Source organism: Nocardia bhagyanarayanae, from assembly GCF_006716565.1.
Lineage (GTDB): Bacteria > Actinomycetota > Actinomycetes > Mycobacteriales > Mycobacteriaceae > Nocardia > Nocardia bhagyanarayanae.
Genome location: NZ_VFPG01000001.1, coordinates 5,914,777 through 6,116,456, shown reverse-complemented (window position 1 = coordinate 6,116,456; position 201,680 = coordinate 5,914,777). Strand labels below are relative to the sequence as shown.

The window sequence follows — 201,680 nt, the reverse complement described above, 5'->3', positions numbered from 1 at the left end:
ATCCACCCGGTGAAGCGCGATGTCCAGCGAAAACCGAATTTTGCAAACTCGAGCACACTCCTGGTCTCGCTGCCTGCGAGGTGCCTAACGTCGTGTGCAAGCAAGGTGCCGGGTGAGCTGATCCGCACGGATGCGATCCAACAGGAAACGCCCAAGTGGTCGAGGAGGACTCATGCGCAGCTACCTGGTCAAGGTGCACTGCTGCGGCACCCGATGGATCGTGCACGTCCCTGCGTTGGACCGCTGGACCCTGGTCACCGAAAAGTCGTCCATCAAGCAGATTGCCCGCCAGATGATTTCGATTCTGGCCGGGGCGGAACCCGCCTCGTTCGAAGTGGATCTCGTCGAGGGACGGGCACTGTCGACGGTCGGCGAGTTCGCCCCCGATCCCGGTGCGCTTCGCCGTTGGGACCCTGCGCCGACCAGAGCCCCGTCGCGGTAGCCGACGTACTTCGCCACACAGCGGTTTCGTACGCCCCGCAGACGCTGCAACCGCTGTGAAGTGTGTAAGTCTCTGTTCGCGGCCGACTTTCGGGATGGGAGGAGGGATTCAGAGCCCGCCGAGGGCCGCGAGAACTTCGAAGGCGCTGTCGGCGGTGCGCCAGAGGAGGTCCGTCTCGGTGCGGACGGTGGGGGCGAGAGTGGGGTCTTGGAGGGCGAGGCCGTTGCCGAAGATGACGACGTTGGCGCCGGCGTCGGCGAGGCGGAGGAGGGGGACGGTCGCGACGCCCGCGCCGAGCACGGTGTCGAGTCCTTCGCCGAGGAAGTAGAAGCGCCAGAGCGGTCCGAGGTCGCCGCCGTAGATCGCCTTGGTCGCGTCGACGATGAGGAAACCGTTGCTCGCGATCGCGTCGACGATGCGGAAGTAGTCGGGTGCGTTGGCGAGGGTGCCGCGCACCGCCGCGACGGAGAGCGAGAGGTCGACGGTGAGGTGGGCGTTGTAGCCCGCCATCGCCACCCGCGCCGCGGACAGTTGGCACTGCTTGGTCAGCGCGAAGTAGTGCGCCCACTGCGGTTCGGCCACGGCGCCGGTGAATTCGGCGTGCACGGCCCGCAGGAAGCGGGACAGCAGGTCGAGGCTGATGTCGTGCGCCCACTCGCGATCGTCGAAGGCGGCGGGGTCGCGTTGCAGCGGCATCACGGCGGACTGCTCGACGATGTCGAGTCCCAGCGCGAGCAGTCCGCGCCGGTCCCGGTGCTCGACGAGGATCTCGGCGATGCGGTGATGGTTGTCGACCGCTTGTTCAAGCTGTTGCATGGATGTGCCGGTCAGCGCGGTCGGGTCGGAGAGTTCGGCGATGGTGTCGATCGCGTCGGCGGACAGCGGTGTGCCGCAGGCGGTGTCGAGCGTCGAGGCCCTCGCGGCGGGCGGTGCGGGCAGGCCCGCCGTCAACGCGGCGGCGAGCGCGAGCGCGAACACCAAGGCGCGCAGGGGAACATTGCGGTCCACGACACGCGTGCTCGGCGGATTCATCCATGCCTCCGTCGGTGCTTGGTCGATAGTCGATGTCGGGTCGATCACCGGTGCTGGTCGATCGTCGATATTCGGTCGTTCACCGATGCCGGGCTCTTCGTCGATGCCGATACTCGTCCGCGCGACACGCACGGAGTTCGAAAAGTCAAGCGCCCGTGCGCAATCGACGGCGTCCGAGGTCGATCGGAAAGAAGCGTCGGATGGAGCAGGCCAAGCCTAACCGAAACAGCCCGCCGCGGCGGAATAGTCAGCCCTTGTGCAACGTGCCCGCGATGGTGCCGCCGAACACACCTGGCGTGCTGTAGGACAGCGAACCGTCCGATTGCAGCCGCACCGTCGAGGTGGAGCCGTCGTCGGCGCAATCGTTGGGACTGTCGGCGCTGAGCCGCGCGACGAACGTGAGCTGACTGTCGGTGGCGGCGGTGAGCCGCTCGATCCGCCCGCAGCGCTGCCGGGACACCTTGCCGGTGTTCGCCGAGGTGGCGACCTCCTCGCCGACTTCGCCTTCCCTGACGGTCAATTCGATGTCGAAGGTGACGAGGCCGTCCGCGGCGCTGCCGCGCCAGACGCCGACGAATGCCGTGGGCACATTGGACACCGAGGCGCCTGCCTCGGTGGAACCCCCTGCGACCGTGGTCGTCCCGCCACTCCCGGGGTCGGAGTTCCCGCGCAGCTGAGTGCCGATGACGAACGCGCCGATCGCGACCACCACGCACACCACCAACAGTCCGGCCAGCAGCGGACCTCGGCGGCGAACTCGCGCGCCTCCCGAATTCGCTCCCGTGTGCTGCTGATGGGAGATGGCATTCCGCGCCGGAGCGAACCCGGGTCGCGACGCCGCGTCCTGCCAGGCTTGGTGGGACGGGGATTCGGCGACTGGCGCGCGGTGCGGGGACGAACCCATGCGCTGCCACTGCGCCGCGGGCGTTTCCGGATGCTGCCACTGCGCCGCGGGCGTTTCCGGTCGGCCGAAACCTTGCCCGCTTCCTGACGACTGCGCCGTCGGCGACCACCCACCCAATTCCACCGGCCCCGAATCCAGATCGAGCAACCGCACCGCCCGCACGCTCACCTCTTCCAGCACCGGAGGAGGCAACCACCCGGCCCGCTCCGGCACACCGAGCGTGGTCAACTCGTCCAGCAGCTGCCGCGGCGTCGGCCGGGTGGCGGGTTCCTTCGCGAGGCAGGAGGCGACGAGCGGCCGCAGCCGGTCGGGCACGGCGTCCAAGCGCGGATCCTCGTACATGATGCGCCACAGCATCTGCATCGTGTCGCCCGTGCCGAACGGCCCGTGTCCGGCGGCGGCGAACGCCAGCACGCCGCCGAGCGCGAAAACGTCGCCCGGCGGACCGACCGGTTCACCGGTCACCTGCTCCGGACACATGAAACCCGGTGAGCCGATGACCTTTCCGGTCGTGGTGAGCGCGGTGTCCTCGACGGCGCGCGCGATCCCGAAATCGATCACCTTCGGTCCGTCCACGGCGAGCAGCACGTTGGAAGGCTTCAGATCGCGATGCACCACCCCGGCCTCGTGCACCGCGATCAGCGCCTCGGCCAGGCCGCGGGCAAGCACCAGCAGGGTGGGCTCGGCGAAAGTGCCGAACCGTTCCACCGCCTCCGAGAGCGCGAACCCCGCGACGTAGCCGGTCGCCAGCCAGGGCGGGTCGGCGTCCACGTCGGCGTCGAGCACCGGTGCGGTGAACTGGCCGCCGACCCGCCGCGCCGCCGCGACCTCGCGCCGGAACCTGGTGCGGAATTCGTTGCCGCCCACCAGATCCGGGCGGATCACCTTCACCGCGACGGTGCGTCCGCCCGCGTTGCGCCCGAGATAGACCCGGCCCATTCCGCCCGCGCCGAGCACGCCGAGGAGCCGGTAGTCGCCGATCCGTCGCGGATCGTCCATGCCGAGCGGTTGCATCGCGAAGTCGGTTCCCTTCGAACGGTCGAACATCGAAAGGCTACCGACCGCCGCCCGGCGAAACCGAACGGCGCGGCGACCCCATTTCGACGGGCAGCCGCGCCGCGCGTGCGTCAGAGCTGGGACTTGACCTTGTCCGCGATCAGTTCCAGGTGCCCAAGATCGTCGAGATCCAGGATCTGCAGATAGATACGGCCCGCGCCGATCTCGGCGTAGCGGCCGATCTTGTCGACCACCTCGTCGGGCGAGCCCGCGAGACCGTTGGTCTTCAGCTCCTCGACCTCGCGGCCGATGGCCGCGGCACGACGGGCCACCTCGGCGTCGCTCTCGCCGACGCAGACCACCAGCGCGTTGGAGTACACCAGGTCGTCGGCGCGCCGCCCGTAGGCCTCCGCCGCGGCGCGGACCCGCTCGAACTGGCGGGCGCTGTCCTCCAGCGAGGCGAACGGCATGTTGAACTCGCTCGCGTACTGGGCCGCCAGCCGCGGCGTGCGGGTGGCGCCGTGGCCGCCGATGAGCACCGGCACCGGATCCTGCACCGGCTTGGGCAGCGCGGGGGAGTCGGTGAGCTGGTAGTGCTTGCCCGCGAAGCTGAAGGTGTCGCCGGGCTTGGTCGCCCAGAGCCCGGTGACGATCGCGAGCTGTTCCTCGAAGCGCGCGAACTTGTCCGACGGGAACGGGATGCCGTAGGCGGCGTGTTCCTCGGCGAACCAGCCGCTGCCGAGCCCGAGCTCGACCCGCCCGCCGGACATCTGATCGACCTGCGCGACCTGGATCGCGAGCGGGCCGGGCAGCCGGAAGGTGGCCGCGGTGACCAGCGTGCCGAGGCGGATCCGGCGCGTCTCCCTGGCGAGACCGGCGAGCGTGATCCAGGCGTCGGTGGGACCGGGCAGACCGTCGGAGTCGCCCATCGCCAGGTAGTGGTCGGAGCGGAAGAACGCGTCGAACTCCAAGTCCTCCGCGGCTTTCGCGACGTTCAGCAGGGTGTCGTAGTCCGCGCCCTGCTGCGGCTCGGTGAAGATGCGCAGTTTCATGACATCCATCGTGCCCGAGGTATATGCCCGCCTCGAACCGCGGACCCCCGGGAGTGGCCGATGCCACTAGGGTCGGCTGCGAGCCGCCGCGTCGTCGAGGAGGACATCCGTGACCGAAGCCCCAGCCCCGCGCGTCGTCGTCATGGGCGTCTCCGGATCCGGTAAGTCGACCGTCGGCGACAGGCTCGCGCACGCGTTGCGGGTCGTGTTCGCCGAGGGCGACGACTTCCATCCGCCCGCCAACGTCGCCAAGATGACAGCCGGCGAACCGCTCACCGACGCCGACCGCGCCCCCTGGCTGGACCGCATCGCCGCCTGGCTGGCCGAGCAGTCGGGCCGGGGCGGCGTAGTCAGCTGCTCGGCACTGAAGCGCGGCTATCGGGATCGGTTGCGGACGGCCGCGCCCGATGTCCTGTTCCTGCACCTGACGGCGACCCGCGAGGAGCTGGCCCGCCGGATGTCCACGCGCCGAGACCATTTCATGCCGCCGAGCCTGCTCGACTCCCAGCTCGCCGCCTTGGAACCGCTCGGCGCCGACGAGCGCGGCATCGTCGTCGACGCGACCCGCGCGCCCGCGGACCTGGTCCGGGAGACGATCGCGGTCCTGGACAGCTGCCGCTCCTAGCGCACGCCGGGCGGCGCGCACTCGCCCGACACCACCGGCAGACAGATCCCCGTCGCGTCCGACAACATCAGCCCACCGCCGACGATCAGCGCGGCGACCGCGACCAGTCCGAAGAACAACACCCACAGCAGCCCGGGAAGGTGGGTCAGCCGGGCCAGCTGATCGGCGTCGGAGTCGACGTTCCCCGGCTGTCGCCAGCGGTGCACCCGCCCGCGCTGCATCTCGATGACCGGACGCAGACCGGCGAGCAGCAGGAACCACGCGGCGAGATAGGCGAACGCGGCCTGCACCGTATCGGTGCCGAACCAGGACACCGCGAACACCGTCGCGCCCACCACGACGACCGTGAAAAGCCCGTAGATGTTGCGGACCTTGATCAGCACGGCGGCGAGCAGCGCGATGGACGTCCACAGCATCAGCGTGATGCGATCCGCGCCGAGCAGCGCCGCGAAACCCAGTCCGAGCAGCGGCGGCGCGGGGTAGCCCGCCATGGCGGTGAGAATCATGCCGGGGCCGTAGGGTTTTCCGCTGGAGACGGTCAGCCCCGAGGTGTCGGAGTGCAGCGTGATGCTGTTGAGCCTGCGGCCGGTGAGCAGCGCGGTGAACGCGTGCCCGCCCTCGTGCGCGATGGTCACGACGTTGCGGGTGATTCGCCACAGCGGTCCGTAGCCGACGAGCACCAGCGCCGCCACCCCCGTGACGACGACCAATTGCCAAGGTGGTGGGGTCTGCGTGGTGGTGAGCCGATCCGCGATGGAGGCGCCGCGGTCGACCAGTTCGGCGGTGTTCACCGCCGCACCCTATCGGTCGCGCGCCGTAACCGCACCGGGGACGAATCCATCCGGGCGGTGTTCAGACGAGTTGCGTGGTCCCCGACTCGGCCGATCGGCGGGCCGCCGCGAGCACCCGGAGCGCCGCGACGGCGTCGCGCGGGTCGACCGGGACCGGCGCGCCGTCCAGGATCGCGGCGGCCATCTCGGCGTAGAAGGCCGGGTAGTCGCCCGCGAGCGTCGGGTGCGGTGAAAGATCCGGTTCGGCGCCGAGCAATCCCCACCGTGCGGATTCCACTGTCCCCCAGTCGTCTTCGCGCGGATCGCGACCCGCGCGCAACGCGTCTTCCTGCGGGTCCAGGCCGTAGGTGACGTATCCGGCGTCCGCGCCGAGCACCCGGAAGCGTGGACCGAGCCGAGGCGCCACCGCGCTCATCCACAGGTGCGAGCGGACACCGTTCTCGTGGGTCAGCGCGAGGAAGACGTCGTCGTCGGTCTGGATGCCGGGGCGCCGACGGTCCACCTCCCCGTACACCGAGCGGACCGGGCCGAACAGCGTCAACGCCTGATCGACCAGGTGACTGCCGAGATCGAAGAGCAGTCCCGCGCCGTCGGCGGCGCTGCCGACCTCGCGCCAGCCGCCCTTCGGCACCGGACGCCACCGCTCGAACCGGGACTCGAAGCGCCGCACCGCACCGAGCCTGCCGCTCTCGACCAGCTCGCGGACCGTCCGAAAATCACCGTCCCAGCGCCGATTCTGGAAGACCGACAGCGCGACGCCCGCTCGTTCGGCGTGCGCCACCACCTCCTCGGCCTCGCCGACGGTGACGGCGAACGGCTTGTCCACCACCACCGGGATCCCCGCGTCCAACGCACGCGCGGCCAGCGGTGCGTGGGTGCGGTTGGGCGTCGCGACGACCACCAAGTCGATGCCGCGGATGTCCTCGAACAGCGCGTCGGCGTCGGGGAAGACCCGCACCCCGTCGTGCGCGCGACGGGCCTGCTCGGCGCGCTCCGCCGACCCGGTGACCACCGCCGCCACCCGCATCCGCGGTTCCGCGGCGATCAGCGGCGCATGGAACACCGCACCGGCCAGGCCGTATCCGACGACTGCCACCTCCAGGCTGCTCATCCTCCCGACGCTACCGCCCGGCGCTCGCCCGCCCACGCGGCGGCGCTCGAGCCGCGACGTCCTGGTTATCCCGCTCACAAAATTGGTATCCCAGATGAGAATTATCGTAGTTTCGGGGCATGCAACTCACCCGGTTCACCGACCTCGGACTGCGGGTCGTCATGCGGCTTGCGGTGGTCGGCGAGGGTGAACGTCCGGGTAGCCGGGAGATCGCCGACCAGCTGGCGGTTTCCTACGCCCACGTGGCGAAAGTGATCACCCGGCTCGGCGAACTCGGCGTCGTGGACGCGCGCCGCGGGCGCAGCGGGGGTCTGGCGATCACCGAACTCGGGCGCACCGCCTCGGTCGGCTGGCTGGTGCGCCGCCTCGAAGGCGAGGGCGAAGTCGTCGAATGCGACGGAGTCAATCCGTGCCCGCTGCGCGCGGGCTGCCTGCTGCGTTCGGCATTGCGTCGTGCTCAGGAGGCCTTCTTCGAGTCCCTGGACACTCTCACCATCGAGGACCTCACCCGAACCCCCACGCGCACAGTACTTCTCGCTCTACCTCGGGTAGGGGAGACGAGCTCAGCGATTTCTGCAACGAATGGAGAATGACATGCTCTCGGCGACCGCGACGGAGATCATCCGCGCCACGCTACCTGCGGTGGGTGCGGGGATCGACGACATCACGACGCTGTTCTACCGCAGGATGTTCGCCGCTCATCCTGAACTCGAACGCGACCTGTTCAATCGGGGCAACCAGAGCCAAGGCGGGCAGCAGAAGGCGCTCGCCGGCGCCATCGCGGCCTTCGCCGCGCTGCAACTGGAACCCGATCAGGAACGCGTCGACCTGATCTTGTCGCGGATCGCGAACAAGCACGCCTCGCTGGGCGTCGAACCTGCCCAGTACCAGATCGTGCACACCTACCTGTTCCAGGCGATCGCCGAGGTTCTCGGTGAGGCCGTGACCGCCGAGGTCGTCGCGGCATGGGACGAGCTGTACTGGTTGATGGCCGAGACGTTGATCGCGATGGAAGCCGGGCTGTATCGGGCCGCGGGTGTCGCCGACGGGCAGGTGTGGCGGCAGGTGCGTGTGCGCGAGCGTCGCCACGAGTCGGGCGACGCGGTCTCCTTTGTGCTCACCTCGCTCGACGGCGCGCCGCTGCCGTCGTTTTCGCCGGGGCAGTACCTTTCGGTGGGCGTGTATCTGGAAGACGGTGCCCGCCAGATCCGGCAATACAGTTTGTCCTCGGCGCCCGCGAGTGGGGATTGGCGCATCACCGTCAAGCGGGTCGATGCCCACCTGCTGCCCGATGGTGCGATCGCCCCGGCCGGGGAAGTGTCGAACTTCTTGTATCGCAACGTGTTCGAAGGCGACGTCCTCGATGTCACCACCCCGTTCGGTGATCTGGTCCTGCAAGACGACGACGCGCCGCTGCTGCTGATCTCCGCCGGTATCGGATGCACCCCGATGATGGGCATGCTCAGCCACCTCGCCGAGACCGCCGACCCGCGCTCGATCTCGGTGATCCATGCCGATCGCGCGCCCGCCAGCCACGCCCACCGCGCCGAGCTTGCCGAGCTCGTCGACCGGCTGCCACTGGCGGTCATGCACCGCTGGTACGAGGACCTCGGCGCCCGCCGCCCCGAGAACGGGCTGCGGGAAGGCCGCGCCGACCTCGCAGAGATCACCATCGCCGAAGGCACCCACGTATACCTTTGCGGGCCACTGCCTTTCATGCTCGGCATGCGCGAAGCGCTCCTGGGCAAGGGCGTAGCGGCGCAGAACATCCACTACGAGGTCTTCGGTCCCGACAGCTGGGCCGCCGCCCCGGCCTAGCCGATATCCGAGAGCACAGGGCCTCCCGTCCCCACCGACAGCGAGGCCCATGCCGCTGCCGCTGGACCGCTCGCTGGCGACCCATGGGCAACAGCACCCGATGGTGCTCGCCGAATCGCGGAGCGGCACGGAGTCGCCTCGCGGGTCGACGCGAAGGTGGTCGTCGAGCCCGTGCGGGCCGGGGCCGCCGCTGGGAGGGGAGCGAACGGCGCGTTTCAGCGCGGGTAGCTCGGCTCGGTCGGTGCCGTGTCTTCTTCGGGGAAGCTGCCCGCCGCTAGCTGGAGCGCGTCGCCCTATACGCCTGGAGTGAAACCGGCGGCTCGTCGCTGCCGGTGAACCGGTGGGACGCCGCCACTGAGTCGGCGGCGGCCGTGTTGGCAACGTCTTGCTGGGTTCGGACGCAGCCGCGTCGATCGTCGTCCGCGACCGGTGAGCAGCCGAATCCGGGGTATGCCCATCGAGGGCGCGGGCACCGCGACCGCGGACTGCCTGCCTGTACGAGGCATAGAAGGGAGACCTGCGATGACGACCGCACAGATGATCATGCACTCCGACGTGGCCTGTCTCAACGTGCGCGACACCATGCAGACCGCGGCTCAGCGGATGCACCAACTGGATGTGGGCGCGCTGCCGATCTGTGATGGGGAAGGTCGTCCGGTCGGCATAGTCACCGATCGTGACATCGTCGTCAAGTGCATAGCTCACGGCCGTACTCCGAAGACGACGACGGCCGGTGAGCTGGCTCAAGGCGCGGAAGAACTGCACACCATCGACGCGGGTGCGGATATCGGCGACGCGCTCGCACTCATGGAGCGTTACCAGATCCGGCGGCTGCCGGTGACCGAGCGCGGACGCCTCGTCGGCATCATCACCGAAGCCGATCTGGCACGTCGCATGCCCGATCAAACGGTCGGCGAGTTCGTCGAAGCGGTGTGCGCACAACATCTTCCGGCCGCGACTTCCGACACCACGACAACGCCCTAGCGACTGACGCCAACGATCATCGGCGTGCGTTTCGATCCGGGCTCGGCTCCGAGGAGACGAGCCCGGAAGGTGGGCCAGTTGTGCGCCACTGGCTCTGTTGTTCCAGGCCAGTGGTCGTCATGCTGGGCGAATGCTTCTTCGGCGGTTGGTCGCGCTCTACAGCGGGTTGTGGATGTACGGGTTCTCCATGGCGGTGATGGTGCGCGCCGGGCTGGGGCTCGACCCGTGGGACGTCTTCCACCAGGGCGTCGCCAATCACGTGCCGCTCAGCTTCGGCGCGGTGACCGCCGTGACCGGCGCGGTGGTTCTGCTCGCCTGGATTCCGTTGCGGCAGCGCCCCGGACTGGGCACGGTCAGCAATATCGTGGTCATAGGGCTGTCGGTGGACGCCGGGTTGTGGCTGCTGCCGACGTGGGAATCACTGCCGGTGCGGATCGCCGCGATGCTCGCGGCCGTCGTGCTCAACGCCGCCGCCACCGTCCTCTACATCGGCGCGGGCATGGGTCCAGGCCCGCGCGATGGCCTGATGACTGGCCTGGTTCGCCGCACCGGCTGGTCCGTCCGATCGATCCGCACCACCATCGAGGTTACCGTCCTCGCGACCGGCTGGCTCCTCGGCGGCAGCGTCGGCATCGGCACCCTCGTATACGCCTTCGGCATCGGCCCGCTGATCCAGCTCATGATCCCCGCCGTCGATCGCCACCTCCCCGGCTTCCATACCGTCCACCGCCCCGCGCAGAGCACGGCAGGTGAACCCGCGGCCGTGGATCGCTGAGCGCAGGCCGGTCGAACCGCTTCCGCGCGGCGGGGTTCGGCCTATGCCGGTTCGATACGCGGCCGCCGAAAGCAAACGCCCCGCCCAGGTCCGGATCCGAGGGTTGCGTGTCCTTGTGGACACGCACGTCCCGCCCCAGACTGGCTGTATGGAACAGGACCGGGGCGACGTGGTGGTGGCGATCGCGGAGGGCGTGCTGCTGCTCGACGTCGCCGGACCCGTGCAGGTCCTGCACTGGGCGGGCCATCGCATCCGATTCGCCTCGCCGGACGGCGCGCCGGTGCGCACCGATGTCGGTGCGCCGCTCGGAGTAGAGGGCTCGATCGACGAACTCGCCCCTCGCGCCGACACCCTGCTCGTGCCCGGCTACGCGGTCGGCGCTCCACTGCCGCCGGACCTGGTGCGAGCGGTCGGCGCGGCCGCGACGAGCGCGCGCCGCGTGGCGTCGGTGTGCACCGGCGCTTTCGTGCTCGCCGAGGCAGGTCTACTGGACGGACGGCGGGCGACCACGCACTGGCTGGCGTGCGACGAACTGGCGCAACGATTTCCGCGCGTCGCCGTGCAACCGGACGCGATCTACGTGCGCGACGGCCTGATCGTCACCTCCGCGGGCGTGAGCGCGGGCATCGACATGGCACTGGCGCTGGTCGAAGAGGATCACGGGCCCGAGGCCGCGCGCTCGATCGCCAAACACCTCGTGGTCTTCCTGCGCCGTCCCGGCGGCCAGTCACAGTTCAGCCTGCACACCGGCATCGCGACGCCGCGAGCGGGCGGCCTGCGCGCGGCGGTGGATTCCGTCGTCGCCGATCCCGCTGCCGATCACAGCCTTTCCGCGCTCGCGGCACGCGCTGCGGTGAGCGAACGCCACCTGACCAGGTTGTTCCGCAAGGAAATCGGTATGACCCCGGCCCAGTACGTGGAGCGCGCCCGGATCGAGACGGCCCAGCGCCTGCTGGAGGCGGGCGACGAGGGCGTGGCGACCGTCGCCCGCCGCAGCGGTCTCGGCTCCGAGGAGACCATGCGGCGCACCTTCCTCAAACGGCTCGGCGTCACGCCGACCGACTACCGCAACAGATTCCGCGCGGCAGCGCGCTGAATTCCCATCCGCGCGCCGTATCCCGCGGCGCGACGGCGTATTTTATCGAACGAGGGGAGACCCATGTCCATATCACGTCGCACCGCCCTCGGCGCCACTTCGGCGGCCGTCGCATTCGCGTGGTCCGCCGATCACGCGCTGGCGCAGGCGGATCCGCTCGCCCTGCCCTCCACGCCGCTGGCGGGCAAGGCCACCGAACTGATCGACCGCGAGCTTGCGCCGCACCTGCGCAACCACAGCGTGCGGGGCTTCCTGTTCGCTCGCGCTGTCGCGGCCCAGCACGGTCTCGCGCCCGGATCCGGTTACGACGACGAGCTGATGTATCTGATCTGCGCGCTGCACGACATCGGCCTCGGCGAGACAGCCAACGGCGACCAGCGTTTCGAGGTCGACGGCGCCGACTACGCCGCCCGCTTCCTGGAGGACAACGGCGTCACCGACGACCGGGTCGACGTCGTCTGGGACGCGATCGCCGCGCACACGTCGGGTCTCAGCGATTCGCCCGTCTACCGCCGCCGCCGTCCGCCGGAGATCTGGATCGCGGTGCAGGGCATCGGTCTCGACATCGGCGGCAGCCCGGCCGACCTGCCGCCCGGCTACGCCGACCTGGTGCACGCGCGCTATCCCCGGCTGGGTGGCAGCCGGGCACTCGCCGACTCCGTCGAAACCCAGGCGCTGGCGAATCCGCGCAAGGCGCCGCCCGGTTCGCTGCCCGGCGACATTCTCCGCCAGCGTCATCCGGAGCTGCCCTACCTGACCTGGGACGCCATCCTGGCCACCAGCGGCTGGGGCGATTGACCGCCGCCTAGCCGACCGGTTCCTTCGCGGCCAGGTCGGCCTTCCACTCGCGGAAACCCTCCTCGGTGCGGCCGCGGCGCCAGTAGCCGGAGATCGACGCGGCCCATTCCGCGGGCACCTGTCGTTCTCTGCGGATGTAGCGGCGCAGGTCGTGCATCACCGCCTGCGCCTCACCGTGGATGAACACCTGGACCCGGCCGTCCCGCCACGGCGTGGCCCGCACCGTCTCGGCGAGCAGTTCGCCCGCGGGCCGCGCGCCGCGGTGCAGCCAGGCGAGTTCGACGCCCGCGGGCTTGTCCAGTTTCAGCTCGTCGTCCGGTCCCGGCACCTCGACGAAGGCGTGACCGACAGCGTCGTCGGGCATCGCCTCCAGCGCGGCCGCGATCGCGGGCAGCGCCGCCTCGTCACCGGCGAGCAGGTGCCAGTCCGCGTCGGCGCGCGGCGAGTACGCGCCACCCGGGCCGTACGCGTCGATGGTCTCGCCAGGCTGCACCGAGGCCGCCCAGGGTCCCGCGATGCCCTCGGAACCGTGGAAGACGAAGTCCGCGACGAGCACTCCGGCCTCGACATCCACCGAGCGGACGGTGTAGGTGCGCAGCACCTCGACGCCGTCGCGCGGGAAGATGAACTTGACGTAGGAATCGGTGAACTCGCTGGGCTGGAACGCGGCGAAGCCCGGCCCGCCGAAGTGGACGCGGACCAGGTGCGGAGTCAGCCATTCGGTGCGCAACACGGTGAGGGTAGTGCGGGGGCGTGCCAAGGGAACCTCCCGGAGAGTAAGTAATTTAGGTATGCCTTACCAACCGTACCCTCGCGGTGTGCCGGGGCGCCGTTCGGCTCACCGTGAGGGTTACCGCAGACGCGTGGCCGGTCGGCCGCCAAGATGAGGGCATGACCCAGATCGCGCCGACCCCGACCGATGCTCTGCGCCAGCGTTACCGCGACGCGGCGCCGGTCGAACCCGCCCACTGGAACCCGGTCCTGCGGGTGCTGCACGAACATCGGTCGGTGCGCCGCTACCTGCCCGATCCGGTGTCCGACGACACGCTGCGGCTGCTGATCTCCGCCGCGCAATCCGCGCCGACATCGTCCAACCTCCAGGTGTGGAGCGTGATCGCGGTCCGTGACGAGGCGCGCAAGGCTCGCCTTGCCGCGCTGGCGGGCGGCCAGGCGCACATCGAGCAGGCGCCGGTGCTGCTGGTGTGGACCGCCGACTTCGCCAGGCTGCGTCAGCTGGCCGACGATCGGGGCGCGCCGCTGGACGGCGCGGACTATCTCGAGTCCAGCTACGTCGGTTTCATCGATGCCGCGCTCGCCGCGCAGAACGCTGTCGTCGCGGCGGAATCGCTCGGGCTCGGCACCGTCTACATCGGCGCGCTGCGCAACAAGCCCGAACAGGTCGCCGCCGAATTGCGCCTGCCGCCACAGGTTTTCGCGGTGTTCGGCTTGGTGGTCGGCCATCCGGACCCGGCCGAGCAGGCCGCGGTGAAGCCGCGGTTGCCGCAGGCGGCGGTGTTGCACCACGAAACCTACGAGCTGTCGGATCAGCGTGAGCACGTCGCGCGCTACGAGGAACGGATCGCCGAGTTCTACGCCGAGCAGGGGCTCACCCACTCCTGGACCGAGCGCGTGCTGGACCGTCTTGCCTCGGCCCGGAGCTTGAACGGCCGCGACCGGCTGCGCGAGTCGCTGGCCGGTCACGGTTTTCCGTTGTACTGAAATACCTTACGCGGCCGCGACTTTGGCGATCAGCTCGAAGGATCGGGCGCGATCCTCGATGTCGTAGACGAGGGTGTTGAGCATCAGCTCGTCGGCTTCGGTGCGCCGCAGCAAGTCGTCGAGCTGACCGCGCACCGTCTCCGGCGATCCCATCACCTGGCCGACGCGGCGCTGTTCGATGAAGTGGCGCTCCCGCTCGGAGGGCCGGAAGGCCGCGGCCTCCTCCGGAGTCGGCAAGGCCCGCGGCCGCCCGGACATCAGGGACAGGAACGCGAGATCGCGCGGACGCGCCATGGCGTCGGCGCGTTCGTCGGTATCGGCGCAGATCGCCGAGAAGGCCACCATGGCGTACGGCTGCTCGAGACGGTCGGAGGGCCGGAAGCTGTTGCGGTACAACTCGAGTGCGGCCTCGGTATTGGTCGGGCTGATGTGGTGGGCGAAGGCGAAACGCACCCCGAGCACCGCCGCGACCTGCGCGCTGTACCCGCTGGAACCGAGCAACCAGATCTCCGGTTCCGCGCCGCGGCCAGGCGTCGCGGTGATGCCGCCGGGTCCCGCGCCGCGGAAGTACCGCAGCAGATCGGCCAGCTCGCTGGGGAACGATTCCGCCGAAAGTCCCTCACTGGTGCGCCGCAGCGCCAGGGCGGTGGCCTGGTCGGTACCGGGCGCGCGGCCGATGCCGAGATCGATCCGGCCGGGATGCAGCGCGTCGAGGGTGCCGAACTGCTCGGCCACCACCAGGGGCGCGTGGTTGGGCAACATGACACCGCCCGAACCCACCCGGATCGTCGTGGTCGCCGCCGCCAGGTGCGCGATGACCACGCTCGGCGACGAGCTGGCGATGCCCGGCATGTTGTGGTGCTCGGCCACCCAGAACCGTCGATAGCCCAGCGCCTCGGTCCGCCGTGCCAGTTCCGTGGTGGCGGCGAGCGCCGCACTGGGGCTCGCGCCGGTCTGCACAGGCGCGAGATCGAGAACGGACAGCGGGACGTCGATCATGCGGCTCCTTCAGGGCAGACGGCCACCGATGCAACGCCCTGCGTCATCGACATATTTCCCGCGCGTCAGCCCGCGTCGGCGAGTGCGCGGAAGACCGCGATCGTCTCCGCTTCGTCCTGGGTGGTGCCGTGGTCACTGAGCTTGACGACGACGGTGCGGCTCGGCGGGTCGACGTAGATGTACTGGCCGTAGACGCCGATGGCCATGAGGTCGGGTTCGGCGCCCGTCGGATGCCACCATTGCGCGCCGTAACCCCAGTCGATGACCGGCAGCGGCGAAGGAGTGGAGATCCGCTCGATCCACGCGGGCGGGATCACCTCGGTCGTGCCGACCCGGCCGCCGTCGAGCACCAGCTGACCGATCTTGGCGAAATCGCGGGCGGTGGCGTTGAGGCAGCAGAACGCCTTCTCCTGTCCGCCCGCCCGGTCGAGGTTCCACAGCGCGTCGTCCTCGGCGCCGATGGGAGCCCAGATCTCCTGCGCGAGAAGTTCACCGAGCGGTTTGCCTGCCACCCTGGCGAGCGCCATGCCGAGCAGCTGAGTGTCCACGCTGCGGTAATCGCCGCGGCTGCCGGGCGCGAACCGCAGGTCGCGATGGTCGCCGACGAAACCGGCCAGGTCCTCGGTGAGGTACATGCGTGCCGTGCCGGTGAGCGGCCAGTACGGGTTGTAGTTCTCGGAGACGTCCACGCCCGAGGCCATGTCCAGCAGCTGACGGATGGTGATGGTGTCGTACTCGGTGCCGTTGGCGAGCTCGGGCAGGATGTCGACGAGCCGGTCGTCCTCGCGCAGCTCGCCGGCCGCGACAGCGCGGCCGATCAGCAGGGAACAACGGATTTCGCCACCGACCAGGAGGACTGCTTGGTGGTCGGCCCGACGCCCGCGCGGTACCACTCGGTGGTCAGCTTGCCATCGCGTACCACCAGGAACGAGTTGGTGCCGGTGGCGGCGAGGAATTCCGCGGCCGGAACGCGAGAACCCTTCCACGGCACCGTATCCGGCAGCGGCGCCGGTGCGGCGGGGAACCGCCGCGGGGTCGGTGCGGCCGGGACCGTCCGGCTCTCGAACAGGCCGCCCTGCGTGGACGGGGGGTCGCTCAGCAGGTGCACTAGCGTGGTCGGTCCCGGAATGCGCAGCAGCGGCGTGGCGGCGAAGACGGCGCCGATCGCCACGGCAACGGTCACACCGAAGGCCAGGACGATCCGCGGCGCGTAACGGCGCAGCCGGGAGGCGGTGGGCTGGTCAGTCATGAATCGTTCCGCTCGTTGGTGTTCGACAGGGTGCGCGCGTCGACCGCGGTCCAGAATGCCTCGATCATGGTGTCCAGCACCGCGTCCGGCCCGACGGCGGCCAGCCGCCCGGAGTATTCGGCGATGCCGGGATACTCTTCGGCGTCGGCGGCGAAATACTCACGTGTCCAAGCCCTTTCATCGGCATCACGGACTTTCTGCGGCAACACCGCGTAACCCGCGCTGACACCGGCGTAGGACAAGACGCTCACGGCGAGCATGCGCTGGTAGCGGACCACATCGTCGGGGGAGAGGCCGAGCTCGGCCAAAGCGGTGAGCATCATGTCGACCACCGCGAACTCGCCGGGACCCCTTGTCGTGCGCGAGGCGATCGCCGAGCCGACGTACGGGTGACCGACGAAGACCCGCACGACCGCCCTGGCCAGCGCCTCCAGCCGCGCCTTCGGATCCAGCCCGGCGGGCACCTGTTCGTGGGCGAGGGTCAGCAGCCGGTCGCCGACGGCGCGCAGCAGCGCGTCCTTGTCCGCGAAGTGCCGCCACACGGCGGAGCGGTCGACGCCGAGTTCCTCGCCGAGCGCGCGGCCGGTGAGCCCGTCGGGACGACCGCGCGCCGCGATCCGCACCGCCGCCGCCACGATGCGATCCCTGGTCAGCCGGGTCGGTCGAGCGCTGTTGTCCGGCATGGCCCGACTCTCGTCACCGCTGTTGTCATCATTGATGACATCGATGGTGACAGAGAATGCGCGGCCGGGCAACAGCGACTTCGCACGGACCGTGCGCGTCGGCGGCTCGGCGCCCGCCGGTACCGTGACGTGCTGATCTTTCGGATGAGGGAAGGACCGCACGCATGACAGCCTCCGACCGTCGGCTACCAGCGGACGCTGTGCCAACCGCCTCGGCGGGACCGGGCGAGGAGGGCTACTCGCGCGGCCTGAACCCGCGCACGATCCAGATGATCGCCATCGGCGGTGCGATCGGCACCGGCCTGTTCTACGGCGCGGGCGGCGCCATCGAACAGGCGGGGCCGGCGCTGATCCTGGCCTATCTGGCCGCGGGCCTGGCGATCTTCGTGATCATGCGCGCGCTCGGCGAGCTGCTCACCTACCGCCCGATCTCGGGCAGCTTCGCCGAATACGCGCACGAGTTCCTCGGCCGCTTCGCCGGATTCGTGACGGGCTGGACCTACTGGGCGGTGTGGGTCGCGACCTGCATGGCCGAGATCACCGTCGCGGGCAAGTACGTGCAGTACTGGTTCGACATCGAACCGTGGATCACCGCGCTGGTGGTGCTCGCGGTGATGTTCGCGGCCAACATGATCTCGGTGCGGCTGTTCGGCGAGGGCGAGTTCTGGTTCTCCGCCATCAAGGTCACCGCGATCCTGGCGATGATCGCCATCGGCATCGGCGTGCTGGTCTTCGGCATCGGCCACGCGGCCGACCCCACGGTGACCAACCTGTGGGCCGACGGCGGCGTCTTCCCGAACGGTTTCGGCCAGTCCCTGCTCGTGTTGCAGATCGTGCTGTTCGCCTACGTCGGCGTCGAGTTGGTCGGCGTGACCGCCGGCGAGGCGCGTGACCCGCGCACCACGCTGCGCAAGGCGATCAACACCCTGCCCTTCCGCATCGGCCTGTTCTATGTCGGCGCGCTGCTGGTCATCATGTCGGTGGCGAGCTGGCGGTCCTTCCACGCGGGCAAAAGCCCGTTCGTCGAGGTGTTCGAGCAGATCGGCATCCCGGCCGCCGCGGGCATCATCAACTTCGTGCTGCTCACCGCGGCGCTCTCGTCGTGCAACTCCGGGATCTACTCCACCGGCCGCATGCTGCGCAGCCTCTCGCTGCGGCAGGAGGCGCCCGCGCGGTTCAGCGAGCTGAGCGGACGCTCGGTGCCCTACGCCGGCATCACCGCCTCGGCCGCGGCGATGGTCATCGGCGTGGTGGTGAACGTGATCTCGCCGGACAAGGCGTTCGCCTACATCACCTCCGTCTCGACCATCGGCATCATCTTCGTCTGGGGCATGATCCTGGTCTGCCATCTGATCTACCGCGCCAAGGTCGCTCGCGGCCTGCTGCCCGCCAGCGACTACCGCCTGCCCGGCGCGCCGGTGACCTCGATCGTGGCGCTCGCCTTCCTCGGTCTGGTCGTGGTGCTGCTGTTCTGGACCGAGAGCGGCCGCACCGCGATCGTCGTCGGCGCGGTGTGGGCGGTTTTGGTGTGCGGCGGCTACGTACTGATGGAGAAGCTCGGTGGCCGAGCGCGCGAGAAGGCAGAGGTATTCGTCGGCGAGTAGCCGTCGGCCGTCCGGAGTCGGAACGATCGCCCCGCGCCCGTCCCGCGCGGGGCGATCCGCATTTCGGGACCTGTTCGCTACCGTTGTGCACAGGTTCGCAAGTCCCATTCCGTCCAACGCACGGAGGTAGCGATGGCGCAGAAGACGCTGGCCGAACTGATAGACGGCGACCTGCCCCCGGCCATCGCCGCGCTGCCGCCGGACCGTCTGGCGGAGCTGGCCGAGACCGTCGAGCGCGCCGAGCACAAGGAGTTCCACGACCTGCAGGCGGCGGCGAACTCCCTGCTCGATCTGGTGCCGCGGATGCTGCGCGGCGCGGTGAAGAAGGCGGTGCGGATGTGACCGCCCCGGCCACCGACCCGCAGCTGATCAAGCTGGCCAGGACGTTGCGCGTCCCGGTGGACGAGCTCGGGTATCTGGCCGACGTGCCGGATGCGGATCTGCGCCTGTTCCGTATGCAGGTCGCCGACATGCTCTTCGAGCACCAGTCCTTTGGGCTGCGCCGAATCGCGGGCGCCGCCAAGATCATTCCGACGCCCATTCTGGCGAAGCTGGTCGGCCGCCACCACAACGCGCTGCTCGCCGCCAAGATGTCGGCGGTGCTTGACCCCGGACATGCCGTGGACGTGGCCAAACGCCTGCCCGCCGAGTTCCTCGCCGACATCGCCGCTCAGCTCGACGCCCGGCGCGCGGCGACGATCATCGCCGGGCTGCCCCCGGCCACGGTCGCGGACGTCGCCGAGCTGCTCGCCGCGCGCGCCGACTGGATCACCCTCGGCGACCTGATGGCCTCGGTCTCCGACGACGCGGCACGCGTCACCGCGGCGGCGCTGGACGGCGTCGCGCTGACCCGCACGGCGTTCCTGGTCGACGAAGCCACGCAGCTCGAACGCTTCGTCGGCCTGGTGCCGGAAGCGAAGCTCGCGGACATGCTGCGCGCCACCGCCGATCACGACCTGTGGGCCGAGTTCCGCACCACCCTGTCCGCGCTTTCCCCGGATGCCGTCGAGTCCGTCAGGGCGGCGGCCGCCGGTCTGCCCGCCACCCAGCGCGACCGCGCCCTGGCCGAGATCGAAGACCGCCGCGCCGTGGAGTGAGCGCCGGACTCAGATCGTGCCGTCGGCGCGGCGGCTCGGCATCATGGCCGAGGCCACCAGCATGACGGCCGCCATCACCGCCACGGTCACGAAGACCAGATGCACCGCCGAGGCGAGGACATCCGGTGCGGGATGGTCGGTCTCGCCGACCCGGGAGTTGACGATCGCGCCGAACACCGCGACGCCGACGGCGCTGCCGATCGAGCGGGCGAACATGTTGGCCGAGGTCACCACCCCTCGCTCGGACCATTCCGCGCTGGTCTGCGCGGCGATCAGGGTCGGCGTCGCGACCAGTCCCATGCCGGTGCCGATCACGAAACAGGACGCGGCGATCTGCCAGAGCGTCGAGTGCCCGTCGATGAGCAGGGTGGACGCGGCGCCCAGCGTCGCGAGCAGGCTGCCGATCAGCGCGCTGCCGCGAAAACCGATGCGCAGATAGACCTTTCCGGCCTGGGAGGCCGCCAGCGGCCAGCCGAGGGTGAGCGCGCCGACGGTGAGCCCGGCGACCAGCGCGCTCGTGCCGAGCACGCCCTGGGTGAACGTCGGCACATAGGAGGTCAGGCCGAGCAGCACGGCGCCGATCAACACCGACACCAGGCTGCTCGCCACCACCACCCGGCGGGTGAACACCCACAGCGGCAGAATCGGATTCACCGCCCGCCGCTCCACCAGCGCGAAGAGGGCGAGCACCAGCCCGCCGCCGGCGAAGATGCCGATGCTCGCGGGCGAGGACCACGCCCACGCCTGCCCGCCCTCGAGCAGGCCGAGGATGATCGCGCCCGCGCCCAGCGTCAGCAGTCCCGCGCCCAGATAGTCGATGTCCTGGCTGCGCCGCACCGAGTCCTCGGTGAAGCTGCGCACCAGCATCCAGGCCGCGACCGCGGCGAGCGGCAGGTTGATCAGGAAGATCCAGCGCCAGCTGACGAAGTCGGCGAACACACCGCCCAGCAGCGGACCCGCCACCGAGGACATCGCCCACACGCTGGCCAGATAGCCCTGGACCCTGGCCCGCTCGGTGAGCGTGTACAGGTCGCCCGCGATCACCATGGTCATCGGTTGGATGGCGCCCGCGCCGATGCCCTGCACCGCGCGGAAGACGATCAGCGCGACCATGCTGCCCGCGAGCCCGCACAGCAGCGAACCCAACGCGAACACCGCGATTCCGAACATGATGACCGGCTTGCGTCCGACCGTGTCGGCGAGTTTGCCGTAGATCGGCACCGTCACCGCCTGCGCGAGCAGATAGATCGAGAAGAGCCACGGGAACTGGGCGAATCCGCCGAGACTGTCGGTGATGGACAGCACCGCGGTGGCGATGATGGTCGAGTCGAGGGCGACGAGTCCGGTCGCCAGCATCAGCGAGCCGAGAATCGCTCCGCGTTCGGACCGGAGCCCGATGGACGACTGCGCGGTCTCGGTCGCCACCAGCGGCCCCTTTCGTTCGTTCGACTAACCACCTTCAACGAACGTATCGCCACCTCGACTATTCCCGCATGGAATTTTCTCGCTCCTCGGGACGTCCGCGGACCGCGTTCTCACTAGGCTGGCCTGGGCGCCCGGCTTCCGCTGCGGCGCGATCGGACCAGGGAACGAAGGGGCGGAAATGTCACTGCTGGAACAGTTCGGCGCGACGCGGCCGGGCGACGCGAGTGGGCTCGTCTACGGAACCCCGCAGGAGACTCCGGACGGATCGGTCATCGTCACGGTCGCCAGGGCCGGCGGCATGCTGCGGTCGGCCGCGCGACCGGTCGGCCTGTATGTCGTCAAGGACGGCCAGGCCACCTGGACGCCCGCCGTCGACGCTACTCGGGTCGCGCTGTTCGGTCAGACGATCGGCCTGGTGGCGGCGACGCTCGCCCTGCTCGCCATCGTGCGGCGCCCGCCGTGGCCGGACCTGTCCCGCTGAGATCGGTCGCGCGACCTGCTTGGGAAAAAGCCCAGCTCGCCCGTCGTGGAAAACGTTCCGGCCGTGCGGCATCCGACCCGCCGCGCCGGTGATTGCAAGACAGACCGACGATCTCGGGCCGAGTCGTGCGACTATTGGACGAAGGTCGCGAACCGCGCGGGCGCACATCATCGGCGATGGGCACACCCGCACGGCACGGCCAGGCGGCGCCGCCGGTGTTTCGTGGTGATCCGGCGCGGGTGTCGGACCCGGCCAGTAAGCTCGGCTCAACCGTGATGCGACAGCGACAGTTTGGTTTTCCGTGAAGGGGGAACGATGGACACGCTGAAGCTCGACCCGGCGGCGATGGCCGCCTACACCGCGATAGCGGAGACCGTGGCGCAGCAGTTGGCGCAGGCCTCGGCCGCCGCGTCCGGCGCGGTGAACCCGCAGAAGCTCGACGCCGATCTCGGCATGGTCGGCGCGGAGTTCGTCGCGCGGTTCACCGCCGCGGTGTCCGAGCACACCCAGGCACTGTCCACCGCGGGCCAGCTGGTGGCCGCCTACGGTCAGGTGCTGCGCGATTACGGCGCCGCCATGCAGACCGGTGACGCGGAGACCGCGACGGCTCTGGCGAAGACCGGGGAGGAGCTGGCATGAGGCGGCTCAGCGGTTTACGCCGACGGCGACCGACCGAACAGACCAGCACCGATACGCTGCCGGTCGTCAGCAACGATCCGACATCGGACCCGCCGATCGTGGCGGCGCTCGTGCAGCCGATGCTCTCGCTGCGTGCCTCCCTCGGCACCGGCGCCACCCTGCCCGACCGCGCCATCACCGGCGCGCTGTCCGCGGCCGCCACGCACGCCGCCGATTCCGAAGGCCCGCACCGAGACGGTCTGTACGCGCTGGAGTCCACGTGGACCTCGCGCGGCGCGGACGCCGCCGTGCCCGCGCTGCGCACCACCCAGACCGAGATCGGCGAGATCACCGATCGCGGGCCCGCCTATCTGTCGGTGCTCGGCGACGCGCAGGCCACCAGCGCCCGCGCGGCGCGTCGGGTGGATCAGATCATCGCCGACTTCCGCCGAGATGCGCGGGTGATCCTCGGCAACGCGACCGCCTCGCCCGACACCGACGCGGTCATCGAGCGCGCCGCCCAGGCGCTGCGCGACGCGATCGCCACCGTCGGCACCGCGCGCACCGAGATGAACGACCACACCCGCAGGCTGGACGAGATGGGCCCGCTCACCGTCACGCAGCCCGGCGGCATCGGCGGCACGAGCCAGCCGTCCATCGGCGGCACGGTCACGACCACGGTCCCCGGGACCACCGTGCAGGGCCAGCCGCTGGACCCCCAGCAGGCCGCTCAGCTGCAACTCCAGCAGCAGCTCATCTCGGCGGGCGTGCAGCTCGGCACCGCGGCCATCTCGGCGGGCGTTGACATCGGCACCCACCTGATCGACAAGATCGTCGAGGTCGGCACGCACGCCATGGACACCGTCGCCGCGTCGGCGGACAAGGCGATCGAGAAGGCGATTCCGGAGCTCATCAATCCGGGCAGCACCACGAACGGCAACGGCAACGGCGGCGGCACGTCCGGCACCCCGTCGAAGGTGATCGACTTCGGCGGCGGCTCGACGCCGTCGAATCCGGCACAGAACGCGACCGGACCGAGCGCGAAACCCGACGCGCCCAAGCCGGAGGCCAGGCCGGCGCCGCCCACGTCGATCATCCCGCCCACGCCCGCACCGCAGGACGCGCCGCCGCCCAGGTCGGCGCCGGAACCGACCGGGCCGCCCGGCACGCACGGCGGCGTCGCGATGCCGCCGCCGATCGGTGGCGATCAGGACCGCAGGCCGCGCGACGGTCAGCTCGGCGTCACGGTTCCCGCGGCCCTGATCCCCGAATCGGTCACCGTCCCGGCCGCCGTGATCGGCGACTTCGGCGATGACGCGCCCTGACCAGGGCCCGTCGAACAAGGAGCAGGGACAGCCGAATCCGTTCGACACGGGTCTGCCGATGTTGCGCTTGCCCGCGCCGCCCACGGGCAAGCGTCGACGGCGGCGGCCCGCGGGACGTCGACCCGGATCGTCGTACAGCGCGCCGCTGCGCACGCCGGAGCCGCCGCGAATTCCCGAGCCGCCGCACGTGTCCGGGCTGCCGCAGGTGAGTGGACCGCCGCGCACACCGGAAGAGGCCTACCCGCTGGAGCCGCCTGCCGCGCCGCCGGTGCGAAAGCCGCCGCGCCGGATGGGCGAGTGGGCCGAATGGCTCGACCCGCCGACCCGCGCCGAGGAACTTCCGGAGCAGCCGACGGTCGAGATCCGGGTACCGGTCGACGACGAGCCGGAGCCGGACCGGCGCGTCGATGACAGCAAGCCGTTCGTGCCCGCGATCATCGACCGCACCGGCGGCAATCCCGGTCCCGCGCTGCGCCGTCCGCGTCCCCGGCCGCAGGAGCAGCAGCCGGAGCGTGGCAACAAGATCCTGGCGGTGCTGATCGTCGTCGGGCTGCTCGTCGGGGTCGGCTCGATCATCTGGGCGGTGCTACCGAGTTCGGGAACGCGCACCGTGACCGCGCCGACCAGCTCGGTGTCGGCGGCCGACGACGCACCGGCGCCCGCGTCACCCACCCCGACGGGACCCGATTCCCCCACGGCGGTAGCGACTCCCGGGTGCGAACAGCGCCGCACCGGTGATGTCGTGTCGGGCACCGGCATCGGCGGCACCACCGACGGCCCCTCGGCGATCCTCGCCTTCGAACGCGCCTACTACGTGCAACGTTCGGGCCCGGCGGCGCGCGCTGTCGTCGCCGCGGACGCGACGGTCCCGCCCGCCGAGCAGATTCAGCGCGGCATCGACCAGGTGCCGGTCGGGACCCGCTACTGCGTTCAGATCACCCGCACCGCCGTCGGCGCGGGAGATGGGCAGTCGCACTGGGAGGTCCGCCTCACCCAGCAGTATCCGGGTCAGCAGCCGAAGGTCTTCACGCAGATCATCACCACCAAAACCGTCACCGGCCGCACCCTGATCACCGGCATCTCGATGGCTTGATTCGCCTCACCCCCAGGTGAGCGGGTCGAGGTGGAGGTAGAAGCGCTGCCGGTCGGCGTCCAGGTCGGCGCCGTAGCGTTCGGCGAAACGCCGGTCGGCGTCCAGCGCGCTCCGCTCGTCCGGCCAGGTCTCCCGCGAATTGGCAAGCAGCAGGGCGATATCCACGTACGGATCGGCCACGCCGAGGCGGCCCAAGTCTAGGAATCCGGCGAACGACCCGGTATCCGGATCGAGGACGATGTTCGGCAGGCACAAATCCCCATGGCACACCACGGATTCCGCGGCCTCCTGCGCGATCCGCCGGTCCACCTGACCCGCCAGCCGCGCCAAGAGCACCGGCGGCGGCGTGTCGTGCTGTTCCTCGGGCAAGAACTCCGGGTTCACCGCACCGCGGGCCACCACGTCCTGCGCCTTCGCGAACATCGTCTCGACACCCCGCTCGAACGGGCAAGTGTCGGTGGGTATTTCGTGCAGCACGCGCACCGCGTCGGCGATCGATACCCATGCGGCGGCGAGCTTCTCGGCGGACACACGGTCGGCGGGCACGCCGTGGACCGCGCTCGTCACCAAGCAGGCGGCATCGGCGACGTGCCGCCATTCGAGTGGACGCGGGCCGGAAATGCCACGGTCACCGAGCCATTCGGACCGATCGTGCTCCTGCCGTAGCTCCTGCACCGAATCCTCCGCGACGCATTTCGCGTACCGCGAGCCGTCGGCGGCGCGGAACACGGCGGCCCCGGACTCCCCGCTGTCGACCGGTTCCCACTCGGTGTCGGCAGGCAGAATGGAGCGGAATCGGGTCAGCGCATCGGACACGGCATCGACGTTAGCAGCGCGATCGAGGCGCGGAACCGAGCGCGAGGGTCGACTCCGGATCGCCCTCGGCGAGCAACCTGCCGTTCTCCAGTAGCAGGCAGTGGCTGCCGCGCAGCGCCTCGTCGCGCTGGTGGGTGGCGTGCACGACGGTGACCCCGCGTTCGACGACGTCTTCGAGTAGATCCGTGATCCTTTGCCGCGCTTCGGCATCCAGCCCGGTGGTGGGCTCGTCGAGGAGCAGCAGGTCAGCCTCTTGGGCCAGCGCCTGCGCCAGCAGCGCCCGCTGTCGCTGCCCGCCGGAGAGCGTGTCGAGGCGCCGGTCTGCCAGGTCGGCGATGTCCATGCGCGCCAGGCATTCCTCGACAACCGCGCGATCCGTTCGCCGCGGGCGACGCCACGGCCCGAGGTGGGCCCACCGTCCCATGGCGACCGTGTCCCGGACCGTGATCGGCAGCGTCGCGGGCACCGCGCTGTGCTGCACGACGAACGCGGTCCGCCGGATGCCCGGCCGCTCGATGGTCCCCGCCAGTGGCTTCAGCACCCCCGCGAGCGCCGCGAGCAGTGTCGACTTGCCGGACCCGTTGTGGCCGAGCACCGCGGTGATCCGGCCCGCCGGGATGGTCGCGGAGACATCCGCCAGTGCGGCACGGCCGCGGTAGCCCGCCGACAATCCGGCCAGTCGCAGGTCCGCTCGGTTCACACTGTGTCTCCCGTCACTCACTTGTAATGATAACCATTTTCATTCTATGGTGTCGCCTCATGGAGTGGTTGATCGCCCCGTTCGAGGTGTCGTTCGTGCAGCGGGCTCTCTGGGGCGGCCTGCTCGTCTCGTGCCTGTGCGCGATCGCCGGTACCTGGGTAGTGGTGCGCGGCATGGCTTTTCTGGCCGACGCGATGGCGCACGGCATGCTGCCGGGCATCGCGATCGCGGCGCTGCTCGGCGGAAACCTGTTGGTGGGCGCGGCGTTCAGCGCGGGCGCGATGGCGCTCGGGGTGTCGGCGCTGACCAGGAACGAGCGGCTCTCGGCCGACGTCGGCATCGGTTTGCTGTTCGTCGGCATGTTGTCGATCGGCGTCGTGATCATCTCGCGGGCACAGTCTTTCGCGGTCGACCTGACCGGCTTCCTGTTCGGCGACGTGCTGGCGATCCGGGACCGGGATCTGGTCTACCTGCTTCTCGCGTTGCTGGTCGCGGCCGCCGTCGCGCTGCTCGGTCACCGGGCGTTCGTGGCGTTGGCCTTCGACCCGCGCACCGCGCACACGCTCGGGCTGCGGCCGAAGGTCGCGCAGGTGGCCCTGGTCTGTCTCATCACGCTCGCGATGGTGGCCTCGTTCCACATCGTCGGCACGCTGCTGGTCTTCGGCTTGCTCATCGCACCACCCGCCGCGGCGATGTTCTGGGCGCACCGGCTTCCGGTCATCATGGCCGTGGCCGCGCTGCTCGGTTCGCTCGCGACAGTGATCGGACTGCTGATCTCCTGGCACCTCGGTACGGCGGCGGGCGCAACCATCGCGGCGGTCGCGGTGGCGCTGTTCTTCGTTTCCGCGTCGTTCGCCGCGTTGCGCGGCCGTATTCGTCTCTCGGGCAAGAGGTTAGGGCCGTTGGCGCTGGCGGCGGTGTTGCCGTTGGCTGGTTGTGGCGCCGACCAGGTTGCCGACGAAGCCGAACCGGCGCCGCACGGCTACGTCGAGGGTGCGGAGGAGACCGCGGAACCGCAGCCGCGACTCGTTCTGGCGGACAAGGATTCCGGCGCGGTGCGGGTGCTGGACCTGATCTCGGAGCAGGTCACCAGCCTCGCGCCCGCCGCGGGAGTCACCCGCATGGCCGGCGACGGCCGCTACGCGTATCTCTCGACGCCGGCGGGGATCCGAATCGTCGACACCGGCGCCTGGCTGGTGGATCACGGTGACCACGTGCACTACTACAAGGCGCCGATCCGAGACGCCGGCGCGTACGCGGGCGGGCCGGTGGTCGCCGCGGCGGCGGACACATCGGTGGCCGCGCTCGTGCTCGACAGCGGCGACACCGCGCTGCTGGACCGCGCCACCCTGGACGCGGGCTCGGTACCCGACCGCGACGCGCACGCGGGCGGCCCTGCCGTGCCGTCCGGGGAACACACGGTGGTGGCGCGCCGGTCCGACGGCCGAGTGGAGGTTCGGGGACGTGACGGTGCGGTGGTCGCCGCGGTCGCCGAGCCGTGCCAGGATCCGCGCGGCACGGCGAAGACCCGGATCGGCGTCGTCTTCGGTTGCGCCGATGGCGCTTTGGTGGTGAACGTCCAGGAGGGAAGTGCCACCGCGACCAAGATCGCGTACCCGAGGCCGGTCCCGCAGGCCGAGCGCGCGGTCGAATTCCAGCACCGCCCCGGCAGTGCCACGCTGGCGGCCAAGGCGGGGGAGCGCGGGACGTGGCTGCTCGACGCCCGCCGCAAGACATGGACTTTCGTCGAGACCGGCCCGGTGCTCGCGACGAACACCGCGGGGGAAGGCGCGCCGCTGCTGACGTTGTCCGCCGACGGTGTGCTGCACGCCTACGACGCCGCGACGGGTAGCGAGCTCGCGCGCAAGCAGCTCGTCGAGCCCGGCTCCGCCTCGGGCATCGTGGTCGATTCGAGCCGCGCCTACGTCAACGATCCCGCTGGGCGAAAGGTGCTGGAGATCGATTATTCCGACCTGCGGATTGCTCGCACCTTCCCGCTCGACATCGCCCCCGCGCTGATGGTGGAGGCGGGCGAATGAGGGCGGCCGCGCGTCTCGGAATCCTTCTCGCCGCACTGCTCGTGCTCGCCGGGTGCGTGTCCTCGGGCGCCGAGCGCCGCGAGATCATCGTGACCACGAACATCCTCGGCGATCTGACCGAGGCGATTGTCGGCGACGCCGCCGAGGTGACGGTGCTCATGCGGCCCGATGCCGATCCGCACTACTTCGCGATCTCGGCGCAGCAGGCCGCGCGGCTCGAGCGGGCCGGGCTGATCGTGCACAACGGGCTGGGTCTGGAGGAAGGCGTGCAGCGCCACGTCGACGCCGCCGCGCACGCCGGTGTCGCGACGGTGGCGGTCGGCGACCGCGTCGACCCGCTGCGCTATCGCCCCGAGGTCGGCGCCGACCGGCCCGACCCGCACTTCTGGACCGACCCGCTGCGCGTCCGCCGTGCCGTCGAGGTGATCCGCGACGAGGTGATCGCGCACGTCGCGGGCGTGGACGCCGGGGCGGTCCGGGAGCGCGCCGAGCGCTACCTCGGCGAACTCGATCGGCTCGACCGGTGGATGACCGAGCGATTCGCCGCCATCCCGGCCGAACGGCGCAAGCTGGTCACGAACCACCACGTGTTCGGTTATCTCGCAGAGCGTTACGGCTTCCAAGTGATCGGCGCCGTGATTCCGGGCGGCACCACGCTCGCCTCCCCGAGCCCATCGGATCTGGCCGGACTCGCCGACGCCGTGCGCGCTGCCGGCGTCGGCGCGATCTTCGCCGACTCCGCCCAGCCCGATCGCCTGGCCCGCGTGCTCGCCGAACAGGCCGGGCTGCACGTCCGAGTCGTCCCGCTGTACTCCGAATCGCTCACCGGGTCGGGCGGCGGCGCCGAGACCTACCTGGCGATGATGCGCGCCAACACCGAGGCGATCGCGCGCGGACTGGCCCCATGAACGCAGTGTTGGAACGAAAAAGGGAGCACCACATGCACTTTCGGCCAAAGAACGGCAGTGCGCTCGCGCTGTCGGGTCTGCTCACCGCGGCGCTGGCGCTGGCCGGATGCGGCTCGGACGAGGCCGAGCCCGCGGGCAAGCGGATCGCCGAGCCCGTCGCGGTCACCTACGACGGCGGCATCCACGTGCTCGATGGCGCGACGCTCGAATTGCGCGGCAGCACAGCGCTCGAAGGCTTCAACCGCCTCAACCCGGCGGGCGACGACCGGCATCTGATGGTGTCGCACAAGGACACGTTCCGGGTCTACGACGCCGTGGCGGCCGAGTTCACCGATGTCGAATTCCCCGGCGCCAAGCCGGGTCACGTGGTCCAGCACGCCGGGCGGACGGTGCTGTTCGCCGACGGTACCGGCGAAGTCACCTCGTTCGACCCGGTGCGGTTGACCGACGGAAAACCCGCCACCGAGGTCTACAAGGCAGCCACGCCGCACCACGGCGTCGCCATCGAGCTGGCCGACGGGTCGCTGGTCGTCACGCTCGGCACCGAGGAGAAGCGCACCGGTATCGCGGTGCTCGATTCCCAGCGCAAGGAGATCGCCCGCAACGAGGACTGCCCCGGTGTGCACGGCGAGGCCATCGCCGCGGGCGACACCGTGGTCGTCGGCTGCCAGACCGGCGCGCTGGTCTACCGCGGCGGCGTCATCACCAAGGTGGCGAGCCCGACGCCCTACGGCCGCATCGGCAACCAGGCCGGCAGCCCGGAATCGACCGTCGTGCTCGGCGACTACAAGAAGGACAAGGACGCGGAACTCGAACGGCCGCAGCAGGTCTCACTGATCGACACGGTCACCGGCACGCTGCGGCTCGTCGACATCGGCACCAGCTACACGTTCCGTTCGCTCGGCCGCGGCCCGCAGGGTGAGGCGCTGGTGCTCGGCACCGACGGCCGCATCCACGTCATCGATCCGGTCGCGGGAACGGTCACCCGCACCATCCCGGTCATCGACTCCTGGCAGGAACCGCTGAAGTGGCAGCAGGCCCGCCCGGCCCTGTTCGTCCGCGGCGGCGTCGCCTACGTCTCCGACCCGGCCACCAAGAAGGTGCACCGCGTCGACCTCGCCGCGGGCGCGGTCACCGCGTCGGTCACCCTGCCGGACAGCCCGAACGAGTTGAGCGGCGTTCTCGCCCACTGAGCCCGTATTCGCGGCAGCGCCCTGAGCGCGGTTCGAGGTAATGCCCGGATTCCGGCCGTCACATGAGGGGAGGCCGGAATCCGGGCAACGCTGGGTCATCCGCAGCAGGCGGCGCCCGAGGCGACGGCGTCCCGCTTGGCGGACGTGCCGCAGCACGCGCCCTCGGCGACGGCCTCCTCGGCGGTGCCGCAGCACGGCCCCTCCTCCTCGGATCGCGGTGCGGCGCCGAAGGTTTCGCTGTCCGCGAGCACCGTGTAGACCTCCCACCGCTCGGCGTCCGGCGCGGTCACCCAGACCTTGTCCTGGGTGGCGAAACAACATGTCGTCGCCATCTCCTCCTCGGTGAACACGCCCGCGCCCGAGAGCCGCGCGATCTCGGCGTGCACCTGCTCGGAGGATTCCACCTCGACGCCGAGGTGGTTGACGCTGCCGCCGTGGCCCGGGTTCTCCAGGAGGACCAGTTTCAGCGGCGGCTCCGCGATGGCGAAGTTCGCGTACCCGGGCTTGCGCTTGGCGGGTTCGGTGGCGAACAGGGTCGAGTAGAAGGTCACCGCCCGATCGAGATCGTCGACGTTGAGGGCGAGTTGGATGCGAGACATGACGAACACCTCCACTTGTGAGACATATATCGAAGAACTTTCGACTTGAAGTCTCGTCTCCTTTTCGACATATGTCAACAAGGTGCGTAGGATCGGTGGCATGCCGAAGGCTCTGCCCGTGATCGATATGTCCGCTCCCGTCTGCTGCGCCCCCGTCGCCGCGGGGCCGATCGACGACGACGCCGCGCTGGAGGTGGCTCTGCGGCTCAAGGCGATCGCCGACCCGGTGCGGGTCAAGCTGATGTCGCTGTTGCTGACCACCGCGGCGGGCGAGCAGAACACCGGCGACCTCGCCGCCGTGGTCGGCCTCGCCGAATCCACCGTCAGCCACCACCTCGGCCAGCTGAAGAAGGCGGGCCTCGTCGAATCCGAACGCCGCGGCATGAACATCTACCACCGGGCGCGGCGAGACGCGCTGTCGGCGCTGTGCGTCGTGCTGGACCCGAACTGCTGCACGTAGTCGCCCGCCCGGTCGCGATTGATCGCGAAACTAGCTGTCGGATAATAGTTTTCGCAACGTCAGCCGAGTAGGCGGCTGTTCAGTGCGGCGAGGTAGTCGCGGCCGTAGGCGCCGTTTTCCAAGTCGTCCACCAGCACCTTGGGCAAGTCTTCGGTGATCTCGGGGGAGCGTGCGGCGGCGGCGAGGGCGATGGTGGCGACGGTGTCCACGTCGCCGGTGAAGGCGACGCAGGTGCGCAGCAGTTCGCTCATCGTGGTGCTGGTGGACAACGCGGTGAGGGCCGCGCCGACGCTCATGCGCCCCTTGGAGCCGACCTTGCCGCGCCACGGTCGTGACCATCCGAACGGGACGTGACCGTCCATCCACTGCGGCAGCCGCGCCAAGGGGCCGAGTTCGTAGTGGCAGTAGTGCACCGCGAGCGCCGCGGCTTGCGCCGAGGCGATCCCGGCCGGGGTGTCGTGGGTGACGGCGGCCTGCACCGCCGCGTGACGCAGCACCTCGTCGACGGTGGGCAGCAGGCCGATCGGTGTGGCCCGCATGGCCGCGCCGCTCTTGTCGCTGTCCGGCCGGATGCGGCGCAGGAACTCCCCGCCGTCGTGCACGGATTGCAGGAAGTCGTAGAACCGTCCGGCGTAGCCCTCGCGCTGGTCGCGGTGGAACGCCGACACGAATCTGTCGGCCAGCTCGCGCGGCGTCCACGGATCCCCGTCGACGAGCAATTCGGCGATGGCCAAGGTCATTTGGGTGTCGTCGGTGTACGCGCCCGGACGGATGCCGAGGTGCCTCGGGTGCTGCACATAGCCGCGCAGCGTGTTGTGTGCCGCCACGAACGCCGGATCCGCGTACTCGAACCCGGCACCGTACGCATCGCCCACCGCCAACTCGACCAGCACCCGCTGCCCCCTTCTCGTCTCGGGATGATGTTCGCAGGCGGCCGACCGTCTGTCGAAGCCTTTACGGCTGCAAGTCCAGGACGGCGCCGCCGGTGGCGAAATCGGTCGGCGCGGAGGAGTGATCGTGCACGATCAGCCATCGCCCGTCGATCTTGCGGTAGCAGACGGTCCACCGCATCCAATAGTCGAGTTCGGCGCCGTCGTTCATCGTGCCGATCATGCGGTTCAGGCTGTAGCTGAACGCGACGTCCCCGCCGACGGTGATCACGAGGTCGCGGATCTCCATCTCGATCGGACCGTCGAAATTGGCGAACGTCTCGTCCCACGGCTTGCGGTACTCGGACATGCCGACGTACCGCAGCGGTGGGACGATGTCGAACGAGACGGTGTCGGGATCGTGCAGAGCCGCGGCGGCGTCCACGTCCTTGTCGCGGAAGGCCTGTTCCCAGCGATCGATCACCTGCCGGATGGCGGCTTCGTCGCCGAGCTCAACGGGGGATGGCATTGCCGTCTCCTCGGAAGTGTGGGTTTCGGTGTCCTTTCTACCCGCGGTGGCGATTGCCTGTCGTCCCGATTTCCGAATGCCGCGCGTTGAAGCCACTGGCGCGCAGATGATTTGGTCTCTCGACTACAGCCAGTCGCTGCGGTGATCGGCCACCCAGCTCGCGAACGAGCGGGCGGGCCGACCCAGAATCGCTGCCACTTCCTCGGTCACGACCGGTTCGCGCTCGAGCTCGCGGGCATAGCGGTTCATCAGTGCCCGCACGAACTCTTCGTCGAGACCGCGCGCGATCATCGCCGCCTCGGCCGCCTCGGCCGGAACCTCTTGATAGCGAAGGGGTTTGCCGATCACCTCGCCGATGATCGCGACGAGCTGCTCGAGGCTCGATGCCGCCGGGCCGGTGACCGAGAGGCGTCGGCCCAAGAGCGTGTCGTCAACCATCGCGCGCGCGATGACATCGGCGACGTCGCGTTCGTGGACAACGGCCTCCGAGAACGCCGCGTACGGACCGAATACCCTATCGCCCGAGGCGATTTGGGCCCGCCACATGGTCAGGGTGTTCATCGCGAACGAACTGGGCCGCACACTCACCCACGGCAGGCCGCAGCCGATCACCGCCTGCTCCACCTCGGTGTTGCGGTCGCCGTTGAACCGGGACGGCTGGTGCGCCGGATCGTCGTCGGCATTGATGGCCGACATCACGACGACGCGTCGAACCTCCTGTGCGACCGCGCGGCGGAGCAGGTCGTCGACGTGGTCCTTGGTCGCGCGCGGGTGAACGAACAGGGTTTCGGCATCCGCGAGATCCAGTTCTTCGGGCGAGACCAGGTCGACGCCGTCCGGTAGCGCGGCATCGGCTCGCCGGGAAACGGCTCGGACCGGAAGTCCGGCCGCTGTCAGGGACTCCAGCAGTGGGCGGCCGATCACGCCCGTGGCACCGGTGACGACGAACATGCTGACTCCTCTCAGGCGTAAGATATGAATCTCATACTATCTTGGAGCCGTACGAAAGCCATCTGGTTTTCATAACAGTTTCCCGCTGGCTGGACCGGTCGGCCTCCGGCGGGTCGTTGGTGGGGGCTGGATCAGTCGCCGAGTTCGTCCGCGGAGTCACGGCCCGCCTGCGCGGCGCGGCGCAGGAATCCGGCGATCAGCTCCAGTTCGGCGGCCGAGTACTCCTCGCAGAGGGCGTCCATCCGGCCGACCATGCCCGCGAACAGGCCGTACAGCTCGTGATTGCGGTCGCCGAGCGCCCGGACCGTCACGGCGCGCCGGTCGGTCGCCTGCGGGTCGCGTTCCCTGACGACCCACCCGCCGCGCTCGAGCCTGTCGAGAATGCCCGTCAGTGTCGCCGGATGCAGATTCGCCTTGCGGGCCAGCACGGTGGGCGTCAACGGCCCGTGCAGATTGATCAGATCCAGGCACGTCCAATCGACATCCCTGAGTTCCACCTTGCCGCCGAAGCGCCGATTCAACAGGGCCAGTTGCGTATTCAACTCGCGCAGCCCTCGTTTCACCGTCTGCGCCTCGCGGCGATGCCGCCGTTTCGCGGCTTCCGGACTCATCGCGTCACCTCTACTCCCTCGTATGGTTTCCATATCATACGAGCCGCGACGCCGCCCGAACCTGCGTCGACCGTCCGTCGCCGGGTACGCACCGACCATGAACACACCGAACATCGACCCCAAGACCGCGGAGGCGATGCAGGACGAACCGGACTTCGCCGACGAACACACCAAGCCCACCCACGCCGACGAACACCCCGCGGGCGAAGACCTCGAGACCGACGAGTCCACACCCCGCGAACACGGCGGCATGGACCCCTGACGCTTCGCTCACCGACCAGAACCGATGTGTCGATGAGCGCGCAGTGATCAAGGCAGCCAGGTGATGCGGCCGCCTTGGAAGTCTTGGGCTTTGCCGCCTTCGTAGTCGTACTCCTCGCCGGTGGGGTAGCCGTAGCGACCGTTCTCGGCGCCCGCCCGGACCCAGTCGTCGCGGATGGCGCCCCAGACGGCGTGGGCGCCGGTGCGCGGGGACCAGTAGACGGCGCCGCCGGTGAAGAGGTTGTAGCGACCGTTGTTCGCGGAGGGGGCTTCGTCGGTGATGGGAAAGCCGAGGGCGCCGCCTTCCCAGCCGAGCGCGCCCCACTTGTCGCGGATGGCGCCGCCGACCTGGTGCGAGTCGGTGCCGAGCGACCAGTAGATGGATCCGCCCTGGAAGTGGTTGAAGCGCCCCGGCCCGCCGGGCGTGACGAGTTCCCCGGTGACGGGGTAGCCGAGCTTGCCGTTCTCCCAGCCGAGCGCGCCCCACTTGTCGCGGATCGAGCCGCCGACCTGATGCGCGCCGGCCTCGGAATGCCAGTAGATGGCGGCGTTGCGCTCGAAGGCCTGGTAGCGCCCGCCGCGGCCGGCGTCGAGTTCGGGGGTGACCGGATCGCCGAAGACGGCGGGTCCGCCCGCTCGGTCGTATTCGACCTCGATGGCGCCGCCGACGTCGAAGGCGCCGACGGGGCGCGCGGTGGCGGCGCCGATCCCCGCGGTGAGCGCGACCGCCAGCGCGGTGGTGACGAGGGCGCCGCGGCGGGACGCGGACGGGCGGGTGGTGCGACGTTGTCGAGTCAAGTCAACTCCCTGACAGGTGGGTACCGGATGGCGGACCGGGATCGCGACGCGCCCGGCGCTGACGTGCGGAGACAGCGACGGCACGCGCGGCGCTGGGCCGCCGGTGCCGGTGTCGTCATCGACACGAGGTCCATCGGCGATTCGCGCGCGGTCGTTAGCGAACCTTGCGATCTCGTCCGATTCACGGAGCGGGTCCGCGCAGAGTCCTACGTGGTGACGGTCAGGATGTCCTCGATCGGCAAACGCGGCGTCGGCGGCATGGGATCGGGCTCCGGCGCGGAGCCGACCCGGACGACGACCTGTGGTCGCAGGTGGTGGGGTAGCAGTCCGGCGATCACACGGCGCGCCGCGGGCAGCTCGGTGATGTGGGTCAACGGACAGGTCGAGAGTCCGGCGCCGGTGCATTCCAGCAGTACCGCCGACAGCGCCTCGCCGGTCCGCAGCCACTGCGCGGGCGAGTCTTCGGCCGAGCTCAGCGCCAGCAGCCGGGCCCTGTCCTCGGGCGTCGCCCGGCGGGTGGTCCCCGGCGCGGTGGGGAAGTCGCGGCGCACGGGCACCCGTCCGGCCTCGGCCGCGGTGGCGAGCGCGGTCGGCGGAATGCCCTCGGAAAGATCGAAATGCCCGGTCCACCACCGTAACTCGCTCTGGTACGGCTTGTCGTAGCGGCGCAGCGCCTCGGCTCGATCGGAGGCGGCGGCCAGCCGATCGCGCACCGTGTCGGGCAGATCGTCGAGGGTGACCTCGCACGTCCGTGCCACTTCCGTCACGCCGGGCAGCAGCGCGTCCCAGCCTTCGGGTTCGTCCATCGGAAGCCGGTCGGAGTACCTGCGCCCGATGACCTTGGCCTGCGTGCGGATGCGTTCGGGCGGATCGGGCCAAGGCCGGAAGGCCAGCGCGGCCAGATAGCGCGGCCGCGCCGGATCGGGCAGGCGGACGACATCGGTATGCCAGCCGTTCGCGGCGAAGGCGGTCCTGGTGTGGTGCAGCATGGCGCCGCAGCTGATCACCTGCTGGCGACCGTCCGGGTCGGCCATCGGAAGCGACCGGTCGGGATCGCTGTGCAGGTGCAGCCGCTTGCCGTCGAAGATCAGGCGCCAGGGCTGGGAGTTGTGCAGGGAGGGAGCGCGGCGAGCGATCTGCAGCGCGGCGGCGACGGCCGATGCGTCGGGAACTGCAGATCCGGCACGAGCGTTTTCTGCGGTCATGCCTATCGAGTATGGCACGAGGTGGCCAGGCATTTGCGGAGTCGACGTGCGGGGCGACGATCGGCGCAGGAGCCGCAGGTAGACGCGCCTTTTCCGAAAATCGCCGATATGGCGCCGTCCGCTGTGTTGTGCTCGACTCGTGAGCCAAGTGCACTTGGGGCACATCTTCCACGTCGCCGGGCGCCCCACCGTCCAGAACGCGGCGGACGCGCTGGTCTCCGTGCCGGACGGCGCGCTGGTCGTCGGCGACGACGGTCGGGTCGCCTACTGCGGCGGCCGCGACGAGATTCCCGACGAATTCCGCGGTGCGGACGAATTCGACCACCGCCCTGGGTTTTTGCTCCCCGGCTTCGTCGACGCCCACATCCATTTCCCGCAAACATTCGCCGGTGACGCCTACGGCGGCGGCCAGCTGCTCGAATGGCTGACGCTGTGCATGTATCCGGCGGAATCCCGGCTCGCCGATCCGGTGTTCGCGCAGCGGGCGGCCGTCGAATTCTGCGCCAGGCGCATCGCCGTGGGCACCACCGCCGCGATGGTGTTCGGGTCGGCTTTCCCGCACGCCCAGGACGCGCTGTTCAGCGAGACGCGCCGCTGCGGCCTGCGCATGGTCGGCGGCCGAGGTATCCAGACCGCGGGAGAGGAGGAGTCGGTCGCACCGCTGGTCACCTCCGAGGACGAGGCGATCCGGTTGACCGAGGCGGAGATCGACGCCTGGCACGCCGCCGACACCGGCGACGTCGACACCGCCTTGCTGCACGTGGCGATCGTGCCCCGTTTCTCGCTGTCGGTGACCCGCGAGACGCTGCGCAATCTCGGTGAGCTCTACGACTCGGTGCGCGGTCGCGGCGTCTATTTCCACAGCCACCTGAACGAGAACAACCGCCCCGGCACCGGCGAGGTCGACAGCACCAAGCAGGCGTACCAAGTGAATTCGTACCTCGACACCTACGACGGGAAGTTCCTGCCCGGCTCCCAGGCCGGCGGCAAGAGCATGCTCGGCAGGCGCAGCATCCTCGCGCACTGCGTGCACTGTCAGGACGCGGAACTGGGGCGGCTGGCGCAGACGGGCAGTTCGATCGCGCACTGCCCGGTGTCCCAGCAGTTCCTCGGCTCCGGGACGATGCCGTGGAAGCGGACGATCGCCTCGGGCGTCACAGTCGCGGCCGGAACCGACTACGGCGGCGGCGACGAATGGTCGATTCCGAAGGTGCTCGCGGCGGCGTTCAAGGTGCACATCTCCGAACCGGGCGCGGACGGCGTGTCGATGCATCCGGCCGAGATGCTCTTCACCGGAACGCTGGCCGGTGCCCGGGCCTTGGACATGGAGAACCGCTTCGGGAACTTCGATCCCGGCAAGGAAGCCGACTTCGTCGTCGTCGACCCGGCACGCGAACCGGCGCTGGAAAGCGCACTGGCGCAAGGGATTCGATCCGACGACCCGATCCTGGCTCGCGATCAGACGCTGTTCGCGCTGCTGATGGGAATGGGCGAGGCGGCGGTCGCGCAGGTCTACGTCCAGGGTCGCCGCATCGACGACCGTTAGCGGAGCGCCGATGAACGCCACCGCCGTCACCGTCTTCCACCGCCCGCCCGATATCGCGGCTTTCGCGGCCTGGCTGGATCGGATGTCCGAAATAGCCTCTCGGGCGGAAGGATTCGTGGAGAGCTGCCGCGCGGTGCACGACGAGCCCGCGCTGGAACCAGGATTCAGCACGACTTTCCGTTCCGAGGCGCTGGTGAACGAATTCCTCGACTCGGCGGCGAGAATGGAGTTGCTCGCCGAAGGGGAGGCGTCCGGATTTCATCGCAAGAGCTCGGACCTGATCATCGTCGAGGGGGAGCTGCCGCCGCCGGGCATCGCGGTGTTCAACCACAGTGTGGCGAATGGCAAGGTCGCCGAATTTGTAGCGGCGGAAGCCAATTTGGTGGCTTTGAGCGCCACCTTTCCCGGATTCGAGGGTGTCGCGCTGTTCTGCCGGGGCGACACCGGCCGGTGGTTCTCGGTGCTTCGATTCCGCACCGCGCACCATTTGGCGGACTGGATGCGCTCGGAGCAACGAGCCGCGGCCCTGCCGGCCTTGCGCGCCGGACTGACCGAGGATTTCTCGGCCGTCGCGCACACCACGCCGTTCGGCTCCACGCTGCGCACCGTCGACGGCCGGACCCGGGTGACGCCCACCTGGAAGATCGCGATGCTGGTGCTGCTCGTGCTGTATCCGACGGTGATGACGCTGTCCCGGTTCCTCGGGCCGGTGCTCGACGAGAACGGGGCGCCGCCCTGGCTGGCGATGTGGTTGAGCCAGATCGTGAGCGTCGCGCTGATGAGCTGGATCCTGTCACCCGCGGTCGCGGCGTGTTTCCGGCGCTGGCTCGACCCGGTCGACGGTGCGGGGTGGCGGGTCAGCGCGCTCGGCGCCGCCATAGTCGTCGTCCTCTACGCGCTGACGTTGCTGCTGTTCGCCACGGTGAAATGGCTGCACTACTGGGACTACAACCGTTGAACTCCCCGCGTCTCACCTCGCGAGCGCGCTCCCGCCGATCGAGACGTAGACCAGCATCAGCATGAACAGGAACCAGCCCGCGCCCTGCCAGATCGGCCAGACCCGCCCCTGCCGCCAGCGCAGATAGGTGATCACGAACGCGCCGATTCCACCCGCCACCAACACGAGGGCGGGGACGAGCAGCACCGCGATGCCCGAGGCGGCATCGCACAGCAGCGGACCGGACAGGCACTCGTCCCGCCCTGCGGCCCAGACCGTGGCAACGAGGGCGACGAGTGCGGTAATGCCGACGATCGCGAGGTCGTAGCGGATGGCCTGGCGCAGTCCTTCCGGATCGGACCAGCGCTTCTCGACATCGTTCACCATCCGGCTCACCTCCGCTCGCGGTCACGGGCGTCCGCGACACCCGTGACCGGAGTTGCCGGACCGTCAGGGCTCAAACTCGGACGGTCAGCGCGTGGCCGACAGATCCGGCGGGTCGGTGTGATGGTGCCGCATTTCGAACCAGTAGGTGGCGAACACCGTGCCGTAGGCGGCAATGACGACGGACGCGGTCACAACGAGCATCAGCAACAGCAGTGGAAGCAGAAAAGCCATGTACCCTCCCCGAAACAGATGTGAGGTCGGCGTCGAAACAGGGACGGCGCCGCGTCGCGCCCGTGCCCTTTCTTCCATCCCCCTGCACCCTTCGAATTTTAGAACCGCGGGGCTTGTGTGGCACGGGTGAACAGCTGTGAGTCAGGTCATGCCGATTTCGGTGTGTCTGCCACATCACATGATCTTGCTGAGGTTGAATTGAACGGGTCGACGAGTTTTTCGGAGTAACGCGCCCTCGTGAAGACGAATCCCGAGCATCACCTCAGCATCCGCGAAGGAGCATGACAGTGAGCACGATCCTCTGCGCGCTACACGACACAGTTCTCGCGCAGGTCAGTAATCCGACCCCGGAAGCGCCGCCGATGGCGGACAAGCTCATGCAAATGGGTCGGTACTTCACCTGGCTCGTCCAGCTGTCGGGGATCACCGCCATCACCTACGGCGGTGGCCGTTTCGCCTGGGAGAAGTGGAACGGCGGCGGTTTGCAGTCGCCGAAGATGGTGGCGAGCGCGATGACGGGAGGCGTCGTCGCCACCAGCGCGGGAACGATCATGAACGCGGTGATTTAGCCGCCAGACGGGTCGCACGCCGCGAACGGAACCGACTCCGCCCGCGGTGTGCGACCCTTTTCACATCGACATTAGTTGTGTGCAACTTAGTTGCTCGCTACTGTTCATGGGGCACCGCAGGTTCTTCCAGAAAGGCACCCCATGAACACCCTCTACACCGCACAGGCCACCGCGACCGGCGCCGGACGCGGCGGACAGGTCCGCTCTTCCGACCAGGCGCTCGACCTCGAACTGAGCGTGCCGAAGGAGCTCGGCGGCGCGGGTGGCGCGGGCACCAACCCGGAGCAGCTGTTCGCCGCGGGATACGCCGCGTGCTTCCACAGCGCGCTGCAGTTGGTCGCCCGCCGCGAGAAGGTGAAGATCGCGGACTCCTCGGTGACCGGCGCGGTGGGCATCGGCCCGAACGGAGACGGTTTCGGCCTGGCCGTCACCCTCACCGTCGACCTGCCCGGCCTCGACTCCGGCGTGGCGCGCTCGCTGGTCGACGCGGCGCACCAGGTCTGCCCGTACTCCAACGCCACCCGAGGCAACATCGACGTCGACCTGGTGATCGCCTGAAATCGCAAGCCCGCGAAGTCGATTCGATTCACCTGAGCCCCGCTCGCGCGCTCGCATCGGTTTGCCCGGTGCGCGCGGCGGGTAGGTGAGGAGCGTCCCCTAACCGGCGAAGGAGGCGCTCATGACATCGGACAGCACGGTGGCGGCCGAGGGCGAGACGGCGACGGACAGCGCGGTCGGACGGCTGCGCAGCGTGGTGCTGGACTGCCCGGAGCCACGCGAGCTCGCGAAGTTCTACGCCGCGCTGCTCGGCGGGGTGATCATCGACGAGGACGACGAGGACGAGACCTGGGTGGTCGTCGTCGACCCCGACGGCAGGCGCCTGGCGTTCCAGACCGCACCGCGCTACAAGCCGCCGCGCTTCCCGGATCCCGAAGCCTCCCAGCAGTTCCACCTCGACATCCTGGTCGACGACATCGACGTCGCCGAGCCCAAGGCGGTGGCGCTCGGCGCGCGCCCGTTGCAGGCCAACGACGGCGACCGGTTCCGCGTCTACGCCGATCCGGTCGGGCACACCTTCTGTCTGGTCTGGCTCGACGGACGATAGGGCCGCGCCGGATACAACTCGCTCGGCGTGGGTAGGCGGGCGGTATGAACCAGACACGCCCACTCGCCCTTGTCACCGGAGCTTCCAGCGGAATCGGGCTGGAACTAGCGAAGCAGTTCGTGGAACACGATTACGACGTGGTGGTGGCCGCGGAGGACAAGGCCATCGAGACCGCCGCCGACCAGGTGCGCCGTCCCGGTGTGGAGGTCCGCGCGGTTCAGGTGGATCTGCGGACGCCCGAAGGCGTGGAGCGGCTCTACTCGGCGGCGACCATGGACGAGCGGCCGCTCGACGCCGTCGCGTTCAACGCGGGCGTCGGCCGCGGCGGCGACTTCGTGGCGACCGACCTCGACGACGAACTCGACATCATCGCCCTCAACGTGCGCTCGACGGTGCACCTCGCCAAGCTCGTGCTCGGCGACATGGTGCGGCGCGACACCGGCAAACTGTTGTTCACGTCGTCGATCGCGGCGACCATGCCGGGCGCGAAGCAGGCGGTGTACAACGCGTCGAAGTCGTTCGTGCAGTCCTTCGCCGAGGCGCTGCGCGAAGAGACGCGCGGCACCGGTGTCACGGTCACCGCGCTGATGCCGGGTCCGACCGACACCGACTTCTTCCGCAGGGCCAAGATGCTGGAGACGGTGGTCGGCAAGGGCCCGAAGGACGATCCCGCCGACGTGGCGCGCCAGGGCGTCGAGGCGCTGTTGCGCGGCGACCAGAAGGTTGCGGCCGCCTCGCTGGGCACCAAGGTGCTGACGACGATCAATCACGTGCTCCCCGATTCGGTGAAGGCCGCGGCCAACCGCGTCGCCTCGGCCGCTCCGCTGCCGCACCGGCACTGAGCCGCCCATGGCCGTCGAGCTGAACCGGGTCGTTCGCACGCCTCTGCTGTACTTCTTCATCCTGGGCGACGTGCTCGGCGCGGGGGTGTACGTGTTGGTCGGCGAGATCGCCGGGGCGTCGGGCGGCGCGCTCTGGCTGCCGCTGCTCACCGCCCTGGTGCTGGCCTGCCTCACCGCGGGCTCCTACGCCGAGCTCGCCACGAAGTATCCGAGGGCGGGCGGCTCGGCGCACTACGTGACTCGTGCGCTCGGTCCGGCGGCGGGCACCTTCGTCGGATTCTGCATGCTGGCCGCGGGCGTCGTTTCCGTCGGCGCGTTGGCCAGGGGGTTCGCCTCGGACTACCTCGCCGCGCTGGTGACGCTGCCGACCGTCGCCGTGGTGGTGGTCTTCCTGTCCACCCTCGCCGCGCTGAATCTGCGCGGTATCAAGGAGTCGCTCGGCGCGAACGTGGTCGCCACCGCGATCGAACTCGGCGGCCTGCTGCTCGTCATCGGTCTCGGCCTGTGGGTGTTGCTGCGGGGCGACGGCGACCCGAGCAGGCTCACCCAGGTGGGGACGGCCGAGCGCGGGGCGGTCGGTGCGGTGCTGGCGGGCGCGGTTCTCGCGTACTACTCGTTCGTCGGCTTCGAGACCTCGGTGAATCTGGCCGAGGAGGTGCGCGATCCGCGCCGCGCCTATCCCCGGGCGCTGTTCGGCGCGCTGCTCACCGCGGGCGCGGTATACGTGCTGCTCGGTGCGGTCGCGGCGGCCGTCGTGCCCACCGAGGTACTCGCCGAATCCAGCGGACCGCTGCTGGAGGTGGTCCGGGTGGCGGGCGGCGTGCCGGAGCGCCTTTTCGCGGTGATCGCGCTCGTCGCGGTGGCCAATGGCGCCCTCCTTACCGGCATCATGGCCTCGCGACTGGCTTACGGCATGGGACGCGACGCTCTGCTGCCCGCCGCGCTGGCCAGAGTGCTGCCCGGCCGCCGCACGCCGTGGGTCGCCATTCTCGCCACCACCGCCGTGTCGCTGGCTCTCGCACTGACCGGTGAGGTCGGCTCGTTGGCCGAGACGCTGGTGCTGTTGCTGCTCGTCGTCTTCACCGCGGTCAATGCCGCCGTGCTGATCCTGCGCCGCGAGCCGGTGGAAACCGAGCACTTCCAGGTGCCGTTGGTGCTGCCCTGGCTCGGCCTCGCGTCGTGTCTGTTCCTGTTCACCCGCATCGGCGCGGAGGTGTGGTTGCGCGGCGGAATTCTGCTCGGGCTCGGTCTGCTGCTCGGTGCGGTCAACGCCGTCCGGTCGCGTTCGTCGAGCGACCATCCAGTAGCTTGGCACGCAGGGTGGCCCCGTGGTTCGAAGGAGCCGACGAGGCCGCCGCGGAACCAGTTTTCGCACACCCCACCGGACCTGACGAACGAAGAGAGCTGATCGATGCCGACCTCTGAAGCGCGTGCACACATCGGTGTTACCGGCCTGGCTGTCATGGGCAGCAACATCGCCCGCAACTTCGCCAGGAACGGTTACACGGTCGCGCTGCACAACCGTTCCGTCGCCAAGACCGACGCGCTGCTCGCCGAGCACGGTGGCGACGGCGATTTCGTGCGCACCGAGACCATCGAGGAGTTCGTCGCCGCGCTGGAGAAGCCGCGCCGGGTGCTGATCATGGTCAAGGCGGGCGACGCGACCGACGCGGTCATCGAGGAACTCGCCGCGGTCATGGAACCGGGCGACATCATCATCGACGGTGGTAACGCGCTCTACACCGACACCATTCGCCGCGAAGCCGCCATGCGCGAGCGCGGTCTGAACTTCGTCGGCGCGGGCATCTCCGGCGGCGAGGAGGGCGCGCTCAACGGTCCGGCGATCATGCCGGGCGGCCCGAAGGAGTCCTACGAGTCGCTCGGCCCGCTGCTGGAGTCGATCGCCGCGCAGGTCGGCGGCACCCCGTGCTGCACCCACATCGGCCCCGACGGTTCGGGGCACTTCGTCAAGATGGTGCACAACGGCATCGAGTACGCCGACATGCAGCTCATCGGCGAGGCCTACCACCTGTTCCGCGACGCGCTCGGCTTCGACGCCAAGCAGATCGCGGACGTGTTCACCCAGTGGAACTCCGGTGATCTGGAGAGCTATCTGGTGGAGATCACCGCCGAGGTGCTGAACCAGGTGGACGCCAAGACCGGCAAGGCGCTCGTCGACGTGATCGTGGACGCCGCCGAGCAGAAGGGCACCGGCCGCTGGACGGTCAAGTCCGCGCTCGATCTCGGTGTGCCGGTGACCGGAATCGCCGAGGCGGTTTTCGCCAGGGCGCTGTCGGGCTCGCGTGCGCAGCGCAAGGCCGCGGTCGGTCTCGCTTCCGGCACGCTGGCCGAAAAGCCCACGGATGTCGAGCAGTTCACCGAGGACATCCGTCAGGCGCTCTACGCCTCGAAGGTCGTCGCCTACGCGCAGGGCTTCGATCAGATCGCCGCGGGCAGCGCCGAATACAACTGGAGCCTGCGTCCCGGCGATCTGGCGACGATCTGGCGCGGCGGCTGCATCATCCGGGCCCGGTTCCTGAACCGGATCAAGGAGGCCTACGACCAGGATCCCGACCTGCCGAGCCTCATCCTCGCCCCGTACTTCCGCGAGGCGATCGAAACCGCCATCGACAGCTGGCGGCGGGTGGTGTCCACCGCGACCCTGCTCGGCATCCCGGTCCCGGCCTTCGCGTCCTCGCTGTCGTACTACGACGCGCTGCGCGCCGAGCGGCTGCCCGCCGCGCTCACCCAGGGGCAGCGCGACTTCTTCGGCGCGCACACCTACGAACGCATCGACGCCGAGGGCAAGTTCCACACGCTGTGGAGCGGTGACCGCAGCGAGGTGTCCGCGGGCTGACCCGGGAGCGCGGTCTCCCGGCCGTGTTTCGCGCCACATCGCATCACAAAGTTTTCGGCTCGCTCGTCCAAGTCGGTGAAAGCCACCGGGCGAGAAGGAGGACGAGATGCGGGTACTACTGGCGGGCGCGACGGGCGCGATCGGGCGGCCGCTCATCCGGGCATTGGTCGACGGCGGTCACGAGGTGCTCGCCGTCGCTCGAAACCCGAAGAGCGACGGGACGATTCGCGAACTCGGCGCCGAGCCGATCATCGCGGACGTGATGGATCGAGCGGGGCTGCTGCGCGCGTTGCGCGGCCGCTCCGCCGACGCGGTGCTGCACGAGGCGACGGCGCTGAAGAGCGCAGGCCGCAACCTGACCGACGACGATCCCACGAACGCCCTGCGCCGCACCGGGACCGCGAATCTGCTCGCGGCCGCGGAACAGCTCGGGGCGGGCCGGTTCCTCACCCAATCGCTGATCACCGGGTACGGATACGTCGACCACGGCGCCCGGCGGGTCACCGAGGACGACCCGTTCGGGATCGAGGACGGCGGATACGCCGATCCGGTGATCGCGGGCTGCCGCGCCACCGAAGAACAGGTGTTCGCCGCGGACCTGGACGGCATCTCCTTGCGCTACGGGCTCTTCTACGGTCCTGCCGCGTTCAGCGACCTGTTCGCCGGGCTGCTGCGCAAACGCGTTCCGCTGGTTCCGCTGGGCGGCGGCGGGGTGATCAGCTGGATCCACGTCGCCGACGCGGCGGCCGCGACCGTCGCCGCGCTGGAGCGCGGAAAGGCGGGCAACGCCTACAACATCGTCGACGACGAACCGATCACCTGGCGGCAATTCCTCGACACCGTCGCGGCCGCGCACGGCACCCCGCGCGCCCTCGCCGTGCCGACTTGGCTCCTGCGCTTGGCCGTGCCCTACCTGGGGTGCCTGATGTCGGACACCACTCTGCGCGTCGACAACACCAAGGCGAAGCGGGAGCTGGGGTGGGCACCGGTGTATCGCTCGGTGGCGGAGGGTCTCGGCCGGGCGTGAGCGTGACGGCGAAACGGGTGTTGTCACCCGAACTGCCGGAGGGCCTGCGTCATTCGGCACGGGTCGGCGCGAACGTGGCGCGGATCCTGCGCCGCGAATGGGAAGCCTTGCCGCCGGAACGGACGGCGATCGCCGCGCCGCCGGACACTTCCGCTACCCGTCTCCCGCCCGATACGGCGGCCGGGACGGCACCAATCTCGGCATGGCCGTCATCCGTGAATTTGGCGCGCCGGCATCACCGAACCCGAGCACGGGTCGGGCGCGGGCTCGCCGTCGTGCAGCATTTCTTCAACGAGAACCGGATTCGGCAGGCGGCGTCGAGTTTGGGCGCGGCTCAGTACTGCGGCGAATAGACTGTGCTGCGAGGCCGTCGACCGCGCCATGCAGATCCACGGCGGCATGGGCTACTCCCGGCACACGCCCTTCGAGCACACCTACCGTCACCACCGCCGATACCGGATCACCGAAGGCGCGGAGGAGATCCAGATGCGCAGGGTGGCCGGTTACCTGTTCGGCTTCATGGACCGATCTCGGCCCAAGGGAGTCGGGCAGGGCTGATCGGGGGCCTCCGCGGCTCGGCTCGCGCCTTCCTCGCCTTCGTCGGCTCGACCGTCCGCGGCGGCCGTCCGGATCCGCGCGACAGCGCTCGCTGTCAACTTGTCGCCGCACATGCGCGCCCCCTTCGTTCTTCGGCCATTGATCGATGATGACCGGAAGGTCGCGCCCGCACACCGCCTTGCCACTGCCCATGACACAGATGTTGTGAATCGGTCGATCCGCGAACGGAGATCGAGAGCGTCGAGGGCCCGCCCGGTGCGGCCGGGATGCGTACAGTGCAAATATGCCCGAAGAAGCGCAACCCGGCGCGGTCGAGGCCGCCGCCGCGGGCACCGAAGACGTGCTCTCGCTCGCGGCCCAACTGTGCTTTGCCCTCTACTCGACCTCGCGTTCGATGACCGCGGCCTACCGGCCCTACCTGGACGCCATGCGGGTGACCTATCCGCAGTACCTGACACTGCTCGCGCTCTGGGAGACCCCCGGCATCACGATGAAGCAGCTCGCCGACCGGCTACGACTCGACTACGGCACCGTCTCCCCGCTCGTGCAGCGACTGCAGACCCGCGGCCTGGTCGAGAGCGTCCGCAGCTCCCGCGACCGCCGGGCGGTCCAGCTCCGCGCCACCCCCGCGGGCCTCGCCCTGGAACAACAGGCCAGGCAGATGATCGGCGCGGTCATGCAAGAGGTCGGCTACCCGCTCGACACGGTGACCGCTCTACGCGACCAAGTCGCCGCCCTCGGCGCCCGCCTCGACACCGTCGTCGCCGAACGCGACAAGCGGTAGGGCGGGATCGCCACGCCGGCAACGAGTGGTCCTACCCGTGCGGATCTCCGCACTTCGATGGCCGTCACGGCAGCGCCGAAACGGTCACCGCGCCAGCGCGAATCCGACAGAGCAGACGGACGCCTATTCGGCGGGGCGGCGGAACGGGCGTGGTCCGGCCCGGCGCTCGGCGCACGTCACAGTCCACATCGCGCGCGGACCGGAACGTGAGCCGAGCGTCGGGCGGGGCCCATTCGGCATCATCGCGCGCAGGCGGTGGGAAGGGGTGGCCGAGCGGTGGGTACAGAGGGTGATCATGCGTCGACCGCCCGGCGGGCGTAGGCGCGGACGTCGGCGTCGGTGTCGTCGATGGCGCGCTTCAGTGCGTCGCGGGCGGACTCGTCGGCGCGCCATGTGGTCAGGGAGAGGACCGCGGCCTTGCGGACGTCCAGGTGCGGGTCGAGCAAGGCTTCGGTGAGGAGCGGGACCGCGAGGTCGGGTGCGGCGCCCGCCAGGCCGCGGGCCGCGCCGACTCGCACCTGCCAGGCCGAATCACGCAGTGCGACGGCGAGATTCGTGGCGTCGTCGGCGTCCGCGCCGAGTGCGGCGAAGGCGGTGAGCGCTGCCGCGCGGACCAGGGGGTCGCGGTCGGCGGACAGTGCGCGGATGACGTCGACGCCGCCGTCGCCGATGGCGGCCAAGCCGTTGGCGACCGCGATCCGCACCTCGCGGTTCGGATCGTCGGCCAACGCGGCGACTCCGGGGCGATCGTCGAGCGAGACCAGCGCGCGCACCGCCTCGATGCGCACCCGGTGGTCCGCGTCGGAGGACGCCACGCCGAACTGCGCCGCGCTGCCTGCGCGCAGCGCGCGCAGCAGGTCGACGACGGTGGCGCGCACCAGCGGGTCGGCGGAGTTCAGGTGCTCGGGCAGTCCGGCCGCATCGGGCAGCACCTCCACCAGTTCCCGCAGGCTTTCGGCGGCCACGCGCCGAACCGACGCGGCCGTGTCACCGAGCGCGTCGGCGAGGGCGGTCGCGAATCCGTCCGGCGTGTGCTCGGTGAGCACTGAGATCGCTGCCGCCCGCACACCCGCGTCGGCGTCGGCGAGATAGCTCGAAAGATCGTGCACCGTAGGCGAATCCAAGGCGAGAAGGGTGACCAGCCGGGGCGAAGGGGGAGTGGCGGGCGACGAAGCGACAACCACCGTATCCCCGCGCTGGGGCGGCCTTCCCGATCGTAGCTCGGGCTGTTCGACCGCGACGACGGTGGGATCGACGGAGGGCACGTCGTCCAGCCCGGGCACCGGCACCAGATACGGCGCGACCGGCCGCTTCAGGAACTCCATCTCGCCGTTCGCGTCCTTGCGCAGGTTCAGGTGGTAACGCCAGGCGTTGTCGTCGCGCTCGGGCAGATCGGCGCGCTCGTGATAGAGGCCCCACCGGGATTCGGTGCGGGTCAGCGAACTGCGCGCCGCCATCTCCGCGCAGTCCCTGATGAACGACACCTCCACCGCGCGCATCAGCTCGTGCGGGGTGCGCGCCCCGATGCCCTCGACCTCCGCGCGCATCCGCTCGAACGTCTCCACCGCGATGGACAGTTTGGTGGCCGTCTTCGGCGGCGCCACATAGTCGTTCACGAAACGGCGCAGCTTGTATTCGACCTGCGGCTGTGGCGGCCCGTCCGGCTGGCGCAGCGGCCGGTAGACGAGCTCGTGCGCGGCGGTCAGCTGATCCTCGGGAAGTTCCTGCGGCGCGTGAAGTTCCGCGAGCGTCGAGGCGGCGTGCGCGCCCGCCAGATCGCCGTAGACGAACGCGCCGATCATGTAGTTGTGCGGCACACAGGCCAGATCGCCCGCCGCGTACAGACCGGACACGGTGGTGCGCGCGTGCTCGTCCACCCAGACGCCGGAAGCGGAATGCCCACTGCACAAACCGATCTCGGAGATGTGCATCTCGATGTCGTGGGTGCGGTAGTCGTGGCCGCGATTGGCGTGGAAGGTGCCGCGGGTGGGGCGTTCGGTGGTGTGCAGGATGCCCTCGAGCGTGGACAGCGTCTCGTCGGGCAGGTGCGAGACCTTCAGATAGATCGGCCCGCGCGCGGATTCGATCTCGCGCTTGACCTCCGCCATCATCTGACCCGACCAGTAGTCGGAGTCCACGAACCGCTCGCCTTCGGCGTTGACCTGGTAGCCGCCGAACGGGTTGGCGACGTAGGCGCAGGCCGGTCCGTTGTAATCCTTGATGAGCGGGTTGATCTGGAAGCACTCGATGCCGGAGAGCTCCGCGCCCGCGTGGTAGGCCATCGCGTAGCCGTCGCCGGCGTTGGTCGGGTTCTCGTAGGTGCCGTACAGGTAGCCGCTGGCGGGCAGCCCGAGGCGTCCACACGGCCCGGTCGCCAGGATCACCGCTTTGGCGCCGACCGCGACGAATTCGCCGGTGCGGGTGTTCAAGGCCGCGGCGCCGACGGCGCGACCGTTCGCGGTCAGCACCCGAACGGGCATGAGCCGGTTCTCGATCCGGATCCGCTCGCGCATCTTGCGTTGGCGCAGCACGCGATACAGCGCCTTCTTGACGTCCTTGCCCTCCGGCATCGGCAGCACGTACGAGCCGGAGCGGTGCACCCGGCGCACCGCGTACTCGCCGTATTCGTCCTTCTCGAACTTCACGCCGTAGCGCTCGAGCCGCTGCACCATCGCGAAGCCGCGGGTCGCGGTCTGGTAGACGGTGCGCTGGTCGACGATTCCGTCGTTGGCCCTGGTGATCTCGGCGACGTAGTCCTCCGGCGTCGCCTTGCCTGGGATGACCGCGTTGTTGACGCCGTCCATACCCATGGCCAGCGCGCCGGAATGGCGCACGTGCGCCTTCTCCAGCAGCAGCACGTTCGCGCCGTGTTCGGCGGCGGTCAGCGCGGCCATGGTGCCTGCGGTGCCGCCGCCGATCACCAGCACGTCGCAGTCGAGCCGGATCCGTTCGGACAGCTCGGGAATCTTCACAGTTTCTCCAGGATCTCGTTCCGCACGGCCTGCCGGTCCACCGACTGGCGCGGAGCGGGGACCTCGACGACGGCGCGCAACGCGGCGGAACGCTCGTCGTGCCTGCCGAGCACGGCGATGCGGTCGCCGAGCAGCAGGGCCTCGTCGAGGTCGTGGGTGACGAAGACGATGGTGGTGGGATGGGCGCGCCAGGTGTCGATGAGCAGCCGCTGCATGGTGGCCCTGGTCTGGGTGTCCAGCGCGCCGAACGGCTCGTCCATCAGCACGGCCCGCGGGGCTCCGGCGAGGCTGCGCGCCAGCTGAACTCGCTGCCGCATGCCACCGGAGAGGTCGCGCGGCAAGTAGTCGGCGTAGCCGGTCAGGCCGACCTCGGCGACCCAGCGCTGGGCGAGGGCTTTGCGTTCGGCGCGGGGCGTGCCGCGCAGGTGCAGTGCGAGTTCGATGTTCTGTCGTGCGGTGCGCCACGGCAGCAGCGCGTCGTCCTGGAACACCAGGGCGCGGTCGGCCGACGGCCCGGTGACCGTGGACCCGTCCGCGCGCACCGATCCGGCGTCAGGACTGCGCAGTCCGGCGATGGCGCGCAGCAGCGTCGACTTGCCGCAGCCGGATTTGCCTACCACGACCAGGATTTCGCCCGCGGCGATGTCCAAGTCGAGCCGGTCGACGACGGTGCGCGAGCCGTAGGCGATCCGCACGCCGTCGAGGGTGAGCCGCATGCCCGCGGTGGCGGGTGCGGCGGGAGCTGTTGTCGTGGCGGTCATTCCGCAACCTCCCTGGGCAGCCAGCGGGTGATCCGGCGACCGGCCAGCTCGACGAGGCCGGAGGTGGCGAACCCGAGCACGCCGATGGTGATCATGCCGACGAAGACCGCCGGATAGTCGACGATGGTGTAGGCCTGCCAGGTCCGGTAGCCGACGCCGAGCCGCCCGGAGATCATCTCCGCGGAGATGAGGCAGATCCAGGCGACGCCCATGCCGACCGAAAGACCGCTGAACACACCGGGCAGGATGCCGGGAAAAACCACTCGCACCAATACATCTCGCCGCGAGGCGCCGAGCGTGCGCACGGCGTCCTCCCAGATCGTCGGCAGCGCGCGCACCGCGTGCCGGGTGCTCACCAGGACGGGGAACAGCGACGCGGTGAAGGTGATGAAGACGATGCCGGACTCGTCGCTGGGGAACAGCAGGATCGCCACCGGCACCAGCGCGATCGCCGGGATCGGGCGGACCAGCTCGGTGAGCGTGCCGAAGACGTCGGCCAGCAGCCGGGAACGCCCGAGCCCGATGCCCGCGAGCACGCCGACCACCGCGGCGAGCCCGAAACCGGTGACGATGCGGATCAGCGACTGGGCGATGTCCAGGTAGTACTGGTCCTTGCCCAGGTGCTCGCCGAACTCCGCGACGATCTCGGTCACGGTCGGCAGCGAGTCGAAGCGCAGCCCCGCCCGGACGTCGTTGACGGTGAGCAGCTGCCACAACCCGACCGCCGCGAGCACCGAGGCGACGCGGACGGTCCGCGAACCCCACTCGGAAGCGCCGCGCCCCTTCGCGGTCGCCTCCTCGGCGACCGCGGCGACGGCCACGGCGTTCATCCGCGGACTTCCGTAACGGCCTGGTCGTAGGAGACCGGCGTGGCGGCGGGATGGGCTTGTCGGTAGCGCTGCGCGGCGCCTTGCGTGGTGAAGGGCAGGTACTTCACGCCGTCGCGCAGCCACACCGCCTTGTCGGCGAACCAGCGGGTGCCGAGCTCGGCGTCGGGCACGTAGACCGCGCGGATCACCTTGCCCTGGGCCTTGGCGGCCTGCACGGCGCGCAGCAGGCAGGTGGGGTCGGCCGCGGGCTGCGGCCGGTCGGCGCCGTCCACCCACAGCTCACCGGCCAGCGCCGGGTCGGCGACCGCGGTGCCGCAGACCGGGTCGTTGCCGGTGATCGCGCTCGGGTTGGCGGTCGTGGCCAAAGCCCGGTCGTAGTCGCCCTGTCCCGTCTCGGCGAAGGTCTTGCGCAGCGGCGCGTCGTCGACGAATCCGTCGACGTTCAGCTCCGCGAAGTCGCCGATCGACTTCAGGTACGGCACATCGCCTTTCAGTGCGGCGATGAGGCTCGGCTTGAGCGTGGTGTCGAAATGGGTGCCGCCCGGGCCGTTGTAGAGATACACGACTTCCTGCGGCAGACCGGAGCCGTCCGCGACGATCCTGGCCGCCTCGAAGGGACGCTCGTTCAGGAACTTCGTGGCATCGAGCTGCGCGGCGAGGAAAGCCTGGAGCACCTCGGGATGGTCGGCGGCGTACGAGCGGCGTGCGACGACGCCGTGGAAGGTGGGCACGTTCAGTTCGGCGCCGTCGTAGAGCAGCTTGGCCTTGTTCTGGAAGACGAGCAGCCCTGGCCAGGCGACGAATTGCGACAGCGCGCCGACCTGATGCGACTCCAGCGCGGTCGCGCCGACCTGCGGCTGCTGGTTGAGCACCTCGACGCCCTTGGCCGGATCGATGCCCGCCCGCGACAGCGCCTGCACGAGCGTGCCGTGGCCCGCCGAGCCGACGCTGGCCGAGATCTTCTGCCCGGCCAGATCGGTGATCGCGCCTGCGGGCGAATCATTGGGCACCACAACCATGTTCAGCGCGCCCTTGGGGTTGTACCCGGTGACCGACACGAGCGCGGTCTTGGCACGTTCGTTGGCCTGGGTGCGAGAACCGTTGATCAGCAACGGATAATCGCCCATCGACCCGATGTCGATCTTCTCGGCGACCATCTGCGCGGTGATCGGCGCGCCGGTGTCGTAGTCCTGCCACTCCACCTGGTATTTCGCTCCGCCGCTGTCGGTGATCTTGCGCAGCCGCTGTTCCAGATAGCCCTGGGCGCGCAGCAGCGTGCCCGCGGTGACGGTGTTGATGGTCTTGGACTGGTAGCCGACGACGACCTTGACGGTGCCCGCCGGGGTGTCGTTCGAGTTCTCCAGTGAGCAGCCCGCGGCGGCGAGTGCGGCGGCGAGCAGGACGGGAACGAGACGTGCTTTCATGAGACTTCCAGATCAGCGGAGCAGATAGGGCATGTTGACGGTGACCGCGCCGGTCGGGCATCGGGCCGCGCACGGGCCGCAGTACCAGCACTCGTCCACGTGCATGTAGGCCTTGCCGTTGTCGGGGTTGATCGCCAGGGAGTCGAGCGGGCAGATCTCCACGCACAGCGTGCAGCCCTGGATGCACAGCGATTCATCGATGGTGACGGGGATGTCGGCGCGCTGATCGACGAGTGCCATCTATCGGACCTTCCATTCGGGTGTACCGCGGGACAGGCTGCCGCGCATGGTGATTCGGTCGCCGCGCATGCGGATGTACTCCAGGTCGACCGGCCTGCCGTCGTCGAGGCGGGTCAGCCGCTCCAGCATCAGCAGGGGGGCGCCGTCGGGAGTGTCGAGCGTGGACGCGGTGTGCGGGTCGGCGGCGATCGCCTCCAGCGCCAGATCGGCGCGGCCGAGCGAGCGGCCGCTGATCTTCTCGAGCAGCACGAAGATGTCGGTGTTCTCGAGGTCGTTGGCGAGCACTTCCGCGCCGATGTCGGGGACCAGGTAGGTCAGGTCCAGGCTCAGCGGCCGTTCCGCGAGGTAGCGCAGCCGCTCCAGATAGACGACTCGCTCGCCTGGTTCGAGACCGAGCCTGCGGGCGACCGCGGGCGGCGCGGTGATGTGCTGGGCGGTGCGCACTTCGTTGCGCACCGTGCCGTGGCCTTTGAGGGTCTCCTGAAGACCCAGCAGTTCGTCGAGGCCGTGGTCGTACTTGCGGTTCCCGACCCGGGTGCCGACTTTGGGGGCGCGGTCGATGAGGCCCTCGTCCTTGAGCAGGGCAAGGGCCTCGCGCACCGTGTTGCGCGACGCGGAGTGTTCCGTGGCGAGCTGCTGTTCGGTGGGCAGCACCTCGTCGAACGCGCCCGCGTGGATCTGGTGGCGCAGCACGTCGGCGACGCGGCGCGCCTGATCGGCGCGCAGCTGCCGCACCGGGGCCGGTTCCGCACCCATCCGTTCCGCCTCTCTTTCGCTGACCTGCACGGATAGCGACGATAGACGCGAAAAGAGGGCTCGAATTCCAGCTCGCGCGCCGCGCGAATCAGGGGATGTTTCTTCGCCAGCGTGGACGGGCGACGACCTGCGGAAACAGGGTGGCTAACCGCTATTGCGCCACTCTGTTTCCCGGGCTCGGGTTTCGATCACGCAGATTCGAATGACCGAATCTCAGCGTGCTCAGAGCCAGTCGTCGCGCATTTCCAGCGTGGTGCGGTCCAGCGCGTCGAGCAGGTCCAGCTGCGGACCGGTCTTGGGCAGCTCGTAGCGGAAGAAGTAGCGGGCCGCGGCGCGCTTGCCTTCGTAGAAGTCGCCCTCCTGGTCGGCCGCGGCCACCAGCTGCTCGAGCCAGATCCACGCGACCACGATGTGGCCGAACGCTTCCAGGTAGATGGTCGAGTTCGCCATCGCCGCGGCCGGGTCGCCCGCGGCGAACATGCCCGCGGTGACGAGCAGCAGACGCTGCCAGGACGAGTCGAGCTCCACCGCGAATTCCTCGGCGTCACCGCCCTTCTCGGTGGCCGCCTCGATGGTCGCCGCGATGCGTTCGCCGAGCAGGCGCAGCGAGGCGCCCTCGTGCTGGGTCACCTTGCGGCCCAGCAGATCCAGGCCCTGGATGCCGTGGGTGCCCTCGTGGATCGGGTTGAGGCGGTTGTCCCGGTAGTGCTGCTCCACGTCGTACTCGCGGGTGTATCCGTAGCCGCCGTGCACCTGGATGGCGAGGTTGTTGGCCTCCAGACACCACTGCGAGGGCCAGCTCTTCGCGACGCCGGTCAGGATTTCCAGCAGCAGCGTGTGCTCGCGGGCGGCCTGCTCGTCGGCGGCCGTGCGGCGCAGGTCGACCAGCCGGTTGCAGTAGAGCAGCAGCGCCAGCGCGCCCTCGACATAGGCCTTCTGCGCCAAGAGCATTCGCTTCACGTCGGCGTGCTCGATGATCGGGATCTGCGGGGCGGCGGGATCCTTGGCGGTCACCGCGCGACCCTGCTGCCGCTGCCTGGCGTACTCCACGGACTTCAGGTAGCCGGTGTAGCCGAGCGCGGTCGCGCCGAGGCCGACGCCGAGCCGCGCCTCGTTCATCATGTGGAACATGTAGGACAGCCCGCGGTGCGGCTCGCCGACCAGGTAACCCACCGCACCCGCCGCGCCGCCGGGGGTGTGCCCGCCTTCGCCGAAGTTGAGCACCGTGTTGGTGGTGCCGCGGTAGCCCATCTTGTGGTTGAGCCCCGCCAGCACGACGTCGTTGCGCTCGCCCAGCGTGCCGTCCTCGCGCACCAGGAACTTGGGCACCACGAACAGCGAGATGCCCTTGGTGCCCGCCGGACCGCCCGGGATCTTGGCCAGCACCAGGTGCACGATGTTCTCGGTGAGCTCGTGATCGCCGCCGGAGATCCACATCTTCGACCCGAACAGCCGGTAGGTGCCGTCGTCCTGCGGCTCGGCGCGGGTGACGATGTCGGCCAGCGACGACCCGGCCTGCGGCTCCGACAGGCACATGGTTCCGGTGAACCTGCCCTCCACCATGGGGCGCACGAAGCGCTCGATCTGCTCCGCGGAACCGTGCGCGGCGAGGAGGTTGGCGTTGCCGACGGTGAGGAACAGGTAGCCGGCGGTGCCGACGTTGGCGGCCTGGAACCAGCTGAACCCGGCGGCCTCCACCGCGGCGGGCAGTTGCAGCCCGCCGATCTCCTCGTCCATTCCCGCGCCGACGAGGTTGGCCTTGGTGAACGCCTCGACGGCCGCCTTCACCTCGGGGATGATCGTCACCCGCTCCCCGTCGAAGGTCGGCTCGTTGCTGTCGTTGCGCTTGTTGTGCGGCGCGAAATACCTGGTGGCGACGTCCTCGCACAGGTCGAGGAAGCCGTCGAAGGTCTCCCTGGAATGCTCCGCGAAGCGGGGGAGTGCGGTCAGTTTCTCGACCCGCAGCCATTCGTACAGCAGGAAGTCGAGATCCCTGCGGGAGATCAGGTTGGAGCGCACGGCCATCCTCTCGCGACGTCACTGCCGGGGCGCGGAACGGCCCCGGGGTATTTGATACGTTACTACCAATTTGTCGCGAATGGGTGAGGCTATCCGGATCCGGCCGCCGCGGCCGCCACAGCGTCCAGCAATGGGGTTCGCCACGCCGCCCGGCAGATCAGCAGATCCGGTAGATAGGGGCGGGGCCGGTTGTACTCGAGCGGGCGGCCGTCGACGCGCGAGGCGTGCAGCCCCGCGGCCAGCGCGACGCCGACGGGCGCGGCGGAATCCCATTCGTACTGGCCGCCCGCGTGGAGGTAGGCGTCGGCCTCCCCGCGCACCACCGCCATGGCCTTGGCGCCCGCCGAACCCATCGGGACCAGCGTCGCCCCGACGGCGTCGGCCACCTCGCGCGCCCACGAGGGCGGTCGCGAGTCGCTCACCAGCAGCCGCGGCTCGTCCCGGGCGGGGGCGTTCGCACTCGATTGGTCACTGACGTGGACCATGCCCAGCGCGGGCTGCGCGACCGCCGCGGCGGTGATGCCGCGATCGCGTTCCCACAGCGCGACGTGCACGGCCCAGTCCGAGCGGCCGGGGATGGCGTATTCGCGGGTGCCGTCGAGCGGATCGATGATCCATACCCGGTCGGCGGCGAGCCTGCGCGGGTCGTCCGCGGATTCCTCGGAGAGCACCGCGTCGCCGGGACGAGCCGCGGCCAGTTCGGTGAGCAGGAAGTCGTTGGACAGCGCGTCGCCGCGCTTCCCGAGATCGGGCAGGTTTTCCTCGCGCAGTGCGCTCAGCAGGCTTCCCGCGCGGTCGGCGAGATCGGCGGCGAGACGGGCATCGGTGATCATGGTCAGTCCAGGTTGTCCAGCAGCGCGAGTACGGTCGCGGCCATCGCGGCCGGGTCGCCGTCGGCGGGACGCAACGCCAGATCCGGCGCGGTGGGCGCCTCGTACGGGTCGTCGATGCCGGTGAAGCCGCGGATCTCACCCGCCCGCGCCTTGGCGTACATCCCCTTCGGATCGCGCGCCTCGCAGATCTCCAGCGGGGTGTCGACGAACACCTCGACGAACGGGATCCCCGCCGACTCGTGCGCGGCGCGCACTCGGTCGCGGTCGGCGCGATACGGGCTGATCAGCGAAACCACCGCCACCACACCGGCTTCGGCGAACAACCTGGCCACCTCGCCGACGCGGCGGATGTTCTCGACCCGGTCCTCGGCGGAGAAGCCCAGATCGGCGTTCAGGCCGTGGCGCAGGTTGTCGCCGTCCAGCAGGAAGGCGGGACGCCCCGAAGCCACCAGTCGCCGCTCCAATTCGACGGCGACCGTGGACTTTCCGGATCCGGACAGCCCCGTCAGCCAGACCGTCGCGCCGCGCGTGGCGCGTTCGTCGCGACCCACCGCGGTCGAGTGCCAGACCACCCGCGAGGCGGGCAGCGTGGCGCCGGTGATCATGCCCGCGGCGACCGTGTTGTTCGTCGCCTCGTCCACCAGGACGAAGCTGCCGGTGGACCGGTTGCGGCGGTAGGGATCGAAAAGCAGCGGCTGGCGGGTGCGCAGCTGAATGCGTCCTATTTCGTTGAGCGACAAGGATTCCGCGTTTTCGTCGCGGTGCAGGGTGTTGACGTCGAGCCGGTAGTCCAGGCTGCGGACCTCGGCGGTCGCGGCGCGGGTGGTGTGGCGGACCGTGTACGTGGCGCCGGGGGTCAGCGCGGAGTCCTCGGCGAACCAGCACACCATGGCGTCGATGTCGCGGCCCACCTGCGGGCGATTGGCCGGGCGGCAGATCAGATCGCCGCGCGAGATGTCGATCTCGTCGGCGAGCTGCATGGTGACCGCCTGCGGCGGAAAGGCTTCGGCCACCGCGACGCCGCCGGGACCCCAGATCGCCGCGACCGTGGTGGTGAAACCCGAAGGCAGGACGGCCACTTCGTCGCCCGGCTTGAACACACCGCCCGCCACGGTGCCCGCGTACCCGCGGAAATCCTGGGCGTGGTTGCGGGTCACGTACTGCACGGGGAAGCGCGCGTCGATGAGGTTGCGGTCGGAGGCGATGTACAGGTCCTCGAGGTGATGCAGCAGGGGAGTGCCCTCGTACCACGGCATGCTCGCGCCGCGGTGCACGATGTTGTCGCCCTGCAGCGCCGAGACCGGGATGAAGGACAGGTCGGCGACCTCGAGCTTGGTGGCGAAACCCGCGAATTCCTCGCGGATCTCGGTGAAGCGATCCTGGGACCAGCCGACCAGATCCATCTTGTTGACGCACAGCACCAGGTGCGGGATACCGAGCAGGCTGGCGAGGAAGGCGTGGCGGCGGGTCTGCTCGACGACGCCCTTGCGCGCGTCGACCAGGATGAGCGCGACGTCGGCGGTGGACGCGCCGGTCACCATGTTGCGGGTGTACTGGATGTGGCCCGGGGTGTCGGCGATGATGAACTTGCGCCGCGGCGTGGCGAAATAGCGGTGCGCCACGTCGATGGTGATGCCCTGTTCGCGCTCCGCCCGCAGACCGTCGGTGAGCAGCGCCAGGTCCGGGTACTCGTCGCCGCGCTCGCGGCTGGTGCGCTCCACGGCGGCGAGCTGATCGGTGAAGATCGTTTTCGAGTCGTAGAGCAGACGGCCGATCAGGGTCGACTTGCCGTCGTCGACGCTGCCCGCGGTGGCGAGACGCAGCAGGGTGGTGGCCATCAGAAGTACCCTTCTCGTTTGCGATCTTCCATGCCCGCCTCGGAGATGCGGTCGTCGGCGCGGGTGGCGCCGCGTTCGGTGACCCGTGCGGCGGCGACCTCGGTGACCACCTCCGCGGGGGTCGCGGCGGTGGATTCCACGCATCCGGTGCACGTCGCGTCGCCGACGGTGCGGAAGCGCACGGTCGTCTCGTAGGGCTGTTCGCCATCGAGCAGGCGCAGGAACCTGGTGTGCGCCAACAGCATTCCGTCGCGCTGCACGACGGGGCGGCGGTGCGCGTAGTACAGCGAAGGCAATTCGATCCGCTCGGCGGCGATGTAGCTCCAGATGTCGAGCTCGGTCCAGTTCGAGAGCGGGAACACCCGGATGTGTTCGCCGGGCCGGTGCCTGCCGTTGTACAGATTCCACAGCTCGGGGCGCTGGGCGCGCGGGTCCCACTGGCCGTACTCGTCGCGGAAGCTGAAGACCCGCTCCTTGGCGCGGGCCTTCTCCTCGTCGCGGCGGGCGCCGCCGAAGACCGCGTCGAAGCGACCCTCGCGGATGCTACGCAGCAGGGTGCCGGTCTGTAGCCGGTTGCGCGAGGCGCGCGGACCGGTGTCCTCCACGACCCGGCCCGCGTCGATGTCGTCCTGCACCCGGCCGACGATCAGCCGCAGCCCGAGGCGCTCGACGGTGCGGTCGCGGAACTCGATGACCTCGTCGAAGTTGTGCCCGGTGTCGATGTGCAGCACCGGGAACGGCAGCGGCGCCGGCCAGAAGGCCTTGGCCGCCAGATGCAGCATCACCACCGAATCCTTGCCGCCGGAGAAGAGCAGCACCGGGCGTTCGAAGGTGGCTGCCACTTCACGGAATATGTGTGCCGACTCGGCCTCGAGCACGTCCAGATGGGGCAGCTCGTAGGTGCTCGCCGTCGACTTCGCGTACTGGCTCACGCCCCAAAACTAGAACACGTTTCGGTGCGCGGTCAACGGGTCGATCGCGTCGGGGTTCGCTCGCCGGTGCCGTGTTCGGTGGGTTTGCGACCGCCCGACGCGCTCGTCACCGCGTCCGCCGCGGCGACCAAAGCCGCTCCGCGACGGGCGATCTCGGCCCCCGTGATGGACGCTCCGACGTACATCGTGAGCACCATGTTCTGCCTGCCGTCGCCGCCGTAGGTCGGCGCGGCGAGCAGGCTGACCGGGTGTTCCTTGCGCGGCCGTAGATCGGCCCCGAGGTACACGCGCTCGCCGAGGCTGGTGACCAGCTCGCCGACGAGTTCGCGCAGCTCGTCGGGCAGGTCGCGGGCGGCGACCCCGGCCAGCAGCGAGTACAGCCGCCGCCCCGCCGCGGTGAGGCTCTCGACCAGGTAGCCGCGCTCCCGGCATTCGGCGACCACCTGGCGCAACCGCGCCTCGTCCTGCTGGAGCGGGACGGTCGGCGGGGTGGCCAGCCACGCGTCGAACGCGGCGTCGGTGTCCCATAGCACGTACATCAGGCCGACGGGCGGCGCGAAGTGGTACGACGCGCCCATCTTCACCATCCCGGGGCCCGTGCTCTCCAGTACCGAGATCCGGTCCCCGACGACGGCCGACGCGGTGCAGGTCGTGCGGTACTTGGCGCTGAGTTCGGCCAGCTCACCGCGCGCGATAGCGGAGATCGCGAAGCCGTCCTGGGCGACCCGACCGGCCGCGATCAGCGCGGGTCCGAGGCCGTACACGTGCGTGTGCGGGTCGCGCACCAGGTAGCCGCCCGCGGTCAGCTCGGTGAGAATGCCCAGGCAGGTGGGCTTGGCCATGTCCAGCTCGCGGGCCAGCTCGGAGAGTCCGAAGCGCTTGCCGCGCTGCTCGACGAGGAAATCCAGCAGCTGGACCACCCGTTGGGTGGGGGCGGATCGGCGCGCGACCATGGACAACTCCTAGAACACGTTCTAATCTGGCTCGTATCGAAATGTACCAGAGCGGTACATATTTGGACCACCGGGAGAGCCTCTTGCTGACCCAACCGTTCGCGGACGCGATCGCCGCCGCCGAGCAGATCATCACCGAAGCGCCACACATCCGGACCGAACAGGATCTCGTGGAGGGCTACGACTACCTGGCGGGCAGCATTCGCGCGGCCTTGCAGATGGCATGGGCCTACGAGCGGGACTTTCCGTTCTTCGTCCAGTCGACCGGCCCGTACACCAAGATGGGCCTGGACAACCCCGACACCCTGTACTTCCACTCCTACCTGCGGCCGGACGCGGAATACCTGGTGACCGGCACCCGCGGCACCACGAGGGACCTCAGCTTCCAGGTGCTCAACGGCAACTATTCGCCGGTGGACGTGCCCGACAGCGAGACCGCCTTCGACGACCGAGCCTTGGACCTCGCCCCCGACGGCACCTACCAACTGCGGCTCGGCCCCGGCGAGGCAGGCCCCGGCTATGTGCACCTCGCGCCCGACTCGGCGATGCTGGTGGTCCGCGAGGTGTTCAGCGACTGGTCCACCGAGAAGCCGGGCACCTTGCGCATCCAGCGCGTCGACACCATCGGCTCCGCGCCGCCGCCGCTGACCAAGGATGTGCTGACCAAGCGTTACGGGATCGCGGGCAAGATGCTGCTGTCGCGGCTGAAGACGTTCCTGGCCTTCCCGGAGTGGTTCTACCTGAACCTGCCGGTGAACACGATGACCGAACCGAGATCGACGCCGGGCGGACTGACCACCCAGTTCTCCTCGGCGGGTCACTACGAACTCGCCGACGACCAGGTCATGATCATCACGGTCCCCAAGTCGGACGCGCCCTACCAGGGCTTCCAGCTGGGCAGCATGTGGTACCTGTCGCTGGACTACATCAACCACCAGACCAGCCTCACCGCCGACCAGGCGCGCGTCGATCCGGACGGGATGATCCGGCTGGTGGTCAGCGAGCGCGACCCCGGGCTGGCCAACTGGATCGAGCGCACCGGGCACGCCAGGGGCTATCTCCAGTTCCGCTGGCAGCGGCTCTCCCGGGATCTCAAACCCGAGGACGGTCCGGCCGTGGAGATCGTGGAGTTCGACGAATTGTCCACGCGGTTGCCGTATTACGAGCAAGCGCGGGTGACGCCCGAGGAATGGAAGGCACGGATCGCGGCCCGTCAGGTGGCCGTCGCGGAGAGGATGCTCGGCTGATGTTGTTGCAGGACAAGGTGGTCGTGGTCTCGGGTGTGGGGCCGGGGCTCGGCAGGGCCATCGCGGTGCAGGCGGCCAAGGCGGGCGCGGACTTGGTGCTCGCCTCGCGCACCGAATCGCGGCTGACGGAGGTCGCCAAGGAGATCGCCGAGATCGGCAGGCGCGCGGTGGTGGTGCCCACCGACATCAACGACGAAGCGGCGGTGAACAATCTGGTCGAGACGGCGTCGAGCGCCTTCGGCCGGGTCGACACGCTGGTGAACAACGCCTTCGCCATTCCGCCGCTGGCGGATCTGGCCGACGTGGATCTCGATCAGGTCCGCGCGGGCTTCGAGACGAACGTGCTCGCCGCGCTGCGCCTGACGCGATTGTTCGTTCCCGCGCTCACCGAGACGAAAGGCTCGGTGGTGATGATCAATTCGGCGGTGCTGCGCCACTCCCGGCGCACCTTCGGCCCGTACAAGATGGCCAAATCCAGCCTGCTCGCGCTGGCCCAGAGCCTGGCGACCGAGCTGGGCCCCAAGGGAATTCGGGTGAATTCCGTCGCCCCGGGCTACATCTGGGCCGACAACCTGAAGTGGTATTTCAACTACCTCGCCCAGCAGCGCGGGGTCACGCCGGAGGAGGTCTACGCCGAGACCGCCTCGACCATCGATCTGCGCAAGCTGCCCGAGCCCGACGAGATCGCCGATGCCGTGGTCTTCTTCGCCTCGCCGCTGGCGCGCGCGATCACCGGCGCGTGTCTGGACGTCAACGGCGGCGAGTACCACCACTGATGAGGAGAGAGCAGAGCATGATCGGCAGGGACGACATCGGCACCGTCGAGGATCTGCACGCCTCGGCGACCAAGGTGGTCGGCCTCGACGACTTCGGCGACGACGGCTATCGCGAAGGGCTGCAAGTACTTCTGGAGTCCTATGCCAAGGACGCGGAGCTGACGTCGTTCGGCAACAAGGTCAATCGCGCCTTCCTGCGCGGCGCGCTGATCGCCAGGCTGCTCAGCGAGAACGCCTGGCAACGCCACCCCGAACACGCGGACGTGGCGATCGAACGGCCCGTCTTCGTCACGGGTCTGCCGCGCTCGGGCACCACGGCCGTGCACCGGCTGCTCAACGCCGACCCCGCGCACCAGGGCCTGGAGATGTGGCTCACCGAGATGCCCCAGCCGCGCCCGCCGCGCGAGACCTGGGCCGGCAATCCGGTGTATCAGCGCATCGAGGCGGCCTTCGAGAAGCACCACGTGGAGCATCCGGAATTCATGGGCGTGCACCACATCTCGGCCGATCAGGTGGAGGAGTGCTGGCAGCTGCTGCGGCAGTCGGCGATGTCGGTGTCCTACGAATGCCTCGCCTATCTGCCGGGATATTCGGAATGGCTGGCGGGCCGCGACTGGACCGACGCCTACCGCAGGCACCGCCGCAACCTGCAACTGATCGGCCTTCCGGACGCGGATCGCCGCTGGGTGCTGAAGAATCCGAGCCACCTGTTCGCGTTGGACGCCATCTTCGAGGTGTACCCGGACGCGCTGATCATCCAGATGCACCGCGACCCGCGCACCATCATCGCGTCGGTGTGCAGCCTCAACGAGCAGGCCTCGGCGGGGTGGTCGGAGAAGTTCCGCGGTCCCGTGGTCGGCCGGACCCAGCTGGATCTGTGGGCGCGCGGCGCGCAGCGGTTCTTGGAAGACCGCAAGCGGCACAACGCCGCTCAGTTCATCGACGTGTACTACGACGATTTCGTGGCCGATCCGATCGGCACGGTGGGATCGGTCTACCGGCACTTCGACATCCCGCTGAGCGCCGAGGCGGAGGCGGCCATGGCGGCGTTGCACACCGAGAGCACGTCGGGGGCGGCGCGGCCCTCCCATCGGTACTCGCTGGACGATTTCGGCCTGACGGTGGATCAGGTCGACGAACGTTTCGGCGAGTACCGGGCGGCGCACTTCCCGGATCGCTGAGGGGTTTCGCCGGTCGGCCCACGCGGTCGACCGGCGAATCTGACACGCACCGCAAAATTGCACCGCATGCAATTTCGGCAGTCAGGGGTGGCGAGTCCGCGAATCATGCTGCGGACCAGTACTTTTCACCTTCGACCCCTGGATTCCATCCTGGATAAGACATCCATCGCACAGTTGCACTGAGTGCAATCCTCATGTGATGTCGTCGTCCGTGGCCGCGTGTACCACGACGGTACCGTCTCGGTGGCCCTCCTGCCACTGATGAAACGCGTGTCCGCATCCCGAGTCTTGCGCGCCTGCCGGTTCGAGAAATCTCTCGACTTCCCGGTTTCTATGCTGACGGGCATGTCAACGGATCTAGGGTTCCGCTGCTCGTGCTGCGGCCAGGAACACGATGGACTGCCATTCGGCTACGGCACGGTCGCACCCGCCTACTGGAACGAGGACCTCGAGGACAGCTCGGGCAACGTCCTCGGTGACGAGCACTGCGTCATCGGCGGGGAGCACTTCTTCATCCGGGCTCGCCTGATCCTGCCGATCGAGGACTCGGAGAACGACTTCGAGTGGGAAGTATGGGTGTCACTGAGCAAGTCCAACTTCGACCGTGCGACGGAGCTGTGGACCAGTCCGGAGCGAGTGCAGGAGCCACCGTATTTCGGTTGGCTGTCCACCGAACTCCCCACCTACGAATCGACGACCCTGAACTTGAAGACCAAGCTGCACAGCCAGCCAGTCGGCGTTCGTCCGACGGTGGAACTGGAGCCCACCGATCATCCGTTGGCCGTGGAACAGCGAACCGGCATCACCCTCGCCCGCGTGCAAGCCATCGCCGAACAGGTGCTCCACCCTCGACGCTGACGACCGCCACGGAATCCGAGCTGGGCACTTGCCGCACTCGACGAGGCGAGGGCAGCAGCGTCGAGCGGACTCGAACTACGTTCCTACGCCGAGCTGCCCGCCTGGCAACCGATGGTACGCATCGACCGTCGCGTGTCAGTATCCGGCGCGTGGCTCGAAACCAGGGTCGGGCAGCGATGGCGGCTCGGCAGGAGGCGCGGGTTGCTGTGTGTGCGGCACGATGCGCGGCTGCGGAGCTGGGGCAACAGTAGGCGCGGCTGCTCCCGCGTTCGGCGGTGCGGATTCCGGCAGGTCGGCGTTGCCGGGCACATCGTCGACGGTGACGGTCGGCGGAGCCGGAGCGGGCGTCGGCGTCGCACTCGTCCCGGAATTCGTGGCGATCACCGGGGATTCGGCAGGCGCCGGATCGGAACTCCGACCACAGCCGGCGAGCACCAGCACGGCCGCGCCGAGCGCCACCGTGGACCAGCGAATTCGGTATCTCTGGACGGACACGCCGCAAGGCTAACCGTGCGCGTGGAGACGGCGCAGTCGTCCGTTCGACCGACACCACCACCGCTGGCGCGAGGCAATACTGAAGTGCCTTGTGTCGTACAGCGATTGGATTAACCATGAGATTCCGCCGGGCGAGGTCCTCGGCTGTCGCAGTTCTCACCGCGATCTCAGCGGCGACCCTGCCCGCGACCGCGGTGGCCGCCCCGTCCGGCGGCGCGACGACGGTCGTCCTGGGCGATTCGTTCACCGCGACCGCACCCGTCATCGGGCACGCCGACGACGGGTGCACACGATCACCCTCCTCGTGGCCGAATCAACTCGCGCGAGCCGGCCGATCGGCGGAGACCCCAGGGTTCGTGGACGTGTCCTGCAACGGCGGCACAATCGACACGGGTCGCGGCTGGACTCTGGTCCACCAGGCCCGGAAAGCGTCCGCGCAGAACGCTTTCGGCTCGGACACGCGCGTCGTCCTGATCCAGATGGGACTCAACGACGTATGGGGCGCCTCCACTGGGACGGCGTTCCCCTCGACCGACTGTCTGCTCAACATCGTCGCCGGATGCGGGTTCGACGCCACCGAACAGCACCGGCTGCCCGACTACCGCGCCGTCACCGGCACAGGCTATGCGGATCGGGTGCGCGACGTCGTGACGTTCGTGCGCTACCACGCCGCGAACGCGCGCGTGGCCCTGGTCGGATACCCGGAGGTCTTCCTGTCGGGACAGCAGGCCGCCTGCATGGATCTCGCCGGGATCGGGCGGGTCGTGCAACCGCGCGCGGAAGGCTACATCGCCTACCTCGACCGGATCCAGGAGGCGCAGCGGGAAGCCGCGACGCTGCTCGAAATCGAGTTCATCGATGTCCGCGCCATCACCGCGGGGCACGGCAGCTGCTCGGCCGAACCGTGGATCAGCGGCCTGGACGGCGCCGACTCGCTGTTCGACGGCGCGCCCATCCATCCGAACGCGCAGGGCAACGCCGCGGTCGCCGCGCGAGTCCGAGAGCGGTTCGGGCTCTGAGCACGGTGCCCGCGACCCCGCCCGCGCCTGGCGCCCAGCTGCCCGCGCTGACCGGTGCGCGATGGTGGGCGGCTGCGGTGGTCTTCGTTCTGCACGCGTTGGTGTTCCTGCCGGTCTACCCGTTCCAGAAGTCGGAACTCTTCCGCGCTCTCCACGCTGTCGTCCCGATGCAGCAGGGCGCGGCGGGGGTGACCTTCTTCTTCGTCCTCTCCGGCTTCGTGATCTGCTGGTCGTTCCGCAGGGGAATGTCGGTGCGGGGGTACTACCTGCGCCGGCTACTCAAGATCTATCCCACCCATGTGATCTCGGCGCTGGTGCTCGTACTCGTGGTCGCGGCGCCGCTGGCCCGCCCGGTGGTGTGGCTGCCGAACCTGCTGCTCGTGCACACCTGGGTGCCGAAGTGGACCACGCTCGGCGGGCTCAACGTACCGTCCTGGTCGCTGTGCGCGGAACTGCTTTTCTACCTGAGCTTTCCGCTCGCGCTGCCGCTCGTCGCCCGGATCCCGCGGTCTCGCTTGTGGCCGGCCGCGGCCGGGCTGCTGGTGTTGATCATGGTGTTGCACACCGGCCTTCATCTCTGGGTGGACGGACCGAAGGGTACCGCCAACGTGTTCGCGGCCCGCCTGCTCCCTGGTGATGTCTCACCCGAGTTCGAAATCCATGTCTCACCAGAGTGGTTCGCGCAATCCGACATCCCCATCCCCGCCTCGTACTGGCTCGGCTATCCCTTTCCCGCATCGCGGCTGCCCGAGTTCTACGTTGGCGTCCTCGCGGCCCGCATGGTCGCCGAAGGCGTGTGGCGCAACACCCGGCTGAGCACACCGCTGGCCGCCCTGGTTCTCGCCTACGGCGCGACCTGGTTCGTCCCGATCGACTACAAGATGTCGGCATTGCTGGTGGGTCCGACGGCCGCGGTGGTGGCCACTCTGGCCGCTCGCGATCTGGCGGGCATCTCCGGCATCAACGCGAGCAGGCCACTGGTCTGGCTCGGTGACATCTCCTTCGCGTTCTACATGATTCAGTTCCCGGTGATGGTGCTCGTCACCAGGCTGTTCATCGGCGGGCGTCGGTGGTCGGCCGGCGGCTGGGCGATGTGGGCCGGGGTCAGCTTCATCGCATCGATCATCGCCGCCGCCGCGATCTATCACGGCGTCGACAAACCCCTCATGAATCGCTTCGCGAAGAGGCCACCGCGAGATAACCGGTACGCGGCGCCACGGGCTCACTCCCCGATCAAGGCGCTCACCAAGCGGTAGGCGATCTCGTTCGCTGGCCGCCCGCCCGCGGGTCCGTCACGCAGAGTGCACAGCACGATGATCGAGACGTCGGTAACGGGGTCGTACCCCATGAACGTCTGGAAGCCAGGAATGGCGCCGTCGTGCCCGATCATCGGGCCGAACGACTCCAGCCCCAAGCCGTAGCGGATACCCGCGGGATCCCGCCGGTCCAACGGGGCCGCGCTGTCGAGGCGTTCGCGCTGCAACACCGGTCCGAGCATCTCGTCGCTGCCGACCAGCGTGCGCACGTAGTTCTCGAGGTCCTGCGCCGTCGAGACGACGCCACCCGCCGCCCCGATCCACGAGGGATCGAGGTTCGTCACGTCGGTGGGCAGCAGGGCGCCCGTGCGGGCCGCGGCGATCTGCTCGTCGGGAAGTGCCGCCGAGGCCAGCGCCGAAGTATTGGTGCCGTAAAGGTATCCCCGCGGCGACGGCGCGGGCAACGACGCATCGCCTGGCTCTGGGTAATACGTGTCTGTCATGCCGAGCGGAACGAAGATCCGATCGGTCAGCAAGGTGCGGATGTCCTGACCGGTGATCTGTTCGAGCACCGCCGCCAACAGGATCGTGTTCGTGTTCGAGTACCGGAAATCGGTGCCGGGTGCGAAGTACGGCGACGAGGCGAACCCGATCCGCAACAGCGCGTCCGGCTGCCACACCCGCTCGGGATCGTCGTCCATCGCCGCGGCGAACTCCGGATCCTCGTTGTAGCTGAACAGACCACTGCGCATATTCAGCAATTCGGCGATCGTGATGCTGTTTCCATTCGGAACACCGGCGCGGTACCGCGACACGGGATCGTCGAGCGCGAGCCTGCCCTCGCGGACCAGTTGCAGCGCGACCGTGCCGACCATGGTCTTGGTGGTCGAGCCGACGCGGAAGAAGTCGTGCACCCGCACCGGATCGTCCTGCCCGAGGGCGCGATCCCCGAAGGCCTGCTCCCACAACATGTCCGGCGTGCGGATACGCACTACGGCCCCCGGGACGAGCAGCGCGTCGAGCACCCTGCGCACGATCGGTTCCGCGATCCGGCCCAGCGCCGCGGGTTCGGGTGTGGTGTCCTCGACCACGGGCTCCCGAGGCACGGAACTGCCGCCGGACGCCAGCGCGACCGCGCAGACGACGACCACGCTCGCCCGGAACCAACGCCAGCTGCCGCTGCGAAAAGACCTCATTTGCCCCTGTTTCCGAGGACGGACATCGAGCCGTCGTTGAAGTTGGACACGTAGACCTGGCCCGCGGCCGGGTCTACCGCGATCCCGTGCGGGCGGGCACCGACGCGGATTGTCTGCGTCGTCACGTTGTTGCGGGTGTCGATCAGCGAGACGGAGTTTCCCGATCGCACATTGTCCAGTCCGTGGTTGGTCACGAACACCGTCCGGCTCGCTCGATCCACCGCGACGCCGACTGGTCCGGATCCTACGGGCACGGTCGCGGTTACCGCGCGCGTGCGCGTATCGATCACCGAGACCGTGCCGTCGGCGTGATTCGTCACGTACGCGGTATCGGTGCCGGTATCGACCGCCACGCCCCACGGCTGGTTGCCCACCCGAATCGAGGTGACCACCGACCGCGCGGCGGCATCCACGACAGCGACCCTGCGGTCTACCGACTCGGGCGCGCCCGCGATCGCCACGAAGACGCTGCGTGTGGCCGGATCGAAGGCTACTCCGTACGGACGGCTGCCGACTGGGATCGTCGCGACGACGGCCCTGGAGCGCAGGTCGATGACCGACATCGTGCCCGCCTCGAAATTCGTGACGTACGCGGTCCGTCCGGCCGGGTTGACGGCGATGCCGTAGGGACCGGCGCCGACGGCTATCTGGCCGACGACAGTTCGGTCACGCGTACGGATGACGGACACCGATCCGTTTCCGGCGTTGGTCACGTACGCCAGGCCCGCTGCCGAATCGACCGCTATCGCAGTCGGTTTCGCGAAGTCGGGTGAAGTGATCGATGCGGTGGCGCCGGTCTCGGTGTCGTACGCCGACACCGTGTTGCTCACGCTGTTGGTGGCGAACACGGTGGCCGTCTCGGTATCGGCGGCCACGCCCCACGGCTGTGCACCGACCGGGATCGTGGTGGTCACCGTCGCCGGGGCGGCGGCGACGGGCAGCGACCCACCGGCCACGGGCGGGTCGTCCTCGCTCGAGGTGGTGCTGGTCAGCAGTCCGGCGACAACGACAACGGCGGCGATAGCGCCGATCACCCACGCCCGCAACGGAACTCGTTGCCACCACGGGGTGCGGCCCCGAGCCCGGGGTAGCGGGGGAGTGGTTCCCGGCGGGACGACGCGGGGCCGCACCGGTGTCCGAGTGCCCGCGCCCGCGGCGGCGGCGTCGAGCGCCTGGCGCCAGTCCGCCGGGCGGGGCCGCTGACCGACCGGGGCCGACAGGCCCGTGCGAACGAGTTGACGCACCGCGGCGGGCACACCGGCGGGCAGCCGGTCCGGGTCTCGTGTGCTCTGGTGACCGGCCAGCAGGCGCAGGACGAGCAGCGCGAACTTGTAGGCGTCGGACTGCGGGGTGGCCAATTCCTCACCGGCACTGACCGTTCGGACGTCCCAGTCGGGTGTCTCGAACTGATCGCTGACCGACTGGGAGCGCATCCGCATGGCGTCGCAGTCGATGAAGTACACCCGCCGGTCCGGTCGCAGGGAGAACAACAGGTTCTTCGGCGACAGGTCACCGACCGCGATGTGATGGCGATGCAGCAGCGCCAGCGCTTCCGCCGCGTCGCCGAGCAGTTCGTAGCGGGCGCGATCGGTCAGCGGGATGCCGCGCTTGGCCAGGTAGACGTCGTCGTTGAGCAGATGCTGGAACTCGGCGGTCACCCGCCGCGTCCCCGCCACCGTCACCATGTCGATGAAGAACTCGTCCGGAATCGCGGGCATCACGAACCCGAGCACGGTGGTCGAGTGATCTTCCTCGACCAGCCGGCACGGCCACGCCGCCCGTTTCAGCAGTTCCATACCTTCGGCGAACGGCAACGACTCCAGATAGGAGGGCATGTTCTCGAGCACGTCGACCCGGATGTTCGGCAACACCGGGGACTTGTACTCCTTGAACACCAACGTTTTCGCGTGCGCCATTTGTACACCCGGCGCTGGGTAGACCACTCCCTGGCCCCCGGAGGCCAGCTTCTGCACCGCCCCCAGCGTCCCGCGCTTCAACCGTTGCTGCGCCACGGCGGCTCCGTCAGCCGCGTGGCGGCCATATGGCCACCAGAGTCCGGTCGTCGTCGAACGTTTCCCGCGAGAAGTCCAACGCGTGGGCGAATTCGAGCTGCGACGGCACCCGGTCGCCGAGCAACCCCGCGAACAGCCCACCGACGTCGCCGTCACCGCTGCCGAGCGGATCGCCGAATCCGTCGGTTCCCACCAGCAGCACCTGACCTGGCTCGACGATTACGGGCTGGGGTGCGACGTCGTTGGGCACCCTGGGCAGACCGACCACGGCCGAGGACGACAACCCCGAAGACGACTGCTCTTTGCCGCCGAGTACCGGGACGAATGTCCCGTTCGTCAGCAACCAGACACCGGAATCGCCGACGGCGGCGACCACCGCCGACAGACCGCCGTCGGGGTGGGGTTCGCACACCGCGCAGGCCAGGGTCGTGGCGAGCATCCGTTCCGCCTGTTCGGCGTCGGCCTCCGGCAGCGACAGCACCGCGGCCGCTTGTTCGGTCAGCGTCCACGCGGCGCTCTTGAACAGGGACTGCCAGCCGCCGTCTTCGAGCGGTTCCGGCGGTTCCTCCAGCCACCGGGTGGCATAGCGGACGACGGTGGAGGAACCGATGTGGGAGTACTTGGCCGACGACACACCGTCGGCCACGGCGACGACCAGGCGCTCACGCTCCGGGTCGACGGTGATGGCGAAATCGTCCTGGCGTGGCGCGCCGCCGTACCGGTGCAGATACCCCCGGACCGATGCCGCCCGCACCGTGAACGCACCGCTGGACCAGCCATCGATCACGGTGTCGGGCCGATACGGCGTCCTGCCGTACTCCTTGTCCACCGTCTTGGGCTCGAACGCGGGCGTCGGCGCACCGACGACGATCGGCTCCCTCGATGGCCAACCCGGCGGTGTGACTTTCGGTATGTCCGCACGGCCGGTGAGCTCCGCCGCCGCCTCCGCTTCCAGGGACGAATCCGCCGCCGCTTGCTCGACTTGCTTGCTCCGCTTGCCCAACCACCCCATCAGACGGGGTCCACGTCGAGCGAGACGAAGTCGTCGGGCTTCTCCACCTGCAACGTCGCCTGCCCGGTGGCCAGCGCCGTACCCGAATTGATCACCGACTGGGTGAGCGCCGTGACGAACTTCGAGATCGCGACACCCGTGTCGGTCCCCGCCGCGGCGATGAACGCGTACTTCGGGGCGGTCGCCACTTGCCGGATCACATCAGCGTCGGCCTGTCCGATGCCGAAAGCCAAGATATTCGGGTGTCCGGGGAGGCTCATCAGTTGCGTGCGCGCAGCCTCCCAGCCGTCGCCGGGATTGGGGGCGCCATCGGTCAGGAAGAAGACGGCGGGCCGGTTCACCAGATAGCCGTCGGACTTCAGTTCTCGGATATCGCGCGGGATGCGGTTGCTCAGTTCGGAAAAGGCCGCGGCGAACGATGTCGAACCACGGGCGCGCAGTTCCGGCACGTGGTCCACGTATCGCAAGTCACTCGGCTCCAGGTAGCACACCGCGTCGTCGGAGAATCCCAGGACACAGAACCTGACTTTCGCCGCGGCCATCGCTTCGCCCTGCAAGGTGTCGAACAGGGTGACCAGCCCGGTATTCAAATCCCGAACGTCGTTGACCATCGAATACGATTCGTCGGCAACGAAATAGACCGGCAGTACGGTCGCCTTCGGTTCGTTCATTCGGCACACGCTCCCTTTCCCGATTCGCCCTGAGCACGCCGAACACTACAGTCGCGCAACGGATTCCACTGTCGGCCATTCGACGGACAGCGCACCGCGAACTACAGGTCGTCGATGCCGATGAGCGCGTCCTGCAACGCCCGCACGACGAGCGCGGCTTTGGTGGGCGCGGGCCGCCCGACAGCCGCGTATTTGTCTCTGATCCGGGACAGATGGGTATTGACCGTGCCGGGTGAGATATACAGACGCTGGCCGACTTCCACCTTCGAGTCCGAGGCGAGCCAAGCCAGCAGCACCTCGATCTCACGACCACTGAGGGCCGGCCGCCTCGCGATCCCGCGCGCGTCTGCCCGCGTGCCGTCCTGGCGGCCGAATGTGATGCTCATGAACTATTCCTTCAACAGATTGTGCGTTGGGCGCCCGACTTCTCTCCTGCTACACCCGACGTGATCCATCGACAGGTGATTCCGGCGCATCGAATCCGGTGGTGACCATTCGTGTCACAACCGGGATGCGCCGGACGAAAACCTGCTCACACCTATTTCCAGCGACCGAACAGCTCGCGGATACATCGCCGCGCCAGCACAAATGTGGCGGCGATCAACAGCAGGCCTGTCGCCGAACGGAGTTGGTCGCCACCGTCGCCGGACACTCCGGTGTAGGCGGCCTGGGCATACCAGATGAACACGATGTCGACCAGGAGCAGGACCGCGAGCACATACCACAGGCGGACTCTGCGTACCGCGTTGTTGTGGATGATATTGACGGTCTGCGAACCGTTCTGACTGGACACCACCGTGCCGCCGCGCTTGGCGATATTGACCTGATTCTGTGCGTTGACACTGCTGTTCGATCCCGGGCGGAAGCGCACTTCATCTCCCGCGGGGATCGTTCAACGTGACATTCTGTGGTCCGTTCTGATTGGCGACCACGATGCCGCCGCCGGTCGCGGAATTGGTCTGCGTCTGCGGCGGAGACCTCCGCGCAGGCCCGGCCGCGGGCTGATCCTGCGGCTCGGGAACGGGCGACAAACGTTTGATCAGACCGGCGATATCGTCGTCGAGCGATTGGTGCCGGATACGCCAGCCCTGCGAGAGAGTCAGTTTCCGGATGTCCTCCGGCAGGCTCTCCGGCACCGGGAGCGGCGTGTCGTCCAACAGAACCGGAACCACCGGAATTCCGCGCTCGAACGCGGTGCGCAATTCCATGCGCACCCAATCGCGCTCGTTGTCGATGCACCGTACCCCTCGCTTGTCACGGGCATCGAGCCAGTGCCGACCGATCACCGACACCATCACATCAGTGTCGTCGAGCGCGGCGCGGATGCGACGGGAATACAGCACGCCGAGCGCCAGCGAATCCTGATCGCGGAAGACGTGCACCCTGCCGAAATGGCGCGCCATCTGCTTCGAGATCTGACCGACGGCGTATACACTGTCAATCGTGCGATAATTCAGGAATATTTTCATACTATAGGCAATCCCTCGAAAGAATGTCTCTCCCCACGGGCTGGATTCCGTGCAGGACCGAGCCTCGCCCGGCGGGCGAAAACCAAAGCAGGCGACCAGTTTGCTACATCCTCTCCTCGAATGCCGCGCTCCGTGAGGCCACCCCGACTACCGGCCTACCGCTATATCGGTTCCATTCTGCACCTGTAGCCAGAATTTTGCGGAGCGAACGCGATTGCCGGTCGGGTCATCGAAATGAAAGATTGCACGACGATCCGAAAAGTGCCGGTCGGTTTATAACCCGGCGCCCCGTACGCGGTGGTCGCACCCGCGTCGACTAATGCCGTAATTCGTCCATCCCACTATCCTCACCGGTCCGTTCATATGCGGTACAAGCGCCGTCGCCGCACCCGGGCCACGGACACCGAGCCCGCACGGCAGGTCACTCTCGTTCCTGGCGCGCGAATAGCACGCGGTCGCAAGCACATCCGCCCAGCCGCGGCCGCCGTTCCGGGCTCTTCTCCAGCATCCGGTAGTGGGTGGGAACCCGGCAGGCGTTGTCCGTTGCCCGATCGACCGGCAACGGACAACGCCTGCTCAGCGCTTCGCCAGAGCCGCCATCAGGGCAGCCTGGATGTCATGTGTCCCGCGGTGCCCACGGAAACGAGTGATCGTCCGCGCGAAGTCGCGCAGATCGGCTCGGATCGTCGCCGAATCGACCGAGCGCACGACGTCGAGCAGTGGCCCGATGAGTTCGCTCGCCCGATCCGGCTCGCCCAGCGCGGCGTATACCAGCGCGCGGCGCGTACCGAATCGAGCGTGATCGCGGTCCGAGGGCAGCGGCCGCGACATAGCCCGCTCGAAGAGCGCGGCAGCGGCTGCGAGGTTGCCCAGATCGTATTGGCACCACGCCTCGATGAGAAGCGGACGACCGTGCATGGCAGAAGGTCCGAGCTGCTCGTCACCCTCGAGACGCTGCGCTTGGTCGAAAAGGCTTGCCGCCGTGTCCAAGGCGCGCATCGCGCCGGCATGGTCCAGGCCGATGGCGTATCCCTGGGCCGCGCCCAGTGCGGCCAGCCAGCGGATGCGGGGGTGGATGGCGTCGTCGGCGAGCACCTGCTCGGTTGGCCCGGTCGTCGCGGAGGAATCACCGCGGTACAGGCTCACCACCGCCCTGCGGACAAGGGCATAGCTGGTCATGTCTTCATCGCCGGCGGCCGAGGCCAGCATGACCGCACGGTCGGTCCACCACAGCGACCCGCGGTCGTCACCGCACTCCTGCGCCATCCACCCTGCGAACTCGGCGGTGCGGGCGGCGTGCCGCAGCAGCCGCCGCTGATCCTCGCCCGTGCTCTGCCGGGCCGAGGAGGCCGCGACGTGCGCCTGCGTGATCGCCATAGGCAGCACCAGACTGGGACTGCTGGTGCGGCCGAGGCGCTTCGTCTCCTCGAACAGAACGGCCAGGCCGGGCAGTGTGTCGGTGGAGGTGGGGGCGGGCTGCGGCACCTCGGTCACGGCGGGCGCGCCGGCTTCACCGATCTCGAATATCCCGGAACCGTCGGAGTACAGGCGCAGGTTCCAGTGCGCGTGTGTGTATCCGGGTGCCTCAGGGGCGGGTCCGGTGTCGCGCTCCGGCGGGGTGTCCGCTGGAGCCAGTGCGTGCAGTGCGCCACCGGCGGACAGGACCGCGTCACACTTGCGCGACAGTTGCGCGGAGGGCGACTTGTGCCCGTTCTCGACCTTGCTCAAATGGCTACGGCTGTAGTGCACGAGCTCCGCCAGCTCGCCGAGGGTCAATCCCTGCTGTGTGCGCCGTCGTCGCAGCTCTCGGCCGAATGCAGCTCCTGTCATGTACTTTTCCTCGAACCATCGTCTCCGGTCGCAGAACTTTTTGCACGACAGCCTCTTCCGCCCCGTCGCGGGCGTGCCGAGGGCGCCAACAGCAACCCTTCGGTTTTCGCGAGTGTACCGCCGGTAACCGTGTGGCACAGGAGAAGCGCTGGATGGCCGCCTCGGCGGTGCGCTGACGAATCACGCTGTGTCAGAGAAAGATTGGACCCACATGAATACCGACTATCGAGTCAAGCATCTCGAGATGTTGCAGACGATCATCGCGCGACTGAGTCAGCAGTCCTTCACGGTGCGCGGGTGGTCGGTGACCCTCGTCTCGGTGATCTTCGCGCTCTTCACCGCGCAGTCCCAGGACCGATCGGAGTTGATTCTGCTGGCGCTGGCGCCCGCGTGGATCTTCTGGGGACTGGACGGCTACTACCTGAGCCTGGAACGCCGCTACCGCCGCCTCTTCGCCTCTGTGGCGCAGCAGTTGCAGACCGCATCGCCATCCGGCCCGCACCCGTTCGACATGATCTCCGATTCCGGCCAACCGTTCCGCGACCTTGCGCGCGCCGCCGTCGCGCCCAGCGTGGCGGCGATCCCGGCGGTACTGACCGCGCTGATCATCGGGTACTGGGCGTTCGTCGTCACGACGTGATCGCCTGTCGCCTCGAGGCCTTCCGCCGGGCCGCCGCGCGTCATAGCGTTGAGTTATGGCAGCAACGCCGCGACGCCTTGCTCTCGCCGACGTCATCGCCCGGCGGCGTTCGGCGTGGGTGCCTCACTCGGCCGGGCTGTCGGTGGGCGTGTGCGGCCTGGTGCCGGACGCCGAGTCGGTAGCGGCGTGGACCGGAGCGGTAGCGGATTCCCTACTGATCCGCTGCCGTCCGGACGATCGGAGAACCGAACCATGAGTGCGCCGCGCGAGCCCGCGATCGCGGTGATCGGTGCGGGGATGTCGGGCATCTGCATGGCGATCACGTTGCTGCGGGCGGGTTTTCGTGATGTCACGATCTTCGAGAAGTCCGATCGCTTCGGCGGTACCTGGCGCGAGAACACCTATCCCGGCCTGACCTGCGATGTGCCGTCGCGGTTCTACCAGTTCCGCTTCGCGAAGAACCCGGACTGGTCGCAGTTCTTCGCGCCGGGAGCCGAGATCGAGGAGTACTTCACACGGGTGGCGCGCGAGTACGGGCTGCCGGGCATCACCCGGTTCGGCACGGAGGTGCGCGGCGCGGTGTTCGACGACGGGCGATGGACGGTGACGACCGCGGACGGCGCACGCGAGCGTTACGACTTCCTGCTGTGCGCCACGGGCATCCTGCATCACCCCCGAACGCCGGACCTCCCTGGTCTCGCGGATTTCGCCGGCGCGGCCTTTCATTCCGCGCGCTGGGACCACACCGTCGAGCTAGCGGGCAAGCGCGTCGGCGTGCTCGGCACCGGCTCCACGGGCGTGCAGATCGTGACCGATCTGGCGGGAAAGGCGGGCTGAGCATGTTCCAGCGCACGGCGCAGTGGGTCGCGCCACTGCCGAACGGCCGCTACTCCCGGCTCACCCGCGCCGCGCACCGGCGCTTCCCGGCGCTCGACGAGCTCGGCTACGCGGTCACCCACCGGATCTTCGAGTTCCTGATGGGCGCGCTCATCGAGCCGGGGCCGAAGCGCAAGCTGGTCGGTGGGTTGTGCCGAGCGAATCTGCGCTCGGTGCGCGACCCCGCCCTGCGCGCCGCACTGACACCGGAGTACGAGCCGATGTGCAAGCGGCTGGTGATCTCCGGCGGCTTCTACCGCGCCGTGCAGCGTCCCGACGTGGAGGTGGTGACCAGCGCCGTCGACCATGTCGTGCCGCGCGGTGTCGTGACGGCCGACGGCCGTGTGCGCGACCTGGACGTGCTGGTGCTGGCGACCGGCTTCGACGCGCACGCGTTCATGCGCCCGATGGGCATCGTCGGGGCGGACGGCCGGACACTGGACCAGGCCTGGGCGGACGGCCCTCGGGCCTTCGAAACCGTTGCGCTGCCGGGTTTTCCGAACATGTTCCTGCTGATCGGACCGCACAGCCCGGTGGGCAACTATCCGCTCACCCTGATCGCGGAGACCCAGGCCGAACACATCGCCGGCTGGATCCGCCGCTGGCAGGCGAGGGAGTTCGACACCGTCGAACCGACCGAGACCGCCACCGACCACTACTACGCGCGACTGCGCGCTGCGCTGCCCAAGACGGTGTGGGCCACCGGTTGCCAGAGCTGGTACCTGGGCAAAGACGGCAACCCGGAACTGTGGCCGTGGACCCCCGCCCGCCACCGCGCGCTCATGCGGCGACCGCCGGACCCGGCCAACTACCGGTTCGCGGGCACCTCGAAGTGACCCGTCGTTACTGCTGGCCCGGCTTCAGGACGATGAAGAGGCCGTTGGCCTCGGCGCACAGGCGGTCGCCGTCGTGCAGGGTGGCACGGACGTAGACTTTGCGACCCTCCTGGCGCTCGGCCCACGCGTGCAGCCGGAGTTCGGTGTTCAACGGGGTGATCGAGCGGTAGTCGACGGTGAGCGAGGCGGTGCGGGTGACCGCGCCCGCGTGCACGGCGGCCGCCATGCCGAGCAGGTCGTCGAAGCCGATCGCGATCTGGCCGCCGTGCGCCGCCCGGTTGCCGCCGAGGTGGTAGGTGCGGAAGGTGATGCGAGCCTCCACGCCGTCGCGGTCGGCCCGGTCCACCACGAAGGGCGGCAGCGTGATGTTGCCGCGGGCGGGCAGGTCGACCCGGGTCCAGGTGGGCGCGGACCACTCGTCGACGACGGCGGCGTCGAGCTTGTCGTTGAGCTCCTTGAGGATGGCGATGGTCTCCAGCGCCAGCTCGTCGGACGGCGACGACAACCGCGCCCGGTCCATCAGGCCGCGGACCTGCTCGATGAAGGCGCCGTAGTGCGGCCCGCCGCGGGAGATGTCGACGTCCTGGGTCGCGGCGTCGATCAGCTCGGTCATCGGCCGGAACCCGCCCTCGTGGTGCTCCTCGGTGGGTAGCCGGTCGCTCGGCACCGCGTCGCCGGCCCGCTGTTCGTTCATGACAACAAGTTATCGGTTGCCCGTCGGATGCTCCCGCGCCGGGGGCGGCCGCGCGGGCGGTCCGGTTCCGGCGGCCCCCGGCCGCGACCGGAATCCGCTGCCCCTACGCTGGGTAGCCGATCACCCATCAGGTCACCGAATACACCACGCGAGCTCGGCACGGCGGGCCCCCGACCGCCCGGCGGCCGTGCCCTCGCGAACGGCGAAAGGCGTTGCACCGATGCGTATTACGGCAGTCGTGTTCGACATGGACGGCGTGCTGATCGATTCCGAGCCGGTCTGGGAGCGGGTGCGGCGCGAGTACGTCGCCGAGAAGGGGGGCCGCTGGCTACCGGACACGCAGAAGCGACTGATGGGCATGAGCACGGGGGAGTGGTCGGAGTACCTCAGCGGCGAACTCGGAGTCGGCGAGCCGCCCGAACGCGTGGCCGACGACGTCATCGAGCGGATGGCCGCGCACTACGACCGGAGCGTGCCGCTGCTCCCCGGAGCGGTCGCCGCGGTGCAGCGGATGAGCGAGAACTGGCCACTCGGGGTCGCCAGCTCCTCGCCGAGAACGCTGATCGACACCGTGCTCGGGCGAACCGGGCTGATCGAGTTCTTCGACGTGACGTTCTCCACCGAGGAGGTCGACCGCGGCAAACCCGCGCCGGACGTGTACGTGGCGGTCGCGGGCTTCCTGCGCAAGAAGTCGACCGACTGTGCGGCCGTGGAGGATTCGAGCAACGGGCTGCGCGCCGCGCACGCCGCTGGCATGCGGGTGATCGCGGCGCCGCGACCGGAGTATCCCCTCGACCCCGACGCGCGGGCGCTGGCCGATCAGGTCATCGACGGGCTCGACGAACTCACCCCGGCGCTGGTCGCGGGGAACTGAGCGAACCGCCGGTCAGCGGCGATACGACTCGAGCAGGGTGCGGGCGGCCGCGGTCAGGTCGTCGTCCAGCCAGTCCGGCAGCGCGGGGGCGTGCGCGTGCCTGCGCAGCGCGGCATAGGGCAGATCGACGATCGCGCGGCTGACCGCGTCGATCTCCCGATGGCCGTCCGCACCGAGCAACTCGCGGGTGATACGGCGCAGCTGCTCGATCAACCGGACGTTCATGGCCTCGAGCCGGGCGTGGAACTCGTTGTCCGGGCCGCCGTCGAGCAGGTCGCGCGGGCGCAGCTCGAGCAGCAGCCGGGCGTCCTCGGGCAGCTCACGACCGAACCGGATGGCCGCACCGGCCATGGCGACACCCGCCTCGACGGCGTCGTCGTGGTTCGCGGCCGCCAGGGTTCGCTGCTGAAAGCGGTCCAGCGAGCGGAACCAGACCGCGCTGAGCACGCCGTTGCGGTTGCCGAAGCGGTGATACAGCGTGCCGACCGGCGCGCCGCTGGCTTTGGCGATGGCCGCCACGCTCGCCGCGCGGGGGCCGTCGGCGAGCACGAGAGCGCGTGCTGCGTCGAGGATCACATCGGTGTCGTGCTTGCGAGGTGGCGCCATCTACTAGTACGTTCCTTCTATATGGAGCGATTGTCCTATATCGACCAGCATGCCAGAGATGTCGACGCGAATCGCGACCGGACCTGGAAAGCGCTGCTGAAAGTCATGTGCACGGATCCGCACGACCCCGCTTCGGTGCCCTCCGGATTCGTGCTGGACGCCGCCGAGGAACCGGCCCGCTTCGCGATGAGCGGTCAGCACTGGTTCTCCCGCTACGAGCTGGTCTTCGAACTCGAGGACGAGGGACGGAACCGAACCAAGGTCCGGGCGACGAGCAGGGGAGATTTTCCCGGTCTGCACGGCAAGATCTATCGCGCGCTGGTGGTCGGCAGCGGCGGCCACGCGTTCCTGGTGCGGCGCATGCTCGGCCGAATCGCGGCCGCGGCATGATCAGCGGAACGCTCTGGGGCGCAACAGAAGCCGAACGCGACGACCCACTGCCCTGTGACGAGCTGGAACCCACCGCGCTGCAAGCGGATCGCGCCATCAGCATCGCCGCGCCGCCGACGGTTGTGTACAGCTGGCTGTGCCAATTGCGAGTCGCGCCATACAGTTACGACCTGCTGGACAACTGGGGTCGCCGCAGTCCGCGCGAACGCGACCCGCACCTGACCGAACTCGAGGTCGGCCAGGACTTCATGTCGGTCTTCCGGCTCGACTCGTTCGTCCTGGGACGCCACATCACACTCGTTTCCGGACGGATCGCCGTCACCTACGCCGTGCGTCCGGAGGGTGCGGGCACTCGGCTCGTGGTCCGTGCGCGTTTCGGCACACCGCGGATCGTCGCCCGGCTGCTCGCCTTGGGCGACGTCTTCATGACGCGCAAGCAACTGCTCACGCTGCGCGAGCTGGCCGAGGCCGAAGCGCGGCTCGACACCGCGCACCGTGACGGCGACTGAGCCCCCCGCCGTCACGGGGCGAAGGTACGCAACGGATCGACCTTCGCCCGCGCGGTCCAGCGCCCGCGGTCGTAGGCGACCTCGACGGGGTGGTCGAACGCCGCGGACACGTTGCCGGTGGTCAGGGTCTCCCGGGCGGGGCCCGCGGCGACGGTGCGCCCCTCGGCGATGAGCAGGGCGTGGGTCGTGCTGGTCGGCAGCTCCTCGAGGTGATGGGTGACCAGGACCGAGGCGACTTCCGGATGGGTGCGGTCGAGGTGGTCGATCGTCTCGAGCAGTTGTTCACGCGCGGCCACGTCGAGACCGGTGGTCGGCTCGTCGAAAAGCAACAGCCGGGGTTCGGCGATGAGCGCGCGGGCGATGAGCGCGCGCCCACGTTCGCCTTGCGACAGGGTCGGCCAGGTGTTGTCGCCCTTGCCTTTCAGTCCGACCGACTCGATCATGGCGTCGGCCCTGCGGACCTGCTCGGCGGTGGGCGTCCAGCGCATCGGGGTGTCGATGGTCGCGGTGAGGCCGGTGAGCACGACCGCACGGATGCTGAGCGGGTAGCGCAGCGGATGCCGCGGGTTGACGTGGCCGATCGCGTGGCGCAGCGCGGCCAGTTCGACCCGCCCCATCCGTTCGCCGAAGATGCGCACGGTGCCGGAGGTCGGGAAGGTGACGGCGCCGCAGAAGCCGAGCAGCGTGCTCTTGCCCGCGCCGTTGGGGCCGAGCAGCGCCCAGTGTTCGCCCGCGCGCACGGTGAGCGAGATGCCGTCGATGATCTGCTTGCCCTCGCGGCGGAAGGTCACGTCGGTCAGCTGGAGCACGGGCGCGGTCACGGGTGTTTCCTCCCTCGGATCGATCACGAGAACGCCGCCTTCAGCGCGGTGAGATGGGCGCGGCTGAATTCGGCAGCGGCGGTGGGGTTTCGGTGCGCGATGGCGTCGGCCAGCCGGATGTGCGCCTCGTGGTCCTCCGGTTCGGAGGGGACGGGGCGGATCCTGAGCATGTCGATCATGGCCTGGCGCAGGCGCGGCAGGAAGGTGTCGAAGAGCTGGGTCAGCACGTCGTTGTGCGCGGCGAGGATGACGGCGCGGTGGAACGCCATGTCGGCGTCGACGTGCTCGTCGACGGGTTCGCCCCGCGCCTCACGTGCCGCCAGCGCGCGGCGGATCGCGCGCAGGTCCGCGGGTGTGCGCCGGGCGGCGGCGAGCGCGGCGGCCTCGGCCTCGATGGCGATCCTGGCCTCGATCACCGACGCGATGGCGGCTCGGCGCAGCACCACGTCCCACTCCTCGGTCACGTCCAGCGCGGTGACGAACACGCCCGCGCCCTGGCGGCTGTCCAGCACACCCTTGCCCGCCAGCTCGCGGATGGCTTCGCGCAGCGTGGAACGGCCCACGCCCAGCTGCGCGGCCAGGGTCGTCTCGCCGGGCAACCGGTGCCCGAGCGGCCATTCGCCCGCGCGGACGCGGGCGAGCAGCAACTCGGCAGCCTGCGCGGCGAGCGGGTGGCGGCGGACCTGCGAGACCATCCGAACCTCTCTACTTGTCTGAGGAGTTGTGTAGAGTCTAGCCATCATGACGCGCACGCTTCTGCTTAGCCGCCACGGCGGGGCCTGATTCGACCGGCCGCCCGCCGTGGGGCTTCGTCGTGGCCGGTCACTCTTCGTATGCGAAGGCCGCCTCGGCCGGAAAGCAGACCATGACAACGCGTGTTTTCCCCACCATCCACACCCCTGCGGGCCCCGTCGCCGACGGTGCGCCGCACTGGAACAGGCAGCGGCGTTCGACGATGCCGTCGCACCGCTACCGGCCGGTCCACGACCGCGTGGAAGTTCCCCTGACACAACGTGATTGGCCGAACGCGCGCATCACCGCCGCGCCCCTCTGGGTTCCGGTGGATCTGCGCGACGGCAACCAGGCGCTCGCCGAGCCTATGGATCCCGAACGCAAGCGGCGTTTTTTCGAGTTGCTCGTCGCCATGGGCTACAAGGAGATCGAGGTCGGCTACCCCTCGGCCTCGCAGACCGATTTCGATTTCGTCCGGCTGCTGGCCGAGACCGATCTCGCGCCCGAGGACGTGACGATCGTCGTCTTCACCCCGGCCCGCCGCGACCTCATCGAGCGCACGGTGGAATCGGTGCGCGGCCTGCGCAACGAGGTCGTCGTGCACATGTACACGGCCACCGCGCCGACGTGGCGGGAGGTGGTCCTCGGCAAGGACCGCGACGCGCTGCGCGAGCTGATCCTGGCCGGCGGACGCGATGTGCTCGAGTTCGCCGGTGATCTGCCCTCGGTGCGGTTCGAGTTCTCGCCGGAGGTGTTCAATCTGACCGAACCCGATTTCGTGCTCGACATGTGCGACCGGATGACCACTTTGTGGGACGCGACCCCGCAACGACCCGTGGTGCTGAACCTGCCCGCGACCGTGGAGGTGGCCACGCCGAACGTGTACGCCGACCAGATCGAGTACATGCACCGCAACCTGGCCCGCCGCGACAGCGTGATCCTCTCGGTGCACCCGCACAACGACCGCGGCACCGGCGTCGCCTGCGCGGAACTGGCGGTGCTGGCCGGTGCGCAGCGGGTGGAGGGCTGCGTCTTCGGCAACGGCGAGCGGACCGGCAATGTCGACCTGGCCACGCTGGCGTTGAACCTCCACGCGCAAGGCGTCGATCCGATGATCGACTTCTCCGACGTGGACGAGATCGCCCGCACGGTCGAGTACTGCACCCGCATGCCCATCCACGAACGGCACCCGTACGTCGGCGCGCTGGTGCACACGGCGTTCTCCGGAACCCACCAGGACGCGATCAAGAAGGGCATGGCCGAACACCGCGCCCGCGCCACGGCGACCGGACGGCCGGAGCGTGAGATCGAGTGGCGGGTACCGTATCTGCCGATCGACCCGGCCGACCTCGGCCGTTCCTACGACGCCGTCGTGCGGGTCAACTCGCAATCCGGCAAGGGCGGCATCGCCTACCTGCTGCACACCGAGTACGGCCTGGACCTGCCGCGGCGGTTGCAGATCGAGTTCGCCCGCCGCGTCCAGGCGCACGCCGACGACACCGGCCTGGAGATCACCGCGGCCGAGCTGCACGAGCTGTTCACCGCCGCGTATCTGGACGACCAGGAACCCGCGCCGGTGGTGCTGAAGGAATGGCGCGCGGGCGCCGGGAGCACGGACATCACGCTCACCGTCGACGGCGCGACGTCGACCACCCAGCACCGCGACGTCGGGCCGGTCGAAGCGCTCACCGAGGCGCTCGCCGCGGCGGGGCTGCCGGTGCGGGTGCTCGGCCTGACCCAGCATTCGATCGGCACGGGCAGCGACAGCAGCGCGATCACCTATCTGGAATATCGCGTGGGCGAGCGGACCGATTGGAGCTGCGGCCGCGCCGACTCGGTGCTCGGCGCCTCGCTCGCGGCGGTGGTCCGTGCGGCGAACCGGGCGGTATCGTCCCGCTGAATAGCGGCAAAACGCCCGCCGTGTCGGCCATACGTGCGAAGGTATTCGGCGTGGTGCGGCACGTGACAGGAAACCTCCCCGCGGAGGTGACGAGCTTCGTCGGACGCGGTGATGAACTCGCCGCGGCGAAGCGACTGCTGTCCACCACGCGGGTGCTCACCCTGACCGGCCCCGGCGGCGTCGGCAAGACCCGGCTGTCGCGCCGGGTGGGGGAGTCGGTGCGGCGGGCGTTTCCCGACGGCGTGTGGCTGGTCGAGGTCGCGCACGTCCAGGAGGGGGATCTGGTGGCGTTGAGCGTCGCGCAGGCGCTCGGCCTGCGCGACGACACCAGCGCGCCGCTGGCGGGGCTCACCGAGTTCCTCGCCGACAAGAACCTGCTGCTCATCCTGGACAACTGCGAACACCTGATCGACGCCTGCGCGGCGCTGGTGAGCAGGCTGATCCCGGCCACCACCGGGGTGCGGATCCTGGCGACGAGCCGGGAGCCGCTCGGCGTGGACGGCGAGCAGGTCATGCCGGTCTCGCCGCTGCCCGTCCCGGCGGCCGACGAGCTGACCGGGGAGATCGCCGCGGGCGACAGCGAAGCGCTGCGCCTGCTCATCGACCGCGCGGCGGCGGCCAATCCCGAATTCCGGGTCACCGCGGCGAATCTCCCTGTACTCGCGGCGATCTGCCGCCGCTTGGAGGGCATTCCGCTGGCGCTGGAGCTGGCGGCGCTGCGGCTGCGGATGTTCACGCCGGACCAGGTGCTGGCCCGCCTCGACGACGCCATGCGGCTGCTGACCACGGGCCTGCGCACCGCGCCGCGCCGCCAGCAGACCCTCGAAGCCGCGATCAGCTGGAGCTACGACCTGTGCACGCCCGACGAGCAGCGGCTGTGGGAGCAGCTCGCGGTGTTCGCGGGCGGTTTCGACCTGGACGCGGCCGAGGCGGTGTGCGTGGTCGATCCGCCCGGCGTGTTGGTCGACGCGCTGACCGGACTGGTCGAGAAGTCGGTGCTCGGGCACCGGCACGACAGCGACGGCAGCGGCCGCTACACCATGCTCGAACCGCTGCGGCAGTTCGCGCTGACCAAGCTGGCGGCCGCCGGAGACGAACGGGCCGTGCGCATCCGCCACCGCGACCACTACCACCGCATCGCTCGCCGCGGCCGCACCGCCTACTGGGGCGGCGAGGACGTCGCCTGGTTCCGTGACGTCACCAGGGAGCACGCGAATTTGCGTGCGGCACTTCAATTCTCGCTGTCGGATCCGGACGGCGCGCACCGTGCGCTGGAGATCGCGACCGAACTGCGTCCGTTCTGGGAGCACTACCGGTTCCTGCTGGAGGGTTACCGCTGGCTGGTGGAGGCTATCGGAAAGGACAAGGCGCACACGGTCGATCGGGCCCGCGCGCTGGCGGCCGCGTCGGTGATCGCGGCCATGCTGTCGGACAACGCCGAGGCCACGCGTTACGCCCGCGAATGCGTCGAGCTGGCCGCCGAACTCGACGCCGCCGAGGTCCTCGTCGAGGCGACGTTGCTCTCGGCGCTGCTCACCTTCAGCGAGAACGATCCGCACCGCGCGCTGGAGATCGCGCTCACCGCGGCCCAGCGCGCCAAGGAGGTCGGCCACCACGGCACGGAGATGGAAAGCTTCGCTTTCGCCTACGTGTGCGCGCTGGTGCTCGAGGACGAGCGCGCCGACGACATCGCCGAACGCTTCCTGGCCAAGACCGCCGAACACGGTTCGCATCTGCTGGGCGGGCTCGCGTATTGGGCGGTGGGCACGAATCATTGGCGCCGCGGCGAGCAGGAGCGCGCCGCGGGCGACCTGCGGCGCGCGGTCGAGCAGTTCCGGCTGTTCGACCGATGTGTCTGGACCGCTTCGGGTTTCGACGGACTGGCCTGGGTGTCGGCCGCTGAGGGCGACCAGGTGCGGGCTGCGCGGCTGATGGGCGCGGCGTCCACGGTGCGGCGCGGCAGCACACAGCGACTCGCGCACGCCATGACCGAGGTGGTCGGCGACAAGGTGCGCGAGCAGCTGCATCGGGGCATGGGGGACAGGGAGTTTCGCGCCGCGTTCGACAGCGGCGCCGCGCTCGGCACCGACGAGGCGGTGCGCTACGCGCTGGGCACGGCGCCCCTCGTCGTCGAACGGGCGCCGAAGCCCGCCGCGGCCGACGTGCTCACCCGCCGGGAGAAGGACGTCGCCAAGCTGGTCGCCGCCGGATACAGCAACAAGCGCATCGCGGCCGAATTGGTGATCTCGGTCCGCACGGCGGAAAGCCACGTCGACCACATCATGACCAAACTCGGATTCGAGTCACGGACACAGATCGCCGGGTGGGTCGCCGAGCATCTGCCCTGAAACCTCGAGCGCCGAAACGTTTTGCGTTCTCAGTCGCCGGTCCGGCCGTCGATGCGTTCGCGCAGCAGATCGGCGTGGCCGTTGTGGCGGCGTACTCCTCGATCTTCGATTTTCGGTGCGGGCGGGCCGTGGGCGCGCCCGCACCGTCCGGCTACAGACCGTGCTGGAGGAAATCGGTGACGGCGCGTTCGAAGGCCGCCTTGCGTTCGATCTGCACCCAGTGTCCGCAGCGCCCGAACAGCCGCAGATCGACGTTCGGCAGCTGCCGCGAGGGCAGCAGCGCGCCCTCGACCGGGGTCACCCGATCGTCGCGGCCCCACAGCATCAGCACCTCGTTGCGCAGGCCACGCAGTCGCGCCCAGAGCGGAACCCGTTCGGCCAGTGCGGGATCGGCGAACGTCGCGTACGCGTCGCGGATGGCGGCGATGGCCGCGGGTTCCGCCGCGGCGGCCAGGCGCGCGTCCACGAGCTCGTCGGTGAGGATCCGCTCGTCGAAGACCATGGTGCGCAACCAGGACAGCACCCGCTCCCGCGTCGGGTCGGCGGTGAAGTCGAGCAGCCGCCGGATGCCTTCGGACGGTTCGGGACCCAGCACGTTGACGCCGACCCCGCCCGGCGCCATCAGTACCAGCCGGTCGACCCGTGTCGGGTGCTCGAGTGCGAAGAGGGTGGCCACCGCACCGCCCATCGAGTTGCCGAGCACATGCGCGCTCGGCAACTCCAAGGCGTCGAGCAGGCCGAGCACCGCGTCGGCCGAGATGCGAAGGTAGTTGCGGTCGTACACGTCCGGGCGCGCGCTGGCGCCGAAGCCCGGCTGGTCGAGGATCAAGCAGCGGAAGTGCTCGGAGAGCGTCGCGAGGTTGCCGCCGAAGTTGGCCCAGCCCGATACACCGGGACCCGAGCCGTGCAGCAGCACCAGCGGCGGACCCGAGCCCGCCTCGTGGTAGCGAAGTTTCAGCCCGTCGACATCCACCCAGCGGGTGGTGTCCGCCGCCGTGAGCGTCACCGTCACACCATCCGATCTTCGACGGTCAGGCCGAATTCGCCGCGGCCGAACATGGCCAGCGCGCGCTCCACGTCGTTGATCACGTGCACGCTGCCCGCGTGCGCGTCGCGCCAATGCCGTTCGATGGGGTTCGGCTTGCGGATCGAATGCCCGCCGGAGTTGTCGAAGAGCAGCTCGATCGCCTGGATCGCCCGCTCGGTGCCGCGCACCTGGTCGCGGCGGGTGCGCAGGCGCACCTCGTCCGGAATCGGTTCGCCCGCTTCGGCGTAGCGCAGCTGCTCGGCGATGTTGCGCTCCATCTGGAGGATCGCGGCGTCGATCTCGGAGGCCGCGCGGGCGACCCGGACGTGGGCGAAGCCGTCCTCGGCCACCTTCTGGCCGCCGTAGGACAGCCGCACCCGTTCGCGCATCCGCTCGATGTGCGCCTCATAGGCGCCCTGGGCGGCGCCGATGATGGGCGCGGTGATGGTGTTGGAGAAGACGCCCGCGAACGGAATCTTGTACAGCGCGGCGGGATTCGCCTCCTGGCCGGGTCCGCGCAGCTGCGACTGCTCGGTGGCGCTGTAGGCGCGGTGGTGCGGCACGAACGCCTTATCGATGACGATGTCGTTGCTTCCGGTGCCGGACAGGCCGACCACGTGCCAGACGTCGTCGATGACGTAGTCCGCGCGCGGCACCAGGATCGTCAGGTAATCGCTCGGCTTGCCGTTCTCGTCGGGGGCGAGCGCGCCGAGGAACGCCCACTGCGCGTGGTCACAGCCGGAGGAGAAGCTCCACCGCCCGCTCACCTCGTAGCCGCCCTCGACCGGGGTGAGCAGGCCCGTCGGCGCGTACGACGAGGAGATCAGGGTGTCGGAATCGGCGCCCCACACCTCCTCCTGCGCCGCAAGGGGGAACAGCGCGAGCTGCCACGGGTGCACGCCGAGCACCGAGGACACCCAGCCGGTCGACGGGCACGCCGAGGCGATCGCGCGGATCACCTCGTAGAAGTCCACGGGGGAGGACTCGTCACCACCGAACCGGGCGGGCTGCAGCATCCGGAACACGCCTGCCTCGGTCAGCTCCCGGATGCTCTGCACCGGAACCCGCCGCTGCGCGTCGGTGTCCGCGGCTCGTTCGCGGATCGCCGGAAGCAGATCCCGGACCCGATCGAGCACCTTGTTGGTCATGACGGGTGTCCTCCTGTGTTTCGTCGGGCGGGGACCGCCTGCGCGGCCCCCGCCATGGTGGTGACGCTAGGGCCGTCCGCCCCTCGTCCGGTGGTGTCAGTCCCGGTGATCGGAACCGTGTGAGCTGGGGTTCTCCGCGCTCAGCGGGCGGCGGCGCGGCCCGCGAGGCGGCCGAAGAACGTGCCGTCGCCCAGCGAGGTGCCGCTGATGTAGCCCTCACCGTGCAATCCGGAGCCGGCGCGTCCGGCGGCGAACAGGCCGGGGATCGGCGCGCCGCCGAGATCGAGCACCTCGCCGTCCACGGTGGTGTGCAGGCCGCCGAGGGTGAACACCGACGCGCCGGTCCCGCGCCGGTCGCCGGTCTCCGCCGGCGGGCGCACACCGGCGCGCACGTCGATGGCGGCCAGTGGCGGGGTCAGCGGACGCAGCCACCGCGCCGCCTTGTGGAAGTCGGGATCCGTTCCGCGCGCGGCGAATTCGTTGTATCGCGCGATGGTGGCCGCGAGTGCGCCTGGCGGCGTGCCGAGCAGCTGTTCGAGTTCCTCGGCGGTCTCGGCGACGTGGGTCGGGCGCACGCCCCAGCGCTGCGGTTCGGGCACCGCCTCGTAGGCCTGTTCGTCCAGCACCACCCAGACGTCCATGTCCTGCCGGAACAGCGCGGCCTGGCCGATGCGGCCGGGGTAGGTGTCCTCGTTGACGAAACGCGCGCCGCGTCCGTTGACGACCATGCCGCGGGCCGCGAAGCCGGGTATCAACGAGATGCCGACCTGCCCCGCGGACATGTGGCGCACCGCCGCGCCCACCGCCTGCGCCATCCGGATGCCGCTGCCGTCGTCGGTGCCCGCGCTGACCTTCGTGTGGTGCAGCAGCCGCGGGGCGTGCGCGGCGAGCATCCGATCGTCGTCGACGAATCCGCCCGTGGTGAGCACGACGCCGCGCCGCGCGCGCACCGTGAACTCGCGGCCGTAGCGGCGCGCCACGACGCCGGTGATCGTGCCGTCCTCGGCGCGGATCAGGTTCGTCGCGTAGCTGTCGAATCGCGCCTGGGCGCCGGCGTTCTCGGCCGCCGCGGTGAGCACCTCCATCAGCAGGCGGCCACCGAAGTCGTTGGCGGCGGGCCGGTGCCCGCGCGGAGCGGGTGTCGCGAGTTCGGTGAACGGCCAGCTGTTCTCGCCGAGCCACATGAGTCCGTCGTCGGTCGGCGGCACCCAGGCAGGCGCGTCCCACAGGCTCGGCTTGAACGGCACGCCGCGCGCGACGAGCCAGTGGAAGTGCGCGACGCTGTCGGCGCAGTAGCGCTCGATCTTCGCCTCGTCCGCGCCGGGGCCGAGCGCGGCGCGCAGGAACGCCGCCATCTGCTCGGGGGTGTCGGTGAAGCCGCAGGCCTGCTGGATGGGTGTGCCGCCGCCGAGGTAGATCTCGCCGCCCGACATCGCCGACGCGCCGCCCGGCCCGCCCGAGCGTTCCAGCACCAGCACCCGCGCGCCCGCCTCGGCCGCCTCGAAAGCCGCTGCCGCTCCGGCACATCCGTAGCCGACGACGAGGACGTCGGTGTCGATGTCGTAGGCGCCGACCTCCGCCGCGGCCCGCGGCGCGACCGACCGGGCCGCCGTGCCCACAGTTTCCCTCATGCCTGCGACAGTCGCCCCTCGCCGGGCGCCCGGACACCGGTCATCTCGGTGGCCGATAGCCCCCTCCCGCTCAGTGGGACTGAACCGGTTCGGGCGGTCGCGCACTGGCAAAGGTGTGTGAACGGCGTCACGTTTGTGGGTGGCGCAGTGAGGAGAGGATATCGATGCGGGTCCTGATCACCGGAATCACCGAACCGAGCGGTCGGGCGGTGGCGCGCATGCTGTTGGCCGCCGGGCACGACGTGGCCGGTCTGGACCGCCGGTGGCACCGCTTCGTCGACCCCCGCGTGCGGTTCACCGCGGGTGATCCGGCCGATGCCGCGGCCTGCGCCCGCGCCGTCGCGGGGTGCGACACCGTCGTCCACCTGGCCGGTCCCGCCGTCGGCGCGGTGGCCGCGGCCGCACGGGAAGCCGATGCGCGCGTGGTGGTTCCGGTCGTCGCGGGGGCGCGCTCGGCCGGCGTTCCGGAATCCGAAGTCGCCGAGCGGCTTCGGACATCGGGAGCCGATCACCTGCTGATCCGCACCGCGCTGGTCGCCGGTCGCCGCATCGGTCACGAGACTCGGCGCGCCCTCGAACCGATCCTCGGCGCCAAGTCCGGCGGCGGCTTCCAGCTGCTGCACAGCGACGACTTGGACCGCTTCCTGGTGCTGGCGGCGACCTCGCCGCGGGTCGGCGTCGTCGAACTGGCCGCGCCGGGCCTGGTGACGACCGACGAAGTGCGCGCGATGATGCGCGCCGCCAAGGTCCGCTACTCCGCCTGGGTGCCGGGCTGGTCCGCGCGCAGACCGCTGCTGAATTCCACGGCGGCGCAGGAGGACTGGGGCTTCCGGTGCGGCTGGACCGCGGTCGAGACGGCGGCCGATCTGGTGCGCGGACTCGTCGGCCGCAAGCCGTCGGGCGGTTCCTTCCGTACCCGCAGCGGCGCGATTCCGTTGCCGTCCCATGTCATTCCCTCGCGTGCCGCCACGTCGGACCGGCACCGCTTGGTCGACGTCGCGCCCGAAGGTCTCGAGGGCGAGTTCGACGACCGCGTCGACCCGCGCTATCCGGTGCACACCGCGACGAACACCTCCGAGGCGCTGCCCGGCCCGATGACGCCGCTCACCATCGACCTGCACGCGGGCGCCATCCGGCTCGCCAACGAGGCGATGGGCACCATGATCGCGCTCGACGGAATCGCCTTGGAGCACTGGACGAGCCGGGTGACCACCGTGCTCGGACACCACATCTACATCAACGCCTCGATCGGCGTGCTCGCCGCCGAGAACATGCCGGGCTGGGACGAGGAGAGCATCCGCCGCGACGCCTACGGCAACATCCCCGACGAGATCCCGCTCCAGCCGCACGGAAAGCCGCCGATGCCAACGGGTTTGGCGAGCACCGCGGCCACCGCGCGGGCCACCTCCCGGGTCATCGCCACCGCCCGCCGCTTCGCCGCGACCGCCGAACTGATCAACGCCGCCTCGCACACCGAGGCGCTGACCGCCGAACAGATCGCCGAACTCACCGACGAACAGCTGCACGTGCGCGCGCTGCTCTGGCGCGACCGGCTGCACCAGGCGTGGCAGGCGGCCTCCATCGGCGTCATGATGACGGGCGCGGCCACCGCCGTGCACGCCCGCGGCAAGAACGCGGGCGAGGTCCCGATCGACCTGAACCGGCTGGAATCGGCGAAGCCGATGCTCGCGGTGGAACGGCTCGCCGCCCTCTGCCGTGCCGATTCGGCGCTGCTCGAGATCGCGGGCACGGGTGACGTCGCGGCGGCGCGCGCCGCCTCGCCCGCCTTCGCCGCGGCGCTGGACGAGGAACTCGCCCGGATCGGCCACCGCGGACCCGGCGAATGCGAGCTGATCAACCCGACCTTCGGCGACCGTCCCTCATTGCTGGTCACCGCCGCCGCGCGGGCCGCCCGAATGCCCGCGCCCACACGCGAACCCGTGGATTCCGCGCCGAGCCGCACCGCCCGGATGGCGGCGGGCGCCACGGTCGCCAGGGAACGGGCCCGCGACGCCGTCGTCCGCATCACGCATTGCCTGCGCATGGCGGTGCGGGAGCGCGCCGACCGGCTGATCCGCGCGGGCAAGCTGCGCGAGATCGACGACGTCTGCTACCTGAGCCTGGACGAGATCTTCTGCCTCCCCGCCGATGCGGCCGAGCGGGTCGAGCGCCGCCGCGCCGAACGCAAGCGCCTGCGCGACATCCGGATGCCCGATGTCGTCGCCGGACAGTGGGAACCGGTCGCCGACGCGGGCGCGCTCGCCGCCGACGAGAGCCTCACCGGTATCGGTGTGTGCCCCGGCGTGGTGGAAGGCACCGTGAAGCTGGTCCTCTCGCTCGACGACGACATCGAACCCGGCGACATCCTGGTCGCCTCGGTGACCGACACCGGACACACCGCGATGTTCGCCTACGCCGCCGCGGTGGTCACCGACATCGGCGGCTCCGCCTCGCACGCCGCCATCGTGGCGCGCGAATTCGGCATCCCCTGCGTGGTGGACACCAAGACCGCGACCACCAGCCTGTCCGACGGTCAGCGCGTGCGCGTCGACGGCGCGGCGGGCACGGTGACGCTGCTCGCCGACTGATCACGAAAAATTCTGTCCCGGAGGCGATTCGGGCGGAAACGACGGTACCGCCGCGTCCGGGTAAGCGGAGCGGCGGCGGTGCCGTGCTCACACTTGGGCCCACCGTGCGGAACCGGGTCCATGAACGAAAGGAACACCTTCCGTGACCATTTCACGCGCGATGCGCGGTGTCGTAGCGGCCTCGGCCGCGGTACTGCTCGGAGTCCTGCCGGTCACCGTCGCCCCTGCCCTGGCGGGCCCGGCCGTCCCCGTTCTCGAATCGCCGGGCAAGGCCGACCGCCCGATGGGCTTGGCGCACGCGCCCAACGCCCGCGACATCGGCGGCTACCCGGCCAAGGGCGGCAACCGGATCGCCAACGGCGTCGTCTACCGCGCCGACGCGCTCGCCAAGCTCGACGCGGGTGAACAGCAGAAGCTGGTGGAGCTCGGCATCACCCAAGTGATCGACTTCCGCAGCCCCACCGAGGCGGGCCGCGATCCCGACAAGCTCCCGTCCGGCATCCGCCGCACCGAGCTGCCGGTCTACGACCCCGCCAACGACTTCTTCGTCATGGTGTCCGGGCTGATCCAGGCCGGTCCGGCCAAACAGCAGGAGGTCCTCGGCGACGGCAAGGCCGCCGAGATCATGCGCACCTACTACCGCTGGTTCGTCACCGACCCGACCGCTCGCGGCCAGTTCGCCAGCGCGTTCCGCGAGATCGCGGGCGCCCAGGGCGCGGTCCTCTACCACTGCACCGCGGGCAAGGACCGCACCGGCTGGATGACCGCCATCCTGATGAGCGCGCTCGACGTGCCCAAGGGCCAGATCTACAACGACTTCCTGGAGTCCAACGACAACCTCGCCGCGGGCAACAAGCACCTGCTCGACGCCCTCGTCCAGCAGGGGCTCGTGCAGGATCCCACGCTGTGGGAGCCGATCGTCGGCGTCGACCGTAGCTTCCTCGACGCCGCCTTCGACCAGGTTCAGCAGTCCTACGGTTCCTTCGACCGCTTCCTGAGCGAGGGGCTCGGCATCGACAACGCGACCCTCGAAGCGGTGCGGGCGAAGCTGCTGACCAAGCACTGAGCCGCTGCTCGAGCACTGATCGGTCGGTCAGCAGGATCGCCGCCGTCCTGGCGTCACGTCAGGGCGGCGGCGCGCTCGTCTGCGCTGACGACACGGCATCGGCACGGACCTCGTCCCGGCGGCGCTCATCCCCAGAAGCCTTGTCCGTGAGCGATTTTCGACCAGTCCGCGGAACGAGCTTCCGGGGCGGGCTAAGATCAACTTCTCCGCGCTCGCGGGGATTTCGAGTTTTTTACTTTTCAGCTGGTGGGGGAAGATCTTGCGCGACCCAGCGGACAACCATGCCGACGATCCCACGGGGTCCGCACCGGTGGAATCGCCGGATTCGGCGCCCGCCGTGCCGGATCTCGCACCTTCGTACACGGCCGTAGCGTCGGATGCGTCACCCGTGCCGCCGGCCGCTGGGCCGCACCCGTCGCCAGCGAACACGGCCGTTGTGCCGTTACCCTCGCCCGCGAACCAGGTCGACCGCAGCGGATCGTCGGAGCGCCGCAAACTTGTGTCGCTCGCGCTCGCCGCGGCGGTGTTGCTGGCGGCGGCCGCGGTGCTCGTCGGATACCAGTTGAAGCGCTCGGAGCCCGCGGCGATGGCCGTCGACGAGTGTGTCGCGCTCCGCACGGGCGCGCCCGTCGAATACGGCTGCGCCGACAGCCAGGCGCTGTACCGCATCGTGGCGCGGGAAGCCGTGGTGTGGCCGCTGGAGTCGGCGTGCATGAAGTACTCCGACGCCACCAAGGCCGTCGCGGAACCCGTCGCCACGGGCGCGCAGCCCGAGATCGCGCTCTGCCTGGCGCCGACCCGGTTCAACAGCGACGACCCGGGCGCTCTCCAGGCGGACGACTGCGTCACCGTCAAAGGTGCGGGCGAGACGGTGACCCGTGTCCCTTGCGGGTCGAGCGGCCTCCTGTCCAGGGTCGTCAGCACGGAGTTGCATCGTCAGGTACCGGTCACCGACCGGGCGTGCCGTGAGCAACCGAAAGCCAGGCAGGCCTTCGCCCATTCCTCGCTCGGCGGCCGAGCCATCGTCGTGTGCGCGGTGGCGACCGATCCGAAGGACATCGACAACGCCGTGGTCGGCGACTGCACCGGCAAGGATATGACCGCCCTGATGCGCTGCGACCAACCCGGTGCGTACCTGCGTATCCTCACGGTGGGCGTCGTGCATCAGAAGCCGTCGCGGCCGGAGTGCCGCGGCGTTACGGGCGCCAACTCCTCCTCCATGGCGCACAACGACAAGACGGACCTGGTTCTGGTGGTCTGCCTGGGCCCGGTCCCGCCGAACGATTCGGCGTACGCGCAGGTCGGCGACTGCGTCGCCGTCGACAAGAGCGGAGGACCCGTCCAGACCCAGGTGCTCGACTGCGCCCAACCGGCGGCCACCTATCGGGTGATCGAGCGGCACGAGTCCGACGACGGTGTGTGCCCGGACCAAGGCTCCGCCCGGATCACCTTGGATTCGGGCGTGACGAACGGTTCGACGATCTGCCTCAGCCGCAAGTGATCGTCGTTCACGCCGGGTCGTCGAGCAAATGCCGCGGCGCGGCCTGCCGCCACGAGTCGAGCACGATCGCCTCCAACTCGTCCCGGTCGTCGAGCGCCGCGAGCCGCACCCGAACCCACGGATTGTTCGCCTCGTGCGCCGCGATCCAGAACTTCTCCGGCTCCGCCACCACCAACTCGTCCCGATCGACCGGGGGACACCGCACCGCCATCGACGTCTCGTTCTCCGGCAACGTCAGGAACAACTTCCCCGCCACCCGGAAAATCGGCATCCCCCAAGCGAACTGCTCGCTCGTCTCCGCCAACGACAAGGCATAGGCACGGACATCGTCCCCGGTAGCGCTCATGCCCCGAATCCTTCCAGGCGTCACCGACATCCGGCGGGGATGGTCCGGCCTGTCCGTCGACCTCGGCCGCGCGGCGCGGGCTCGCATCGCTTGCCGCGTGTCGTCACTTCGACACGCTGTGCAAGGTCAGGGTGTGGTCGATGCAGCGGGTGACGAAGGCGCTGTCGAGCGGCTGGTCGCTGACCAACAGCCGGAAATACAAAGGGGCGGAAAGGGTTTCGAGGACTTCCCGGGGGTCCACGTCGTCGGGTAGCTCGCCGCGGTCGACGGCTCTGCGGATGACGTGGGATGTCCGTTCGAATCGCTCGTTCCAGAAGCGGTGGCGTGCGGCGGCGACATCCGGGTCGGCGGATAGGGCGATGGTGGTGCCGAGCAGGCGCGCGATGCCGGGGCGGGAGATCAGGTGCGAGATCTGCTCGGCGAGTTGTCGCAGATCTCCGCGCAGAGTTCCGGTGTCGGGTGCGGGGTTGCCCACCGCCGCCATCTCGGTGACCGCCTCGGCGATCAGTGCGGTGCGGGTGCCCCAGCGTCGATAGATCGTCGTCTCGGCGACACCGGCTCGTGCGGCGACGTCGCCGATGGTCAAGCCCTCGATGCCGTGTTCGGCGACCTGATCCAGGGTTGCGGTGAGTACGGCTTCCCGCACCCGTGCGGAGCGTCCCCCGGTCCGCTTGCGCGGCGCCGGGGGCGTCATCGACTGCTCGTTCTCGGGATCACGTCCGCGCTGGTTCATGGTCTGTCCGCTCGACTAAAAGCTATTTCGATTTGCGTTTAGTCGATACTAGCGCCATTCTTAAAGCAAGAATCGATAGCGTTAACGAGCGGCTGGGTCTCTGTGGTCCCGCGGTGAGTGGCGCGCCTACGGCCGAGTGGGCGTCGCCGCACCGGGGAACCACTTCGCAGGCAGAAAAGAGGTAGGAACCATGGTCGAGGCCATCGAGGTCCGTGCGATCGTCGGCGGGAAAGCGATCTCGCGCGAAAGGGTGCTGGCATGGGAATCCCGCCGGGCCGACGCGGTGCTACGGAAGTTCGCCGCACGCCTGGGGCGGCGCGGCATGGCCGAACTCATGCCCGACCGAACCCTCGATGAGTTGCGCGGCGCTCCTCTCGACGTGCGGCGATCCGAATCGACGACGCTGAAGACCCGGCTGGGTCATGCCGGTGTCTACGCCATGCTCAAGCGCGAGCTGGCGCTGTCCGAGCGTGTGACTCGGATCGGTGTCGCCGCGAGCCGAGGGCGGACCGAACATGCCATCACCCGTCTGGAAGTACCGGGCTACTCCGCCGAGCGGTTCGCCGCATGGTTCGACAATCTGACCGCCGCCAACGCGGAAACCGACATGATCGACGCCTGCCCCGACCACTACCTGCTACGCGGCCTGCCCGACGGACGCCAGGAAGTCGTCGAAACAACCGGCGGATCACCGGCGGCGTCGCGGTTCGTCATCGACTACACCGACACCCAAAACCTGACCATCCCGATCGATCCCGGCTACCCCATCCAGATCGCGGGCCAAGCCCTTCTCGACGACGGTCTGGCCATCGGCGGTGTGCGCCATCAGTTCCGTGACCGCGAGGGCACACTCGAGGCCCTGCTGACCGCGCAATTCCCAGCTACCGTGCCCGCCAGGCTCATTCGCCAACACGAGTGGCATCTGGCGGTGGAGTTCAGCAACTGGATGATCGCGGCGGCACCGGTCGCGGCCACGTCGTGAGGACTGGGACGGCGCACCGCATGGCGACGACGCGCGAAAGCCCGGCGGCGAGGATGCCGGGAGCGCTCGCCTTCGGCGTGTGAGCGGGCATCACCTCTGGCGACGCTCACGTCCCGAAAACTTCCGGATCCCAACTGCATTCGTGAGCCGCACCGCACTTTCGCGAAGTCGAGCGGACGGCATGTGGTCATCCATCGGTTGCGGCGTGGTGCCGAAGACGCCGTCGGCGCGAATTCCGCCTCCGGTCGGGGTCCGGTTTGCTAGCGTCGAGCTGGCGATTGCTGATCGTGTGCTAGATGGATGTCGCGTGACGTGTCAGTGCGGACGGCGAACCATTGGAGGCGGGCGTGACGAAGAATTTCGGTGTGGTCGACCGGCGTTCGCTCTTCGGCATCGGGGCCGCCCTCGCGGCGAGTGTCGCGGTGAGCGCGTGTGATTCCGACGAGAAGAGCAGTACGAATACCGCGACGAGCGGTACGTCACCGTCGAACGATCCGACGGCGGTGGCGGCGGACGCGTATGTGTTCGGGTATCCGCTCGTGTTGATGGACGCGACACGCGCCGCGGCGGGTCCCGCGAATGTGTTCGTCCATGCCGATCAGTTGCCGACACCCGCCGATCGAACCGTGGTTCGGATGAATCTCGACACTCTGTATTCGCAGGCGTGGTTGGATCTGCGGGCCGAGCCACTGGTGCTGCAAGTTCCCGAGATGGAGCCGGACCGATACTGGCTGATGCAGATGCTCGACGCCTGGACCAACACGGTGCACAACCCGAGCAGTGCGCGGCCCAAGGTGCGATCCGGCCAGCAGACTCCGCCGTTCACATATCTGCTGACCGGGCCTGGCTGGTCCGGCGAGGTCCCGCCCGACATGACACAGTTGGCGATGCCCACGAACACCGTCTGGGTGATCGGCCGGGTGCAGGTCGACGGCGACGCCGACATCGCCGCGGTGCGGGCGATCCAGCAGAAGATGAAGCTCGCGCCGTTGAGCGCCTGGCAGGCCGACTCCGACCGTGCCACCCCGGGGGTCACGGCCGAAGTCGGCCAACCGTCGGCCAATCCGTCCAAGCAGGTCGCCGACATGGACGGGCCGACTTTCTTCGCCAAATTCTCGGCGCTGATGATGGTCGATCCGCCGGCCCCGGACGACCAACCCGCCATGCTTCGTTTCGCGACCCTCGGTATCACCCCGGGCGGCACCCCGACCGCTGACGCGGCCGTTCTCGACGCGGGCGCGCAGTCCGCCAAGGAGCAGATCGCCGATTATCAGGACCCGCAAATTCGCGCAGCCAACGGCTGGAAGTACTCGACCGATCTCGGCGCTTACGGAACGAACTATCCGCTGCGCGCCAAGACCGCGCGGTTCGCCCTCGGCGCGAATCTCCCCGAAGACGCGCTGTATCCGAGCCTCACCGGTACGGCCGACGCGAACGGCGCCGCCCAGCGGTTCCGGTTGCATTTCGCCGCCGACCAATTCCCGCCGGTCGACGCGTTCTGGTCCATCACCGCCTACGACGCCGACAGCTTCCTGATTCCGAACCCGGCGAACATCTACGCCGTCGGCCATCAGATCCCGATCACGAAAAACGCCGACGGGTCGGCCGATATCGCCGTGCAGAACGCCGATCCCGGTGGCTCGGTGCCGGTCGGCAACTGGCTGCCGATTCCCGCGAGTGGCAAGTTCTCGCTGAGCATGCGCCTTTACGCGCCGAAACCCGAAGCAGCCGAGGGGAAGTGGGAACCACCCGCGCTCGAGAACGTCACCTGAGCGCGGCCGCACCCTCCTTCGTCAGGCGGTATCCGCGAGCGCTGCTTCAGGATTCGACTCCGGTCGCCATATCTCGACGCTCCAGAGTTCACTGTTGCGCCCGTACACGGCAACCGCCGAGACCTCAACGCGGAATCTCCGTCCGTTGAGCCGACTCGCTCAGCGATGCGGTACTGGCCGGGGGAAAGCGCCGGACGGTGATGTGGGAGGCGGAGCGGGTTGGTTGGGGAGGAGGGGGATCGGCCGTCGTAGGTCGACCACGTTCGCCACCTTGAATACGCGTTCGCGCCTCATGATCGGCCCGACTTCCGGGGCGCCGAGCGACACGGTCACGGTGCAGTCACCGGGACCCAATGCCACGAGCATCCCGTTGCGAACGATGGCCGCGAGCGGCTGAACCCGCACTGCCACATCGAGTTCCAGCGAGAATTCGCCGACCTGATTCTCACCGACGACGACCTCGAGGCGTGGACAGCAGGTCCGGGTGACTTCGTGTGCGTACAACTCGACCCGCTCGACTCCGCCCGTGCGGGTTCGCATCGCCGCGCCGCGCAGCCGCTCGTAGCGGCGCCACCCGGCGACCGCGACCCCGCCCAAGTCGATCTCGAGCAGTCCGTCGACGGCCTTGGCCACCTGACACACCGCCGCCGACCGCAGTCCTGCCGCAACCACCGGCGCCCGCCGCAGCGCCAGCTCTTCGACACCGCTCGTGCGCAGGCGCTCGGCCAGATCGCCTTCGACGACTTCACGGACCGCGCCGCCGAACAGCGCCGACCGAGCCGTAATCGTTGCCGGACTCGTCATCGTGGAACCTCCTTCACCTCTAGCCGCGGCGCGCCCACACTCAGCAGCACCCGCACCGCGGGAGCTTCGGTCGGCGCGGCGACCTCGCGAACGTGGATAGACGGGCTCATATCCCCGACCACCTGCACACGAATTTGCGGGGGAAGCGCATCACGAGTGTGCTCGGGCGATGAACCGTGCGGACGCCCGCGCCGTCGGTGCGTGACGAACGCCGCCCCACCGAGCGCCAGGAGGAACGCGCCGAGGCCCAGCGCATCGCCGATGCGATCGTCCGGCGGCTTCTCTCTCCCTCCCAGCACAGCAGTCGACGAACTCGTAGCGATCGGGGGCGCGACAAGCGACTCGGTGGTGGTCTCGACTGTCGGTCGAGCGGTTGTGGTGGGTGGCTCGGTCGGCGTGGTGGTCGTGGGCGGTTCGGCCGGGCTGGTTGTCGGTGGGGTGGCCGGGCTGGTTGTGGGCGGTTGGACCGGGCTGGTTGTGGGCGGTCTGACCAGGTTAGTTGTGGTCGGTACGACCGAATTCGTTGTGGGCGGGTCGGTCGTGCCGGGCGGATTGGTCGTGTCGGGCGGATTGGTCGTGTCGGGCGGATTGGTCGTGATGGGGGGATCGGTCGTGATGGGGGGATCGGTCGTGTCGGTCGAATCACAGCATCCGGACTCGTCCGGCCACCCGGGCGCGGTGTTCGTCGGCGTCGACCCCGCGATCGGCACCAGCCCCACGCCGAGCGCCCCCGCCGCCGTCACAGCGACGAGGAAGGCTCTGGCCCTGCTAGTCATGCTCTCCTCCAAGATCCGGATCACGACACTCGATCCGTGCTAGAGGCCAAGCCTTCGCCCCTCGCGACACGCCGACGCGAGTAGTCGGCTACCTGTTTCGAACAGCTGGCAGACCCGTCCGGCAATCGGAGTGCAACTGCCTGGCGGCTCGAACTCGACGATGTCCGGTACAACGGGATGGCACGTATGGAGTCCGCTGTGCGACCGCTCGATCCCTCGCGGGGCGCGTCGACATAGTTCTCGCCGCTCTCCGGTGACGCTGCGGTTCGCGGCGGCCAAGCGAGTTCACGACCGGTCTCATACTCGACGAGGCGCTCGTCGAGTGAGCAAGCTCAAACATCCGGCGGCACAGCGGATTCGACCGCCGCGCGAACGCAGTACTCGAACCGGTACCGCAGATACTCGGGCCGTACGCCGGTCCGAGGGTCGGCAGTGGCCGGCCGACACCGTGATGATCATGGCCCGAGCTGTTTGGAATAGTTATCCTTCAGAAGGAGCCGGTGCTCGGTAGCGCCCGATCCCGCATCGAAGGATCGCCCGAGGTGCGAGTCGCGAGTATTCGTCGATGCTTTCGTGTGGGGAGTGCAGTTGATCGACCGTGTCATCTCTCGAAAGCGGCTGGCGGCCATGGTCGCCGCGCTGCTGCTCGCCTCGGGTCTGGCCGCATTGGGTAGTCCGCGCGCGTACGCGGCCGATATCACCGAGCGCAGCTACACCAACGCGGCGGGCACCCGCAGCTACTACCTGCACGTGCCGCCTGGCGACACGGCGGGCAAACCCCTGATGATCTACCTGCACGGCTGCACCGACCCCGAGGCGCAACTGGCCGGCAACGGCTTCTCGCTGACCAGGATCGCCGACGAGCTGGGTTTCGTCCTCGCGTACCCGATCCAGACCAGGGACGCCAACGAGCGCTGGTGCTGGAACTGGTTCGACCCCGCCAATCAGGAGCGCGATACCGGTGAGCCCTCGATCGTCGCGGGCATCACCGAAACTCTGATCCAGGAGTTCGGGATCGACCGCGCCCGCGTCTACGTCGGCGGCTACTCGGCGGGCGGCGGTATGAGCACCGTCATGGCGGCGACGTATCCGGATCTGTACGCCGCCATAGCCCCGATGGCGGGTGGACCGCACGGCATGAGCATGCGGCCGCCCGTAGCGGATCTCACCGGCGCCACCATCGTCGCGTCGATGGGTTCGCGAGCCCGCCCGGTCCCGGCCTTCTTCCTCCAAGACCTCGCCGATCAGACCAGCCTCTACCCGATCGGCCGTGCCAACATCCTGCAGTGGCTCGGCGCCGATCGGCGGGCGGGCAACCTCACCCTCGCCGACACGCCGACCGCGGTTACCACTACTGCGGACCCGATCCCCGCGACCATCGAGCACTACACCGGAAGTGGCTGCGAACTGGCACAATTCATCACGCCCATCGGACCCGACCACATCGGCGGCGGGCTGCTCATGCAATCGTCCTCTGGACTCACCTTGCAGCGCCGGATGATGGACTTCCTTCTGGCCCACCGACTCACCGGTCCACGACAGTCCTGCTGAGAGCTGTTCCACCATCGGACCGGCGACTACGTATGCGCCGCGCTGAAGACGACCTGAGAGCTCCTAAATGGTCGACGCCTCGATCATGGAACTCGACGAAGCGGCGTCCTGATACTGACATCGCGCCCGGAGACCACCGTCTCCGACCGCAGCACGCTGCGCGCCCACCATGCGCGCAGTAGTCCCTCGGCGCCCACGCGAACACGCCGCCGGGTCCCAACGGCGGCGCGATGGCCGAACACTTCGAAATCGCTGTCCTCGATACGATCCAGGATTTCCGAGTACAGCAGCAGCGCAGTAGCCACGCAGGGACGCGAGCGCGGTGCCAGTCGCTCGATGCCACCACGCGCGAAATCGTAGATGCGCCTGGTGACCTCGTGTTGTGCGGCAAGCGCGCGGCGCACCCGGGCATCCCCTCGGCCACGGCCACGGCACCACAAGAGCAGTTCCCGGTCGACGCCGTGAACGGCCAGTTCGTCGGCGGGCAGATAGACACGATCGCGAGCCAGGTCTTCGTCGACATCCCGGAGAAAGTTGGTGAGCTGGAACGCCTTACCCAGCGCCGCTGCGTACGGCTCCGCCTCCTGCCTCGATGCCGTCGTGCCCAGAATCGGCAACAGTTGGAGACCGATCACTTCAGCCGATCCGTAGACATAGCGGTCCAGTGCGCCGCGATCCGGGTAAGTGGTCACCGACAGATCCATCCGCATCGATGTGAGAAATGCGTCGAAGAGATCGTCCGGTATGCGGTAGCGGTCGGCGGTGTGCAAGACCGCGGCCAGCACCGGATCGCCGCCGACATCGCGGATTTTCAATTGTCTTGCCAGGCTGTCCAATCGGGACGCTCGGTCGGACGTCGCGAGTCGTGTATCGAGGTCGTCGACGATGTCGTCCGCGCGGCGAGCGAAGCCGTAGAGCGCGTGCACGCCGGGTCGCTGGTCGGGGGCGAGCAACCGCGTTGCCAGGAAGAACGTCTTACCGTGCCGGGCATTGAGTGCCCGGCAGTGTTCATACGATCGGCGTAGTGATCGATCGGTGATACCTGCCGCATCGAGTTCGGTACGCGTCATCTCGGGTGTCCGATCAGTGGTAGGAGTGTGCGGGATTTCCCGGACGGCGGGCCGTGCCGGAGCGCACCGGCCCGGTGACACGGTCGGCGGCTAGACGCCCGGAGATCAGCACCGGCGGGATACCGACACCTGGCACGGTCGACGCGCCCGCGAGCACGGCATTGTCGATACCGCGAATCATGTTGGCGGGCCGAAAGGGTCCGGTTTGGGCAAAGGTATGTGCCAGAGCAAACGGACTGCCTGCGAGCATGTCTTGGGCGGCCCAATCCGTAGGCGTGACCATGCGCAGGAGCCGGACGTCTCGCAACGCCGATTTTCCCAGACGTTTTCGGGCGATATCGAGAACATGCTCGGCGTAATCGTGACCGAAGCGCGGCCAATCGATTCGTCCTTTTTCCAAATTCGGGACCGGCGCGAGGATGTAGAGCAGATCCCGTCCCTCCGGCGCCAACTCGGGGTCGCCTGCCGTAGGCCGAGTCACCAGCAGCGATGGATCGGACGGGACCCGGCCCGCACCGATGATGTCGTGAAAGGCCGACTCCCAGGCCGCGCCGAACAGCAGAGAATGATGCGGGATCGCGAGCGGATCGCACGAGACGTGCAGTATCGCCGCGGAGGGGGCTGCGACCACCGGAACCGGGCGCCGTGAACGATGTCCGAGCAGTGCGTAGGTGCGATGTCTTTCGGTTGTCAGAACCACTGCGTCACAGGCTATTCGGTCGCCTCGATCGGTGTGGACGGCATGAACGCGGGCGCCTCTGCGCGCCAATGCCGTAACGGTGGTCTGGTAGCGGAATCGCACACCGGCGGCTTCGGCCGCGGCGGCGAGCGCGTCGGGCAGTGCGCGCATACCGCCCTTCGGGAAGTACACGCCCGCCATCGTGTCCATGTAGGCGATCACGGCGGGCGCGGTCGGGTGCGACACCGGCATACAGCGACTGGAAGGTGAACACGCGCCGCAGGTCGGGATCGGTGATGAACCGGGCGACCTGCCGATCCCAGTTGCCGAAGCCGCCCAGGCCCGCCAACTCGGCGAGCGCCGGAGTCAGCATCGAGCGCGGCGAGTCGTAATTCGTTGCGATGAAGCGGTCGAACTCGACGTCGTAGAGCCGCCTCAGCCATTCACGCAGTCGCCGATAGCCTTCGGCTTGGTCGGCGCCCGCAAACTCGGTGATCGCGTGCACCATGGTTGGCTCGTCGCTGTGCACGTCGAGGAAGCGTCCGTCGGCGAACCGGGCGCGATAGGCCGGCGCGACCGGCATCAATTCCAGACGATCTCCGGTCTGTTCTCCGACCGCGTCGAAGATCTCATCGATCAGCTCGGGCATCGTCAACACAGTCGGACCGGTGTCGATTCGACAGCCGTCCAGATCCAGCCGACCCATCCGCCCGCCCGGGACAGTGGCGCGTTCGATCACTGTCACCGCGCGCCCTCGTCCGGCCAGATGGATGGCAGCCGACAGACCCGCCAGCCCCGCCCCTACCACCACGACATGGTCGGTACAGCCTTTGACAGTGCGCATCGCGTACCTCCTCTACAGCTGCCGCGCCGTGCACAACAGCGCCATCTGTGCCAGCGCCACCCGCAGCCCGATACCGAGGGAGCTTTCGCTCAGCGCGTGCATTGCGGCTTCGACGCGATCGGCGATCATCGTCTCGATGTATGCGGGCGCGCCGGATGCGGCGACCAGGGCACGACAGCGGTCGATCGCGGGGCGATCGAGCACCGGCCTGCTCATCAGTTCCGACAACTCGTCCCGCACCATGGGATCGGCGAATTCGAGGGCGACGACTATGACACTGGTGGCCTTGTGCTGACCGAGATCGCTGTCGGTGGGCTTGCCGGTGAGCGCTGCCGAGCCGAAGATTCCCAGCAGGTCGTCGCGCAGTTGAAACGCCTCGCCGACGCGAGTTCCGAAGCGAGCCAATATGTTCAGTGTGTCCTGGTCGCACCCGGCCATCGCGGCGCCCAGCTCCAGTGGGCGCCGGACGGTGTAGTTTCCGGATTTCGCGCGTGCGATGGCGAGGATGTGATCAAGGTCGGGCCGACCGCGCACGTCGTTGATCAGGTCGGCGAATTGGCCGATCGCCAATTCGATGCGCATCGCGTCGTAGCCCGGCCACACACGGGCCAGAGCTGCGGGCTCGACACCGCTGTCTCGCAGCATCTGCTCGGCCCACACCAGGCACATGTCGCCGAGCAACGTCGCCGCCGACGCGCCGAAGCGAACCGCGGAACCAGCCTTGTGATCGCGCCGGTGCCGCTCGGCAAGTCGTACATGCGCTGCCGACGCGCCGCGGCGCAGCACGGCATCGTCCATGACGTCGTCCTGCAACAGGGCGAAGGCGTGCAGCAGCTCCAAGCTTGCCGCCGCACGCAACGCGGCGCCATCCGGTTCGGCTCCGCAGAGCCACCCCAGATACATCAACGTCGAGCGCAGGCACTTCCCGCCGGTGGCGTAGTGCACCAGAATGTCCTCGACACCCCACGAGTCGAGTCCGTCGATTCGTAGATCTCGGAGGAAACCAATCAGTTCGGCGAGTACTCGCCCCCGCACCTCCACGCGCCAGCGCTCGAATCCTGGGCCGAGATCGGACACGCTTTCCGCGGGCGGCGGGCCTGCGGGTGTCCATAGCGAATTCACCGATGGGGCGCTCACCGGCTCCCTCTCCTTCGAACGCTCGGAGCAGTGCGCCACTCGTCGGCAGGCGTCCTCGGCGCGCGAGGCAGATCCGTCGCGATCGCCGTCATGGACGCCAGATGTCCAAGAATCGGACTGGCGGCTAGCAAATAACGGCCCATCATCCCTCCGCGAAGCTTCGAGAGCGGTCTCACCCATCGTACGCCAAACGATGCACTAATGATTCATCTCCTGTGTTCAATGCTGAATCGGGACCGAGCGGGACACGGCCACGGCATCCTGGCCCGAGGAGCATCAGCCGCTGCGTTCCTGCTGCTCGTGACATAGATCGTTACAGTGTCGCCGTTCGGCTGTAGGCATCGGACTCCTGATCCCGACTGGCAAGTGCGGCCGAAGCGGACCGACCCTCTTCGCCGGTTATCGATTCACAAGTGATCCGCTGATCCAACTGGTCCCACAGCCCACGAACGAGGCCTCGCTCACAACGGGAGACTGCCTCGCTACCCAGTGAGCCAGCGGCAGATACGTGCGTTTCCCGACGCACTCCCGCGCCGACCGGGCTTCGACATCATCACGGCCTGGCTCGATATGCAGCCGAGGTCGTTCAGGACTCGCGCGTGGGTGATGGGTAGCCACACGTCACTTCAAGATCGCGGACATCCGAGTGCATCAGCTACTCGCCGCACCGAGCGGGATCCAGTACCGCCGCGCCGGTCCGAGTTCGGTGTCCCGGATTTCCTCGAGCACCCCACCGTGCCGTTCGATCGTCTTCGCCGAGGCGATATTGTCCGCCGCGCAAATGGCCAGCACTCGGTCCATGCCCAAAGCCCGCGCCTCGTCGAGCATCCGTCCCAGCGCCCACGTCGCCAGTCCACGGCGGCGGGCCGACGGCCGGATGCCGTAACCGATGTGACCCGACCGTTCCGCGAACTCGTCGGACCGGAGCGCGATCCCACCGAGCACCCGGTCACCTTCGACGATCCACCGGTAGATACACGACCTCGCACCGGACAGCCGCGCGACCCACGCCGCGAACCCGTCCGGCGACTCGACCTCGTCCGACGCCCGCAACCCGAAACCGTCCTCGTGCAGGCCCGGCCCCCACTCCGCGTGCGCCTCGAGCCACGCGGCATGCAGACGCGTGGTCGGTGCGATCAGCTCGGGCATAGCGTGACCCTACCGAGCCACGGCCTCACGTCGCCGTCGCCCGGCAATTCGGCCACTGGCGCGTTGCGACTTCGCCCTGCTCACGGGCGCCGCGGGTCAGCCGTAGAGGGCGTCCCGCGCGCGGGCGTAACTCTCGCGGGTGGCGCGACCGGTGGCGGCGCCCGCCGCGGAGACGTGGATTTCCGCGGCCCTGCGGGTCGGCCACGGCGGGGGAGCGGGCGTACCCGCGAGGGCCCAGGCGGCTTGACGAGCCGCGCCGAGGGCGACGTATTCCTCGGGTTCGGGGATCGTGACGGGACGGCCGAAGATCTGCGCGGCGATCGCGCGGACCAGCGAGGAACGGGCGGCGCCGCCGATGAGGAGGACGCGGCGCGGTGCGATGCCGGTGGCGACGAGGCGGTCCAGGGCATCGGCCATGTTGCAGAGCATGCCCTCGTAGGTTGCGCGGGCGAGGTGCCAGGGATGCATGGTCCGTGGACGCAGACCGTGCAGGCTGCCCGCCGCGTGCGGCAGGTTGGGGGTCCGTTCGCCCGTGAGGTAGGGCAGCAGGACGAGTCCTTCGGCGCCCGGGGGAGCCTGGGCCGCAAGGGCTTCCAATCCGGGTAGGTCGACGCCGAGAAGCTGCGCGGAGGCGGTGAGCACGCGTGCCGCGTTGAGCGTGCCGACCAACGGGAGGAACGAACCGGTCGCGTCGGCGAACCCCGCGATCGCGCCGGACGGGTCGGCGCTGGGAGCGCTGCCGCGCGCGTAGACGGTGCCGCTGGTGCCAAGAGACACCACGATGTCGCCGGGCTCGAGCCCCAATCCCAGTGCGGCCGCGGCATTGTCGCCGGTCCCCGCCGCGACCAGCACGCCCGAGGCGGTGTGTCCCGCGATTTCGGCGGGACCGAGCACGCGAGGTAGCAGGGGTGTTCGGCCACGAAAAGCAAGTGATACCAGGTCTTCTCGGTAGTGCTCCGAGGCCGGCGACCAATAGCCGGTGCCCGACGCGTCGCCGCGGTCGGTGACGGGTTCGGCGTCGCGGCCGCGCAACCGCCAGGTCAGATAGTCGTGCGGCAGGAGTATGCGCCGTGCGCGGTCGGCGAGCTCGGGTTCGTGATCGGCGAACCAGCGCAGTTTGGTGACGGTGAACGCGGCGACCGGCACGCTGCCCACGGCGTCGGCCCACGCGCTCGGACCACCGAGCTCCCGAACCAGATCCTCGGCCGCCGCGGCCGAACGAACGTCGTTCCACAGCAGTGCGTCTCGGAGAGGTGTGCCGTCGGCGTCCAGCGCCACCATGCCGTGTTGCTGCCCGGCCACCGCGATCGCGTCGACCCGGTCGAGCAGCCCGTCGCCCGCGGCGCGCAGCGCGTTCCACCAGGCTTCGGCGGGCACCGCGGTGCCGTCGGGATGCGGTGCGGTGCCCCGCTCGAGCACCGCGCCGGTCGCCGCGTCGCAGACGACGATCTTGCACGACTGGGTGGAGCTGTCCACCCCGGCCACCCGCGTCATCCCGAGCGGTCCGGCCGGATTTGGATCTTGCGGCCCACGCCGTCGCGGAAAGCCGTTAGGGCGTCGGCGAATTCGTCGAGCGCGAAGCCGTGGGTGATCATGGTGTCGGCGTCGATCACGCCCTTGCCCATCAACTCCACCGCCCGTCCGAAACTGTGCAGCACCGCCATCGAACCGACGATGGTGATCTCGTCGTTGTAGATCCGGAACGGGGAGATGGCGGCGGTCGCCGCGCCTGGCGCGACGCCGAACTGCTGATACACCCCGCCGCGCCGGACCCTGGTCAAGCCGTCTTCGATCGCGGGGATCGCGCCGGTGCAGTCGATGACGACCTCCCACCCCTGCGGGCGGTCGAAGCTGTCGGCCTCGGTCCCGACAGCGTCCGCGCCGAGTTTCTCGGCCACCGCCAGCCGCGCGGTGTCGAGATCGACGACCGACACCGACGCCGCGCCCGCCACCCGCGCCAACTGGAGCATCAACAGCCCCATGGTGCCCGCGCCGTAGAGCAGATAGTGGGCGCCGAGCGCACGGGGAAGCACGTCGAAGGCGTGCACCGCGCAGGACAGCGGCTCCACCAGCGCGCCGTGGCTCAGCGAGACCGAGTCCGGCAGGCGGTGGCAGTTGGCGGCGGGCACCGCGACGTACTCGGCCATCGCCCCGTCCACGGTGTCGCCGATCGCGCCCCAGCGTTCGCACAGATTGCCGCGGCCGATCGCGCAGTAGTGGCAGGTCCCGCAGAACAGCGAGGGATCCACCGCGACCCGATCGCCCATCACGACGCCCACCACCTCGTTGCCGACGGCGACCACCTCGCCCGCGAACTCGTGCCCGGGCACGATCGGATATGGCGTCGGCGGGAACTCGCCGTCCACGATGTGGGCGTCGGTGCCGCAAATACCGACAGCGGCGACGCGCACCACCACCGCGCCGGGACCGGGGACCGGATCCGGTACGGTCTGCACGGAACAACGACCTGGCGTCTCGATGACCACCGCGCGCATCCCTCTACCTTGCACCCGGAGCGTCGTGCGGCGATGCATTTCGAGTATTCGCGCCCGCGATCGGGCAAACTGACCCGGTGCGTGCGGACCCGAGTCGACCAACCGACGATCCCGATCCGGCGGCGGTTCGGACCGAGTTCGACGCCGCCGCGCCCGAGCATCCGTTCCTGGAATTGGCCAGGGGCGAACGAGACTGGATCCGGGCCCGTCGCCTACCCGACGGCATGTACGAACTCCAGCACTGCCGCGGCGAGGACGCGCGCCGATTCGAGTTGTACACCTCCGATCACTGCCTGGTCCGCGACCTGCTGTGCGGCTGGCTCGACGACGCTCCCGGATGGTCCGAGGCCGCGGTCTGGTCTCCGGTCGATCCGGCGATCGAGGAACTCGAACGGGTGCGCAGCGAATTGGCCGGGCTGCTCGGAGGTTTGACGGTGCTCGACGACCTCGGCACCGGACTGGATCTGGCGCTGGCGCGCGCCGACGAGCTGATGGGCGAGCTGGACGCCGCCGCGCTGGAGCTGCCGGGTCAGCCCTGATACCACCATGCGGTGGTGGCGATCTCGGCCCGCTCCAGCGGCAGGTAGGTCCCCGGATCCGACCAGCCGAGCGCCTGCACGGTGACGCGCAGCTCGCTGTGGAAGCAGATCGGGTCGCGCACGTGCCACCGGTACATGCCGAAACGCTGGTCGGCCTCGTAGCATCGGTCGGGCGGAAGCACTTGGGGCAGACCGAGATACGGCGTCGAGTAGGTGCGGTAGCGGCCGTCCATGTCGAAGTTCCACGCGCCGCCGAAGTAGTCCTCGGTGCCGGTGCCGCAGATGCTCGGGTGGTCGGTGTCGCCGTCGAGGTAGAACTTCAGCTCGCCCTCGCCCCACCACCCCGGGTCGCCGGGCCGGATGGCGAGATAGGTGCCCACGTAACGCCCTCGCCCGGTGACGTCGTCGAGAATGGTGTGCACCGCCGGGCTGCCCAGCGGTGCGCTGCGCCGCCACGCGGCGTGCAGGTAGCCGGCGTCGCCGGGTACGTCCTCTTCGGTGTAGGTGATCTGGTAGTACACCGGCACCGCCCGGTCGGCGCCGTTGTGCAACGTGATCCGCGCGCGTCGGCGAAAAGGCATGGGCCAGTAGCTGTTCAGACCGCCCGCCGGGGCGACCACGATCATCTCCGAGTTCACCAGCGCGAGCTCGTCCCACGCGTTGCAGAAGAAGTCGCCGAGCGGCAGCCGCACGGCTGGTCGCGGCGCGTCGTCCCAGTGCATGCGCAGGGTCAGGTCGCGGAGTGCGGTGCGGTCGGTCGTCAGCCAGAAGTGCCGGACCACACCCGGGCCCGTCACGTCGGCCAGGATCGCCGTGTCGCCGGGATCGAGCAGGATGGACGGCGAGACCTTCCATCCGACGCCCAGATCACGTGCGGCGTGTGCGCCGGTGCCGTCGGTCGCGCGGGCTCCCATGCCGGGTGCGCCGGTGGGGTTCTCGGCGCTGATCGACCGCGTGCGCGCGGCATCGAGCCGCCACAATTCCGATGGCGACCCGGCCGCGGTCACAGCCCGGGCCAGCCGTACTGGACGGGTCCGCGAGCCGGTCCGGCCATACGGGCGGCGCCCGCGGGGGCCGCCCCGACGGGTTCGGCCTGCTGTGGGTCTCCGCCCTGCGCGGCCAGTTCTTTGCGGACCTGATCCATGTCCAGCCAGCGCACCTGCTGCACGACCTCCTCGAGATCGGCGGCGGGCAGGAACCCCGGCTGGGAGAACACCAGCAGGCCCTCACGGAAGGCCATCAGCGTGGGGAACCGGTCGACCTGCGCCATCGCCGTCAGCGCTACTTCGGCCTCGGTGTCGACCTTGCCGTGCACGATGTCGGGGTGCAGATCGGAGGATGCCTCGTACACGGGCGCGAAATGGCGGCACGGGCCGCACCAGCCCGCCCACCAGTCGATCAGCACGATGTGGTTGCCGTTGACGACGTGGTGAAAGTTCTCTTGTGTCAAGGTCACTGTGGGCAATTCGGGTCCTCCCTGCCGGTTCTGCCTCATGCATCCTGGCACGACGTCCGAGGATCAGGAAGGCGGGTGCGCTCTGCGTTGCTCGGCCGCGAGGAAATGCGCGATCTCGGCGGTCGCGGTGTAGAGCTCGCGATAGCGGCGGTAGTACGGCTCGTAGTCGGCGGTGCGCGCCGGATCGGGGACGACGGTGTCGGCCACCGGGTTCCACGCCGAGGTGTCGAGACCGGCCGCGGTGGCGGCCAGCATGGCGTCACCGAGGCAGGCGCCTACGGTGTCGGCGGGCAGCTGCTGGGGCAGTCCGGTGACTTCGGAGACGATCCGCGTCCACAGTCCGCCCTTGGTGCCGCCGCCGACGGCGACCAGCCGCCGCGCCTGCCCGCCCGCCTCGGTCATCGCCTCCAGGTTGTGCCGGACGCCGTAGGCGATCGACTCCAGCGCGGCGCGGTACAACTCGGCGCGGCCGTGGCGCAGCGTGAGTCCCGCCACGACGCCGCGCGCGTCGGGATCGAAGAGCGGGGTGCGTTCGCCCGCGAAATAGGGGAGCGCCAGCAGGCCGCGGCTGCCCGCAGGCACCGCGGCGGCCTCGGTCACCAGCTCGGTGTAGTCGCCGCCGACCAGATCGCGCAGCCATTCGGTGACCGCGCCGGAGGTGGCCATGCCCGCCGCGAGAGTGTATGTGCCTGGCCATGTTCCGCACGTTCCCCAGAGACCGGGATGCGGGACCGGCTCGGTCAGCACCTGCACGAGGAACATGGTGGTGCCGTACATGACCATGGCGTCGCCGGGTGCGCGCACGCCGACGCTCTCGGCCTCGGCCCAGGCGTCGATCGTTCCGGTGGTGACCGGCAGACCCGCGGGCAGGCCCGTCGCCGCGGCGGCGGCCGTGCTCACCCGGCCGACGATCTCGGTGGGCCACGCCAGTTCGGGCAGCGCCAAGCCGGGCGCCACTGCTTCGGCCCAGTCCGCCGCCCACTCGCGCTTGCGCAGATCGTAGAGCGGCACGCACTGGCTGGCGGATTGGTGATCGAGCACGTATCGGCCCGTGAGGCGGTGCACCAGAAAGGAACTCGCCATCAGCAGCAGCTCGGTGCGGTCGGCGACCCGCGGTTCGTGCCGCGCCAGCCAGCGGAGTTTGGGTCCGACCGCCTGACTCGTCAGCGGCGAACCGGCCCGATCCAGCACGGCGTCCGCGCCGAATTCCGCGTTCAGTTCCGCGATTTCGGCGGTCGCACGGGTGTCGACGCCGTAGAGAACGGCCGGCCGCAACGGATTTCCGGCACCGTCGGCGGGCAGCAGGCACGGCCCGATGCCGGACACCGCGAGCCCGTCGACGTCGGCCCCGCCCGCCCCCACCAGCTCGGTGGTGATCGCGATGAAATCCGACCACCACACCGCTTCCGCGTCGTGCTCCACCCACCCCGGACGCGGCGTCGAGACGGCATGAGCGCGTTCGGCTCTCGCGACGACCGTGCCGTCCGCGCGCACCAGCACGCCCTTGGAGGCCGAGGTGCCGATATCGATGCCGAGGAACACGCTCACCACCGTTCCCGCTGACCGGCCGGGGTCATCGCGGGTCGCGGGTGAACTCGTCGAGCGCGACGCCGAGCAACTCGCAGGTCGCACGCACCGCCGCACGGTGGTCGCCCGGCACGCCGTGAATGTGGTTGGCGCCGAAGCGGGACAGGAAATCCTCGGCGCGCGCGTCGAGCCGTGCGAACGCGTGCGGCCACTCCCTGGTGGACTGTTTCATCAGCGATTCGTTGGTCTGCTCGTCGTAGGCCTCGAACTCGCCCAGCATCAGCTGCATCCGGTAGTCGCCGTCCTTGCGGGTCAGCCGGGCCAGGGTCATCGTGCCCGGCGCGGCGAGGTGATGCACCGACGCGCCGCCCGCCGGAAAGAAGAACACCTCCGGGTAGAGGTGCACCCGGGCCAGGTTCTCCGCCGGATCGGCGCTGCGGGCGGCGAACCAGGTCGCGTGCTGACCGGAATTGCACAGATCCCAGATGTCGCGATCGGCGTGATAGTGCCGGACGTCGGCGAACAGCACGGGGGTGCCCGCGAGGTGTTTGAGCAGCTGCATGGTGAGCGCGCCGTCCATGTCGGCCTCGGTGGCGCAGACGTGGGTCTCCTTGGGGCCGTTCCAGTCGTAGGGGTCGTTGAGGAACGCCTCGGTGACGTCCATCGTCGCGAAGTACTGGGTGAGCTCCGGCTGTCCCTTGATGCCCGAGAAATCCAGCCGCCACTGCGCGATCAGCTCGCGCACGGCCAGGTACGAGCGGATCTGGCGCTCCAGCAGCTCCGGGGTGAGTTTCGCGCCGTCGTAGTGCACGGTGGCGTGACGTTCCAGCCACTCCCGCGCGGCCTTGGCCTCACCGGCGTCCGCCTGGTCGGCCCGGCGCACGATCTCCCACTGGTCGATCTCCTCCACGTCGATGCCGAACAGCCGCTGCCACTGATCGGTGTTGGCGACGGCGGTGTTCATGCCCATCGGCCGCCCGCCGAAGCGTCCGAAAGTGCTGCCGCGCAACGCCGAGACGGCCGCCGCCGCCGTGGCGCGCACCCCGATCGCCTCGATCAGCGCGGCGTCCTCCGGATCGCCCCACAACCGGGTGTGCGCGCGGCCGATCTGGTCCAGCGCGCCACCCGCGGCGAGCATGCCGACCATTCCCGGCTGCACCGGGTCGATGTTCGAGAGCAACAGCAGCGGGCCGGGTGTCGCGCCGGCGGCGAGCATGCTGAAGTGCGGGAAGGCCCAGACGGCGTAGTGCAGCACGGTGAGGTCGACGCCGGCCGCGGCCACCTCGCGCGCCACCGATCCGGCCAGCGCGTTGTCGCTGATGATGTCCGTGCCGCGCACCACCTCGTGGCCCGCCGCGGTCAGTGCGGCGACGAGACGGTCCTCGGTGGTCCGGATGAAGTCCGCGATGCCGGTGTGCACGTAGTCGCGGCCGTCGGAAACGCTGATCACGCCGATACGGGCCATGCCGTTACCTCCCCGCGGGTGGGTGGGCGGATAGTCGACTCGCTCAACAGATACCAGGCGACCCAGCCGGATCGGCACCTTTCGGCGTAACGGAGCCGGGATCGTCACACAGGCGCCGTGGTCAGCGCGGCACGGCGATGCCCGCGGGCGGCGGCGGGAAGGTGAGCGGCGCGAGGTGGACACCGCCCTGCCCCCAGCCCGCGCTGGTGACCCACCAGCGGTCCGCGTGCCGGACGACCTCGGCGGCGTGCGCGGCCACGTGCCCGATCTTGTCGCCGATGCGGAAGCGAAAAGGGTTGTCGCTGCGGAAGATATCGGTGCCGACGTAGCCCGGCCGTGGGCCGATGAACAGGTACCAGCGGTCGTCGTGGCGCACCACGAACGGCGACTCGGTGTTGCCCGCCTCGGTGCCGATCGTCGGATCGGCGTAGGCGATGTGCCGCTCGCCCCAGCGCCACAGGTCGGTACTGAGCCGGTAGGCGACCACGTGGTGACCGCCCTCCGGTGCGCTCGTCGCGCAGTAGTACATCGCCCATTTCTCGCCGATGCGCAGCACCATCGGGTCGCGGGCGTCGTAGCCGTCGCGGAACAGCGGCCCGCCGGGCGCGCGCTCCCAGCGGACGAGGTCGGTGGAGGTGGCCAGGTTGATCGCCGCACGGGTGCGGTCCGGTCCGCCAGCCGCGTAGAACATGAAGTATGTTGCGCCGGAACGGATCACGTACGGCGCCCAGAGGTGGGTCTCGCCGTGGTAGCCGGGATCGACCGTCAGCGCGGGCTCACGTTTCGTCCACGGGCCGAGCAGATCGGGCGCGGTGGCGTGCGCGAATTCGATCTCGTGGAACGGATCGGCGGGCTCGGGGTGAGTGATGCCGAACAGGTGCCATCCACCGTCCCGATCCCGCACGATCGTGTGGTCGTTGATGTACCACGGATGCGCCGCACCCGCGCTCGGGTCGTAGATGTTCGTGAACCGGCCCGCCCGGACCACTTCCCGCGTCGCCATACGACCATGATCCCGCCGCGGAGCCGATTATTGCGTCGATGGTCGTACACGAGCCTGAGATACTGACGGGTCCCTACCATGAGGAGGAATCCGCCCGTGAGCCATTCCGGGGTGCTGCCACTGCTCGATCACGTCGCTGCCGCCGTTTCCGAGGCGATCAGCCGAATCCGTCCCGACGCGGCGGGAGCAGACCCGGTTGTCCGACGATCCACGCACGCCGACTTCCAGGCCAACGCCGCCCTCGCGCTCGCAAAACGATTGCAGGTCGAGCCGATCGAACTCGCCGGTGAGATCGCGGTGGCACTTCGTGCGAGCGGGACGCCGGAGCTGGCGTCGGTGCAGCTGTCAGGTCCCGGCTTTCTCAACCTCACGGTGTCGGATCGGTCGATCTGGAACCAGGTGGCGGCGCGGTTGGCCGATGAACGGCTCGGTGTGTCTGCCTCCGGACGCGGAACTCGGGTGGTGATCGACTATTCCGCGCCCAATATCGCCAAGGAGATGCACGTCGGGCATTTGCGCACGACGATCATCGGCGACAGCCTCGCGCGGGTACTCGGCTTCCTCGGCGCCGAGGTGATCCGCCAAAATCACCTCGGCGACCGGGGAACTCAGTTCGGGATGCTCATCCAATACCTCGACGAACACCCCGACGCGCAGTGGCGCCACGACGATCTGACCGGGGATGCGTCGTCGGTGTCGGCGCTGGACGGGCTTTACAAGGCCGCGCGTGCGGCCTTCGATGCCGATCCGCGATTCGCCGATCGCTCGCGTGCCCGGGTCGTCGCGTTGCAGGCGGGTGACCCCGCGACGCTGGCGCGCTGGAGCGAGATCGTCGCCGAATCGGAGAAAGCGTTCGGCGAAATCTACGACCGGCTCCACGTGCTGCTGACTCCCGAGGACTACGTCGGCGAGTCGTTCTACAACCCGATGCTCGCCGAAACGATCGATGAACTGGTCGGCAAAGGCATCGTGGTGGACAGTGACGGCGCTCTGGTGTTCTTCTCCGAAGAAGTCACCGGTCCGGATGACCAGCCCGTTCCGCTGATGGTGCGCAAACGCGACGGCGGATACGGCTACGACACCACCGACCTGGCGACCATCCGATACCGGATCAACACCCTCGCCGTGGACCGGTTGCTGTATGTCACCGACTCCCGCCAAGCCCTGCACTTCCAGCTGGTGTTCGAGGCCGCTCGCCGCGCGGGCTGGCTCACCGACGATATCGCCGCCGAGCACATCGCCTACGGCACGGTCCTCGGCCCGGACGGCAAACCGTTCAAAACCCGCGCCGGTGGCACCGTCCGGTTGCTGGACCTGCTCGACGACGCCGTCGCGAAGGCGCGCCAGGTCGTAGCCGAGAAGAACCCCGAGCTGCCGAGCGCCGAACTGGATGAGATCGCCGAGCAAGCCGGCATCGGCGCGGTCAAGTACGCCGACCTGTCCACATCGCGGGTCAAGGATTACACCTTCGACCTGGACCGGATGGCGGCGCTCAACGGCAACACCGCGGTGTATCTGCAATACGCGCACGCCCGGATCCGTTCCATCTTGCGCAAGGCCGACCAACCCGACGCCACGGTGAACCCCGAGCTCAGGCTCGCATCCGCCGAACGAGCGCTGGCCTTGGCGCTGGACGCCTACGGGGGCACCGTCGACGAAGTCGCGACCACACTCGAACCCCACCGACTGTGTGGATACCTCTACGACCTGGCCCGCGACTTCACCACTTTCTACGACAACTGCCCCGTCCTGGCCGCCGAAGAACCCACCCGGAACAACCGACTCGCGCTGTGCCGACTCACTGCCCGAACGCTGCGGCACGGGCTCGGGCTACTGGGAATCGCAGCGCCAGAACGCATGTAGAGCCGGCCGTCGGCACCTGGCAATTCGCTGAAAGCGGTTCTCGACATGCCGCTTTCGATGTAGCACTCGTCGGGTGCTGTGGTCAGTTCTCGATCAGCACCCGGCGTAGGTCGGTCAGCTCGCGGTCGGTGAGGCCGTGTGCGCGCAACCAGCCTGCCGCGCCGCCGTGGTCGGTGTGCAATCTGGTCAGGAATTCGCTCATCACTGTGGGTTCGACCGCGAGGATTCCGGTGCGTACCGGTGGTAGGCCGTGGTACGAGGGGAGGGCGTCGAGGCGGGCACGAACCCGGGCCATCCGTTCGCCGGAGAGGGCGTAGTCCGCGGCGATGAACTCCGCGGGCACGCCGACGGCGTCCAGCAGCACCGCGGCGAGCACGCCGGTGCGGTCCTTGCCCGCGGCGCAGTGGAAGACCACCGAATGCCGTTCGGTGTCGGTGATCAGCCGCACGGCCGACAAGACGGATTCGACGCTGCCGTCGAGTAGTTCGCGATAGAGCGCGACCAGGTCGTAGTGCTTGGCGTCGGGTACGAGGTCGGCAGGGGTGGCGGTGGTGGCGGCCGCCTTGCGCACGGGCAGGTTGACCAGCTGCACGGCCGCCTCGCCGAGCAGGCCGTAACCCTCCCGCTCGACCTCGTCGGGATTGCGCAGGTCGATCAGCGTGCGCAGGCCGACCTGCCCGGTCAGCAGGATCAGATCGTCCTCGGTCAGATGCTGCGGAGTACTGGCCCGGTACACCGTGCCGAACCGGGTGACGCCGCCGCCGGACACGGGCAGCCCGCCGAGGTCGCGGACATTGTCGATCTCGGCGAATTCGACCCATCGCCGCGGGGAACTGTCGGTGTGCATGGCGGTCAGTGGGCCCGGCCCGCCGCGGCCTCGTCAGCGCGGCTGAGCCCGCACAGACCGATGAGGTCTTCGTGCAACTCGAACCACACGGTGTGGTAGCTGTCCATGATCGGACGCGCCACCCAGGTGTGGTCGCCGCCGTCGATGCGCTCGACCGCCCGATCCAACCGGCCTGCGTAGCGGGACAACCGGGGCGCGATCTCGCCGATCCGGCGCACCAGCGGCACGACTTGGCCGTGCAGCGTGCGCAGCCGGTCCAGCACCGCGGCGTCGTAGGCGGCGTCGGTGTGGTCGTTGACGGTCGCGGCGTCCTTCATCTGCCAGGCGGTGATGATCTCCTTGAGTTCGGCGTTGAACGCGCAGAATTCGTCGTAAGCGGTGGCGATCACGGTGGGATCCACCGTCTCTCGTTCCGCGGCGAGCAGGCGGGTGAGCTCGGCGCGGCCCTCCGGCGTGAGACGCACGCCGACCGGAGTGCTCGCGCACAGACCGCGCGCGACGAGATCAGCGCAGCGCTCACCGGTTTCGGTGGCGTCGCCCGCCAGGCTGTCCGCGACGGCGTCGGCGGAGACCCGGCCCTTGATGCCGATCAGGCGAAGGAGGTCGAGGTCGGGGGTGGCGTGCTGCTGCGTCCGGCTGTCGCGCGGGGTGGTGTGCGGCAGAGCCTCGTCGGACGCAGGCGAAGTCCCTGCTGTCATGTGTCCATTTTCGGCCGAACCGGTTGTGGAGAAGGCGTTTTCGCCGTCCCGTGCGCCGAGCAGTCCGACCAGTTCGTCCGGATGGACGGCGGCCCAGCGCGCGAGCTGCGCCACGTCCTCGATCACACTGTCCTCCACCGCTTTTCCGGTGACCTCGCCGAGCCACACCGCGCCGGCGCCGCCGTCGACGGTGACCACGCGCCCGGCCAGTCCCGCCACCACGCCCGGCCCGCACCCGACCACGCACGGCCTGCCCAGTTCCCGGCTGACCAGCGCGGCATGCGATGTGGCGCCGCCGAGTTCGGTGACGATGGCCCGCGCCGCGATCATGCCGTGCAGGTCGTCGGGGCTGGTGGTCGGTCGCGCCAGGACGACGTCTTCGCCTGCGGCGGCGCGGGTTTCGGCCTCGTCGGGATCGGTGACGACGATGCCGGAGGCCAGGCCGGGGCAGGCCGACTCGCCGCGGGCCAGCGGCGGTTGATCGGTCTCGATGCCCGAGGCGGGCCGCAGCACCGTGCGCACCTGCTCGGCGTCGACGCGGGACAGCGCCGTCGCCGGATCGATGAGCCCCTCGCCCGCCATGGCGACCGCGGCGCGCACAGCCGCGCGGGCCGACCGCTTCGCGGGCCGCGACTGCAACAGCCACAGCCTGCCGGACTCCACGGTGAACTCGATGTCCTGGATATCGCGGCCGTCCCGTTCCAGCAGGTCGGCGGCGGCGAGTAGCTGCCTGTGCACGTCGGGCATGGTGACCGCGAGCTCGTCGAGCGGACGCGGGGTGGTGCGGCCGGAGACGACGTCCTCGCCCTGGCCGCCGACCAGCCATTCGCCGAACACGGCGCGCTCGCCGGTGTTCGGATTGCGGGTGAACAGCACGCCGGTGCCGGAGAGCGCGTCGAGGTTGCCGAACACCATGGCCTGCACGGTGACCGCGGTGCCGAGGTCGTCGGAGACGCCGCGGCTGCGGCGATAGGTCTTGGCGCGCGCGGAATCCCAGGATCGGAAGACCGCCGCGATGGCGCCGCGCAGCTGTTCCCACGGGTCCAGCGGGACCGCGGCAAGCGGATCGCCGAGCACGATCTCGTTGTACTGCGAGCGGAACCGGGCGTGGGTGTCCGCGGCGTAGCCGGGGTTGCGCGTCTCGGCGGCGAGCGCGCGCTCGACGTCGTCGTTGATGCCGAGATTGAGGACCGTGTCCATCATGCCGGGCATGCTCACCGCCGCGCCGGAGCGCACCGACACCAGCAGCGGTCGTTCGGTGTCGCCGAAGCGCCTGCCGGTGCCGCGCTCGAGCGCCGCGACACCCGCCCGCACCTGGAGCCAGATCTCCTCGCTCAGCGTGCCGCGCGCGCGGAAGTCGGCCCAGCCCTCGGTCGTGACGGCGAACGCGGGCGGCACCGGCAGGCCGAGCGCCCGCATGTGATCGACGCTCCACGCTTTGCCGCCGATGCGGTCGCGGCTCAGGCCGCAGGTGCCGTCGAGTTCGGCAACGGACGGTGCGGTGCTCTCCGGGGCGGCGCGTTCGGGTCGCTCCACGGGCTCCACTCCGATCGTCATGTCACTCCTTCTGGGTTCACGTTCTCGACTCACCACCGCCGTCGGCGGGGACGCGGGCCGATGACCGGCGTGCCAGTGGGACGGCACACCGGGGCGCCCGGCGAACGGCACGGCATCGGCGCGACTTTCAGCCTGCCCGCGGGTGTCGGTACGTGCGTACCCGTCGTCCCGGTCAGCAGGACGAGCCTGCCCCCGCTGCGGGTCAGCGAAACGGGTCGGTGTGCTCGCGGAGTTTGGTGAGCGCGCGGCGCAGTTGGTTCATGGTGCGTTCGCCGAGCACCTCGCGCCACTCGGCCTCCACGGCGGCGACGGTCCGGTTGGCCAACGCGGTGACGGCCTCGCCGCGCTCGGTGAGCCGAACCAGCCGCGCCCGCCCGTCGGCCGGATCGGGCACTCGTTCCACGTAACCCGCCCGTTCGAGCTGATCCACCAGGAATCCGGCGGTCTGCTTGGTGACCTGGGCCTGCTCGGCGAGGAGGGTGAGCCGGGTGCCGTCCGGTCCGAGCCGCTGCACGAGACGGGCCTGCGCGACGGTGATGTCGGCATAGCCCGCCGCCGCGAGCGCGTCGAAGACCCGCTGCTCCATCGCCCGATATGGGATGAACATCAGCACTCCGACATTGAGCTCGTCGGTGGCGGATTCCGGCACGTCCACTCCTTGCTTTTCGTCAGATAGCCTGACTATATTCGTCAGTGTGACTGACTTATTCTAGGCCGATCCGGAGGTGGATCATGGACCGGGACCAACAATGGCGGGTCATCGAGGAGCAGCGCCTCGCCGTCGCCGATCTGCTCGACGGACTCGCCCCTGACGAGTGGCTCGCGCCCTCGCTGTGTGAAGGCTGGCGGGTGCGCGACGTGGCCGCACACCTGGCCATGACTACTCGGCCGCCCGGCCCTGCGGCGATGCTGCGGGAAGCGGTGCGCGCTCGCGGCAGCTTCCATCGGCTCAACCACGACGTCGCGGTCCGCTGTGCCGAGGAGCCCGGGCGCGACCTGGCGGCGGAGCTGCGCGCGACGGCGGCCTCCCGCACGCTGCCCCGAGTGACCAACTACCGCAACATCTTCTACGACGTCATGGTGCACGGCCAGGACATCGCGATCCCGCTCGGCCGCACCCTCGAGCTGCCGCGCGCGGCCGCCGCCGTCGCCGCGACCCGGGTGTGGGGGATGGGGTGGCCGTTCTGGGCCCGGCGTCGGCTGAAGGGCTTGCGATTGGTGGCCACCGACTGCGACTGGAGCGTCGGTCAAGGGCTCGAGGCGCGCGGCGGTATCGCGGATCTGCTGTTGCTGATCACTGGTCGGCAGGTTGTCGTGCCCCGGCTCGCCGGTCCCGGCGCGGCGGCGCTCGTCACGCGCCTGCCGAACCGGAATCCGGACTGAGCCAGCCGGTTTCGACGGTTCGGCTGGACTGTGCTCCCTGCTGCGCTGTGTTTCCCAGCTGCGCTACGCCGCGTCCGTCAGGCTGCGGCGCAGGTAGTCCGCGGTGATGGACCGTCGATCCGCCAAGAGCTCCGTCGGCGTACCGGCGAAGACGATCTCGCCGCCGTGCTTGCCGCCGTCGGGCCCCAGGTCGACGATCCAATCGGCACGCTTGACGACCTCCAGGTCGTGCTCGATGACGATCACCGTGTTGCCGCCGTCCACCAGGCGATCCAGCAGCGTCATGAGGGTGTCCACGTCGGCCATGTGCAGCCCGGTGGTCGGCTCGTCCAGCACGTACACCCCGCCGCGGCGGTGCAGGTGATCGGCCAGCTTGATGCGCTGCCGTTCGCCGCCGGAGAGCGAGCTCAGCGCGCGGCCGAGGGTGAGGTAGCCGAGGCCCACGTCCGCCAGCGCCCGCAGCGGCGTCAGGATGCGCGCGTCGTCGTGCTCGTGCCAGAACTCCAGCGCCTCGGACGCCGTCATGTCCAGCACATCGGCGATCGATGCCCCACGCACCTGATAGCCGAGCACCTCGGGCCGGTAACGGCGGCCGTGGCAGGTCTGGCATACCGTGGTCACCGGATCCATATAGGCGAGGTCGGTGAAAATGATTCCGGCCCCGCCGCATTCGGCGCACGCGCCCGCGGAGTTGAAGCTGAACAGTCCGGGCTTGACGCCGTGCGCCTTGGCGAACAGTTGCCGTAGCTGATCCATGATTCCGAGATACGTCGCGGGACTCGACCGCCGGGAACCGCCGATGGCCGACTGGTCGACCGCCACCGCGTCCGGATGCGCCGCGAGGAACGCGCCCGACACCAGCGTGCTCTTGCCCGATCCGGCGACTCCGGTCACGGCGGTGAGCACGCCGGCCGGAAAACGCGCGGTCACGTTCTTCAGGTTGTACCGATCGGCTCCCGACACAGTCAGCCAGCCCGTCGGTGTGCGCGGGCTCTCGTTGACCGGTCGCGTCTCGCGCAGCCGTTCGCCAGTGAGTGTTCCGGAGGCGCGCAGTTTCTCGACGCTGCCCTGGAACACCACCGTGCCACCGTCGGCGCCCGCGCCGGGACCCATGTCCACCACGTGGTCGGCGACCGCGATGACGTCGGGGGAGTGTTCCACCACCAGCACCGAATTGCCCTTGTCCCGCAACTGGATCAGCAGTTCGTTCAACCGGTGCACGTCGCGCGGGTGCATGCCGACGCTCGGTTCGTCGAAGATGTACGTCATGCCGGTGAGGCTGGAGCCGAGGTGGCGGACGACCTTGAGCCGCTGCGCCTCGCCGCCGGAGAGCGTGGACGTCTCGCGGTCGAGGGACAGGTACCCGAGGCCGACGTCCTCGACGCGGCGCAGCCGGGCGATCGCGGCGCCCGCGATGGGCGCGGCCACCGGATCGTCGATCGCGGCCAACGTCTCGATCAGATCCGACACCTCCATCCGGCCGTAGTCGGCGATGCCGAGTCCGCCGATCCGGCTCGCCAGCGCGGCCGCGTTCAGTCGCGCACCATCGCAGGACGGGCAGGTCTGTTCGCTGACCACCGCCATCGCCGCCGTCCGGTTCTTCTCCGAGAGCGCGCTCAGGTCCCGCTTGATGTAGAGCCGGTCGAAGCGTTCCAGCAGGCCCTCGTAGGCGTTGTGGCCCATGGAGCCGGTCTTGTTGAGTCGCGGCACCCGGAAACCATTGCCGTGCAGGAACAATTGCCATTCCTCCGCGGTGAAGTCGCGCAGCGGCTTGTCCGGATCGAAGAGGCCGGATTCGGCGTAGATCTGCCACTGGAAGGTGCCGACCGCGAAGGGGGAGAAGCGGATCGCCCCCTCGTTCAACGACTTTCCGGTGTCGAGCAGCTTGTCCAGATCCGCGCGCACCACGTGGCCGAGTCCGCCGCACTCCGGGCACATGCCGAGCGGGTCGTTGAACGAATACCTCGTCGCCTCACCGGCGCTCGGCACGCCGTGCCGGGAGAACAGGACGCGGATGATCGACTGGATATCGGTCATGGTGCCGACGGTGGAACGGGAGTTGCCGCCGATCGGTTTCTGGTCCACCACGACGGCGGGCGCCAGGTTGTCGATGACGTCGGCGTCCGGGCGCTCGTACTTGGGCAGCCGGTTGCGGATGAACCAGGTGAATGTCTCGTTGAGCTGGCGTTGCGACTCCACCGCGACGGTGCCGAACACCACCGACGACTTCCCGGAACCGGACACCCCGGTGAAGACGACGATCTTGCCCTTGGGAATTCGGAGGGTCACGTCGCGCAGATTGTGCACCCGTGCTCCGACGATCTCGATGGTCTCTGCGTTCACCAGCGCCACGGTAGGCATCAATGAGGTCGGGATCGGTCCTCATTGCACGGCATACTGGGCGCTGTGACCGATACCGCCGCCCGGCTTCTCCAACTCCTCGCGCTGTTGCAGACGCGGCGGGAGTGGAGCGGGCCCGAACTGGCGCAGCGCCTCGGCGTCACGGTGCGCACGGTGCGCCGCGATATCGAGCGGCTGCGCGAGCTGGACTATCCCGTGCGCTCGGGGCTCGGCGCGGTCGGCGGCTACCGGCTGGAATCCGGGGCCGCGTTGCCGCCGCTGCTGCTCGACGACGAGGAGGCGGTCGCGATCACGCTCGGCCTGCGCAACGCCGCGCTCGGTGGCGTCGCGGGCAGCGAGGAATCGGCCGCGCGGGCGCTGGTGAAACTTCAGCAGGTACTGCCGGATCGGTTGCGCAGGCGGGTGGACGCGGTGCAGACCAGTACCGTCGACCTGGCCGGACCGCCAGCTGGTCCGCAGGTGGACCCCGAGACCTTGGTGGCGCTGGCGGCCTGCGCCCGCGACCACGAGCGAATCCGCTTCTCCTACCGCGACAAAGACGACGCCGAGTCGCGCAGGCTGGTCGAGCCGCACAGCCTGGTGTCGGCCGGGCGCCGCTGGTATCTCGTCGCCTGGGACGTCGACCGCTCCGACTGGCGCACGTTCCGGGTGGACCGCATCACGTCCACGCTGCCCGTCGGGGTGCGTTTCCCGCCGCGCGAACTCCCCGACGCCGACCCCGCCGCCTTCGTCACCCGCTCGCTCGCCCGTGCCCGTCCCGTCCAGCACGTCGAACTCCTGGTCCACGCCTCCGCCGCCGAACTCGCCGACCGCTTCCGCGTGCGCACCGCCGAAGTGGAACCCCTCGACGACCACACCTGCCTGCTCCGCACCACCGCCGACTCCCTCGAATGGACCGCCCTCCGCATCGCCCACCTCGACCTTCCCTTCGAAGTCCGCCACCCCCCGGAAATGTCCACCCACCTCCGCACTCTCGCCACCAAACTCCTTCGCGCGGCTGGCGATTCGAGTTGACTCCCGGTAGGCCCGAGACGACAGAGGCGCCCGGGATCGGGTCTCCTCAGTGGTCCGTCGCACCGGCTCTTCACGCCAGGGGCGCGCCTGATATGAAGGTGCGGGTGGGACGTAAGAAGTTGCTGGAGCCGACCCTGACGGAGTTGCCGCACGGGCCGCACGGGCTTGCTCGTGAACTGGTGACGGGGTCGCAGCGGCAACGGCTCTTGTACGGGGTGACGGTCGTCGTCGCGGATCGCGGCTATCTCACCGCGACGATCGCGGATATCGCCGCGGCGGCCAAAGTTTCGCGCCGGACGTTCTACCAGCACTTCCCGGACAAGGAAGCGTGCTTTCTGGCCGCGGCCGAGGCGGGCCGGGATCTGATGATCGAACATCTCGAGCGCGTGATGAGGGAGGTATTCGCCGAACCGGTGGAGCCGCTCGAGGCGCTGCGGCTCGGAATTCGCGAATACCTCACCCTGTTGCGTGACGAACCGTCGTTCGCCCGCTCGTTCTACCTGGAGACCGCCCCGGCCGGGTCGCGCGCGATCGAGTCGTTCGAGCGATGCCAACACTGGTTCGCCGGGTTCATCCGATCGTGGCGTGCAGGGGCAGGCCCCGTTGATCCATCGGTGCCGGATGATGCATATCTGGCGGTTACCGATGCGACCAACGAGGCCGTTCGCAGGACCCTGCGCGCCGGAGGTGACTTGCTCGAGCTGGAGGACATCGTGCTGTACATCCACCGCACGCTGCTCGGGCTGGGAACCCCTGCCGACTAGGGCACGACCTTGTCGCCCGGCCCGGTGAGGTCGCAGGAAGTGTCGTCGCTGGTGTTGCCGCCTTCGGAGACAATCCTCGCGAACACCTTCGCGCAGTTGTCCCGAACAGTGCCCGAGGTGTTTCCACTGATAGTGGAGTTCCGCAGTACTACGGTGCCCACTGGAACATTGATCACATCCGTCAACAGGCGTGGGAGGGTGTCGAGGTAGGCGGGCGCCACGTTGATGCCGCCGCCGGCGTCCGAGGCGCTGTTTCCGGTGATGGTCGCACGATCGAACGTCACCACGCCCCGCCCACGGACGTCGACGCCGCCGCCGCGTCCGGCGAATCCACCTGGGCGGTACCACACTCCGGGATTGACCACGCGGTTGTCGGAGATCGTCGAGTCGGTGAAGGTGCAGGTGTTGTCGCATCGGACGCCGCCCGCCTCGCCGGATGTGTTGCCGGTGATGAGTGTGTTTCTCGTCTGTAGGTCCGACCCCGGCACGTTGAAGATCCCGCCGCCGTACCCGGCGCTGTTGCCTCGGACCACGACATCATCGAGAACGAGGTTCGACGAGTTGGAGATTCCGCCGCCGCCGGTGTCGTAGTACGGGATCTCGTGCTGCGCGGTGACTCCGCCGGTCACGGTCAGTCCCGTCACCGTCACGGGCGCGGAGATACTGAGCACCCTGTCGATCCCATTGGCGTCCAGCACTGTCCGGTCGCGACCCGCGCCACGCAGGGTGGTCGGCGCGGTGAGGTTCAGGTCTCCCGTGGTCGGATCCGGGTTGCGGCCCTGCACTTTCTGTGGGTCGGGAGGAATCGTCAAGATGTAGTGCCCCTCAGGCACCACGACTGTGCTTCCTGGCCGGGCATTGGCCGTCTGAATCGCCGCTCGCAGTGTGCAGGCGCCCGCGGCAGTACGGCATAGCCCGCTTTGGGGATCGGCCGCCACGCCGTCCGCCGTGGTGTCGACCGTGATCACCGTTGGCGAACCAGGTGCGTCGTCGGCGTAGGCCGCCCCGGGAAATCCGCTCGCTGATCCGACGATCAAGGTTGTGATGGCGACGGCGCGGGCCGCCGCCGGAGATGTGCTCGTCCTCATACAGTTTCTGATCCAATTCACGAACATCGAGTAAGGTACGCCCGCGTATGAGTGGGGTACGCGAGCGTCTACCACTATGTCGCAGACCGATGCGAATCGCGAGTGTTTCCGGAAATCCGTTTCGCAGTTACCGATTCGCCTCGGTCGGCGCAACGCTGATCAATATCGGCCGTCCCCGTGACACAGCGGAACGGCTTCACGAGTGCCGGCCTTGTGCCGTGAGACCGAAGGCGGTCGCCGTGAGTTCTCAGCCCCGCCGGAACCACTCGAGACTCTGCCCGTGCGGCCCCGAATAGGCCACCGGCACACCGTCTTCGGTGAGAACGAACCGATCACGCGTCTCGGAGCACGGTTTCGGCAAAAGACCCCGGCCGACGGGAACGACGCCGCAGCCCTCGTTGGCGATCCAGGTGCACCCCAGCTCGCGCATGGTTTCGACGAACCGAGCCCGCTCGTCGGCATCCAGGTAGGCGAGGACGGCGCTGCCGAATACCACGACCTGCGCATTGCCCGGAGCGGCACGCACCAATTCTTCGATGGTGTCGTTGAGATCGCCGCCGATGAGCTCGGGCGGGTCAGCGCGGGCGATCGCCGCCGCACGATGCAGGCGGTCGAGCCGCTCCTGCTGTTCCGGCCAGATCAGGCACTCGAGCCAGCGCATGTGCTCGGCATCGCCGACGTCCAGTGGGTTGAGGTCGACGCCCACCCGGCCGATCACCGCGGGGAGACGGTCGGGTACCGGCGGGTCGCTCATGGTCCTGCAGGACAACCGAACCGGCGAGGGCCCCGACCACGGATCCAGCCAGGGGCGGTCGTCGAACGGCCCCTGCGGCGCGCCGACATACCGCGCCGAGGCCAGCACGAGATTGGGCTGACGCTTCGCGGCGGGCAGCGACTCGACGAGCGCGAGCACTTCCGTATCGTCGGCGGTCCGCCGTGACCAGTCCGCATAGCACGGCGAGTGGCCGTGCGCCTCGAACCGTGCGAACCGTCGATAGCGTTGCGCGGTATCCACTTTCACCCCCCGGACGTACTAAGCGGTACTCGTACCGCCGACGCTATCAGGCGGCGAGGCTCAGAGGGCGGGGTGGAAATCGATGTCGCGGTGGGTGCCGGGTGGGCGGTGCTCGGCGAGGGGGTAGAGCCAGCGGACGGAGGCGCGGATGGGTTCGAGGTCGGGGAGTTCGATGGGGTGGCCGTCGTTGTCGAAGATCATGCCGAGCAAGTGGTATCGGCCGTCGGGGAGGCCGAGGCCCGCGGCTTGCTCGGCGGACAGGTCGACGCGGGTGACACTGTGCCGTGTCACCCGCAGCGCTTCGACGGTGGCCGGGCGCACGGCGGTGTCGAGCGCGGTGACGACGGCGCGGAAACGACATCCGCGCAGCCGCCACAGTTCCCATTCGCCGGCGCGCATCCGCGCGGCGCGCGCGGGCAACCGATGGGGTACCTCGACTACATAGAGTTCCCCGATCCGGACATCCCGAGCACGCACAGTTCCAGCTTGCCACCGGTCGCCGGGCCCGTAACGCCTTGTTTGCTCAGTTGACCTCGTTCTTCATCTGGGCCGTGATGATGCGTTGGTAACCAGAGCCGAAAAGCCGGGGAAGCAGATCGATGACGCGGGCGTCGGCACCGACGAGGATCTTGGCCTTGTCCTTCTGGATGCCACGCAGGATGATCTTCGCCGCGGCCTCGGGGGTGGTCTTGGCCAGCCGATCGAAGTTGGCGGCGAGCGCGTCGCGGTCGCGATCGCCGCCCGCGCGGGCCTTCCAGGCGATCTCGGTCTTGACCATGCCCGGGTGCACGCTGCTCACGCCGACCGGATGACCGGCGATCTTCATCTCCTGGCGCAGCGCGTCGGTGAAGCCGCGAATACCGAACTTCGTTGCGTTGTAGGCGCCTTGGCTCGGGCACGCGGCCAGGCCGAACATGCTGGACACGTTGGCGATGTGCCCGTCACCGGAGGCGATCACCTGCGGGAGGAACGCCTTGGTTCCGTACATGACGCCCCAGAAGTTGATGTTCACGATCCACTCGAAGTCCTCCCAGCTGAGTTCCTCGACGGTGGCCGTCAGCGAGACGCCCGCGTTGTTGACCAGCAGGTTGGCCGGTCCGAAGTCGGTGTGCACCTCCTCGGCGTGCGCGTAGAACGCCGCGCGGTCGGTGACGTCGAGCTTGTAGGCGCGCGCCTTCGCGCCCGCCTGCTCGCACAGCGCGGCGGTCTCGCTGACGTTGGCGAGGTCGCGTCCGGACAGCGCGAGACGCGCGCCGTTGCGCGCCAATTCGAGCGCCAGCGCCCGCCCGATCCCCGCCCCGGCGCCGGTGATGACGGCGACCTTGTCCTGGAAGTTCTTCACAGCAGTTGTCCTCGTGTCATTTGGTGGTGAAGCCGCCGTCGGCGACGAATTCCGCGCCGGTGCAGTAGGCCGACTCGTCGGAGATCAGGAACAGCACCACGTTGGCCAGCTCCTCGGGGGTGGCGGCGCGGGGGAGCGGCTGGTCGTGCACCATCGAGTTGGAGCGGTCCGAGGTGGCGGTCATCTCGGTGGCGACGACGCCGGGATGCACCGAGTTGACCCGGATTCCGTCCACGCCGAACTCCTGGGCCGCGGCCTTGCTCATGCCGCGCACCGCCCACTTGGACGCGACGTAGCCGAGGATGTTGGAGAAGGCGATGATGCCGCCGATCGAGGAGATGTTCACGATCGAGCCGCCGCCCGCCCGGCGCATCGACGGCACAACGGCTTTCATCCCGAGGAACACGCCGACCTGGTTGACGTCGATCACCTTGCGGTAGTCCGCTTCGGCGAGCTTCTCGATCGGATCGACATGCACGATGCCCGCGTTGTTGACCAGTCCGGCGACCGGACCGAAGGCCCGCTCGGCTTCCGAAACCACCGACTGCCAAGCGTTTTCGTCGGTCACATCGAGCGGAAGGAACAGCGCCCGCTCGCCGAGTTCGGCGGCGACCGCCTTGCCCTCCTCGGCGAGCACGTCGGTGATCACCACCGACGCGCCATGCTCCGCGAGCTTGCGCGCGAACGCCGCGCCCATGCCCCGCGCACCACCGGTCACGATGACCGTCTTACCGCTGACCCTGTCCATGTTCTGTCCTTTCACGCTCGATCGAGATCGGCGAGGTGGTTGGCGGCGATGTAGCCGAACACCATGGCTGGGCCGATGGTCGCGCCCGCCCCGGCGTAGCTGTTGCCCATCACGGCGGCCGAGTTGTTGCCCGCCGCGTACAGTCCGGCGATCGGCGCGCCGTCGGCGCGCAGCACCCGGGAGTGCTCGTCGGTGAGCAGGCCGCCCTTGGTGCCCAGATCGCCGGGGACCATCTCCACCGCGTAGAACGGCGGCTTCTCGATCGGCGCGAGGCACGGGTTCGGCCGCACCGTCGGGTCACCGTAGTAGCGGTCGTAGGCGGATTCGCCGCGGTGGAAGTCCTCGTCGCGCCCGGCCAGCGCGAAGCCGTTGAACCGCTGGACCGTCGAGGTCAGCGCGTCGGCAGGGACGCCGATCTTGTCCGCGAGTTCTTCGAGGGTGTCGGCCTTCTTGATGATGCCGGCGTCGAAGTACTTCTGCGGGATGGCCTGCTTCGGAAAGGTGCCGAGGAACAGGTACCGGTCGCGGAAGCGCTGGTCCATGATGAAATGCGCGGGCACGTGACCGACTCCGGACGCATGGCGCTCGTACATGGTGTGCACGACGTCGACGTAGCTGGCCGACTCGTTGGTGAACCGCTGTCCCGCGTCGTTGACCATGATGGCGCCGGGCTGCGAGCGTTCGGCCAGGCAGAAGAACGGCGGTCCGTCGGGGTTGCGCACCGACGGACCCCACCACGCGTCGTCCATGAGATCTAGTGCCGCGCCTACGTTTTCGCCCGCCCGGATGCCGTCGCCGACGTTCTCGGTGGCGCCGACGGTCCAGTCGGTGCTCACCGGCGCGGCGAAGTACTGCTCGCGCATTTCCAGGTTGTGCTCGAAGCCGCCCGCGGCCAGCACGACGCCGCGGCGCGCCCGCAGCACGATCGGCGCGCCGTCGCGCTCGGCGCGCACGCCGACCACGGCGCCGTCCTCGGTGATCAGTTCGGTGAGCGGCGTGTTCAGCCACACCGGCACGCCCGCGTCGCGCAGCGCCAGCCACAGCCGGGCGACGAGCGCCTTGCCGAGGCTCAGCGGCAGGCGCCCGCGCAGCTTGTTCATGACCGCCTTGGCGCCGACCTTCATGGCCGTGCGCTTGCCCTTCCAGGTGCGCGCGATCATGTTGAGATCGTGGAAGTCGCTGACGGTGAAGGCGATTCCCTTCGGGCCGGACATCGTCGGCTGGTTGATCAGCGCCAGGTCGTCGCCGAGCAGACGGCCGTCGACGATGGCAGGCTCGATGCTGCGACCCTGGGCCAGACCACCAGGCAGTTCCGGATGGTAATCGGAATACCCACGGTCGTAGACGAATTCGAGATGCGGCGTGCGCGAGCTCAGGTAGGTCATCATGCGCGGGCCGTTGTCCAGGAAGGCGTCCTGCTTGGCCTGCGGAACCCGGTCGCCCACCACGGATTTCAGGTAGACGCGGGCCAGATCGGGGCTGTCCGGGACGCCTTCGCGCACCAGCACGGGATTGTTCGGAATCCACACGCCGCCGCCGGAGCGCGCGGTGGAACCGCCGAAGGTGCGGCTCTTCTCGATCAGCACGACCGACAGGCCGCGATAGGCGGCGGTCAGCGCGGCGGTCATGCCCGCCGCGCCGGAACCGACGACCACCACGTCGTAGACGGCCTCCGTGGACTTCTGCTCAGACATCGTCTGCCTTCCTGACTCAGTAGCCCGCGCCGGTGAGCATGCCGCCGTCGACGACCACCTCGGTGCCGGTGCAGTAGCCCGCGGCGTCGGAGACCAGGAAGACCACCGCCTCGGTGACCTCCTCGGGACGGCCCCAGCGCGGGATCGGCAGGCCGGCGAAGAACTTGTCGCCGTCCACGCCGGAGGACGCGTTGGCGGTCATCGGCGTGGCGATGCCGCCGGGGTGCACGGAGTTCACCCGGATGCCCGCCTTGCCCAGCTCGCGCGAGGCCGACTTGGTGATGCCGCGCAGCGCGAATTTGCTCGCGCTGTAGGCGGAAAGGCCCGCCGCGCCGATGAATCCCTCGACCGAGGAGATGTTGACGATGGATCCGCCGCCCGCCTCGGTGAGCGCGGGCGCCGCGGTCTTGATGCCCAGCCACGAACCGGTGACGTTGACGTTCATGATGGTGCTGAAGTCGGCCAGGCTCATGTCCGCGATGCTCTGGAAGCGCAGGACGCCCGCATTGTTCACCAGCACGTCCAGCTTGCCGAACCGCTCGCGCGCGGTGTCCACCGCCGCGGTCCAGTCGGCTTCGCTGGTCACGTCGTGGTGCACGTAGTGGGCGGCCGCGCCGAGCTCGGCCGCGAGTTCCGCGCCCTGCTCGTCGAGCACATCGCCGAACACCACCCGCGCGCCTTCGGCGACGAAGCGGCGCACGTGTTCGGCGCCCATCCCGCGCGCGCCACCGGTGATCAGCGCGACCTTGTCTTCGAGTCGACCCACTGCGTTCCCTTCTCTCTGCTGCCTCGCTTCGAAGCTAGGACCCCGGCATCGGCGCGCGGGTGCACAGTCTCATCCAGCGAGACATGCACCTGACCTCCACGGCAGCATCGGAAATATTCCTACTAGGCATATTGAGAAGTGGAGGCAATGCATGAAGTTCTCGATGATCTTCGAGGCGCAGATGACCGATCCGTCGGCCGAGCACGAACGGCAGGTGCTCCGCGACTGCGTGGAGCAGGCCGTGCTGGCCGAGGAGATGGGCTTCGACACCGTCTGGGCCGTCGAGCATCACGGGTTGAAGTGGTACGCGCACATGAGCGCCCCGGAGATCTTCCTGACCTGGGTGGCCGCGCGCACCGAGCGTATCCGGATCGGTCACGGCGTGGTCTGCATGCCGTTCAACTTCAACCATCCGGTGCGCGCCGCCGAACGCGCCGCCATGCTCGACGTGCTCTCCAACGGCCGGGTCAACCTGGGCGCGGGCCGCGGCGCCACCCCGCAGGAGACCTCCATGTGCGGGGTCGATCCCGACCGCACCTACCAGGAGGTCGAGGAGTCGCTGCGCATCATCGGCAAGGCCTGGCAGGACCCCGAGGGCGAATTCGAGTGGCACGGTGAGCTGCTCGACATCGACCCGCACCCGATGCTGCCGCGCCCGATCCAGCTGCCGCACCCGCCGCTGTTCATGGCCTGCACCAAGAAGGACACCCTGAAGCTGGCCGCCGACTACGGCATCGGCGCGCTCGTCCTCGGTTTCGCCGGTGTCGAGGAGATCGCCGAGCTGCGCCGCACCTACGACCAGGCCATCGCCGAGCGCACCGGCGAGAAGTTCGTCTCGACCGTCGTCAACGATCACTTCGCGGCGCTGTGCCCGACGATCGTGCTGGAGGACCGCGAGAAGGCGCAGCAGATCGGCGCGCGCGGCCAGCGGTTCTTCGCGCAGTCGATCAAGCACTGGTACGGCGCGGGCCCGGTGCCGGACGAGGCCGTCGACCCCAACGCCGACGAGCTGGCCGCCATCAAGCAGGCCGCCGACGACCACGTCGCCTACCTGCACGAGGCCAAGATCCCGGTGAAGGCGGGCGCGACCTCGGTGTTCAACGCCGAGCACGCCTACGGCTCGCCGGAGGACGCCATCGCCTACGTCGAACGACTGAAGGCGGCGGGCGCCGACGAGATCCTGTGCCTGATCCAGATGGGCACCGTGCCGCAGGAAGCGTGCCTGGAGACCATCCGGCACTGGGGCGAGACCGTGATCCCGCACTTCCGGAAGAACGAGGAGTGAGATGACCACGCTGGACGGGAAAGTCGCGATCATCACCGGTGCGGCCCGCGGCCAAGGCGAGGCCGAAGCGCGGCTGTTCGTCGAACTCGGTGCGCGCGTCGTGATCACGGACGTACTGGCCGACGAAGGCAAGACGGTGGCCGAATCACTCGGCGACGCCGCGCGTTTCGTGGCGCACGATGTGAGCAGCGAGTCCGAGTGGGCGGCCGCCGTGCAGACCGCCGAACGCGAATTCGGTCGGCTCGACGTGCTGGTGAACAACGCCGCGATCTACACGACCAAGGCGCTCACCGACACCAGTGCCGAAGAGCTGGAACGGATTCTGCGGGTCAACCTCGTCGGCTCCTTCCTCGGCATCAAGGCCGTGGCGGGTCCGCTGGCGGCCGCGGGCGGCGGATCCATCGTCAACATCTCCTCGCAGGCCGGTCTCCAGGGTCTGATGGGGCACGCCGCCTACGGCGCGTCGAAGTGGGGACTGCGCGGACTGACGAAGACCGCCGCGCTCGAGCTCGGTCCCGCGGGCATCCGCGTGAACTCCGTGCACCCCGGCCCGATCCACACGCCGATGATCGGTCACCTCGGATTGAGCACCGGCCCTGGCAGTTTCCCTGCCCTGCCGCTCGGTCGTGTCGGGCTACCCGGCGAGGTCGCCGATCTGGTCGCCTTCCTCGCCTCGGACGCCTCGGCGTTCGTCACCGGCGCGGAACTCGCGATCGATGGCGGCTTGTCCGCCGGGCAGTTCATTCCACCCGGCGCGCAGCTGCCGGGCGTGGAGTAAGGAGCGGATCGTGCCGTTGAAACCCGAAGCCCGCGCCATCGTGGAGCTGGCCTCGGCCGCCTTCCCGAAGCTCGGCACCGAGGTACTCGACGCCGCGGAGGCCCGTCGCCTGTTGGCGGCGCGGCCCGCGGCGGCCGTCGAACCGATCCCGGTCGGCCGGGTCGAGGAGCGGACGGTGCCGGGGCCGGACGGGGCGCCCGAGGTGCGAGTGCGGATCTACTGGCCCGTCGACGCCGGGCCCGGCCTGCCCGTGGTGGTGTTCTGCCACGGCGGTGGATTCACCATTTGCAGCCTGGACAGCCACGACCGGTTCTGCCGGACGATGACCAACGGCGTCGGCGCGATCGTGGTCTCGGTCGATTACCGCCAAGCGCCCGAGCACCGGTTCCCAGCGGCCGCCGAGGACGCCTACGCGGTGGTTCGCTGGGTCGCGGACCATGCCGCCGAGCTGGGCGGCGATCCCGCCCGGATCGCGGTGGCGGGTGACAGCTCCGGCGGCAATCTGGCCGCCGTGACGACGCTGATGGCCAGGGACCGCGGCGGGCCCGCGCTGGCGCATCAGCTGCTGATCTATCCGATGCTGGACCCGTCCTGCGACACCGTCTCGTACCGGGACAACGCCGAGGGTTACTTCACCACGGCCGCGCACCTGCGGTGGTATTGGCAGCAGTACCTGGGCGCCGACGGCGACGGCGATCACCCCTACGCCGCGCCGCCGCGCGCCGCCGACCTGTCCGGACTGCCGCCCGCCCACGTCCTCACCGCGGAGTTCGATCCGCTGCGCGACGAGGGAGAGGCCTACGCCGCCCGGTTGCGCGCGGCGGGCGTCCCCACCGAAATGGTCCGCTACGACGGGGAGTTCCACGGTTTCGTGAGCATGGCCGATCATCTGCCGGACGCCGAAAAAGCTGCCGCCGTGGCGTTTTCGGCCGTCCGCCGTGCCTTCGGGAGCGAGCAATGAGCATCGAACGGATCGGGACGATCCTGCCCACCGACGACCTGCCCGCCACCGTCGCGCTGTTGAGCGCGCTGTTCGGCGGGCCGCCCACCTTCGTCGACGGCGACCGGTGGGCGCAGTTCGACGTCGGTCCGGCCCGCGTCATGGTGGCCGGAAAGGATCGTGAAGGGGACGCGGCAGCGCTCTCGATCAAGGTCGCCGACCTCGACGCCGCCATCGCCGCCCTGCGCGGGGTGGGCGTCGCGCTCGCGGATCCGGTCACCGGTCCGCACGAACGGCGCGCCGCGCTCGATGCGACGCCGGGCACGCCGTGGTCGGTCGTGCTGTACGAACCTCATGATTCCGCAAAGATTTCGGGTTGAGCGCGCGACGAGCGCACCTCCGTCACGAAACCGGGCGAATCGGGCGCACCGCGTTGGTATCTTCGCACGATGTCCGACACGCGGGACCCTCAGCTCGACGAGGAGCTGCCTGATGCAGGGCAGCGGCCTGCGATCGACACGCTCGAGGTGGACGATGCCGAGCGACCTGCTCGCGAACTGAGCGGCTGGCCCGAGCGGGTGGTCGCGGTCGCGGCCTTCGCGATCGCGATCCTCGCGGTGTGGCAGGTGTTTCGGCCGCTGTCGCAGGGCAGTCAGTACTACCTGGTGGTGTTCCTCGCGGGCACGCTGCCGCTGGTCTTCCTGGCGTATCGCTCGGGACTTCGGCTGCTCGACCGGGCCTCGGGGCCGGGCGTGCTGGACTGGGCGCTGGCGGCGGTGGCGCTGGTGGTCTGCCTCTATCCGGTGCTGCCGTTCGAAATCGGTTCTGGCGGCGGCGGATACAACGAATTCCTGAACCGGCAGGGTCTGCTCGATCCGGTGGACGTCGCCATGGGCACGGTGCTGCTCGTGCTGGTGCTCGAGGCCTGCCGCCGGACCACCGGATGGGTGCTGCCCGTGGTGTGCCTGGCGTTCCTCGCCTACGGCTACTACGGCGGGCTGCTGCCGCAGCAGTGGACCATCGCGCACGCGGGCCTGGACTTCGGCCAGATCGTGGACGCGCTGTACAACTCGGGCAGCGGCTTCTACGGCACCCCGCTCGATGTCGCCGCCACGTATATCGTGCTGTTCACCCTGTACGGCGCGGTGCTCGAATTCTCCGGCGCCGCACAGTTCTTCGTCGATCTGTCGGTGGCGGCGTTCCGTCGTTCCCGCGGCGCGGCCGGGCGCACCGCGGTGGCTTCGGGCTTCCTGCTCGGCACGGTGTCCGGCTCCGGAACCGCCACCGCGGTCAGTGTCGGCGCGGTCACCTGGCCGATCCTGAAGCGCGCGGGATATCCGCCGGAACAGGCGGGCGGCATGCTGGCCGCGGCCGGTGTCGGCGCGATCCTCTCGCCGCCGACGCTCGGCGCCGCGGCGTTCATCGTCGCCGAGTACCTCGAGGTCTCCTACGTGACGGTGCTCGGCTGGGCGCTGATCCCGACGGTGCTCTACTACCTGGGCATCCTGCTCGCCGTGGAGATCGACGCCCGCAGGCTCGGCACCAGGCCGGTGGAGATCGGCGGCACGTCGGCTTGGCGGCTGCTGGCCCGCTTCGGGTATCACTTCCTCTCGCTGATCGCCATCGTCGTGCTGCTGCTCCTCGATGTGAGCGCGACCCGGGCCGTCGTCTACGCGACCGCCCTCGCCTTCGCCCTCGCTTTCCTCGACGCGCGCACCCGCAGCCGTGCTCGTTCGCCACGGCAGGTGTTCGACGCGCTCAGCAACGGCGTCCGTTCCGCGCTGCCGGTGGTCGCGGTGTGCACCGCGGCGGGCGTGATCACCGCGATGACCACCAAGACCGGACTCGGCGCCCAGCTGGCCGCGCTGCTGGTCCGCTTGGCCTCGGCGCTGTCGGACAACCAGACCGTCGTGCTCGCCTGCACCGTCGCCTTCGCCGCGGTCGCCCTCGCGCTGCTCGGCCTCGCGGTACCGGTCACCGCCTCGTTCATCATCGGCTGGGCGATCATCGGGCCCGCCCTGCTCGCGCTCGACGTGCCTGCGCCCGCCGCGGCCATGTTCGTCTTCTACTACTCGGTGCTCTCCGAGGTCACCCCGCCGACCGCGCTGGCCGCCGTCGGCGCGTCGGCCGTGACCGGTGGCCGCACGGTGCCGACCATGTGGCAGGCGCTGAAGTACGCGCTGCCCGCGTTCCTGGTGCCGATCGTGTTCGTGCTCACCGAACCCGGCGAACACCTGCTCGGCACCGGGCCCGTGCTCGGTGTGCTGTGGACCAGCGTGGTGGCCTGTGTCGGTGTCGCCGCACTGGCCTCGGCCACCGGCGGCTGGCTGCTGGGAATCGGACCGGCGCCGGTGGCCGCGCGGGTGCTCGCCGGGGCGGGCGGATTGGTGCTGCTGTACCTGGAACCCGTCGCATTGATCGTCGGGCTCGCCGCGCTCGCGGCCGCCGCCGGGTACACGTTGCTCTCCCGAAGGAGGACGAAGTGAGAAGAGTCGCAACGATTGTCGCCGTCACCGCCGTGACGGCCGGTTTGCTCGCGGGCTGTGGTGGCCGCCAGGACGCACCGCGCACCGACGCGGGCGGCGCGGTGACCTGCGAGGTGAAACAGGATTCGCGCGTCGGCATCGCCACGGGCAACGCCACCGGCGTCTACTTCGCGCTGGGCAACGCCTACGCCGAGCAGGTCGCGCAGGCCACCGACGGCACGGTGAAGGCCACCGCCGCCGAGACCGGCGCGTCGGTGCAGAACATCCAGCAGCTGGTGGCGGGCACCTACCAGGTGGCCTTCTCGCTCGCCGACACCGCCGCCGACGCGGTGCTCGGCACCGGCGGATTCGACGGCAAAAAGCAACCGGTGCAGGCGCTTTCGCGGCTCTACCCGAACTACACCCAGGTCGTCGTGCGTAACGGGGCCAATATCTCCTCGGTCGCGGACCTGCGCGGCAAGCGTGTCTCCACCGGATCGCCGAAGTCCGGCACGGAGGTCATCGCACAGCGGGTGCTGGCCGCCGCCGGAATCGACCCCGAGCGCGACATCTCCGCGCAGCGGCTGGATCTCACCAAAACCGTCGACGGCATGAAGGACGGTTCCATCGACGCCATGTTCTTCTCCGGCGGCCTGCCGACCCCCGGCATCACCGACCTGTTCACCTCGGCGGGAGACAAGGTCCGCTTCCTCGACATCGCCGATCTCGCCCCGCGCTTGCGCGAGGTGAATCCGGTGTACGAGCCGGGCACGATCCCGGCCGCGACCTACGGTCTGCCCGCCGACGCGGCGACCATCGTCGTGCCGAACGTCCTTCTGGTCCGCGACGACCTCGACGCCGATCTGGCCTGCGTGCTGACCAAGACGTTGTTCGATCGCAAACCGCAACTGGAACAGGCGAATTCGGCCGCCAAGGGGATCAGCAGGGACACCGCGAGTGCGACCGCGCCGGTGCCGCTGCACCGCGGTGCGGAGCACGCGCTCACCAAGTGATCGGTCGGCACGCGATCGTTCGCGTGCCACGGTAGGGCGCCCGCGCCGATTGCGGTGCGCCTTCACCCGACAGTGTCGCCCGCGGAAGCATTTTCGCGACGGAATCCGGGCATGAATCGGTTGGTCCGTGCCTGGTAGTCGCGGTAGCCCGGCCTCTTCTGCGCGCTGTAGTACTCGGCGGGGACAGCGCCGGTGTAGAACACGAGACACCAGTACATGATCGCCGACAGCGCGAACAGTCCGAGGCAGGCGCCGATCGCCGCGACGGGTGTGAATTCATCGAATGCTCGGCGGAGCACCGGCAGGCACAGGACGATGATCGCGTTCCACTGCATCCACTGGAAGAAGTAGTTGGGGTGGCGGCTGTAATTCCAGAGTCCGACGTCGCAATGCCCCCGCGAATTCGTCGTCGACATCGACCGGACGAAACGAAGTTTCTGCAGGTCGGCGACCGACTCCAGCACCCACGACACCGCCCACAAGACCATGCCTGCCGCTGCGACCGCGCTCATTCCAGCACCGTCGATCCCGATCACCAGCGCTGCCGGTACGGCCATGACGGTGACGTTCGAGACTGCCTGGACCAGGATCTCGGCTACGAGGTCGAGCCGCTCGCTGCCCAGGGTGGCCTTCGCCCACCGCTTTCGCTGGAACCGGTAGCGCGGCAGCTCGTGGTCGAGTTCGCCGTGGCGCCACAGGGCGAGCGCGGCGATACCCATGCGGCCGCCCATCACCAGGAATACGACGGCCACAGCTATGGCGAGCGGGGATCTGTCACTCATCGCGAGCGTCAGGACGCCGAGGGCGACGAGGCCCCAGGGCCACGCGATGTCGACATAGGACATCCGGAGAGTGCGCCATCCCGGGATGCAGGCAGCGCCCACGAAGACGACGAACTGAACGCCGAGGTTCACCAGCAGGAAATCCCGCAGCGCCGACTCGGTGAGCATGGCGCCGAGGACGACCAGGGAAGCGAGGGAAGGGAGCGCGCGGTTCGCTAGTCCTCGCGCATTGCTGGATGGGGACGGCATGCGCAAACGGTAAGATACAAGTTAGCAACTTGCAAGTGGTGGTACTAGCCTTCGGATGGTGACCAGAGTTCAGGCGAAGCCACGGCGAAGCCAAGCCGAACGACGAGCCGAGACCCAGGATCGGCTGCTCAGGGCGACGGTATCGATGCTCGTCGAGCAGGGGTTCGTCGCGTTGAGCGCTGCGGCGGTGGCCGCTCGCGCGGGCGTTAGCCAGGGCGCGATGCAGCACTACTATCCGACGAAGGTCGCGTTGGTGAAGGCCGCTCTCGAGCGAATCGTCGAACGCTACGTGGCCGATGTACAGGCCCAGGTGGGCCCGTTGCCGCCGGGGGCCGGGAGGTTCGAGGCACTGCTCGACTTGCTGTGGGAAGTCCACAACCTGCCGATAAGTCGTGCACTGCTCGAGCTGTACGCCGTCGCCCACAACGATGGGGATCTCGCCGACGTCGCGGCCATGCTGGCGAACCTCGCGACTACCGCCGTCGGTGATCTGGCTGGTGAGCTGGTTCCCGAGGTCGCGGCGCGAGACGGCTTCCACGAATGGTTGCTCACCACCCTCGCCACGTTGCGCGGCACCGCACTGCTGGCGGTACCCGGGGCCGAACGGGCCCACCTGGACTGGCCCGCACTCCGTGACCGGCTGACGGCCTCACTCCCGCCACCGCCGTAGCCGGATTCCGGCGCCCTGCTGATCGGCCCGGCGAGCTGGTCGGCGGACACTCGATCGCCACGGCGGGACCGTCCCGTGGTGAAGCGCGCACGCCTCGAACTGCGCCTGGCTGTTCACTGCGCCGCGATGGCCGCCGTCAGCGCTCGGGCGGTGGCCAGCGTCGCGGCGATGTAGTCGTCGCGTTCCGGCTTGGTCGTGCTGGTCCGCAGCGGACCGAGCTGCACCTCGAAGGAGGCCGATCCATTCGCGTCGAACACCGGCGCGGCGAGGTAGCTCAGCGGTAGGTCGGCGGCGGAGTCCAGCTCGCTTCGGGTGAACGGGCGCGCGGTGAGCGCGGCGAGCTGGCGCAGCGCCCGCGCGCGCAGATTCGGTTGCAGCAGTTCGCTTCCCGCCGCGGCGAGCAGGTCGGCGAGCAGGTCGACCAGTCCGGCGTCGTCGGCGCGCGGCCGGAACAGCGCGACACCGCGCTCGCGCACCAGCGTCAGCAAGGCGCTCGCGGTGCGGCGGTCCGGCTCTGCGGTGGTGGCCAGCCAGGTGTTCTGCTCGGCCGCCGAACGCCACGGCATGACGGCCGCGCCCGCGGGGAATTGCAGCGGGATGCGGTGGCCGACAGGGATTCCGGGCACCGTGCGGTCCGGTCCGTGTCGCACGTCGAGGACGGTGAGGTGGTCGGGTTCGATGCGGCTCAGCGTCGCCCCGCAGCCGGTCTTCGCGGTCAGCTCGGTGAGCAGTTCGCCGACCCCGCGCGGCAGCCGGGCGGCGGTGAGCGCGACGAGCGCGGGTCCGACGCGATAGCCGCGCTCCGGGACACGCACCGCCCAGCCCGCGGCGTCGAGCTCGGCGAGCACGGCGGTCGCCGTAGCCCTTGCGATGCCGAGGCGTTCGGCGATCGTCGCGATCGGCAGCGGCTCCGTCGCGGTCGCCAGCAACGACACGATCTCGACCACGCGGCGGGTCGGCGGAGACGGCGAACGGTGAGCGGCGTCGAGTTCGGTGGGCTGCATGGGTCTTCCCTTGTGCCGGTGGGGTCGTCGACTTACGATGACGAATATAAGTCATTGTGTGTCGAATATTCGACACAGGATCGGAGAAGCGGATGATTCTCGATCGGTTTCGCATCGATGGGCAGGTCGCCGTCGTCACCGGCGCCGGGCGCGGGCTCGGCAGGGCCATCGCCCTCGCGTTCGCCGAGGCGGGCGCGGACGTGCTGGTCGCGGCGCGCACCAAGAGCCAGTTGGACGAGGTCGCCGAACAGATCGCGGCGGTCGGCAGGCAGGCCCACGTGGTCTCCGCCGACCTGAGCGACGCCGACGCGGCCGCGGGCTTGGCCGCCACGGCGGTGGACCGGTTCGGTCGCCTCGACATCGTGGTCAACAATGTCGGCGGCGCGCTGCCGTGCCCGCTGCTGGACACCACGCCGGAGGCGATGGCCGAGGCGTTCGCGTTCAACGTCGGCAACGCGCACGCCCTGGTGCGCGCGGCGGTGCCGCGCATTCTCGAAACCGCCGGTGGCGGTTCGATTCTCAACATCACTTCGACCATGGGTCGTTTGCCCGGCCGCGCCTTCGCCGCCTACGGCACCGCGAAAGCCGCTCTGGCCCATTACACCCGGCTTGCCGCGCTGGACCTGAACCCCCGCATCCGGGTCAACGCCATCGCGCCGGGCTCGATCCTGACCTCCGCGCTGGAGGTGGTCGCGGCGAACGACGCGATGCGCACCCAACTGGAGACCAAGACGCCGCTGCACCGCATCGGCGAGCCGGAGGACATCGCCGCCGCCGCGCTCTACCTGGTGTCCCCCGCGGGCAAGTACCTCACCGGCAAGGTGCTCGAACCCGACGGCGGCCTGATCACCCCCAACCTCGACCTCCCGATCCCGGATCTGTGACATGACTTATCGCGTAGTGCAATGGGGCACAGGCAATGTCGGCCACCACGCCTTGGCAGGCGTCATCGCCAACCCCGACCTGGAACTGACCGGCGTGTGGGTCTCCGGACCCGACAAGGCCGGTACGGACGCGGGCGTTCTCGCCGGGCTGGACCGCTCGGTCGGCGTCGCCGCCACCAACGACGTCGCCGCGATCCTGGACGCTCGGCCCGACTGCGTCGTCTACTGCTCGATGACTGACAACCGCCTGCCGGAGGCGATCGAGGACCTGCGAATGCTGCTCGCGGCGGGCGTCAACGTGGTCGCGTGCGCGCCGGTGTTCTTCCAATACCCGTACGGCGTGCTGCCCGACGAGCTGCTGAAGCCGGTGCAAGAGGCTGCGGTGCAAGGCAATTCGTCGCTGTGGGTGAACGGCATCGACCCCGGATTCGCCAACGACCTGCTGCCGCTGGCGCTCGCGGGCACCTGCCTGCGCATCGACCAGCTGCGCTGCATGGAGATCGTCGACTACGCCAGCTACGACAACCGCGCGGTCATGGTCGACATCATGGGCTTCGGCAAACCGCTGGACGAGACACCGATGCTGTTGCAGCCCGGGGTTCTCTCGCTGGCGTGGGGCAGCGTGGTGCGCCAGCTCGCCGCGGGCATCGGGGTGAAGCTCGACGCCGTCACCGAGACCTACGAGCGCGTCCCCGCCCCGGAATCGTTCGACATCGCCACCGGCCACATCGCCGAGGGCACCGCCGCCGCACTGCGTTTCGAAGTGCGCGGCATGGTCGGCGACCGGGTCGTCACGGTACTTGAACACGTCACCCGCCTCCGCCCCGACCTCTGCCACGACTGGCCCCAGCCCGCCCACCCCGAAGGCTCCTACCGCGTAGAGCTCACCGGAGATCCCAGCTACACAATGGATTTGGTGACCTCCAGCCCGCGCGGCGACCACAACTACGCGACCCTCCTCGCGACCGCCATGCGGATCGTGAACGCGGTACCCGCGGTGGTTTCCGCCCCGCCGGGGATCCTGACAGCGCTGGACATCCCGTTGATCACCGCGCCCGCGATCAGATCCTGACCGCCGCTATCGCGGGCCAATGTTGTTCGGCCGCACGTCGACTGCCGATCGCACGTCCGAGTTCGTCGGGTCGAAAGGCGCGACTTCGATCCGGGTGAACGTCACCTCGCCGAGTTCGCGCAGTCGTTTTCGTCCTGCACAACTCAGCGGAGGGCATGGAGTGACCACATTCGTCTTGATCCACGGCGCTGGGGATGTCGGTTGGTACTGGCATCTGGTGGAGGCCGAATTGCGTGCACGCGGCCATGAGACCGTAGCTCCGGATCTTCCGTGCGACGACGACTCCGCGGACTTGAACGACTATGCGGACACAGTGGTCAGGGCGGTGGGCGATCGGCAGGATCTGGTGGTCGTCGGCCATTCGTTCGGTGGCTTCACCGCGCCGCTGGTGGCCGATCGGTTGCCGGTCGGCGTACTTGTCTTGGTGGCCGGGATGATTCCGTCGCCGGGGGAGTCCCCGGCGGACTGGTGGACCAACACCGGTTATGGCGAGGCCGTTCGGAAGCAGGCCGAGTTGGACGGCGGTAGAACCGGCAACGCCGACCCGTTCGTCAGCTATTACAACGGTGTGCCGCGTGCCCTGGCAGAGGAGGCGTCGAGTAAGGAACGCGGAGATTCATCGACTGCCTACGGTTCGCCGTGGCCGCTCAATAAATGGCCCGAAGTGCCAACGAAATTCCTGTTGTGCAAGAACGATCAGTTCTTTCCAGCCGACTTCTTCCGCCGGCTCGTGCCGGAACGGTTGGGCATCGTTCCGGACGAGATCCCAGGTGGTCATTGCGTCGCGCTGAGCCACCCCCACGAGCTGACCGCCTCGAGGCGTACGCCGCCGAGCACGGATTGATCGGCGGCCACTAGCGATAGCCTGCAACGACACCGGCACGGCGGGCTCCGCCCCGAGAGGGCAGGTTGATCATGTGGCTACCCCGTCCCGGTGAACCACATGTAGTCTGCGGTCGGAGGGAGGGCCCAATGTTGATCGATTACGTTCCCGATAGGAATCTATACCCTTTCGAGTCGCGCTGGTTCGACTCGTCCGTTGGCCGGGTGCACTACATCGACGAGGGGACCGGACCGCCGATCCTGTTCTGTCATGGCTCTCCGACGTGGAGTTTCCTGTACCGCCACATCGTGAAGGACCTGCGTGGCCGGTATCGATGTATCGCGCTCGACTCCCTGGGTTTCGGATTGTCCGAACGCCCTGCGGGTTTCGGTTACACCATCGCCGAGCACACCGCGATTCTCGGCGAGCTGATCGATCATCTGCAGCTCGATGGTTTCGTTGTGATGGGACAGGATTGGGGTGGACCCATCGGTCTGAGCGCGGTCACTGCGCGCGCGGATCGGGTGCGCGGGGTTGTGCTGGGCAACACCGTGTTCTGGCCGGTCGAAGCGCTGGCCAACCGGGCTTTCAGCGTGATCATGGGTAGCCGTCCGATGCAGCGGCGAATACTCGAACAGAATTTCCTCGTCGAGCGCGTTCTGCTCGCAGAGCTCGGGCGCAAGCTCACCCCGGCCGAGGCCGACCACTACCGCGCGGTGCAGCCCACCGCGGAAGCTCGGCGCGGACTTGCCGCGACTCCCAAGGAAATTCGCGCCGCACGCCCGCTACTGGCCCAACTCGCCCGCGACGTGCCCGCCCTGCTCGGCGACAAGCCGGCCCTGTTGGTGTGGGGAATGCGGGACATGGTATTCCGTCCGAACGCATGTATCCCGCGGATGCGTGCGGCCTTCACCGATCTCGACATAGTCGAGCTGCCACGCGCGCGGCACTTCATTCAGGAACACGAACCAGAGGCGATCGCGGCGGCGATCACAAAGCGATTCCCGTAAGTCGACCCGTCGACGGCGGGGCTTCCGGGAAACGGAGGGAGATCGACGGTAGTCAAATGGTGGCTGAACGATATTCAAAAGCCGCCATTTGACTACCGTCGATCCAGCGCACCGCCATTTCTCTATCGAGCGTAGTCAAATGGTGGTTGGGGAGCTGACGCAGTGAGCGAACCTCTGTTGCAGCCGCACAAAGTAGACGGACTCCGACCGGCAAACTGTGCAGTGGTGGAGTGGGGGCTCGCCGAGGTCTTGAACAACGCAAAGCTCTGTGGCCCAGGGCATTTGGCTGAGCAGTCACCTGGCGAGGGCGTGAGCGAGCTGGCTGGCGACGGCGGTCATCCCCTCGATATTCGGGTGGTAGGAGGTGGCGACGAGGCCGATCTCCGGTGCGTCCGAGTTCAGGGGGCTGTTGAAGCCGTAGGTCCACGGGGAGGTGGCGCAGGCGTTGTGGTCGTCGGCGTTCGGGATCGACACGGTTTCCACGCCGGTTTCGTGGGCGGCGGCGCGGGTGGCGGCGATCAAGCCGTCGTAAGTGCGGCGCGCGGCCTCGGCATCCGATTGGGAGAGGGCGCTTTCGCGCAGATGGCGCCGTCGTGGTCGAGGACCGGGAGGTATTCGACGAGCAGGACGGTCGCGTTCGGTGCTGCCGACTGGACGGCGCGCACGACGTCGGCGATCGCTCGTTGCACCCGTTCGAAATCGGCTGGGGTGGGTTCCGCGGAATCGCCGAGGACGCTCGTGCAAACCTCCGAGGCCAGGAACGAGACCACGGAGAGCGCGCCGACGAGTCCCGGTCCGCAGCTGCGCGCGATCATGCCGCCGATCAGCCCGAGATCGTTGCCGCCGATGGTGATCGTGACCAGTTCGGTGTCCGGTGTGACCGCGCCGATCTGCGGCGGCATCACCGGCCCGCTGGGCAAGCGCTGTGGTTGGTCGAGGATGTTGGCGGTTGTGGCGCCTGAGCAGGTGACGTCGACGAGCTCCAGGCCGAGCGTTTCGGCGAGTTGCCCGGGGTAGTTGCGGGCCGAGGGCAGGCATCCCTCGTCGAGCATCGGCGTGATGCCCGGACCGGCGGCGTACGAGGCGCCTAGCGCGACATAGCGTGCCCCGGCGGCGACCGGCTCGGCGTGCGTGGGGCCGATACCGGTGGTGGCGCTCAGTGCTGCCGCGGCGGCGACCAAGGCGGCGAAGCGCGAAAGACGCCTTCCCGCTCGGAGATTCGCCGCGGTGCCGTCCCTGCGGTCGTCCTCGGAACGGACCGATGAGATCGAGCCCCGACGACGTGCACTGCGATCACTCATGAGCCCAAACTCTAGGCGCACATCCGGTTGTGTTCCGGCCGTGGACGTCGGGCCCGGCTCCGACGTCGCGTCTGCCTGCGCTCCCCTGGACACCACGTCCGTCCGGGCAAATCGGTGGCGGAGTCGTCCGATCCGGAACGCAGAGTTCGTCTCTCGACGCTCCCGAGGAGCCCTCAGATGTCCAGCGCATCAAGCGCCCGATCCACATCCCTCTCGTCGTTGTAGAGGTGGAACGCGAACCGCAGCGCGCCCGCCCTGGCCGACGCGATGACATCCGCCCTCTCCAGCCGCGGCGCGAGATCGGCGGCGCCGGGGACCACGACGATCGCCGAACGCCCCGGCCCGGGCTCCCGGCCGAGCGCGGTGAGACCCGCACGGAAACGGTCCGCCAGATCCAGGTTGTGCGCGTTGATCTTCTCGACGGTCAGCTCCTCGATCAGGCTCAGGCCGGCCGACGCGGCGACGACGCCAAGCCAGTCGGGGGTCGCGTCGAAGCGGCGGGTGGTAGCGGCCAGCGCGCGCGGATCGTAAAGCTCGGCCCACCGGTCCTCGGCCGCGTACCAGCTCGGTCCGATCGGACGCAGTTCGGCGGTGGCCTCGGGCGCGGCGGCGAAGAACGCCGTGCTGCGCGCGCCGATCAGCCACTTGAAGGTCGCGCAGACCCAGTAATCGGCGTCGGCGAAGTTCAGCGGTAGCCAACCGGCGGCCTGGGTGGCGTCGACCAGCAGCCGGGCGCCGTTGACCGCGGTGGCGGCGCGGAGTTCCGTCAGATCGGTGATCCGGCCGTCGGCGGACTGCACGACGCTGACCGCCACGAGCGCGGTCTCGGGTCGCACCTGCGCGGCCAGCTCCGCCAGCGGAACCACCCGCACTGCCAGGTCGCCGCGATGCACGAAAGGCATGGACACCGAGGCGAATTCGCCTGCCGCGAGCAGCACCTCAGCGCCGGGTGGCAGCGCGGCGGCCACCAGGCCGACCAGCCCCGCGACACCGCTGCCGAGCGCGATGTGGTCCGGGTGCGCCCCAGTCAGCAGCCTGGCGAACTTCGCGCGCAGCTCGGGCACCAGCGCGTCGTCGGTCATCGGCCCGCCCCGTCCTGCGGCCCAGCGGGCGCTGGCCTCGGCTGTCGCGGTCAGCGCCCGCCGGGACGGCAGTCCGTACGAGGCGGTGTTGAGATAGATGGTCTCGGAACGGAATTCATCGGGCGCTAACGAGGACATGTTGTGCAGCATGCGACGGCGATCCTGATCCGTCCAGCGCCAGCGTCCCGAAAGTGGACTGTTCTGCGCGCGAGGGCCCGTCGGCGTGTAATTCCCGCCGCGCCTCGGTCGCGCAACTGGCTCAAAGGGCGGTCGCCCCGAGGTGCACCGGCGGCGGTCCGGAGACCGATCTGCGCGCGGGCCTCACTTCCCGTCGCCGACCAGCGCCCGGCGCGCCTCGGCCACGCAGTCGGCCCACGGGCGGTCGCCGAGTTCGGTGACGCCCGATTCGCCCATGAAGGCGCTGGACACGACGACGTCCGGGGTGAGCTCGGCCAGCAGGTCGAGACTGGCGAGCAACGTCTCGCGGTCGCTGTGCCCCTCCAGGTATCCGGCCCACCAGCCGTCCTGGCCGAGGATGATCGTGTCGCCGGTGAACAGGTACCGCTTGCCGTCGATGGTGGCCAGGTAGCTGGCGCTGCCGACGGTGTGACCCGGCGTGGGGATCACCTCGAGCCCGGCGATCGCGACGTGCCTGCTGTCGAACGGGTCGTCTACGGCGGTCTGGGTGACCTCGACCGCGTCGGCCTTGTGGACGTGCAGCCGGGCGCCGAATCGGTCACGGACTGTGGCCAGCGAGGACGCGATCTCGTCGCGATGGCTCAGGTACTGGTGTGCCACACCGCCGAGTTCGGCCATCCGATCGAACTCCGCGGTGAGCGTGGTGTTGTAGAACAGCACGTTGCCCTCGGGTGTGGTCCACAGGTAGGCGTTGGTGGTCAGGCCGGGAAATGGGCTCAACGTCTCGGTCTGCCACAGCCGGGGTGCGATCTGGCGCATGGTGTGCTCCTTTCGGTCTCACCCCTGAGGCGCTGGATCGAATCCAGCGATGCTGGATCACAGCGTCCAGCGGATCTCGCGCTGTGGTTGGTAGCGGCAGACCAGCCCGAGCGAGACACAGGCGCGCAGATGCTCGGCCAGCTCGGGATGCACGCCGTCGAGGCGGCGCAGCGCGTCGCGGATGCGGGCCGACACCGTCTTGCGCGCCCGCTCGGCGTCGTCGCCGAGCCTGCGGGTGCGTCCGGCGAGGCCCGCGGCGCGGCGCAGTTCATCCAGCAGAGCCGCGCGCTCACGGTCCAGCTCAACGGCGCGATCGTCGCGGCCGAGGTCGGTGGCGCGATCGATCTCGGCGTCCAGGGTGCTCAGCCGCCGCCGATACGAGGCCTTGGCCTGGTCGTCCAGCACCGGGTCGGAGCCCAGCGCGGTCGCCGCCCGCACGATCCCCTTGTCGGGTGCGCTGGACAACTCCAGGGACGGGATGTCCTGACCGGGATGCCCGACGAGGACGTGCAGATCGCGCAGGCCTTTGGCGTCGGGCGGGTGTGCGGTCCGTCCGTCGAACCGCAGCACCCAGACCGCGCCGTCGAAGCGGAACTCGTTGTCAGGCTGAGGCTTCGGTTCCGGCGTGGTCGCAGGCTGCCGGTGCGAGAGCAGCCGCAGTTGATCGCGGGCGGCGTCCAGCCACGGTTGGGCACGCAGGCGGTGCGCGACCTCGGCGGCGGTCTGGAAATGCTCGGCGGCGGTGGCGGTGTCGCCCGCGGCCTGGCAGACGCGCCCGAGCCAGTAGGCGTAGGGGCCGTACACCGCGCCGCCGCCTGCCACCACCGCCCAGTAGCGTTCATACGGAATCAGCCTGGTGCGCACCGTCTCTCGCAGTTCGGCATCGTCGAGGACCAGCGCGGCGTGCGCCTGGGCAACCAGGACGCCCGCGTGGAAATGCCGGGGATAGACCCGATACAGCGATTCGATGTCGGCGGCTCGGTGCGCCACCCGCTCGGTGTCGCCGCGGCGGGCGGCGGTGATCAGCTCCGGAACGGCCGTGTAGTCGCCCGCGAGCTCGCGGTAGCGGCCGACGAGCGATCCGGCTTCGTCCAGGTCGTCGGTGAAAAGCGCCAGGGTCCAGCGTTGTTCGAGCCACAGCGGCACCAAATCGACCTCACCGAGCCGAGCGCCGAGCGCGTACGCGTCGTCGATCGCGGCGCGCGCTTCCGCGAACCGCCCGCGCACCATGGCCAACGCGCCGGTGCGTGACAGCGCGACGAAACGATAGCGCGGCGAGCGCGCGCGTTCGGCCCGCGCCGTGAGATCGGCCAATTCGGTGTGCGCGCGGGGATCACCCAGCTCGAGCAGCGCGACGAAGCGCAGCAGCCCGGCCTGCAATGCCGCGTCTCCGACGTGGCCGAGAGCGCCGAGTTCGTCTGCGAGAGCGAGACGTTCGCGCGCGGTGCCGGGCTGCCAGATGGCGTCGTGGCGGGCGAGCAGCGCATCGGACAACGCGGTGTCGTCGCCGGATTCGCGGGCCAGCGTGAGGGTTTCGGCGCTGATCCGGTCGACGGTGTCGTGCCGGGCGGTGCCGGTGTGCACGCGCACCCTGGTGCCCGCGGCCAGCACCCGCACGGCGAGGGGATCGGTGCGCGGACGTTGGGTCAGCAGCAGTTCGTGCGCGCGTTCCATGAGGTCGATCTCGCGCTCGGCCTCGCGTTCCGGATCGGGCATGCCGAGTTCGTGCCTGCCGAGTGCCGCGCGCGCGAACAGCTCGGGCGCGCGATCCGCGGTGGCGAGCAGACTGTCGTAGGTGTGCCGGGCCGCGACCAGCTCGCCCGCATCACGTTGGGCGGCGGCGAGTCCCAGGGCGATACGGCCGCGCAGCTCGGTGTCGGCGTCCGGGACGAGTTCGAGCGCGTGCGCGTAGTGGGCGGCGACCTCGCGCGCGGCGAGTCGTCCGCAGGCGTCGTGCGCCGCCGCGAGCAGGTAGCGCAGCGTGCGCTCGGGGTCGACCGCGTCGCCCGCGCGGTGGGCGTGATGGGCGAGATCGCCGGCCGTCGCGCCGGAGACCGCACGTGGGAGGCGTTCGAGCGCCGCGAGGATCGCCGCGTGCCGCGCCCTCGTCTCGGCCGGATCGAGGCGGGCGAGCAGTGTCTCGCGGATCAGGTCGTGGGCGAAGGCATAGCGGTCCCCGTCGTTGGTCACCAGCCGGGCCCGCACGGCGGTCGCCAACAGGTCGGTGGAATCGGCGCGGCCGGTGCTCGCGGCGAGGGCCGGAACGGTGAACTCGCGACCGAGCAGCGCCGCGGTGGTCAGCGCGTCCACCGCCGCGGCGGGCAGCGGCGCGAGGCGCGCGTCGAGGGTCTGGCGCACGCCAGGGGTGAGGCTGTCGAGGGGACGACCCGCGTCCCACAGCCGTGTCGCCTGTTCGATCAGGAACGGATTGCCTCCGGTGAGGGCGCGCAGCGTGGCGACGATCCGCTCCGGTGGACGCTGTCCGGTCAGCGCGGTGACCAACGAGCCGATCTGCTCGTCGTCCAGACCGGTGAGCTCGATGGTGTGCGCGGCGGCCGACACCTCGCCGAACACCGCGCGCAGCGGGTGGTCGTCCGCGGCGATCTCGGTGTCGCGCACCGTGCCGACCAGGGCTAGGCGCTCGAACCACAGGTGCCGCGCTACGAACGCGAGAACCTGAAGCGAGGCGGGATCAGCCCGGTGCAGGTCGTCGATCACCACGAAGACCGGCCGCACGGCGCAGGCGGCGAGCAGCGCCTCGGACACCGCGTCACCGATGCGGAACAGCGAGGCGCTCGCCGGTGCGCCCTCGCGGGACTCGCCGATCAGGTGGGACAGCGCGTTGCCCGCGGCATCGTCGACCGCCGCCCACTGCCCGGGCGTCGCGACCCGGCGCAGCCCGCGCAGGACCTGGACCCACGGCCAGAATCCCGGCGTGCCGTCGCCTTGCCACGCCGTCGCGGTGAGCACCAGCGCCGCGTCCGGTCCGAACTCACCGACGACCTCGGTGACGAGCGCGGTCTTGCCGATCCCCGCCTCGCCGGACACCAGCGTCATACCGCCGTGGCTGGACACCGTGCGGCGCAGCGCTTCCCGCAGCAGCGCCGCCGGATGGTCCCGGCCGATCAGCGGGATTGCGGGCACCGTCGCCTCCTCGATGGTCTCCGACGAGACTATCCGCAGGGGCCGAACGGGCGGGGCGGACTCAGTTCGGGAAAGCGCCCGCGCCGGGGGCCGCGCCGGTGGCGATCGGTGATCCGCTGGGACGCAGCGCGGCCGCGTCGAACGGGATCACCGAGCTCGGCCTGTTGCTCGCCCGCACGAGGGGCTGGAGCAGCGCGGCCGGATCGAACCCGGCGATGGGCGAGACGACCGGTGCGGACTGCGGGCCAAGGCTGCCCACGTAGAGCTTGGCGCCGTCGGCGGTGAAGTTGACCGAGACCGGCGCATCCACGGGGACCGTGCCCGTCACGCGATCGGCCGCCACGTCGACGACCTGGACCGCGTTCGCGCCCGGCGTGGCCACCAGCAGCCGATCGCCGTCCGGGCTGAACGCGCCCGATACCGGGGCGCTGCCCGCCGGGAGCGCGATGGCGCCGAGCCGCTGCCAGGACTCCGTGTCGATCACCGAGACGTTGTCGCCGAGCGCGTTCATCGCGTACAGCTTGCGGCCGTCCGGGGAGACCGCGGCGAACGCGGGCACCGAGCCGTCGATCTGAATGCGTTCGCCGAGCTGGAATCCGCTCTCGGGGTCGAACGCGGCGGCGGTCGAGTCGGCGAACACCGCGTAGAGACGTTCACCGTCCGGTGCGATGGCGGCGGCGAGCGCGAGCGACGGCAGCGGCATCGACCGGACCAGCGTGTTGGACGTGGTGCTCAGCACGTCGATGGACGGGCGAGCGGTGACGACGTAGACGAGGTCCCGGACCGGATCGGTGATCGGTCGCGTCATGCCGTCGGTGCCGCTGATCGGGATGCGGGCCGTAACGCTGTCGGTGGCGCGGTCGATGACAGCTATGTCGTCGGCGCCGATGAACGGTGGGTTGAACGCCTGAACGTAGAGATGCTGTCCGTCCCGCGAGGCCGTCACCGCGGAGGCCTGCGGTCCGACTCCCTCGATTCGGCCGACGATCCGGTCGCTACCGGTGTCGAGAACGACGACCGCGCCCTCGCCCGCGACCGGGATGTAGGCCAGCGGCCCGGTATCGGCGGCCCCGGCGGTCGGCGCGAGCAGCGACAGGGCGGCTGCGGCGAGCGCCAACGCGCGCGACGATCGCCGCCGGAACCGGTTTGCCATCGTGGGACCTTTCTGGTGGGTATCCGAACGGACTATTCCGCGTAATCGCCGCCGCCGCAAGCGGTTGCCGCGCTACCGGGGCGTATTGGTCCGGATTCCGCGCGTCCCGGCGGTGTTCGGAGGCGGCTCAGGCCTCGTCGGCCCACATGTTGCTGAGCAGTCGATGACTCGGTGTGTCGGCGAGCGACTGGCTCGACTCGTAGATCCGTCGGTAGCCGGTCTCGGTGATGCGCCACCGCCCGTCGGCGTCGCGACGGTAGCGATCGGCGTAATATCCCGCGCCCCGGATCAACACGCCGTATTCGGTGGCGATGACGGTGTCCTCGAAGGCCCACGACCCGGTCGCGGTGTCGCCGTCGACGGTTATCTCGGGATGATTTGCGATGTGCACGGTGACGATGGTGGGTCCGACGTTCTGGCGCATGAAGTCGGTGATCGCTTCGCGGCCGTCCAAGACGAGCGGCTCGCCCATCGCGTGCGTGCCGTAGCGCCCGACCGCGTCGACGGCGAGGGTGTCGGCGAACTCCGCCCAGAGCTTGAGATCCAAGGTCCGGAAGTACCGGTACTTCAGTTGGCGCACGGCTTCGACGGCGGCGAGATCCATCCGCACAGCCTGGCACGACACGACCGGCTGGACAAGAACGTGTTCTCATTCGCCCTCGGGACGAATCCGCGCTCCCCGAATGGGTAACCGACATGCGGGTGCGGAACCGATCCGCGCCGCTGCCGTGCACATCCCCGTCACGAGGAGGAGCCGTGACCGAGACGCCCGTGCCCGCCGATCGCCCCGCCGAACCGTCCGTCGACCAGCGGCACGCCTTGCAGACCGCCGCGGCCCGCTTGGAGAAGGAGTTCGAAGGCGTCGCGCCCGACGCCGCCATCGAACAGTTCCTGCAAGCCGCGTACGACCACATCGCCGACGACGCCACCTTCGACAACTTCCTGCCCCTTCTCGCCGAGCGCTACACGCGGGAATGGCTGCACGCGTTGGCCGAAGCCAAGTCGTCGGCGTAGATCACGCTCGTAGCCGCGCGGCCAACTCGGCGACGCCGGGACCGGTCAGCCTGTCGAAGGCCGCCTCGCGTCCGGTCGCGAGCAAGAGCAGAGCGGAGACCGGTCCGGCGATCTCCGGTCCCGCGCCCGCGTGCCAGCCGGTGTCGGTCGCGGTGAGGCGATAGCCGGACAATTTCCGTCGCGCATGGAACGGCCAGCCCATCGTCCATACCCGGTCCAGCGAGAATCGCGCGGCGGCCACGGGCATCTCACGGTGCAGGCCCAGCGGGACGGCGATGTCCTGTCCGTGCACCAACAGGTCCATCAGGCGGTCGGCCGGAGTGGTGCCGACCGGGGTGAAGCGGGCGTCGATGGTGTCGCGGAGTTGAGCGATGAGGTCCTGTGGGGTCGACCGGTCGGCGAGCCGGACGGCGGTGTCGTGTGTCAGCCGGTTGATGTCGCCGCGGGCCCGGACCAGGTTCACCAGAAGTGCGCCGAGGGTCGCGCTGCTGGAGAGCACCACGTGCGCCACGACGTCCGAGACCCGCCATCCCGCGCACAGCGAGGGACGCTGCCACGCGGATTCCGGTAGCGCCATGAGCATTTCGGCCAGTTCGGTGCGCTCGCGGGCGACGGCGCGCCAGATGTACTCGGTCATCGTTCTCTCCTTCCGTACGGGTCCGGGGGTTCGGCCCGGGCGTACGGTAGGAACTCCAGTCGGGTGGAGGTTCAAGGGACTGTGAGCGGAGACACACGGCGCCGCGAGATCGGTATCGGCGAATTGGCTGAAGCGACGGGGCTTTCCGTGCGCACGGTCCGGTTCTACTGTGACGAGGGGCTGGTGGAGGCGCGGCGCAGCACCAGTGGTCATCGGCTGTTCGACGCGAGCGCGGCGATCGAGCGGGTGACGACGATCCGCAGGCTGCGTGCGCTCGGGTTGGGGCTCGTTGCCATCGGCGATGTCTTGGACGGACGCCGATCGCTGGACGATGCGGTGGCCGAGGAGCGAGAGCTCGTGGAGCGTTCGTTTCGCGAACTGTCTTGGCGGCGTGCGTCTTTGCGTGCGGTCGCGGCGGCGGCTCCCGGTGAGCGGGAGGCGACGCTCGCGATACTTGCGGGCGCTGTGGACGGCGGGGCCGCCCACGACGCGCTGGTGCGTTTCTGGCGTGGAATTCTCGCTCCGATGGCGGTGGAACAGTTCGACGGGCTCGTGTCGATGGATATCCCGCCGCCGCCCGTCGATCCGGGGGTGGAGCAGGTACTCGCCTATGCCGAGATGAGCACGCTGGTCGCGGATCCCTCGCTGTATAGAGCCGTGCGGCAACAGATCTGGCGCTCGGGGCCCGTGCGCGACCGGCGCGGGCTGCTGGACGGAGTCGGGGAAGCGTGTGGTGCGGTGATCGCGATGCTGGCCTCCGGAGATCGTCCGCGCCCGGGCGCCGAACTCGACCGATTCGTCGCCGCCCACGCCGAGGCGCGCGATGTGTGCGATACCCCGGCTTTTCGGCGGCAGTTGCTCGTCGGCGCCACGGACGCGGATCGGCGCATCGATCGGTACTGGGCGCTGACCGAAACGGTGACCGGCACACCGATAAGCACTGGACGCGCGCATGGTTGGCTGTTCGAGGCGCTCCGTCAGTCGGTGTCCACCGACGCGTGGGCGCGCCCGACCGATGGTTCGTGACAGACGGACGGAAGCGGATCCGCGCCGCTGATTCCATCAGGCACCATCATTTGGTGATCAATAGGATTGGTGATCAATAGGATGTCGACGACAAGAGAGGTTTCCATCGGTCGGTGAACCGAATGACCGGCCCGGCAGGAACGAGGTTTCCAGATAGCCGTTGACACGTTCGACGATGCCCTTCGATTCGGGGTCGAATGGTTTGCACTGGGACGATGCGGGAGCCAGCATCCCGGTGAACGCGGCTACTCGGGCCGCCTGATGCCCGCCTTTGCCGATACCGGATTTGTTGCCCCACAACAGCTTTCGTGGCACGTTGCCCAACTGTTCCGGCAGCAGCAACCATGATCGCCGGGCCGATACTCGAGCCGGTCGGCTGGATCCTTCGGCGCGTACTCCGGGCGCAGTTCAACGACCTTCTTGCGGAACCACGACGGTGACCCTGACCAACCCACAGGCTCGGCGATCACCGCCGCTGGCATCATCGGGAACCGCGCCAACAGTGCCCGCACCACGGCTCGAACTCATCGAACGCCGACGGGCCCGACACCCGCTGATACCGCGGTGGCGATTCGGACTTGATCGTCCGCGACACCGTGTCCCGCGAGATACCCAACCTGGTCGCGATCGCCCGCATCGACAGGCCCTCGCTCGCATGGAGATACCTGATCTGCGCCCAATCCTGCACTGTGATCACCCTTCCGATCGTGGATGGGTGGCCTGCTCCTTCAAAGAAGCTTGATCAGCACATTCGTGCCGCGGCTCAACCTCGACGCGAGCGGATGGCGCGGGGTGCGAGCGGGGGCGTGGTCGACCGGTGACCGTGGCCAGGGCTTCGGCGAGTTCGATGCCGGAGTCGTGTGGGTGACGGTGGCTCCGAGACTCGAGGAGCCCGGCCATCGGCAGCGCGAGATCGGCCGACGGGCCTCGGAGGTGAACCCGAGCAGCGTCTGGGCCACCGCGGCGCACACTGGCGCGGGGTCGGTCAGCGCCGCCGTCCTGCCCATCTATCGCGGTACTGCTAACTCGTCGTCAATCTTCGCCACCGGCGCGGCCGAAAGGGGCTCGATGCCGTTTGTCGAACAACGGTCGACCACCCTTCGCCTATGCGCGCCAAGGACTTCGGGTCCACTCGTCTGGCATCTCCGGCTACTGGTCCGTTGTCCATCAATGCATTCGGGGCTGCATCCGGTGTTGTCCGCGGGGCACGCGCATGCTGATGAGCGATCCCCTCGCGCAATCGCACCCTCTGATGGGTGATTCAAGATTTGACTATATGGCGAAAATCTCGTGCGACCCGAAACACCCTCTGTCCGAGACGATTTGAGCTAACTGGCGGCGACTCTGGGCTGCGGGCGGGTGGGCTCGGGCCCGGCGATCCATCGAAAGACGCGCCCGCGGTAAGACTCTCGCACAGTCCTTCGGACGCGAATCTTGAACCTCAGCAAACATCATTCGCTGAGCAATCGGCTACCGGTCGGTAACTTTGGTTAATTTTGTGCATGCCCATAGCAATTGACGCCAAACCAGGGTCGTCGTATGTTGCTCGTCACAACTTTGGCGTGATGTTGGTTGGCGGCACATATGGCGGACGATGGGTATGGCCTACGGGCCCTACTGACGCGGGCACTACGTCGGATTCAGGAGTTGGAGGCGGAGCAGCACGCGCACGAACCGATCGCCGTCGTGGGGATCGGCTGCCGGTTCCCCGGTGGTGTGCAGAGTCCGGATAGCTACTGGGACTTGGTGATATCCGGGCGCGACGCCATCGTCGATGTTCCCGCGGATCGGTGGCCGATCACCGATTCGGCGCAGCCGAGCGGGCTGCGCCGGGCCGGTTTGCTCGACGCGTCGATCGACGCGATCGACGCCGAATTCTTCGGAATCGCGCCGCGGGAGGCCGCCGCGATGGATCCGCAACAGCGTCTTGTGCTCGAAGTCGCCTGGGAGGCAATGGAAGACGCCGCGATCTCGCCCGGCAGCATAGCGGCGGCCAGAACCGGCGTCTTCTTGGGCGTCAGCTGGCAGGAGTATCAGCGGACCATCACGCCTGACTGGGTGCGGTCGGTCGACGCGCACACACTCACCGGAACGATGTCAAGCATTGTTGCGGGACGGGTGGCTTATTTGCTGGGCTTGCGCGGTCCCGCCGTTGCTCTCGACACCGCTTGTTCGTCGTCCCTGGTCGCCGTGCACCAAGCGTGTCGCAGCCTGCGGTCGGGGGAGTGCGACGTCGCATTGGCCGGCGGCGTGAATTTGCTGCAGTCCGAACTGATTTCGGCGGCGCTGTCCCGGATGGGCGCGCTGTCAGCCGATGGCCGGTGCCGACCGTTCGACGCGCGAGCGAACGGGTATGTGCGCGGCGAGGGCGCGGGCGTGATTGTGCTCAAGCCGCTTTCGCGGGCGATCGCGGACGGCGATGAAATACGTGCACTCATCCGAGGCTCGAGCGTGAACCACGATGGTCGTTCGATGGGACTGACCGCGCCGAATCCCGTGGCACAGCGGGAGTTGCTGCGTGAGGCCCTCGCCGACGCGGGTTGTGACGCGGCGCGGATCGGCTATGTCGAGACCCACGGAACGGGAACCCCGCTCGGGGATCCGATCGAAATCGAAGCGCTGTCCGAGGTCCTGGGTGCGCCTCGATCCGACAACTCGATGTGCCTGCTCGGCTCGGTGAAGTCGCAGATCGGGCATCTGGAAGCGGCCGCGGGGATCGCGGGACTGATCAAGACCGTACTGCTGTTGCAACGGGGCCGGATCCCGCGCCAGCACGAATTCGACACGCTGAATCCGCGAATCACGCTCGACGGTACGGCATTGGCGGTGCCGACCCGCGATGTCGAGTGGCCGGAGGCGGACCGGCCGCGGCTGGCCGGTGTGAGTTCGTTCGGGTTCGCCGGGACGAACGCGCACGTGGTACTCGAGGCGGCGGCCGCGGTCGACGAAATTGGAACCACCGCTGAAACGCCTGCGGTGCTCGCTCTTTCGGCCCGAACCGCCACGGCCCTCGAGGCGCTCACCGCGCGGTACGGTTCGCTGCTGGCCCGCACGGAGCTGCCGCTCACCGACATCGGCGCCACCGCGACGCTCGGGCGAGCGCACTTCGAGCACCGGCGTGCGATCGTCGCATCGACCTCGACCGAGGCGGTGCGTGGACTCGCGATGCCGCAATGGCACACCGGTTTGCCCGAAGATCGGCGAAATCCCCGGGTCGCCATGCTGTTCACCGGTCAGGGCTCGCAGTACGCGGGGATGGGCGCGCCGCTGTACCACCGTCACCCGGACTTCCGGGCGGCCCTGGATCACTGTGACGACATCCTCGGTGTGCTACCCGGTGGCCTGCGGCTGCGGTCGTTGCTGTTCGAAGTGAGCGACGAGGTGCTGACGCGTACCGAGTACGCCCAGCCGGCACTGTTCGCGTTCGAGTGGGCGTGCGTCGAACTGTGGGCCGCGTGGGGGATTCGCCCGGATGTGGTGCTCGGGCACAGTCTCGGCGAGCTGGTGGCGGCGACGGTGGCTGGAGCTCTTGACCTCGAAGAAGGATTGCGGCTGGCGGCCGAGCGTGGGCGGCTGATGCAAGCGGTACCGCGGCGGGGCGCGATGGCCGCGGTGTTCGGCGCGCAGGGCGAGTTCACAGATCTGCTCGGTGAACTCGCGTCGAGTCTGTCGGTGGCGGCTGTCAACGGGCAGCGGCAGTTCGTCGTCTCGGGCACGGAGGCCGCCGTACAGCGAGTCCGAGACGTGGCTGCCGAGCGTGCCATTCGTGCCGTCTCCTTGCCCGGCACGACAGCGTTCCATTCGCCAATGCTCGACCCGATTCTCGACGACTTCGAAGCGAAGGTGGCCGAGCTGGTGACAGGGGCGTCCCGGGTCACCTCGATACCACTGGTGTCCAATGTGACCGGAAAGTCGATCGAGGCCGCAGCGATGGATGCGGGGTACTGGCGCGAACATGCGCGCGCAACGGTGCGTTTCGCGGAGGGAATGCAGGCGGTAGCCGACTTCGGCGTGGACGCGTACCTCGAAGTGGGGCCGCATCCGGTGCTGCTGGACTTCGGGCGACAGGTGGATCCCGAGGCGATGTGGCTGCCGAGCCAGCGGCGCTCCTCGTCCGACGACACGATGATCCTCACGAGCCTCGGCGAGATCTACTGTGCTGGAGCGGATATCAACTGGGCAGCGGTGGTACCGGAGGGGGCGCGGCGACGGAACGGACTGCCGACCTACCCGTTCGAACGGGAGCGGCTGGCGTTGCCGCTGAGTGCCGATGCGTCGACGGACACCGGGTACCTCGCCGAACATCGGTTCCAGGATCGGCCGGTAGTGCCCGCGGCATATCTGGCGTGGGCGGCACTGCGGGCCGCGGGAGCAGACCATGAGCTGGTCGATTTCCTTGTCGCACAGCCGGTTCCGCTGGAGCAGCTCGCGGCGCCGGTGGTCGACTCCGCGGGCGATCGCATCGATATCAGGTTCTCCGTCGAAACCGGCAAAGCGGCAGCTGTTTCCGCGTCGGCGGTGCGCGCCGAGCCGTCGCGGCCGGAGAGCATGGACGACCTCGCCGCGGCCGAGCGCAGCGACGCGGCGGAATGGGACGTCGACGAGTTCTATCGGAACTGCGCCGAGGCGGGCCTGACGTTCGGCCCCCGTTTTCGCTGGATCAGACAGCTGCGCGCCGGTGGTCATTTCATGCTGGCCGAGCTGTCTCGCCCCGTCGAGCTGGCCGGCGAACCCCAGGCGCTGCTGCCGTGTCTGCTCGACGCCGCCGTGCAAACCGGCCTCGCGTTGGTGACCCGGCAGGGGGATTCCGGCCAATTGCCGGTCGGTATAGGCAGATTGCGCGTCTACCGCACGGACGAGGTCGAGACGGCGTTGGCACTCGCCACCCGTACCGGACGAACGAATCGGGTCCGGGTCTTCGATACCGACGGCGACCTCATCTGCGATATCGAAGATGTGTGGTTCGCGAAGACCGGATTCGGTCGAACGGTGCACGATCGGGCCATCATGCCACCCCTGATCCATCTCCCGGGCTGGGACCGAACCATGGTCGAACCCGGTGCGGCCGCGCCGGATGCGTGGCTGATCATCGGGACCGGTGATCAGGCCGATCGGCTGGCCGAGGCGCTTCGCGCGGCGGGTCACCCGGCCGTAGCGATCGAGCGGACGGCCGACCGGGCCGCCATCGCGGGGATGCTCGCCGATGGCGGTCGGGCGGTTGTCCATCTCGGTGACGCCGAAGCGGACGACAGCGCGATCACCGCGCGTATCGAAACCGAGCTCGCCCTCGAAGTCGTACAAACGCTGGCCCGAAACGCGCACTACGGACCGCTGTACCTGGTCACCACCGCTGGCGTCGCGGTAGCGTCGGATGAGCGAGTGCGTCCGGCCGCGGCCGCGCTGTGCGGACTCGGGGCGGTGGTGCGTACCGAACTTCCGGAGCTGCGCTGCCGTTCGATCGATCTGCCGGATCGCGCTCGATCCGATGACCGCCGGCTCGTCGCGGAACTCCTCGCCGCTGCCGCCGATCCCGCGATCGCGCTGCGGGGACGGGATCGTTATTCGCCACGCGTGGTGGCGCCCGCCGACGTAACAGGCCTGGACGGTCCTGGCGCCGCGGAGCGCGGCAACGGGTTTTATGCGCCGCGTCTCCCGGAGTTCCGCGGCGATACGGAACTTCACAGGACCGCAGCATATTTGATCACCGGCGGGCTCGGTGCGTTGGGTCTGCTCGCGGGCCGCGTACTTGCCGAGGCAGGCGCCGGAACAGTCGTGCTGGCGGGCAGGCATAGTCCGAATGCGCAGGCCGCGGCGGTGATCGCGGATATCGCGGCGCTCGGCACGCGGGTCGAAACGGTGCTGGTCGATGTCGCTGATCGAGAAGCGCTGTCTGCCTTGATTTCCCGATTCGGTGACGAGCTTCCTCGGCTTGCCGGGGTCGTGCACTGTGCCGGGGCGCTTGACGACGCGCTGTTGATCGAGCAGTCGCCCGAGCGGGTGCGCCGGGTATTCATGGGCAAGGCGCTGGGTGCCTGGAATCTGCACGAGCTCACCGCTGCCCATTCGCTCGACCTTTTCGTGCTGTTCTCCTCGGTCAGCGCCACCGTTGGCATCGCCGGACAAGGGAACTACGCGGCCGCCAACGCCTATCTCGACGCACTCGCCCGGGTCCGGATTGCCAGTGGCCAGCCCGCCCTGAGCATTCAATGGGGGCCGTGGGCAGGCACCGGCATGGCACAGGGCCTGAACGCGGCGGCCCGCCGCGCCTGGGAGCGCCACGGCGTGGCACAGCTCGATGTCGAGGACGGAGCCCGAACCCTGAAGTCGCTGTTGGCCGTTGACGGCGTCGTAGCGGTCTACCCGTCCTCCACCCCGAGCTCGGAGCCCGCCGCGACCCAGCCGGCCGCGGCCACCCGACCGATGGCGGCCACGCAAACCGCGCAGCCCCCGATGCCGGACTTCCTGACGGTGGTTCGCGCCCATGCCACCACCGCGCTGGGCCGCAAGACACCGGTCGCCGACCGCACCCCACTGCGCGAGTTCGGCCTGGATTCGATGATGGCAGTGGAACTTCGGAACGCCTTGTCCTCCGAACTCGGGGTCCGGCTGCCCGCCACGCTGCTCTTCGACCACCCGACTGTTGCCGCCGTCGCGGACGAAATCGCCCGGCTCGCCGCCGAACAGCACCCGTCACGCGCAACCGCCGTGGCAGTGCACAACCTCGACCGCACCGCGACGTTCGCCGCAGCCGAAGAAGCTGAGTCCGCCACGGCGACGGATGAACCCGAGGACCGCACCACGACCGCGCCCCTCGGAGCCGATCGGCGCACCGCCTTTGCGCAGCCGGAACCGGGCGGGCGGCCCGAGGTTGCGGTCCCGCGGGAGCAGGATGTCGTCGGATCGAGTGAGTACGACGACGCGATCGCGATTATCGGGATGGGATGCCGGTATCCGGGCGGGGTCCGGGGGCCCTGGGACCTATGGCGGCTGGTGTCGGAGGAAGTCGACGCGGTGACCGAGGTTCCCGCGGATCGGTGGGATGTCGAGGCGTACTTCGATGCGGATCCGGATGCCGAGGGGAAGACATATACCCGGTGGGGCGGGTTTGTCGATGGCGTCGAAGAGTTCGATGCGGGGTTTTTCGATATTTCGGTCGGCGAGGCGCGGATGCTCGATCCGCAGCAGCGGTTGTTGCTCGAAACCTCCTGGGAAGCGTTGGAGCACGCGGGGTATCCAGCCGACCGGCTGGCAGGCAGTCGTACCGGAGTGTTCGTCGGTTTGATGTCGACCGACTATGCGGAGCGGATGGCGCGGGCCGATGTGGCGCCGAATGCTTGGTTCGGCACGGGGAATCTGGCGAGTGTCGCTTCGGGGCGGCTGTCGTATTTCTTCGGCGCCAACGGTCCGAGTCTGACCATTGATACCGCGTGTTCCTCGTCGCTGGTGACCGTGCATCTGGCGGTGCAGAGCCTCCGGCGCGGGGAAAGCGATCTGGCGCTGGCGTGCGGTGCGTCCGTGGTGCTGACACCCTCGCTCGACATCTATTTCGCGCGGGCGCGCGGGCTGGCCGCGGACGGGCGGTGTAAGAGTTTCGATGCACGCGCCGACGGTGTGGTGTGGAGCGACGGCGCGGGAACGCTTGTGCTCAAACGGTTGTCGGACGCGCGCCGCGATGGGGATCGGGTACTTGCCTTGGTGCGGGGCTCGGCGGTCAACTCCGATGGCCGCAGCCAGGGCTTGAGCGCGCCGAATGGGCCCGCGCAGGAAAGGGTTATCCGGGCGGCGCTGGCGGACGCGACGCTGACGGCGGCGGATATCGACTATGTCGAGACGCACGGCACGGGAACGGCGCTCGGCGATCCGATCGAAGTGAACGCGCTCGCCTCGGCGCTGACCGGCGAACGGCCCGGCAGCGCACCGCTATTGATCGGCTCGGTGAAATCGAATATCGGGCACACCCAGGCCGCGGCCGGGATCGCCAACATCATCAAGGTGGTCGAGTCCATGCGACACGACCGGATTCCACCGTCCCTGCATTTCCGGTCCGGGAATCCGCACATCGATTGGGACGACATCGGTGTGCGTGTCGTGGCCGAGGAACGGGCCTGGCCGCGCTCGTCACGGCCGCGCCGGGCGGGGGTGAGCGCGTTCGGTATCAGCGGGACGAATGCGCACGTGGTACTCGAAGAACCCCCTGCTATTTCGCACGCCGACACTCCGGACGATGCGGGCGAGCACCTGCTGGCCCTGTCCGCGAAGAGTGCGGACGCATTGCGTGGCCTGGCCGCTCGATACCTGGATTTCCTGACCGAACACCCTGACATCGGACTTCGTGACCTCTGCGCCTCGGCGAATACCGGCCGCACGCATTTCGCCGCCCGAGTGGCGATCGTCGTCGACACCGCAGCACAACTGCGCGCGGCCCTCGAGTCGGTGGCGACCGGGAGCAGCGCCGCAGGCACGGTCGCGGAACTGTCCACCGGCCCCGGCGAGTCGGCGGCGACAGCTCACCGGTACGTCGAAGGAGCCGATATCGATTGGCACACATTGTATTCCGAACGACCATGGCGGCGAATCGAACTGCCGACGTATCCGTTCCAGCGGAAGCGGCATTGGCTCGACCTCGGGGCCTCGCGGCCAGTCGATGACCTCGCGCCCGGTGATCTGTCATTGCCGCGGTCGGTCCATGACCGCGCCCCTTCGCGCCAGGTCGACAATCCGACGCGCCAAGGGTCGGCCGATGACGTTGCGCCTGAACCGCCGGTCGGCGGGTTGTCGACCAGCGTGTTGGTGGTCGAGCCCGGGATGTTCAGTGGCCATCGGTTGCACGGTGTGCCAACGGTTCCCGCCGCTTGGATGGGCGCGCAACTCGCCGGGATCGCGGCTGAACTGCCCGGTGCCGATCGGTGGGAGGTCACCCGGCTGAGGCTGACCTCGCCGCTCGCGGTCCGGTCCGCCAGTGCGATCGAGGTGCAGATGGAGCCTGCGGCGAGCGGATACGAAGTGCGGTTCCTCAGTGACTCCGGCGGCGGTGAACCGACCACCTTCGCTCGGGCGGCGTTGCGGGCGATCGGCGGCGATGCGGGGTCTGTTCCGTATCGCGGCGGCGACTACGTCGACAGCGCGGAGGCTCTCGCGGTCTGGCCTTCCTACTACGACAGGGTGTCGGAGCTGGGTCTGTGGTTGGGCGAGGACTACCGGTGCGCCGCCGAGTTCCGGCGGATCAGCGCCACCGAATCCGAGACCTCGCTGCGGTCGTTCGCTACGAGCGAGTCGGGTTCGCTCGATCCGGTTCTGCTCGATGCCTGTTTGCACAGCATCGTGTTGACCGCCGATCCGGACGGGCTGTTTCTGCCTGCTTCGATTGATCGAATCACGGTGTCCAGCAGTGCGGTTGCCGTCGGCGACAGTCTCCGCTGCCACGTTAGGGTGACCGATCGCAGCGAGCGAGTGATCGCTGGTGACGCGATGCTGATCGACAGTGCCGGACGCACGATCGCGACGATCGGCGGCGCGTGCCTCATTGCGGCCGGGGGTACCGACACCCCACGGGTGAGGCGAACCTCGGGCGTGCACGTGGAGTCCGTTGGTCCCGAGCAGGCGGCAGCCCAGGTCGATCGGCTGCTCCATCATCTCGAGTGGACACCGATCGGTGAACAGTTCTCCACAGGCCAGGACTCGGCAGGTCGATGGCTGGTGTTCAGCGACGGACCGGCGGGGGATGCCGTCGCCGCCGGGCTGTCGGCGCGGAATATCCGGACACGCGTGGTTCGCCCGGAAGATGTTCTCGGCCGAGGGCTGTCGGTCGATCCCGCCGAGGCGGACCTCGAGGAGTTCCTCGCCGGAGCACCGTTGGGTGGCATCGCCTACGCGTGGACCACCGGTTCCGCGGCGGTCCGGGTCGGCACTGTGCTGCGGCTCGCTCGCTCACTGGACGGTGTCGGTCGCGTGCCGTCCACGCTGTGTTTGTTCACCGTGGGTGCCCAACGAGTCTCGAACTTCGACCGCCCCGACCCCGAGCAGGCATTGATGTGGGGGCTGGGGCGCGCCCTCGCCACGGAGCGTCCCGAATTCGGTTGTCGGTTGGTCGATCTGGAGGCGGACCGTGCCGTCGACGTGGCGCTGGTCATCGATGGCTTGGTCACCGGGATCGAAGACCGTGAACTCGCCGTCCGGGATGGTCGGTGGCTCGCCGCCCGTCTGGCGGACGGAGTGGTGGATTCGGATGTGGCGGCCAACTACCGCCTGGGGGCCCACCGATCCGGTGATCTCGGCCGACTGCACTGGGATTCGACCGCCCGTCCCGCGCCTGAGGCGGGCGAAGTGGAAATCGCGGTCGAAGCCACCGGTCTGAACGCCCGTGACCTATGGCTGGCGTTGGGCACTCACCCGGACGCCCCCGCGCCGCTCGGTCTGGAATGCTCGGGCTATGTCACCGCGCTGGGCGACGGCGTCACCGAATTCCGCGTCGGTGATCGCGTGGTGGCATTGGCGAGTGGTAGTTTCGCGCGCTACGTCACGGTGGACCACCTGCTGGTGGCTCCGCTGCCCGAGGGGATGACGTTCACCGAAGGCGCGAGCATCCCGGCCGCGTTCGTTACCGCGTGGTACGGACTGTTCGAGGTGGCGGGTCTGCGCGCGGGCGAACACGTGCTGGTGCACGCTCCCGCGGACGGAATCGGCATGGCGGCGGTGCGGTTGGCCGCGTGGGCGGGGGCGCACGTGCTCGGCACCCGCGCCCTCGGTCGATGGGCGGCGGGCGTCGGACTCGATATCCCGCAGGTCGACACCTGGCGCGTGCACGGCCTCGCCGACCAACTCCACGCGCTCACCGACGGCCGGGGAGCCGATATCGTCCTCAACGCGATCGCCGGTGAGTTCACCACGCGTGCCGCGGAAATCGTCGGCCCGCGCGGCCGATTCATCGACATCGATGATCCAGGTCAGTCTCGGCGAGAGCACGGCGGACCGGCCGGGCACGGCATCGATTACCGAGTGGTCGACCCGGCTTCGGCCGGTCCGGAACGTCTGGGCACGATCTTGCGCACGGTGCTGGAACTGCTCGGCAACGGTACGTTGGCCGCCTGGCAACCGGCGGTGCACGAGGCGGACGACGCGGAGACCGCGTTCAGTGCCTTGTGGCAGCGTCATCACGCGAGCCCGATTGTGGTGCGAGGCAAGACCACCCATGAGGCTACCGACGGCGCCCGAACCGTCGTGGGCACCGGCACCTACCTGGTCACGGGGGGATTCGGCGGACTCGGCGCGGCAGCGGCACGGTGGCTCGCCGCACACGGGGCGCGCACGCTGCTGCTGGTCGGCAGGCGCGGACCGGACGACGCGGGTGAACGGCTCATGGCTTCGCTGCGTGCCGACGGCGTACGCGTGGTGTCCCGTCGAGTCGACGTCGCGCACCGGGAAGCGGTGGCGGAGCTGCTGGCCGAGATCGACGAATCGGGGTTGCCACCGCTGCGTGGCGTTATCCATTGCGCGGGCGTGCTCGACGACGGTGTCGTCACCGACTTGTCCTGGCCTCGCTTCCAGGCCGTCCTCGGACCGAAATACCGTGCGGCCCGACACCTGGACGAGTTGACACGCGGCATGGAACTGGACCTGTTCATCACCTATTCGTCGGTCGCGGGTTGGCTCGGCACTCCGGGGCAGGCGAACTATGCCGCCGCCAACGCGGCACTGGACGCATTGGCGTGGCGGCGGCGCGCCGACGGGCTGCCCGCGCTGAGCATCGCGTGGGGACCCTTTGCCGATGTCGGGATGGCCGCGGGGCGACCCGAGCTCACGCGGCGACTCGATCGGCGGGGGCTGCCGCCGCTGCGTGCGACGGACGCCACCGCGGCGTTGGACCGATTGCTGACGGTCGACAGTCCTTGTCCCGGCGTCTTCGATTTCGCGGCCGATCGTTGGTACCGCGCTTATCCGGGCCGCGGTACAGCCATGGAAGCGAAACGGGAGTCGATGCGAGACACGCAACCTACCGGTGCTGATACCACTTCGCGGCAGACGGCGGGGCGGAATCCTTCGGGAAGCACTGATACTCAGAGCGATACGGCTCCCTGGATAGCGGTTGTGCAGCGAGTCGTGATGCGCGTACTCGATCGGACCACCGAAATCGATCCCGATATGCCGTTGCACGACATCGGTGTCGACTCGCTCACCGGGATGGAGTTGCGCGCCGCGTTGGCAGCTGAGATCGGCGCACCTCTACCCGTCGGACTCGTCTTCGACTATCCGACCGTGCGCGATATCGCGAAGTTGTTGCAGCACAAGGATACTGACTACCGGATCAATCACTCCAACGGTGCGGGTCAGGTCGACCATTCGGACCGTGCGGATCATCTCGACCGCCCGAAGAGCGAATACCGGCTCAACGACTCGAACGGTGCAGGTCAGGTCGATCATTCGGACCGTGCAGGTCACCCCGAACGCCCGAAGAGCGGTTACCGGGTCGCGAGCGCCGTCCGTCACGACCGAGACGCCCCTGCCGCCGCGCGCATCGGCGAGGAGGACGACGACCCGATCGTTATCGTCGGCATGGCCTGCCGGTTCCCGGGTGGCGTCCGTACCCCGGAGGAGTTCTGGGACATGCTGTGGGCGGGCCGGGACGCGATCACCGAGGTGCCGCCGCAGCGGTGGGACGTCGACGCCTTCTACGACCCGGACCCCGCCGCCCTCGGCACGATGTACACGCGGTGGGGTGGATTCGTCGACGGCGCCGACGAATTCGATCCCGCCTTCTTCGGCATCGGCGCGGCCGAGGCCAAGGCCATGGATCCACAGCAGCGGCTGCTCCTGGAGACGAGCTGGGAGGCGCTGGAGCGGTCCGGACGGGCGCCGGGCAGTTTGGCGGGCAGCCGGACCGGGGTGTTCGTCGGCTTGTGCTTCAGTGAGTACGCCGGAACACCGACACAGGCAACGGATCCGGTTTCGATCGGCGCCTACTCGGTGATCGGTTCGGCGCCGAGCGTCGCAGCCGGGCGGGTGGCCTACGCGCTCGGGTTGCAGGGTCCGGCGATCACCCTCGACACGGCGTGCTCCTCGTCGCTGGTCGCCGTGCAGTCGGCGTGGGACGGCCTGCGGGCGGGGCGCTGCGATCTGGCACTGGTGGGCGGCGTCAATCTGCAGCTGGCCCCGGAGACCACGATTGGGTTCTGCCGTCTCGCGTCGTTGTCGCCCGACGGCCGTTCGCGGGCATTCGACGCCGATGCCAATGGCTATGTCCGCGCGGACGGTTGCGGTGTCCTGGTGCTGACGCGGCTGTCCGCGGCCCGCAGGCACGGCGACCGGGTGCTCGCGGTTGTTCATGGCATCGGGGTGAATCATGACGGCCGGTCCAATGGGCTCACCGCGCCCAACGGACCGGCCCAGCAGCGGGTCATCCGCGATGCTTTGGCACAGGGCGGAATTCGACCCGATGAGGTCGACTACGTGGAAGCTCACGGCACCGGCACACCGTTGGGTGATCCGATCGAGGCGACGGCGCTTGCCGAGGTCTACGGCGAGAACCGCGCCGCGCCATTGCTGATCGGTTCGGTCAAGACCAACATCGGGCACACCGAAGCGGCGGCCGGTGTCGCCGGTGTGATCAAGGCCGTGCTGATGATGCAGCACGCGAAGATCCCGCCGAGCCTGCATTTCCACACGCCGAATCCACTGATCGACTGGTCGGCGCTGCCGCTGGAGGTTGTGCGGGAGCCGCGTGCGTGGCCGGAGACCGGTCATAGCCGCACGGTCGGTATCAGCTCCTTCGGAATGAGCGGTACCAATGCACACCTCATTCTGCGGCAGCCCGCACCGGAACCGGCTCGCACCCCGTCTGATTCGGCACCGCAGGTACTGGTGCTGTCGGCACGTGACGACGTCGCACTGGTCGAGTCGGCGAAGCGCTGGGCGGACCGGTTGGGTGGGAGTGGTGGCGAGCTCGCCGATTTCGCCTACACCGCCGCGAGCGCGCGCACCCACTTCGAGGAGCGCCTGGCGGTGGTCGCCGAGACGGCGGACGCCGCCGCCGCTCGATTGCGCGCTGCGGCAGCGGATATGCGGTCCGCAGTGCGCGGCCGGGTCGAGCGGACCTCGGCCGCACCGAAGGTCGCACTGCTGTTCACCGGGCAGGGATCGCAATATCCGGGTATGGCCCGGGGGTTGTTCGAGTCCGAACCGGTGTTCCGGCGGGCGCTGCGGCACTGCGATGATGTCCTGGGTCCGATCGCGGACGGTATCGGACTTCTCGATGCCTTGTACGCCGACCGTGGGTCCGCGGAGGTCCTCAGCCGGACTGTGTTCACCCAGCCGGTGCTGTTCGCGGTGGAGTGGGCACTGTGGGAGATGTGGCGTGACTGGGGGATTACGCCCGCCGCGGTGCTCGGCCACAGTGTCGGCGAATATGTGGCCGCGTGCGCGGCAGGCGCGATGCAGGTAGACGATGCGCTGCGGTTGATCGCCGTCCGCGGCAGACTGATGCAGAGCCTGCCGGATGGCGGCGCGATGCTGGCGGTCGAGGCCGATCCGGCGACGATCGCCCGGCTGCTCGAACGCTACGAGCCCGCGGTGGCGATCGCCGGATTCAACAGCCCGGCTCAGATCGTCGTCGCCGGACCGCGCCGCTCACTCGAACTGCTGCGCGATGATGTGGCAGCAGCGGGAATTCGCGCGAGCACCCTCGATGTGTCGCATGCGTTCCATTCACCGCTGATGGACCCGATTCTCGACGATCTGGCCGATGCCGCCCGGCGCGTCGTGTGGCGGGACCCCGCGATCCCGCTGATCTCGAATGTCACCGGCGCACCTTTGTGCGCCGGAGAGCTCACCGCAGAGTACTGGGCGACACATGCTCGGCAGCCGGTTCGCTTCGCCGAGGGGATGCGGGCCCTCGCGGAACTCGGTATCGGCGCATTCCTCGAAATAGGGCCGCAGCCGACACTTTCCACGCTGGGCGGTCGTGCGATCGAGACCACCGCGAGGTTTGTCGCGGCACTGCGTCGCGGCCGCGACGACCGGGAGATGACGGCGAATGCGCTGGCGCAGCTCTATGTCGGCGGCGTGACCATCGATTGGGAACGCGTGCACCGGCCGCACGCACGGCGACGGGTACTCGCTCCGACCTACCCTTTCCAACGGCAGCGCTACTGGGCCGATCAGCCGCAGAGGACGCGGGCGCTCGGCTCGGACGAACACGACGCGACCACGCACCGCCCCGGAGATGCCGGTCGTCGATCGACCGCTACCGCGCAGGCAACGGGAGTGAACGCGCCGCTTCCGTACGTCCCGCGTCGCCTCGATCTGCCGGGGGATTCCACGCATTTCGCCCTGACCCTCGCCCCGGCCGCACCGCACTATCTGGCCGATCACGTGGTCGATCGCGATGTGGTGGTTCCCGCCGCTTGGTTCGTCGCCACCATCGTGGCGACGGCGCGGGAGGTGACCGGCGCCGAGGTCGTCGCGATCGAGGATCTCGTGATCGCCAGCGGTCTGACGATCACGAAGGACCATCCCGTTCAGGTGCGGTTCGCGCCCGAACCCGATGGTCTCGCCGTGGAGGTCGCGAGCCGAACGGCGGACGGCTGGCGCACCCACGCCCGTGCGCAGGTCAGCACCGCCGCCATCCGAACCGCCGCCGAAGTCACCCTCGCCGATCTGCTGAATCGTTGCGCCGCATGGCAATCCGCCGACGACTTCTATCAGATGCTCGCCGCGGCCGGTCTGCACTACGGTCCCGCGTTCCGGCGCGTCGTCGAGGTCCGGACCGGTGATCGAGAAGCCGTGGTCAGGCTGTCGGATCCCGATACCGATCCCGGCGCCGACATGGTGCATCCTGCCGTGCTCGATGCGGCCTTCCAGGCGACCTATGCCGCGATGGCGCCGCAGACCGGGGAGCGGCACACCTGGGTGCCCCTTGCCATCGATCGGGTGAGCGTTGGAGCCGTGGGTGGGCGAGTCCGATTCGGCCATGTGCGCGTCCTCGAGCAGACGCCACAGCTGTGTGTCGCCGAGGTTCGACTGCTCGACGAGGAGGGTGCTCCGGTGCTGATCGCGGACGGTCTGCGAGTGATGCGGATGGCCACCGAACGTACGCGCGGCGACGCGGCGCTCCGGGATGTCTACCGGATGGCCTGGCAGGACGCCGGGCCGGTCGCATCCGGCGCCGCGGTGGGCCGCTGGCTCGTCGTCGGCGCCGCGGACGGACCGGGCGACGCTATCGCGGCTCGCCTGCGGGCCTCGGGCGCGCAATGCGCGGTGGCGCGGCCCGGCAGCGGGTTCGGGTTCCGCGCGGACGACGAGTTCGACGTCGACCTCGGGGTACCGGCGGCGGTGCGGGCCTTGCTCGGTGCGGCAGGGGACGGGCGGACGCCGCTGCGCGGCATCGTCTACACGACACCGGTGGTCGAGACCGATGCCGCGACGCCGGATCGGGCTCAGCAGGCGGTCGTCGGCGCACTGCACCTCGTGCAGGCCGCGGCCCTCACCGGCGAACCCGCGGTGTGGTTGCTCACCCGCAACGGGCAGCGAGTGGACACGTCCGATCGGGTCGCGCCGGACCAAGCCGCAGTCTGGGGCTTTGCCCGGAGCGCGCAACTAGAGCAGCATGAAATCGGCTGCCGGATCATCGATCTCGACGAACAATCGGCAGCGGACGCGGACGCCGTCGTCGCCGAAATACTCGCGACCGCACCGCACCGGCAGCTCGCGCTGCGTGGCGGAAGACGGCTGCTGCCGCGGCTTGTTCCGGCACAGCAACACCGACCGGGACAGGACGGTTTCCTCGACGCGGCCACCGCGCAGACGGTGCTGATCACCGGGGGACTGGGCGGAATCGGCCGGGCACTGGCCCGCTGGCTGGTCGACCGCGGCACCCGCAGCCTGGTCCTGGCCGGTCGGGGCGCACCGGACGCCACGGCAATCCAGCTGATCACCGAACTCAGGGCACGTGGCGCGCGTGTCGAAGTCCGCGCCCTCGACGTGGCCGACCGTGCTGCGGTAGCGGCCACACTGGACTGGATCGACCGTGAACTCCCACCGCTGGCCGGCGTGGTTCACCTGGCGGGTGTGCTCGATGACGGGGTGATCGCCGAGCAGACCGCGACGCGACTGGGCCGGGTGTTCGCGCCGAAACTGCACGGCGCCTGGCATCTGCACGAGCTGACCGCACCGCGCGCACTGCGGTTCTTCCTGCTGTTCTCCTCGGCGTCCGCGGTGGTCGGCCTGCCCGGCCAATCGAGTTACAGTGCGGCCAACGCGTTCCTGGACGGGTTGGCCGAGCTGCGCCGCGCCGCAGGCCTACCCGCGCTGTCGATCGCCTGGGGCCCTTGGGCCGGAACCGGCATGGTCGACCGGCTCGGCGATGGCGACGTGCAACGCCTGTCTCGCCGTGGCTACCAGCTGCTTTCCGATCGACGTGCGCTCGAAATCCTCTCACACACCATAGTTTCGGACAGCGGTGCGCTCACGGTGCTGCCGCTCGACCTGTCCACCCTGCACCGGTCCGGCGTCGAGACGCCCGACGTGCTGGCGGGTCTCGCCGGTGGCGACACACTGCCGCCCGACCCGTCTTCCGTCGCGGTGCAGCGCCCGCCCACCCAGGATCGAACCGATTTCCACACCGAGATGGCGGCACTGGTCCGGCGCTGTGTCGGCCTTGCCCCCGATGCCGACCTCGATCGTCCACTGCACGAACTCGGCCTGGATTCCGTCGCGGCCATCGAGATCCGGGACGAGCTGTCCCGCTCCGTCGGGCATCGCCTGCCCGCCACACTGGCTTTCGAATACCCGACCCCGCGTGCGGTCATCGATTTGCTCGTGCAATTGGGCCCCGCGGGCCGACAGCCGGATTCGCGGCACCACGACATGTCCACGGCGAGTTCGCAGGCAGGGCAGGCCCGGGATGCGGTTTCGCGACCACCACAGCGCGACGTTCCCGCGGAGACTTTCAGCCCCGGCGCGCCCGCATCGGCGAACGGTGTCCGGCATGGGGAAGTTCGGGCGGCGGGTCCCGCACACAACGAGAACGGTGCGTATGCGGCCGCGAGGAGTGACGTGGATTCGGAAACGGTTCGGGTAGGCGGTCTCTCGTTCTCGGCGCCGTCTCGGGGGGAGCACCCGAGCGATGGCGTCGGGGACATCGCCATCGTGGGTGTGAGCGGCCGGTATCCGGGGGCGGACGGGTTGGACGAGTACTGGCGGGTGCTGCTCGAGGGACGCGACTGCATTACCGAGATTCCGCGGCAGCGGTGGGATCATTCGCGGTACTTCGTCCCCGATCGGCACAACCCGCATACCTCTTACACCAAGTGGGGCGGGTTCCTCGACGATGTCGATTGTTTCGATCCGCTCTTCTTCGCGATCTCGCCGCGCGAGGCGGAGGTGATGGATCCGCAGGAGCGGCTGTTCCTGCAAACTGCTTGGGCCGCTTTGGAAGACGCGGGGCATTCGAGGGCCGATCTGGCGCGGGGCGGGTTGCGTCCCGAGGAGGCCGGGGTGTTCGTCGGCATCATGTGGGGCACGTACCAGATGTTCGGCGCGGAGGAATCGCGGCTGGGACGCGGGACCTTGCCCGCGTCGACCTTCTGGAGTGTCGCCAACCGGGTGTCACACGCGCTCGATTTCCAGGGGCCGAGCATGGCGGTGGACACCGCCTGTTCGTCGTCGCTGACCGCGCTGCACCTGGCCTGCCAGAGTCTTCGGACCGGGGAGTGCCGGTTGGCCGTGGTCGGCGGGGTGAACCTGTCGCTGCACCCGTACAAGTTCGTGGCGTTGAGCCAGGGGCAGTTCGCCTCGACCGACGGGCGCTGCCGTTCCTTCGGGGCGGGCGGCGACGGGTATGTGGCCGGTGAGGGTGTCGGCGCGCTGGTGCTGCGGCCGCTGGCCGACGCCGAGGCCGACGGCGACACCATCCACGCGGTCATCAAGGGCACCGCGGTAAACCATGGCGGCCGGGTGAACGGCTTCACCGTGCCCAATCCGACGGTGCAGGCGGCGGTGATCCGTTCGGCGTTGCGTAACGGCGGCGTCGATCCGGAGTCCGTGTCCTACATCGAGGCGCACGGCACCGGGACCGCCCTCGGCGACCCGATCGAAATTGCGGGCCTGACAAAGGTATTCGGTGGTACCGGGCGGGCCGAGCTGCCCATCGGCTCGGTGAAGTCCAACGTCGGGCACCTGGAAGCCGCGGCAGGCGTGGCGGCATTGACCAAGGTGCTGCTCCAGCTGCGCCACGAGACCATCGTGCCCTCACTGCACGCGACCCCACCCAACCCGAACATCGACTTCGCGAGCACTTCGTTCCGGATTCCCGAGCGACCTCTGCCGTGGCCGTCCGGTGGTCCCGGGCAGCCGCGACGGGCGACGATCAGCTCATTCGGCGCCGGGGGATCCAATGCGAATGTCGTGCTCGAGGAGTATGTGGATCAGCGGCCCGCCACCCGGTGGTCCGGCGATCAAGTCGTGCCCGTGTCGGCAAGGGACACCGAGCGCCTCACCGAATACGTTGCCGCACTCGATCGTTTCCTCTCCACCCGGCAACCGAACCTGGCCGACCTGGCGTACACCATGCAGGTCGGCAGGCTGACGGGCACCGCACGGACCGCGTTCACAGCCCGCGATCTCGACGAGCTCCGCGCGGCGGTCCGCGCCTGGGTCGAGGACGCGCCCGGCGCACGCGGTACGGCGCGTGCGGCCGCGGACGACCGCGTCGCGGGCTGGCTCAATGGCCGCGAGATCGATTGGGAGACCGTGCGCGAGAACGGACCCCATCGCCGCATCTCCCTGCCGACCTACCCGTTCGCCCGCGAACGCTACTGGATCCCCGACGTAGCGGCCGCAGACGAGGGTTCGGCCGCGGTCCCGGAAACGGGCACCCCTCGCGAGCAACAGCGCGCACTGGCGCCTGTGTGGCGGCCCGCAGAACCCGACCGCGGTGATGTACGCGACCGTCGGCCATTGGTCCTGTACGACGCCGAGACACCCGCATCCCTGATCGAGACGCTCATGGCGACGTTCGGCGATCCGCAGCGTCTGATCCGGGTCACCGATGCCCCACACGGCGATGGCCTCGCCCGCGCCGACTTCGCCGCGGGCGCCCAGCTCGGCCGTGCGCTGGTGGCGCGATACCCGGACACCGACAGCGTGATCGATCTCTGCGACCTCGCCCCGCTGCCTTCGGGACACCGACCGACGACGGATCTCGGCCGAATGGGCTTTTACCAGGCAGTGATCGACGCCCGAGCGGGCGCCCTGATCCTGCTGCACATGGCAGCGGGCCACCCGGGCGTCGACGGTCCGGAGTGCACGCCGCTCGCCGGATTGGTCGCGGCACTCGCCGACGAGATCGGTGACGTGCACACCCGAACTGTGCATCTGGTGGACCACCGTGCCACTGTCTGTGCGGATCCGAAGTCGCTGATCGAGATCCTGGGTGCGGAATGCGAGTCCGTCGGTGATGGTGCCCCGCGCGTGCGGTACCGGGCGGGCCGGCGCGAGACCATCGGGCTCGATTCGGTGACGCCGCGCCCCGGACTCGTCGTCGATCCCGCACGCACCTATGTCGTGACCGGCGGAACCCGCGGCTTGGGCGCGGAGTTCGCGGCCATGCTCGTAGAACGCGGCGCCCGGCGGCTGGTCGTCCTCGGACGGGAGCCGCTGCCACCCGAATCCGAATGGTCTCGGCTGGCCGGCACCGACGGCCCGCAGGCGGCCAAGGTGCGGCGGCTGGCCGCGCTGCGCGACCGGGGCGTCGCGATACGCACCTACTTCGGCAGCCTCACCGACGAGGCGGCACTGGCCCGATTCTTCGCGGAGGTCCGGCGCGAGCTGGGCCCGATCGGCGGGGTATTGCATTGCGCGGGAAGTGTTTCCGCGGAGAGTCCCGCGTTCGTCCGCAAGACCGCGCCTGCGGTCGCGGACGTACTGGCGCCGAAGATCTCCGGAACGGAGGTGCTGGCGGAGGTGCTCGCCGTGGATCGACCGGACTTCTTCGTGCTGTTCTCCTCTGTCTCGGCCGTCCTGCCCGGCCTCGCGGTCGGGTTGTCGGACTATGCCATGGCCAACGCACACCTGGACCGGTTCGCCGAGGCCCAGCACGCCAATGGAAGGACATGGTTCCGTTCGATCCAGTGGCCGTCCTTCCGCGGCACCGGGTTCGGTGAGGTGACGACGTCGGCGTACCGGTCGACCAGGCTGCCGACGATGACGGCCGCGGCGGGTTTCGATCTCCTCGACGGCATCCTCGGCATGGTCGACACACCGGTCGTGTTGCCCTATCACGGTGCACCACTGCAACTCTCGCTCCACCCGTCGAAGCACGCCGTGGCGTCGACATCGGCCGCGGCCCCGCCTGCCGTCGACGCCGCTCCACGCGGCGAGCGGGGCCGGGCATATCAAGAGTTGCTGGAAATCTTCTCCGACGAGCTGAAGCTGGCTCCCGCCCGCTTCGAGGGGCACAAGCGCTTCGAGGAGTACGGCGCGGACTCCGTGCTCATCGCCTCCGCGGTACGCCGCATCGAAAAGGTGACCGGACAGCCCTTCGACCCCGCACTCGTGCTGGAGTACCCGACACTGGACGCACTGGCCGACTTGCTGACCGAACAGCATCCGGAACTGTTCGCCGCGACATCGCATTCGAATCCGACCGCACCCCAGGCTGCTCGAGGTCCAGCGCGCACAGTCGGCCATGCCGCGACCAATGGCGACGGCGCGCACCGCACCGGCGGGCTTCCGGCATCGGACCAGGGGCGCGGTGGGTCGGTGGCACCGATCGCCGTCGTCGGCATCGGCTGCCGCTTGCCGGGCGGGGACGACCCGAACGCGTTCTGGCGCATGCTCGCCACCGGCGAATCCGGCATCCGCGAGGTCGATCCGGCGCGCTGGGATCCGGCGAGGTACTACCGCCCGACCGGTGGTCAGGGACTGACCAATAGTAAGTGGGGCGGCTTCGTCGACGGCGTCGATCTGTTCGACCCCGAGTTCTTCGGGATCAGTGACGCGCTCGCCTGGCAAATGGATCCCCTGCAGCGGTTGCTATTGGAAGCGTCCGTCCTGGCCACCGCGGATGCCGGATATCGCCGCGACGAACTCGCGGGCCGCCGGATCGGGGTGTACGCGGGCAGCCGCACGGCCAACTACTTCAACCGCATCCCGGTCGCCGACCGGCACACTATCGTCGGCATCGGGCAGAACTTCATCGCCGCCCGCATCTCCGACTACTTCGATTGGCACGCGGGCAATCTGATACTGGACAGCGCCTGCTCGTCGTCGCTGGTATCGGTGCACCTGGCCTGTCAGGCGCTGCGCGCGGGCGAACTCGACGCGGCATTGGCGGGTGGCGTCGAGGTGCTGTTGGACGAGACGCCGTTCCTGACGCTGGCCGCGGCAGGCGTGCTGTCCCCGAACGGTCGTTGCGCCACCTTCTCCGAGCACGCCGACGGTTTCGTGCCGGGCGAGGGCGCGGCACTGCTGCTGCTCAAGCGACTCGACGACGCGGTCCGCGACGGGGACCGGATCTACGCGGTGCTGCGCGGCTCGGCGATCGGCAACGACGGGCACACGATGGGCATCACCACCCCCAATATGCACGCGCAGATCGAGGTCATCACCGCCGCCCTCGACGCGGCGGGCATGTCGCCCGACGCACTGAGCTACGTCGAAGCACATGGCACCGGCACCATGATCGGTGATCCGATCGAACTGAAGGCCTTGGCGACCGTGCTCGGCGACCGTTCCCGCGGTCCGGAGCCGTGCGCGGTCGGCAGTGTGAAAACCAATATCGGCCATCTGCTTTCGGCCGCCGGGATCGCCGGCGCGGTGAAAACGATTCTCGCGGTGCACCATGGCGCGCTGCCGCCTTCGCTGCATTGCGAGAACCTCAATCCGCGTTTCGCGTTCACCGGGTCACCGCTGTACATCAACCGCGAGCTGCGCCCGTGGCGCAGCGCCGACGGCAGGCCCCGTGCCGCGGGCGTCAGCTCGTTCGGGTTCGGCGGCACCAACGCACACCTGATCGTCGAAGAGGCGCCTGCGGCGCACCGTCCGGTGCGTAACCCGCTGTCGCCTCCCGTCTTCCGCAAGAGGAGCTTCATGCTGCCGAAAACGGTTCCGAGCAGATCGACTGATCCCGGGTCCCGGATCGTGCTACCTTCGGCGCCCACCACGTCCTTTCTGCGTGTGGAGCCGCTGGTATGAGTGGGATCGAGCTGAACAGCTTTGCCACCACCGTCCTCGCGGACGATCCCGTGGTGCGCGACCATCGGGTGCACGGCGTGCGGATCCTGCCCGGCGTGGTATATCTCGACATGATCATGCGTGCCGCGATGGCGGCCGGCCACGCACCTGCGGACCTGGTGATCCGGGAGGCGTTCTTCCATCGGCCGGTCGCGTTGGACACCGGCGGCGCGGTCCGCATCGCGTTCCGGGTGGAGGCGAGTAGCGGTCGCGTTCGCATCGATGTGCAGCGGCTCGACTCGGGCGTGCCGACCGGTCCGATCGAGTTGATCGCCGAATGCGTCGTCGCGCATCCTGATTCATTCTCCGATCCGGAACCCGCGGAGCCGGGTGCGCTCCGGGCCGCGCTGGTCGCGGCCCGTGGCCTGGACGAGATGTATCGGCAGAGCGGTAGTCGTGGCATCGAGCATCGCGATTTCATGCGCGCCGCAGGCATTTTCGGTCGCCATGAGGATGTGGTGACCGCGGAGCTGACGCTCGGTGCGGAAGGGGCGGCGTCCCTGCCCGGATTCCTGCTGCATCCGACGTTCTTGGACGCGTCGACGATCGTGCCGTTCGTCGATCCGCGTCGACTGGGCATCGATGACGACAGCGCGTTCATTCCGATCCACTTCAGCGAGGTCCGGGCGTGGCGCCCGACGCCGGAGCGGGTATTCGTGCGTGCCGCGGTCCGCGGCCACGCACAGGATCTGTTGCGGGCGGATGTGCAGCTGTACGACGATGCCGGCCGCGCGATCGCGGAGTACCGGCTGACCTCCAAACGCGTTCGAGGCAGCGCGGATATCCATCGGTTGCTGACCGAGTCCGACGCGGCACAGCCGACGGCGACGATGTCACCGGTCGCGGCTTCGACCGGTCCGATCGGACCGGCATCGGCCCACACCGAATCCGCGCCGAGCCATCGGGCGGATACGCGGGATCCGCTCGCGGTGATCACCGCGGATCTGGCGGCGCTCGTCGCCGCCGAGATGGCCGTCGACTCCACCGGCATCGCGACCGACGTGGGTTTCTATGAACTGGGACTCGATTCGAGCCGACTACTGCGGTTGACCTCGGAGTTGGAGGCGCGGGTCGGTGAACCGCTCTACCCGACTCTGCTGTTCGAGTACCAGACCATCGATGCGCTCGCGGGGCATCTGGCCGACACCGTCGGCTCGCGATACCGTGCGGCCACGACGGAGCCGGTGGCAGTGCAACCGACCGAACCGCACCGCGACAGCCTGATCACCTTCGGATTCGAGTGGCAGCCTGCGGATTCGCCACATCCGCGGCGGGAACCCGGCAGCCTGCTCGTCTTCGACACCGCGGACCGGCCGTATCGGCACCGGGGACGGGCAACGGTCATCCGGGTTCGGCCCGGTGATGAATTCGTCTCCGGAACCTCCGAATTCGTTGTCGATCCCGCCGACCCACAGCACCTGCGGTCACTGCTCACCGAGCTGTCCACCCGACGCCTCTCCTTCGACGCGGCGGTGTACCTGTGGGGCGAACGCCTCGCCGGAGCCGAGATCGACCCGCACCGGATCACGGAGCAGGTGTACCTCCCGCTGCGCGAGTTGGTGCGAGCCATGGCGGATGCGCCGGACGCACCTGTGCACCGTGTACTGGCCCTTTCGGCAGCGTCCACCCCGGGAACGCTCAGCAGCGCACTGATCGGTGGATTCGCGCGCACCGTCCAGCTCGAACTGCCCCGGCCGATTGTCCGGGCCGTACTGTGTGATAAGGCAGCCGATTTCGACGCCGTGATCGCTACCGAGCTCGCCATAGATCACGACTCGGCGACCGAGATCCGCTACCGCGCGGGCCGCCGCGAGGTCCGGACGCCACGCGAATTCTCCGTCGCCGCGACGGGAACGACCGCCCCACAGCTCGAACAACGCCTGGTGGCGATGGTCACCGGCGGCTTCGGTGGCATCGGCAAACAGCTCGCCCGCAGGCTCGCCCGCGAGTACCGAGCCAGGCTGGTATTGGTATCGCGCGGTCCGCTCGACGAGTCCGGGGCAAGGCTGCTCGCCGAGATCGCCGGCCTCGGCGGCGAAGCCGTTCACGTACGGGCCGACATCTCCGACGCCGCCGACGTCGAGCGCGCCGTTGCGATCGCACGCGCCACCTTCGGACGTATCGACGCCGTGTACCACGGCGCCGGAGAGTTGCGCGACGGTTTGGTCGCCAGCACCCCCGGTGAAGCGGCGAGATCCGTTCTCGCGCCGAAACTCTGCGGTGCCGAGTGGCTGATCAGGGCTGTCCCGGAGGCTCGCCTGATGATGCTGTTCTCGTCGGTCTCCGCAGTCCTGGGCAATCCGGGCCAAGCGGATTACGCGGCGGCGAACCGGTATCTCGATGCCTTCGCCGAACTGCGCGATCACACCGCGGGATCACCCCGGGTGATCAGCATCAATTGGCCGCTGTGGGCCGAGGGCGGGATGCGCCCGCCCACCGAGCAGATCGAGGCGCTGCGCCGAGCCGGAATCGGTCTGCTGCCTACCGACATCGGGCTGGATCTGCTGATGTCGTCCGCGTCGGCCGATCGCGCCCAAGTGGCCTGTATCTGGGGCGACGCGGACACCGTGCGTGCACGACTGCGTACGGATCCGACAACCCCCGCGGCGAGACCGACCGAGATACCCTCGGGGAATTCCGGCACACCCGCCGATCCCGTACCGCAGAGTAGCCGAGCAGAGGACGAAACCACCCTCGCCATCGTCGGTTTCAGCGGCCGCTACCCGGATGCCGACACCCTCGACGAGTTCTGGCGCAACCTGCGCGACGGACACGACGCGGTCGGACCCGTTCCGGCGCAACGGTGGTGGCTCACCGCCGCCGAGCACTCGGCGGGCGCCCCGCCGATGACGGGTGGATTCCTGCGGGATGTGGCCGGTTTCGATCCGCAGTTCTTTCGAATTCCGCCCGCACACGCCCCGCTCATGGATCCGCAGGAGCGGCTGTTCCTCCAGCAGGCGTACGCGGCGCTCGAACACGCGGGCTACCACCACGAGGATCCTGCCGTCCGGGATCGGCGGGTCGGCGTGTTCGTCGGCGCGACGTGGAGCGACTACCGACTGCTCGGCGTGGAGGCCACGCGTCACGGCGATCCGGTCGCAGTGGCATCGATTCCGTCGTCCATTGCCAACCGGACGTCGTACTCTCTCGGCCTGCGCGGGCCGAGCCTCACCGTGGACACGGCGTGTTCGGCGTCCCTCACCGCGCTGCATCTGGCCCGGCGCAGTCTGCTGGACGGCGAGTGCGACGCGGCGATCGTCGGCGGTGTGAACCTGCTGCTGCACCAGGACAAGTTTCTGCTGCTGAGCAGTTTGGGAATGGTGTCGGACACCGGCAGGTGCAGGCCGTTCGGCGCGGGGGCCGACGGTTACGTGCCCGGCGAAGGGGTTGGCGCGGTCTATCTCAAACCGCTGCGCACCGCCCTCGCCGACGGCGACACCATCCACGGCTTGGTGCTGGGCAGCGCGGTGAATCACGGGGGGCAGACCGCCGGGTACAGCGTGCCCCATCCCGGGGCGCAGGCCGAGGTGATCAGCGAGGCGCTACGCGCGGCCGGAGTCGAACCAGGGACGATCGGCTACCTCGAGGCGCACGGCACCGGCACCGCCCTCGGCGATCCGATCGAAATCGCTGGCCTGGCAACGGTATTCGGGCAACCCGGCGGCGAGGGGCGGCAGCGTGCGCTCGGCTCGACCAAATCGAATATCGGGCATCTGGAGGCGGCCGCGGGTATCGCGGGCCTCACCAGGGTGCTGCTGCAATTCCGGCACGGCCGCATCGCGCCGACCTTGCATGCGGCACAGCTCAATCCCGCGGTCGCGTTCGACACGGTGCCGTTCCACCTGCCGCAGCAGCTCGAAGACTGGCCGCGCGCAACCGTCGACGGCATCGCGGCGCCGCGTCGTGCGGGGATCAGCGCATTCGGCGCGGGCGGTGCGAATGCCCATGTGGTGCTCTCGGAGTTCATCGACCAGCGGGCGCGGCCCGCGGCGACGGGCGAACCGGAGGTCTTCGTTCTTTCGGCGCGGTCGGCCGGTCAGCTCCGGCGCTATGCCGAGACGATGGCGCGGCATTTCCGCGCGCTGGATCCCGCCGATTTCGCCGATGCGGTGCGCACGCTGCAGGTCGGCAGGCCCGCGCTCGGGTATCGGCTCGCGGTCGTCGCGACCAGCCCCCATGCGGTGGCAACCGCGCTCGAGCAATACCTCGGCGACCAGGCGAGCCCCGTGGTGACCGGAGCGCTGGGCGCTTCCACGCGGTCGGCGGAACTCGGGTCGGCGACGTCCCCCGAACAGGTGGCACGACAGTGGGTCGCGGGAGCCGCGATCGACTGGACCGAACCAGCCCGACGGATACCGCTGCCCGGCTACCCGTTCGAGCAACGGGATTACTGGATCATCGCGCCACCGAAGTCGGGATTCGCCGCGGCGGTGGCACGATTCGAGTCCACCCCGCGCCAGGGCGGGATCGTCGAGCCCGGACAAACGGAGCTGGGGCGCTACGCGGCGATGCGACTGTTCGGCGTACTGGCCGACCTTGGACTTACGACGGGGGAGTGGTCGGTCGAATCGGTGCTCGGTCGAATCGGTGCGCTGCCAAGCTTCCGGCGACTGCTCACCAGCTGCCTCGACATCCTGCTCCGGCACGGATTGGTGCGCGGCGAGGGCGACGCCATCGTGGTTACCGGGCCACCACCGGGAACGACGTGGATGCGCGCGGACCTGCTCGCCCGATTCCCCCAGACCGAACCGTATGTGACGCTGGTCGACGCCTGCCTGGCCGCCTACCCACGGGTGCTGCGCGGCGAGCTGGCGGCGACCGAGGTGCTGTTCCCGCGCGGCGAACTCGATTTGGTCGGTGCGATCTACCGGGGGAACGCGGCCTATGACTTCGCCAACGGCCTGCTCGCCGATCTGGTGGCGGCCCTCGCGCAGGAGCGGACCGGCAATGCCGCGCCGCTGCGGGTGGTGGAGGTCGGCGCGGGCACCGGCGGCTCGACGCACGCCGTGGTATCCGCACTGGTCGCCTCCGGTGCGTCGTTCGAATACCACTACACCGACGTGTCGCAGAGCTTCGTCGCGCACGGCAGGCGCACCTTCCCCGACCGAGCCGAAATGCGTTTCGGGGTGCTGGATATCGAGGCCGATCCGGTGACGCAGGGCTTCCCGGTCGAGAGCGCCGACCTCGTGGTGTGTGCCAACGTCTTACACGCGGTGCGGGCGATCGGACCCGCACTGCATCATGTCCGCCGTCTGCTCGCGCCGTCGGGTGTGCTGGCGTTCACCGAGGCGACCACCGATCTCGAGGTGCTCGCGCTGACCTTCGGACTGCTCGACGGCTGGCACGGGTATCGGGATCCCGAACTGCGAATCGCGCACTCGCCGTTGCTTTCCGAGGACCAGTGGCGTGTCGCGCTGGCGAACGCGGGCTACACCGGCGTGCGGGCTTGGGGTCCCGGGCTGTCCGCCGACACGGAGCCGAGTTTCCGCCTGCTGGCGGGGGTGAGCGACTCCGTGCCCGCGCTCGTGGCCGAACTGCCGCAGCAGGATGCGGTTGGCATCGCGACCCCGTCCACATCGCCCGATCATGTGGACGCGGTGGATATTTCGCGCCTGGAGGCCGAGGTCACCGGCATGGTCGCGGAGGGGCTGGGGGTATCGGGCGCCGAAGTGCACCCGGGGCTGCCGCTGTCCGAATACGGCGTCGACTCGATTCTCGCTGTCAAGATCATCGACCGGGTCAATGCCCGCTACGGGTTGTCACTGCGGCCGACGGTGGTCTTCGATCACCCGTCGGTGCGGCAACTGAGCCGCCGGATCGCAGACGAGGGCGCGATCCCCGCCGCGGCCCCCACCGACGCGCCATCAGCAGCCATCTCGGCGCCCGGCACCACCACACCGGCCGCCACGGCAGCATCCGTCCGCCCCGCGATCGCACCGTCGATCCCTTCTGAAAGGACGGCGACGCAGTCGATGGATATCGCTGTCATCGGAATGTCGGGCCGGTTCCCCGGCGCCGCGAATCTCGACGAATTCTGGCGAAACCTCGCCGAGGGACGGGACGCGGTGACCGAGGTGCCGCCGTCGCGGTGGCCGATCGCCGACCATTTCCGGCCGGGACCGGTGACGCCCGGCAGGACCTACTCGAAATGGGGCGGATTCCTCGACGATATCGACCGCTTCGATCCGACGTTCTTCGATATGGTGCCCGCCGAGGCCGACTATATGGACCCGCAGCAGCGGTTGTTCCTCGAACACAGCTGGCTGGCGCTGGAAGACGCGGCGATCGATCCGAAATCATTGCGGCGCAGCCGGTGTGGTGTATTCGCGGGCTCGCCCGGATCCGACTACGCGACGCTGCTGCGCGACCGCGCCGGGTTCGGCTCGCACCATATGTTCACCGGGAACAGCCCGGCCATCCTGCCCGCCAGAGTGGCCTACCACCTCGATCTCACCGGACCGTGTCTCGGGCTGGATACCGCCTGCTCGTCGGCGTTGGTCGCGGTGCACCAGGCCTGCCGCAGCCTCGCCACCGGTGAATCCGATCTCGCGCTGGCGGGTGGGGTTGCCGTCTTCGTGACGCCCGAGTACCACCTGCTGGCCTCGTCGATGGGGATGCTGTCGCCACACGGCCGCTGCGCGAGCTTCGACGCGGCCGCGGACGGGTTCGTGATCGCCGAAGGCGTCGGCGTGGTGGTATTGAAGCCGCTGGCCGCGGCCGAACGCGACGGCGACCCGATCCGGGGAGTGATCCGCGGCATCGGGGTGAACCACGACGGTCGCACCAACGGCATCACCGCGCCGAGCACACGCTCCCAAGCCGAGCTGGAACTCGACGTCTATCGGACCAACGGTATCGATCCGTCGAGTATCGGCTATATCGAAACGCATGGCACCGGAACACGATTGGGCGACCCGATCGAAGTATCGGCGCTCACGTCGGCATTCCGCCGCTACACCGACACGGTGGGCACCATCCCGATCGGCTCGGTGAAGTCGAATATCGGTCACGCCTCGCACGCGGCCGGGATGGCGAGCCTGTTCAAGGTGCTGTTGGCCATGCGTGCCGGGCAGATTCCACCCTCATTGCACGTCGAGTCGGTCAATCCACTACTGGATCTGGCGAATTCGCCGTTCTTCGTCAATACCGACCTGCGTGCGTGGCCGGAGGGGCCGCGCCGCGCCGCGGTGAGCTCCTTCGGATTCAGCGGCACCAATGCCCATCTCGTCGTAGACGACTACCCGTCGGTCCGGGCACCGCATCGGTCCACCGGAAGCGATGGACCGCAAGTGGTGGTGCTCTCGGCTCGCACGGCGGGCAGCCTCGGCCGCGCGGCGCGGGCATTGCGCAGGCATCTGGCCGCGCATCCGGAGGTCATGCTCCCGGATATCGCGCGTACCTTCGCCTTCGGCCGAGCCCACTTCGAGCACCGCCTCGCGATCGTCGCGGATTCTGTCGACGGCCTCGCAGCTCGGCTGGCCGACTTCGTCGAAGGCGACACTCCGGCAAGTGTTGTCACCGGGCTGGTCCACGACACCGCCGTGCCCGAACCTTCCGCGACGGTGCTCGCTGATCCGATCGAGACCGCGCGGCGATGGGTCGCGGGAGAGCGAGTCGAGTTCACGGGCTGGTCAGCGGGATTCGCGCAGCGGGTACACCTACCGGGATACCAGTTCGAGCGAGAACGATGCTGGGTGCCCGAGGGCACCGCACCCGAGATCGCCGCCGAAGCGACAACAGTCGCCGAACCGGTACTTCGACCCACACCTGCGCCGCGGTCGGCGCCCGTCGCCGAAGCGGGCAGTTCACGCTCCGCCGACGAGACTCCCCTCGGGCAGATCGCGGAGGAGTATCTGAAGGGCCTGCTCGCCGCGTACTGCCGACTGGATGCGGACCGGATTCGCACACGTATTCCGTTGCAGGACTACGGGATCGATTCGGTACTCATCAGCAGGATGAACGATCGACTCGAGACGGACTTCGGCGCACTGCCGAGCACCCTGTTCTTCGAGTACCAAACCGTCCGGGATCTCGCGGGCTACCTCGCCGAGGAGCACCCGGAACGGCTGGTGGCACTGCACACCGAGGCCACCCGGCCGTCCACGCCCGATGCCCCGGCCTCCGCCACCGCACCGGCGAACCCCACCCCCACGGTCGCCGTCGACAGCCCGGCCGCTCGCCCCGCACCCGACCGGGACGACGACATCGCCGTCATCGGTATGGCGGGCCGGTTCCCGATGGCGCAGGATATCGAAGAGTTCTGGGCCAACCTGGTTTCCGGCCGCGACTGCATCATCGAGGTGCCGCCGGACCGCTGGGACCACCGCGCCTTGCACTCCGACGACCCCGACGAGCCCGGCACCACCTATGCGCGCTGGGGCGGCTTCATCGATGACGTCGACAAGTTCGACGCACGGTTCTTCGGTATCACCCCCAAGGATGCCGAGGAGATGGACCCGCAGCAGCGGCTGTTCCTCGAAACATCCTGGGCTGCTCTGGAAGACGCAGGCTACACGCCGGACCGAGTGCGGGCGGGCGCGCGGGCGCGCGGACTGGTCGACGCCGGTGTCTTCGCCGGTGTCGGGTACGCCGAGTACCAAGCCTTTGTCGGTGTGCCGATCTCCGGCTATTTCGCCATCCCCAACCGGGTTTCGTATCACCTCGGCTTCAGCGGCCCGAGCCTGGCGGTGGACACGGCCTGTTCCGCCTCGCTGACCGCCCTGCATCTCGCATGCGAGAGTCTTCGCCGCGGTGAATCCGCCTATGCCCTCGCGGGCGGCGTGAATGTGTCGATTCACCCCGGGAAGTATTTGTTGCTCGGCTACGGGCGATGGGCCTCCACCGATGGCCGCTGCCGCTCGTTCGGCGCAGGCGGTGACGGCTACGTGCCTGGCGAGGGCGTGGTCACCCTGGTGCTCAAGCCTTTACGGCATGCCCGCGCCGATGGAGACCGGGTCTACGGCGTGATCCGGGGCAGCGCCGTCAACCACGGCGGCCGCACCAACGGGTTCACGGTGCCGAATCCGACGGCACAGGCCGATCTCATCGGCCGTGCCCTGACCACGGCCGGGGTGGATGCCCGCGACATCGGCTACGTCGAGGCACACGGCACCGGTACCGCACTGGGTGATCCGATCGAGATAGCGGCGCTGACCAGGGCCTACCGCCGGTCTACGGCGGAGCGGGGCTACTGCGGCATCGGCTCGGCGAAATCGAGTGTCGGGCACCTGGAGGCGGCCGCGGGCGCGGCGGGCGTGGTGAAAGCGCTGCTGCAACTGCGGCACGACACGATGGCGCCGAACCTGCACAGCGACCCGTCGAACCCGGCGATCGACTTCGGCGCGACCCCGTTCCGGATCATCGACACACCCACCGCGTGGCCGCGGCCCGACGACGGCACACCGCGAATCACCGCTGTCAGCTCGTTCGGCGCGGGCGGGTCGAATGCCCATGTGATTCTCGCCGACGCCGGCCAGCTCCCACCGTCGGAGGCGGATGACCAGCCGCGGCTTGTGATGCTGTCGGCGCGCGACGCCGATCGCCTGACCGAGGCGGTCGGCCGATTGGCTCGGCAGCTGCGGGAGAACCCGCTGCCGCTCGCGGACGTGGCCTGGACACTGGCCGTCGGCCGGGTGTCGTTCGAGCATCGGCTTGCCGTGGTGGCCACCTCGACCGCGCAACTGGTCGAGCTGCTGGAGAGTGCGGCCGATCCCGCCGCGCGCGTGCCCGCGGCGGGGCTGCTGGTGTTCCGAGGCGTGGCCCGCACCCATCGCGAGCTCGACGAGCTACCCGGTGAATCCGAGGCGGACCGGACCGAGATGCGCGGCCTGCTGCGCTCCGGCAACCTGCCGCGCGCGGCCGAATTGTGGGCCGGCGGGTGGACCGTGGAGTGGGAACGGGTTTACGAGCGCCCCTTCGGTCGTATTGTCAGCCTGCCCACGTACGCCTTCGCGCGGCGCAGGCATTGGATCGTGCCCGAGGACTACCGACGCCGCACCGAGTCCACCGCTCGCGATTCCTCGCAGGTCGATCGAAACGACACCGGGACCTCGCAACTCGTCGCCAAGACGGTTGTCGCGCAGAGCCCGCAGCTGACCGGTTCCGGTCCGCGTAATGGCCACCGGTCGAATGGTGCGACCGCGCAGAGTATCTCGGAGGGGGGCGAGGCGAACACCACCGAAACCGGGGACGGAGACGGCGCCATGGTGGCCGCTTTCCCGATCGCGGCCGAGCCGGAACCCGCTGCGCCCGCGGAATCCGACGATGAGCTGCGCGCCCTACTGCGGGAGCAGATCCGCGATATCTTCGCCGATCTCACCAAGACGGATCCGGCGGAACTCGAGCTGGACGCGGATTTCGTCGACTTCGGATTCGACTCCGTGGCCACGGTGCGGATGCTGAACCGGCTCATGAAGCTGCACGAGGTCAAGATTCCGGCGGAGTCGATCGAGCTGTACCCGACTATCAGCTCGCTCGCCGACTACCTCGTCGCCGAAGGGATCATCGCGGCCGCGACCCCGTCGATCGGCGCTCCGCAGGGCACGGCCGACGCACGCGCGGTCGATGTGCAGGACGACATCCCCGTCGTCACCATGGAGGCACCGATCGCGGTGGAATCGGTCTTCATCACCGGCGTCACCGGTGTGCTCGGCGGCAAGGTGCTGCACGATCTGCTGGCGCACACCGACGTTCGGGTGACCTGCCTGGTGCGTGGCACCTCCTTGGCCGGGGCCGAGAAACGGATCAAGCACTTCCTTGCCACCTACGACCCGGAGGGCGCCCTCGACGCCGCCTTCGCGGCCAGGGTCACGCCATTGCTCGGTGACGTATCGAAGGACCGGTTCGGCCTGGACGAGACGACCTGGCACAGAATCGCGCAAGAGGTCGATCTGACCATTCACGCCGCGGGCCGGACCACGCTCGTCACCTTCTACGACGCACTGGCCCCGATCAACGTCGAAGGCACCAGGCGCGCCATCGATTTCGCGCTCCAGTCACGGGGCAGGTATCTCGTGTACGTCTCCAGCTTCAGTGCACTGGGTGACCGGCTCAACTTCAACAACCCGCCGTTCACCGAGCGCGACCTCGAATTGGGCCAGGGCTACGACCATCTGCCGTACCAGCAGACGAAGTACGAGTCCGAGAAACTCATCAGGGCGGCGAGCGAGCGTGGCCTGCTGTGGGACATCGTACGGCCGGGAAACATCATGGGCGACAGCGTCACCGGGCGGTACCCATTCTCGGAGGTGAGCGTCAAGGGCGCCTACTACGACATCCTCAAGACGATGATCGAGAGCGGCGAGACCATGCTGACGCCGGTGTACTGGGACATCTCCCCGGTCGACTATGTCAGCGCGGCCATCGTGCACATCGGGTTGCGCAGACCGACCTATCGGGAGACCTACCACCTGACCAACCCGGATATCCGGCGCTACTACGACGTCGTGCGCAACGTCCAACAGGCGGGGTACCAGGTAGATCTCGTGCCGCTCGAGGAATTCCATCGCCGGGTCACCGAACGGGAGATCTATCGCCGCGGCACCGACGAGGTCTACGACAGCCAGACCCTGGAGATGTTCAAGTACGGCATCGAGCTCTTCGGCTACATCCACTACGAGGAGAGCTCCTACGCCGATTGCGCGTATACCCGGCGGGTACTCGGCGCGGCGGGCATCGACTGTCCGCCGATCGAGCAACTGGTCCAGGTCTATTTGGCCCACTGTGCGGAGGTCGGCTACATCCCGGCGCCGAAGGCGGCCGAATCGACCGTCGAGGCGGCGCGATGAGAGACATATGTTCGGCGTTCGTGTCGCCCACGGGTCCGCGGAGGTAGTGCGATGAATGCCGAACGCACCCTCGTCTTTCCTGGGCAAGGCGCGCAGCGGGTCGGGATGGGCGCCGACTTTTGCGCCGAATTCCCGCTCGCGCGAGCGGCTTTCGACGAGGCCGCCGAGGCGCTAGGGGAGGACCTGCTGCGGATCTGCGTCGAACGGGATCAGCGGCTGCATCGCACGGAGTACACCCAGCCGTGCGTGCTCACCATGGAGATCGCGGTGCACCGGGTACTGACGGCCGAATGCGGCGTGCGCCCGGTCGCATTCGGTGGGCACAGCCTCGGCGAGTACAGCGCGTTGGTCGCGGCCGGTGTCGTCGGGCTCGCCGACGGTGTCCGGTTGGTGCGGGCCCGTGGTGCGCTCATGCAGCGGGCGGTGCCGGAAGGCCGTGGTTCGATGGCCGCGCTCATCCTGCCCGACATCGCCTCGCACGGAGTGGCCGAACTCGTCGCGGGCGTCGGCGCCGAGGTCGCCAACGACAATTCACCGGAGCAACTCGTCATCAGCGGCGCCACCGAGGCCGTCGCGGCCGCCAGAGTGGTACTCGCCGAGCGTCTTCCGGAGCTGCGGTTCGTTCCGCTGCGGGTGAGTGCGCCCTTCCACTCCCGGTTGATGCGGTCGATCGAATCGGAATTCGCCGGGTACGTGGCCGACTGTGCGCCGCGGCTGCGCGTGGACCGTGCGGCCGCGGTGACCTCGAACTTCACCGGCGAGTTCCACCGGCCCGAGACACTCACCGACCATCTCGTCCGCCAGATCAGCGCCCCGGTCCGGTGGCAGGACAATATGCGGGCGCTCGGTCGCACCGGAACGGCGATCGTCGAGATCGGCCCTTCGGCGCCCCTGTCGAAATTCTTCGAGTCGGTCGGGGTCGAGGTTTCGCGACTGGTGACAGTCGGTGATCTCGCACTGTTCCGGTCCGAGCCACCGCATCTGGCTGCTCGCACGGAGCCGACCCCGGCACGAACGCCCGACGCTCGGCCCGCGCCGCCGGTGGCGAGCATGCCGACCACGCCGGGCGTGCGGCCCGCACCACCTGAACGACCGGTCGTACCAGCCACATTCACCGGAGGCGACACCGCGGATCGGTTGGTGCTGCACCAGCGGCAGGCCGCGCCCGCGCTATTGCGCCTGTTCTGCTGGCCGTTCGCGGGCGGCAAGGCCGCGGCCTACACGCAGTGGCGTACCCGGTTGCCCGATTGGGTGGAGTTGTGCGCCGTCGAATTGCCCGCCAGGCACCGGCATCTCGGGCACACACCGATACGCGGGTTCGGGGAATTGGTGGATGCCGCGGTGGCGCAGGTAGTTCCGCTCACCGACTTGCCGTTCGCCTTCTTCGGCCACAGCCTCGGAGCGTTGACCGCCTTCGAGGTCGCGCGTCGACTCCCCGCCGGGGTCGCTCCTGAGGTGTTGTTCCTCGCCGCGGCGGTGGCGCCGCACCTACCGCGGCCGGGACGTCTGTCGAGCTTGTCGGATGATCAATTCCTCTCCGCGGTAGGGCATTACGGCGGGATCCCGCCCGAGGTCATGGATACCCCGGAGGTGATGGCACTGTTCCTGCCCGCATTGCGGAGCGACTTCGAGATCTTCGACGACTACCGGTTCGTTCCGCACCCACCGCCCGCCTGTCCGGTCCACCTCTACGGCGGACGCGACGATCGCCAGGTGGCGGCCACGCAACTCGAGGCGTGGCGCGATGTGCTGCCCGGGACTCGCTCCACCGAGCTGCTGCCCGGCGGCCACTTCTTCCTCGTCGACCAGCGCGACGCGCTGGTCGACTCGATCGCGGACAAGCTGCACGCCGTCCGTCCCAACGCGGTACCCGCCTGATGAAGGGATCATTCCATGAAGGTCGAAGTCCTCACTCCGTCCTGCAATCTCGACACGGTCCGCGACGGCCGCGGCGGCATCTTCACCTGGGTGCCACCAGAACCGCTGCTGGAGTTCAACCTGATCTACATGCATCCGGGCAAGGTGCGCGGCCTGCACTATCACCCGCACTTCGTCGAGTATCTGCTGTTCGTCGAGGGCAATGGTGTGCTGGTCACCAAGGACGACCACGAGGATCCGAACTGCCCCGAGGAATTCATCCACGTGTCCAAAGGGATCTGCACGCGCACGCCGATCGGTGTGATGCACACGGTGTACTCGATCACGCCGCTGACGTTCATCGCGATGTTGACCAAGCCGTGGGACGAGTGCGATCCGCCGATCGTCCAGGTGGCGCCGCTGCCACACACTCTGGAGGTCAAGGGGTGATGTCCCGGCTGAGGGTGGCCGTCGTCGGCGCCGCCGGCTATGTGGGCGCGGTGCTGGTCGAGGCATTCGGCAGGCACCGCGACTACGAGGTGGTGCCCGTGGTCCGCGCGAATCACGAGCGGCTGCGCACCGCGGGCGGCTACGACGTGCTTGTCAATGCCGCGTGCCCGTCGAAACGCTTTTGGGCAGAACATAATCCGGCAGCCGACCGGGATCGGACCGTCGCCGGGACCGAGCGGCTGCGCGATGAGTGGACGTGGGACAGGTTCGTCCAGATCAGCAGCATCTCGGCCCGGACCCAGCTCGACACCGTGTACGGCCGCAATCGCGCCGCCGCCGAGCAGTTGTGTACCGGCGCAGACACTTTCATCGTCCGGCTCGGCCCGATGTACGGCGGCGACTACCGCAAGGGTGTGCTGGCGGATATGGCGGCCGATCGTCCGGTCTTCGCCAGCGGGCGATCCCGGCAGAGCTTCGCCCCCGTGGAATGGTGCGCCGAATGGATCGCCGGCCACGCGAACGGCACCGGTCTGCGCGAGGTGGGCGCGCGAACCGCCGTGACGCTGGCCGAGGTGCGGGACGCGGTGGGGTCGCGGTCGGAGTTCGCCAAGGACTACGTCGACGACCAATTCCCGGCCACCGCCACCGAGTCCGATTGGCCGGACGCGGCGGCGGTGATCGACTGGCTTTCGAGGAGGCGGATCAATGGCGGGCAGGCGAACTGATGCGATGTTTGCTCGGCCGGAGGTACTTCTCCGCACACAGCACGAGCAGGAATCGAACACTGGTCGCCACGTCGCGGGTGCGCATCTTCGACGCACCCGCCGTGCGGTTGAGCACGTGAATCGGTATCTGCTGGATACGGAAACCGTTGGCATTCATGATGTAGAGGCTTTCGAAGAAGAACGAGTATCCGGTGGACCGCACGCGGTCGAAAGCGCCGACCGGAACGGTGCCGAGCCGGTAGTATCGGAAAGCACCCGTGGCATCGTAGGGCATCCGCAACAGTGTCACTGTGAGGAAATGCCCGACCCGGGTGAGGAGCTTACGGAAGGGAGTCCAGTCGGCCAGGCTGTCCTCTTTGAGATACCGCGATCCGATCACGATGTCGAAACCGGCCGCGGCGGCGCGCAGGGCGGGCAGATACGACGGCGGATGCGCGAAATCCGAATCCATCGTGATGATGTCGTCGTATCCCTCGGAATAGGCCCATCGAATGCCGGCTTGGTGCGCGGAGCCGACGCCCTGACGACCCGGCCTGTGCAGCACATGAATGCGCGGGGCGTTCTCCTCGGCCAGCTCTTCCAGCAGATCACCGGTGCCGTCGGGGGAGTTGTCGTCGACGAAGAGCACATCGAAATCGGTGCCCTGGTCGAGTATTTGAGCGAGCAACGGCCCGACGTTGCGACGCTCGTTGTACGTCGGAATTATTATCAGAGTTCTCACGGAGGCCGTACTCATGCGACCAAATTTTAGTACGTTCGGCGACCGAAACATAGGTATTGCCCGTGATTTCGAGAACCGCTAGTCTCTGGTTGGAGGTTTGATGAGGAAAGCTTTGATAACCGGCATCACCGGCCAGGACGGGTCATATCTGACCGAATTCCTGTTGCAGCAAGGGTATGAGGTTCACGGAATAGTCAGGCGTGCGTCGAATTTCAATACCGATCGTATCGACCACCTTTATTCCGAAAGGCATTCGCAACGCCGGTTGTTTCTCCACTACGGCGATCTCATGGATTCCAGCAGTCTCAACCGGATTCTGGAGGGTGTGCGGCCGAGCGAGATCTACAACCTCGGTGCGCAGTCGCATGTGCACATCTCGTTCCAGATACCGGAATTCACCGCGGAGACCAATGCGATCGGCACCCTGCGGATCCTGGACGCGATCCGCAAGACCGGCATCGCGACCAAGTTCTACCAGGCATCGTCGTCGGAGTTGTACGGCGGCTTGCACGATGTCGCACTCAGTGAGGACACGCCGTTCCATCCGCGCTCGCCGTATGCGGTCGCGAAGCTCTACGCGTACTGGATCACCGTGAACCATCGTGAGGCCTACGGGATGTACACGGTCAACGGGACCTTGTTCAACCATGAATCCCCGAGGCGCGGAGAGGTGTTCGTTACCAGGAAGGTGACTCGCGGTGCGGTGCGGATCGCCCAGGGGAAACAGGATCGGCTCTTCGTCGGCAACCTGGACGCGCGACGGGACTGGGGTTATGCCAAGGAGTACGTCGAGGCGATGTGGCTGATGCTCCAGCAGCCGGAGCCCGACGACTACGTCATCGCGACCGGGGAAACGCACAGTGTCCGGGAGCTGTGCGAGGTGGCGTTCTCGGCAACCGGTGTCGAATTGATTTGGGAGGGAACAGGACTCGACGAGAAGGGGATCGACCGGCGCACCTCGCGGGTGCTCGTCGAAGTGGATCCCACCTACTTCCGGCCCGCCGAGGTACACCACTTGACCGGCGATCCACGCAAGGCCAAGGAGAAGCTCGGGTGGGAGCCGAAGACGAGTTTCGCGGAGTTGGTGCAGTTGATGGTCGCCCACGATTGGGAGAACGCGTGACGGAAGAGATTGAACACGGCATGAGAGGTCAGGCCCGGAGGAGGCAGCGTGCGTAACCACGCAGGGCCCCGATCATGCCGAATCGAACGCTGCCGGGTGTGTGAGAACACCCGGCTGGAAACGGTAGTCGATCTCGGCACGATGGCCTTGACCGGGGTGTTTCCGGCCACGGACCCGGGCGGGGTGCCGCGGTATCCGTTGGAGCTGGTGCGCTGTGTGCGCACCGGAGCCGAGGAATGCGGACTCGTGCAGTTGCGGCACACCGCGAACTTCGACGAAATGTATTCCGCCGGTTATGGATACCGCTCGGGCTTGAATCGCTCGATGATCGATCATCTCGGTCGTCGGGTGTCGCGGATCCAAGAGCGGGTCGACCTCGGACCCGACGATGTGGTGATCGATATCGGCAGCAACGATGCGACGCTGCTGAAGTGGTACCCGGCCGACGCCATGACCGTGGTGGGCATCGATCCGCTGGGGGAGAAGTTCCGGGAGTTCTACCCCCCGCATGTGCGGTTGTCGACCGGCTACTTCTCCCGCGAGCTGGCCGCTTCGCTCTTGAACGGCAGGCGCGCCAAGGTGATCACCTCGATCGCCATGTTCTACGACGTGCCGAGCCCGCTGGAGTTCATGCGCGACGTGCACGCCACCCTGACCGATGACGGCATCTGGGTGCTGGAACAGAGCTATCTGCCCGCCATGCTGGCCACCACGTCCTACGACACCATCTGCCACGAGCACCTCGAGTACTACACCCTCGATCAGATCGAGTGGATGGCGCGCAGGTGTGGCTTCGTGGTGTTGGAGGTGGAACGCAACACCATCAACGGCGGCAGTTTCGCGCTGACGCTGGGCAAGCAGGGCGCCCCGACCGTCGCCGACGCGGGCGAGTTGGCGCGGATGCGCACCGAGGAGGCCGGTCTCGGCCTGCACACACCGGAGATCTACGCCGACTTCGCGAAGCGGGTCGACCAGCATCGGGAACGGGTCAGGGAGTTCTTCGACCGGTCCAAGCACGCCGGGCTACGCACGCTCGGCTACGGCGCATCCACCAAGGGCAATGTGCTGTTGCAGCACTGCGGGATCGGGCCGTCGGACCTGCCGTGCATCGCGGAGGTCAACGACGACAAGTTCGACAAGTTCACCCCGGGCACCGGCATCCCGATCGTTTCCGAGGCGCGGGCGCGCGAGCAGGCGCCGGACCAGTACTTCGTTCTGCCCTGGCATTTCCGCTCGATGATGGTCGAGCGGGAACGCGAGTTCCGCTCCGCCGGTGGGCATCTCGTATTCCCACTGCCGGAGCTCGAGGTGGTGTGAGATGACCGTCGTCGTCACGGGCGCGTCGGGGCAGGACGGCACACTGCTGACAAATCTGCTCGGCGCGCGTGGCCACGAGGTCTTCCCGCTCAGCCGCGCGGGGCCGGTCGACATCACCGACGCGCAATCGGTCGCGCGGCTGATCGCGGACGAGCGACCGCGGCAGGTGTACTTGCTCGCGGCTGTCCAGCATTCCTCGGAGGATCCGCCGGTGGATTCGCGTGAGCTGGCCCGCGACTCACACCGAGTGAACACGCTTTCGGTGCAGCACTTCGCGGAGGCGATCGAACGCTATGAGACCGGCACCCGGCTCTTCTACGCGGCCTCCTCACATGTGTTCGGACCCGGCGACGGCACGGTCCGGGACGAGGACAGCGGGTTGCGGCCGCATTCGATCTACGGGGTGAGCAAGGCCGCGGGGCTATTGGCCTGCCAGGTCTATCGAGCGCGCGGTGTGTTCGTGTCGACCGGGATCATGTTCAACCACGAATCACCCTTGCGGGCCGAGAAATTCGTCACCCGCAAGATCGTGCGAGCGGTCGCCCGGATTCAGCGGGGCGCGGCGGACGAGCTGGTGCTCGGCCGGCTCGACGCGGGCGCGGACTGGGGATACGCGCCGGACTACGTCGAGGCGATGATCCGGATCCTCGCGCTCGACGAACCGGACGACTTCGTGGTCGCGACCGGTGAGTATCACACGGTCGCGGAATTCTGCGCGGCCGCGTTCGGCATGGCCGGACTGGATTGGCGAGAACACGTCCGCGAACGCCCTTCCGTGCTGACCCGCCACCGGCAGCCGCTGGTCGGCGACGCGGGGCGGTTGCGCGAGCGGACGGGATGGCGGCCTTCGGTGGATTTCCGCGGCATGGTTCGAGCCATGCTCGTGGCCGAAGGGGTGCGCCTGATCGATGAAGCGAGGCCGGTGGCCACCGGCGGAACGGATGGATGACGTGAACCTGAACGACGAGAATCTCCTTGCCGCGCAATTGATCTCTATCGCGGACGGGGTCTACGAGGAGACGGCGGCGCGACTCGGCGAGATCGGCACCGAAACCGTGATCGACGCGGTGCTGAAGGAAATCGCGTGGCGGGCCCGCGAGGGCGTGCCGCCGAGTCAGCCGGTCACGGCGGTGTTCGAGTTGACCAACGAGGGTAAGCAACTGGATTATCTGGTCACCTTCGGCGCCGAGGACCCCGCCATCACCCCCGGCACCCAGGAGGATCCGTGGCTGGTGGTGCGGCAGGACCTGGTGGAGTTGCTGCGCGCGGTGTACGGGCCGCCGGACGCCGAGATCGGCACCCGCGCGATCGCGTTGAAGGACGAGCCGGGACCGGGCAGTTTCGCACCGGACGACCCGTGGCGGATGGCCCGCGATGCCGCCGCGCGTGCCGCCGATGGCATTGTGACCGCCTGCGCCACACGCCATTACGACCTCGGCGCGCTGTCGCTGCGATTCGGTTCGGACAAGTGGGGCGGCCACTGGTACACCCAGCACTACGAGCGGCATTTCGCGCCGCTGCGCAACAGTCGCGTGCGGGTGCTGGAGCTCGGCATCGGCGGCTACCAAGCGCCGAACGTGGGCGGCGCCTCGTTGCGCATGTGGAAGCAGTACTTCCGCCGCGGCATGGTGTACGGGCTGGACTACTTCGACAAGTCCGGCATCGCCGAACCGCGGTTGCAGCCCCTGCAAGGCGACCAGGGTGATCCGGCGTTCCTCGCGGAACTCGGTGGTTCGCTCGGTCCGTTCGACATCATCATCGACGACGGCAGCCATATCAGCGGCGATGTGATCGCCTCGTTCGAGGCACTGTTCGCCCACGTGCGCCCCGGCGGGTTGTACGTGGTGGAGGACACTCAGACTTCGTACTGGACCGGCTGGGGCGGCAGCAGCACCGAACTCGACACTCCGGCGACCACGGTCGGCTACCTCAAAACACTTGTCGACGCGCTGCATCACCAGGAATTCGAGAAGGATGCGGGGCGGCAGAACCGCCCGCACGACGAGTGGATCGGCGCGGTGCACTTTTACCACAACATCGTCGTCATCGAAAAGCGCCGCAACAGTGAGCAATCCGCTCCATCATGGGTGCCCCGGCATACCAATCCGATGGAGTGGATGAAGCCGAAGGAGTGAAGGGCATGAAATTCCTCGTCGTCCCGGTACCGTCGTCCGGGCACCTGCTGGCGATGGTGCCGTTCTGCTGGGCGTTGCGGCTGGCCGGTCACGACGTGCTGGTCGCCACGCGCGGCGACGTCACGGCCACCGCGCGGCGTTCCGGGTTGAACGCCGTCGAGTTGCCCGCGCTGAACGTGCCGATGGACGAACTGCGTACCAAGGTGAACCCCAACATGTTCCCGCTACCGCTGTTCGCCGACCGGGACCAGGCATCGGGTGAAGGTCTGTGGCATATCGCCGCGCAGAACTGGCACAACCACGCGACCGCGTACCTCGACGTGTTCGCCGACGTCGCCAGGGACTGGGGCGCCGACGTCGTCCTCACCGACCCGCTGGCGACCGTCGGGAGGGCACTCGGTGCCGCACTGGATCTGCCTGTGCTGGTGCACCGTTGGGGTATCGATCCGACGGGCGGGCCGTTCACCGAACACACCGCGGCATTGGTCGCGGAGTCCGGTGGTGCGCTGGCCGATCCCGTTGCGGTCCTCGACATCTGCCCGGCGAGGGTGCAGGCGCCGGACGCGCCACCCGGCACGCCGATCCGGTTCATTCCGTTCAACGGAACCGGCTCGCTGCCGCACTGGCATCGAAACGATCAGGGGCGCAGGCGGGTCGCCGTCTGTCTCGGCGGTAGCACACTGAGCCTGACCGGGCCGCGCCCACTGCGGGCGATCGTCGAGTCGCTGTCCGAGGTCGCGGACGCCGAGATCGTGGTCGCGCTCTCCGCCACCGATCGCGCGCTGGTCGGTGAGTTGCCCGAGCGCGTCCGCGTCGTCGAAGAGGTGCCATTGCAATTGTTCCTGCCCGGGTGCGATCTCCTTGTGCACCATGGTGGTTCGACGACGGGCCTCACGGCCGGTTGGTATGGGCTGCCACAACTGGTGCTGCCGCAGATGTTCGACCAATTCGATTACGCCCGCGGCATCGTGCGCGCAGGCGCGGGCTCGGCGGCCGAAGACCCGGCCGCGCAAGCCGATACGAACGGCCTAGCCGAGTCCATCGCGACGCTGCTGCGTGAACCCGGGTTCCGCGCCGCGGCCGAACAGGTAGGGGCCGATATCCGTGACGCGCCGCCGCCGAACGAGGTGGTGGCGCAGGTCGTTCCGCAGCTCGCCGATCGCGTCGGCGCGCGGACCAGATAAGACCACCGCGACTCCTCGGGCAGGACCTCGCTGATGTTGGAAAGCCGCAGGTTGTAGATGATATCCAGGACATGGACCAGGTTCCGTGGCGCACTCGACTACTACGCCGCGATGTACGCGGTGTTCGTCGTTGGCA

At 69.0% G+C, this 201,680-nt stretch carries 164 protein-coding genes and 6 pseudogenes (1 of these 170 running past the window's edge); 81 read left to right on the top strand and 89 right to left on the bottom strand.

Features of this window, described 5'->3' with window-relative positions; all coding sequences use genetic code 11:
* Positions 1-172 precede the first annotated feature (172 nt).
* Positions 173-442: a hypothetical protein gene (locus tag FB390_RS26785; RefSeq protein ID WP_141811452.1), complete on the top strand. Its 270-nt coding sequence runs from the start codon at positions 173-175 to the stop codon at positions 440-442.
* A 108-nt stretch (positions 443-550) separates the two neighbouring features.
* Here FB390_RS26785 and FB390_RS26780 read toward each other — a convergent pair whose 3' ends face one another.
* From FB390_RS26780 to FB390_RS26770, 3 genes are all read right to left on the bottom strand, one after another.
* Positions 551-1,474, bottom strand: coding sequence for a DUF5995 family protein (locus FB390_RS26780; protein WP_221639375.1), 924 nt, complete (start codon positions 1,472-1,474; stop codon positions 551-553).
* Between the two features lie 247 nt (positions 1,475-1,721).
* Entirely contained in the window at positions 1,722-3,425 is a 1,704-nt protein-coding gene (locus FB390_RS26775; protein WP_246124219.1) for a serine/threonine-protein kinase, read from the bottom strand.
* Positions 3,426-3,505: 80 nt separating this feature from the next.
* Positions 3,506-4,426, bottom strand: coding sequence for an LLM class F420-dependent oxidoreductase (locus FB390_RS26770; RefSeq protein ID WP_141811451.1), 921 nt, complete (start codon positions 4,424-4,426; stop codon positions 3,506-3,508).
* A gap of 142 nt (positions 4,427-4,568) precedes the next feature.
* Between FB390_RS26770 and FB390_RS26765 the strand changes: the two genes are divergently transcribed.
* Entirely contained in the window at positions 4,569-5,051 is a 483-nt protein-coding gene (locus FB390_RS26765; protein WP_141812046.1) for a gluconokinase, read from the top strand.
* Here the strand turns inward: FB390_RS26765 and FB390_RS26760 are convergent.
* Both FB390_RS26760 and FB390_RS26755 read right to left on the bottom strand, forming a co-directional pair.
* On the bottom strand, positions 5,048-5,842 hold the full coding sequence (locus FB390_RS26760) for a M50 family metallopeptidase (protein ID WP_141811450.1): 795 nt from the start codon (positions 5,840-5,842) through the stop codon (positions 5,048-5,050). The genes FB390_RS26765 and FB390_RS26760 overlap by 4 nt on opposite strands.
* A gap of 61 nt (positions 5,843-5,903) precedes the next feature.
* Positions 5,904-6,953: a Gfo/Idh/MocA family protein gene (locus tag FB390_RS26755; RefSeq protein WP_141811449.1), complete on the bottom strand. Its 1,050-nt coding sequence runs from the start codon at positions 6,951-6,953 to the stop codon at positions 5,904-5,906.
* A 119-nt stretch (positions 6,954-7,072) separates the two neighbouring features.
* Here FB390_RS26755 and FB390_RS26750 point away from each other — a divergent pair, with 119 nt between their 5' ends.
* The 6 genes from FB390_RS26750 (at position 7,073) to FB390_RS26725 (ending at position 12,424) form a co-directional block, all read left to right on the top strand.
* On the top strand, positions 7,073-7,546 hold the full coding sequence (locus FB390_RS26750; RefSeq protein WP_141811448.1) for an RrF2 family transcriptional regulator: 474 nt from the start codon (positions 7,073-7,075) through the stop codon (positions 7,544-7,546).
* A 1-nt stretch (position 7,547) separates the two neighbouring features.
* Positions 7,548-8,771, top strand: coding sequence for a globin domain-containing protein (locus FB390_RS26745; protein WP_141811447.1), 1,224 nt, complete (start codon positions 7,548-7,550; stop codon positions 8,769-8,771).
* Between the two features lie 522 nt (positions 8,772-9,293).
* Positions 9,294-9,755: a CBS domain-containing protein gene (locus FB390_RS26740; protein ID WP_141812045.1), complete on the top strand. Its 462-nt coding sequence runs from the start codon at positions 9,294-9,296 to the stop codon at positions 9,753-9,755.
* A gap of 130 nt (positions 9,756-9,885) precedes the next feature.
* Positions 9,886-10,530 carry a membrane protein YczE gene (yczE, locus tag FB390_RS26735; RefSeq protein WP_141811446.1) on the top strand — a complete coding sequence of 215 codons (645 nt, stop codon included), beginning with the start codon at positions 9,886-9,888 and terminating at the stop codon, positions 10,528-10,530.
* 148 nt (positions 10,531-10,678) lie between these two features.
* Entirely contained in the window at positions 10,679-11,626 is a 948-nt protein-coding gene (locus FB390_RS26730; RefSeq protein ID WP_141811445.1) for a GlxA family transcriptional regulator, read from the top strand.
* A 63-nt stretch (positions 11,627-11,689) separates the two neighbouring features.
* The gene (locus FB390_RS26725) at positions 11,690-12,424 is read left to right on the top strand and encodes an HD domain-containing protein (protein WP_141811444.1); all 735 of its coding nucleotides are present in this window, start codon (positions 11,690-11,692) and stop codon (positions 12,422-12,424) included.
* Between the two features lie 7 nt (positions 12,425-12,431).
* On the opposite strand, the gene FB390_RS26720 is transcribed toward FB390_RS26725, so the two are convergent.
* On the bottom strand, positions 12,432-13,184 hold the full coding sequence (locus FB390_RS26720) for a siderophore-interacting protein (RefSeq protein WP_141811443.1): 753 nt from the start codon (positions 13,182-13,184) through the stop codon (positions 12,432-12,434).
* 131 nt (positions 13,185-13,315) lie between these two features.
* Between FB390_RS26720 and FB390_RS26715 the strand changes: the two genes are divergently transcribed.
* A complete protein-coding gene (locus FB390_RS26715) occupies positions 13,316-14,143 on the top strand; it encodes an NADPH-dependent oxidoreductase (protein ID WP_141811442.1) in 828 nt (275 codons plus the stop codon).
* A gap of 6 nt (positions 14,144-14,149) precedes the next feature.
* On the opposite strand, the gene FB390_RS26710 is transcribed toward FB390_RS26715, so the two are convergent.
* The 4 genes from FB390_RS26710 to FB390_RS26700 form a co-directional block, all read right to left on the bottom strand.
* On the bottom strand, positions 14,150-15,142 hold the full coding sequence (locus FB390_RS26710; protein ID WP_141811441.1) for an LLM class flavin-dependent oxidoreductase: 993 nt from the start codon (positions 15,140-15,142) through the stop codon (positions 14,150-14,152).
* Between the two features lie 65 nt (positions 15,143-15,207).
* Positions 15,208-16,035: a serine hydrolase domain-containing protein gene (locus tag FB390_RS26705; protein ID WP_221639374.1), complete on the bottom strand. Its 828-nt coding sequence runs from the start codon at positions 16,033-16,035 to the stop codon at positions 15,208-15,210.
* Complete coding sequence (locus tag FB390_RS33975; protein ID WP_221639373.1) at positions 15,960-16,391, bottom strand: hypothetical protein; 432 nt, start codon at positions 16,389-16,391, stop codon at positions 15,960-15,962. Before FB390_RS33975 ends, FB390_RS26705 begins: the two co-directional genes overlap by 76 nt.
* A complete protein-coding gene (locus tag FB390_RS26700) occupies positions 16,388-17,074 on the bottom strand; it encodes a TetR/AcrR family transcriptional regulator (RefSeq protein WP_141811440.1) in 687 nt (228 codons plus the stop codon). Before FB390_RS26700 ends, FB390_RS33975 begins: the two co-directional genes overlap by 4 nt.
* 164 nt (positions 17,075-17,238) lie before the next feature.
* Between FB390_RS26700 and FB390_RS26695 the strand changes: the two genes are divergently transcribed.
* The 3 genes from FB390_RS26695 (at position 17,239) to FB390_RS26685 (ending at position 19,775) form a co-directional block, all read left to right on the top strand.
* Positions 17,239-18,678, top strand: a complete 1,440-nt coding sequence (locus FB390_RS26695; RefSeq protein ID WP_141811439.1) for an amino acid permease — start codon at positions 17,239-17,241, stop codon at positions 18,676-18,678.
* Positions 18,679-18,810: 132 nt separating this feature from the next.
* The gene (locus FB390_RS26690) at positions 18,811-19,020 is read left to right on the top strand and encodes a hypothetical protein (RefSeq protein WP_141811438.1); all 210 of its coding nucleotides are present in this window, start codon (positions 18,811-18,813) and stop codon (positions 19,018-19,020) included.
* Complete coding sequence (locus tag FB390_RS26685) at positions 19,017-19,775, top strand: hypothetical protein (protein WP_141811437.1); 759 nt, start codon at positions 19,017-19,019, stop codon at positions 19,773-19,775. Before FB390_RS26690 ends, FB390_RS26685 begins: the two co-directional genes overlap by 4 nt.
* A 9-nt stretch (positions 19,776-19,784) precedes the next feature.
* On the opposite strand, the gene FB390_RS26680 is transcribed toward FB390_RS26685, so the two are convergent.
* Positions 19,785-21,200 (bottom strand): MDR family MFS transporter, encoded by a 1,416-nt coding sequence (locus tag FB390_RS26680; protein WP_141811436.1) that lies wholly within the window; start codon positions 21,198-21,200, stop codon positions 19,785-19,787.
* Between the two features lie 178 nt (positions 21,201-21,378).
* Between FB390_RS26680 and FB390_RS26675 the strand changes: the two genes are divergently transcribed.
* The 4 genes from FB390_RS26675 to FB390_RS26660 all read left to right on the top strand — a co-directional run bounded on the left by FB390_RS26675 (position 21,379) and on the right by FB390_RS26660 (position 24,717).
* The gene (locus FB390_RS26675; protein WP_141811435.1) at positions 21,379-21,681 is read left to right on the top strand and encodes a hypothetical protein; all 303 of its coding nucleotides are present in this window, start codon (positions 21,379-21,381) and stop codon (positions 21,679-21,681) included.
* Between the two features lie 315 nt (positions 21,682-21,996).
* Positions 21,997-22,320 (top strand): hypothetical protein, encoded by a 324-nt coding sequence (locus tag FB390_RS26670; protein ID WP_141811434.1) that lies wholly within the window; start codon positions 21,997-21,999, stop codon positions 22,318-22,320.
* Entirely contained in the window at positions 22,317-23,624 is a 1,308-nt protein-coding gene (locus tag FB390_RS26665) for a hypothetical protein (protein ID WP_141811433.1), read from the top strand. The genes FB390_RS26670 and FB390_RS26665 overlap by 4 nt, the downstream gene beginning before the upstream one ends.
* Positions 23,611-24,717, top strand: coding sequence for a DUF8176 domain-containing protein (locus FB390_RS26660; protein ID WP_141811432.1), 1,107 nt, complete (start codon positions 23,611-23,613; stop codon positions 24,715-24,717). Before FB390_RS26665 ends, FB390_RS26660 begins: the two co-directional genes overlap by 14 nt.
* 6 nt (positions 24,718-24,723) lie before the next feature.
* Here FB390_RS26660 and FB390_RS26655 read toward each other — a convergent pair whose 3' ends face one another.
* Entirely contained in the window at positions 24,724-25,533 is an 810-nt protein-coding gene (locus tag FB390_RS26655; RefSeq protein ID WP_246124218.1) for an APH(3'') family aminoglycoside O-phosphotransferase, read from the bottom strand.
* 10 nt (positions 25,534-25,543) lie between these two features.
* Complete coding sequence (aztA, locus tag FB390_RS26650; RefSeq protein ID WP_141811431.1) at positions 25,544-26,233, bottom strand: zinc ABC transporter ATP-binding protein AztA; 690 nt, start codon at positions 26,231-26,233, stop codon at positions 25,544-25,546.
* Positions 26,234-26,292: 59 nt separating this feature from the next.
* Here aztA and aztB point away from each other — a divergent pair, with 59 nt between their 5' ends.
* From aztB to aztD, 3 genes are read left to right on the top strand one after another with little or no spacing between them, the layout of a single operon-like run.
* Positions 26,293-28,272 carry a zinc ABC transporter permease AztB gene (aztB, locus tag FB390_RS26645; protein WP_141811430.1) on the top strand — a complete coding sequence of 660 codons (1,980 nt, stop codon included), beginning with the start codon at positions 26,293-26,295 and terminating at the stop codon, positions 28,270-28,272.
* Positions 28,269-29,180: a zinc ABC transporter substrate-binding protein AztC gene (gene aztC / locus FB390_RS26640; RefSeq protein ID WP_141811429.1), complete on the top strand. Its 912-nt coding sequence runs from the start codon at positions 28,269-28,271 to the stop codon at positions 29,178-29,180. Before aztB ends, aztC begins: the two co-directional genes overlap by 4 nt.
* 32 nt (positions 29,181-29,212) lie before the next feature.
* On the top strand, positions 29,213-30,373 hold the full coding sequence (aztD, locus tag FB390_RS26635; protein WP_141811428.1) for a zinc metallochaperone AztD: 1,161 nt from the start codon (positions 29,213-29,215) through the stop codon (positions 30,371-30,373).
* 95 nt (positions 30,374-30,468) lie between these two features.
* Here the strand turns inward: aztD and FB390_RS26630 are convergent, their stop codons facing one another.
* Complete coding sequence (locus FB390_RS26630; RefSeq protein ID WP_141811427.1) at positions 30,469-30,972, bottom strand: ArsI/CadI family heavy metal resistance metalloenzyme; 504 nt, start codon at positions 30,970-30,972, stop codon at positions 30,469-30,471.
* Positions 30,973-31,072: 100 nt separating this feature from the next.
* Between FB390_RS26630 and FB390_RS26625 the strand changes: the two genes are divergently transcribed.
* Complete coding sequence (locus FB390_RS26625; protein ID WP_141811426.1) at positions 31,073-31,432, top strand: Rv2640c family ArsR-like transcriptional regulator; 360 nt, start codon at positions 31,073-31,075, stop codon at positions 31,430-31,432.
* A 59-nt stretch (positions 31,433-31,491) separates the two neighbouring features.
* Here the strand turns inward: FB390_RS26625 and FB390_RS26620 are convergent, their stop codons facing one another.
* The 4 genes from FB390_RS26620 to FB390_RS26605 all read right to left on the bottom strand — a co-directional run bounded on the left by FB390_RS26620 (position 31,492) and on the right by FB390_RS26605 (position 34,392).
* The gene (locus FB390_RS26620; RefSeq protein WP_141811425.1) at positions 31,492-32,325 is read right to left on the bottom strand and encodes an ADP-ribosylglycohydrolase family protein; all 834 of its coding nucleotides are present in this window, start codon (positions 32,323-32,325) and stop codon (positions 31,492-31,494) included.
* Between the two features lie 61 nt (positions 32,326-32,386).
* Positions 32,387-32,830 (bottom strand): YybH family protein, encoded by a 444-nt coding sequence (locus FB390_RS26615; RefSeq protein WP_141811424.1) that lies wholly within the window; start codon positions 32,828-32,830, stop codon positions 32,387-32,389.
* A 123-nt stretch (positions 32,831-32,953) separates the two neighbouring features.
* Entirely contained in the window at positions 32,954-33,781 is an 828-nt protein-coding gene (locus tag FB390_RS26610; protein WP_141811423.1) for an NAD(P)H-binding protein, read from the bottom strand.
* Between the two features lie 131 nt (positions 33,782-33,912).
* The gene (locus tag FB390_RS26605) at positions 33,913-34,392 is read right to left on the bottom strand and encodes a MarR family transcriptional regulator (protein WP_141811422.1); all 480 of its coding nucleotides are present in this window, start codon (positions 34,390-34,392) and stop codon (positions 33,913-33,915) included.
* Positions 34,393-34,489: 97 nt separating this feature from the next.
* Here FB390_RS26605 and FB390_RS33745 point away from each other — a divergent pair, with 97 nt between their 5' ends.
* The gene (locus FB390_RS33745; protein WP_185757186.1) at positions 34,490-34,654 is read left to right on the top strand and encodes a hypothetical protein; all 165 of its coding nucleotides are present in this window, start codon (positions 34,490-34,492) and stop codon (positions 34,652-34,654) included.
* A 47-nt stretch (positions 34,655-34,701) separates the two neighbouring features.
* Here the strand turns inward: FB390_RS33745 and FB390_RS26600 are convergent, their stop codons facing one another.
* Together FB390_RS26600 and FB390_RS26595 are read right to left on the bottom strand one after the other, a co-directional pair.
* On the bottom strand, positions 34,702-35,451 hold the full coding sequence (locus tag FB390_RS26600; protein ID WP_141811421.1) for an LGFP repeat-containing protein: 750 nt from the start codon (positions 35,449-35,451) through the stop codon (positions 34,702-34,704).
* 206 nt (positions 35,452-35,657) lie between these two features.
* On the bottom strand, positions 35,658-36,656 hold the full coding sequence (locus FB390_RS26595) for an Acg family FMN-binding oxidoreductase (protein WP_141811420.1): 999 nt from the start codon (positions 36,654-36,656) through the stop codon (positions 35,658-35,660).
* A gap of 139 nt (positions 36,657-36,795) precedes the next feature.
* On the opposite strand from FB390_RS26595, the gene FB390_RS26590 reads away from it, so the two are divergent.
* Positions 36,796-38,202 (top strand): amidohydrolase family protein, encoded by a 1,407-nt coding sequence (locus FB390_RS26590; RefSeq protein WP_141811419.1) that lies wholly within the window; start codon positions 36,796-36,798, stop codon positions 38,200-38,202.
* Positions 38,203-38,212: 10 nt separating this feature from the next.
* Positions 38,213-39,160: an antibiotic biosynthesis monooxygenase gene (locus FB390_RS26585; protein WP_141811418.1), complete on the top strand. Its 948-nt coding sequence runs from the start codon at positions 38,213-38,215 to the stop codon at positions 39,158-39,160.
* A 12-nt stretch (positions 39,161-39,172) separates the two neighbouring features.
* Here the strand turns inward: FB390_RS26585 and FB390_RS26580 are convergent, their stop codons facing one another.
* Complete coding sequence (locus tag FB390_RS26580) at positions 39,173-39,526, bottom strand: hypothetical protein (protein ID WP_141811417.1); 354 nt, start codon at positions 39,524-39,526, stop codon at positions 39,173-39,175.
* Between the two features lie 84 nt (positions 39,527-39,610).
* Positions 39,611-39,757, bottom strand: coding sequence for a hypothetical protein (locus FB390_RS33740; RefSeq protein WP_185757185.1), 147 nt, complete (start codon positions 39,755-39,757; stop codon positions 39,611-39,613).
* Between the two features lie 287 nt (positions 39,758-40,044).
* On the opposite strand from FB390_RS33740, the gene FB390_RS26575 reads away from it, so the two are divergent.
* The 9 genes and pseudogenes from FB390_RS26575 to FB390_RS26535 all read left to right on the top strand — a co-directional run bounded on the left by FB390_RS26575 (position 40,045) and on the right by FB390_RS26535 (position 47,499).
* On the top strand, positions 40,045-40,326 hold the full coding sequence (locus FB390_RS26575; protein WP_141811416.1) for a hypothetical protein: 282 nt from the start codon (positions 40,045-40,047) through the stop codon (positions 40,324-40,326).
* A gap of 141 nt (positions 40,327-40,467) precedes the next feature.
* Positions 40,468-40,884 carry an organic hydroperoxide resistance protein gene (locus FB390_RS26570; protein WP_141811415.1) on the top strand — a complete coding sequence of 139 codons (417 nt, stop codon included), beginning with the start codon at positions 40,468-40,470 and terminating at the stop codon, positions 40,882-40,884.
* A gap of 121 nt (positions 40,885-41,005) precedes the next feature.
* Positions 41,006-41,431, top strand: coding sequence for a VOC family protein (locus FB390_RS26565; protein ID WP_141811414.1), 426 nt, complete (start codon positions 41,006-41,008; stop codon positions 41,429-41,431).
* Between the two features lie 44 nt (positions 41,432-41,475).
* A complete protein-coding gene (locus tag FB390_RS26560) occupies positions 41,476-42,273 on the top strand; it encodes an SDR family NAD(P)-dependent oxidoreductase (RefSeq protein ID WP_141811413.1) in 798 nt (265 codons plus the stop codon).
* Positions 42,274-42,280: 7 nt separating this feature from the next.
* Positions 42,281-43,681: an APC family permease gene (locus FB390_RS26555; protein ID WP_141811412.1), complete on the top strand. Its 1,401-nt coding sequence runs from the start codon at positions 42,281-42,283 to the stop codon at positions 43,679-43,681.
* A 3-nt stretch (positions 43,682-43,684) separates the two neighbouring features.
* Positions 43,685-45,130, top strand: coding sequence for an NADP-dependent phosphogluconate dehydrogenase (gndA, locus tag FB390_RS26550; RefSeq protein WP_141811411.1), 1,446 nt, complete (start codon positions 43,685-43,687; stop codon positions 45,128-45,130).
* A 106-nt stretch (positions 45,131-45,236) separates the two neighbouring features.
* Positions 45,237-46,157, top strand: a complete 921-nt coding sequence (locus FB390_RS26545; RefSeq protein ID WP_141811410.1) for an NAD-dependent epimerase/dehydratase family protein — start codon at positions 45,237-45,239, stop codon at positions 46,155-46,157.
* 257 nt (positions 46,158-46,414) lie between these two features.
* Positions 46,415-46,715: pseudogene (locus FB390_RS26540) on the top strand (acyl-CoA dehydrogenase family protein); the annotation flags it as partial.
* Positions 46,716-46,998: 283 nt separating this feature from the next.
* The gene (locus FB390_RS26535; protein WP_141811409.1) at positions 46,999-47,499 is read left to right on the top strand and encodes a MarR family winged helix-turn-helix transcriptional regulator; all 501 of its coding nucleotides are present in this window, start codon (positions 46,999-47,001) and stop codon (positions 47,497-47,499) included.
* A gap of 293 nt (positions 47,500-47,792) precedes the next feature.
* Here FB390_RS26535 and FB390_RS26530 read toward each other — a convergent pair whose 3' ends face one another.
* The 11 genes and pseudogenes from FB390_RS26530 to FB390_RS26480 form a co-directional block, all read right to left on the bottom strand.
* Entirely contained in the window at positions 47,793-50,471 is a 2,679-nt protein-coding gene (locus FB390_RS26530) for a fumarate reductase/succinate dehydrogenase flavoprotein subunit (protein WP_141811408.1), read from the bottom strand.
* Positions 50,468-51,232 (bottom strand): ABC transporter ATP-binding protein, encoded by a 765-nt coding sequence (locus FB390_RS26525; protein WP_141811407.1) that lies wholly within the window; start codon positions 51,230-51,232, stop codon positions 50,468-50,470. The genes FB390_RS26530 and FB390_RS26525 overlap by 4 nt, the downstream gene beginning before the upstream one ends.
* Positions 51,229-52,062, bottom strand: a complete 834-nt coding sequence (locus FB390_RS26520) for an ABC transporter permease (protein ID WP_141811406.1) — start codon at positions 52,060-52,062, stop codon at positions 51,229-51,231. The genes FB390_RS26525 and FB390_RS26520 overlap by 4 nt, the downstream gene beginning before the upstream one ends.
* Entirely contained in the window at positions 52,059-53,486 is a 1,428-nt protein-coding gene (locus FB390_RS26515; RefSeq protein WP_141811405.1) for an ABC transporter substrate-binding protein, read from the bottom strand. Before FB390_RS26515 ends, FB390_RS26520 begins: the two co-directional genes overlap by 4 nt.
* A 12-nt stretch (positions 53,487-53,498) precedes the next feature.
* Positions 53,499-53,726 carry a 4Fe-4S dicluster domain-containing protein gene (locus FB390_RS26510; protein WP_097243393.1) on the bottom strand — a complete coding sequence of 76 codons (228 nt, stop codon included), beginning with the start codon at positions 53,724-53,726 and terminating at the stop codon, positions 53,499-53,501.
* Positions 53,727-54,482 carry a GntR family transcriptional regulator gene (locus tag FB390_RS26505; RefSeq protein WP_141811404.1) on the bottom strand — a complete coding sequence of 252 codons (756 nt, stop codon included), beginning with the start codon at positions 54,480-54,482 and terminating at the stop codon, positions 53,727-53,729. It lies immediately after the preceding gene.
* 222 nt (positions 54,483-54,704) lie between these two features.
* Positions 54,705-56,501: an acyl-CoA dehydrogenase gene (locus FB390_RS26500; protein WP_141811403.1), complete on the bottom strand. Its 1,797-nt coding sequence runs from the start codon at positions 56,499-56,501 to the stop codon at positions 54,705-54,707.
* A gap of 104 nt (positions 56,502-56,605) precedes the next feature.
* Positions 56,606-57,334 (bottom strand): annotated as a pseudogene (locus FB390_RS26495) (3'(2'),5'-bisphosphate nucleotidase CysQ); the annotation flags it as partial.
* A gap of 2 nt (positions 57,335-57,336) precedes the next feature.
* The gene (gene cysC / locus FB390_RS26490) at positions 57,337-59,172 is read right to left on the bottom strand and encodes an adenylyl-sulfate kinase (RefSeq protein ID WP_141811401.1); all 1,836 of its coding nucleotides are present in this window, start codon (positions 59,170-59,172) and stop codon (positions 57,337-57,339) included.
* Positions 59,172-60,104 carry a sulfate adenylyltransferase subunit CysD gene (gene cysD / locus FB390_RS26485; protein WP_141811400.1) on the bottom strand — a complete coding sequence of 311 codons (933 nt, stop codon included), beginning with the start codon at positions 60,102-60,104 and terminating at the stop codon, positions 59,172-59,174. The genes cysC and cysD overlap by 1 nt, the downstream gene beginning before the upstream one ends.
* A gap of 32 nt (positions 60,105-60,136) precedes the next feature.
* Positions 60,137-61,057, bottom strand: a complete 921-nt coding sequence (locus tag FB390_RS26480) for a helix-turn-helix domain-containing protein (RefSeq protein WP_141811399.1) — start codon at positions 61,055-61,057, stop codon at positions 60,137-60,139.
* Positions 61,058-61,140: 83 nt separating this feature from the next.
* On the opposite strand from FB390_RS26480, the gene FB390_RS26475 reads away from it, so the two are divergent.
* From FB390_RS26475 to FB390_RS26460, 4 genes are all read left to right on the top strand, one after another.
* Positions 61,141-62,304, top strand: coding sequence for a hypothetical protein (locus tag FB390_RS26475; RefSeq protein WP_141811398.1), 1,164 nt, complete (start codon positions 61,141-61,143; stop codon positions 62,302-62,304).
* On the top strand, positions 62,304-63,080 hold the full coding sequence (locus FB390_RS26470; protein WP_141811397.1) for an SDR family oxidoreductase: 777 nt from the start codon (positions 62,304-62,306) through the stop codon (positions 63,078-63,080). Before FB390_RS26475 ends, FB390_RS26470 begins: the two co-directional genes overlap by 1 nt.
* Positions 63,081-63,097: 17 nt before the next feature.
* Positions 63,098-64,261, top strand: a complete 1,164-nt coding sequence (locus FB390_RS26465) for a sulfotransferase family protein (RefSeq protein ID WP_141811396.1) — start codon at positions 63,098-63,100, stop codon at positions 64,259-64,261.
* 345 nt (positions 64,262-64,606) lie between these two features.
* Positions 64,607-65,119: a DUF2199 domain-containing protein gene (locus FB390_RS26460; RefSeq protein WP_141811395.1), complete on the top strand. Its 513-nt coding sequence runs from the start codon at positions 64,607-64,609 to the stop codon at positions 65,117-65,119.
* A gap of 135 nt (positions 65,120-65,254) precedes the next feature.
* Here the strand turns inward: FB390_RS26460 and FB390_RS26455 are convergent, their stop codons facing one another.
* Complete coding sequence (locus tag FB390_RS26455) at positions 65,255-65,614, bottom strand: hypothetical protein (protein WP_141811394.1); 360 nt, start codon at positions 65,612-65,614, stop codon at positions 65,255-65,257.
* A gap of 116 nt (positions 65,615-65,730) precedes the next feature.
* On the opposite strand from FB390_RS26455, the gene FB390_RS26450 reads away from it, so the two are divergent.
* Together FB390_RS26450 and FB390_RS26445 are read left to right on the top strand one after the other, a co-directional pair.
* Positions 65,731-66,633: an SGNH/GDSL hydrolase family protein gene (locus FB390_RS26450; RefSeq protein WP_141811393.1), complete on the top strand. Its 903-nt coding sequence runs from the start codon at positions 65,731-65,733 to the stop codon at positions 66,631-66,633.
* A gap of 5 nt (positions 66,634-66,638) precedes the next feature.
* Positions 66,639-67,889, top strand: a complete 1,251-nt coding sequence (locus FB390_RS26445; RefSeq protein ID WP_246124217.1) for an acyltransferase family protein — start codon at positions 66,639-66,641, stop codon at positions 67,887-67,889.
* On the opposite strand, the gene FB390_RS26440 is transcribed toward FB390_RS26445, so the two are convergent.
* From FB390_RS26440 to FB390_RS26405, 8 genes are all read right to left on the bottom strand, one after another.
* The gene (locus FB390_RS26440) at positions 67,856-69,085 is read right to left on the bottom strand and encodes a serine hydrolase domain-containing protein (RefSeq protein ID WP_141811391.1); all 1,230 of its coding nucleotides are present in this window, start codon (positions 69,083-69,085) and stop codon (positions 67,856-67,858) included. The two genes, FB390_RS26445 and FB390_RS26440, sit on opposite strands and share 34 nt — an antisense overlap.
* A complete protein-coding gene (locus FB390_RS26435; RefSeq protein ID WP_141811390.1) occupies positions 69,082-71,097 on the bottom strand; it encodes a hypothetical protein in 2,016 nt (671 codons plus the stop codon). Before FB390_RS26435 ends, FB390_RS26440 begins: the two co-directional genes overlap by 4 nt.
* 10 nt (positions 71,098-71,107) lie before the next feature.
* Positions 71,108-72,100, bottom strand: coding sequence for a protein phosphatase 2C domain-containing protein (locus FB390_RS26430; protein WP_185757184.1), 993 nt, complete (start codon positions 72,098-72,100; stop codon positions 71,108-71,110).
* An 8-nt stretch (positions 72,101-72,108) separates the two neighbouring features.
* Positions 72,109-72,780, bottom strand: coding sequence for a vWA domain-containing protein (locus FB390_RS26425; RefSeq protein WP_141811388.1), 672 nt, complete (start codon positions 72,778-72,780; stop codon positions 72,109-72,111).
* Positions 72,781-72,881: 101 nt separating this feature from the next.
* A complete protein-coding gene (locus FB390_RS26420; protein WP_141811387.1) occupies positions 72,882-73,166 on the bottom strand; it encodes a helix-turn-helix transcriptional regulator in 285 nt (94 codons plus the stop codon).
* A gap of 152 nt (positions 73,167-73,318) precedes the next feature.
* Positions 73,319-73,651, bottom strand: a complete 333-nt coding sequence (locus FB390_RS26415; RefSeq protein WP_141811386.1) for a hypothetical protein — start codon at positions 73,649-73,651, stop codon at positions 73,319-73,321.
* Between the two features lies 1 nt (position 73,652).
* Positions 73,653-74,249 (bottom strand): toll/interleukin-1 receptor domain-containing protein, encoded by a 597-nt coding sequence (locus FB390_RS26410; RefSeq protein WP_141811385.1) that lies wholly within the window; start codon positions 74,247-74,249, stop codon positions 73,653-73,655.
* Between the two features lie 576 nt (positions 74,250-74,825).
* Positions 74,826-76,217 (bottom strand): helix-turn-helix domain-containing protein, encoded by a 1,392-nt coding sequence (locus FB390_RS26405; protein WP_484213834.1) that lies wholly within the window; start codon positions 76,215-76,217, stop codon positions 74,826-74,828.
* 73 nt (positions 76,218-76,290) lie between these two features.
* Between FB390_RS26405 and FB390_RS26400 the strand changes: the two genes are divergently transcribed.
* Together FB390_RS26400 and FB390_RS34455 are read left to right on the top strand one after the other, a co-directional pair.
* Positions 76,291-76,719 carry a hypothetical protein gene (locus tag FB390_RS26400; protein WP_185757183.1) on the top strand — a complete coding sequence of 143 codons (429 nt, stop codon included), beginning with the start codon at positions 76,291-76,293 and terminating at the stop codon, positions 76,717-76,719.
* A 252-nt stretch (positions 76,720-76,971) separates the two neighbouring features.
* Positions 76,972-78,431 (top strand): annotated as a pseudogene (locus FB390_RS34455) (flavin-containing monooxygenase).
* Between the two features lie 7 nt (positions 78,432-78,438).
* Here FB390_RS34455 and FB390_RS26385 read toward each other — a convergent pair.
* Positions 78,439-79,125: a PaaI family thioesterase gene (locus FB390_RS26385; protein ID WP_141811380.1), complete on the bottom strand. Its 687-nt coding sequence runs from the start codon at positions 79,123-79,125 to the stop codon at positions 78,439-78,441.
* A 220-nt stretch (positions 79,126-79,345) separates the two neighbouring features.
* Between FB390_RS26385 and FB390_RS26380 the strand changes: the two genes are divergently transcribed.
* Positions 79,346-79,999: an HAD family hydrolase gene (locus FB390_RS26380; protein WP_141811379.1), complete on the top strand. Its 654-nt coding sequence runs from the start codon at positions 79,346-79,348 to the stop codon at positions 79,997-79,999.
* Positions 80,000-80,011: 12 nt separating this feature from the next.
* On the opposite strand, the gene FB390_RS26375 is transcribed toward FB390_RS26380, so the two are convergent.
* Positions 80,012-80,605, bottom strand: a complete 594-nt coding sequence (locus FB390_RS26375; RefSeq protein ID WP_141811378.1) for a TetR/AcrR family transcriptional regulator — start codon at positions 80,603-80,605, stop codon at positions 80,012-80,014.
* A 21-nt stretch (positions 80,606-80,626) separates the two neighbouring features.
* Here FB390_RS26375 and FB390_RS26370 point away from each other — a divergent pair, with 21 nt between their 5' ends.
* Together FB390_RS26370 and FB390_RS26365 are read left to right on the top strand one after the other, a co-directional pair.
* On the top strand, positions 80,627-80,995 hold the full coding sequence (locus FB390_RS26370) for a hypothetical protein (protein ID WP_141811377.1): 369 nt from the start codon (positions 80,627-80,629) through the stop codon (positions 80,993-80,995).
* A complete protein-coding gene (locus FB390_RS26365; RefSeq protein ID WP_141811376.1) occupies positions 80,992-81,504 on the top strand; it encodes a hypothetical protein in 513 nt (170 codons plus the stop codon). The genes FB390_RS26370 and FB390_RS26365 overlap by 4 nt, the downstream gene beginning before the upstream one ends.
* An 11-nt stretch (positions 81,505-81,515) precedes the next feature.
* On the opposite strand, the gene FB390_RS26360 is transcribed toward FB390_RS26365, so the two are convergent.
* Positions 81,516-82,325 carry an ABC transporter ATP-binding protein gene (locus FB390_RS26360; protein WP_141811375.1) on the bottom strand — a complete coding sequence of 270 codons (810 nt, stop codon included), beginning with the start codon at positions 82,323-82,325 and terminating at the stop codon, positions 81,516-81,518.
* Positions 82,326-82,348: 23 nt separating this feature from the next.
* Positions 82,349-83,020, bottom strand: a complete 672-nt coding sequence (locus FB390_RS26355) for a FadR/GntR family transcriptional regulator (RefSeq protein ID WP_141811374.1) — start codon at positions 83,018-83,020, stop codon at positions 82,349-82,351.
* Positions 83,021-83,280: 260 nt separating this feature from the next.
* Between FB390_RS26355 and FB390_RS26350 the strand changes: the two genes are divergently transcribed.
* Both FB390_RS26350 and FB390_RS26345 read left to right on the top strand, forming a co-directional pair.
* Positions 83,281-84,957, top strand: coding sequence for a 2-isopropylmalate synthase (locus FB390_RS26350; RefSeq protein ID WP_246124358.1), 1,677 nt, complete (start codon positions 83,281-83,283; stop codon positions 84,955-84,957).
* Positions 84,958-85,019: 62 nt separating this feature from the next.
* Positions 85,020-87,305, top strand: coding sequence for a LuxR C-terminal-related transcriptional regulator (locus tag FB390_RS26345; protein WP_246124216.1), 2,286 nt, complete (start codon positions 85,020-85,022; stop codon positions 87,303-87,305).
* A gap of 151 nt (positions 87,306-87,456) precedes the next feature.
* Here FB390_RS26345 and FB390_RS26340 read toward each other — a convergent pair whose 3' ends face one another.
* From FB390_RS26340 to FB390_RS26330, 3 genes are all read right to left on the bottom strand, one after another.
* Positions 87,457-88,311 (bottom strand): alpha/beta fold hydrolase, encoded by an 855-nt coding sequence (locus FB390_RS26340; RefSeq protein WP_185757182.1) that lies wholly within the window; start codon positions 88,309-88,311, stop codon positions 87,457-87,459.
* 2 nt (positions 88,312-88,313) lie between these two features.
* Positions 88,314-89,480, bottom strand: coding sequence for a 3-hydroxy-9,10-secoandrosta-1,3,5(10)-triene-9,17-dione monooxygenase oxygenase subunit (gene hsaA, locus FB390_RS26335; protein WP_141811371.1), 1,167 nt, complete (start codon positions 89,478-89,480; stop codon positions 88,314-88,316).
* A 140-nt stretch (positions 89,481-89,620) separates the two neighbouring features.
* Positions 89,621-91,111, bottom strand: a complete 1,491-nt coding sequence (locus FB390_RS26330) for an FAD-dependent oxidoreductase (RefSeq protein WP_141811370.1) — start codon at positions 91,109-91,111, stop codon at positions 89,621-89,623.
* Positions 91,112-91,275: 164 nt separating this feature from the next.
* Here FB390_RS26330 and FB390_RS26325 point away from each other — a divergent pair, with 164 nt between their 5' ends.
* The 3 genes from FB390_RS26325 (at position 91,276) to FB390_RS26315 (ending at position 96,266) form a co-directional block, all read left to right on the top strand.
* Positions 91,276-93,699: a PEP-utilizing enzyme gene (locus FB390_RS26325; protein ID WP_141811369.1), complete on the top strand. Its 2,424-nt coding sequence runs from the start codon at positions 91,276-91,278 to the stop codon at positions 93,697-93,699.
* A gap of 142 nt (positions 93,700-93,841) precedes the next feature.
* On the top strand, positions 93,842-94,765 hold the full coding sequence (locus FB390_RS26320) for a tyrosine-protein phosphatase (RefSeq protein WP_246124215.1): 924 nt from the start codon (positions 93,842-93,844) through the stop codon (positions 94,763-94,765).
* Between the two features lie 436 nt (positions 94,766-95,201).
* A complete protein-coding gene (locus tag FB390_RS26315; protein WP_141811368.1) occupies positions 95,202-96,266 on the top strand; it encodes an LppU/SCO3897 family protein in 1,065 nt (354 codons plus the stop codon).
* Between the two features lie 7 nt (positions 96,267-96,273).
* On the opposite strand, the gene FB390_RS26310 is transcribed toward FB390_RS26315, so the two are convergent.
* Together FB390_RS26310 and FB390_RS26305 are read right to left on the bottom strand one after the other, a co-directional pair.
* The gene (locus FB390_RS26310) at positions 96,274-96,612 is read right to left on the bottom strand and encodes an MmcQ/YjbR family DNA-binding protein (protein ID WP_141811367.1); all 339 of its coding nucleotides are present in this window, start codon (positions 96,610-96,612) and stop codon (positions 96,274-96,276) included.
* A 103-nt stretch (positions 96,613-96,715) separates the two neighbouring features.
* The gene (locus FB390_RS26305) at positions 96,716-97,345 is read right to left on the bottom strand and encodes a TetR/AcrR family transcriptional regulator (RefSeq protein WP_246124214.1); all 630 of its coding nucleotides are present in this window, start codon (positions 97,343-97,345) and stop codon (positions 96,716-96,718) included.
* A 190-nt stretch (positions 97,346-97,535) separates the two neighbouring features.
* Between FB390_RS26305 and FB390_RS26300 the strand changes: the two genes are divergently transcribed.
* Positions 97,536-98,327, top strand: a complete 792-nt coding sequence (locus FB390_RS26300; protein WP_141811366.1) for a hypothetical protein — start codon at positions 97,536-97,538, stop codon at positions 98,325-98,327.
* Positions 98,328-98,674: 347 nt separating this feature from the next.
* Positions 98,675-100,099, top strand: coding sequence for a DUF1254 domain-containing protein (locus tag FB390_RS26295; protein WP_141811365.1), 1,425 nt, complete (start codon positions 98,675-98,677; stop codon positions 100,097-100,099).
* A 159-nt stretch (positions 100,100-100,258) separates the two neighbouring features.
* Here the strand turns inward: FB390_RS26295 and FB390_RS26290 are convergent, their stop codons facing one another.
* Complete coding sequence (locus FB390_RS26290; protein ID WP_141811364.1) at positions 100,259-100,903, bottom strand: hypothetical protein; 645 nt, start codon at positions 100,901-100,903, stop codon at positions 100,259-100,261.
* A 405-nt stretch (positions 100,904-101,308) separates the two neighbouring features.
* Here FB390_RS26290 and FB390_RS26285 point away from each other — a divergent pair, with 405 nt between their 5' ends.
* The gene (locus FB390_RS26285) at positions 101,309-101,722 is read left to right on the top strand and encodes a hypothetical protein (RefSeq protein WP_141811363.1); all 414 of its coding nucleotides are present in this window, start codon (positions 101,309-101,311) and stop codon (positions 101,720-101,722) included.
* 289 nt (positions 101,723-102,011) lie between these two features.
* Here FB390_RS26285 and FB390_RS34950 read toward each other — a convergent pair.
* A pseudogene (locus tag FB390_RS34950) lies at positions 102,012-102,104 on the bottom strand (YxiG-like protein); the annotation flags it as partial.
* Between the two features lie 163 nt (positions 102,105-102,267).
* Between FB390_RS34950 and FB390_RS26280 the strand changes: the two are divergent.
* Positions 102,268-103,230: an extracellular catalytic domain type 1 short-chain-length polyhydroxyalkanoate depolymerase gene (locus FB390_RS26280; RefSeq protein WP_141811362.1), complete on the top strand. Its 963-nt coding sequence runs from the start codon at positions 102,268-102,270 to the stop codon at positions 103,228-103,230.
* An 83-nt stretch (positions 103,231-103,313) separates the two neighbouring features.
* On the opposite strand, the gene FB390_RS26275 is transcribed toward FB390_RS26280, so the two are convergent.
* From FB390_RS26275 to FB390_RS26250, 6 genes and pseudogenes are all read right to left on the bottom strand, one after another.
* Positions 103,314-104,300 (bottom strand): phytoene/squalene synthase family protein, encoded by a 987-nt coding sequence (locus FB390_RS26275; RefSeq protein ID WP_141811361.1) that lies wholly within the window; start codon positions 104,298-104,300, stop codon positions 103,314-103,316.
* Between the two features lie 13 nt (positions 104,301-104,313).
* Positions 104,314-105,823: pseudogene (gene crtI / locus FB390_RS26270) on the bottom strand (phytoene desaturase family protein).
* A gap of 12 nt (positions 105,824-105,835) precedes the next feature.
* A complete protein-coding gene (locus tag FB390_RS26265) occupies positions 105,836-106,960 on the bottom strand; it encodes a polyprenyl synthetase family protein (RefSeq protein WP_425465889.1) in 1,125 nt (374 codons plus the stop codon).
* A 651-nt stretch (positions 106,961-107,611) separates the two neighbouring features.
* Positions 107,612-108,109, bottom strand: a complete 498-nt coding sequence (locus tag FB390_RS26260; protein ID WP_141811359.1) for a GNAT family N-acetyltransferase — start codon at positions 108,107-108,109, stop codon at positions 107,612-107,614.
* A 96-nt stretch (positions 108,110-108,205) separates the two neighbouring features.
* Positions 108,206-109,603: a xylulokinase gene (xylB, locus tag FB390_RS26255; protein WP_141811358.1), complete on the bottom strand. Its 1,398-nt coding sequence runs from the start codon at positions 109,601-109,603 to the stop codon at positions 108,206-108,208.
* The gene (locus FB390_RS26250; RefSeq protein WP_141811357.1) at positions 109,600-110,604 is read right to left on the bottom strand and encodes a zinc-dependent alcohol dehydrogenase family protein; all 1,005 of its coding nucleotides are present in this window, start codon (positions 110,602-110,604) and stop codon (positions 109,600-109,602) included. The genes xylB and FB390_RS26250 overlap by 4 nt, the downstream gene beginning before the upstream one ends.
* Positions 110,605-110,681: 77 nt before the next feature.
* Between FB390_RS26250 and FB390_RS26245 the strand changes: the two genes are divergently transcribed.
* Positions 110,682-111,143: a hypothetical protein gene (locus tag FB390_RS26245; RefSeq protein ID WP_141811356.1), complete on the top strand. Its 462-nt coding sequence runs from the start codon at positions 110,682-110,684 to the stop codon at positions 111,141-111,143.
* Here the strand turns inward: FB390_RS26245 and FB390_RS26240 are convergent.
* The 5 genes from FB390_RS26240 to FB390_RS26220 all read right to left on the bottom strand — a co-directional run bounded on the left by FB390_RS26240 (position 111,134) and on the right by FB390_RS26220 (position 116,594).
* Positions 111,134-112,150, bottom strand: coding sequence for a glycoside hydrolase family 172 protein (locus FB390_RS26240; protein ID WP_185757181.1), 1,017 nt, complete (start codon positions 112,148-112,150; stop codon positions 111,134-111,136). The two genes, FB390_RS26245 and FB390_RS26240, sit on opposite strands and share 10 nt — an antisense overlap.
* The gene (locus FB390_RS26235; protein WP_342780434.1) at positions 112,147-112,599 is read right to left on the bottom strand and encodes a thioredoxin family protein; all 453 of its coding nucleotides are present in this window, start codon (positions 112,597-112,599) and stop codon (positions 112,147-112,149) included. Before FB390_RS26235 ends, FB390_RS26240 begins: the two co-directional genes overlap by 4 nt.
* Before the next feature lie 63 nt (positions 112,600-112,662).
* Positions 112,663-114,147: an FGGY-family carbohydrate kinase gene (locus FB390_RS26230; RefSeq protein WP_221639370.1), complete on the bottom strand. Its 1,485-nt coding sequence runs from the start codon at positions 114,145-114,147 to the stop codon at positions 112,663-112,665.
* Positions 114,148-114,172: 25 nt separating this feature from the next.
* Positions 114,173-115,591, bottom strand: a complete 1,419-nt coding sequence (locus tag FB390_RS26225) for an L-fucose/L-arabinose isomerase family protein (protein WP_141811353.1) — start codon at positions 115,589-115,591, stop codon at positions 114,173-114,175.
* A 121-nt stretch (positions 115,592-115,712) separates the two neighbouring features.
* Positions 115,713-116,594 carry a glycoside hydrolase family protein gene (locus FB390_RS26220; RefSeq protein ID WP_141811352.1) on the bottom strand — a complete coding sequence of 294 codons (882 nt, stop codon included), beginning with the start codon at positions 116,592-116,594 and terminating at the stop codon, positions 115,713-115,715.
* A gap of 96 nt (positions 116,595-116,690) precedes the next feature.
* Between FB390_RS26220 and argS the strand changes: the two genes are divergently transcribed.
* Entirely contained in the window at positions 116,691-118,457 is a 1,767-nt protein-coding gene (gene argS / locus FB390_RS26215) for an arginine--tRNA ligase (protein WP_141811351.1), read from the top strand.
* An 82-nt stretch (positions 118,458-118,539) separates the two neighbouring features.
* Here the strand turns inward: argS and FB390_RS26210 are convergent, their stop codons facing one another.
* From FB390_RS26210 to FB390_RS26200, 3 genes are all read right to left on the bottom strand, one after another.
* Positions 118,540-119,304: a tyrosine-protein phosphatase gene (locus FB390_RS26210; RefSeq protein ID WP_141811350.1), complete on the bottom strand. Its 765-nt coding sequence runs from the start codon at positions 119,302-119,304 to the stop codon at positions 118,540-118,542.
* A gap of 5 nt (positions 119,305-119,309) precedes the next feature.
* Positions 119,310-121,559: a pyruvate, phosphate dikinase gene (locus FB390_RS26205; protein ID WP_141811349.1), complete on the bottom strand. Its 2,250-nt coding sequence runs from the start codon at positions 121,557-121,559 to the stop codon at positions 119,310-119,312.
* 202 nt (positions 121,560-121,761) lie between these two features.
* The gene (locus FB390_RS26200) at positions 121,762-122,166 is read right to left on the bottom strand and encodes a MarR family winged helix-turn-helix transcriptional regulator (RefSeq protein WP_141812039.1); all 405 of its coding nucleotides are present in this window, start codon (positions 122,164-122,166) and stop codon (positions 121,762-121,764) included.
* A gap of 125 nt (positions 122,167-122,291) precedes the next feature.
* Here FB390_RS26200 and FB390_RS26195 point away from each other — a divergent pair, with 125 nt between their 5' ends.
* Positions 122,292-122,942 carry a maleylpyruvate isomerase family mycothiol-dependent enzyme gene (locus FB390_RS26195; RefSeq protein WP_141811348.1) on the top strand — a complete coding sequence of 217 codons (651 nt, stop codon included), beginning with the start codon at positions 122,292-122,294 and terminating at the stop codon, positions 122,940-122,942.
* Between the two features lie 63 nt (positions 122,943-123,005).
* Here FB390_RS26195 and FB390_RS26190 read toward each other — a convergent pair whose 3' ends face one another.
* Positions 123,006-125,285 carry an ATP-binding cassette domain-containing protein gene (locus tag FB390_RS26190; protein ID WP_342780433.1) on the bottom strand — a complete coding sequence of 760 codons (2,280 nt, stop codon included), beginning with the start codon at positions 125,283-125,285 and terminating at the stop codon, positions 123,006-123,008.
* Positions 125,286-125,348: 63 nt separating this feature from the next.
* Here FB390_RS26190 and FB390_RS26185 point away from each other — a divergent pair, with 63 nt between their 5' ends.
* Both FB390_RS26185 and FB390_RS26180 read left to right on the top strand, forming a co-directional pair.
* The gene (locus tag FB390_RS26185; RefSeq protein WP_141811346.1) at positions 125,349-126,317 is read left to right on the top strand and encodes a helix-turn-helix transcriptional regulator; all 969 of its coding nucleotides are present in this window, start codon (positions 125,349-125,351) and stop codon (positions 126,315-126,317) included.
* 104 nt (positions 126,318-126,421) lie between these two features.
* Positions 126,422-127,081 (top strand): TetR/AcrR family transcriptional regulator, encoded by a 660-nt coding sequence (locus FB390_RS26180; protein WP_185757179.1) that lies wholly within the window; start codon positions 126,422-126,424, stop codon positions 127,079-127,081.
* On the opposite strand, the gene FB390_RS26175 is transcribed toward FB390_RS26180, so the two are convergent.
* The 8 genes and pseudogenes from FB390_RS26175 to FB390_RS26145 form a co-directional block, all read right to left on the bottom strand.
* Positions 127,078-127,893, bottom strand: a complete 816-nt coding sequence (locus FB390_RS26175; RefSeq protein WP_246124213.1) for a right-handed parallel beta-helix repeat-containing protein — start codon at positions 127,891-127,893, stop codon at positions 127,078-127,080. The two genes, FB390_RS26180 and FB390_RS26175, sit on opposite strands and share 4 nt — an antisense overlap.
* Before the next feature lie 57 nt (positions 127,894-127,950).
* Positions 127,951-128,169: pseudogene (locus tag FB390_RS34945) on the bottom strand (CSLREA domain-containing protein); the annotation flags it as partial.
* Between the two features lie 247 nt (positions 128,170-128,416).
* On the bottom strand, positions 128,417-129,184 hold the full coding sequence (locus FB390_RS26170; RefSeq protein ID WP_141812038.1) for a DUF2332 domain-containing protein: 768 nt from the start codon (positions 129,182-129,184) through the stop codon (positions 128,417-128,419).
* Between the two features lie 60 nt (positions 129,185-129,244).
* Positions 129,245-129,661, bottom strand: a complete 417-nt coding sequence (locus tag FB390_RS26165) for a hypothetical protein (RefSeq protein ID WP_141811343.1) — start codon at positions 129,659-129,661, stop codon at positions 129,245-129,247.
* 46 nt (positions 129,662-129,707) lie between these two features.
* Positions 129,708-130,526 (bottom strand): SDR family NAD(P)-dependent oxidoreductase, encoded by an 819-nt coding sequence (locus FB390_RS26160; RefSeq protein ID WP_141811342.1) that lies wholly within the window; start codon positions 130,524-130,526, stop codon positions 129,708-129,710.
* 16 nt (positions 130,527-130,542) lie between these two features.
* Positions 130,543-131,274, bottom strand: a complete 732-nt coding sequence (locus FB390_RS26155; protein WP_141811341.1) for a glucose 1-dehydrogenase — start codon at positions 131,272-131,274, stop codon at positions 130,543-130,545.
* An 11-nt stretch (positions 131,275-131,285) separates the two neighbouring features.
* Entirely contained in the window at positions 131,286-132,968 is a 1,683-nt protein-coding gene (kstD, locus tag FB390_RS26150; RefSeq protein ID WP_141811340.1) for a 3-oxosteroid 1-dehydrogenase, read from the bottom strand.
* A 16-nt stretch (positions 132,969-132,984) separates the two neighbouring features.
* On the bottom strand, positions 132,985-133,734 hold the full coding sequence (locus tag FB390_RS26145) for a glucose 1-dehydrogenase (RefSeq protein WP_141811339.1): 750 nt from the start codon (positions 133,732-133,734) through the stop codon (positions 132,985-132,987).
* A gap of 151 nt (positions 133,735-133,885) precedes the next feature.
* Here FB390_RS26145 and FB390_RS26140 point away from each other — a divergent pair, with 151 nt between their 5' ends.
* The 6 genes from FB390_RS26140 to FB390_RS26115 all read left to right on the top strand — a co-directional run bounded on the left by FB390_RS26140 (position 133,886) and on the right by FB390_RS26115 (position 140,215).
* Positions 133,886-135,019: an LLM class flavin-dependent oxidoreductase gene (locus FB390_RS26140; protein WP_097243435.1), complete on the top strand. Its 1,134-nt coding sequence runs from the start codon at positions 133,886-133,888 to the stop codon at positions 135,017-135,019.
* 1 nt (position 135,020) lies between these two features.
* Positions 135,021-135,797 (top strand): glucose 1-dehydrogenase, encoded by a 777-nt coding sequence (locus FB390_RS26135; protein ID WP_141811338.1) that lies wholly within the window; start codon positions 135,021-135,023, stop codon positions 135,795-135,797.
* A 10-nt stretch (positions 135,798-135,807) separates the two neighbouring features.
* Positions 135,808-136,758: an alpha/beta hydrolase gene (locus FB390_RS26130; protein ID WP_221639369.1), complete on the top strand. Its 951-nt coding sequence runs from the start codon at positions 135,808-135,810 to the stop codon at positions 136,756-136,758.
* The gene (locus FB390_RS26125) at positions 136,755-137,117 is read left to right on the top strand and encodes a bleomycin resistance protein (RefSeq protein ID WP_141811336.1); all 363 of its coding nucleotides are present in this window, start codon (positions 136,755-136,757) and stop codon (positions 137,115-137,117) included. Before FB390_RS26130 ends, FB390_RS26125 begins: the two co-directional genes overlap by 4 nt.
* A 69-nt stretch (positions 137,118-137,186) precedes the next feature.
* Positions 137,187-139,223 carry a TRAP transporter permease gene (locus FB390_RS26120; RefSeq protein ID WP_141811335.1) on the top strand — a complete coding sequence of 679 codons (2,037 nt, stop codon included), beginning with the start codon at positions 137,187-137,189 and terminating at the stop codon, positions 139,221-139,223.
* Positions 139,220-140,215 (top strand): TAXI family TRAP transporter solute-binding subunit, encoded by a 996-nt coding sequence (locus tag FB390_RS26115; protein ID WP_141811334.1) that lies wholly within the window; start codon positions 139,220-139,222, stop codon positions 140,213-140,215. The genes FB390_RS26120 and FB390_RS26115 overlap by 4 nt, the downstream gene beginning before the upstream one ends.
* A 62-nt stretch (positions 140,216-140,277) precedes the next feature.
* Here the strand turns inward: FB390_RS26115 and FB390_RS26110 are convergent, their stop codons facing one another.
* Positions 140,278-141,246 carry a DUF1295 domain-containing protein gene (locus tag FB390_RS26110; protein WP_141811333.1) on the bottom strand — a complete coding sequence of 323 codons (969 nt, stop codon included), beginning with the start codon at positions 141,244-141,246 and terminating at the stop codon, positions 140,278-140,280.
* 58 nt (positions 141,247-141,304) lie between these two features.
* Here FB390_RS26110 and FB390_RS26105 point away from each other — a divergent pair, with 58 nt between their 5' ends.
* Positions 141,305-141,916, top strand: coding sequence for a TetR family transcriptional regulator (locus FB390_RS26105; RefSeq protein ID WP_185757177.1), 612 nt, complete (start codon positions 141,305-141,307; stop codon positions 141,914-141,916).
* Positions 141,917-142,029: 113 nt separating this feature from the next.
* On the opposite strand, the gene FB390_RS26100 is transcribed toward FB390_RS26105, so the two are convergent.
* The gene (locus FB390_RS26100) at positions 142,030-142,920 is read right to left on the bottom strand and encodes a helix-turn-helix domain-containing protein (RefSeq protein WP_141811331.1); all 891 of its coding nucleotides are present in this window, start codon (positions 142,918-142,920) and stop codon (positions 142,030-142,032) included.
* A gap of 92 nt (positions 142,921-143,012) precedes the next feature.
* Here FB390_RS26100 and FB390_RS26095 point away from each other — a divergent pair, with 92 nt between their 5' ends.
* From FB390_RS26095 to FB390_RS26080, 4 genes are all read left to right on the top strand, one after another.
* Entirely contained in the window at positions 143,013-143,804 is a 792-nt protein-coding gene (locus tag FB390_RS26095) for an SDR family oxidoreductase (protein WP_141811330.1), read from the top strand.
* A gap of 1 nt (position 143,805) precedes the next feature.
* The gene (locus tag FB390_RS26090; RefSeq protein ID WP_141811329.1) at positions 143,806-144,876 is read left to right on the top strand and encodes an NAD(P)H-dependent amine dehydrogenase family protein; all 1,071 of its coding nucleotides are present in this window, start codon (positions 143,806-143,808) and stop codon (positions 144,874-144,876) included.
* Between the two features lie 160 nt (positions 144,877-145,036).
* Entirely contained in the window at positions 145,037-145,720 is a 684-nt protein-coding gene (locus FB390_RS26085; RefSeq protein WP_141811328.1) for an alpha/beta hydrolase, read from the top strand.
* Positions 145,721-145,848: 128 nt separating this feature from the next.
* Positions 145,849-146,709: a haloalkane dehalogenase gene (locus tag FB390_RS26080; protein WP_141811327.1), complete on the top strand. Its 861-nt coding sequence runs from the start codon at positions 145,849-145,851 to the stop codon at positions 146,707-146,709.
* Positions 146,710-147,003: 294 nt separating this feature from the next.
* On the opposite strand, the gene FB390_RS26075 is transcribed toward FB390_RS26080, so the two are convergent.
* The 7 genes from FB390_RS26075 to FB390_RS26045 all read right to left on the bottom strand — a co-directional run bounded on the left by FB390_RS26075 (position 147,004) and on the right by FB390_RS26045 (position 154,950).
* On the bottom strand, positions 147,004-147,231 hold the full coding sequence (locus FB390_RS26075; RefSeq protein WP_141811326.1) for an SGNH/GDSL hydrolase family protein: 228 nt from the start codon (positions 147,229-147,231) through the stop codon (positions 147,004-147,006).
* A complete protein-coding gene (locus tag FB390_RS26070; RefSeq protein WP_141811325.1) occupies positions 147,228-148,010 on the bottom strand; it encodes an SGNH/GDSL hydrolase family protein in 783 nt (260 codons plus the stop codon). Before FB390_RS26070 ends, FB390_RS26075 begins: the two co-directional genes overlap by 4 nt.
* A 173-nt stretch (positions 148,011-148,183) precedes the next feature.
* Positions 148,184-149,230, bottom strand: a complete 1,047-nt coding sequence (locus tag FB390_RS26065) for an aminotransferase class V-fold PLP-dependent enzyme (protein WP_141811324.1) — start codon at positions 149,228-149,230, stop codon at positions 148,184-148,186.
* A 183-nt stretch (positions 149,231-149,413) separates the two neighbouring features.
* On the bottom strand, positions 149,414-150,049 hold the full coding sequence (locus FB390_RS26060; protein WP_141811323.1) for an MBL fold metallo-hydrolase: 636 nt from the start codon (positions 150,047-150,049) through the stop codon (positions 149,414-149,416).
* A gap of 57 nt (positions 150,050-150,106) precedes the next feature.
* Positions 150,107-153,193, bottom strand: coding sequence for an ATP-binding protein (locus tag FB390_RS26055; protein ID WP_185757176.1), 3,087 nt, complete (start codon positions 153,191-153,193; stop codon positions 150,107-150,109).
* Between the two features lie 61 nt (positions 153,194-153,254).
* Positions 153,255-154,346: a YncE family protein gene (locus FB390_RS26050; RefSeq protein WP_141811321.1), complete on the bottom strand. Its 1,092-nt coding sequence runs from the start codon at positions 154,344-154,346 to the stop codon at positions 153,255-153,257.
* Between the two features lie 127 nt (positions 154,347-154,473).
* Positions 154,474-154,950 carry a nuclear transport factor 2 family protein gene (locus FB390_RS26045; protein WP_141811320.1) on the bottom strand — a complete coding sequence of 159 codons (477 nt, stop codon included), beginning with the start codon at positions 154,948-154,950 and terminating at the stop codon, positions 154,474-154,476.
* 152 nt (positions 154,951-155,102) lie between these two features.
* Between FB390_RS26045 and FB390_RS26040 the strand changes: the two genes are divergently transcribed.
* The gene (locus tag FB390_RS26040; RefSeq protein WP_141811319.1) at positions 155,103-155,360 is read left to right on the top strand and encodes a three-helix bundle dimerization domain-containing protein; all 258 of its coding nucleotides are present in this window, start codon (positions 155,103-155,105) and stop codon (positions 155,358-155,360) included.
* Between the two features lies 1 nt (position 155,361).
* Here the strand turns inward: FB390_RS26040 and FB390_RS26035 are convergent, their stop codons facing one another.
* A complete protein-coding gene (locus FB390_RS26035; RefSeq protein WP_141811318.1) occupies positions 155,362-155,997 on the bottom strand; it encodes a maleylpyruvate isomerase family mycothiol-dependent enzyme in 636 nt (211 codons plus the stop codon).
* Positions 155,998-156,078: 81 nt separating this feature from the next.
* On the opposite strand from FB390_RS26035, the gene FB390_RS26030 reads away from it, so the two are divergent.
* Entirely contained in the window at positions 156,079-157,023 is a 945-nt protein-coding gene (locus tag FB390_RS26030) for a MerR family transcriptional regulator (protein WP_141811317.1), read from the top strand.
* A 57-nt stretch (positions 157,024-157,080) separates the two neighbouring features.
* Here the strand turns inward: FB390_RS26030 and FB390_RS26025 are convergent, their stop codons facing one another.
* Both FB390_RS26025 and FB390_RS26020 read right to left on the bottom strand, forming a co-directional pair.
* Positions 157,081-157,365 (bottom strand): transposase family protein, encoded by a 285-nt coding sequence (locus FB390_RS26025; RefSeq protein WP_141811316.1) that lies wholly within the window; start codon positions 157,363-157,365, stop codon positions 157,081-157,083.
* Positions 157,366-157,504: 139 nt separating this feature from the next.
* Positions 157,505-157,711, bottom strand: coding sequence for a MarR family transcriptional regulator (locus FB390_RS26020; protein WP_246124354.1), 207 nt, complete (start codon positions 157,709-157,711; stop codon positions 157,505-157,507).
* A 959-nt stretch (positions 157,712-158,670) separates the two neighbouring features.
* Here FB390_RS26020 and FB390_RS26015 point away from each other — a divergent pair.
* Genes FB390_RS26015 through FB390_RS25995 form a run of 5 tightly spaced genes read left to right on the top strand, consistent with a single transcriptional unit; the run spans position 158,671 to position 195,064 of the window.
* Positions 158,671-180,207, top strand: coding sequence for a type I polyketide synthase (locus tag FB390_RS26015; protein ID WP_185757174.1), 21,537 nt, complete (start codon positions 158,671-158,673; stop codon positions 180,205-180,207).
* The gene (locus FB390_RS26010; protein WP_141811314.1) at positions 180,204-192,032 is read left to right on the top strand and encodes an SDR family NAD(P)-dependent oxidoreductase; all 11,829 of its coding nucleotides are present in this window, start codon (positions 180,204-180,206) and stop codon (positions 192,030-192,032) included. Before FB390_RS26015 ends, FB390_RS26010 begins: the two co-directional genes overlap by 4 nt.
* 51 nt (positions 192,033-192,083) lie before the next feature.
* The gene (locus FB390_RS26005) at positions 192,084-193,910 is read left to right on the top strand and encodes a thioesterase domain-containing protein (protein ID WP_141811313.1); all 1,827 of its coding nucleotides are present in this window, start codon (positions 192,084-192,086) and stop codon (positions 193,908-193,910) included.
* 15 nt (positions 193,911-193,925) lie between these two features.
* On the top strand, positions 193,926-194,339 hold the full coding sequence (locus tag FB390_RS26000) for a cupin domain-containing protein (RefSeq protein WP_141811312.1): 414 nt from the start codon (positions 193,926-193,928) through the stop codon (positions 194,337-194,339).
* Complete coding sequence (locus FB390_RS25995; RefSeq protein ID WP_221639368.1) at positions 194,339-195,064, top strand: NAD-dependent epimerase/dehydratase family protein; 726 nt, start codon at positions 194,339-194,341, stop codon at positions 195,062-195,064. The genes FB390_RS26000 and FB390_RS25995 overlap by 1 nt, the downstream gene beginning before the upstream one ends.
* Here FB390_RS25995 and FB390_RS25990 read toward each other — a convergent pair.
* On the bottom strand, positions 195,042-195,800 hold the full coding sequence (locus FB390_RS25990) for a polyprenol monophosphomannose synthase (RefSeq protein ID WP_185757173.1): 759 nt from the start codon (positions 195,798-195,800) through the stop codon (positions 195,042-195,044). The genes FB390_RS25995 and FB390_RS25990 overlap by 23 nt on opposite strands.
* Before the next feature lie 85 nt (positions 195,801-195,885).
* On the opposite strand from FB390_RS25990, the gene gmd reads away from it, so the two are divergent.
* From gmd to FB390_RS25960, 6 genes are all read left to right on the top strand, one after another.
* A complete protein-coding gene (gmd, locus tag FB390_RS25985) occupies positions 195,886-196,908 on the top strand; it encodes a GDP-mannose 4,6-dehydratase (protein ID WP_141811310.1) in 1,023 nt (340 codons plus the stop codon).
* Between the two features lie 96 nt (positions 196,909-197,004).
* Positions 197,005-198,225, top strand: a complete 1,221-nt coding sequence (locus tag FB390_RS25980) for a class I SAM-dependent methyltransferase (protein WP_221639367.1) — start codon at positions 197,005-197,007, stop codon at positions 198,223-198,225.
* A gap of 1 nt (position 198,226) precedes the next feature.
* The gene (locus tag FB390_RS25975) at positions 198,227-199,174 is read left to right on the top strand and encodes a GDP-mannose 4,6-dehydratase (protein ID WP_141811309.1); all 948 of its coding nucleotides are present in this window, start codon (positions 198,227-198,229) and stop codon (positions 199,172-199,174) included.
* 1 nt (position 199,175) lies between these two features.
* Positions 199,176-200,360: a class I SAM-dependent methyltransferase gene (locus tag FB390_RS25970; RefSeq protein ID WP_141811308.1), complete on the top strand. Its 1,185-nt coding sequence runs from the start codon at positions 199,176-199,178 to the stop codon at positions 200,358-200,360.
* Positions 200,361-200,365: 5 nt separating this feature from the next.
* The gene (locus tag FB390_RS25965; RefSeq protein ID WP_141811307.1) at positions 200,366-201,544 is read left to right on the top strand and encodes a nucleotide disphospho-sugar-binding domain-containing protein; all 1,179 of its coding nucleotides are present in this window, start codon (positions 200,366-200,368) and stop codon (positions 201,542-201,544) included.
* 57 nt (positions 201,545-201,601) lie between these two features.
* Positions 201,602-201,680, top strand: the start of a protein-coding gene (locus FB390_RS25960) for a glycosyltransferase family 87 protein (protein ID WP_141811306.1). The gene runs 1,487 nt beyond the window's last position; only the first 79 of its 1,566 coding nucleotides appear in the window; it begins with the start codon at positions 201,602-201,604; its stop codon lies off the right edge, out of view.

Coding starts and splice junctions, on each gene's coding strand:
- FB390_RS26785 (WP_141811452.1), top strand. CDS start 173: ATGCGCAGCTACCTGGTCAAGGTGCACTGCTGCGGCACCCGATGGATC.
- FB390_RS26780 (WP_221639375.1), bottom strand. CDS start 1,474: ATGAATCCGCCGAGCACGCGTGTCGTGGACCGCAATGTTCCCCTGCGC.
- FB390_RS26775 (WP_246124219.1), bottom strand. CDS start 3,425: ATGTTCGACCGTTCGAAGGGAACCGACTTCGCGATGCAACCGCTCGGC.
- FB390_RS26770 (WP_141811451.1), bottom strand. CDS start 4,426: ATGAAACTGCGCATCTTCACCGAGCCGCAGCAGGGCGCGGACTACGAC.
- FB390_RS26765 (WP_141812046.1), top strand. CDS start 4,569: ATGGGCGTCTCCGGATCCGGTAAGTCGACCGTCGGCGACAGGCTCGCG.
- FB390_RS26755 (WP_141811449.1), bottom strand. CDS start 6,953: ATGAGCAGCCTGGAGGTGGCAGTCGTCGGATACGGCCTGGCCGGTGCG.
- FB390_RS26750 (WP_141811448.1), top strand. CDS start 7,073: ATGCAACTCACCCGGTTCACCGACCTCGGACTGCGGGTCGTCATGCGG.
- FB390_RS26745 (WP_141811447.1), top strand. CDS start 7,548: ATGCTCTCGGCGACCGCGACGGAGATCATCCGCGCCACGCTACCTGCG.
- FB390_RS26740 (WP_141812045.1), top strand. CDS start 9,294: ATGACGACCGCACAGATGATCATGCACTCCGACGTGGCCTGTCTCAAC.
- yczE (WP_141811446.1), top strand. CDS start 9,886: ATGCTTCTTCGGCGGTTGGTCGCGCTCTACAGCGGGTTGTGGATGTAC.
- FB390_RS26730 (WP_141811445.1), top strand. CDS start 10,679: ATGGAACAGGACCGGGGCGACGTGGTGGTGGCGATCGCGGAGGGCGTG.
- FB390_RS26725 (WP_141811444.1), top strand. CDS start 11,690: ATGTCCATATCACGTCGCACCGCCCTCGGCGCCACTTCGGCGGCCGTC.
- FB390_RS26715 (WP_141811442.1), top strand. CDS start 13,316: ATGACCCAGATCGCGCCGACCCCGACCGATGCTCTGCGCCAGCGTTAC.
- FB390_RS26710 (WP_141811441.1), bottom strand. CDS start 15,142: ATGATCGACGTCCCGCTGTCCGTTCTCGATCTCGCGCCTGTGCAGACC.
- FB390_RS33975 (WP_221639373.1), bottom strand. CDS start 16,391: ATGACTGACCAGCCCACCGCCTCCCGGCTGCGCCGTTACGCGCCGCGG.
- FB390_RS26700 (WP_141811440.1), bottom strand. CDS start 17,074: ATGCCGGACAACAGCGCTCGACCGACCCGGCTGACCAGGGATCGCATC.
- FB390_RS26695 (WP_141811439.1), top strand. CDS start 17,239: ATGACAGCCTCCGACCGTCGGCTACCAGCGGACGCTGTGCCAACCGCC.
- FB390_RS26690 (WP_141811438.1), top strand. CDS start 18,811: ATGGCGCAGAAGACGCTGGCCGAACTGATAGACGGCGACCTGCCCCCG.
- FB390_RS26675 (WP_141811435.1), top strand. CDS start 21,379: ATGTCACTGCTGGAACAGTTCGGCGCGACGCGGCCGGGCGACGCGAGT.
- FB390_RS26670 (WP_141811434.1), top strand. CDS start 21,997: ATGGACACGCTGAAGCTCGACCCGGCGGCGATGGCCGCCTACACCGCG.
- FB390_RS26665 (WP_141811433.1), top strand. CDS start 22,317: ATGAGGCGGCTCAGCGGTTTACGCCGACGGCGACCGACCGAACAGACC.
- FB390_RS26660 (WP_141811432.1), top strand. CDS start 23,611: ATGACGCGCCCTGACCAGGGCCCGTCGAACAAGGAGCAGGGACAGCCG.
- aztB (WP_141811430.1), top strand. CDS start 26,293: ATGGAGTGGTTGATCGCCCCGTTCGAGGTGTCGTTCGTGCAGCGGGCT.
- aztC (WP_141811429.1), top strand. CDS start 28,269: ATGAGGGCGGCCGCGCGTCTCGGAATCCTTCTCGCCGCACTGCTCGTG.
- aztD (WP_141811428.1), top strand. CDS start 29,213: ATGCACTTTCGGCCAAAGAACGGCAGTGCGCTCGCGCTGTCGGGTCTG.
- FB390_RS26630 (WP_141811427.1), bottom strand. CDS start 30,972: ATGTCTCGCATCCAACTCGCCCTCAACGTCGACGATCTCGATCGGGCG.
- FB390_RS26625 (WP_141811426.1), top strand. CDS start 31,073: ATGCCGAAGGCTCTGCCCGTGATCGATATGTCCGCTCCCGTCTGCTGC.
- FB390_RS26615 (WP_141811424.1), bottom strand. CDS start 32,830: ATGCCATCCCCCGTTGAGCTCGGCGACGAAGCCGCCATCCGGCAGGTG.
- FB390_RS26610 (WP_141811423.1), bottom strand. CDS start 33,781: ATGTTCGTCGTCACCGGTGCCACGGGCGTGATCGGCCGCCCACTGCTG.
- FB390_RS26605 (WP_141811422.1), bottom strand. CDS start 34,392: ATGAGTCCGGAAGCCGCGAAACGGCGGCATCGCCGCGAGGCGCAGACG.
- FB390_RS33745 (WP_185757186.1), top strand. CDS start 34,490: ATGAACACACCGAACATCGACCCCAAGACCGCGGAGGCGATGCAGGAC.
- FB390_RS26595 (WP_141811420.1), bottom strand. CDS start 36,656: ATGACCGCAGAAAACGCTCGTGCCGGATCTGCAGTTCCCGACGCATCG.
- FB390_RS26585 (WP_141811418.1), top strand. CDS start 38,213: ATGAACGCCACCGCCGTCACCGTCTTCCACCGCCCGCCCGATATCGCG.
- FB390_RS26580 (WP_141811417.1), bottom strand. CDS start 39,526: ATGGTGAACGATGTCGAGAAGCGCTGGTCCGATCCGGAAGGACTGCGC.
- FB390_RS33740 (WP_185757185.1), bottom strand. CDS start 39,757: ATGGCTTTTCTGCTTCCACTGCTGTTGCTGATGCTCGTTGTGACCGCG.
- FB390_RS26570 (WP_141811415.1), top strand. CDS start 40,468: ATGAACACCCTCTACACCGCACAGGCCACCGCGACCGGCGCCGGACGC.
- FB390_RS26565 (WP_141811414.1), top strand. CDS start 41,006: ATGACATCGGACAGCACGGTGGCGGCCGAGGGCGAGACGGCGACGGAC.
- FB390_RS26560 (WP_141811413.1), top strand. CDS start 41,476: ATGAACCAGACACGCCCACTCGCCCTTGTCACCGGAGCTTCCAGCGGA.
- FB390_RS26555 (WP_141811412.1), top strand. CDS start 42,281: ATGGCCGTCGAGCTGAACCGGGTCGTTCGCACGCCTCTGCTGTACTTC.
- gndA (WP_141811411.1), top strand. CDS start 43,685: ATGCCGACCTCTGAAGCGCGTGCACACATCGGTGTTACCGGCCTGGCT.
- FB390_RS26545 (WP_141811410.1), top strand. CDS start 45,237: ATGCGGGTACTACTGGCGGGCGCGACGGGCGCGATCGGGCGGCCGCTC.
- FB390_RS26535 (WP_141811409.1), top strand. CDS start 46,999: ATGCCCGAAGAAGCGCAACCCGGCGCGGTCGAGGCCGCCGCCGCGGGC.
- FB390_RS26525 (WP_141811407.1), bottom strand. CDS start 51,232: ATGACCGCCACGACAACAGCTCCCGCCGCACCCGCCACCGCGGGCATG.
- FB390_RS26520 (WP_141811406.1), bottom strand. CDS start 52,062: ATGAACGCCGTGGCCGTCGCCGCGGTCGCCGAGGAGGCGACCGCGAAG.
- FB390_RS26515 (WP_141811405.1), bottom strand. CDS start 53,486: ATGAAAGCACGTCTCGTTCCCGTCCTGCTCGCCGCCGCACTCGCCGCC.
- FB390_RS26510 (WP_097243393.1), bottom strand. CDS start 53,726: ATGGCACTCGTCGATCAGCGCGCCGACATCCCCGTCACCATCGATGAA.
- FB390_RS26505 (WP_141811404.1), bottom strand. CDS start 54,482: ATGGGTGCGGAACCGGCCCCGGTGCGGCAGCTGCGCGCCGATCAGGCG.
- cysC (WP_141811401.1), bottom strand. CDS start 59,172: ATGGCCACCACCCTGCTGCGTCTCGCCACCGCGGGCAGCGTCGACGAC.
- FB390_RS26480 (WP_141811399.1), bottom strand. CDS start 61,057: ATGGTCGCGCGCCGATCCGCCCCCACCCAACGGGTGGTCCAGCTGCTG.
- FB390_RS26470 (WP_141811397.1), top strand. CDS start 62,304: ATGTTGTTGCAGGACAAGGTGGTCGTGGTCTCGGGTGTGGGGCCGGGG.
- FB390_RS26465 (WP_141811396.1), top strand. CDS start 63,098: ATGATCGGCAGGGACGACATCGGCACCGTCGAGGATCTGCACGCCTCG.
- FB390_RS26460 (WP_141811395.1), top strand. CDS start 64,607: ATGTCAACGGATCTAGGGTTCCGCTGCTCGTGCTGCGGCCAGGAACAC.
- FB390_RS26450 (WP_141811393.1), top strand. CDS start 65,731: ATGAGATTCCGCCGGGCGAGGTCCTCGGCTGTCGCAGTTCTCACCGCG.
- FB390_RS26440 (WP_141811391.1), bottom strand. CDS start 69,085: ATGAGGTCTTTTCGCAGCGGCAGCTGGCGTTGGTTCCGGGCGAGCGTG.
- FB390_RS26425 (WP_141811388.1), bottom strand. CDS start 72,780: ATGAACGAACCGAAGGCGACCGTACTGCCGGTCTATTTCGTTGCCGAC.
- FB390_RS26420 (WP_141811387.1), bottom strand. CDS start 73,166: ATGAGCATCACATTCGGCCGCCAGGACGGCACGCGGGCAGACGCGCGC.
- FB390_RS26410 (WP_141811385.1), bottom strand. CDS start 74,249: ATGAAAATATTCCTGAATTATCGCACGATTGACAGTGTATACGCCGTC.
- FB390_RS26400 (WP_185757183.1), top strand. CDS start 76,291: ATGAATACCGACTATCGAGTCAAGCATCTCGAGATGTTGCAGACGATC.
- FB390_RS26385 (WP_141811380.1), bottom strand. CDS start 79,125: ATGAACGAACAGCGGGCCGGCGACGCGGTGCCGAGCGACCGGCTACCC.
- FB390_RS26380 (WP_141811379.1), top strand. CDS start 79,346: ATGCGTATTACGGCAGTCGTGTTCGACATGGACGGCGTGCTGATCGAT.
- FB390_RS26375 (WP_141811378.1), bottom strand. CDS start 80,605: ATGGCGCCACCTCGCAAGCACGACACCGATGTGATCCTCGACGCAGCA.
- FB390_RS26370 (WP_141811377.1), top strand. CDS start 80,627: ATGGAGCGATTGTCCTATATCGACCAGCATGCCAGAGATGTCGACGCG.
- FB390_RS26365 (WP_141811376.1), top strand. CDS start 80,992: ATGATCAGCGGAACGCTCTGGGGCGCAACAGAAGCCGAACGCGACGAC.
- FB390_RS26355 (WP_141811374.1), bottom strand. CDS start 83,020: ATGGTCTCGCAGGTCCGCCGCCACCCGCTCGCCGCGCAGGCTGCCGAG.
- FB390_RS26350 (WP_246124358.1), top strand. CDS start 83,281: ATGCCGTCGCACCGCTACCGGCCGGTCCACGACCGCGTGGAAGTTCCC.
- hsaA (WP_141811371.1), bottom strand. CDS start 89,480: ATGACCAACAAGGTGCTCGATCGGGTCCGGGATCTGCTTCCGGCGATC.
- FB390_RS26330 (WP_141811370.1), bottom strand. CDS start 91,111: ATGAGGGAAACTGTGGGCACGGCGGCCCGGTCGGTCGCGCCGCGGGCC.
- FB390_RS26325 (WP_141811369.1), top strand. CDS start 91,276: ATGCGGGTCCTGATCACCGGAATCACCGAACCGAGCGGTCGGGCGGTG.
- FB390_RS26310 (WP_141811367.1), bottom strand. CDS start 96,612: ATGAGCGCTACCGGGGACGATGTCCGTGCCTATGCCTTGTCGTTGGCG.
- FB390_RS26305 (WP_246124214.1), bottom strand. CDS start 97,345: ATGAACCAGCGCGGACGTGATCCCGAGAACGAGCAGTCGATGACGCCC.
- FB390_RS26300 (WP_141811366.1), top strand. CDS start 97,536: ATGGTCGAGGCCATCGAGGTCCGTGCGATCGTCGGCGGGAAAGCGATC.
- FB390_RS26290 (WP_141811364.1), bottom strand. CDS start 100,903: ATGACGAGTCCGGCAACGATTACGGCTCGGTCGGCGCTGTTCGGCGGC.
- FB390_RS26275 (WP_141811361.1), bottom strand. CDS start 104,300: ATGACGCGTACCGAACTCGATGCGGCAGGTATCACCGATCGATCACTA.
- FB390_RS26260 (WP_141811359.1), bottom strand. CDS start 108,109: ATGCCCGAGCTGATCGCACCGACCACGCGTCTGCATGCCGCGTGGCTC.
- xylB (WP_141811358.1), bottom strand. CDS start 109,603: ATGACGCGGGTGGCCGGGGTGGACAGCTCCACCCAGTCGTGCAAGATC.
- FB390_RS26250 (WP_141811357.1), bottom strand. CDS start 110,604: ATGCGCGCGGTGGTCATCGAGACGCCAGGTCGTTGTTCCGTGCAGACC.
- FB390_RS26225 (WP_141811353.1), bottom strand. CDS start 115,591: ATGGCCCGTATCGGCGTGATCAGCGTTTCCGACGGCCGCGACTACGTG.
- FB390_RS26220 (WP_141811352.1), bottom strand. CDS start 116,594: ATGGCGACGCGGGAAGTGGTCCGGGCGGGCCGGTTCACGAACATCTAC.
- FB390_RS26210 (WP_141811350.1), bottom strand. CDS start 119,304: ATGCACACCGACAGTTCCCCGCGGCGATGGGTCGAATTCGCCGAGATC.
- FB390_RS26205 (WP_141811349.1), bottom strand. CDS start 121,559: ATGACGATCGGAGTGGAGCCCGTGGAGCGACCCGAACGCGCCGCCCCG.
- FB390_RS26200 (WP_141812039.1), bottom strand. CDS start 122,166: ATGTTCATCCCATATCGGGCGATGGAGCAGCGGGTCTTCGACGCGCTC.
- FB390_RS26195 (WP_141811348.1), top strand. CDS start 122,292: ATGGACCGGGACCAACAATGGCGGGTCATCGAGGAGCAGCGCCTCGCC.
- FB390_RS26155 (WP_141811341.1), bottom strand. CDS start 131,274: ATGGACAGGGTCAGCGGTAAGACGGTCATCGTGACCGGTGGTGCGCGG.
- kstD (WP_141811340.1), bottom strand. CDS start 132,968: ATGTCTGAGCAGAAGTCCACGGAGGCCGTCTACGACGTGGTGGTCGTC.
- FB390_RS26140 (WP_097243435.1), top strand. CDS start 133,886: ATGAAGTTCTCGATGATCTTCGAGGCGCAGATGACCGATCCGTCGGCC.
- FB390_RS26135 (WP_141811338.1), top strand. CDS start 135,021: ATGACCACGCTGGACGGGAAAGTCGCGATCATCACCGGTGCGGCCCGC.
- FB390_RS26125 (WP_141811336.1), top strand. CDS start 136,755: ATGAGCATCGAACGGATCGGGACGATCCTGCCCACCGACGACCTGCCC.
- FB390_RS26120 (WP_141811335.1), top strand. CDS start 137,187: ATGTCCGACACGCGGGACCCTCAGCTCGACGAGGAGCTGCCTGATGCA.
- FB390_RS26110 (WP_141811333.1), bottom strand. CDS start 141,246: ATGCCGTCCCCATCCAGCAATGCGCGAGGACTAGCGAACCGCGCGCTC.
- FB390_RS26100 (WP_141811331.1), bottom strand. CDS start 142,920: ATGCAGCCCACCGAACTCGACGCCGCTCACCGTTCGCCGTCTCCGCCG.
- FB390_RS26095 (WP_141811330.1), top strand. CDS start 143,013: ATGATTCTCGATCGGTTTCGCATCGATGGGCAGGTCGCCGTCGTCACC.
- FB390_RS26090 (WP_141811329.1), top strand. CDS start 143,806: ATGACTTATCGCGTAGTGCAATGGGGCACAGGCAATGTCGGCCACCAC.
- FB390_RS26080 (WP_141811327.1), top strand. CDS start 145,849: ATGTTGATCGATTACGTTCCCGATAGGAATCTATACCCTTTCGAGTCG.
- FB390_RS26070 (WP_141811325.1), bottom strand. CDS start 148,010: ATGAGTGATCGCAGTGCACGTCGTCGGGGCTCGATCTCATCGGTCCGT.
- FB390_RS26065 (WP_141811324.1), bottom strand. CDS start 149,230: ATGTCCTCGTTAGCGCCCGATGAATTCCGTTCCGAGACCATCTATCTC.
- FB390_RS26060 (WP_141811323.1), bottom strand. CDS start 150,049: ATGCGCCAGATCGCACCCCGGCTGTGGCAGACCGAGACGTTGAGCCCA.
- FB390_RS26050 (WP_141811321.1), bottom strand. CDS start 154,346: ATGGCAAACCGGTTCCGGCGGCGATCGTCGCGCGCGTTGGCGCTCGCC.
- FB390_RS26045 (WP_141811320.1), bottom strand. CDS start 154,950: ATGGATCTCGCCGCCGTCGAAGCCGTGCGCCAACTGAAGTACCGGTAC.
- FB390_RS26035 (WP_141811318.1), bottom strand. CDS start 155,997: ATGACCGAGTACATCTGGCGCGCCGTCGCCCGCGAGCGCACCGAACTG.
- FB390_RS26010 (WP_141811314.1), top strand. CDS start 180,204: ATGAGTGGGATCGAGCTGAACAGCTTTGCCACCACCGTCCTCGCGGAC.
- FB390_RS26005 (WP_141811313.1), top strand. CDS start 192,084: ATGAATGCCGAACGCACCCTCGTCTTTCCTGGGCAAGGCGCGCAGCGG.
- FB390_RS26000 (WP_141811312.1), top strand. CDS start 193,926: ATGAAGGTCGAAGTCCTCACTCCGTCCTGCAATCTCGACACGGTCCGC.
- FB390_RS25995 (WP_221639368.1), top strand. CDS start 194,339: ATGTCCCGGCTGAGGGTGGCCGTCGTCGGCGCCGCCGGCTATGTGGGC.
- FB390_RS25990 (WP_185757173.1), bottom strand. CDS start 195,800: ATGAGTACGGCCTCCGTGAGAACTCTGATAATAATTCCGACGTACAAC.
- gmd (WP_141811310.1), top strand. CDS start 195,886: ATGAGGAAAGCTTTGATAACCGGCATCACCGGCCAGGACGGGTCATAT.
- FB390_RS25975 (WP_141811309.1), top strand. CDS start 198,227: ATGACCGTCGTCGTCACGGGCGCGTCGGGGCAGGACGGCACACTGCTG.
- FB390_RS25965 (WP_141811307.1), top strand. CDS start 200,366: ATGAAATTCCTCGTCGTCCCGGTACCGTCGTCCGGGCACCTGCTGGCG.